The 204,723-nt window shown below is 71.7% G+C and carries 172 protein-coding genes, 5 tRNA genes, 4 pseudogenes and 1 riboswitch (1 of these 182 running past the window's edge); of the genes and pseudogenes, 45 read left to right on the top strand and 136 right to left on the bottom strand.

Features of this window, described 5'->3' with window-relative positions; genetic code table 11:
- From ACGF5T_RS24560 to ACGF5T_RS24545, 4 genes are all read right to left on the bottom strand, one after another.
- On the bottom strand, positions 1-326 hold a 326-nt coding region (locus ACGF5T_RS24560), incomplete at its 3' end, for a flavodoxin-dependent (E)-4-hydroxy-3-methylbut-2-enyl-diphosphate synthase (RefSeq protein WP_361012866.1).
- Between the two features lie 234 nt (positions 327-560).
- Positions 561-1,853, bottom strand: coding sequence for a site-2 protease family protein (locus ACGF5T_RS24555; RefSeq protein ID WP_356612310.1), 1,293 nt, complete (start codon positions 1,851-1,853; stop codon positions 561-563).
- An 8-nt stretch (positions 1,854-1,861) separates the two neighbouring features.
- Positions 1,862-3,118 (bottom strand): 1-deoxy-D-xylulose-5-phosphate reductoisomerase, encoded by a 1,257-nt coding sequence (dxr, locus tag ACGF5T_RS24550; RefSeq protein WP_366768139.1) that lies wholly within the window; start codon positions 3,116-3,118, stop codon positions 1,862-1,864.
- 271 nt (positions 3,119-3,389) lie between these two features.
- Positions 3,390-5,336, bottom strand: a complete 1,947-nt coding sequence (locus tag ACGF5T_RS24545; RefSeq protein WP_366768138.1) for an acyl-CoA dehydrogenase family protein — start codon at positions 5,334-5,336, stop codon at positions 3,390-3,392.
- A gap of 322 nt (positions 5,337-5,658) precedes the next feature.
- Between ACGF5T_RS24545 and ACGF5T_RS24540 the strand changes: the two genes are divergently transcribed.
- On the top strand, positions 5,659-6,672 hold the full coding sequence (locus tag ACGF5T_RS24540) for a LacI family DNA-binding transcriptional regulator (protein WP_356612186.1): 1,014 nt from the start codon (positions 5,659-5,661) through the stop codon (positions 6,670-6,672).
- A gap of 96 nt (positions 6,673-6,768) precedes the next feature.
- Here ACGF5T_RS24540 and ACGF5T_RS24535 read toward each other — a convergent pair whose 3' ends face one another.
- Genes ACGF5T_RS24535 through ACGF5T_RS24510 form a run of 6 tightly spaced genes read right to left on the bottom strand, consistent with a single transcriptional unit; the run spans position 6,769 to position 15,458 of the window.
- The gene (locus ACGF5T_RS24535; RefSeq protein ID WP_366768137.1) at positions 6,769-7,476 is read right to left on the bottom strand and encodes a hypothetical protein; all 708 of its coding nucleotides are present in this window, start codon (positions 7,474-7,476) and stop codon (positions 6,769-6,771) included.
- A 35-nt stretch (positions 7,477-7,511) separates the two neighbouring features.
- Positions 7,512-9,743 carry a glycoside hydrolase N-terminal domain-containing protein gene (locus tag ACGF5T_RS24530; RefSeq protein WP_366768136.1) on the bottom strand — a complete coding sequence of 744 codons (2,232 nt, stop codon included), beginning with the start codon at positions 9,741-9,743 and terminating at the stop codon, positions 7,512-7,514.
- Positions 9,740-11,716: a beta-galactosidase gene (locus ACGF5T_RS24525; RefSeq protein ID WP_366768135.1), complete on the bottom strand. Its 1,977-nt coding sequence runs from the start codon at positions 11,714-11,716 to the stop codon at positions 9,740-9,742. Before ACGF5T_RS24525 ends, ACGF5T_RS24530 begins: the two co-directional genes overlap by 4 nt.
- 45 nt (positions 11,717-11,761) lie before the next feature.
- Positions 11,762-12,709, bottom strand: coding sequence for a carbohydrate ABC transporter permease (locus ACGF5T_RS24520; protein ID WP_356612194.1), 948 nt, complete (start codon positions 12,707-12,709; stop codon positions 11,762-11,764).
- Positions 12,706-13,743, bottom strand: coding sequence for an ABC transporter permease subunit (locus tag ACGF5T_RS24515; protein ID WP_366768134.1), 1,038 nt, complete (start codon positions 13,741-13,743; stop codon positions 12,706-12,708). The genes ACGF5T_RS24520 and ACGF5T_RS24515 overlap by 4 nt, the downstream gene beginning before the upstream one ends.
- Positions 13,744-13,772: 29 nt before the next feature.
- Positions 13,773-15,458, bottom strand: a complete 1,686-nt coding sequence (locus tag ACGF5T_RS24510; protein WP_366768133.1) for an extracellular solute-binding protein — start codon at positions 15,456-15,458, stop codon at positions 13,773-13,775.
- 390 nt (positions 15,459-15,848) lie between these two features.
- On the opposite strand from ACGF5T_RS24510, the gene ACGF5T_RS24505 reads away from it, so the two are divergent.
- Positions 15,849-18,782: a glycoside hydrolase family 3 C-terminal domain-containing protein gene (locus tag ACGF5T_RS24505; RefSeq protein WP_366768132.1), complete on the top strand. Its 2,934-nt coding sequence runs from the start codon at positions 15,849-15,851 to the stop codon at positions 18,780-18,782.
- 112 nt (positions 18,783-18,894) lie between these two features.
- Here the strand turns inward: ACGF5T_RS24505 and ACGF5T_RS24500 are convergent, their stop codons facing one another.
- The 3 genes from ACGF5T_RS24500 to ACGF5T_RS24490 all read right to left on the bottom strand — a co-directional run bounded on the left by ACGF5T_RS24500 (position 18,895) and on the right by ACGF5T_RS24490 (position 24,569).
- Positions 18,895-20,340, bottom strand: coding sequence for an aldehyde dehydrogenase family protein (locus ACGF5T_RS24500; protein WP_356612202.1), 1,446 nt, complete (start codon positions 20,338-20,340; stop codon positions 18,895-18,897).
- A 247-nt stretch (positions 20,341-20,587) separates the two neighbouring features.
- Positions 20,588-22,291 carry a PucR family transcriptional regulator gene (locus tag ACGF5T_RS24495; protein WP_356612204.1) on the bottom strand — a complete coding sequence of 568 codons (1,704 nt, stop codon included), beginning with the start codon at positions 22,289-22,291 and terminating at the stop codon, positions 20,588-20,590.
- Positions 22,292-22,445: 154 nt separating this feature from the next.
- A complete protein-coding gene (locus ACGF5T_RS24490) occupies positions 22,446-24,569 on the bottom strand; it encodes an ATP-binding protein (protein ID WP_366768131.1) in 2,124 nt (707 codons plus the stop codon).
- A gap of 257 nt (positions 24,570-24,826) precedes the next feature.
- On the opposite strand from ACGF5T_RS24490, the gene gabT reads away from it, so the two are divergent.
- Entirely contained in the window at positions 24,827-26,161 is a 1,335-nt protein-coding gene (gene gabT, locus ACGF5T_RS24485) for a 4-aminobutyrate--2-oxoglutarate transaminase (protein WP_356612208.1), read from the top strand.
- Between the two features lie 591 nt (positions 26,162-26,752).
- Positions 26,753-27,472, top strand: coding sequence for a phosphatase PAP2 family protein (locus ACGF5T_RS24480; protein WP_356612210.1), 720 nt, complete (start codon positions 26,753-26,755; stop codon positions 27,470-27,472).
- Here ACGF5T_RS24480 and ACGF5T_RS24475 read toward each other — a convergent pair.
- The 8 genes from ACGF5T_RS24475 to ACGF5T_RS24440 form a co-directional block, all read right to left on the bottom strand.
- Positions 27,411-29,222 (bottom strand): carbohydrate binding domain-containing protein, encoded by a 1,812-nt coding sequence (locus tag ACGF5T_RS24475; RefSeq protein ID WP_366768130.1) that lies wholly within the window; start codon positions 29,220-29,222, stop codon positions 27,411-27,413. The two genes, ACGF5T_RS24480 and ACGF5T_RS24475, sit on opposite strands and share 62 nt — an antisense overlap.
- Before the next feature lie 87 nt (positions 29,223-29,309).
- Positions 29,310-29,768 (bottom strand): hypothetical protein, encoded by a 459-nt coding sequence (locus ACGF5T_RS24470; protein ID WP_356612214.1) that lies wholly within the window; start codon positions 29,766-29,768, stop codon positions 29,310-29,312.
- Between the two features lie 126 nt (positions 29,769-29,894).
- The gene (locus tag ACGF5T_RS24465) at positions 29,895-31,322 is read right to left on the bottom strand and encodes an FAD-dependent oxidoreductase (RefSeq protein ID WP_366768129.1); all 1,428 of its coding nucleotides are present in this window, start codon (positions 31,320-31,322) and stop codon (positions 29,895-29,897) included.
- 35 nt (positions 31,323-31,357) lie between these two features.
- A complete protein-coding gene (locus ACGF5T_RS24460) occupies positions 31,358-32,158 on the bottom strand; it encodes an ABC transporter permease (RefSeq protein WP_356612218.1) in 801 nt (266 codons plus the stop codon).
- Positions 32,159-33,088: an ABC transporter permease gene (locus ACGF5T_RS24455; RefSeq protein ID WP_366768128.1), complete on the bottom strand. Its 930-nt coding sequence runs from the start codon at positions 33,086-33,088 to the stop codon at positions 32,159-32,161.
- Positions 33,088-34,257: an ABC transporter ATP-binding protein gene (locus ACGF5T_RS24450; protein WP_356612222.1), complete on the bottom strand. Its 1,170-nt coding sequence runs from the start codon at positions 34,255-34,257 to the stop codon at positions 33,088-33,090. Before ACGF5T_RS24450 ends, ACGF5T_RS24455 begins: the two co-directional genes overlap by 1 nt.
- Entirely contained in the window at positions 34,257-35,504 is a 1,248-nt protein-coding gene (locus ACGF5T_RS24445; protein WP_366768127.1) for a spermidine/putrescine ABC transporter substrate-binding protein, read from the bottom strand. The genes ACGF5T_RS24450 and ACGF5T_RS24445 overlap by 1 nt, the downstream gene beginning before the upstream one ends.
- A gap of 55 nt (positions 35,505-35,559) precedes the next feature.
- Positions 35,560-37,095, bottom strand: coding sequence for a gamma-aminobutyraldehyde dehydrogenase (locus tag ACGF5T_RS24440; RefSeq protein WP_366768126.1), 1,536 nt, complete (start codon positions 37,093-37,095; stop codon positions 35,560-35,562).
- A 203-nt stretch (positions 37,096-37,298) separates the two neighbouring features.
- On the opposite strand from ACGF5T_RS24440, the gene ACGF5T_RS24435 reads away from it, so the two are divergent.
- Entirely contained in the window at positions 37,299-37,895 is a 597-nt protein-coding gene (locus ACGF5T_RS24435) for an NADAR family protein (protein ID WP_366768125.1), read from the top strand.
- Between the two features lie 126 nt (positions 37,896-38,021).
- Here the strand turns inward: ACGF5T_RS24435 and ACGF5T_RS24430 are convergent, their stop codons facing one another.
- The gene (locus tag ACGF5T_RS24430) at positions 38,022-38,693 is read right to left on the bottom strand and encodes a DUF4190 domain-containing protein (protein WP_361012913.1); all 672 of its coding nucleotides are present in this window, start codon (positions 38,691-38,693) and stop codon (positions 38,022-38,024) included.
- A gap of 156 nt (positions 38,694-38,849) precedes the next feature.
- Between ACGF5T_RS24430 and ACGF5T_RS24425 the strand changes: the two genes are divergently transcribed.
- The gene (locus tag ACGF5T_RS24425; protein ID WP_392889177.1) at positions 38,850-39,911 is read left to right on the top strand and encodes an adenosine deaminase; all 1,062 of its coding nucleotides are present in this window, start codon (positions 38,850-38,852) and stop codon (positions 39,909-39,911) included.
- Positions 39,912-39,925: 14 nt separating this feature from the next.
- On the top strand, positions 39,926-40,645 hold the full coding sequence (locus ACGF5T_RS24420) for a glycerophosphodiester phosphodiesterase (protein ID WP_366768124.1): 720 nt from the start codon (positions 39,926-39,928) through the stop codon (positions 40,643-40,645).
- 29 nt (positions 40,646-40,674) lie between these two features.
- Here ACGF5T_RS24420 and ACGF5T_RS24415 read toward each other — a convergent pair.
- Both ACGF5T_RS24415 and ACGF5T_RS24410 read right to left on the bottom strand, forming a co-directional pair.
- Positions 40,675-41,864 (bottom strand): annotated as a pseudogene (locus tag ACGF5T_RS24415) (spermidine/putrescine ABC transporter substrate-binding protein).
- Positions 41,865-42,025: 161 nt separating this feature from the next.
- Positions 42,026-43,465: a gamma-aminobutyraldehyde dehydrogenase gene (locus tag ACGF5T_RS24410; RefSeq protein ID WP_356612236.1), complete on the bottom strand. Its 1,440-nt coding sequence runs from the start codon at positions 43,463-43,465 to the stop codon at positions 42,026-42,028.
- 165 nt (positions 43,466-43,630) lie between these two features.
- On the opposite strand from ACGF5T_RS24410, the gene ACGF5T_RS24405 reads away from it, so the two are divergent.
- From ACGF5T_RS24405 to ACGF5T_RS24375, 7 genes are all read left to right on the top strand, one after another.
- Entirely contained in the window at positions 43,631-44,146 is a 516-nt protein-coding gene (locus tag ACGF5T_RS24405; protein WP_356612238.1) for an Lrp/AsnC family transcriptional regulator, read from the top strand.
- 2 nt (positions 44,147-44,148) lie between these two features.
- A complete protein-coding gene (locus tag ACGF5T_RS24400; protein WP_366768123.1) occupies positions 44,149-45,522 on the top strand; it encodes an aspartate aminotransferase family protein in 1,374 nt (457 codons plus the stop codon).
- A 209-nt stretch (positions 45,523-45,731) separates the two neighbouring features.
- Entirely contained in the window at positions 45,732-46,544 is an 813-nt protein-coding gene (locus tag ACGF5T_RS24395; protein ID WP_366768122.1) for an ATP-binding cassette domain-containing protein, read from the top strand.
- The gene (locus ACGF5T_RS24390; protein WP_366768121.1) at positions 46,526-47,959 is read left to right on the top strand and encodes a hypothetical protein; all 1,434 of its coding nucleotides are present in this window, start codon (positions 46,526-46,528) and stop codon (positions 47,957-47,959) included. The genes ACGF5T_RS24395 and ACGF5T_RS24390 overlap by 19 nt, the downstream gene beginning before the upstream one ends.
- A 123-nt stretch (positions 47,960-48,082) precedes the next feature.
- A complete protein-coding gene (locus ACGF5T_RS24385) occupies positions 48,083-48,490 on the top strand; it encodes a VOC family protein (protein ID WP_356612246.1) in 408 nt (135 codons plus the stop codon).
- A gap of 26 nt (positions 48,491-48,516) precedes the next feature.
- Positions 48,517-49,650: a Rossmann fold nucleotide-binding protein gene (locus ACGF5T_RS24380; protein WP_366768120.1), complete on the top strand. Its 1,134-nt coding sequence runs from the start codon at positions 48,517-48,519 to the stop codon at positions 49,648-49,650.
- Between the two features lie 155 nt (positions 49,651-49,805).
- On the top strand, positions 49,806-50,516 hold the full coding sequence (locus ACGF5T_RS24375) for an LAETG motif-containing sortase-dependent surface protein (RefSeq protein ID WP_356612250.1): 711 nt from the start codon (positions 49,806-49,808) through the stop codon (positions 50,514-50,516).
- A gap of 72 nt (positions 50,517-50,588) precedes the next feature.
- Here ACGF5T_RS24375 and ACGF5T_RS24370 read toward each other — a convergent pair whose 3' ends face one another.
- The 10 genes from ACGF5T_RS24370 to rpsB form a co-directional block, all read right to left on the bottom strand.
- Positions 50,589-51,389 carry a maleylpyruvate isomerase family mycothiol-dependent enzyme gene (locus ACGF5T_RS24370; RefSeq protein WP_366768119.1) on the bottom strand — a complete coding sequence of 267 codons (801 nt, stop codon included), beginning with the start codon at positions 51,387-51,389 and terminating at the stop codon, positions 50,589-50,591.
- 24 nt (positions 51,390-51,413) lie between these two features.
- On the bottom strand, positions 51,414-52,433 hold the full coding sequence (locus ACGF5T_RS24365) for an ABC transporter ATP-binding protein (RefSeq protein WP_356612254.1): 1,020 nt from the start codon (positions 52,431-52,433) through the stop codon (positions 51,414-51,416).
- Positions 52,434-52,435: 2 nt separating this feature from the next.
- Positions 52,436-54,106 carry an iron ABC transporter permease gene (locus ACGF5T_RS24360; protein ID WP_366768118.1) on the bottom strand — a complete coding sequence of 557 codons (1,671 nt, stop codon included), beginning with the start codon at positions 54,104-54,106 and terminating at the stop codon, positions 52,436-52,438.
- Positions 54,082-55,203 (bottom strand): thiamine ABC transporter substrate-binding protein, encoded by a 1,122-nt coding sequence (locus ACGF5T_RS24355; protein ID WP_366768117.1) that lies wholly within the window; start codon positions 55,201-55,203, stop codon positions 54,082-54,084. Before ACGF5T_RS24355 ends, ACGF5T_RS24360 begins: the two co-directional genes overlap by 25 nt.
- 79 nt (positions 55,204-55,282) lie before the next feature.
- Positions 55,283-55,388, bottom strand: a riboswitch (TPP riboswitch).
- Positions 55,389-55,445: 57 nt separating this feature from the next.
- Complete coding sequence (gene rlmN, locus ACGF5T_RS24350; RefSeq protein WP_356612260.1) at positions 55,446-56,552, bottom strand: 23S rRNA (adenine(2503)-C(2))-methyltransferase RlmN; 1,107 nt, start codon at positions 56,550-56,552, stop codon at positions 55,446-55,448.
- 446 nt (positions 56,553-56,998) lie between these two features.
- Complete coding sequence (locus ACGF5T_RS24345; RefSeq protein WP_366768116.1) at positions 56,999-58,201, bottom strand: phosphatidate cytidylyltransferase; 1,203 nt, start codon at positions 58,199-58,201, stop codon at positions 56,999-57,001.
- Entirely contained in the window at positions 58,201-58,758 is a 558-nt protein-coding gene (gene frr, locus ACGF5T_RS24340) for a ribosome recycling factor (protein ID WP_356612270.1), read from the bottom strand. Before frr ends, ACGF5T_RS24345 begins: the two co-directional genes overlap by 1 nt.
- Positions 58,759-58,939: 181 nt before the next feature.
- Complete coding sequence (gene pyrH / locus ACGF5T_RS24335) at positions 58,940-59,698, bottom strand: UMP kinase (protein ID WP_356612272.1); 759 nt, start codon at positions 59,696-59,698, stop codon at positions 58,940-58,942.
- Positions 59,699-59,904: 206 nt separating this feature from the next.
- Positions 59,905-60,741, bottom strand: coding sequence for a translation elongation factor Ts (gene tsf, locus ACGF5T_RS24330; RefSeq protein WP_356612274.1), 837 nt, complete (start codon positions 60,739-60,741; stop codon positions 59,905-59,907).
- 95 nt (positions 60,742-60,836) lie between these two features.
- Positions 60,837-61,775, bottom strand: coding sequence for a 30S ribosomal protein S2 (rpsB, locus tag ACGF5T_RS24325; protein WP_356612276.1), 939 nt, complete (start codon positions 61,773-61,775; stop codon positions 60,837-60,839).
- A 272-nt stretch (positions 61,776-62,047) separates the two neighbouring features.
- Here rpsB and ACGF5T_RS24320 point away from each other — a divergent pair, with 272 nt between their 5' ends.
- Positions 62,048-62,707: a M23 family metallopeptidase gene (locus tag ACGF5T_RS24320; protein ID WP_356612278.1), complete on the top strand. Its 660-nt coding sequence runs from the start codon at positions 62,048-62,050 to the stop codon at positions 62,705-62,707.
- A gap of 196 nt (positions 62,708-62,903) precedes the next feature.
- On the opposite strand, the gene ACGF5T_RS24315 is transcribed toward ACGF5T_RS24320, so the two are convergent.
- The 4 genes and pseudogenes from ACGF5T_RS24315 to ACGF5T_RS24300 all read right to left on the bottom strand — a co-directional run.
- Complete coding sequence (locus ACGF5T_RS24315; protein WP_053137730.1) at positions 62,904-63,461, bottom strand: TetR/AcrR family transcriptional regulator; 558 nt, start codon at positions 63,459-63,461, stop codon at positions 62,904-62,906.
- A gap of 128 nt (positions 63,462-63,589) precedes the next feature.
- A complete protein-coding gene (gene whiG, locus ACGF5T_RS24310) occupies positions 63,590-64,432 on the bottom strand; it encodes an RNA polymerase sigma factor WhiG (RefSeq protein WP_356612280.1) in 843 nt (280 codons plus the stop codon).
- Positions 64,433-64,715: 283 nt separating this feature from the next.
- A complete protein-coding gene (gene dprA / locus ACGF5T_RS24305) occupies positions 64,716-66,050 on the bottom strand; it encodes a DNA-processing protein DprA (protein ID WP_366768115.1) in 1,335 nt (444 codons plus the stop codon).
- Positions 66,047-66,565: pseudogene (locus ACGF5T_RS24300) on the bottom strand (ATP-binding protein); the annotation flags it as partial. The gene dprA and the pseudogene ACGF5T_RS24300, both read right to left, overlap by 4 nt.
- Positions 66,566-66,684: 119 nt before the next feature.
- Here ACGF5T_RS24300 and ACGF5T_RS24295 point away from each other — a divergent pair.
- On the top strand, positions 66,685-67,584 hold the full coding sequence (locus ACGF5T_RS24295; RefSeq protein WP_366768114.1) for a hypothetical protein: 900 nt from the start codon (positions 66,685-66,687) through the stop codon (positions 67,582-67,584).
- Here ACGF5T_RS24295 and ACGF5T_RS24290 read toward each other — a convergent pair.
- The 18 genes and pseudogenes from ACGF5T_RS24290 to ACGF5T_RS24205 all read right to left on the bottom strand — a co-directional run bounded on the left by ACGF5T_RS24290 (position 67,574) and on the right by ACGF5T_RS24205 (position 83,276).
- Positions 67,574-68,011: a hypothetical protein gene (locus ACGF5T_RS24290; protein ID WP_366768113.1), complete on the bottom strand. Its 438-nt coding sequence runs from the start codon at positions 68,009-68,011 to the stop codon at positions 67,574-67,576. The genes ACGF5T_RS24295 and ACGF5T_RS24290 overlap by 11 nt on opposite strands.
- The gene (locus ACGF5T_RS24285) at positions 68,008-70,146 is read right to left on the bottom strand and encodes a hypothetical protein (RefSeq protein WP_366768112.1); all 2,139 of its coding nucleotides are present in this window, start codon (positions 70,144-70,146) and stop codon (positions 68,008-68,010) included. The genes ACGF5T_RS24290 and ACGF5T_RS24285 overlap by 4 nt, the downstream gene beginning before the upstream one ends.
- Complete coding sequence (locus tag ACGF5T_RS24280) at positions 70,143-72,080, bottom strand: hypothetical protein (RefSeq protein WP_366768111.1); 1,938 nt, start codon at positions 72,078-72,080, stop codon at positions 70,143-70,145. The genes ACGF5T_RS24285 and ACGF5T_RS24280 overlap by 4 nt, the downstream gene beginning before the upstream one ends.
- Positions 72,070-73,464: an integrase gene (locus ACGF5T_RS24275; RefSeq protein ID WP_366768110.1), complete on the bottom strand. Its 1,395-nt coding sequence runs from the start codon at positions 73,462-73,464 to the stop codon at positions 72,070-72,072. The genes ACGF5T_RS24280 and ACGF5T_RS24275 overlap by 11 nt, the downstream gene beginning before the upstream one ends.
- Before the next feature lie 121 nt (positions 73,465-73,585).
- Positions 73,586-74,707 (bottom strand): annotated as a pseudogene (locus ACGF5T_RS24270) (YifB family Mg chelatase-like AAA ATPase); the annotation flags it as partial.
- Positions 74,707-75,069: a YraN family protein gene (locus ACGF5T_RS24265; protein ID WP_356612286.1), complete on the bottom strand. Its 363-nt coding sequence runs from the start codon at positions 75,067-75,069 to the stop codon at positions 74,707-74,709. The pseudogene ACGF5T_RS24270 and the gene ACGF5T_RS24265, both read right to left, overlap by 1 nt.
- 152 nt (positions 75,070-75,221) lie before the next feature.
- Positions 75,222-75,530 (bottom strand): DUF2469 domain-containing protein, encoded by a 309-nt coding sequence (locus tag ACGF5T_RS24260; protein ID WP_003965949.1) that lies wholly within the window; start codon positions 75,528-75,530, stop codon positions 75,222-75,224.
- A 56-nt stretch (positions 75,531-75,586) separates the two neighbouring features.
- A complete protein-coding gene (locus tag ACGF5T_RS24255; RefSeq protein ID WP_366768109.1) occupies positions 75,587-76,111 on the bottom strand; it encodes an NUDIX hydrolase in 525 nt (174 codons plus the stop codon).
- Positions 76,101-76,877, bottom strand: a complete 777-nt coding sequence (gene lepB / locus ACGF5T_RS24250) for a signal peptidase I (RefSeq protein WP_366768108.1) — start codon at positions 76,875-76,877, stop codon at positions 76,101-76,103. Before lepB (ACGF5T_RS24250) ends, ACGF5T_RS24255 begins: the two co-directional genes overlap by 11 nt.
- A 120-nt stretch (positions 76,878-76,997) precedes the next feature.
- The gene (lepB, locus tag ACGF5T_RS24245; RefSeq protein WP_356612292.1) at positions 76,998-77,987 is read right to left on the bottom strand and encodes a signal peptidase I; all 990 of its coding nucleotides are present in this window, start codon (positions 77,985-77,987) and stop codon (positions 76,998-77,000) included.
- Positions 77,878-78,960, bottom strand: a pseudogene (lepB, locus tag ACGF5T_RS24240) (signal peptidase I); the annotation flags it as partial. The pseudogene lepB (ACGF5T_RS24240) and the gene lepB (ACGF5T_RS24245), both read right to left, overlap by 110 nt.
- Complete coding sequence (gene lepB, locus ACGF5T_RS24235) at positions 78,953-79,708, bottom strand: signal peptidase I (protein ID WP_366768107.1); 756 nt, start codon at positions 79,706-79,708, stop codon at positions 78,953-78,955. The pseudogene lepB (ACGF5T_RS24240) and the gene lepB (ACGF5T_RS24235), both read right to left, overlap by 8 nt.
- Before the next feature lie 45 nt (positions 79,709-79,753).
- Positions 79,754-80,104, bottom strand: coding sequence for a 50S ribosomal protein L19 (gene rplS / locus ACGF5T_RS24230; RefSeq protein WP_053137698.1), 351 nt, complete (start codon positions 80,102-80,104; stop codon positions 79,754-79,756).
- 136 nt (positions 80,105-80,240) lie between these two features.
- Positions 80,241-81,074 carry a tRNA (guanosine(37)-N1)-methyltransferase TrmD gene (gene trmD, locus ACGF5T_RS24225; protein WP_361012964.1) on the bottom strand — a complete coding sequence of 278 codons (834 nt, stop codon included), beginning with the start codon at positions 81,072-81,074 and terminating at the stop codon, positions 80,241-80,243.
- Entirely contained in the window at positions 81,074-81,637 is a 564-nt protein-coding gene (gene rimM, locus ACGF5T_RS24220; RefSeq protein ID WP_356612298.1) for a ribosome maturation factor RimM, read from the bottom strand. Before rimM ends, trmD begins: the two co-directional genes overlap by 1 nt.
- Before the next feature lie 150 nt (positions 81,638-81,787).
- The gene (locus tag ACGF5T_RS24215) at positions 81,788-82,027 is read right to left on the bottom strand and encodes an RNA-binding protein (RefSeq protein WP_003973401.1); all 240 of its coding nucleotides are present in this window, start codon (positions 82,025-82,027) and stop codon (positions 81,788-81,790) included.
- A 2-nt stretch (positions 82,028-82,029) separates the two neighbouring features.
- Positions 82,030-82,458 carry a 30S ribosomal protein S16 gene (gene rpsP, locus ACGF5T_RS24210; RefSeq protein ID WP_356612300.1) on the bottom strand — a complete coding sequence of 143 codons (429 nt, stop codon included), beginning with the start codon at positions 82,456-82,458 and terminating at the stop codon, positions 82,030-82,032.
- A gap of 221 nt (positions 82,459-82,679) precedes the next feature.
- Positions 82,680-83,276, bottom strand: a complete 597-nt coding sequence (locus ACGF5T_RS24205) for a hypothetical protein (RefSeq protein WP_356612302.1) — start codon at positions 83,274-83,276, stop codon at positions 82,680-82,682.
- Between the two features lie 670 nt (positions 83,277-83,946).
- On the opposite strand from ACGF5T_RS24205, the gene ACGF5T_RS24200 reads away from it, so the two are divergent.
- Together ACGF5T_RS24200 and ACGF5T_RS24195 are read left to right on the top strand one after the other, a co-directional pair.
- Positions 83,947-84,816 carry an SAM-dependent methyltransferase gene (locus tag ACGF5T_RS24200; protein ID WP_356612304.1) on the top strand — a complete coding sequence of 290 codons (870 nt, stop codon included), beginning with the start codon at positions 83,947-83,949 and terminating at the stop codon, positions 84,814-84,816.
- A gap of 184 nt (positions 84,817-85,000) precedes the next feature.
- On the top strand, positions 85,001-85,594 hold the full coding sequence (locus ACGF5T_RS24195; protein ID WP_366768105.1) for a hypothetical protein: 594 nt from the start codon (positions 85,001-85,003) through the stop codon (positions 85,592-85,594).
- A gap of 39 nt (positions 85,595-85,633) precedes the next feature.
- On the opposite strand, the gene ftsH is transcribed toward ACGF5T_RS24195, so the two are convergent.
- From ftsH to ACGF5T_RS24165, 6 genes are all read right to left on the bottom strand, one after another.
- Positions 85,634-87,577 carry an ATP-dependent zinc metalloprotease FtsH gene (gene ftsH, locus ACGF5T_RS24190; RefSeq protein WP_366768103.1) on the bottom strand — a complete coding sequence of 648 codons (1,944 nt, stop codon included), beginning with the start codon at positions 87,575-87,577 and terminating at the stop codon, positions 85,634-85,636.
- A gap of 146 nt (positions 87,578-87,723) precedes the next feature.
- Positions 87,724-89,274, bottom strand: coding sequence for a signal recognition particle protein (ffh, locus tag ACGF5T_RS24185; protein WP_053137677.1), 1,551 nt, complete (start codon positions 89,272-89,274; stop codon positions 87,724-87,726).
- Between the two features lie 219 nt (positions 89,275-89,493).
- Positions 89,494-91,941, bottom strand: coding sequence for a [protein-PII] uridylyltransferase (locus tag ACGF5T_RS24180; RefSeq protein WP_356612890.1), 2,448 nt, complete (start codon positions 91,939-91,941; stop codon positions 89,494-89,496).
- Positions 91,942-91,982: 41 nt separating this feature from the next.
- On the bottom strand, positions 91,983-92,321 hold the full coding sequence (locus tag ACGF5T_RS24175) for a P-II family nitrogen regulator (RefSeq protein WP_019328769.1): 339 nt from the start codon (positions 92,319-92,321) through the stop codon (positions 91,983-91,985).
- A complete protein-coding gene (locus tag ACGF5T_RS24170) occupies positions 92,318-93,664 on the bottom strand; it encodes an ammonium transporter (RefSeq protein WP_356612888.1) in 1,347 nt (448 codons plus the stop codon). Before ACGF5T_RS24170 ends, ACGF5T_RS24175 begins: the two co-directional genes overlap by 4 nt.
- Positions 93,665-93,975: 311 nt before the next feature.
- A complete protein-coding gene (locus tag ACGF5T_RS24165) occupies positions 93,976-95,466 on the bottom strand; it encodes a hypothetical protein (protein ID WP_356612886.1) in 1,491 nt (496 codons plus the stop codon).
- A gap of 445 nt (positions 95,467-95,911) precedes the next feature.
- On the opposite strand from ACGF5T_RS24165, the gene ACGF5T_RS24160 reads away from it, so the two are divergent.
- Positions 95,912-96,583, top strand: coding sequence for a bifunctional DNA primase/polymerase (locus ACGF5T_RS24160; RefSeq protein ID WP_366767356.1), 672 nt, complete (start codon positions 95,912-95,914; stop codon positions 96,581-96,583).
- 162 nt (positions 96,584-96,745) lie between these two features.
- Here ACGF5T_RS24160 and ftsY read toward each other — a convergent pair whose 3' ends face one another.
- Positions 96,746-97,954, bottom strand: coding sequence for a signal recognition particle-docking protein FtsY (ftsY, locus tag ACGF5T_RS24155; RefSeq protein ID WP_356612883.1), 1,209 nt, complete (start codon positions 97,952-97,954; stop codon positions 96,746-96,748).
- A gap of 176 nt (positions 97,955-98,130) precedes the next feature.
- Between ftsY and ACGF5T_RS24150 the strand changes: the two genes are divergently transcribed.
- Entirely contained in the window at positions 98,131-99,582 is a 1,452-nt protein-coding gene (locus ACGF5T_RS24150; protein WP_361012990.1) for a cytosine permease, read from the top strand.
- Positions 99,583-99,990: 408 nt separating this feature from the next.
- Here the strand turns inward: ACGF5T_RS24150 and ACGF5T_RS24145 are convergent, their stop codons facing one another.
- The 4 genes from ACGF5T_RS24145 to ACGF5T_RS24130 all read right to left on the bottom strand — a co-directional run bounded on the left by ACGF5T_RS24145 (position 99,991) and on the right by ACGF5T_RS24130 (position 106,294).
- On the bottom strand, positions 99,991-101,409 hold the full coding sequence (locus ACGF5T_RS24145) for a sugar porter family MFS transporter (RefSeq protein ID WP_356610555.1): 1,419 nt from the start codon (positions 101,407-101,409) through the stop codon (positions 99,991-99,993).
- A 192-nt stretch (positions 101,410-101,601) separates the two neighbouring features.
- Positions 101,602-105,156, bottom strand: a complete 3,555-nt coding sequence (gene smc / locus ACGF5T_RS24140) for a chromosome segregation protein SMC (protein WP_366767355.1) — start codon at positions 105,154-105,156, stop codon at positions 101,602-101,604.
- 263 nt (positions 105,157-105,419) lie between these two features.
- Positions 105,420-105,632 (bottom strand): hypothetical protein, encoded by a 213-nt coding sequence (locus tag ACGF5T_RS24135; protein ID WP_003973418.1) that lies wholly within the window; start codon positions 105,630-105,632, stop codon positions 105,420-105,422.
- 380 nt (positions 105,633-106,012) lie between these two features.
- Positions 106,013-106,294, bottom strand: coding sequence for an acylphosphatase (locus ACGF5T_RS24130; protein ID WP_366767354.1), 282 nt, complete (start codon positions 106,292-106,294; stop codon positions 106,013-106,015).
- A gap of 207 nt (positions 106,295-106,501) precedes the next feature.
- Here ACGF5T_RS24130 and ACGF5T_RS24125 point away from each other — a divergent pair, with 207 nt between their 5' ends.
- Positions 106,502-107,692 (top strand): CAP domain-containing protein, encoded by a 1,191-nt coding sequence (locus ACGF5T_RS24125; protein WP_366767353.1) that lies wholly within the window; start codon positions 106,502-106,504, stop codon positions 107,690-107,692.
- A gap of 20 nt (positions 107,693-107,712) precedes the next feature.
- Here ACGF5T_RS24125 and ACGF5T_RS24120 read toward each other — a convergent pair whose 3' ends face one another.
- Genes ACGF5T_RS24120 through ACGF5T_RS24100 form a run of 5 tightly spaced genes read right to left on the bottom strand, consistent with a single transcriptional unit; the run spans position 107,713 to position 111,476 of the window.
- Complete coding sequence (locus ACGF5T_RS24120) at positions 107,713-108,954, bottom strand: site-specific integrase (RefSeq protein ID WP_366767352.1); 1,242 nt, start codon at positions 108,952-108,954, stop codon at positions 107,713-107,715.
- Complete coding sequence (locus tag ACGF5T_RS24115) at positions 108,954-109,148, bottom strand: helix-turn-helix domain-containing protein (RefSeq protein ID WP_365420006.1); 195 nt, start codon at positions 109,146-109,148, stop codon at positions 108,954-108,956. Before ACGF5T_RS24115 ends, ACGF5T_RS24120 begins: the two co-directional genes overlap by 1 nt.
- The gene (gene repSA / locus ACGF5T_RS24110) at positions 109,145-110,533 is read right to left on the bottom strand and encodes a replication initiator protein RepSA (RefSeq protein WP_366767351.1); all 1,389 of its coding nucleotides are present in this window, start codon (positions 110,531-110,533) and stop codon (positions 109,145-109,147) included. Before repSA ends, ACGF5T_RS24115 begins: the two co-directional genes overlap by 4 nt.
- A 35-nt stretch (positions 110,534-110,568) precedes the next feature.
- Positions 110,569-111,306 (bottom strand): helix-turn-helix transcriptional regulator, encoded by a 738-nt coding sequence (locus ACGF5T_RS24105; RefSeq protein ID WP_366767350.1) that lies wholly within the window; start codon positions 111,304-111,306, stop codon positions 110,569-110,571.
- The gene (locus ACGF5T_RS24100) at positions 111,303-111,476 is read right to left on the bottom strand and encodes a hypothetical protein (RefSeq protein ID WP_366767349.1); all 174 of its coding nucleotides are present in this window, start codon (positions 111,474-111,476) and stop codon (positions 111,303-111,305) included. Before ACGF5T_RS24100 ends, ACGF5T_RS24105 begins: the two co-directional genes overlap by 4 nt.
- Before the next feature lie 260 nt (positions 111,477-111,736).
- Between ACGF5T_RS24100 and ACGF5T_RS24095 the strand changes: the two genes are divergently transcribed.
- Together ACGF5T_RS24095 and ACGF5T_RS24090 are read left to right on the top strand one after the other, a co-directional pair.
- A complete protein-coding gene (locus ACGF5T_RS24095) occupies positions 111,737-112,495 on the top strand; it encodes a GntR family transcriptional regulator (RefSeq protein WP_366767348.1) in 759 nt (252 codons plus the stop codon).
- Positions 112,492-113,040 carry an ATP-binding protein gene (locus ACGF5T_RS24090; protein ID WP_366767347.1) on the top strand — a complete coding sequence of 183 codons (549 nt, stop codon included), beginning with the start codon at positions 112,492-112,494 and terminating at the stop codon, positions 113,038-113,040. Before ACGF5T_RS24095 ends, ACGF5T_RS24090 begins: the two co-directional genes overlap by 4 nt.
- Positions 113,041-113,599: 559 nt before the next feature.
- Here the strand turns inward: ACGF5T_RS24090 and ACGF5T_RS24085 are convergent.
- The 3 genes from ACGF5T_RS24085 to ACGF5T_RS24075 all read right to left on the bottom strand — a co-directional run bounded on the left by ACGF5T_RS24085 (position 113,600) and on the right by ACGF5T_RS24075 (position 115,214).
- On the bottom strand, positions 113,600-113,842 hold the full coding sequence (locus ACGF5T_RS24085; protein ID WP_366767346.1) for a hypothetical protein: 243 nt from the start codon (positions 113,840-113,842) through the stop codon (positions 113,600-113,602).
- Positions 113,839-114,597 carry a hypothetical protein gene (locus tag ACGF5T_RS24080; protein ID WP_366767345.1) on the bottom strand — a complete coding sequence of 253 codons (759 nt, stop codon included), beginning with the start codon at positions 114,595-114,597 and terminating at the stop codon, positions 113,839-113,841. Before ACGF5T_RS24080 ends, ACGF5T_RS24085 begins: the two co-directional genes overlap by 4 nt.
- 278 nt (positions 114,598-114,875) lie before the next feature.
- Positions 114,876-115,214: a hypothetical protein gene (locus tag ACGF5T_RS24075; protein ID WP_356610564.1), complete on the bottom strand. Its 339-nt coding sequence runs from the start codon at positions 115,212-115,214 to the stop codon at positions 114,876-114,878.
- Positions 115,215-115,500: 286 nt separating this feature from the next.
- Between ACGF5T_RS24075 and ACGF5T_RS24070 the strand changes: the two genes are divergently transcribed.
- A complete protein-coding gene (locus tag ACGF5T_RS24070) occupies positions 115,501-115,905 on the top strand; it encodes a helix-turn-helix domain-containing protein (RefSeq protein WP_356610552.1) in 405 nt (134 codons plus the stop codon).
- Here ACGF5T_RS24070 and mutM read toward each other — a convergent pair.
- The 9 genes from mutM to ACGF5T_RS24025 form a co-directional block, all read right to left on the bottom strand.
- The gene (mutM, locus tag ACGF5T_RS24065; protein WP_366767344.1) at positions 115,895-116,755 is read right to left on the bottom strand and encodes a bifunctional DNA-formamidopyrimidine glycosylase/DNA-(apurinic or apyrimidinic site) lyase; all 861 of its coding nucleotides are present in this window, start codon (positions 116,753-116,755) and stop codon (positions 115,895-115,897) included. The genes ACGF5T_RS24070 and mutM overlap by 11 nt on opposite strands.
- A gap of 97 nt (positions 116,756-116,852) precedes the next feature.
- Positions 116,853-117,701 carry a ribonuclease III gene (gene rnc / locus ACGF5T_RS24060; protein ID WP_356610550.1) on the bottom strand — a complete coding sequence of 283 codons (849 nt, stop codon included), beginning with the start codon at positions 117,699-117,701 and terminating at the stop codon, positions 116,853-116,855.
- A gap of 7 nt (positions 117,702-117,708) precedes the next feature.
- Positions 117,709-117,882: a 50S ribosomal protein L32 gene (rpmF, locus tag ACGF5T_RS24055; RefSeq protein WP_003951102.1), complete on the bottom strand. Its 174-nt coding sequence runs from the start codon at positions 117,880-117,882 to the stop codon at positions 117,709-117,711.
- Positions 117,883-117,884: 2 nt separating this feature from the next.
- Positions 117,885-118,538 carry a YceD family protein gene (locus ACGF5T_RS24050; protein ID WP_356610549.1) on the bottom strand — a complete coding sequence of 218 codons (654 nt, stop codon included), beginning with the start codon at positions 118,536-118,538 and terminating at the stop codon, positions 117,885-117,887.
- Between the two features lie 144 nt (positions 118,539-118,682).
- A complete protein-coding gene (locus ACGF5T_RS24045; protein WP_356610548.1) occupies positions 118,683-119,789 on the bottom strand; it encodes a cell division initiation protein in 1,107 nt (368 codons plus the stop codon).
- A 142-nt stretch (positions 119,790-119,931) separates the two neighbouring features.
- Positions 119,932-120,411 carry a pantetheine-phosphate adenylyltransferase gene (coaD, locus tag ACGF5T_RS24040; RefSeq protein ID WP_356610547.1) on the bottom strand — a complete coding sequence of 160 codons (480 nt, stop codon included), beginning with the start codon at positions 120,409-120,411 and terminating at the stop codon, positions 119,932-119,934.
- 23 nt (positions 120,412-120,434) lie between these two features.
- Positions 120,435-121,073 (bottom strand): 16S rRNA (guanine(966)-N(2))-methyltransferase RsmD, encoded by a 639-nt coding sequence (gene rsmD, locus ACGF5T_RS24035; protein WP_356610563.1) that lies wholly within the window; start codon positions 121,071-121,073, stop codon positions 120,435-120,437.
- A gap of 98 nt (positions 121,074-121,171) precedes the next feature.
- On the bottom strand, positions 121,172-123,388 hold the full coding sequence (gene recG, locus ACGF5T_RS24030; RefSeq protein ID WP_356610546.1) for an ATP-dependent DNA helicase RecG: 2,217 nt from the start codon (positions 123,386-123,388) through the stop codon (positions 121,172-121,174).
- A gap of 60 nt (positions 123,389-123,448) precedes the next feature.
- Complete coding sequence (locus tag ACGF5T_RS24025) at positions 123,449-125,194, bottom strand: DAK2 domain-containing protein (protein WP_366767343.1); 1,746 nt, start codon at positions 125,192-125,194, stop codon at positions 123,449-123,451.
- A gap of 267 nt (positions 125,195-125,461) precedes the next feature.
- Here ACGF5T_RS24025 and rpmB point away from each other — a divergent pair, with 267 nt between their 5' ends.
- Positions 125,462-125,647, top strand: a complete 186-nt coding sequence (gene rpmB, locus ACGF5T_RS24020; protein ID WP_004924906.1) for a 50S ribosomal protein L28 — start codon at positions 125,462-125,464, stop codon at positions 125,645-125,647.
- A gap of 185 nt (positions 125,648-125,832) precedes the next feature.
- On the opposite strand, the gene thiD is transcribed toward rpmB, so the two are convergent.
- Both thiD and ACGF5T_RS24010 read right to left on the bottom strand, forming a co-directional pair.
- A complete protein-coding gene (gene thiD, locus ACGF5T_RS24015; protein ID WP_356610544.1) occupies positions 125,833-126,636 on the bottom strand; it encodes a bifunctional hydroxymethylpyrimidine kinase/phosphomethylpyrimidine kinase in 804 nt (267 codons plus the stop codon).
- Positions 126,633-127,601: a thiamine-phosphate kinase gene (locus ACGF5T_RS24010; RefSeq protein ID WP_356610543.1), complete on the bottom strand. Its 969-nt coding sequence runs from the start codon at positions 127,599-127,601 to the stop codon at positions 126,633-126,635. Before ACGF5T_RS24010 ends, thiD begins: the two co-directional genes overlap by 4 nt.
- 227 nt (positions 127,602-127,828) lie before the next feature.
- Here ACGF5T_RS24010 and ACGF5T_RS24005 point away from each other — a divergent pair, with 227 nt between their 5' ends.
- Positions 127,829-128,062, top strand: coding sequence for an Lrp/AsnC family transcriptional regulator (locus ACGF5T_RS24005; RefSeq protein ID WP_053137604.1), 234 nt, complete (start codon positions 127,829-127,831; stop codon positions 128,060-128,062).
- Between the two features lie 242 nt (positions 128,063-128,304).
- Here ACGF5T_RS24005 and ACGF5T_RS24000 read toward each other — a convergent pair whose 3' ends face one another.
- From ACGF5T_RS24000 to ACGF5T_RS23990, 3 genes are all read right to left on the bottom strand, one after another.
- Positions 128,305-129,474, bottom strand: a complete 1,170-nt coding sequence (locus ACGF5T_RS24000; protein WP_366767342.1) for a D-alanine--D-alanine ligase family protein — start codon at positions 129,472-129,474, stop codon at positions 128,305-128,307.
- A gap of 157 nt (positions 129,475-129,631) precedes the next feature.
- The gene (locus tag ACGF5T_RS23995) at positions 129,632-130,642 is read right to left on the bottom strand and encodes an NAD(P)H-dependent glycerol-3-phosphate dehydrogenase (protein WP_356610541.1); all 1,011 of its coding nucleotides are present in this window, start codon (positions 130,640-130,642) and stop codon (positions 129,632-129,634) included.
- Positions 130,639-131,475, bottom strand: coding sequence for a lysophospholipid acyltransferase family protein (locus ACGF5T_RS23990; RefSeq protein WP_356610540.1), 837 nt, complete (start codon positions 131,473-131,475; stop codon positions 130,639-130,641). The genes ACGF5T_RS23995 and ACGF5T_RS23990 overlap by 4 nt, the downstream gene beginning before the upstream one ends.
- A gap of 143 nt (positions 131,476-131,618) precedes the next feature.
- On the opposite strand from ACGF5T_RS23990, the gene cofC reads away from it, so the two are divergent.
- Together cofC and ACGF5T_RS23980 are read left to right on the top strand one after the other, a co-directional pair.
- The gene (gene cofC, locus ACGF5T_RS23985; RefSeq protein ID WP_366767341.1) at positions 131,619-132,257 is read left to right on the top strand and encodes a 2-phospho-L-lactate guanylyltransferase; all 639 of its coding nucleotides are present in this window, start codon (positions 131,619-131,621) and stop codon (positions 132,255-132,257) included.
- A gap of 9 nt (positions 132,258-132,266) precedes the next feature.
- Positions 132,267-132,470 carry a hypothetical protein gene (locus ACGF5T_RS23980; protein WP_361013020.1) on the top strand — a complete coding sequence of 68 codons (204 nt, stop codon included), beginning with the start codon at positions 132,267-132,269 and terminating at the stop codon, positions 132,468-132,470.
- 134 nt (positions 132,471-132,604) lie between these two features.
- Here the strand turns inward: ACGF5T_RS23980 and ACGF5T_RS23975 are convergent, their stop codons facing one another.
- The 4 genes from ACGF5T_RS23975 to leuC all read right to left on the bottom strand — a co-directional run bounded on the left by ACGF5T_RS23975 (position 132,605) and on the right by leuC (position 135,937).
- Positions 132,605-133,264 (bottom strand): HU family DNA-binding protein, encoded by a 660-nt coding sequence (locus ACGF5T_RS23975; protein ID WP_366767340.1) that lies wholly within the window; start codon positions 133,262-133,264, stop codon positions 132,605-132,607.
- 137 nt (positions 133,265-133,401) lie between these two features.
- On the bottom strand, positions 133,402-133,632 hold the full coding sequence (locus tag ACGF5T_RS23970; RefSeq protein ID WP_356610537.1) for a hypothetical protein: 231 nt from the start codon (positions 133,630-133,632) through the stop codon (positions 133,402-133,404).
- A gap of 275 nt (positions 133,633-133,907) precedes the next feature.
- Positions 133,908-134,501 (bottom strand): 3-isopropylmalate dehydratase small subunit, encoded by a 594-nt coding sequence (gene leuD / locus ACGF5T_RS23965; RefSeq protein ID WP_356610536.1) that lies wholly within the window; start codon positions 134,499-134,501, stop codon positions 133,908-133,910.
- Between the two features lie 5 nt (positions 134,502-134,506).
- On the bottom strand, positions 134,507-135,937 hold the full coding sequence (gene leuC, locus ACGF5T_RS23960; protein ID WP_356610535.1) for a 3-isopropylmalate dehydratase large subunit: 1,431 nt from the start codon (positions 135,935-135,937) through the stop codon (positions 134,507-134,509).
- A gap of 195 nt (positions 135,938-136,132) precedes the next feature.
- Between leuC and ndgR the strand changes: the two genes are divergently transcribed.
- Entirely contained in the window at positions 136,133-136,849 is a 717-nt protein-coding gene (gene ndgR / locus ACGF5T_RS23955; RefSeq protein WP_053137572.1) for an IclR family transcriptional regulator NdgR, read from the top strand.
- Positions 136,850-137,009: 160 nt separating this feature from the next.
- On the opposite strand, the gene ACGF5T_RS23950 is transcribed toward ndgR, so the two are convergent.
- From ACGF5T_RS23950 to ACGF5T_RS23910, 9 genes are all read right to left on the bottom strand, one after another.
- Positions 137,010-137,082: transfer RNA gene (locus ACGF5T_RS23950), tRNA-Glu, on the bottom strand.
- A 43-nt stretch (positions 137,083-137,125) separates the two neighbouring features.
- Positions 137,126-137,197 (bottom strand) — tRNA-Gln (locus ACGF5T_RS23945).
- Between the two features lie 20 nt (positions 137,198-137,217).
- Positions 137,218-137,290 (bottom strand) — tRNA-Glu (locus ACGF5T_RS23940).
- Between the two features lie 62 nt (positions 137,291-137,352).
- A tRNA-Glu gene (locus ACGF5T_RS23935) sits at positions 137,353-137,425 on the bottom strand.
- Positions 137,426-137,464: 39 nt separating this feature from the next.
- A tRNA-Gln gene (locus ACGF5T_RS23930) sits at positions 137,465-137,536 on the bottom strand.
- A 91-nt stretch (positions 137,537-137,627) separates the two neighbouring features.
- Positions 137,628-138,362 (bottom strand): HAD family hydrolase, encoded by a 735-nt coding sequence (locus tag ACGF5T_RS23925; RefSeq protein ID WP_356610534.1) that lies wholly within the window; start codon positions 138,360-138,362, stop codon positions 137,628-137,630.
- A gap of 98 nt (positions 138,363-138,460) precedes the next feature.
- Positions 138,461-139,945 (bottom strand): glutamate--tRNA ligase, encoded by a 1,485-nt coding sequence (gene gltX, locus ACGF5T_RS23920; RefSeq protein ID WP_356610533.1) that lies wholly within the window; start codon positions 139,943-139,945, stop codon positions 138,461-138,463.
- Positions 139,938-140,723 (bottom strand): fumarylacetoacetate hydrolase family protein, encoded by a 786-nt coding sequence (locus ACGF5T_RS23915; protein ID WP_356610532.1) that lies wholly within the window; start codon positions 140,721-140,723, stop codon positions 139,938-139,940. The genes gltX and ACGF5T_RS23915 overlap by 8 nt, the downstream gene beginning before the upstream one ends.
- 170 nt (positions 140,724-140,893) lie before the next feature.
- Complete coding sequence (locus ACGF5T_RS23910) at positions 140,894-141,082, bottom strand: hypothetical protein (protein ID WP_356610565.1); 189 nt, start codon at positions 141,080-141,082, stop codon at positions 140,894-140,896.
- Between the two features lie 603 nt (positions 141,083-141,685).
- Here ACGF5T_RS23910 and ACGF5T_RS23905 point away from each other — a divergent pair.
- From ACGF5T_RS23905 to ACGF5T_RS23870, 8 genes are all read left to right on the top strand, one after another.
- A complete protein-coding gene (locus ACGF5T_RS23905) occupies positions 141,686-145,672 on the top strand; it encodes a nitrate- and nitrite sensing domain-containing protein (protein WP_361013032.1) in 3,987 nt (1,328 codons plus the stop codon).
- Positions 145,673-145,681: 9 nt separating this feature from the next.
- Positions 145,682-146,095 carry a roadblock/LC7 domain-containing protein gene (locus ACGF5T_RS23900; RefSeq protein ID WP_003973453.1) on the top strand — a complete coding sequence of 138 codons (414 nt, stop codon included), beginning with the start codon at positions 145,682-145,684 and terminating at the stop codon, positions 146,093-146,095.
- Between the two features lie 111 nt (positions 146,096-146,206).
- Positions 146,207-146,605: a DUF742 domain-containing protein gene (locus ACGF5T_RS23895; protein ID WP_003973454.1), complete on the top strand. Its 399-nt coding sequence runs from the start codon at positions 146,207-146,209 to the stop codon at positions 146,603-146,605.
- Positions 146,586-147,161, top strand: coding sequence for an ATP/GTP-binding protein (locus tag ACGF5T_RS23890; protein WP_003973455.1), 576 nt, complete (start codon positions 146,586-146,588; stop codon positions 147,159-147,161). Before ACGF5T_RS23895 ends, ACGF5T_RS23890 begins: the two co-directional genes overlap by 20 nt.
- A 402-nt stretch (positions 147,162-147,563) precedes the next feature.
- Positions 147,564-150,836 carry a nitrate- and nitrite sensing domain-containing protein gene (locus tag ACGF5T_RS23885; protein ID WP_356610530.1) on the top strand — a complete coding sequence of 1,091 codons (3,273 nt, stop codon included), beginning with the start codon at positions 147,564-147,566 and terminating at the stop codon, positions 150,834-150,836.
- A 10-nt stretch (positions 150,837-150,846) separates the two neighbouring features.
- Positions 150,847-151,260, top strand: coding sequence for a roadblock/LC7 domain-containing protein (locus tag ACGF5T_RS23880; protein WP_004983065.1), 414 nt, complete (start codon positions 150,847-150,849; stop codon positions 151,258-151,260).
- A gap of 94 nt (positions 151,261-151,354) precedes the next feature.
- A complete protein-coding gene (locus ACGF5T_RS23875) occupies positions 151,355-151,927 on the top strand; it encodes a DUF742 domain-containing protein (RefSeq protein WP_053137547.1) in 573 nt (190 codons plus the stop codon).
- On the top strand, positions 151,908-152,489 hold the full coding sequence (locus ACGF5T_RS23870) for an ATP/GTP-binding protein (RefSeq protein ID WP_009314218.1): 582 nt from the start codon (positions 151,908-151,910) through the stop codon (positions 152,487-152,489). The genes ACGF5T_RS23875 and ACGF5T_RS23870 overlap by 20 nt, the downstream gene beginning before the upstream one ends.
- A gap of 180 nt (positions 152,490-152,669) precedes the next feature.
- Here the strand turns inward: ACGF5T_RS23870 and ACGF5T_RS23865 are convergent, their stop codons facing one another.
- The 3 genes from ACGF5T_RS23865 to ACGF5T_RS23855 all read right to left on the bottom strand — a co-directional run bounded on the left by ACGF5T_RS23865 (position 152,670) and on the right by ACGF5T_RS23855 (position 157,016).
- The gene (locus ACGF5T_RS23865) at positions 152,670-152,867 is read right to left on the bottom strand and encodes an acyl-CoA carboxylase epsilon subunit (RefSeq protein WP_356610529.1); all 198 of its coding nucleotides are present in this window, start codon (positions 152,865-152,867) and stop codon (positions 152,670-152,672) included.
- 17 nt (positions 152,868-152,884) lie between these two features.
- Complete coding sequence (locus tag ACGF5T_RS23860) at positions 152,885-154,492, bottom strand: acyl-CoA carboxylase subunit beta (RefSeq protein ID WP_366767339.1); 1,608 nt, start codon at positions 154,490-154,492, stop codon at positions 152,885-152,887.
- A gap of 154 nt (positions 154,493-154,646) precedes the next feature.
- Entirely contained in the window at positions 154,647-157,016 is a 2,370-nt protein-coding gene (locus ACGF5T_RS23855) for a polysaccharide lyase 8 family protein (RefSeq protein ID WP_366767358.1), read from the bottom strand.
- 179 nt (positions 157,017-157,195) lie between these two features.
- Between ACGF5T_RS23855 and ACGF5T_RS23850 the strand changes: the two genes are divergently transcribed.
- The gene (locus tag ACGF5T_RS23850; RefSeq protein WP_356610527.1) at positions 157,196-157,753 is read left to right on the top strand and encodes a YceI family protein; all 558 of its coding nucleotides are present in this window, start codon (positions 157,196-157,198) and stop codon (positions 157,751-157,753) included.
- A gap of 196 nt (positions 157,754-157,949) precedes the next feature.
- Here the strand turns inward: ACGF5T_RS23850 and ACGF5T_RS23845 are convergent, their stop codons facing one another.
- Positions 157,950-158,603 carry a helix-turn-helix domain-containing protein gene (locus ACGF5T_RS23845; RefSeq protein ID WP_366767338.1) on the bottom strand — a complete coding sequence of 218 codons (654 nt, stop codon included), beginning with the start codon at positions 158,601-158,603 and terminating at the stop codon, positions 157,950-157,952.
- Positions 158,604-158,680: 77 nt separating this feature from the next.
- On the opposite strand from ACGF5T_RS23845, the gene ACGF5T_RS23840 reads away from it, so the two are divergent.
- On the top strand, positions 158,681-159,613 hold the full coding sequence (locus ACGF5T_RS23840) for a DMT family transporter (protein ID WP_356610561.1): 933 nt from the start codon (positions 158,681-158,683) through the stop codon (positions 159,611-159,613).
- 182 nt (positions 159,614-159,795) lie between these two features.
- Positions 159,796-160,965: a Cmx/CmrA family chloramphenicol efflux MFS transporter gene (locus tag ACGF5T_RS23835; protein ID WP_366767337.1), complete on the top strand. Its 1,170-nt coding sequence runs from the start codon at positions 159,796-159,798 to the stop codon at positions 160,963-160,965.
- Positions 160,966-160,998: 33 nt separating this feature from the next.
- Here the strand turns inward: ACGF5T_RS23835 and ACGF5T_RS23830 are convergent, their stop codons facing one another.
- The 6 genes from ACGF5T_RS23830 to ureA form a co-directional block, all read right to left on the bottom strand.
- The gene (locus ACGF5T_RS23830) at positions 160,999-162,357 is read right to left on the bottom strand and encodes a hypothetical protein (RefSeq protein ID WP_366767336.1); all 1,359 of its coding nucleotides are present in this window, start codon (positions 162,355-162,357) and stop codon (positions 160,999-161,001) included.
- A 61-nt stretch (positions 162,358-162,418) separates the two neighbouring features.
- Positions 162,419-164,023: a citramalate synthase gene (gene cimA, locus ACGF5T_RS23825; RefSeq protein ID WP_356610523.1), complete on the bottom strand. Its 1,605-nt coding sequence runs from the start codon at positions 164,021-164,023 to the stop codon at positions 162,419-162,421.
- Between the two features lie 328 nt (positions 164,024-164,351).
- Positions 164,352-164,960 carry a TetR/AcrR family transcriptional regulator gene (locus ACGF5T_RS23820; protein WP_356610522.1) on the bottom strand — a complete coding sequence of 203 codons (609 nt, stop codon included), beginning with the start codon at positions 164,958-164,960 and terminating at the stop codon, positions 164,352-164,354.
- Positions 164,961-164,972: 12 nt separating this feature from the next.
- Positions 164,973-165,992 (bottom strand): agmatine deiminase family protein, encoded by a 1,020-nt coding sequence (locus tag ACGF5T_RS23815; RefSeq protein WP_356610521.1) that lies wholly within the window; start codon positions 165,990-165,992, stop codon positions 164,973-164,975.
- Between the two features lie 15 nt (positions 165,993-166,007).
- Positions 166,008-167,723, bottom strand: coding sequence for an urease subunit alpha (locus ACGF5T_RS23810; RefSeq protein ID WP_361013048.1), 1,716 nt, complete (start codon positions 167,721-167,723; stop codon positions 166,008-166,010).
- Positions 167,720-168,427, bottom strand: a complete 708-nt coding sequence (gene ureA, locus ACGF5T_RS23805) for an urease subunit gamma (protein ID WP_356610519.1) — start codon at positions 168,425-168,427, stop codon at positions 167,720-167,722. Before ureA ends, ACGF5T_RS23810 begins: the two co-directional genes overlap by 4 nt.
- A gap of 145 nt (positions 168,428-168,572) precedes the next feature.
- Between ureA and ACGF5T_RS23800 the strand changes: the two genes are divergently transcribed.
- Complete coding sequence (locus ACGF5T_RS23800) at positions 168,573-170,033, top strand: cytosine permease (protein WP_366767335.1); 1,461 nt, start codon at positions 168,573-168,575, stop codon at positions 170,031-170,033.
- A gap of 83 nt (positions 170,034-170,116) precedes the next feature.
- Here the strand turns inward: ACGF5T_RS23800 and ACGF5T_RS23795 are convergent, their stop codons facing one another.
- From ACGF5T_RS23795 to ACGF5T_RS23770, 6 genes are all read right to left on the bottom strand, one after another.
- Complete coding sequence (locus ACGF5T_RS23795; RefSeq protein WP_356610517.1) at positions 170,117-171,205, bottom strand: branched-chain amino acid aminotransferase; 1,089 nt, start codon at positions 171,203-171,205, stop codon at positions 170,117-170,119.
- Positions 171,206-171,466: 261 nt separating this feature from the next.
- On the bottom strand, positions 171,467-172,519 hold the full coding sequence (locus ACGF5T_RS23790; RefSeq protein ID WP_356610516.1) for a 3-isopropylmalate dehydrogenase: 1,053 nt from the start codon (positions 172,517-172,519) through the stop codon (positions 171,467-171,469).
- Between the two features lie 119 nt (positions 172,520-172,638).
- Entirely contained in the window at positions 172,639-172,770 is a 132-nt protein-coding gene (locus ACGF5T_RS23785; RefSeq protein ID WP_079030417.1) for a hypothetical protein, read from the bottom strand.
- A 256-nt stretch (positions 172,771-173,026) separates the two neighbouring features.
- Positions 173,027-173,575, bottom strand: a complete 549-nt coding sequence (locus tag ACGF5T_RS23780; RefSeq protein ID WP_356610515.1) for a GNAT family N-acetyltransferase — start codon at positions 173,573-173,575, stop codon at positions 173,027-173,029.
- A gap of 78 nt (positions 173,576-173,653) precedes the next feature.
- On the bottom strand, positions 173,654-175,285 hold the full coding sequence (gene pruA / locus ACGF5T_RS23775; protein WP_366767334.1) for an L-glutamate gamma-semialdehyde dehydrogenase: 1,632 nt from the start codon (positions 175,283-175,285) through the stop codon (positions 173,654-173,656).
- Positions 175,286-175,334: 49 nt separating this feature from the next.
- Positions 175,335-176,261 (bottom strand): proline dehydrogenase family protein, encoded by a 927-nt coding sequence (locus tag ACGF5T_RS23770; RefSeq protein WP_366767333.1) that lies wholly within the window; start codon positions 176,259-176,261, stop codon positions 175,335-175,337.
- A 164-nt stretch (positions 176,262-176,425) separates the two neighbouring features.
- On the opposite strand from ACGF5T_RS23770, the gene ACGF5T_RS23765 reads away from it, so the two are divergent.
- Entirely contained in the window at positions 176,426-177,652 is a 1,227-nt protein-coding gene (locus ACGF5T_RS23765; protein WP_366767332.1) for a helix-turn-helix domain-containing protein, read from the top strand.
- On the opposite strand, the gene ACGF5T_RS23760 is transcribed toward ACGF5T_RS23765, so the two are convergent.
- Positions 177,633-178,223: a TetR/AcrR family transcriptional regulator gene (locus tag ACGF5T_RS23760; protein WP_366767331.1), complete on the bottom strand. Its 591-nt coding sequence runs from the start codon at positions 178,221-178,223 to the stop codon at positions 177,633-177,635. The genes ACGF5T_RS23765 and ACGF5T_RS23760 overlap by 20 nt on opposite strands.
- An 84-nt stretch (positions 178,224-178,307) precedes the next feature.
- Between ACGF5T_RS23760 and ACGF5T_RS23755 the strand changes: the two genes are divergently transcribed.
- Positions 178,308-179,855, top strand: a complete 1,548-nt coding sequence (locus ACGF5T_RS23755) for an MFS transporter (RefSeq protein WP_366767330.1) — start codon at positions 178,308-178,310, stop codon at positions 179,853-179,855.
- Between the two features lie 59 nt (positions 179,856-179,914).
- Here ACGF5T_RS23755 and serA read toward each other — a convergent pair whose 3' ends face one another.
- The 6 genes from serA to ACGF5T_RS23725 all read right to left on the bottom strand — a co-directional run bounded on the left by serA (position 179,915) and on the right by ACGF5T_RS23725 (position 189,923).
- Positions 179,915-181,504 (bottom strand): phosphoglycerate dehydrogenase, encoded by a 1,590-nt coding sequence (serA, locus tag ACGF5T_RS23750; protein ID WP_361013062.1) that lies wholly within the window; start codon positions 181,502-181,504, stop codon positions 179,915-179,917.
- 267 nt (positions 181,505-181,771) lie between these two features.
- Positions 181,772-182,770: a ketol-acid reductoisomerase gene (gene ilvC, locus ACGF5T_RS23745; protein ID WP_053137487.1), complete on the bottom strand. Its 999-nt coding sequence runs from the start codon at positions 182,768-182,770 to the stop codon at positions 181,772-181,774.
- 118 nt (positions 182,771-182,888) lie between these two features.
- Entirely contained in the window at positions 182,889-183,413 is a 525-nt protein-coding gene (gene ilvN / locus ACGF5T_RS23740) for an acetolactate synthase small subunit (protein ID WP_053137484.1), read from the bottom strand.
- Between the two features lie 21 nt (positions 183,414-183,434).
- A complete protein-coding gene (locus ACGF5T_RS23735) occupies positions 183,435-185,285 on the bottom strand; it encodes an acetolactate synthase large subunit (protein ID WP_356610508.1) in 1,851 nt (616 codons plus the stop codon).
- Positions 185,286-185,534: 249 nt separating this feature from the next.
- Positions 185,535-188,600 carry a putative bifunctional diguanylate cyclase/phosphodiesterase gene (locus ACGF5T_RS23730; protein ID WP_392889116.1) on the bottom strand — a complete coding sequence of 1,022 codons (3,066 nt, stop codon included), beginning with the start codon at positions 188,598-188,600 and terminating at the stop codon, positions 185,535-185,537.
- A 381-nt stretch (positions 188,601-188,981) separates the two neighbouring features.
- Positions 188,982-189,923 (bottom strand): 2-hydroxyacid dehydrogenase, encoded by a 942-nt coding sequence (locus ACGF5T_RS23725; protein WP_361013069.1) that lies wholly within the window; start codon positions 189,921-189,923, stop codon positions 188,982-188,984.
- A gap of 76 nt (positions 189,924-189,999) precedes the next feature.
- Here ACGF5T_RS23725 and ACGF5T_RS23720 point away from each other — a divergent pair, with 76 nt between their 5' ends.
- Positions 190,000-190,998: an aldo/keto reductase gene (locus ACGF5T_RS23720; RefSeq protein ID WP_356610506.1), complete on the top strand. Its 999-nt coding sequence runs from the start codon at positions 190,000-190,002 to the stop codon at positions 190,996-190,998.
- A gap of 75 nt (positions 190,999-191,073) precedes the next feature.
- Complete coding sequence (locus tag ACGF5T_RS23715; protein WP_361013075.1) at positions 191,074-192,276, top strand: PQQ-dependent sugar dehydrogenase; 1,203 nt, start codon at positions 191,074-191,076, stop codon at positions 192,274-192,276.
- Between the two features lie 10 nt (positions 192,277-192,286).
- On the opposite strand, the gene ACGF5T_RS23710 is transcribed toward ACGF5T_RS23715, so the two are convergent.
- The 11 genes from ACGF5T_RS23710 to ACGF5T_RS23660 all read right to left on the bottom strand — a co-directional run.
- The gene (locus tag ACGF5T_RS23710) at positions 192,287-192,487 is read right to left on the bottom strand and encodes a DUF6191 domain-containing protein (protein WP_356610504.1); all 201 of its coding nucleotides are present in this window, start codon (positions 192,485-192,487) and stop codon (positions 192,287-192,289) included.
- A 37-nt stretch (positions 192,488-192,524) separates the two neighbouring features.
- Positions 192,525-195,638, bottom strand: coding sequence for an AAA family ATPase (locus ACGF5T_RS23705; protein WP_366767357.1), 3,114 nt, complete (start codon positions 195,636-195,638; stop codon positions 192,525-192,527).
- A gap of 104 nt (positions 195,639-195,742) precedes the next feature.
- On the bottom strand, positions 195,743-195,928 hold the full coding sequence (locus ACGF5T_RS23700; RefSeq protein WP_356610559.1) for a hypothetical protein: 186 nt from the start codon (positions 195,926-195,928) through the stop codon (positions 195,743-195,745).
- A gap of 198 nt (positions 195,929-196,126) precedes the next feature.
- Positions 196,127-196,759: a hypothetical protein gene (locus ACGF5T_RS23695; RefSeq protein WP_356610502.1), complete on the bottom strand. Its 633-nt coding sequence runs from the start codon at positions 196,757-196,759 to the stop codon at positions 196,127-196,129.
- 35 nt (positions 196,760-196,794) lie between these two features.
- Positions 196,795-197,379, bottom strand: coding sequence for a GNAT family protein (locus tag ACGF5T_RS23690; RefSeq protein WP_356610501.1), 585 nt, complete (start codon positions 197,377-197,379; stop codon positions 196,795-196,797).
- Positions 197,357-199,603, bottom strand: coding sequence for an MMPL family transporter (locus ACGF5T_RS23685; protein WP_366767329.1), 2,247 nt, complete (start codon positions 199,601-199,603; stop codon positions 197,357-197,359). Before ACGF5T_RS23685 ends, ACGF5T_RS23690 begins: the two co-directional genes overlap by 23 nt.
- Before the next feature lie 216 nt (positions 199,604-199,819).
- Positions 199,820-201,331, bottom strand: coding sequence for an Asp-tRNA(Asn)/Glu-tRNA(Gln) amidotransferase subunit GatB (gene gatB / locus ACGF5T_RS23680; protein WP_366767328.1), 1,512 nt, complete (start codon positions 201,329-201,331; stop codon positions 199,820-199,822).
- Between the two features lie 15 nt (positions 201,332-201,346).
- Complete coding sequence (locus ACGF5T_RS23675) at positions 201,347-201,586, bottom strand: hypothetical protein (protein ID WP_361013082.1); 240 nt, start codon at positions 201,584-201,586, stop codon at positions 201,347-201,349.
- A complete protein-coding gene (gene gatA / locus ACGF5T_RS23670) occupies positions 201,583-203,076 on the bottom strand; it encodes an Asp-tRNA(Asn)/Glu-tRNA(Gln) amidotransferase subunit GatA (protein ID WP_356610497.1) in 1,494 nt (497 codons plus the stop codon). Before gatA ends, ACGF5T_RS23675 begins: the two co-directional genes overlap by 4 nt.
- A gap of 5 nt (positions 203,077-203,081) precedes the next feature.
- Positions 203,082-203,378 carry an Asp-tRNA(Asn)/Glu-tRNA(Gln) amidotransferase subunit GatC gene (gene gatC, locus ACGF5T_RS23665; protein ID WP_003973500.1) on the bottom strand — a complete coding sequence of 99 codons (297 nt, stop codon included), beginning with the start codon at positions 203,376-203,378 and terminating at the stop codon, positions 203,082-203,084.
- Positions 203,379-203,811: 433 nt separating this feature from the next.
- Positions 203,812-204,723 carry the 3' portion of a bifunctional diguanylate cyclase/phosphodiesterase gene (locus tag ACGF5T_RS23660; protein ID WP_361013086.1) on the bottom strand. It continues 1,311 nt past the right edge of the window, so only the last 912 of its 2,223 coding nucleotides appear in the window; its start codon lies beyond the right edge, outside the window; its stop codon occupies positions 203,812-203,814.

Here is a 204,723-nt window from a genome sequence, read left to right as displayed (position 1 = left end):
GCCTCGATCGCCGCGAACACGTACTTGGGCTGGAAGTGGATGTCCGCGATCACCGGGATCTGCGACTTCTTCGCGATCACCGGCAACGCGTCCGCGTCGTCCTGGGTGGGACAGGCCACCCGCACGATCTGACAGCCCGACGCCGTCAGCTCCGCGATCTGCTGCAACGTCGCACCGATGTCCGACGTACGGGTCGTGGTCATGGACTGGACCGACACGGGGGCGTCGCCGCCCACCGCCACGGTCCCGACCTGGATCTGCCGGCTCTTGCGGCGCTCCGCGAGCCTGGTCGGAACGTCCGGCATGCCGAGAGAAATCGCAGTCATCTGCTGTGCAACCCCAAGTCGTGGATCAAGGTCCGGCCCCGTTCAGCGGCGGGCTCCGGCCTTCGAGATTACGGCACCGACGTGAACGCCCGGCACGCGGCGTACGCGAGATACACCCTTTGGCGCCCTTCTGCCGGGCGACCGGCGTGAAGCCCGACCCGGAAGGACATGCTCCAGGATCGGGCTCCTCACCGGACCGCTTGAATGGTCCGGATCACCCGGAACATCCTTGGATCAGCTGATACGTACCGGATTGACGACGTCCGCCACCAGCACCAGCAGGGTGAAGCAGACGAAGATGCCCGCCACCACGTAGGCCACCGGCATCAGCTTCGCCACGTCGAACGGGCCCGGGTCCGGGCGGCGCAGCACCTTGGCCGCGTTGCGGCGCAGCGACTCCCACAGCGCGCCCGCGATGTGGCCGCCGTCGAGCGGCAGCAGCGGGAGCATGTTGAACAGGAACAGGGAGAGGTTGAAGCCGGCCACCAGCATCACGAACATGGCCAGCTGCTGGGTGGGCGGGATGTCGAGGGTGGCGATCTCGCCGCCGACGCGGGCCGCGCCGACCACGCCCATCGGGGAGTCGGCCTCGCGGGGCCCGTCGCCGAAGGCCGCGTCCCACAGGGCGGGGATCTTGGCGGGCAGGGCGGCGAGGGAGTCGACGGCGTCGCCGATCCGGTCGCCCATCCAGGTCACGGACTGGCCGAAGTCCTGTTTCACCACGCCGGTGGCGGCGCTGAAGCCGAGGAAGCCGGCGGTGACGTACTCCCCCTCGACGATCTGCCCGTTCGCGTCCTTCTTGGCGACCTGGTTGGTGGCGATGGTCGCCTGGAGGGTGACCTCCTGGCCCCCGCGCTCGACGACGACCGGCACCCTGTCGCCGGGGTTGGCGCGGATCAGGTTGGACAGCTGATCCCAGTCGTCGGTCCGCACGCCGTCGAAGGAGACGATCTTGTCGCCCGCCTTGAGGCCGGCCGCGGCGGCCGGGGAGGCCGGGTCCGACCTGGTGCAGTCGTCGCGGTTCTCGGTCTGGGAGATGACGCACTGGGAGACGGAGCTGACGGTGGTGGTCTGCTGCGAGATACCGAAGCCCATCAGGACGATGAGGAACAGCACCACCGCGAGGATCAGGTTCATGAACGGGCCCGCGAACATCACGATGACCCGTTTCCAGGGCTTGCGCGTGTAGAACAGGCGCTTCTCGTCACCCGGCTGGAGTTCCTCGAAGGCGGCCGAGCGGGCGTCCTCGATCATGCCGCGCCAGGGCGAGGTGGAACGGGCCTCCACCCGGCCGTCGGCGCCCGGCGGGAACATGCCGATCATGCGGATGTAGCCGCCGAACGGGATGGCCTTGACGCCGTACTCGGTCTCGCCCCTCTTCCGCGAGAAGAGCGTCGGCCCGAACCCGACCATGTACTGGGGCACACGGATGCCGAAGAGCTTGGCCGTCGACAGGTGCCCCAGCTCGTGCCAGGCGATGGAGAACAGCAGGCCGACCGCGAAGAGGACTATGCCGAGGATGAACATCAGGGTCGTCATGCACGGGCCTCCGCCGTCTGTGCCGCCAGTTCCCGGGCCCGGGTACGCGCCCAGGTCTCCGCTTCGAGGACGTCCGCGACGGTGAGCGAGGTTCCCGTACGGGGGGTGCCGTGCTCCTCGACCACCCGCGTGACGGTCTCCATGATCCCGAGATACGGCAGCACGCCGCGGCGGAACGCCTCGACGCACTCCTCGTTGGCGGCATTGAACACCGCCGGGGCCGTGCCCGCGAGCTCCCCGACGTGCCGGGCGAGGTTCACCGAGGGGAAGGCCTCGTTGTCCAGCGGGAAGAACTCCCAGGTCGAGGCCTTGCTCCAGTCGAAGGTCGGGGCGGCGTCCGGGACGCGCTCGGGCCAGCCGAGGCCGATGGCGATGGGCCCCCGCATGTCGGGGGGCGTCGCCTGGGCCAGGGTCGATCCGTCCGTGAACTCCACCATCGAGTGGACATACGACTGCGGGTGCACGACCACCTCAATGCGGTCGAAGGGAATGTCGTACAGGAGGTGGGCCTCGATCACCTCCAGGCCCTTGTTGACGAGGGTCGCGGAGTTGATCGTGATCACCGGGCCCATGGCCCAGGTGGGGTGGGCGAGGGCGTCCTCGACGGTGACGCCCGCCAGCTGCTCCCTGGTCCGGCCCCGGAACGGGCCGCCGGAGGCGGTGACGACCAGCTTGCGCACGTCGGCGCGGGTGCCGGCGGCCAGGGCCTGGAAGAGGGCGGCGTGCTCGGAGTCGACCGGGATGATCTGCCCGGGCTTGGCGAGGGCCTTGACCAGCGGGCCGCCGACGATGAGCGACTCCTTGTTGGCGAGCGCCAGCGTGCGGCCCGCCTCCAGGGCGGCCAGGGTCGGGGCGAGCCCGATGGAGCCGGTGATGCCGTTGAGGACGGTGTGGCAGTCGGAGGCGGCGACCCGGGTGGCCGCGTCGGGTCCGGCGAGGATCTCGGGGAGCGGCTCCCCACTGCCGTACCGGGCGCCCAGTGCCTCGCGCAGCGCGGGGACGACGTCCTCGCGCGCGACGGCGACGGTCCGCGCCCCCAGCCGGTGCGCCTGCTCGGCGAGGAGGGCGACCCGGCCGCCGTTGGCGGACAGGGCGGTGACCCGGAAGCGGTCCGGGTTGCGCAGCACGAGGTCGATGGCCTGGGTCCCGATCGACCCGGTGGACCCGAGGATCACCACGTCCTTCGGGCCGTCGCCCGCCACCGGGTCGTACACGAGGTGGGGGTCGGCGAGTGGGGCTGGACTGTCGCTCATCCCCCCATTGTTGCCGCAACCGCCCGCCGCGAGGACAGCGCGTCCCTCGCACGGGTGTCACGAGGCCCCGCGGGTGGACCGCGGAGGCGTCCCGGGCCGGGCGCACCGGCGTCCCCGCCGGGGCGCACCGGCGTCCCCACCCGGGCACACCGGCGCTCCGGGCCGGACGCGGTGGTGTTCCCGGCCGGACGCGGTCGTGCTCCCCGGACACACCGCACCCCCTGGGCGGGCGGGGGTGCGGTGTGTCCGGGGCCGCGCGGCCGGGCGGGGTTCACCTGACGGGGCGGTGCACGTTCGCCCGCTGCGAGGCGCCCGGGGAGGCGTCGGCGATCCACGGACCGTCGCCGGACGGGTCGACGATCCCCTGCTCCAGCCACTCGTAGGCGCCGCCCAGCACACCCTTGACGACCTTGCGGTCGAGATCGTCGGTGTTGGTCCACAGGCGGCCGAAGAGTTCCTCGACGCGGATGCGGGCCTGGCGGCAGAAGGCGTCGGCGAGCTGGTAGGACTCGCGGCCGTGCTCGCCCCGGGTGCGCAGGTGCTCGGCGCGGACACAGGCGGCGCTCATCGCGAACAGCTCCGCGCCGATGTCGACGATCCGGCCGAGGAAGCCCTGCTTGGTCTCCATCCGGCCCTGCCAGCGGGACATGGCGTAGAAGGTGGAGCGGGCGAGCTTGCGGGCGGTGCGCTCGACGTAGCGCAGGTGCCCGGAGAGGTCGGGATGGCCCGACGGGTGGAAGTCGGCGTAGGCGCGCGGGAGCTGGCCGGGACCGGCGACGAGTTTCGGCAGCCACTTGGCGTAGAAGACGCCCGCCTGCGCGCCCGCGCGTGCCTTGTCCGACAGCGTCTTCTCGGGGTCGATCAGGTCGCCCGCGACCGAGAGGTGGGCGTCGACGGCCTCCCGCGCGATCAGCAGGTGCATGATCTCGGTGGAACCCTCGAAGATCCGGTTGATGCGCAGGTCGCGCAGGATCTGCTCGGCCGGCACCGCGCGCTCGCCGCGGGCTTCGAGCGAGGCGGCCGTCTCGAAGCCGCGTCCTCCGCGGATCTGGACCAGGTGGTCGGCCATCAGGCAGGCCATCTCGGAGCCGTAGAGCTTGGCGAGGGCGGCCTCGATGCGGATGTCGTTGCGGTCCTCGTCGGCCATCTGGGAGGAGAGGTCCAGCACGGCCTCCAGGGCGAAGGTCGTCGCCGCGATGAAGGCGATCTTCGAGCCGACCGCCTCGTGCAGCGCGACCGGCTTGCCCCACTGCTCGCGCACCGCCGACCATTCGCGGGCGATCTTCAGGCACCACTTGCCGGCGCCCACGCACATCGCGGGGAGCGAGAGGCGACCGGTGTTCAGGGTGGTCAGGGCGATCTTCAGCCCGGCACCCTCGGCGCCGATGCGGTGCGCGGCCGGGACGCGCACCCGGTGGAAGCGGGTGACGCCGTTCTCCAGACCGCGCAGGCCCATGAAGGCGTTGCGGTTCTCGACGGTGACGCCCTCGGACGCGGCCTCCACGACGAAGGCGGTGATGCCGCCCTTGTGGCTCTCGGACTTCGGGACGCGGGCCATGACGACGAGCAGGTCGGCGACGACGCCGTTGGTCGTCCACAGCTTCACCCCGTCGAGGACGTAGTCGTCCCCGTCGGGCACGGCGGTGGTCGCCAGGCGGGCCGGGTCCGAGCCGACGTCCGGCTCGGTCAGGAGGAACGCCGAGATGTCGGTGCGGGCGCAGCGCGGCAGGAACGTGTCCTTCTGCTCCTGGGTGCCGAACATCTTCAGGGGCTGCGGCACGCCGATCGACTGGTGGGCGGAGAGCAGCGCGCCGATCGCGGGATTCGCCGACCCGACCAGGGCGAGGGCCTTGTTGTAGTAGACCTGGGTGAGGCCGAGGCCGCCGTACTTGGTGTCGATCTTCATGCCGAGGGCGCCGAGCTCCTTCAGCCCGGTGATCACCTCGTCCGGGATGCGCGCGTCACGCTCGATCACGGACCCGTCGATCTTCGTCTCGCAGAAGTCGCGCAGTTTGGCGAGGAACTCCTCGCCGCGCTGGACGTCCTCGTCGGCGGGGAGCGGGTGGGGGTGGAGCAGGTCGAGGCGGAAGCGACCGAGGAACAGCTCCTTGGCGAAGCTGGGCTTGCGCCAGTCCTGTTCCCGGGCCGCCTCGGCGACCTGTCGGGCCTCGCGTTCGGTGACGGTGGGTCGGGAGGAGGGGGTGGTGGGGGCGGACATGAGTCTCACCTCGCCGCGAATCGGCATCGGGGGGAAGCACGTCCACCAAGATCGCCTCAGGCGTGCCGCGCGACCTTGCGGACGTACGTGACTTACCGGTCGGTGCTACCCGATCGTATTTACCCGAGAGCGGGCGGCCCCACCACCCTTCGTGCGGCCGTTCGGCCGAAGCCCCGCGGGGAGCGTCCTGGGAGCAACGGCTGTCGAAGCGCTTCGACTCCCTATGGACACTCGACCCGCGCGGGCGCTACTGTCGGACCGCCCTCACTCGTCTCCGCATCTCGCGCGCTGTCGAAGCGCTTCACATCACTGGGAGAGCTGGATGGTCACCCTCGCCGAGGTCGCCCAGCACGCCGGAGTCTCGGCCAGCACGGTGAGCTATGTCCTCAGCGGCAAGCGGTCCATCTCCACCACCACCCGGCAGCGGGTCGAGGAGAGCATCCGCACGCTCGGCTACCATCCGAACGCCGGCGCCCGCGCCCTGGCCAGCAGCAGGTCCAACATCATCGCGCTGATGATCCCCCTGCGCACGGACATGTACGTGCCGGTGATGATGGAGATCGCCATCGCGGTCGCCACCAGCGCGCGGACCCACGGGTACGACATCCTCTTGCTCACCGGCGAGGAGGGCCCCGACGCCGTGCGCCGCGTCACCGGCAGCGGGCTCGCCGACGCGATGATCCTGATGGACGTCGAACTGGACGACGAGCGTCTCCCTCTGCTGCGGGGCACGAACCAGCCGTCCGTCCTGATCGGGCTGCCCGCCGACACCGAGGGACTCACCTGCGTCGACCTGGACTTCCGGGCGACCGGCGCGCTGTGCGTGGAGCACCTGGCGGGGCTGGGGCACCACGACATCGCCGTCATCGGCGAGGCTCCCGCGGTCTACGAACGGCACACCGGCTTCGCCGAGCGCACCCTCGACGGGCTGCGCACCCGCGCGCGGGAGCTGGGACTGCGGCTGCTGCACCGCCCCTGCGAGGGCGGGTACGACGCGATGGCCTCGACTCTCGCCCGGATCTTCGACGAGCGTCCGGGCACCACCGGCTTCGTCGTCCAGAACGAGGCGGCGGTCGAGCCGCTGCTCGCCCTGCTGCGCCAGCAGGGCCGTGCGGTGCCCGAGGACGTGTCGGTGGTGGCGGTCTGCCCGGAGCAGGTCGCCACCCAGGCCTCGGTGCGGCTCACCTCGGTCGCCGTACCCGCGCAGGACATGGGCCGGCACGCGGTGGAGCAGCTGCTCGCCAAGCTCGGCGGGCGCGGGAGCGACGAGGTCGTGCTGCTCGCGCCGGAGCTGACCGTCCGGGCCAGCTCCGGCCCGGCGCCCGTACGGCCGTAGCGCCCCCGGTCCCCAGCCCCGCGGACACGGGCCGGGACCCGCGGCGGAGTGGAGGGGCCGGTCCCGGGCGGGACCGGCCCCTCGCCGCGCGCCGGGTCAGCCGCCGCTGACCGTCAGGTTGTTGGTGCGGAAGTCCAGGCCGCCGGCGGACGAGGTGATCTCGTAGCCGAACTGCACGTCGCCGATGGTCTCGTTGCCCATCCAGCCCTTGGTGTCCTTGATCCACTTCAGGACGGGGAGGATGTTCACCGTGCCGGAGTTCGAGTCCGAGGTGCGCAGGAACGAGAAGACCTCGTTGGCCCCGTTGTTCCCCTTGTAGACGTTCCAGGTGTGGCCGCCGAGGGTGGCCGTCCCCTGTGGGCTGCCGAGCGGGCCCACGGCGCCGTTGTGGTTGACCCAGAGCATGATCTCGTAGTCGTAGTCCGTGTCCCAGATGTCGTACGACGTGTTGTAGGCGCCGGACGACGGGACCGTGACGTTGTAGCTGCTGGTGAGCGAGGTGATGGAGGTGATCGGCTTGTTGATCACCTTCTTGGAGTTCGGGTAGGACTTGATGCCGCCGGTGTTCGGGTGGTCGGCCCAGACGCCCCAGTTGGTGCCGGAGTTGGCCCAGACGCACTGGGCGCCGGCGCCGGAGCCCCAGATGTTGTTGTAGAGGGTGTAGCCGTTCAGGTTCGTGTTGCCCCACTGGTCGCAGGAGTTCCAGACCGCGGCCTGGGCGGGGGCGGCGGCGAGGCCGACGGTGGCGCCGAGCGCGAGGGCGGGGGCGAGCAGCGCGGTCAGGGTGCGGGTGCGTGGTGCCATGGGGGTTCCTTCCATGGGTGGGGGGAGGTGCAGGGCTACCGCGCCGCGGCACGCGTGCCGGCGATGCCGAGGGCGCGGTCCTCTCCGGCGACCAGGTCGAGCGGTTCGGCGCCGGAGGAGGTCCGGAGTTCGACGCGGACGGTGCGGCCGGGGCGCAGGAGCGCTCGCGCCGTCCCGTCGGGCGTCCAGGCGAGGTCGAGTTCGGCTCCGAAACGGGTGCGTACGCCTCGGATCTCGCCCCGCGGCAAGGACGCGGGGAGGGCGGGCAGCAGGACCAGCCGGCTCGGCGTGGACTGCACGAGCATCTCGATGAGCACGGCCGGGAGCGCGTGCGCGGCGTCCGCGTTGTAGACGTCGCGGTGGGGGTAGTGCGCGCTCATCAGGGAGGGGTGGAAGTAGTCGCCGTCGAGCACGCGGGCGAGGCAGTGGGCGACCCGTCCGGCGTCCCGGAGGCGGGCCGCGACCAGGGCGTGGTGGAGGTGCCCGTGGGCGGAGTCGTTCTCGACGCCGCGCAGTTCGAGGGCGCGGCGGGCGGCCCCGGCGAGACGGGGGGTGTCGTACGGGTTGATCTCGTCGAGCGGCCACACGCCGTAGAGGTGGCTCAGGTGGCGGTGGTCGTAGGTGTCCTCCAGGCCGGGCCGCGCCCATTCGGCGAGGGCTCCGTCGGCGTTGACCCGGTGGGGCGGGAGACGGTCGGCCAGGGTCCGCCAGCGGTCGGCGTGCTCGGGGTGGTGGTCGGCGGCGGTCAGCAGGGCGTGCCGGGCGGCGGAGAGGTCCATGGCCGCGTCGAGGGTGCCCCAGCCGGCGTTGGCGGGGCGGTTCTCGGGCGAGTAGGAGGGGACGACCGCCAGCCGGCCGCTCTCGTCCGTGCGGGTGAGGAAGTCCTCGTAGAAGAGGGCGACTTCGGCGAGGGCGGCGGTGGTGCGCGGGTCGCGGGCGCCGCGGGTCTCGTCGTGGTCCACGAGCGGTTTGAGCAGCCAGTCGGCGCCCGCCGTCCACAGGTGGAGCGGGTACTCGCGGCTGAAGTGGTACGTGTGCCCGGACTCGCCGTCGGTGTGCGAGGGCGCCACCACGCCCCGGGCGCCGAAGATCGCCCGGGCGTTGTCGCGCCAGTCGGGGAGCTGGCGGTGGACCAGGGCCGCGTGGGCCTCGGTGACCTCGGGCAGGGCGCCCGCCGCGGCGGACGCGGTCTGGAGGTTGAGGTTGGCGTTGGTGGTGAACGCCCCGGACCAGGCGGTGTTCCAGTCGCCGGTCCACAGGCCGGTCAGCCGGGGCGGGAGCAGGCCGCTGGCGGAGAGCAGGTGGTAGCGGCCGGCGGCGAAGAGGCGCTCCAGCAGGGCCGGGCCGCCGGCGTGCTCCAGGAGGGCCGATCCCGGCAGGGCGCGCTCGGCGGGGTCGGCGGCGAGATCGAGGGTGACGCGGTCGTAGGCGGTGCGGTGCAGGGCGAGGTGGCGGTCGAGGAGTCCGTCGTACGACGCCGCGTCCGGCAGCTCGCGCAGGGCGCGGCCCTCGGCGGCCACGTCCAGCTCGCCGGTGTGGCGGCGCACCCGGGTGAGGAGGAGGACCTCCGTGGCGCCCTCGACCAGGACGCCCGGCGGGACCAGCCGGGTGGTGCCGCCGGTGACGGCGACCAGGGTGACGCCGGTGTAGGCGAGGTCGCTGCCGGGGTAGTGGGCCCGCAGGCTGAGCAGGGCGCCCTCCGGGGTGCGGACTGCGCCCTGGCCGACGGCGAGCCCGGCGGGGGCGCCGGGGAGGCGGTGGTCGAGGGAGAGGTCGAGGGTGACGTGCGGGGCGGTGACGCGCTGGACGATCACGTCGTCGGCGCGGGAGACGAAGACGCGGCTGGTCCAGGTGGAGTGCGTGGCGGTGGCCTCGCCGGTGGTGAAGTCGACGGAGCGGCGGTAGGCGGCGCGGGCGTCGCCGGGCGGTCGGTTCAGGCGCAGCTGGAAGGCCGGGTGGAAGCGGCGCACCCAGCGCAGCGGACGGCCGTCGGTGAAGTCCTCGGCGGCGGTGGCGTCCCCGGCGAGCAGGCGGTCCTGGAGGGCGGGCAGGTCGGCGGCGAGCCGGGGTGGGCGGCGGAGCGCGTCGTCGCCGTCCGGACGGACGAGGGTGTGGTGGGTGACGACGACCCGGTCGGCGTCCGGATCGCCGAACACGAGGGCGCCGTGGTGGCCGTTGCCACTGAGGAAGGCGTCCTCCCAGCGGGTGGCGGGCTCGGGCTCCCAGGTGCCGTGCACGGGCCCGTCGGCGGGGCGCGTGCCGGTCATGAGGCGGACTCCGCGAGGACCGCGGCGCCGTACCGGCCGAGGGTGACGCGGTCGGTGACGGTCGTGTCGGTCAGCAGGTCGCGGTGGGTGCCCGGGACGTCGACGGTGACCGGCTCGCGGCCGTGGTGGAGGAGGAAGAGCAGGTCACCGCGGCGCACGGCTTCGACATGCGCGGGGAGGCCGTCGAGCACGGGACGGACGCCCGCGTCGGCGGCGGCCCGGGTGAGCAGCCCGCGCAGCGCCCGGGGCTCCGGCAGCGTCGACAGGTACCAGGCCCTGCCCTTGCGCAGCACGGCCGGCATGCCGTCCAGCTCGCCGCCCCGGTAGGGGACGGTTTCGGTGGCGGTGCCGTCGGGTTCGATCTCCTCGGACCACAGGGTGCCGCGGAAGCCGTCGCAGGCGGCCGGTTCGTCGGTCTCCAGGGGCCACCACTCGTGCAGGGTGCGGATGCCGAAGAGGGCGCGCAGCCGGGCGTCCATGCCGCCGGGTCTGATCCGGTCGTCCTCGTCGGCGACGCCGGTGAGGAAGCCGCAGACGAGGGTGCCGCCGTCGCGGACGTAGGTGAGGAGGTTGTCGATCGCCGCGTCGGTGAGGGCGTAGAGCTGGGGCACGACGACCGCCTTGTACGGGCTCAGGTCGTGCTCCGGGTGAGCGAAGTCGGTGGTGAGGTGGGCCTCCCAGAGGGCCCGGTGCCAGGCGTGGAGGACGTCGGGGTAGTCGAAGCGGGTGGAGGGCCGGGCGTCCTGGGCGCCGGCCCACCAGGCGTGCCAGTCGTGCAGGACGGCGATGCCGGCGGTGACGCGGGTGTCCGCGGTGTGCGGGCCGAGCCGGGCGAGGTCGGCGCCGAGCTGCTTGACCTCCTGGTACGTGCGTCCCTGCGGGCCCGCGTGGCCGAGCATCCCGGAGTGGAACTTCTCCGCGCCCTGCCGGGACTGGCGCCACTGGAAGTAGCAGACGGCGTCGGCGCCGCGGGCCACGGCCTGCAGGGACCACAGGCGGTTGAGGCCGCGCGGCTTGGGGTGGTTCACCCCGCGCCAGTTGACGGGTCCGGCGGCCTGCTCCATGAGCATCCACGGCCCCCGTGCCTGGGAGCGGGTCATGTCCTGGACCAGGGCGCCGTGCTGCGCGCCGAGCGGGTCGCGCGGGTCGGGGTAGAGGTCGACGGAGACCACGTCCTCCTCCTCGGCCCAGCGCCAGGCGTCCTGGCCGAACCACAGCGGCATGAAGTTGGTGGTCACCGGCAGGTGCGGGGTGTGGCGGCGGACGATGTCGCGTTCGGCGACGAAGCACTCCAGGAGCATGTCCGAGGTGAAGCGCCGGAAGTCGAGCAGCTGGGTGGGGTTCTTCAGGTAGTGGGCGCGACGGGGCGGCGCGACCTCCTCCCAGTCGCCGTAGCCCTGGCTCCAGAAGGCGGTGCCCCAGGCGGTGTTGAGGGCGTCGAGGGTGCCGTACCGGTCGCGGAGCCAGCGGCGGAAGCGGGTGGCGGCCTCCTCCCCGTGGTCGGAGGTGCAGTACTCGTTGTTGATGTGCCACATCGTGAGCGCGGGGTGGCCCGCGTACCGGGCGGCCAGGGCCTCGGTGACGGCCGCCGCGTGCCGGCGGTAGGTGGTGCTGGAGTGGGAGAAGTGCTGGCGGCCGCCCCACCACTCGGTGCGGCCGTCCTCGTCGCGGGGCAGGGTGTCCGGGTGGAGGTGGCCCAGCCAGGGTGGGGGCGAGGCGGTGGGGGTGGCGAGGACGACCCCGACGTCGTGGGCGTGCAGCAGGTCCATCAGACGGTCCAGCCAGCCGAACTCGTAGGTCCCCGGGCGTGGTTCGAGCTGCGACCAGGAGAAGACGCCGAGGGTGACGGAGTTGACGCCGGCGTCCCGCATCAGGCGGACGTCCTCGTGCCAGGTCTCCTCGGGCCATTGCTCGGGGTTGTAGTCGCCGCCGTAGAGGATGCGGTGGCGGGTGGTGTCCGACAGGTTCGGCATCGGCTGGGCTCTCTGCTTGCGGGGGGGCAGGGTGGTCGGAAGGTGTCAGCCCTTGACGGCCCCCGTGAGCATCCCCTTCTTGAAGTGGCGCTGGACGAAGGGCGAGAGCACGGCCACCGGCAGCAGCGCCATGACCATCACGGCCATCTGCACGGCGAGGCCCGACAGTTCCCCGGTCTTGATCGCCTGGCCGAGGCCGACCGGTGCCTCCTGCTTCTGCACGAGCTGGATCATGACGTTCTGCAGCGGCATCATGTCCTGGTCGTTCAGGTACAGGGAGGCGTTGAACCAGGCGCTCCAGTAGCCGACGGCGTAGAACAGCGTGATCACGGCGAGGACGGCGCGGGACAGCGGCATGACGATCCGCCACAGGATGCGGAAGTCCCCGGCGCCGTCGATGCGGGCGCTGTCGATCAGCTCCTGGGAGATGCCCATGAAGAAGCCGCGCAGGACCAGGATGTTGAAGACACTGATCGCGCTCGGCAGGATCAGCGCGAGATAGCTGTCCGTCAGCCCCAGCGACTGCACCAGCAGGTAGGTGGGGATGAGGCCGGCGCTGAAGAACATGGTGGCCAGCAGGAGCATCAGGATCCAGCGGTGGCCCAGGGAGCCGGTGCGGGACAGGCCGTAGGCGCACAGCACGGACACCGTCATCGAGAAGAGGGTGCCGACGAGGGTGATGCCGATACTGACGAGCGCGGCGCGGGTGACCTGGCCGCCGCTGAGCAGTTCCTGGTAGGCGACGAAGGTGATGTCCTTGGGGATCATCACCAGTCCGCCGGCCTCGTCGATGGTCCTGCGCGAGGACAGGCTGGTGACGATGACGATCCACAGCGGGAAGACGATCGCCAGACAGGCCAGGCCCAGCACCAGGCCCTTGCCGGCGACGCCGGCCGTGCTGGGCTTCTCCTCCCACACCGGCCGGGGCGGGGCCGCCCAGCGGCCCGGCTTCCGCGAAGGCTGCCGGACGTCCTTGTCGATGACGGCGGTCACTTCTTGTACACCCCCTGCTCGCCCATCAGATGGGCCACCTTGTTCGCGGCGAGGACCAGGCCCAGGCTGATGACGCCCTTGACGAGGCCGGCGGCGGCCGCGTAGCCGAAGTCCTGGTTGCGCACGCCGTTCCACCACACGAAGGTGTCGAGGACCTCGGCCGCGCCGGGTCCGACGTAGTCCCGTTGCAGCAGGATCTGCTCGAAGCCGACGGTGAGGGCGTCACCGACGCGCAGCACCAGCAGCAGGGCTATCACCGGGCGCAGCGCCGGCAGGGTGACGTGCCACATGCGGCGCCGGCGGCCCGCGCCGTCCATCGCGGCGGCCTCGTACAGGTCGGGGTTGACCGAGGCGAGCGCGGCGAGGAAGACGATGATCCCCCAGCCGGCGTCCTTCCACACGCTCTGCGCGGTGATCAGGAAGGCGAAGGTGTCCGGGTTGGTCATGATGTCCAGACCGTCGTACCCGTTCTCCCGCAACAGCTGGGAGAGGATGCCGGCGCCGCCGAAGAGCTGCTGGAAGACGGCGACGACCAGCACCCAGGAGAAGAAGTGCGGCAGGTACAGGATCGCCTGCGACACGGCCCGCACCCGGGGCCTGACCACGCTGTTGATGAGCAGCGCGAGCAGGATCGGGACCGGGAAGTAGAGGACGAGCTGGAGGACGAAGAGGACCAGGGTGTTCTGGACCGCGTTCCAGAAGGCCGAGTCCTCGAAGATCCGCTGGAAGTTCTCCAGGCCGACCCAGGGGCTGTTCAGGATGGAGACGATCCCGTTGTCACTGAGGTAGGGGTCGTACTCCTGGAAGGCGACGACATTGCCCAGGATCGGCAGGTAGTTGAAGAGCAGGACCAGCAGCACGGCGGGCAGCGTCATCAGCAGCAGCATGCGGTCGCGTCTGAGTCTGAGCCCGAGCTTCAGCTTCCCGGACGGCGGTTTCCTCCTCCGGGGGCCGGTGGCGCCGTCGGACGCCACCGGGGTCTTCTCCGTCGTATCGGCCTCGGCCCTGCTCCGAGGCACCGTGCTGTGCGACACGGCCGTTCTCCTCGCCTCGTCCGCGCCGGTCAGCTCGCCGCCGAGCCGTTCTCGTCGAGCAGCTTCTGGTACCAGTCGCGGAGCTTGTCGCCGCCCTTGCTGCGCCACTCGGAGACGGCCTGCTGGACGTCGCTCATCTTCTTGCGGCCGCGGACGAAGTCGTCCTCGAGCTGCTCGAAGTCGTTGGAGAGGTTGGTGTAGCGGGCGGGCTCGGTGATCTGCATGCCGTAGAACGCGGACTTCCTGGTGAAGGCGCCCATCCGCTGCTGCCACTCGACCTGGCCCTTGCCGACCTCGGGGAAGTCGGGGTGGGCCATGGTCGCGGCGGGGCTCGCGATCATCACGTAGGCGTTCATCACGTCGATGTTGCCCTGGTCGGTCTTGGTGGGGACGCCGTCCTTGACCGTGTAGTGGGTGCCCTCCACGCCGTAGTTGGTCGCCATGTACTCCTTGGTGCCGTACGGCGCCGCGGTGACGTTGGCGACGGCCAGCACGTCGCGGATCACCGACTCCGACGCCTTCTTGTTGACGAAGGCGAAGATGCTCGCCGGGTTCTTGGCCCACAGCGTCGGGGCGCCGCCGTCGTGGCCGAAGATGTCCATGCCCCAGATCTTGAATGCGGGGTTCTGCGCGGCCTGTTCGGCGGTGCGGCTCCACCACTGCGAGATGTCCTGGTTGTAGACGAGGAACTCGCCGGCGGCGAACTTGGGCCCGGGGTCCTGGGCGCTGCTCTTGCCCAGTTCGGCGTCCGGGTGGACGACACCGGCGGCGAACAGCTTCCGGGTCCACTCCAGCGCCTCGAGGTACTCGTCGGTCTCGATGCGGTAGACCAGCTTGCCGTCGACCTCGTTCCAGCCGAGGGACTTCTCCTCGCCGGAGAGCACACCGAAGGAGTAGAAGGCGGTCCACTTCATGTCCAGGCAGGCCCAGCGCCTGGCCTTGGCGTTGGTGGCCTCCTTGGCCAGCGCCAGGAACTCGTCGGCGGAGGTGGGGACTTCGTACCCCTCCTTCTCGAAGATGTCCTGGCGGTAGAGGGGCACGTTGTTGGGCACGTACGAGGACGGCATCGGCAGGCCGCGCAGCTTGCCGCCGAAGATGCACCGCTGCCAGGCGTCGGTGGGGATCGCGGCGAGGTTGGGGAAGTCCTTGACCGCGTCACCGGAGAGGTACGGGCCGAGGTCGGCGAACTTGCCGATGATGGCGCTGGGTATCTTGCCGGTCATGTTCCAGCCGGGCACGACCACCACGTCGGGCACCTCGCTGGAGGCGAGCACCGCGCCCAGCTTCTGGTCGTAGGTGTTGCCGTCCTGGTTCTGCCAGGCCACGTCGACGCCGATGAGGTCGTTCATCGCCTTGTAGTACGCGTTGCCGTCCTTCGGCGGGGACCCCCAGAACGGCGACATGACGGTGACCCGGCCGCCCTTGCCGAGCTTCTCGGGCACCGACGTCTTCAGGTCCGCGAGGTCCAGCTTGCTGGTGAACCCGACCGCGGAACCGTTCTTGCTCGGGATGTCGGGGGCGACCACGTTGCTGGCCACGTACGCCGGCAGCAGCTTCTTCGCGTCCTTGGCGGACGTGGTGCCGTCGCGCGAGCCGCCGTCGGATCCGCCGCAGGCGGAGAGCAGCGGCATGCCTCCGGCCACCGCTGCGGTGGCGACCGCCGTGGAGGCGAGGAACTTTCTCCGGCTGGGGCCGGAGGCGGCGTTCGGCGTCATTGCGTCAACCCTTCGTGGCGCACCAGGACACCCGGCGGTGGCCGTCGGCTGCGGTGTCTCGAGTGGAACTGGCTGAGCCGAAGCGGTCGTCGGAGGTGTGCCCGGTCTCCGTCGCACCTCACGGCACGTGCGGGAGTGCGAGCCCGGCGTCGAAGCGCTTCGATGTTGCAGCGAGGTTAAGTGAACGCCTGAGGGTGCACAAGAGTCGTTGCCGGAATTCCTCGGAGGTGTGCGCGGGACGAGTCAGTGCTAACTGGCTCATTTTGCACGCCGCTTGGGGCGATAAGTCGGAGGCGGTGCCGGGCGATGTCTTGACACCCGGCCCCGCGACGACTGAGCATCGAAGCGCTTCGAAAGCGTCCGGCCGCTCCACCGCAAAGGGATCCCCACGTGACCGCATCCACGCCGCCCGCGCCTCCGTTCCGCGATCCGCGCCTGCCGTTCGCGAAGCGCGTCGACGATCTGCTGGCGCGGCTCACGCTCGACGAGAAGACCGCGTTCCTGCACCAGTTCGCGCCCGCCGTCGAGCGGCTCGGTGTCGCCGCGTTCCGCACCGGTCAGGAGGCGCTGCACGGCGTCGCCTGGATGGGTCCGGCGACCGTCTTCCCGCAGGCCGTGGGGCTCGGCGCGACCTGGAACGAGGACCTGGTGCGCCGGGTCGGCGAGGCGGTGTCCCGCGAGGCCAGGGCGATGCGCGCCCGCGACGAACGCGTCGGCCTCAACGTCTGGTCCCCGACGGTGAACCTGCTGCGCCACCCCCTGTGGGGCCGCAACGAGGAGGGCTACTCCGAGGACCCGAGGCTCACCTCCGCCATCGCCACCGCCTACACCCGCGGTCTGCGCGGCGGACATCCGACGTACTGGCGCACCGCGCCCGTCCTCAAGCACTGGCTCGCGCACAACAACGAGACCGACCGGGACACGTCCTCGGCGTCCGTCCGCCCGCGCGTCCTGCACGAGTACGACCTGCGCGCCTTCCGCGCGACGGTCGAGGCGGGCGCGGTGGCCGGGGTGATGCCGGCCTACAACCTGGTCAACGGCCGCCCCAACCACCTCTCCCCGCACCTCGGCCGGCAGCTGCGCACCTGGACCGAGGAGGATCTGCTGGTCTGCTCGGACGCGGGCGCCCCCTCCAACCTGGTCGACTCCGAGCACTACTTCGACACCCACGAGGAGGCGACGGCCGCCGCGCTGCGGGCCGGGGTCGACAGCTTCACCGACCACGGCACGGACTCCTCGCGGATCGTCGCGCGGGTCCGGGGCGCCCTGGAGCAGGGCCTGCTGACCGAGGCCGACGTCGACACGGCCGTGCGCCGCCAGCTGTCGGTCCGGTTCCGGCTGGGCGAGTTCGACCCGGAGCACGACCCGCACGCCCCCGCCACCGCCGAGGACGTCACTGCCGCCATCGACACGCCGGCCCACCAGGAGCTGGCGCGGGAGGCGGCGGAGCAGGCTGTGGTCCTGCTGAAGAACGACGGTGTGCTGCCGCTGGCCCCCGACGCCCGGATCGCCGTCGTCGGCCTGCTCGCCGACGAGTGCAAGCTCGACTGGTACAGCGGTACGCTCATCCACCGCTCCACCCCGCTGGAGGGCGTGTACGAGCGGTTCGGCGCCGAGCGCGTGAGCTTCGCGGAGGGTGTGGACCGGGTCCGGCTGAGGACCGCCGCCGGTACGTTCCTGCACGTCCTCCCGTCGGACGGTGCCGCGGACCGGGCGGCCGGCACCGAGGGCGCGCTCGACCCGGCCCTGCTGGCCGGCCGCACCGACCTGCCGCCGCTGACCACCGACGCCACCGGCACCGAACTCGCCCTCGTCGACTGGGGGGAGGGTCTGCTCACCCTGCGCGCCCCCGACGGCCGGTACCTGTCCGTCGCCGAGGACGGCTTCGTGCGCGCCTCCGCCGACCAGCCCGGCGGCTGGGTCGTGCAGGAGACCTTCCGTCTGGAACCCCACGGGGACGGACACCTCCTGCGGCACACGGGAACGGGTGGTCACGTCCGTGTCGCCGCCGACGGCGTGAAGGTTGCCGCGCCGGACGCCTCCTCCGCCGCCTCCGCCGCCGCCGACGCCCCGGAGGTCTTCGGGCTGGTCGTCACCGAGCGCGGCGAGGACGCAGTGGCGCGGGCCGCCGCCGGGGCGGACGTGGTCGTGGTGGTGGCGGGCAACGACCCGCACATCAACGGGCGGGAGACCGAGGACCGTACGACGCTGCGGCTCCCCGCCCACCAGGAGCGGCTGCTGCGCGCGGCCCGCGCCGCCAACCCGGCGACGGTGCTGGCGCTGACCTCCGCCTACCCGTACGCGCTGGACGCGGAGGCGCTCCCCGCGGTGCTGTGGACCGCGCACGGCGGCCAGGCGGCCGGCACCGCGCTGGCCCGGGTGCTGGCCGGAGACGTCTCCCCGGCCGGGCGGCTGCCGCAGACCTGGTACGCGGACGACGCCGACCTGCCCGGTCTCCTCGACTACGACGTGATCGGCAGCCGCCAGACCTACCTGTACTTCGAGGGCACCCCGCTGTTCCCCTTCGGGCACGGCCTGTCGTACGCCTCCTTCGCGTACGCGGACCTGTCGGCGCGGGCGGAGGCCGGGCGGGTGTCCGTGTCCTTCACCGTCACCAACACCGGGGACGTCACCGCCGACGAGGTGCCCCAGCTCTACGTCCGCGCCGAGGACCCGTCGGTCCCCCGCCCGCGCCGCGAGCTGCTGGCCCACCGCCGGATCACCCTCGCCCCGGGCGCGACGGCGGACGTGTCCTTCGACGTCCCGTCGTCCGCGCTCGCGTTCTGGGACGTGGCGCTGGACCGGTGGCGGCTGGAGCCGGGACCGTACGCCCTGCTGGTGGGCGCCTCCTGCGAGGACGTGCGCCTCTCGGCGACCGTGACCCTGGACGGCGAGCCCACCGCGCCGCGCCCGGTGCGCGAACGGGGGCTGGCGGCGGCCGGCTTCGACGAGCAGAGCGGCACGGAGATCGTCGACCTGACGAAGACCGCGGGCGACGCGGTCACGCCCGTGGCCGGACGCACGGGCGAACTGCTCTACCGGGCCTGCGACTTCGGCGCCGGGGTCGACGGGGTGACCGTGAGCGTGGCGGGCGAGGGCACCGTGGAGATCGCCCTCGACGGCGGCCCGGCACCGGTGGTGCTGTCCGCGGACACTCCCGCCTCGGGCCCGTACGCCTACACGGAGCTGCGCTCCGCGCTGGCCGCCGCGGGCGTGCACGACCTCCGCATCGGACTGCGCGGCTCTCTGCGGCTCGCGCACGTCGGCTTCTCCGGTCGAGGGTCCGGAGCAGGCCGGCACGAGGGGGCCGGGCACCGGCACTGACCGGCGCCCTGCCCCGACTCGTCATCCGGGACCCCGGATCGGCCCGCGGCGGACGGGCGACGGCCCGAGCCCCCGCACAGTGGGCTCGGGCCGTCGGGCCGCTCGGGGTGGGTCAGAGGGCGAGGCCCGTCAGGACCAGCACCCGCTCGTAGGTGTAGTCGTCCATCGCGAACTTCACGCCCTCGCGGCCCACGCCGGACTGCTTGGCACCGCCGTACGGCATCTGGTCCGCGCGGTAGGACGGGACGTCGCCGATGACGACGCCGCCGACCTCCAGGGCGCGGTGGGCGCGGAAGGCGGCCTGGAGGTCGTGGGTGAAGACACCCGCCTGGAGGCCGTACTTGGAGTCGTTGACCGCGTCGAACGCCTCGGCCTCGCCGTTCACCTTCTGCACGCTGAGGACGGGTCCGAAGACCTCCTCGCAGGCGAGGGTGGTGTCCGCCGGGAGGTCGGTGAGGACGGTCGGCGCGTAGGAGGCACCGTCGCGCTTGCCGCCGGTGTGCAGGGTGGCGCCGGCCTCGACGGCCTCCCGCACCCACGCCTCCACGCGCTCGGCGGCGGCCTCGCTGACCAGCGGGCCGACGTCCGTGGCGTCGTCGTTCGGGTCGCCGGTGACCTGGGCCTCGACGGCGGCGACGATGCGCGGCAGCAGCCGGTCGTGGACGGCGGCGTCGGCGATCACGCGCTGCACCGAGATGCAGGACTGGCCGCCCTGGTAGTTGGAGAAGGTCGCGATGCGGGTCGCGGCCCATTCCAGGTCCTCGTCGCTCGCCCAGTCGCCCAGGACGACGGCCGCGCCGTTGCCGCCCAGCTCCAGGGTGCAGTGCTTGCGGGGCACCGAGTCCATGATCGCGTAACCGACCGTCTCGGAGCCGGTGAAGGAGATGACCGGCAGGCGCTCGTCCTGGACGAGGGCGGGCATCTTGTCGTTGGGCACCGGCAGGATGCTCCAGGAGCCGGCGGGCAGTTCGGTCTCGGCGAGCAGCTCGCCGAGGACCAGGCCGGACAGGGGGGTGGCGGGCGCCGGCTTGAGGATGATGGGCGCGCCGGCGGCGATCGCGGGGGCGATCTTGTGCGCGCACAGGTTGAGCGGGAAGTTGAACGGCGCGATGCCGAGGACGACGCCCTTGGGGAAGCGGCGGGTGAGGGCGAGCCGCCCCTGGCCGCCGGCGTCGGTGTCCAGGCGCTGGGCCTCGCCGCCGTTGAAGCGGCGGGCCTCCTCGGCCGCGAAGCGGAAGACGGACACCGCGCGGCCCACCTCGCCGCGGGCCCACTTGATCGGCTTGCCGTTCTCGGCGGAGATCAGGCGGGCGATCTCCTCGGTGCGCTCGACCAGGCGCCGGCTGACGTGGTCCAGGGCGGCGGCGCGGACGTGGGCGGGGGTGGCGGCGAACTCGTCCCGTACGGCGTACGCGGCGGCCACGGCCTCCTCGACCTGGGCGTCGGTCGGCAGGCTCACCGTGCCCACCTGGCTGCCGTCCCAGGGGGACGTGACGTCGAAGCCGGACTCGCCGGTGGCCTGGCGGCCGGCGAGCCAGAAGGCGTGGGTGGAAGTCATGTCGAGTCCCGGCCCTTCCGCGTTGGGGTGTGTGTACGTGACGGGGGTGCGGGGTCCACCGTAGGGCGGGACGCGGTGGGGCGCGTTTGTCCGGGGTGTAGTGGTGGGGAGGGGGTGTTCGACGCTGCGGCCAGGTGGGGCACGGGGTGGGGCGGAGGGTCGGGGGCGCGGTGGGGTCTCGTCCCGGTCACCCCGTACCGTCTGGGGCCGCCGAAGCGGGCCCGCCGCGGCCCCGGACGGCCCGTCCTCACCCGCCGGACGGGCTGTTCTCCGTCGACGTCGCCTTCAGGGCCAGCCACAGCTCCATCCGTACGTCCGGGTCGTCCAGGGAGCGGCCGAGGATCTCCTCGACGCGGCGCATGCGGTAGCGCAGGGTGTGGCGGTGGACGCCGAGGTCGGCCGCGGCCGCGTCCCACTGGCCGTGGCGGGAGAGCCAGGCGCGCAGGGAGGCCACCAGGTCGCCCCGGCCGGTGGCGTCGTGGTCCCGCAGGGCGCGCAGCAGGCCGTCGGCGAAGGCGCGGACCGCGTCGTCGGCGAGGAGCGGCAGGACCGATCCGGCGGCCAGGTGCTCGTGTTCCACGCAGACCCGGCCGCGCCGCCGGGCCACCGACAGGGCCTGCTCGGCCTGCTTGTAGGCGGCGGAGGCGGCGATCGGCCCGGAGGGCGCCGACAGGCCGACGACCAGGCCCTCCTCGTCACCGCCCGCCCTCGGCTCGGGCGCCGGGCGGGCGGTCTCCAGCGCCGCGGCGTACTCGGTGCAGGCGGCGACGGCCGCGCCCCCGTCCACGGCGAGCACCACCAGGCGCTCGCCCTCGGGGACGACGAGCACCGCCTCGCCGGACCGGGCCGCCGCCGACTCCACGACCTCGGCGAGCGCGCCGAGCGGGTCGCCGTCGGTGTCGGCGGCGGCCAGCGCGGCGGCCGAGGGCTTGACCGGGGCGGCCGGCACGCGCGCGTGCGGGCCGGCGTGCGCCCGCGCGGCGGACGCGGACGCCGACTCGGCGACGACGATCCGGAAGGGCGCGTCCAGCAGACCGCCGTACAGGTCCCCGGCGACCGTGCGCGCGTGGTCCGGTTCGCCGGCCAGCAGCATGCGCAGGACGGCCTCGTCGATGCGCTGTTCGGCCTCGTGCAGGGAGCGCGAGCGCTCCGTGGTGAGGGTCAGCAGGGCGATGGCGGAGTGGACGGCGTAGCGCTCGGCGGTGCCGAGGGCGGCGGCGGTGCCGACGGCGAGGGCCGAGCGGGGGCGGCGGGAGGTGCCGAGGGAGTGGAGCTCGACCCGGTCGGCGTTCTCGGGGTGCTCGGCGCCCTCGGCGCCGCCGACGACCGAGGAGGCCGGGGCGGGGCGCTCACGCAGCCGCTGGACGTCCCCGGTGAGCCGCGCGGCCCTGCGCCCCGCCCACTCGGGAGCCGCGGCGACCACGGCGCCCGAGGCGTCGTACAGCGCCGCCCAGCCGTCGACCTGCGTGGCGAGCGCGGCCAGCAGCCCTTCGGGTCCACCGGACAGGGCCTGCCTGGTCAGCTCTCGCTGGGCCGCGAAGCCCGCGGTGACCGCCCGGTACTGGTCGGCGGCGATCGCGGCGGACACGGCCTTGCTGATGGCGAGGAACGGGGTGCGGCGCGGCACCTCCAGCAGCGGCAGCCCCTCCTGCCGGGCCGCCTCGACCAGCGGCTCGGGGATGTCGTCGTAGTTGACCCCGACGGCGAACCCGAGTCCCACCACGCCGGCGCCGGCCAGGCGCTTCACGTACCGGTGCATCACCGCGGGGTCCTCGGCGTCCAGCTTCAAGGCGGTGATCAGCAGCAGTTCGCCGCCCTCCATGTAGGGCACGGGGTCGGCGAGTTCGCTGACGTGTGCCCAGCGCACCGGCACGTCGAGGCGGTCCTCCCCCGCGCGCACGGTCAGCTTGAGCGCGGAGTGGTGGACGAGCGAGGCGAGCGTGGGGGGCATGGGGCCTGGGCCTTCGGATCTGCGTGCGGTGCGGAAGGTACCTGCGGCGTGAGACAACCGTGATCTTTTGGCCGCCACGTATGAACGACCTGTGTCGATTCTGCCTCACTGTACGGTCCGAGGCGTCGGCTCCGGACAGATCATCCGCGGCGGATCACCCGCGCAGGTCCACCAGGAGCGGCGGCGCGTGCTCCCCCTTGACGGAGGTCAGCGACAGCACGGCGTGCCCCGCGGGCACGGCGTGCGCCAGCTCCGACGCGGACCAGCGCTCCCGCTCGACCTGCCGCACGGTCACCGCCCGCGCGGTGGGCGCCTTCCCGGTGATCACCCGGCGCAGCATGTGCACGGCCTTGCCCGCCGGCGTCTCGGCGATGATCTGCCGGTCGGTGACGTCCGTGGCGTCGGTCCACTCCTTGCCCCACACCGCGGCGAAGTCCTGCCCGTCCCAGGGGGTGAGGCCGGCCAGTGCCATCCGGCACCCGACGGACCCGAGCAGCGGCCCGCGCAACGGGCGCGGCACGTCGTCCAGCGTGCGCAGGGTCAGGACGACCCCGGCGCCCGCGGAGCGCAGCCGCTGAACGCCCCGCACCGCCTCGGGCGTGATCACGCCGCTCGCGTCGTCCAGCACCAGGCAGGCGAAGAGCGACCGGTCCTCGCGCACGGGGACGCTCGCCGTGAACTGGGCGAGGATCAGGCGCGCCAGGATGCGGGAGGCGTCGGCGTGCCCGCGTTCGGGCAGGTCGATGCGGACCCGTACGGGATGGTCGAGCGCCTTGAGCGAGAACGGCCGGGTCTGACCCGAGGTGTCGAAGAAGGGGGCGAAGGCGGGCCGGTCCAGCAGGGCCACCCGGTCGGCGAGCACGCCGCCCACGTCCCCGGGGTGCGCCATCTGCCGCTCGCGCGCGTCCAGCTCGCGCAGCAGGGACGCGTGCCCGGCCGCCCGCAGCCCCTCACGCAGGGCTGCCAGCGGGCCGGGCGTGCCGTCGAGCAGCTGCCGCAGCTCCGGTACGCCGGGGAAGCGCCCGTGCACCGCGTGGAAGGGGCCCAGGAGCTGGGCGAGGACCGTGGTGGAGCGGCGGGTGTCGCCGCCCGCGTGTGCGTCGGTGAGGTCCCCGACCAGGGCTTCCGCGAGCACGGCCGCGGCCTCGTCCGGGTCGGTGGTGCCGCCGTACAGGTCGAGGTCGTACACCGAGTCCGGGTGGCCGATCCGTACGACGACGTCGTAGGCGTCGGCCGGACCGAGGGGGGCGCCCGCGGCGCCGACCACGACGACGGCGGCCCGTGCGGCCAGCGCGTGCAGGCACAGCGACTCGGTGAGCGGGCGCACGACGCTGCCGGTCTTGCCGGAACCCGCCGGTCCGACGGCGAGCAGGGAGGTGCCGAGCAGGTCGGGGTCGAGGGCCAGGCCGGTGCCCCGGTAGGCGTAGGGGTTGCGGGCGTCGTCGGCGGCCGTCCCGAGCCGTACCTGTCCGGTGACCAGGTCGTGCCGGGCCTGCCGGAGGGGCAGGTCGCGGGCGCCGGAGGGGTGCGGGCAGGCGCCGGCGCCGTGGCCGAGCACCGCGCCGGTGAAGGAGGCGAGGCTGTGCCGGCCGCCGAGGACGCCCTGCCACGCGCGGCTGATGCGGGCGTGGTCGACGTCGCGCATGAGCCCCTGGCGCGCCTCGGCGGCGAGCCGCTCGGCGGCGTCGTGGGCGCCGGCCGCGCGCAGTGCGGGCCAGTCGGCGGGGTCCTCGGCGGACGGGGGCTGCGGCTCCCGCGCCTCGGGGCGCCGCAGCCGGGGCTTCACGAAACGGCGCCAGACCTCGTCCCAGCGGCCCAGCCGCCCGACCCCGACCATGATCGCGAGCACGACGAGCAGGGTGTAGCCGTCCCAGACGACGAGGTTGACGACCTGGCTGTCGCTGGTGCGCCAGGAGTCCGGGGTGAGCAGTTCCAGGGGGAGGATCCACCAGCCGCCCAGGTAGCCGTTGGCCAGGAGCGACCAGATGAGCCACCCGACGAGGAACGCGATCAGGGCGCCGGTCAGCAACTGCCTGCTGGGCATCTGCTCCGGCTCCTGCGCCGACCGGGGCCGGTGCCCGAACCGCCACACGCCGGGCAGCGCCTCGGGGCGGGGGGTCCGCAGCCACGCCACGAAGGCCGAGCCGTCCGGCAGGGGCGGGGCCCCCGGCGGCGCCGGGGGGCGCGGCGGCACCGACGGCACCTCGGGAGGCCCCGCCGGACGCGGCACAGGATTCGCATGCGTACCCCGCGCGTCCCGCATCCCGTCGCTGTCCATCGCCCTTGCCCCCTGACCAGCCGCTCCGTCCACCATCAGCGAGCCAATCTAACGCCCTCCCAGGGGGAGTTCACCGCTTACGCGGCCGGGCCCGTGCGGACGTGTCCGGATGCCGCCGCGCGGACCACCTGTCCACCACGGACAACCGGCACTCCGGGACACGCCCCCATGGAGCATGCCCGCTCCCCCGTCCCGGTCCTAGCCTGCGGGAAAAGAAGGCAAGCGTCCGTCACCTCCGCAAGACCCAGGAGCCCCCCATGACCGCACTTCCGCAGGAGCGCCGCGTCGTCACCGCCATCCCCGGCCCGAAGTCGCAGGAGCTGCAGGCCCGGCGTGCGGCCGTGGTCGCGCAGGGTGTGGGCTCCGTCCTGCCCGTCTTCACCGCGCGCGCGGGCGGCGGCATCATCGAGGACGTCGACGGCAACCGCCTGATCGACTTCGGTTCCGGCATCGCCGTGACCTCCGTCGGCGCCTCCGCCGAGGCCGTGGTGCGCAAGGCGTCCGCGCAGCTCGCCGACTTCACCCACACCTGCTTCATGGTGACGCCGTACGAGGGCTACGTCGCCGTCGCCGAGGCGCTCGCCGAGCTGACCCCGGGCGACCACGAGAAGAAGTCGGCCCTGTTCAACAGCGGCGCCGAGGCCGTCGAGAACGCGGTGAAGATCGCCCGCGCCTACACCAAGCGCCAGGCGGTCGTCGTCTTCGACCACGGCTACCACGGCCGCACCAACCTGACGATGGCGCTGACCGCGAAGAACATGCCGTACAAGCACGGCTTCGGTCCGTTCGCGCCCGAGGTGTACCGCGTGCCGGTCGCCTACGGCTACCGCTGGCCGACCGGCCCGGAGAACGCCGGTCCGGAGGCCGCCGCCCAGGCGATCGACCAGATCAGCAAGCAGGTCGGTGCCGAGAACGTGGCCGCGATCATCATCGAGCCGGTGCTCGGCGAGGGCGGCTTCATCGAGCCGGCCAAGGGCTTCCTGCCCGCCATCAGCGAGTTCGCCCGGGACAAGGGCATCGTCTTCGTCGCCGACGAGATCCAGTCCGGCTTCTGCCGCACCGGCCAGTGGTTCGCCTGCGAGGACGAGGGCATCGTCCCGGACCTGATCACGACGGCCAAGGGCATCGCGGGCGGGCTGCCGCTCGCCGCCGTCACCGGCCGCGCCGAGATCATGGACGCCGCGCACTCCGGCGGCCTCGGCGGCACCTACGGCGGCAACCCGGTCGCCTGCGCGGGCGCGCTCGGTGCCATCGAGACGATGAAGGAGCTGGACCTCAACGCCAGGGCGAAGAACATCGAGGCGCTCATGAAGTCCCGCCTCACCGCCATGGCCGAGAAGTTCGACATCATCGGCGACGTCCGGGGCCGCGGCGCGATGATCGCCGTCGAACTGGTCAAGGACCGCGCCACCAAGGAGCCGAACCCGGAGGCCACCGCCGCGCTCGCCAAGGCCTGCCACGCCGAGGGCCTGCTGGTCCTGACCTGTGGCACCTACGGCAACGTGCTGCGCTTCCTGCCCCCGCTGGTCATCGGCGAGGACCTGCTGAACGAGGGCCTCGACATCATCGAGCAGGGCTTCGCCCGCGTCTGAGCGAGACCGCGCAGACGCGCGAGCGGGCCCCTGAGCGAGACCGCGGAGGACGCGCGAGCGGACAGGTGAGCGAGACCGCGGAGGGCGCGCCAGCGGGCAGGTGAGCGAGCGTCCGAACGCGCATCTGAGCTGCGTTTCGCACGCCTGACGGGGCGAACCGCAGAGCGTGTGAAGAACGTGTGCGAGGTGGATGGCAGGACGCCGAGGGCCCTGTCCTGAGCCCTCCCCCTGTCGTAGGTTCTACGCAGATGAGAGATACACCCCGCCCGCAGGGGACTGCGGGCGGGATCTCAGGCCGAGGCCTCCCCAGCTTCGACCTGGTCGTGCCTCGCGCACACGACCGGAATCCACGGGTTCCGGATCTCCTCACGATCGGACGGTCGCCCGCCCCACACCCCCCGGGGCGCGCGGCGTTCCGGTCAGGACGGCCGCCCCGGCACCCGGGACGGCGGTTCACCGAAGGGCCGGCACACTCCCCCCCTTGCGCCGGCCCTTCGGTGTTCCCTCGGACCGCGGGCCGGGAGCCCCCGGCCCGCACACGCCGCACGGGCGGTGGGACCAGGTGCGGGCGGGCCTGCGAAGCTGGGCGTCATGCCGGTCTCCCCGTCCCCGCGCGCTCCCCGTGCTCGTCTCTCCCGCCCCCGCGCGCTGGCCGCCCTCGTCGGCGTGCCCGTCCTCCTGTTCGCGTTGATCACCTGGCAGGTCGTCGCCGACGGCCCGCTGGTCGGCGTGGACGAACGGCTGAGCAGGACGCTCGTCCACCCCGACCGGTTCTCCGAGCTGCTGGCCGACCTCGGCAACGTGCAGGTGGCGTTGCCCGTCCTCGCCCTCGCGCTGGCGTACGCCGCGTGGCGCGGGCGGGCCGCGGGTCTGGACCGCTGGTGGCTGCCGCCCCTGGCCGGGGCCCTGGCGATGGCCCTGGTGCCGGCTGTGGTCGCCCCGCTGAAGGAGTGGACCGACCGCCCCGGGACCCCGGCCGTGCCGCCGGCCGTCGGCTACTACCCCTCCGGGCACACCGCCACCGCGGTCGTCGGGTACGGCGCGGCGACGCTGCTCGTCCTCGGGCTGCTGCGTTCGCCGGCCGTCCGCCGCGCGCTGGTCGTGCTCTGCGCGCTCCTCGTGCTCGGTGCCTCCTACGGACTGGTGCGCCGGGGCTACCACTGGCCGCTGGACGTGCTGGCCAGCTGGTGCCTGGGGGCGGTGCTGCTGGCCGGGGTCCGGCTGGTGGTCCGCCGGACCCCGCCGGGCGTCAGCCGAAGTACGCGTCGAAGTTCTTCTGGAACTCCCAGTTCGCGTACCGGTCCCAGTTGATCGACCACGTCATCAGGCCCCGCAGGGCGGGCCAGGTGCCGTGGGTCGCGTACGAGCCGCAGTCGGTCTTCTTCGTCAGGCAGTTGAGGGCCTTGGTGACCTCGGCCGGGGAGACGTGGCCGTTGCCCGCGTTGGTGGAGGCCGGCATGCCGATCGCGACCTGGTCGGGGCGCAGCGGCGGGAAGACCTGGCCGGCGTCGCCCGCGACCGGGAAGCCGGTGAGCAGCATGTCGGTCATCGCGATGTGGAAGTCGGCGCCGCCCATGGAGTGGTACTGGTTGTCGAGGCCCATGATCGGGCCCGAATTGTAGTCCTGGACGTGCAGCAGGGTCAGGTCGTCGCGCAGGGCGTGGATGACCGGCAGGTAGGCCCCGGCCCGCGGGTCCTGACCGCCCCACTTGCCCGTGCCGTAGTACTGGTGGCCGAGCTGGACGAAGAAGGTCTCCGGGGCCATCGTCAGGACGAAGTCGTCGCCGTACCTGGCCTTGAGGGTCTTCAGCGCGGAGATCAGGTGGACGATCACCGGGGTCCTCGGGTTCCGGAAGTCGGTGTCGTCGGCGTCCAGGGAGAGGGAGTGGCCCTCGAAGTCGATGTCGAGGCCGTCGAGGCCGTACTCGTCGATGATCTTCGAGACGGAGGAGACGAAGGTGTCGCGGGCCCCGGCGGTGGTGAGCCGCACCTGGCCGTTCTGGCCGCCGATGGAGATCAGCACCTTCTTGCCGCCCGCCTGCTTCGCTTTGATCGCGGCTTTGAACTCGGCGTCGCTCTCCACGTTGGGGCATTCCGCGACCGGGCAGCGCTCGAAGCGGATGTCGCCGGAGGTGACCGAGGTCGGCTCGCCGAAGGCCAGGTCGATGACGTCCCAGCTGTCGGGCACGTCGGCCATGCGCGTGTAGCCGGAGCCGTTGGCGAAGCTCGCGTGGAGGTAGCCGACCAGGGCGTGGGCCGGAAGGTCGGGTCCGCCGCCGCCCGGGCCCTCCGCGGTGGTCGCCGTGACCGTGGCCGACCGCGCGGACTCGCCCGCGTCGTTGACCGCGGCGACCTGGAAGGCGTAGGCGGTCGAGGGGCTCAGGCCGGTGAGGGTGGTGGAGGTGCCGGTGACGGTGCGGACCCGGGCGCCGTCGCGGTAGACGGCGTAGCCGGTGGCGCCCGGGACGGGTGACCAGGACAGGTCGACGCTGGAGGAGGTGACCGAGCCGGCCGTCAGACCGCCGGGCACCGCCGGGGGCTGCCCCGCCTCCCCGCCGGGGCCGGTCAGGGAGATGTCGTCGGCGTGGTAGGCGCCGGTGCCGTACCAGCCGTGGGTGTAGATCGTGACCTTCGTGGTGGTCGGGCCGGTGCGGAAGGTGGTCGTCAGCCGCTGCCAGTCGGGGGCGGACTGGGTCCAGGCGGAGACGTCGGTGGTGCCGGTGCCGCTCGCGCCGAGGTACACGTAGGCGCCGCGGACGTGGCCGGTCAGCGTGTACGGGGAGTCCGGCTTCACGGTCACCGTCTGCGCGCAGCGGGCGTGGTCGGCGCCGGCCGGGGTGGCCTTGAGGGCGGCGGTGCCGCTGCGCACGGGTGAGGTCACGGTCGCGCCCGCCGTGCAGGTCCAGCCGTCCAGGCCGGTCTCGAAACCGCCGTTCCTGGCGAGGTCCGCGTCGGCCGCACGGGCGGCCGACGAGAGCGCGGTCGTACCGGACGCGGCGAGTGCCACGGCGGTGAGCAGCGTGACGAGGGTGCGACGGGCGCGAGGTCTGGAGCGTTCCACAAGTGCCTCCGGACATGGGGGAGATGGGGAGGGTGGAGCGCGCCCAACTTGGTCCAGACCAATTGGCTTGTCAACCCTCGCCGTCGGTCACCCTCCGCCCTCCTCCCCCGCCAGAGCCGCCGCCGCCTCGTGCATCGCCAGTTCGAGGAGCGCGGGATCGGTGAGGGTGCCCGCCCCGTCCGGGGGGACGAGCCAGCGGGTTCCGCCGGAGGACAGCCCTCCCGGGTAGGGCACCACGATCCAGGTGCCGAGCCCGGCCGACCGGACACCGGTGCCCACCCAGCGGGCGGCCGTGCCGGCCGGCACGAAGAAGCCCGTGCGCGCGTCGCCGAAGTCGGCGAGGACCGGGCCGGGCCGGTCCAGGACGCGGGTGAGCACGTCGAGGGTCGGATAGCCGAGCCTGCTCGGCAGGATGAGCACGTCCCAGGCCTTGCCGGCGGGCAGCAGCGCGACCCCCAGGGGGTTGCGCTCCCATTCCCGCCGACAGGACTCCGGATCCGGTGCGACGGATGCCAGCCAGGCGACGGCCGTCTTCGCACCAGGCATGTGAGGACCTCCCTCTCGCTCGTGGACGCGGGTGCGTCACGAGGGAGAGGGAGGTCCCCCGGCGGGCATTACGCGGGTCCGGGCGACCCGTTCAGGTGAACCGGGTCACACGCCGGCGCGGGGGGTCTAGCTGTCGAAGCCGAGTCCCAGCCTGTCCATGGTCCGCAGCCAGAGGTTGCGCCGTCCCTCGGACGCGTCCGCGCGGGCCAGCGACCACTTGGTGAGCGCGATGCCGGTCCAGGCGAAGGGCTCGGGCGGGAACGGCAGCGGCTTCCTGCGGACCATCTCCAGTTCGGTGCGCTCGGTGCGCTCGCCCGCGAGCAGGTCCAGCATCACCTCGGCGCCGAAGCGGGTGGCCCCGACGCCGAGGCCGGTGTACCCGGCCGCGTAGGCCACCTTGCCCTGGTGGGCGGTGCCGAAGAACGCCGAGAAGCGCGAGCAGGTGTCGATCGCGCCGCCCCAGGCGTGCGTGAAGCGGACGCCCTCCAGCTGCGGGAAGCAGGTGAAGAAGTGCCCGGCGAGCTTGGCGTAGGTCTCCGGGCGGTCGTCGTACTCGGCGCGCACCCGGCCGCCGTACGGGTAGATCGCGTCGTAGCCGCCCCACAGGATGCGGTTGTCGGCGGAGAGGCGGAAGTAGTGGAACTGGTTGGCGCTGTCGCCGAGGCCCTGCCGGTTCTTCCAGCCGATCGAGGCCAGTTGCCCGGCGGTCAGCGGCTCGGTCATCAGGGCGTAGTCGTAGACCGGCACGGTGTACGAGCGCACGCGCTTGACCAGGTTCGGGAAGATGTTGGTGCCGAGCGCGACCGTGCGGGCGCGGACCCCGCCGTAGGGGGTGCGCACGGCCATACCGGCGCCGAGGGGCCTGAGGGTGAGCGCCGGGCTGTTCTCGTAGACGCGTACGCCCAGTGCGAGGCAGGCGCGCTTGAGGCCCCAGACGAGCTTGGCCGGGTGAAGCATGGCCACGCCGCGGCGGTCGTACAGGCCCGCCCGGAAGGTCGGCGAGTCGACCTGTTCCCGCACGGCCTCGGCGTCCAGGTACTCGACGCCGTCGGCAAGGCCCTTGGCGCTGATCTCCCCGTACCAGTCCTTCAGCTCCCGGGCCTGGTACTCCTCGGTCGCGACGTCGATCTCGCCGGTGCGTTCGAAGTCGCAGTCGAGGGAGTGGCGGGCGACCGCGGCCTCGATCGCGTCGAGGTTGCGGGCGCCCAGTTCCTCCAGCCGGTGGATCTCGTCCGGCCAGCGGGTGAGGCCGTTGGACAGGCCGTGGGTGAGGGAGGCGGCGCAGAACCCGCCGTTGCGGCCCGAGGCGGCCCAGCCCACCTCGCGGCTCTCCAGCAGCACCACGTCCCGCCCCGGATCGCGCTCCTTGGCGATCAGCGCGGTCCACAGTCCGCTGTAGCCGCCGCCCACGACCAGCAGGTCGCAGCTCTCGGGGCCGGTGAGGGCGGCCTCGGGGCGGGGTCGGCCGGGGTCGTCCAGCCAGTACGGGACCGGCTGGGCGTCGGCGAGGGATTTCGTCCAGTCGTTGCTGCGGCTCATGGCGCTCGGGGCCATGATTTCAACTCCCTACGAATGCGGTGCTCGGTGCCTTACGCCGTGCGGCGCTTTCGGCGGCTGCCGATGACCATGGAGGCCAGGACGAACAGTACGGCGATGACGAACATGGCCGTACCGACGACGTTGATCTGAACGGGCGTGCCGCGCTGGGCCGATCCCCAGACGAACATGGGAAAGGTGACGGTGGAACCCGCGTTGAAATTGGTGATGATGAAATCGTCGAAGGAGAGCGCGAAGGCCAGCAGCGCGCCGGCGGCGATTCCCGGGGCGGCGATGGGCAGCGTGACCCGCACGAAGGTCTGCACGGGCCCGGCGTAGAGGTCCTGCGCCGCCTGTTCCAGCCTCGGGTCCATCGACAGCACGCGCGCCTTGACGGCTGTCACGACGAAGCTGAGGCAGAACATGATGTGGGCGATCAGGACCGTCCAGAACCCGAGCTGAGCACCCATGTTGAGGAACAGGGTGAGCAGCGAGGCGGCCATCACGACCTCGGGCATCGCCATCGGCAGGAAGATCAGCGAGTTGACGGCGCCGCGCGCGCGGAAGCGGTAGCGGACCAGCGCGAAGGCGATCGCGGTGCCGAGCGCGGTGGCGCCGAGCGTCGCCCAGAAGGCGATCTGGAGGCTCAGCGACAGGGACCCGCACAGTCCCGCGACGCCGCACGGGTCTTTCCAGGCGTCCGTGGAGAACTGCTGCCACTCGTAGTTGAAACGCCCGTTCGGCTTGTTGAAGGAGAAGACCGTGACGATGAGGTTGGGCAACAGGAGATAAGCGAGCGTGAAAAGGCCCGCGACGACGACCAGATTGCGCTTGAACCAGTTGACGAAGGCCATTCAGACCAGATCCTCCGTGCCGGACTTTCGAATGTAGACGGTCACCATGGCGAGGATCGCGGCCATCAGGATGAAGGAGAGCGCCGCCGCCGTCGGATAGTCCAGCACCCGCAGGAACTGGGACTGGATCACGTTGCCGATCATGCCGGTGTCGGCCGAGCCCAGCAGCGAGGCGTTGACGTAGTCACCCGTCGCCGGGATGAAGGTGAGCAGCGTCCCGGAGACCACACCGGGCATCGACAGCGGGAAGGTGACCTTGCGGAACACCGTCGACGGCTTCGCGTACAGGTCCCCCGCCGCCTCGTGCAGCCGGCCGTCGATGCGCTCCAGCGACGTGTACAGCGGCAGGATCATGAAGGGGAGGAAGTTGTACGTCAGACCGCAGACCACCGCGAGCGGTGTGGCCAGCACGCGGTCGCCGGCCGTCCAGCCGAGCCAACTGGTGACGTCCAGGACGTGCAGGGTGTTCAGGACGCCGACGACCGGGCCGCCGTCCGCGAGGATCGTCTTCCAGGCCAGGGTGCGGATCAGGAAGCTGGTGAAGAACGGCGCGATCACCAGGATCATGATCAGGTTCCGCCAGCGGCCCGCCCGGAAGGCGATCAGATAGGCCAGCGGGTAGCCCAGCAGCAGGCAGAGCACGGTGGCGGAGGCCGCGTAGGCGACCGAGCGCAGGAACTGGGGCCAGTACTCGGACAGCGCCTCCCAGTAGGTCAGGAAGTGCCAGGTGACCTTGTAGCCCTCCTCCAGCGAGCCCGTCTGCACGGACGTGGAGGCCTGGTAGATCATCGGCGCCGCGAAGAACACGACGAGCCACAGGATGCCGGGCAGCAGCAGCCAGTACGGCGTCCAACGGCCCCGCCTGCGCCGGGGCTTCCCCTCCGGTGCGGGCGGGGAGAGCGGGGGTGGCGCCTCGGTGAGGGTGGACATCAGGCGCCCTCGCCCTCGGTCACGCCCGCCTCGATGTCCTGCGACGCGTCCAGGCCGAAGGTGTGCGCCGGGTTCCAGTGCAGGACGACCTCCGCGCCGGGCACCAGCCGGGCGTCGCGGTCGATGTTCTGGGCGTAGACCTCGAACTCGGGGCAGGCCGCGCAGTCGACCACGTACTGCGTGGAGACGCCGATGAAGCTGGTGCTGCTGATCCTCCCGGTGATCCGGTTGCGTCCCCCGGGTATGGACCCGGCCTCGTCGGCGTGGGTGAGGCTGATCTTCTCCGGACGCACGCCCACCAGGACCCTGCCGCCGGCCTTGGCCGGCGCGGAACAGCGGGCGCCGGGCAGGACCAGCTTGTCGCCGGCCGCCCGCACCACGACGTCGTCGCCGCTGCGGCTGTCGACCTCGGCCTCGACGAGGTTGGAGGTGCCGAGGAAGTTGGCCACGAAGGTGGTCCGCGGGTTCTCGTAGAGGTCGGCGGGGGCACCGAGCTGCTCGACCCGGCCGCCGTTCATCACGGCGACCTGGTCGGCCATGGTCATGGCCTCCTCCTGGTCGTGCGTGACGTGCACGAAGGTGATGCCCACCTCGGTCTGGATGCGCTTGAGCTCCAGCTGCATCTGGCGGCGCAGCTTGAGGTCGAGGGCGCCGAGCGGTTCGTCCAGGAGCAGCACCTTGGGGTGGTTGATCAGCGCGCGGGCGACCGCGACGCGCTGCTGCTGGCCGCCGGAGAGCTGGTGCGGCTTCTTGCGGGCCTGCTCGCCGAGCTGGACGAGGTCGAGCATCTCGCCGACCTGCTTCTTCACGCTCTTGATGCCGCGCCGGCGCAGGCCGAAGGCGACGTTCTCGAAGATGTCGAGGTGCGGGAAGAGGGCGTAGGACTGGAAGACCGTGTTCACCGGCCGCTTGTACGGCGGCAGCGCGGTCACGTCCTGGTCGCCGAGGTGGACGGTGCCGGCGCTCGGCTCCTCCAGTCCGGCGATCATGCGCAGGGTGGTGGTCTTGCCGCAGCCGGAGGCGCCGAGCAGGGCGAAGAAGGAGCCCTGCGGCACGGTCAGGTCGAGCGGGTGCACGGCGGTGAAGGAGCCGTAGGTCTTGCTGATGCCGGAGAGGCGGACGTCCCCGCCGTGCTCCGTCGCGTCTGTCTGCGTCTTCATCGTCGTCATCACGCCCCAGTGAGCTTCGCGAACTTCTCTTCGTAGGCCGTCTCTTCCTTCGGGCTCAGGGAGCGGAAGGCACGGGACTTGGCCTGCATGGCCTTGTCGGGGAGGATCAGCGGGTTGTTCGCCGCGTCCTCGTCGATCTTCGCGAGCTCGTCCTTCACGCCGTCCACGGGACAGACGTAGTTGATGTAGGCGGCGAGCTGCGCGGCCGGTCCCGGCTCGTAGTAGTAGTCCATGAGCCGCTCGGCGTTGGTCTTGTGCCGGGCCTTGTTGGGGACCAGCATGTTGTCGCTGGACGTGATGTATCCGCTGTCCGGGATGAGGAAGTCGACGTCCGGGTTGTCCGCCTTGAGCTGGACGACGTCGCCGGCCCAGGCCAGGCAGGCCGCGAAGTCGCCCTTGCTGATGTCGGACGTGTAGTCGTTGCCGGTGAAGCGCCGGATCTGGCCGCGGTCGACGCCCTTCTGGAGGCGGGCGATGGCGGCGTCGTAGTCGTCGTCGGTGAAGCGCCCCGGGTCCTTGCCCATGTCGAGCAGCACCATCCCGACGGTGTCGCGCATCTCGGTGAGGAAGCCGACGCGGCCCTTGAGCTTCGGGTGGTCGAGGAGGTCGGAGACCGTCCTCACCTCGACGCCGTCCAGCGCCTTCCTGTTGTAGGCGATGACGGTCGAGATGCCCTGCCAGGGGTACGAGTAGGCGCGGCCCGGGTCCCAGTCGGGATTGCGGAACTGCGGGGACAGGTTCGCGAAGGCGTGCGGCAGGTGGGACGGGTCCAGCTTCTGGACCCAGCCGAGGCGGATCAGGCGGGCGGCCAGCCAGTCGGTGACGACGATGATGTCGCGGCCGGTCTCCTGGCCCGCCGCCAGCTGCGGCTGGATCTTGCCGAAGAACTCGTTGTTGTCGTTGATGTCCTCGGTGTACTTGACCCTGACGCCGGTCCGCCGGGTAAACGCGTCCAGCGTCGGGTGCCGGCCGCCGCTGTCGTCGACGTCCATGTACTCGGTCCAGTTGGAGAAGGAGACCTCCTTCTCCTCCTGGGACCGGTCCTCGGAGGAGACCCCGCCCTCGCTCTTGCCCGCCGGGGGGATGCCGCAGGCGCTCAGCGCCCCGAGGCCACCGACCGCCAGCGCGCCGCCCGTGGAGGCGCGCAGCAGCGAGCGGCGGGTGAGGGAGGCCCTGCCGTGGGTGAAACTGCGCCGCATGGCGGCCACTCGGGCCGGGGACAGGCGGTCGGGCTCGTACTGCTCCATGCGCGTGTGTGGCCTTTCGGGTGGGTCGGCCGTGGTCGGCGGCCTGGGGTGCTGGCTATCGGTCCCCGAAGACGGTGCGGTGCCAGTCCTTGGCCGCCACCGCGGTGTTGTCGAACATGACGTGCTTGACCTGCGTGTACTCCTCGAAGGAGTAGGCGGACATGTCCTTGCCGAAGCCGGACGCCTTGTATCCGCCGTGCGGCATCTCGCTGATGATCGGGATGTGGTCGTTGACCCAGACACAGCCCGCCTTGATCTCGCGGGTGGCGCGGCCCGCCCGGTACACGTCCCGGCTCCAGGCGGAGGCGGCCAGCCCGTACGGGGTGTCGTTGGCCAGCCGGATGCCCTCGTCGTCGGTGTCGAAGGGCAGCACGACCAGGACCGGCCCGAAGATCTCGGACTGGACGGCCTCGCTGTCCTGGGCCGCGTCGGCGATGAGGGTGGGCCGGTAGTAGGCGCCGTCCTTCAGTTCCTCCTGCGGTGCCTCGCCGCCGCACACCACGCGCGCGTAGGAGCGGGCCCGGTCGACGAAGCCGGCGACGCGGTCCCGCTGGACGTGGCTGACCAGCGGGCCGAGGTCGGTGCCCGAGGCGAAGGGGTCGCCGACGCGGACGGTGTCCATGAGGGCGGCGGTCTTCTCGACGAACGCCTCGTACAGGGGCCGCTGCACGTACGCGCGGGTGACGGCCGTGCAGTCCTGGCCGGTGTTGATGAGGGCGCCCGCGACCGCCCCGTGCACCGCGGCGTCCAGGTCGGCGTCGTCGAAGACCAGGAAGGGGGCCTTGCCGCCCAGCTCCAGGTGCAGGCGCTTGACGGTGGCGGTGGCGACCTCGGCGACCCGCTTGCCGACGGCGGTGGAGCCGGTGAAGGAGGTCATCGCGACGTCCGGGTGTCCGACGAGGTGTTCACCGGCCTCCAGACCGGTGCCGGTGACGATGTTGATCACCCCGTCGGGGATGCCCGCCTCGGTGGCGGCCTGGGCGAACATCAGGGAGGTCAGCGGGGTGATCTCGGCGGGCTTCAGCACGACGGTGTTGCCCGCGGCGATCGCCGGGAGGATCTTCCAGGCGGCCATCTGGAGGGGGTAGTTCCAGGGTGCGATGGAGCCGACGACACCGATCGGCTCGCGGCGCACGTACGAGGTGTGGTCGCCCGAGTACTCCCCCGCCGACTGGCCCTGGAGGTGCCGGGCGGCGCCGGCGAAGAAGGCCGCGTTGTCGATCGTGCCCGGCACGTCGAACTCGCGGGTCAGCTTCAGCGGCTTCCCGCACTGGAGGGACTCCGCGCGGGCGAACTCCTCGGCGCGCTCGGCGAGCACCGCCGAGAACCGGTGCAGGGCGTCGGAACGCTCGCCCGGGGTGGCGCCGGCCCAGCCGGGGAACGCCTCCCGCGCGGCGGCGACGGCCGCGTCGACGTCCGCGGGACCGGCCAGGTCGTAGGTCAGGACGTCCTCGCCGGTCGCCGGGTCGACGACGGTGTGGGTGCGTCCGGAGGTGCCCTTCGTCAGACGGCCCGCGATGTACTGGGCCCCGTCCGCGAAGCGGTCCTGGGCCGGGAATCCGTCCTGGGTGGCGTTGCCCGGGTTGTGCATGTCGGCTCTCCTCGGTCTCCCCTGTGACGGGGGCCGGCGTGGCTCAGGCTCGATGTGAGTGCCGATCCTGACAGAGCACTAGGCCTCCAACAAGTGATTCCGTTGTTGCCATTTGGTTACGCGACGGAATCTGTCGACCAGGTGTCGAGTCGCCACGGAAAAGGGCGGACGGACTGTCAGTGGCGCGTGCCAGACTCGCGTGTATGGAGGAGACCACGGGGGCGGGGGGCCGCGGCGCGGTGGAGATCATCGACAGCAGGGAAGCGCTGCTCAGGCGGGTCCGGGCGGGCGAGAGGACCGGGTACCTGTGCTTCTGGGGGCACCGGCCGCGACCGGACGGCCGGATCGGGACGAGCTGTCTGAGCCAGTGGTGGCCGTCGCCGTTCACCGTGGCCGGGGTCGCGTACGCGACGGCCGAGCACTGGATGATGGCGGGCAAGGCCCGGCTCTTCGAGGACGCGGAGGCCGAGCGCCGGGCGGTGGCCGCGGGGCATCCCGCCGAGGCCAAGAAGGCCGGGCGGCTGGTGCGCGGCTTCGACGAGGCGGTGTGGGAGCGGGAGCGGCTGCGGATCGTCGTCGAGGGCAGCGTGCACAAGTTCGCCTCGGACCCGGCGCTGCGCGCGTTCCTGCTGGACACGGGCGACCGCGTGCTGGTGGAGGCCAGCCCCGTGGACCGGGTGTGGGGCATCGGCCTGGCCGCGGACGACGAGGCGGCGACCGACCCGGAGCGGTGGCGGGGAGCGAATCTGCTGGGGTTCGCGCTGATGGCGGCACGGGAGCGGCTGCGCGGGACCGGCTGACGCCGGGGGAGCGAGCGGGAGTGTGGAGACGGCTCCTGAGGAACCGACCGGCGCCCGTGAGGTCGGCTCACGTCCGTGGCGACCCGGTCGGCGCCCGCGTGATCCGCGGCGCGGGCGCCGGCGTCGTCAGCCCTGGGGCAGCGCCGCCACGGAGACCGCCGCCGGGCGCGGGGCGCCGTAGTACGGGTCCTCGTACTCCGAGTCGTCGTTGATCGCGGCGACGATCGCGACGGCGATCACGGCCATCACGGCGATGCCGAGGACGATGCCGATGATCCCCATGATGAAGCCGGCCTGGGCCTGCCCGTGGTTGTTGGCCTCGCCGCGCTCGGCCCTGCGGCGCCCCTTGACCCCGAAGACCACGGCGAGGATGCCGAGCACCAGCGAGACCACGCCGTACGCGCAGAACATGCAGCAGGCCAGGATGCCCAGCACCATCGCGGCGGTGCCCATGCCGTTCTGCGGCGGCAGCGGAGCCCCGGGCCAGCCGTAGCCCTGGGGGTAGGCCGGGTAGCCGTACCCCCCTTGGTACCCCGGACCGCCCGGCGCGACGGGCGGAGGCGGCACCGCGCCGTCGGGCGGGGGGAAGCCGGCGGCGGGCATCGAGGCCACCGTGGCCTGGTCGTGCACGGACGGCGGCGGCTGCCAGGCCGGTGTGCCTCCGACGGCGGGCGCGGGCTGCTGCGGCGGTGCCGTCGCGGCGTCCCGGCCCTTGTCCAGCGACGGCCCGCTCTCCGGGGGTGCCCAAGGGTCACGGGCACCGTTCGTGTCCCCGCCCGGCTGTGTCGCGTCGCTCATCTCGTGTCCCCCTGGGTCGATCGTGCCCGTCATGCTACGGTCCCGGGCCGCACGGCGTGAGACCGGCCTACGATGATCCCCGCACCACCGATCAGCCGATCACCCGCGTCCCGCCACCGCCCCGCGCGGCCGGGACGCCGTCGTGGGGAGGAACCCTTGACCGAGCACCTCGTGGACCCCGCCGTCCCGCGCGACCTGCACGCCTTCGTCGCCGGACTGCCCAAGGCCGAACTGCACGTGCACCACGTCGGCTCCGCCTCCCCGCGGATCGTCTCCGAACTCGCCGCGCGCCACCCCGACTCCAAGGTCCCCACCGACCCCGAGGCGCTGGTCGACTACTTCCAGTTCACGGACTTCGCGCACTTCATCGACGTGTACCTGTCCGTCGTCGACCTGATCCGCACCCCGGAGGACGTACGGCTGCTGACGTACGAGGTGGCCCGGGACCTGGCCCGGCAGCAGGTGCGGTACGCCGAGCTGACCATCACCCCGTACTCCTCCACCCGGCGCGGCATCGACGAGGGCGCCTTCATGGACGCGATCGAGGACGCCCGCAAGGCCGCCGAGGCCGAGTTCGGGACCGTGCTGCGCTGGTGCTTCGACATTCCCGGCGAGGCCGGGCTGGAGGCGGCGGAGGAGACGACGCGGCTCGCCACCGACGACCGGGTGCGGCCGGAGGGCCTGGTCTCCTTCGGGCTGGGCGGACCGGAGATCGGCGTCGAACGGCCGCAGTTCAAGCCGTACTTCGACCGGGCGATCGCCGCCGGGCTGCACTCGGTGCCGCACGCCGGCGAGACCACCGGCCCGCAGACCGTGTGGGACGCCCTGACCGAGCTGCGCGCCGAGCGCATCGGGCACGGCACCAGCTCCGCGCAGGACCCGAAGCTGCTTGCCCACCTCGCCGAACACCGCATCCCGCTGGAGGTGTGCCCGACCTCGAACATCGCCACCCGCGCGGTGCGCACCCTGGACGAGCACCCCCTCGCCGAGTTCGTGCGCGCCGGTGTCCTGGTGACCATCAACTCCGACGACCCACCGATGTTCGGCACGGACCTCGACAACGAGTACGCCGTCGCCGCCCGGCTCCTGGACCTCGACGAGCGGGGCGTCGCCGGCCTGGCGAAGAACGCGGTCGAGGCGTCGTTCCTGGACGCGCCGGGCAAGGCCCGGATCAGGGACGAGATCGACACGTACACCGCCGCCTGGCTCTCCTCCTGAGAGGTGACGCAGTCATGAAGCCCCCGCGCGGCGTGACCGCCGTGGCCCACCGCGGCGACCCGTACCGGCACCGCGAGAACACGATCGGCTCGCTGCGCTCGGCGTTCGACCGCGGCGCCGACGCCGTCGAGACCGACGTACGCCTCACCCGGAACGGCGTGCCCGTGCTGCTGCACGACGAGACGTTGAAACGGCTGTGGCGGCACGACCGGCCGCTGCGCTCGCTGTCCGCCGAGGAGGTACGGGGACTGACGGCGGGCGGGGTGCCGACGCTCGCGGAGGCGCTCGCCGCGACCGGGGACGGCCGGCTGATGCTCGACCTGCCGGGCGGGCCGGACGAACGGGCGGTGCGGCGCATCGTGGACGTCGTCCGCGCGTGCGGGGCCGAGGACCGCGTGTACTACACCGCGGGCCCCGCGGCCATGCTCGCCGTGCGCGCCGCCGACCCCGCCGCCGAGATCGCCATGACCTGGACGACGGCGGTGCCGCCTCGGCCCGCACTGCTCGCGGCGGTGCGGCCGCGGTGGCTCAACTACCGGTGGGGGCTGGTGGACCGGGCGCTGGCCGAGCGCGTCCACGGCGACGGCTGCCTGCTGTCCGTGTGGACCCCCGACACCCGCCGTTCCCTGCGCCGGTTGATCGCCCTGGGCGTCGACTCGATCACCACGAACCGCATCGACGTACTGTGCGCCCTGCGCGACCGGCACCCCGCCGCCACCGGCCCGCGCCCCTGAGGGAATCTCCGCTCAGTCCCTCTCACCGGTCACACGCCCACGATCCCGTTCCACCGCTTCGCGAACTCCGTCCGCTCCCCCGCCGCGATGTCCCGCGCGATCGCGAGGCGTCGGCGCATCGCGTCGTCCGGGAAGATCAGCGGGTGCTCCGCCAGGGCGGCGGTCTCCTCGTCGCCCGAGGAGGCAAGCACGTCCCGGGCGGCCGGGACCGGGCAGACGTAGGCGACCCAGGCGGCCAGCTCGGCGGCGGCCTCGGGCCGTAGTAGTGGTCGATGAGCCGCTCGGCGTTGGCCTTGTGACCGGCCAGGTTGGGGATCATCAGGGACTCCGCCCACAGCTCCGCGCCCTCCTCCGGGACGACGAACTCGATGTCCGGGTCGTCCGCCTGGAGCTGGATCACGTCGCCGGAGTAGGCCTGGCAGGCCAGGACGTCACCGCCGGAGAGGTCCTTGATGTAGTCGTTGCCGGTGAAGCGCCGGATCTGGCCCCGGGCGACCTGCCGCTCCACCCGGTCGCACATCCGGTGGAAGTCGTCCGCCCTCCAGTCGGTGACGTCCACGCCGTCGCCCAGCATCAGCAGCGCGAACGCCTCGTCCAGGCCGGAGAGCAGGGTGACCCGGCCCTTGAGGTCGTCCGCCCACAGGTCGGACACGTGCCGGATCTCCCGGCCGAGCCGGCGGCGGTTGTAGGCGATGCCGGTGATGCCCGACTGCCAGGGCACGGTGTACTTCCGGCCCGGGTCGAAGGCGGGCGAGCGCAGCAGCGGGTCCAGGTGCGCGGTCACGTTCGGCCGGCGGGAGCGGTCCATCTCCTGCACCCAGCCGAGCCGGACGAACCGCCCGCACATCCAGTCGCTGATGACGATCAGGTCGCGGTCGGTCGGCTGGTGGTTCATCAGCGACGGGCTGATCTTGCCGAAGAACTCGTCGTTGTCGTTGATCTCCTCGATGTACTCGACGGAGATGCCCGACCGCTTCTCGAACGCCGCCAGGGTGGGCCGCCGGCTCGGGTGCTCGTCGTCGGTGTCGATGTAGAGCGGCCAGTTCGCCCAGGTCAGCCGTGGTTGGCTAGCGGACCGGTCGGTCGCGGCGCGGTCACCCGGCGCGACATAGGCGGCCGGCACACCGCAGCCGGCCGACGCGCCGAGGGCCGCGGAGCCGCCCAGGCCGCGCAGCAGGGTCCGGCGGGAGATCGGGGACGTCTTCGTCAGCGGGGGCATGGCCGCAGGATTCCGTGCCCGCGCCCACCGGGACGATCGACGCTGCGTCGAGCACGCCCGGCCAGGCCCGACACCCTGTCGACCGGGGGCGGTTCACGGTGCCCCACGCGCCGCGGCCCCGGACGGGAACCTCCGTCCGGGGCCGCGCGCACGACAGCCGGTCAGGCGTCCAGCGACGTCATCACGTGCTTGATCCGCGTGTAGTCGTCGAAGCCGTACGACGACAGGTCCTTGCCGTAGCCGGACTTCTTGAAGCCGCCGTGCGGCATCTCGGCGACCAGCGGGATGTGGGTGTTGATCCACACGCAGCCGAAGTCCAGCTTCTTCGACATCCGCATGGCGCGGCCGTGGTCCTTGGTCCACACCGAGGAGGCCAGCGCGTACTCGACGCCGTTGGCCCACTCCACCGCCTGGTCCTCGTCGCGGAAGGCCTGGACGGTGATGACCGGGCCGAAGACCTCGTTCTGCACGATCTCGTCGTCCTGCTTGAGGCCCGAGACGACGGTCGGGGCGTAGAAGTAGCCCTTGTCGCCGACCCGGTGGCCGCCCGCCTCGACCTTGGCGTGGGCGGGGAGCCGCTCGATGAACCCGGAGACCTGCTTGAGCTGGTTGGGGTTGTTGAGCGGGCCGTACAGCACGTCCTCGTCGTCCGGCTGCCCGGTCCTGATGTCGGACGCGGCCTTGGCGAGGGCGCTCACGAACTCGTCGTGGATCGACTCGTGGACCAGCACGCGGGTGGCCGCGGTGCAGTCCTGGCCGGCGTTGAAGTAGCCCGCCTCCGAGATGCCCCCGACGGCCTTGGCGATGTCGGTGTCCTCGAAGACCACGACCGGGGCCTTGCCGCCCAGCTCCAGGTGGACCCGCTTGAGGTCCTTGGAGGCGGACTCGGCGACCGACATGCCGGCCCGCACGGAGCCGGTGATGGAGGCCATCGCCGGGGTCTCGTGCTCGACCATGAGGCGGCCGGTGTCGCGGTCGCCGCAGACGACGTTGAAGACGCCCTTGGGGACGATCGAGCCGATGATGTCGGCCATCAGGGCCGTCGAGGCGGGGGTCGTGTCCGAGGGCTTCAGGACGACCGTGTTGCCCGCGGCGAGCGCCGGGGCGAACTTCCACACGGCCATCATCATCGGGTAGTTCCACGGCGCGACCTGGGCGCAGACGCCGATCGGCTCGCGGCGGACCATGGAGGTCAGGCCCTCCATGTACTCGCCGGCCGAGCGGCCCTCCAGCATCCGCGCCGCGCCCGCGAAGAAGCGGATCTGGTCGACCATCGGCGGGATCTCCTCGGAGCGGGTGAGCCCGATCGGCTTGCCCGTGTTCTCCACCTCGGCCGCGATCAGCTCCTCGGCGCGGTCCTCGAACGCGTCGGCGATCTTCAGCAGGGCCTTCTGGCGCTCGGCGGGGGTGGTGTCGCGCCAGGCCGGGAAGGCGGCCGCGGCGGCGGCCATGGCGGCGTCCACGTCCGCCTGCCCCGACAGGGGGGCGGTCGCGTAGGCCTCGCCCGTGGCGGGGTTGACCACCTCCGTGGTCCGTCCGTCGGCGGCGTCCCGGAACTCACCGTCGATGTAATTGCGCAGACGACGCAGCTCGGTGCTCACTGCCGGCCCTCCAAGGTTGGGTGTCCAATCACTGAGACACCCACCCTAATCCGTATACCGACGTTTTCAACACCCCCGATCGCCTCCAGATTGCGAAATCCGCAGACTGGAACGACCTGGACAACGAATTTCATCGATCCCGCCTTGCGAAACTGTCGATACGTCGTGCACAGTGAAGCCGTGGCCAGTCGAAGCGCAGACCAGAGGGACTCCCGCGAGTCCAGGAACGGCGGTCCCCAGTTGGACGCCGTCTCCCTCGCCATCATCGAGCAGCTCCAGGAGGACGGCCGCCGGCCGTACGCCGCCATCGGCAAGGCCGTGGGCCTCTCCGAGGCGGCCGTGCGCCAGCGCGTCCAGAAGCTGCTCGACCAGGGCGTGATGCAGATCGTCGCCGTGACGGACCCGCTCACCGTGGGCTTCCGCCGCCAGGCGATGGTCGGGGTGAACGTCGAGGGCGACGTGGAGTCCGTGGCCGACGCGCTGACGGCCCTGTCCGAATGCGAGTACGTGGTGATGACCGCGGGCTCCTTCGACCTCATGGTGGAGGTCGTCTGCGAGGACGACGACCACCTCCTGGAGGTCATCAACCGCCGCATACGGGCCGTGCCCGGCGTGCGCTCCACCGAGAGCTTCGTCTACATGAAGCTCAAGAAGCAGACCTACATGTGGGGAACCCGATAATCGTGAGCACCGACAGCCCCAAGGACCTCAGCAGGACCGCGTACGACCACCTGTGGATGCACTTCACCCGCATGTCGTCGTACGAGAACGCCCCCGTCCCCACCATCGTCCGCGGTGAGGGCACCCACATCTACGACGACAAGGGCAGGCGCTACCTCGACGGTCTCGCCGGCCTGTTCGTGGTCCAGGCCGGACACGGCCGCCAGGAGCTGGCGGAGACCGCCGCCAAGCAGGCGCAGGAGCTGGCCTTCTTCCCGGTGTGGTCCTACGCCCACCCCAAGGCCGTCGAGCTGGCCGAGCGCCTCGCGAACGAGGCCCCCGGCGACCTCAACAAGGTCTTCTTCACCACCGGCGGCGGTGAGGCGGTCGAGACCGCCTGGAAGCTCGCCAAGCAGTACTTCAAGCTGACCGGCAAGCCGACCAAGTACAAGGTCATCTCCCGCGCGGTCGCCTACCACGGCACCCCGCAGGGCGCCCTGTCCATCACCGGCCTGCCGGCCCTCAAGGCCCCCTTCGAGCCGCTCGTCCCGGGCGCGCACAAGGTGCCGAACACCAACATCTACCGCGCCCCGATCCACGGCGACGACCCCGAGGCCTACGGCCGCTGGGCCGCCGACCAGATCGAGCAGCAGATCCTCTTCGAGGGCCCGGAGACGGTCGCGGCCGTCTTCCTGGAGCCGGTGCAGAACGCCGGCGGCTGCTTCCCGCCCCCGCCCGGCTACTTCCGGCGGGTGCGCGAGATCTGCGACCAGTACGACGTGCTGCTCGTCTCGGACGAGGTCATCTGCGCCTTCGGCCGCCTGGGCACGACCTTCGCCTGCGACAAGTTCGGCTACGTGCCGGACATGATCACCTGCGCCAAGGGCATGACCTCGGGCTACTCCCCGATCGGCGCCTGCATCATCTCCGACCGCCTGGCCGAGCCGTTCTACAAGGGCGACAACACCTTCCTGCACGGCTACACCTTCGGCGGCCACCCGGTCTCCGCCGCGGTCGGCATCGCCAACCTCGACCTGTTCGAGCGCGAGGGCCTCAACCAGCACGTGCTGGACAACGAGGGCAACTTCCGAGCGACCCTGGAGAAGCTCCTCGACCTGCCGATCGTCGGCGACGTCCGCGGCAACGGCTTCTTCTACGGCATCGAGCTGGTCAAGGACAAGGCCACCAAGGAGTCGTTCAACGACGAGGAGACCGAGCGGATCCTCTACGGCTTCCTGTCGAAGGCGCTCTTCGAGAACGGCCTGTACTGCCGTGCCGACGACCGCGGCGACCCGGTCATCCAGCTCGCCCCGCCGCTGATCTCCGACCAGGAGACCTTCGACGAGATCGAGCAGATCCTGCGCGCCACGCTGACGGAGGCGTGGACCAAGCTCTGATCCCCCTCTCGGACGATCATCCCCTCGGATGATCGCCCCGGCCCCGGTGTCGCCCGATCGAGTGAGAAACGGCGGCCCGGGGCCGCGTGCTGTCCGGCCTCCTCCCACCGACTGCCTACGGTGCCCAGTGACCGATCGGCCCCGCCCCTCGCGTCCCCCGGACGGGGGAAGCGACCGGGGGAAACGGATCAGAACCGAGGTGTACGCCCATGGAGGCCCCGCCGGACAACGACGTGCTCTGGGCCCGCGCCCTGCACTTCCAGCACCACGACGGCTCCCCCGCGCTCCAAGGCGTGTCGCTCGGTGTCCGCGAGGGCGAGATCCTCGCCGTGAGCGGCCCGCGCGGCAGCGGCAAGACCACGCTGCTGCGCTGCCTGTCCGGACTGGTCCGGCCGCAGGACGGCGAGGTGTGGTTCGACAGCGTGCCGGTGCACAGACTGGGGCCGCTCAGGCGCGAGCGACTGCGCCGCGACCGGTTCGGCTGGATCGACCCCGCCCCGGCGCTCGTCCCGGAGCTGAGCGTCTGGGAGAACACCGCCCTCCCCCTCATGCTGCGCGGCACCGGGCGGCGCCGGGCCAGGACCTGCGCCCTGGAGTGGCTGGAGCGCCTCGACGTCGGCGCGAAGGCCCGTCGGCGCCCGCACCAGCTCCAGCAGGCCGAACGGCAGCGCGTCTGCATCGCCCGCGCGCTCGCCGTCGCCCCCGCGGTCCTCTTCGCCGACGAGCCGACCGCCCCCCTGCACCGGGCCGACCGCGCGCACGTCCTGCGCACGCTCACCACGGCGGCCCGCTCGCACGGCATCACCGTCCTCCTCGCCACGCACGACGCGCAGACCGCCGCCCTGGCGGACCGCACGGTCGCGCTGCTGGACGGACGGCGGGTGCGGACCGTGCACCTGCCGCCGGTCGCCGAGACGACGGTGGCCACGGGAGCCACCGGGTCCGCCGGGTCCGCCGGGTCCGCCGGCTCGTCCGGCCCCTCCGGAACGGAAGGCCTGGCGGCGTGCTCGCTCTCCGCCTGACCCGCGCCGCCCACCTCGCCGTCCACCTGCGCCGCCTGCTGGTCGCGGTGGCCTCGGCGGGCACGGGCTTCCTGCTGCTGAGCGCCCTCGGTCACGCGCTGTCCCACCCGGACACCCCGGGCGCCTCCGCACTCCGCCTGGCCTGGTGCACGGCGCCGCTGGCCGCCACGGCGTACCTCGCCGTCGCGGTGGCGCGCACCGACCCCGGCACCCGGCCCCGCCCCGGACTGTCCGCGATCGGCCTGGGCGCCGGCCGGCTGATGGCCGTCTCGGCGACGACCACGGCCCTGTCCGCCGGGCTCGGCTCGGTCTCGGCCCTCCTCTGCTTCCTCCAGCTGCGCGGCGACCTGGCGGGCGCCCCCTTCCGCGGCGACGTGTCCGACGCCCTGGCCGTCGGTCAGTCCCTCCCCCTCCCGGCCGCCCTGACGCTGCTGGCCCTGGTGCCGGCCACGGCGTCGGCCGCCGTCGCGATGACGCTGCGCCCGCGCGAGCCCCGCCCCGCCCCTGCCTCCGGCTCCCGCCGCTACGGCCGTTTCGGCGCGTACGGCTGGGGCGTGGCCCGCGAGACCTTCGGCACCTACGGCCGTTTCGGCGCCCGCTGGGCACCGGCGGCGGCAGCCGCGGGAGCCGGCGCGACGGCCCCGGCACAGCCCGCGGGCAGCCCCGAGACTGGGGTGGCGCTGCTGGACGCCGGCGGTCCCCCCTCCGGTGCGGGCCCGCAGGCACCGGCCGGCGTCGCGGACCTCGCCGACGCGGTGGACGGCCGCCGCACGGCAGCGGCGGACGGCCCGCGGCCGGCGCCGGACGCCCCGCCCGCGCCCCGCCCCGAGAGCACCACCGCCCTCCCCTGGGGCATCGCCGTGCTGACCGCGGGCCTCGCGGTGGAGACCTATGCCGGCGACACGGCCGCCGTCACGGCGGACGCCGCCCCTTCCGCCGGCGTCCTCGTGGGCTGGGTCCTCACCGCCCTGGGCCTCGCCCTGGCCGGCCCCGGCCTCACCCACCTGTGCGGCCGGCTGCTCCAGGCGGTCCGGCCCGGCGCCCTGCGCCTGCTGGCCGGCCGGGTCCTCATGGAGGAGGCGCACCGCATCGGCCGCCCGCTCGGCGTCGTCTGCGCCGTGCTCTCCGCGGCCTGGGCGGCGGCCACGCTGTACGACGCGGACGGCCCGGCCTTCGGCCCCCTGAGCACCCTCGGCGCCCTGCTCGTGGCCGGCTGCACCGTGGCCACCCTCCTGACCGCGGCCGTCGAGGCCAAGCACGCCCGTGCCGACACCACGGACGCCCTGCTGCGGCTGGGCGCGCCCCCGGCGACCCTGCGCGCCGCGGCCGCCGTACGGGCCGGCGCCCTGCTCGCCCTGTTCGGTCCACTGACCCTGGTCGTCGCACAGTTGGCGTCCCTGCCGCTGAGCCGCTGACCCGCCGACCCGCCGAAAAACTTCTCGAAGAAAATCGCGCATCGGCGATGAGTTCCGGGCGCCTCTCGCGTCTAACCCTTCGAACAGCACGACAGCAGCAGGACACCGACGGGAGAGGCCCCCATGTACCAGCAGATGATCTTCGTGAACCTGGCCACCAACGACCTCGACGCCTCGAAGAAGTTCTTCACCGGGCTCGGTTACGAGATCAACGCCCAGTTCAGCGACGACAGCACCGCTTCGATCCCGCTCAGCGAGACGATCGTCGTGATGGTCCACACCCCGGAGAAGTACCGCCAGTTCACCAAGAAGGACATCGTGGACTCGGCGAAGAGCAGCGAGGTGCTGCTCGCGCTGAGCGCCGAGAGCCGCGAGAAGGTCGACGAGCTGGTGGAGAAGGCGGTCGCGGCCGGCGGCTCGGTCTCCGGCGAGACCCAGGACCACGGGTTCATGTACGGCCGTGCCTTCGACGACGTCGACGGCCACACCTTCGAGGTCGTGTGGATGGACCCGGCGGCGGTCGAGGGCTGAGCGGACCGCACGCCTAGCATGGGCGGGTGGATCCGACGACACCCGCCCAGCCCCAGTCCCACCACGCCTCGCACGACCGGGAGATCGAGAGCCTCGCCGAGTTCGACCGGGTCGTCTCGGCGCACGGCACGCTCGCCCATTACCGCGTCCAGGCCGTCGACCTGACGGCCCGTACGGACGCCCTGATGTCCGCGGACCCCACGGGCGCCGTCTTCCTCGGCTGCGCGATGGACCCCGGGGCCGCCGCCCGGGTGCGTGCCGCGGGCGCCCTGGTCTTCCCGCCCATACCGGGCCTGCCCTTCGATCCGTACCGGGCGCGCGTCTACTCCCCCGAGGAGCTGTACGCCCGGCTCGACGAGGGCTACGGGGCCACCCCGGACGCCCTCGCCTACGACTGGTTCCAGCAGACCAGGTCCGACGGCGACGTCTTCGCCTCCATGCTGCGCGCCATCCACGACGACGCCGTCACCGACGCGGTCGACGAACTCCTCGCCGACGCCCGGGTGGTGGGTGTCATGGGCGGCCACGCCATGGCGCGCGGCACCAGGCCGTACGCGGGCGCCGCGCGCCTGGGCCGGGAGCTGACCCGCGCCGGGTTCACCGTGGCGACCGGCGGCGGCCCGGGCGCGATGGAGGCGGCCAACCTCGGCGCGTACGCGGCCCCGTTCGCCGACGGGATGCTGGACGACGCCCTGCTGCTCCTGGCCAAGGTCGCGTCGTTCACGCCGTCGATCACCGACTGGGCGCGCTCCGCCTTCGAGATCCGCGACCGCTGGCCCGGCGGCGGTGCCTCGGTCGGCATCCCGACCTGGTTCTACGGCCACGAGCCGCCCAACGCCTTCGCCGCGCACATCGCCAAGTACTTCGCCAACGCCACCCGCGAGGACGGCCTGCTGGCCCGCTCGAACGCGGGCGTGGTCTTCCTGCCGGGCGCCGCCGGCACCGTACAGGAGATCTTCGACAACGCCACGCCGAACTACTACGAGTCGCGGGGCGAGCCCACGCCCATGGTGCTCGTGGACCGGGCGCACTGGACGGAGCGGCTGCCGGCGTGGCCCCTGCTCACGTCCCTCGCCTCGGGGCGGAGGATGGAGTCCCGGATCGCGCTGGTCGACCGGATCGAGGAAGCTCCGGAGGCGCTGAAACGTCTGGGCGGTTAATAAGACGGTAAAGCCAAGTCCCTTGACGGGCATATGCGTTGACACTGCTTATGCACCGCTTATAGACCAGTGAGGCTCGTGGGTGTGCTGATGCCGCGACAACGGTGTCGGCACCCTCTCCACCCCCCGCATCCGCGCTCCCGTAAAGGACCAACGTGGCAGTCCTGTCCATAATCAGCCGCACGGCATCACGCCGTAGCGTCCGCGCCCTCGGTGTCGCCTCCGCCTCGGTGGCCCTGGCCGTCGGCGCCGCCGGCACCGCCCTGGCCTGCGACATCAGTGAGTTCTCCGCCGCCGCCAAGTGCGAGGGCGGCAAGGGTGTCATCACGGTCACCGACGTGGACCCGGCCGGCATCCCCGCCACCGTCACCGTCCACCTGCAGAACAACGGCGCCGACATCGAGAAGATCGGCGAGCAGGTGGTCAAGGGCTCGCGCGAGGGCACCACCATCACCTTCGCCGCCGACTGGAAGCCGAACGCCGAGTACCGCATCCACGTCAAGGCCGACAAGTACGTCGACGAGGACATCAAGCCGAACCTCGTGACGCCGTCGACCCCGTGCACGACGGAGGGGACGCCGACCCCGACGCCGTCGGAGAGCTCCTCCACCCCGGCCGAGGAGACGGAGACGCCGGCCCCGGCTCCGTCCACGTCCGCCCCGGCGCCGGCGGAGAGCGAGAGCACCGCGCCGGCGACCGTGCCGAGCAACGCGCCGTCCCCGGCGGCCGGTGACTCCAACCTCGCCGAGACCGGTGCCAACTCCAACACCGGCTTGATCGCCGGTATCGCGGCGGCCCTCGTCGCGATCGGTGGCGGCGCGGTCTTCTTCGGCCTGCGCCGTCGCGGGGCCAACGGCGACCGCTGACGCCGCCCGCCCGTCGCGGCACTGGTGGTCCGTCCCCGGCCCGGGGGCGGGCCACCGTCGCGTCGCGGCGGCTCAGCCGAACGTCGCCCGGTCCAGCCAGAGGTCCAGCAGGCCGCGGTCACCGAGCACCTGGAGCCCGGGGGCGTCCGGCGGGAGCCTGCGGTAGAAGGCCAGCAGCACGTCCGTGAGCGGCCCGCGCAGCGCCACGGTCGCCTTCTCGTGGCCACGGCGCCAGGTCACACCCTCCTCACCCAGTTCGATGAGCCATTCGGCGTTCGAACCGGCGCCGGCATCGGTGGCGTGCAGGTGGATGCTCCGGCCCGGGGCCCGCAGCTCCTTCGTCGGCCCGTCCGGGAGGACCCGCTGCACGAACCGCACGATCTCCAGCCACTCGTCGATCGCGTCGGCGGCCACGTCGGCCGCGACCGCCTCGACCGGCCGGCCCGCCGCGAGGGACGCGTCCACCCCGTGGACGAGGAGTTCATGCGTCATACGGCGGGCCCAGAAGCCCGCGGTGTGGTCCCCGAACCACGACCACGCCCGCCCGTCCGGTCCGGCCTCGCGCAGCGCGTGCACGGCCTTCGCACCGGACTCCGCCAGCCACTCGTCCAGTGCGGCGGCGTCCCCGCGCGTCGCGGGCCCTGCGGACCCGGGCACCCGGTCGACCGGGACCTCCTCCTCGGCGCGGGTACGGACGATCAGCTCCACCCAGCGCAGGGCACGGCCGACATGCCGTACGAGGTCCTCCAGGGACCAGTCCGGGCAGGTCGGCACGGTGGCCGACAGGTCGGCGCCGGACCCGACGACGGCCCGCAACTGCCGTACCTGGAGGGCGGTTTCATCGCAGTAGCGCTCATGAGTGAGGAGTGTCATGCCCGTGACCCTACGGCCGGGCGATCATCCGAGCACGACGATTTCCGCTCCGTCGAACTCCACCCCGACCGCGTCCCCCACCTCCGGCGCCGCCCGCAGCGCGCACGCCGCCTCCAGGCGCGGCGCGTCCTCGGGCTGGAGGTGGACGGCGACGTGGGTGCCCCGGAAGGTGCGGGCGGTGACGGTGCAGCGCAGGCCGGCGTCGGCGGACACCAGGCGGACCCCGGAGGGTCGGACCAGCAGGTCCCGCACCCCCTGCGGGGCGTCCTCGGGCACCGGCACCTTGCCCCACGGAGTGTCGCCGCTCTGCCCGGTGACCGTCGCCTCCACGACGTTGTCGAAGCCGAGGAAACGGGCCACGAACGCGTCGGCCGGCCGCTGCCACACCTCCAGCGGCGTCCCCGACTGGGCGATCCGCCCGTCCCGCATCACCACCACCCGGTCGGCGAGCGCGAAGGCCTCGCCCTGGTCGTGCGTCACGGCGAGCACGGTCGTGCCCAGTCGGCCGAACAGCTCCCGCAGCTCGACCACGAGACGCTCCCGCAGCGAGCGGTCGAGCTGGCCGAGCGGCTCGTCCAGCATCAGCAGCCGGGGCCGGGGCGCCAGCGCGCGGGCCAGCGCCACCCGCTGCTGCTCACCGCCGGAGAGCGCGGCGACGGACCTGCGGGCGGCGTCCGGCAGACCGACCAGGTCCAGCAACTCCCCCACCCTGACCCGCTGTTCGTCGCGCGAGGCGCCGCGCATCCGGGGTCCGAAGGCGATGTTCCCCGCCACGTCCCGCTGCGGGAAGAGCTGGTGGTCCTGGAACATCAACCCCACCTCGCGCCGGTGTGCGGGCACCGCGGCCTGGTCCCGCCCGTCGAGCACCACCCGACCGGCGTCCAGCGGCTGGAGCCCGGCGACCGCGCGCAGCAGCGTCGACTTGCCGCTGCCGCTGGGCCCGAGCACACACACCACCTGGTGCTCGGCGACCTCCAGGTCGACGGAGTCGAGCACCGCCCGCCCACCGAAGCGGACGGTCGCGCCCTCAAGGCTCAGCAGCATCCCTAGAACTCCCCGCTCCGGTCGGTCCGCAGCCGCTCCAGCGCCACCAGGGCCACGGCGCACACCAGCATCAGAATCGTCGAAAGGGCCATGGCCTGGCCGTAGTTCATGTCCCCGGGCCGTCCCAGCAGCCGGGCCACGGCGACCGGCAGTGTCGGGCTGTCGGGCCTCGCGATGAAGACGGTGGCCCCGAACTCCCCGAGCGACACCGCGAAGGCGAACCCGGCCGCCACCAGCAGGGCGCGGCGCACCATCGGCAGGTCCACCTCACGCCAGACCCGCCAGGGCGAGGCCCCGAGCACGGACGCCGCCTCCCTCAGCCGTACGTCCACCGCCCGCAGCACCGGCAGCATCGTGCGCACGACGAAGGGGACGCCGACCAGCGCCTGCGCGAGCGGTACCAGGATCCAGGTGGATCGGAGGTCCAGCGGGGGTTCGTCCAGCGCGATCAGGAAGCCGAAGCCGACCGTGACGGCGGACACCCCGAGCGGCAGCATCAGCAGGGCGTCGAACCCGCGCACGAAACGTCCCGCGTCACGCCGGGTGAGCGCGGTGGCGGCCAGCGCGCCGATCACCACGGCGATGACGGTCGCGGCGAGGGCGTACCGGAGGGAGTTGCCGATCGCCTCGATCGGCGGGACGAGGAAGGCACCGCCGTCCGCGCGGGTCAGCGCCCGGTAGTAGCCGAAGCCGGACGCGCCGAGCGAGCGCTGCACCAGCACCGCCAGCGGCAGCAGGACGAGTCCGGCGACGGTGAGCAGCACTCCGGCCAGCAGCGCCCACTGCCCGGCCCCGCGCGGGCGGTGCGCCGTCCGGGCGGCGTCCACCAGGCGCAGGGCCGTCTCCCGCCGCCGTACCGTCCAGGCGTGCACGGCGAGGACGGCGGCGACCGCCGCGAACTGGATCATGGTGAGCACGGCGGCCGTGGACAGGTCGAAGACCTGCGAGGTCTGCCGGTAGATCTCCACTTCCAGGGTGGAGAAGGTGGGCCCGCCGAGGATCTGGACGACGCCGAACGAGGTGAAGGTGAACAGGAACACCATGAGCGCCGCGGCGGCCACGGGGGGCCCGAGCGCGGGCAGCGTGACCGTCCGCCAGGCGGTGAGGCGGGATGCGCCGAGCATCCGCGCGGCCTCCTCCTGCCGGGGGTCGAGCTGCGCCCAGAGGCCGCCGACGGTGCGCACGACGACCGCGTAGTTGAAGAACACGTGCGCGAGCAGGATCGCCCACACCGTGGTGTCCAGCCTGAGGCCCCACAGCTCGTCGAGCAGGCCGCCGCGTCCGACCAGCGCCAGGAACGCCGTACCGACGACGACCGTCGGCAGGACGAACGGCACGGTCACCACGGCCCGCAGGAACTGCTTGCCGGGGAAGTCGAAACGGGCGAAGACGTACGCGCCGGGCAGGGCGATCAGCAGGGTGAGCGCGGTGGAGGCCAGGGCCTGCCAGGTGGTGAACCACAGCACGTGCCGGATGTCGGACTGGGCCAGCACGTCCGCGATCCGCCCGAACTGCCAGACCCCGTCGACCTTCAGCCCGCGCGCGACGATCGCGGCGACGGGGTAGGCGAAGAACACCGCGAAGAACGCGACGGGCACGGCCATCAGGCCGAGCCGCGCCACGCTCCCGCGCGCGGTGCTCCGGCGTTTCACTTCAGGACGAGCGAGGTCCACGACTTGACCCACTGGTCGCGGTGGTCGGCGATCTTCGCCGGGTCCATGGTCTGCGGGTCCTCGGCCTGCGGCCCGAACTTCCGGAACGCCTCGGGGATCTGCGCGCCCTCACGCACCGGGTAGACGAACATGTTCAGCGGCATGTCGTCCTGGAACTCCTTGCTGATCAGGAAGTCGAGGAGCGCCTTGCCCCCCTCGGGGTTCGCGGCGTTCTCCAGCAGTCCCGCGTACTCGACCTGGCGGAAGCAGGTGCCCTGGGCCACGCCCGTCGGCGCGGTGGCCGGCTGCGGGTCGGCGTAGATGACCTCGGCGGGCGGGGAGGAGGCGTAGGAGACGACGAGCGGACGGTCGCCGCCGGCCTTCCTGCCGCCGGACGAACCGGAGAACTCCTCGTTGTACGCCTGCTCCCAGCTGTCGACGACCTTGACGCCGTTCGCCTTCAGCTTCTTCCAGTAGCCCTGCCATCCTCCCCCGCTCTCGGCTTCGCTCGAGCGGGAGGTGCCCCCGTCCCCGTACTTCGCGGCGGTGCCCAGCAGGAAGCCGAGGCCGGGCGAGGAGCTGCCGGCGTTCTCGGTGACGAGCAGGTCCTTGTACCGGGGGTCGGCCAGGTCGTCGAGGGAGTCCGGCGGGGTCAGCCCGTGCTCGTCGAAGTACGCCTTGTCGTAATTGACGCAGACGTCCCCGGTGTCGACGGGCGTGACCCGGTGCTTGTCCTGGTCGGCCCGGTACTCGGGGAGGACCAGGTCGGAGCCCTTCGCCTCGTACGGCTGGAAGATCCCGTTGTCGAGGGCGCGGGACAGCAGCGTGTTGTCGACGCCGAAGAAGACGTCCCCCTGGGGGTTGTCCTTGGTGAGGATGGCCTTGTTGACGGCCTGACCGGCGTCGCCGTCCTCCAGGACCCTGACCTTGTAGCCGGAGCGCTTCTCGAAGGCGGCGACGACGTCCTTCGACGCGGCCCACGAGTCATGGCTGACCAGGGTCACGGTCTTGGGGTCGCCGGACCCCTGACCGTCCTCCGACGACGATCCGCAGGCGGCCAGCGTGCCGACCATGCCGAGTCCGAGGGCCAGGACACTGACCTTCTTGGTGATGCTCACTGAATTCCTCCTGGGTGACCAGGAGAAGACGCGGCCCCGCCCGGGACCCCTGGCGAGGGACCCGGGCAGGGCGCAACAGCTCGAGTGGTGACCGATCTCCCTACCCAGAATGACCTGGGCCAGGTTCGGAGGGTCTGCGGCCGGTGCCGCACTCTCAGCGCTGTGGCGCTCCCCTGTCGGAATATGAAGATGTACTTGTACTGACCTGAGATGACGTACGCGTGATACTGACGCCGGTCAGGTTACCGCTCGCTCGCGGCGAGCTGACCACACGCCCCGTCGATCTCCTGGCCACGGGTGTCCCGGATCGTCACCGGCACACCGTGCGCCGCGATCGCCTCCACGAACGCCTTCTCGTCCTCGGGCCGCGAGGCGGTCCACTTCGAGCCGGGCGTCGGGTTGAGCGGGATGAGGTTGACGTGCACGGGCCTGCCCTTGAGCAGCCGCCCGAGCCGGTCACCGCGCCACGCCTGGTCGTTGATGTCGCGGATCAGCGCGTACTCGATCGACAGCCGGCGCCCCGACCGCTCCGCGTACTCGAACCCGGCGTCCAGCACCTCGCGCACCTTCCACCGCGTGTTGACCGGGACGAGGGTGTCGCGCAGCTCGTCGTCGGGCGCGTGCAGCGAGATGGCGAGGCGGCACTTGAAGCCCTCGTCGGCGAACCGGTGGATCGCCGGCACGAGGCCGACGGTGGAGACGGTGATGCCGCGCTGGGAGAGCCCCAGCCCGTCGGGCTCGGGGTCGGTGAGCCGGCGGATGGAACCGACGACGCGCTTGTAGTTGGCGAGGGGCTCGCCCATGCCCATGAACACGATGTTGCTGAGCCGGGCCGGACCACCGGGGACCTCCCCGTCGCGCAGCGCCCGCATCCCGTCCACGATCTGGTGCACGATCTCGGCGGTGGACAGGTTCCGGTCCAGGCCGGCCTGCCCCGTGGCGCAGAACGGGCAGTTCATGCCGCAGCCCGCCTGGGAGCTGATGCACATGGTCACCCGGTCCGGGTAGCGCATCAGGACGGACTCGACGAGCGTCCCGTCGAACAGCTTCCACAGCGTCTTGCGCGTGGTGCCCTGATCGGTCGACAGGTGCCGGACGACCGACATCAGCTCGGGCAGCAACGCCTCCCGCAGCCCCTGCCGCGAGCCGGCCGGGATGTCCGTCCACTGCTCGGGGTCGTGCGCGTACCGCGCGAAGTAGTGCTGCGAGAGCTGCTTCGCACGGAACGGCTTCTCGCCGATGGCGGCGACGGCCTCCTTGCGCTCGGCAGGCGTGAGATCGGCGAGGTGCCGCGGCGGCTTCTTGACTCCGCGCGGGGCGACGAATGTGAGTTCTCCGGGCTTAGGCATGACGTTCCCAGTGTCGCAGATCCACTCGGGTGACCCGCGACCGTCGCCCGCTCCGGCGGTCGTCGGCGGTTTCCCCAGGTCACCCGCCGGGTGACCGCGGAACGGCGCACGGCGCGACCTCGTACGGATCGCACGCGTCGAGGCGGATGAAGCGAACGGGGCGCACCGGGAGGCGGCCGCCCGCCTCGGGGCGCCGGCGCCTCCCCCGCGGCGGACGCCGGGGGAACGGCGTCGTGCCCCGACCGCGGGCGCCGCGGCCGCGAGCCCGACCGCAGGGCGTTGCCGTCGACGCCGGTAAGGGGTGGTGGTGCCGCCCCGGAACGCACCGCGCCCCTCCCGCGAGGGCGGCCCGGTCGTGCGGCCGCGGGTGCGGAAGGGGCGGGGAGGCGGCCGGTACGACCAGCAGCGGTGGACCCGTGCGTCGGCCGGCCGGGACGGTCCGAGGGTCAGCCCGATCCGACGAAGATCACCAGCAGGAGCCACACCACCGGCGCCGTCGGCAGCAGGGAGTCCAGGCGGTCCATGATGCCGCCGTGGCCCGGGAGCAGCGTGCCCATGTCCTTGATGCCGAGGTCTCGCTTGATCATGGACTCACCGAGGTCGCCCAGCGTGGCGCTGACGGCGACCGCGAGGCCGAGCAGCAGACCCTGCCACCAGGTGCCGTCGTCGATCAGGAACTGCATGCACGGGGCGCCCGCCGCCATCGCGAAGCCCACCGCTCCGAGCAGGCCCTCGCGGGTCTTGCCGGGGCTGATGCGCGGAGCGAGCTTGGTCCTGCCGAACCGCCAGCCCACCGCGTAGGCGCCGGTGTCGCTGACGACCGTCAGCGCCAGGAAGACCAGCACGCGCCAGGCGCCGTCGTCCGCCATGAGCATCATCGTGACGAACGTGGCCAGGAAGGGCACGTAGAACGCCGCGAACAGGCCCGCCGTGACGTCTCTGAGGTAGCCCTCCGGCGGCTCGGTCATCCGCCACACGAGGACCGCGAGCGCCGTGAGCGCCATGGCGACCCACGCGCCCTCGGAGCCGCGCACGTACCCGGCGACCACCATCGCGGCGCCGCCGATCGCGAGCGGTACGAGGGGCGCCTTGATTCCCTTGCGCTCCTCCAGCCGCGTGGTCAGCTCCCACAGGCCCACGACGACGGCGATCGCGACCACACCGACGAAGACGGCCTTGACGACGAACAGCGACGCGATGATCACCGCGCCGAGCCCGACACCCACCCCTATCGCGGCACCCAGGTCACGCCCCGCGGTCTTCTTCGGCTGCGGCCGGTGCTGCGCCGGCTGCGGGGCGTCGGGCATGGGCTCCGGATTCTGCGGCACCGCCGCATACGGCTGCGCCGACGGGTTCTCGTCGCGGTGTGTGCTGTCGCGATGTGTGCGGTCGCGGTGTGCGTCGCGATACGGCTCATCGCGGAACGCCTCGTCCCGGGACAGGGGGCCGCTCGGCCGAGCGGCCCCCTGGTCGCCGTCCTGGGCACCGCCGTGTTCGGGTACGTCGGGCACGATGGGCATGGGGCGAGTCTGCTGCGCGTAGTGCGCATCGTACGCGGGACCCGCCGGGGCAGCGCCCTGGACAGGTCCCTGGTCGGACGGCCCCCAGTACCCGGCTTGTGGCGGCGCTCCCCAGGAAGAGTCGTTCATCAGACCTCGAGCAGCTCCGCTTCCTTGTGCTTCAGGAGCTCGTCCACCTGGGCGACGTACTTGGCGGTGGTGTCGTCGAGCTCCTTCTCCGCACGACGGCCCTCGTCCTCGCCGACCTCGCCGTCCTTGACCATCTTGTCGATGGTGTCCTTGGCCTTGCGGCGCACGGAGCGGATCGAGACCTTGGCGTCCTCGCCCTTGCTCTTGGCGACCTTGATGTAGTCGCGGCGGCGCTCCTCCGTCAGCTCGGGGAACACCACCCGGATGATGTTGCCGTCGTTGCTGGGGTTGACGCCCAGGTCGGAGTCGCGGATCGCCTGTTCGATGTTGCGCAGGGCGCTCTTGTCGAAGGGGGTCACCACGGCCATGCGCGGCTCGGGCACGGAGAACGAGGCCAGCTGGTTGATCGGCGTCGGCGCGCCGTAGTAGTCGGCCACGATCTTGTTGAACATCGCCGGGTGCGCACGGCCGGTGCGGATCGCGGCGAAGTCCTCCTTGGCGACCACGACGGCCTTCTCCATCTTCTCCTCGGCCTCGAGGAGGGTCTCTTCGATCACCACTTGCTCCTGCGTGTCTTGAGTAGGCCCGGACGCGGTTCCCTGTCGGGACGGCGGCCGGCTGCGTCGCGTTCTTCCTGCACGGTTCCCGACCGGTGGGACATTGTCCATCCCCCGGCCCGGTCCCGTCCCGTCCGTCCCCCGGACAGGTGGCGTCCGCGGACAGGGGGTGGTCTCCGGGTCAGTCCCGGCTGCCTTGGTCACCCACAAGCGTGCCGATCTTCTCACCCTTGACGGCGCGGGCGATATTGCCCTCCTTCAGGAGCTCGAAGACCACGATCGGAAGGCTGTTGTCACGGCAGAGCGTGACGGCCGTGGCGTCGGCGACCTTCAGGTCCCGGGTGATGACGTCGCCGTAGCCGAGCGCGTCGAACTTCACGGCGTCCGGGTTGGTCTTGGGGTCGGAGTCGTAGACCCCGTCCACGCCGTTCTTGCCCATGAGCAGGGCCTCGGCGTCGATCTCGAGGGCGCGCTGGGCGGCCGTGGTGTCGGTGGAGAAGTAGGGCATGCCCATACCGGCGCCGAAGATGACCACGCGGCCCTTCTCCAGGTGGCGCACGGCGCGCAGCGGGATGTAGGGCTCGGCGACCTGGCCCATGGTGATGGCGGTCTGCACGCGGCAGTCGACGCCCTCCTTCTCCAGGAAGTCCTGGAGGGCCAGGCAGTTCATCACGGTGCCGAGCATGCCCATGTAGTCGGAGCGGGCGCGGTCCATGCCGCGCACCTGCAGCTCGGCGCCACGGAAGAAGTTGCCGCCGCCGATGACGATCGCGATCTCGGCGCCGTCCCGGACGACGGCCGCGATCTCGCGGGCGATGGCGTGCACCACGTCGGGGTCGACGCCCAGGCCCCCACCGCCGGAGAACGCCTCTCCGGACAGCTTCAGCATGAAGCGGCCGCGTACTTTGCCGTCGTCGCTCTTCTCGGCCTTGGTGGTCATGGAGATCTCGCCTCTTTTACGTGGGTCACACACACGAAGGAGGCCACTGCCGGTGGGGGCGTGATTCGCATCCCGTACGCGGCAATGGCCTCCTCGTCAGATCTGCTGTCGTCCGCCGCCACGCGCGCGTGCGCCAGGGCATGCGCGAACGGCGCCGACGACTGCTGTCGACCCTACCGGGGTCGAGCGTCCGTCGCGGTACGGACTCAGATGCCGACCTTGATGCGCGAGAAGCGCTTCAGGGTGACACCGGCCTCGTCCAGCACCTTCTGGACCGACTTCTTGTTGTCCAGGGCGTAGGGCTGGCCGAGCAGGGTGGCGTCCTTGAAGAAGCCGTTGAGGCGACCCTCGACGATCTTCGGCAGGGCGGCCTCGGGCTTGCCCTCGGCGCGGGTGGTCTCCTCGGCGACGCGGCGCTCGGACTCGACGACCTCGGCCGGCACGTCCTCCTTGGAGAGGTACTTCGGCGCGAAGGCGGCGATGTGCTGGGCGATGCCCTTGGCGATCTCGGCGTTCGGCTTGTCCAGCTCGACGAGGACACCGATCTGCGGGGGCAGGTCGGGCATCGTGCGGTGCATGTACGCGGTCACGAAGCCGCCGGAGAACTGCGCGAAGCGGTCCAGGACGATCTTCTCGCCGAGGTTGGCGTTGGCCTCGTCCACGTACGCCTGGACGGTCTTGCCGGGCTCGATCTCGGAGGCGAGCAGCGCCTCGAGGTCGGCCGGGGCGGCCTTGGCGACGTGCTCGGCGATGGTCTTCGCGACGTTCTGGAACTTGTCGCCCTTGGCGACGAAGTCCGTCTCGCACTTCAGCTCGACGAGGACACCCGAGGTGTTGTCGTCGGCGATGATCGAGACGACGGCACCGTTCTCGGCAGAGCGGCCCTCGCGCTTGGCGACGCCCTTCTGGCCCTTGATACGGAGCGCCTCGACGGCCTTCTCGACGTTGCCCTCGGCCTCGTCCAGCGCCTTCTTGCAGTCCATCATGCCGGCGCCGGTGAGCTCGCGGAGCTTCTTGACGTCAGCGGCGGTGTAGTTCGCCATGATTCCGGAATCTCTCTCGAAGTCTGAAGATCTACGGGCCGGACGGCGGGGGCTTCGTGGGCCCCCGCCGTCCAGAACCCGAAGGTGGTGAGGGGTCAGGCCTGCTCGGCGTCCGCGGCCGGGGCCTCGGCGGCGGGAGCCTCGGCGGGCTTCTCGGCGTCGGCGGCGGGGGCCTCGGCGTCGGCCGCCGGGGTCTCGGCGTCGGCGGCGGGGGCCTCGGCGGGCTTCTCGGCGTCGGCGGCCGGAGCCTCGTCGGCCTTCTTCTCGCCCTCGAGCAGGTCGCGCTCCCACGCGGCGAGCGGCTCGCCCGCGGCCTTGTCACCCTCGGCGCCCTTGCCGGCACCGGAACGGGCGATGAGGCCCTCGGCGACGGCGTCGGCGATCACGCGGGTGAGCAGGGTGACGGAGCGGATCGCGTCGTCGTTGCCCGGGATCTTGTAGTCGACCTCGTCGGGGTCGCAGTTGGTGTCGAGGATGGCGACGACCGGGATGTTGAGCTTCCGGGCCTCGCCGACCGCGATGTGCTCCTTCTTGGTGTCCACGATCCAGACGGCGCTGGGCACCTTGGACATCTCGCGGATACCGCCGAGGGTCTTCTCCAGCTTGGCCTTCTCGCGGGAGAGGACCAGCAGCTCCTTCTTGGTGAGGCCGGAGGCGGCCACGTCCTCGAAGTCGATCTGCTCGAGCTCCTTCAGGCGCTGCAGGCGCTTGTAGACGGTCGAGAAGTTGGTGAGCATGCCGCCCAGCCAGCGCTGGTTGACGAAGGGCATGCCGACGCGGGTGGCCTGCTCGGCGATGGCCTCCTGCGCCTGCTTCTTCGTGCCGACGAACATGACCGTGCCGCCGTGGGCGACGGTCTCCTTGACGAACTCGTAGGCGCGGTCGATGTACGACAGCGACTGGAGCAGGTCGATGATGTAGATGCCGTTGCGCTCCGTGAAGATGAAGCGCTTCATCTTCGGGTTCCAACGACGGGTCTGGTGACCGAAGTGGACGCCGCTCTCCAGCAGCTCCCGCATCGTGACGACGGCCATGGCCGTATCTCCTTGATTTTCTCGGTTGTGCCGCGCGAGCCGGACGGCTCCCGCGCCTGACGCCCGCGATGCGCCTGCCGCAAGGGACCGAGGGGCGCTGACACGAGCCTTTGCGGGCCTCGTGTCGGGGCGTGCGAAGTCGACCCGGTGACCCGGATCGCCATCAGAAGTGTACGGGACCCACGGGGCACCGGGTGACGCGGCTGTCCACAACCGCGGGGCGGTCCACAGGGCGGGGCGACGAGGGCCCCGGGTGCGGCACGGTTTCCCGCATGCGAGTGAGGCGATGGGTGTGCGCGGGGCGAGGGGCGGGACTGTGGGCGGTCGTGTGGCTGCTGCCGTTCGTGGCGGTCCCGGGGCCGCCGCGGACGGCGGCGGTGGTGACGGCCGGGGCTGCCGGAGCACTTCCGGACCCGTCCGTTCCGGCTGTGGCCCACGTATGGCCGGTCGGCGCCCGTCCCCCCGTCCTACGGGGCTGGGAGGCCCCGGCGACTCCCTACGGCCCGGGCCACCGCGGCGTCGACCTCGCCGCGGCCGCCGGGGCCCCGGTGCGGTCGGTGGCGGCGGGGAGGGTGTCGTTCGCGGGCCGGGTGGCGGGGAGGGGCGTCGTCTCGGTGGAGCTGACCGGGACGGGCGACCCTCCCCTGCGGACGACGTACGAGCCGGTCGAGGCCTTCGTGGCGCGGGGCGACGAGGTCGCGGCCGGCGAGGCGCTCGGCACGGTCGAGCCCACCGGCTCGCACTGCGCGGGCTGCCTGCACTGGGGCCTGCTGCGCGGCGAGGTCTACCTGGATCCGCTGTCCCTGCTGCCGCCGTGGCTGCTCGACGGAGGTCCGTCGAGGCTCCTGCCGGTGCTGGGGGTCCCACTGCCGCACACCTCGGGCAACCGTGCGGCCGGGGCGGGGCGGTCCGGCGCGGAGGTCGCTCCGTGACGCCGGACGAAGGCGCCGGTCGCCGTGGCCGTCGGGAGACGCGGGTACCCGGACCCCTGCCCGTCGGCCGGCCCGGCCGCGCCCTCACCGGACGGCCCTCCCCGACGCCGGACGAAGGCATCGGACACACCTGAACACCCGGTCACCCGGTCACCCGGTCACCCGCATGCCGGTGTGCCCGGCCGCGCCCGGCCGGTCAGCCCCGTACGCCTCGCAAGGCCATGGAGACAGCGGCCTCGGTGATGGCCGTCGGTTCCTCCGCGGCACCCAGCTCGATCCTCCGCACGGCCGCGTCCACGACCCCCTGCAGCAGCATCGCCGCGAGCCGCGGCTGCTCGTGCCCCATCTCGCCCAGCGCCTCGACGATCATCGCGATCAGCCCGCCGTGCGCCGCCCGGATCTTCTCCCTCGCGCCGGCGTCCAGCTCGCTCGCGGAGATGGCCACGACGGCCCGGTGCCGCCGGTCCCCGACCAGGTCGAGCTGGGTGCGCACGTACGCCTCGACCTTGGCCTCTGCGGACGCCTCACGCTCCATCGCCGCCTCGACCTCCGCGGCCCAGACCGGGAAGTCGACGGCGCACAGCTCCTCGACGACCGCCGCCCGCGAGCGGAAGTACTCGTAGACGGAAGAGCGCGCGAGGCCCGTCCGTTCGGCGAGGGCGGGGAAGGTCAGCGCCTCCGTTCCGCCGTCGGACAGCAGGGAGCGTGCCGCGTCCAGCAGGGCGGCACGCTGCATCGACCGGTGCTCGGCCACGGAGGCCGCTCGAATCCTTGGCACGCCCCCACTTTACGGACGCGCCACCCCGTACGGGAGTCACTCGTCCGGCCACGCGACCGGCCACGGAACCACCGGCAACGCCATCGGCCGCACATCACCGCAGGTCAGCGGCCGAATCCCGCCAGCTTCCCGCGCAGCTGCAACACCGACTTGGTGTGGATCTGGCTGACTCGGCTCTCCGTCACACCGAGCACGTTCCCGATCTCGGCGAGCGTGAGCCCCTCGTAGTAGTAGAGCGTGACGACGGTCTTCTCCCGCTCGGGCAGCGTGTTGATCGCCCGCGCCAGGAGCCGTCGCAACTCGCGGTCCTCGGCGACCTCCACCGGGTTGTCGGCGGCGGTGTCCTCCAGGGTGTCCATGAGGCTCAGCCGACCCCCGCCCTCCCCACCGGCGTGCAGCAACTCCTCCAGCGCCACCACGTTGGCCAGCGACAGCTGGCTGAAGACCGCGTGGAGATCCTCCACCGCGATCCCCAACTCGACGGCCACCTCACTCTCCGACGGGGTGCGGCGCAGTCGCGCCTCGAGCGTCGCGTAGGCGCGTTCCACGTTCCGCGCCTTCTGGCGGACCGACCGCGGGATCCAGTCAAGGGCCCGCAGTTCGTCGATCATCGCGCCACGGATCCGGGTGATCGCGTACGTCTCGAACTTGATCTCCCGGTCGACGTCGAACTTCTCGATCGCGTCGATCAGCCCGAAGACCCCCGAGGAGACGAAGTCCGCCTGCTCGACGTTGGGCGGCAGCCCCACGCTCACCCGGCCTGCCACGTATTTGACCAGGGGCGAGTAGTGCAGGATCAGCTGTTCCCGCAGCCGCTCGTCCCCCGTCGCCTTGTACGACCGCCACAACTCGTCGAGCGTCGAGGGGGCGGGCGGTCGCACGCTGCCACCGTCACGGGCGGCTGGGGGGATCGCCGCCCGTTCGGGCCCGGAGGTGTGCTGGGGCATTCGTCGCCTTGTGCCGTTCTGCCGTGGTGCGGGTGCCTGGTGGGGTCGCCGGTCTGCTGTCTGGTTGTCGCCTGCTGTCGGACGTCTGCGTGGGGGTCTTCGTGAGCGTAGCGTGACTGGACTGTCGCGGTGCGCGAAGAACGATGGGAGGGCCGTACGCAGATACGTTCCGCTGAACGCTCTACAGGGGGGATGATGATCGCTCTACGTGATCACTCGAACACCCCAACTGCCCGGATTCCCAAGGGCGTCGGGGTTCCCCCGGACGGCCGAACACGCTGCGTCAGGACGGGCTCCGGCCACCGCGGACCGAGATCATCGGCTGGCGTGTCAACTTCCAGCCGTCGCCGTGTCGTTCGACGTAACCAAGTGCTCGAAGCTCGTACAGTCTCGCGATCGCGTCGTCCTCCGTGGTCTGCGCCCGGCGTGCCACCTCGGCGGCCGTGGCCGCTCCGCGCCCGGGGAGCCCGGCGAGCACCTGGCGGGCCCGGGGATCCAGCAGGTCGGTGGGGAGCACCGGTCCGCGCCGGTCGGGAGCCAGCTCGCCCATGTCGCCGACCAGCTCCACGACCTCGGCGGCGTCGCTGACGAGCACCGCGTCGCCGCGCAGCAACTCGTGCACCCCGGCGGAGAGCGCGCTGGTGGCCGGGCCGGGCACGCCCATCGTGTGCCGGCCGAGGCGTTCGGCGGCACGTGCCGTGACCAGCGAACCACTGCGGTAGGCGGCTTCCACCACCACGGTGCCCCGAGTCAGCGCGGCGATCACCCGGTTGCGCAGGATGAATCTGCTCGGCGTCGGGTGATCGCCCGGGGGCAGCTCACCGACGACCAGCCCCTGTTCCGCGATCCTGGTAATCAGCCCCGTGTGTCCGGGCGGGTAGGGACGGTCGACTCCGCAGGCCAGGACGGCGGCGGTCGCTCCGCCCGCGCCGAGGGCACCCCGGTGGGCCGCGCCGTCGACCCCGTAGGCACCGCCGGACACCACGACCCAGCCGCGCTCGGCGAGGCCCGCGGCGAGGGTGGCCGCCATGTGGGCGCCGTACTCGGTGCAGGCGCGGGCACCCACGACGGCCACCGACCTCAGCGCCCACATGCGCAGGCTCGGCCGGCCGCGCACCCACAACCCGAGGGGCCGGGCGTCCCCCAGGTCGTCGAGCTGCCCGGGCCACTCGGCGGACCCGGGCGCGACGAACCGCACGCCTGCCGCCCGGGCGACGGCCACGTCCCTGCGGGGGTCGGCCCGGTCGGCCCTGGCACGGAGCCCGGCCCACCGTTTCTCACTCACCCCCGGCAGGGGACGCCCGCCCTCACGCAGGCGTCGCACCACGTCAGCGACGCCCCGCTCGCGCACCCAGCGCCCACCGGTCTCGTCGCCGGGCTCGAGGACCCGGGTGAGGAAGACCCTGCCGAGCAGCTCGCCGTCCACCTCACCGGGAGGGCGCTCTCCATGTCCCCGCACCACATCATCCGGGGCGTCGGCAGCGCCCTCACCGGCATCATCGGCCCGGGAGACCCGGCCCCTGGCCCGGTGGTCGCGCCCCGGCACGATCCCCTCCCCCGCCTGATCCCCGGCCCCGGCGACCGCCGCGCCCTCCGGCACGGTCCCGCCCCCGGTCATGTCAGCGCCCCCAGAGCCATGGGGACGCCCCGCGGGACTCCCGTGCGCAGTTGCAGCGCGAGGGCGACATCCCTCGCGTCGGGCCGGTCGTGGCCGACGAGGTCGGCGACGGTCCAGGCGACGCGCACGACGCGGTCGAGGCCCCGGGCGGTGAGCACGCCCCGCTCCAGGCTGCGCTCCGCCTCCTCCAGCGCACCGGGCGCCGCGTGCCAGCGGCTGCGCAGCTCGCGTCCCGGCACCTCGCTGTTGGATCGCCAGGGCGTCCCCGCCAGTCGTGCCGCCGCCCGGTCCCTGGCTGCTCGCACCCGGTCGGCGACCTCGGCGGTGGTGTCCCCCCGGGTGCCGTCGCCGGCCAGCTGGGCGCGGGTGATCCGGTCCACCTCGACCCGCAGGTCGACCCGGTCGAGCAGCGGGCCGGAGAGCCTCGCCTGGTAGCGGCGGATCGCCGACGGCGGGCACTCGCAGAGGTCCTCGTTCCGCGAGAACCGCCCGCACGGGCACGGGTTGGCGGCGAGGTTATGGGGGTCCTTCAGTTCTGTCCGTTGTCCGCACGGACCGCTATCTCCGCATCGGGCCACCACGCTGCATCTGGAAGTGCAAGCTGGTGCGCGTAATCGAGAAGGAGCGTGGGCGAATGGCTGCTGACGACACAGACCCCTTGCAGATCCTGGCTGACAAGCCGCGTGAGATGAGCGCTTTCGCTGCGCTGCTCGAAGCCATGAGGAACGAAGGACATCAGGCTGAACTTCTGGGCAGTCCTGAGCGCCAAAACGATCTCTATCCCTTCACCCCGCCCATCCCCGTGGATGCCGAGGTGACCGTGAACGGGGTGGCTGGCTTCGTCGATCACACTGTGCTGCCCGCTCCGCAGGAGGACCAGCGCCGGGTGGCGACGCAGCGTGCCGTTGCGGAGCGTCTGATTGGGCTGCTGACCCACCTCGCGGCGGACGCTCCCGGCGGTGGTTTGATCATCAACCTGGCCGCCAGACCGTGGATGGGCGTGTCGAGAAAGGCGGGCGACCGGTTGTATGCCCAGGTCGTCGACATGGCCAGCAAAGCGATCAAGCGGGGCAAGCCGTTCGTCGATATGCGGCAGCTGCCCCGGGGGCCCTTCCCTGTGCCCACGATCGGATTCTGGCCTTGCCCTGACAACCATCGGGTGATCATCTCCTTCGTGGACGTCACTTCCGGCTGGTCAGGACGCATCGCTTCCGACGGGCGTTGGCGGTTCAGCATCAGCGAGATTCGTCCCAGCATCGGACGTGCCATCGAAAGCAAGCTGCGAAAGCAGCTGGCGGGAGTCCGTGCCGTGGCGGCCAACAGACCGATCGGGTTGCTCATCGACAGTCGACCCATGCTCAGCCAGGGCAAGAAGAAGCCTGAGCCGGTCTTCGACCTGCCGCCGCTAGTGGTCGGAGAACTGATCCGCGAGATCGCAGAGGAATGGCCCGGTGTGCTGAGTAAAGCGTGGTTGGTGTCCCCCTTGTCTGGCGTGACGCCGGTGTATGGCAAGGGGGACGATCTCAGCTGGTGAACGGCCCAGTGGCAGGATCGTTTGATGCGGCTGCTTGCTGGCGGCGGCGCTCGTCGAGGCTGGTGATCCCGGCAAGGTTCTGGACCTGGTCCTCCAAGGCGGCCTTGTCCAGCGTTAGCTGGCGGATGGCCTCGGCATAGATCCTCAGCTGTTTGCGTAGGTCGGTGTTCTCTCGGCGGAGCCGTGCAAGGTCGTCTTCTCGCTTCGTGGTGTCCTGGGCGGTGGTCGTCGCTTGGCGCCGGGCATCGAGCTCAGACTTGAACCACTCGATTAGGTCGGGGTAGTTCCGATAGAACGTCGCGTGCATGATGCCGAGCTGCTTCTCGACGCGGCTCACCGTGGCCCGCCGACCGAGGGCCTGGCTTTCGTCGAGTTCGGCCTCCATCGCAGTGCGGACCTGCTCGTCCGTAGGCAGCTGGTGGTTCACGATGCCTCCTGGTCGGGGCGGTCGCTCGTGCCGACGACGGCGGCGAGGAAGTCGACGATCTCTTGACGTCGGGCGTTCAGGCGGTGGCGGATCAAGGGGGCAAGGTGCTCGCCTCGCGCGAGCTTCTGGTCGTAGGCGGCCAGGACCTCCCTCATGCGGGTGATGTTGCCGCTCGTGAGTGTGACGTTGCGGCAGCGCAAGGGCTGACAGTCAGGCAGCGAGGGGCCTTCCGCGCCGTCGCTTCGACGGCAGAGAGCTCGGTCGGGGTTGTGAACGCAGGTGACGTATTCACCGGGATAGATGTGCGGGTCGTGGCGATTCATATGCCGCCGGAGCCGCTTGTCGTCGTTGAAGACTTTGCCGTGAAATTGAACGTTCCGCTCGAACTCGGCGAGCCGGCTCTCGGCCTCGGCGGCGGCCGGTCCGCGCAAGCTGTGGAACTCGTGGCTGACGATCAGATCACCGAGCTTCTCGCCGCGGACGATGGCATCCTCGGCCTCAACCTCGTCTCGGAACCCTGAGTCGGAGGTCCCCGCATAGCCTTCGAACATTTGAACGCGGAGATGCCGGAATTGCAGAGCTCCAGCGATCACGCCGCCGGGGCGGCGGGCGATGAACCAGGCCAAAGTCCGGCGAAACTGGCTCGTGGTGATCTTCCAGTACTGCCCGTTGACCAGCGGCACGGTCTCGTCTCGGCCGGTCTCACGGCAGTAGGCGTTGATCCACTTCCTGAAGGCAATCATGTCCGCGTTCGTAGCGCTCGTCGTGCGCGCTTCGTTCTTCTCACCCTGCGCGATATAGCCGCGGGAGGGCGGCAACAGGGCGAAGAGGTAGGGCCGCCGGGCGGGCTGGAGCCGTTCGAGGACCTCGACGGCCCGTTGCGCCGAGGCATTGATGATCCAGGTCGCTTCCACTCCCGTCTCCTCGCCTTCGCCCTTGAACGCCAGGCTGGTCAGACGCCGGCGGACGATGTGACCGTCCTCGTCACGCCAGACGGAGACACAGCCACGCTTGATGTGTTTGACCTCGCCGTCACGCATGCCGGAGAGGAAAGCGATCACGATGTAGCAGGCGGTCTGCAACATGCGGGTCAGGGGATCGACTTCGGTGTACTCGATCGGCCCGCGCCAAGGCTTGCCGTCCAGTAGCCCCCGGACCGGCACCCGTAGGTAGGTCGCGTCGGCAATGCCGAGTTCGGCGGCGGCTTCGCGGATCATTTTCCCGCACTGGAACCTATCGTCCAGGCTCGTCCGCTCGACCCTGCTCTCCCGGGCCAGGTGGCAGCGGTTGACATCGCCCTTCCAGCCGGGCAGGGGACGGCCTTCAGCCCGGTAGCGTTTCAGAACCCGGCTCAGCAGTTTGGTGCTCTGGTTGGGCCCGATGGGCCTCTGTCCGCGCCGGCGGCGGCTGGGCATCGACCAGCGGTTCAGCTGTCGCCACTCGTCATGGGCGTCGATGACGTCGTCCGCGAAGTCGTTGATCCAGCGCAGAGCCCAGACCAAGTAGGGCGAGAGCACCTGCTCGGGGATGCGGTCGGTGGCGTTCTCCCTGACCCGCCGCGTCGTGGAACGGGACTTCCCCCGCTGGAGTCCGGCGACGACGACAGCGGGGTCGAAGGCCAGCGGATCGCTGATCTTCGTGCGACACAACCACAACAGTCTCAGGGCCCGGTGGTAGGAGTCCTTGGTGTTCTGGCTGACCCGCAGGCCATCGGTGTGCCGGGCGAAGGCTTCAACGTCGCCGCTGGTGATCGCCGAGATGGCAGGGATTCCGCGGCCCTCCATCCAGGTCAGGACAGTCAGCAGGTCAGCGCAGTAGCCGCGGATCGTCACGATGGTGCGGATCGCCTCGCAACCTGGCGGCAGGTCACCGACCATCAGCGTGTAGATCGTCTCCTTGGCCACTTGCCGGAACCGTTCCGCAATCCGCCCGAAGTTCATGACGAGGTCGGTCTGATGCCGTTGGACCTGGGCGTGCTTCAGGCGCCAGACGTCATCGCTGAACCGCGAGGTGTCCGCGAGCCGCACTCCGGGCAGCAATGGGCGCCCGGCCAGGACAAAGGCGTCCGCAGCGACGGTTGGCTGTCTCTGGTTGAGCACGTTCGCCTGTACTCGGTCAGTGATCTGGTCGGTCACGACGGTTCCCTCAGTCCATCAAGCAGTTCGGTTGGCAGGGCGTCCGGCGCCTCCTGGCGGGCCCGCTCCTGCTGAGCAGGGGTGAACTTGGGCAGGATCAGCCGCGTGATGATCAGCCAGGTGATGCCGTGCCGGCCGATCCAGTCATCGACGCTCCGGGCGTCGAGTTCGTCTTGCAGCCAGTTCAGGAGGGCGAACAACTTCGGAAGATGCCGCTCGGCCACCAGCGCGTTCGGGCAGCGCAAGCAGGTCAGAAAGGACACGTCGCAGAGCCCGCCCGCGTTCTGCGGGCTGTGCTCGAAGTCCAGGCAGGAGGTCACCAAGGTGTCGAGCTCGCCAGCAGCCGCCCTGGTGAGCTTGTCCTCTGTGGTGCCCAGCGCCGCGGCCGCAGCCTGCGGATCACGCTGAGCCTCCTTCACGGCGTGCTCGTCCATGATCCGTCCGCGGAAGGCGTGAACGGACGCCTGGGCGTCCTCCAGGGCCTCGGTCAGAACCCGGTCGGCCCAGTCCCTGATCCTGGGGTCGTTGCGGAGGTAGTGCAGGAACGACACGTCCGGAGTGTTGGTCCGCGACGCCGACGGCAGGTGACCGCCGACGGCCCGGGTAGTGCGGACTTCGACCGTCTTCTTCAACCGCCCCATGGTCAGTTTCAGCGGCTTTGCCTCAGTCTCCCCGTCCATTTCGACGGGAGCGTCGGCGGTCAGCCCGTGCCGGGCGACCCAACGGTAGATTTCGAGCTGGCGTCCGAGCCGGATGCCGAATGGGTCGATATGTCCCTTGGCGATCGCCCTGGCAGCACGGAAGTCGTCCGGGCCGCCAGCGGTATCACCCGTCCAGATCGACCACACCCGTTCCGAGCGGCTGAAGCCCCGGCTGGTCGCGGCCAGGTCGTGCAGCAGCAGGAACCAGCCGCCGGGCGTGTGGAGCTGAGAGCTCGCGGAGCCGGTCTCCCAGTGGATCGTCTCGCGACTGCGGGTCTTCCCTCTGCGCCGTTTGAGCAGGTTCACCGCGACCGCCCGGCCCTGGAGAACACGGTGGTCAGCGGCCAGTTCCTTGATCGTCTCAGAGTTCCGTCCCGAAAGTCCGACACCCAGCACCAGCAGCGGGAGGATGTCTTGCGTGGTGAGGAACACCTCTCCCGCAAGATCCCTCTGCGAAGCCAGGTCCGGGATGTTGCTGCCTGAGACCCAGTCCTTCTTCGGTGCCGGGACTTCACCGGTTCTGAGCATCCGGGACAGGTCGGCCGCGTGCTGGCGGTCGGGGTCGCTGAGGGTGTCGGGGGCGGACTCGAACTGCTCGATCAGCCGTCGCGAGGCCCGCAATCGCTGGCGGATAGCCACCACGTCTGCGCGGGCTGCGGACATGATCGCGGCGAACTCGCGGTCCGAGTAGCCCGGGGCTTCCGGCCTTGTCTTGATCGCCTTCCACCTGCCGTAGAGGTGTCCGGGCCGTTCCAGGTATTCGCGTATCTCCTGACGCAGCAGGTCCGCAGGCTGTACTTCCTTCAGCAGCTCACGGATCTGGGCCATCTCGGTAAGGACCGAGAAGTCCGCAGTGCTCATCCGCCGGTGCTGGTCGAAGCGCCGCAGGTGCGCGAGGGTGAGCCCGGCCAGCATCGCTGGCGGGCGTCTCAGTCCGCCGAGCCACCTCACCAGCCGGCTCACGGATCCCCAGGCGCTGTCCGCGGCGCCGCGGGTCCGCAGACCCCCGCTCGTGCCGATCCGGCGCCCCCAGGCGGCGGCCAGGTCCGCGTGCAGGCGTGGGCAGGGCAGTTTGGAGAAGTCGTAGCTGGCCCGGCGTCCGTCCTCGCCGAAGAAAACCACGATCGGCCCGGCTTCCGAGCGGACGGTCTCCGGCTGGTAGAAGCCCTCGGGCTGAGCCGCGACCTGACCCCGTCCGGTTCGGCGCCGTTGTGCAGGAATCTCAGGCGGCATCGTTCACCGCCTCCTCCTCCAGGTCCTCGGGATGGACACCGGTTGGCTCCCAGCTGGAGGGGACCAACGCCATCCGTGTCTCCATCTCCAGTTCCTGCAAGGTGTGCAGGTAGACCTGCGTGACCTCGATGGACGAATGTCCAAGTCTCATTCGGACCCAGTTCAGCGGGTCCCCGAAGATCATCTGGTAGGTCTCGCGCTGGCGCGGTGTCATCACCGCCAGTTCCTGGATGTGCCCCCGCCAGAGCTGTTCCAAGGTGATCACGGCGAAGCTGTGACGCAGGACATGGGGGCGGCATCGCAGCCCCAGTCCGAGCCGGTCGCACCGCCGGTTGGCGGTCTTGAACACTTCCTGCCAGGCCGAGGGCTTGCTCGGCAAGCCGTACTGGTTGAGCCACAAAGCCGCTGGCTCCAGCCCCTGCGGTGTGTCCATCAGGACCCGGCGGCGTTCGTCGTGCTTCAGCTTCGCGACCGGCAGGCGTTCCCCGTCGACCATTACGGACGGCCGCCGCCGGTCGGTGATGATTAGCGGGCTCCGAATCCGCTCGTAGACGCCCGCCTCCCGTGCGGCCTCCACGGCCTCCGCGCGGTCGGTGTCGACGTAGTCCCACACATCCTTCAGCGCAGACGCCGGGAAGTAGATTCGGCGGGCGGAGCCGCCCTTCGCGATCGCCTTCGGCAGCCACGAACGCTGGTTCAGCACGCCCGGCACCATCTCCGGGAGCTCGAACAGACTCAGGCTCGTCTGTTCAGCCAGCCGCAGCCCAGTGCGGATCTTCGTGTCGGTATAGGCCGCGTTGCGTGAGGCAAACCGTCCCCGAAACGACCGATCCGGCAGGCCCTGGGTTGTGAAACCTCGCACGCCGACGTCCCGCCATTGCCGGTAGAGGGCTGGCGGCAGCCACTCGATGTCGTTGCGTGAGCCCTCGTGCGATGCCTCGGCCGGCGTCTCGGCGTCAGTTGTCCGGCGGGGATCACGGCTGCGGGAGGTTCGCTGGAGAAATGGGTTCCAGGCGGCGTGCCCCTTGCGGACGGCCCAGCGATAGAACTGGTTGACCGTGGCGACCTCACGGTCCCAGGTAGTCAGCTCCACCCGCGGCCCCACGATGTCGGTCACCCGCCAGTGCTTGAACGCCACCCGGTCCTCCGCCGAGGCGACCTTCCAACTCCGACGGCCACGGTTATCCCATAAGAACTTCAAAAAACGCTTCAGGTCGTAGGCGACGGCCTCCTGAGTGGTCACCGGCTCGTTGGCCAGCTCGGTCACGAAGTAGTCGTTCAGATCCACGTCGTACCGGCCCAGAGGGTCAAGCAGGTACGGCGACCCATCGCCAATCCGTTGCTCGTCCAGCCACTCGTCCAGATCGCCGAGCTCGGCGATCACATCGCATCCGGTCTTCGGCCGAGGCAGACCCCGACGGGTGAAGAACACCCGCCACCCCAGCACACCGGTCTCTCTCTTCTGCACTGCGGGAACGTAACAAGGACAAGTCCGAACCCGCATAAGACAAGACCATCAGGAACCGCGCGGGGAAGCGCACGACACCGGCGCTGCGGGCGATGACGACGTGACCGGCCTCCAGCGGCTGGCGCAGCGCGTCGAGCACCCGGCTGCTGAACTCCGGCGTCTCGTCCAGGAAGAGCACGCCCCGATGGGCGAGGGAGACGGCCCCCGGCCGTGCGATGCCGGCACCGCCCCCGACCAGGGCCTGCATCGTGGCCGAGTGATGCGGTGCGCAGTAGGGGGCCACGTCGATCAGGGGCTTGCCCGGCGGCAGCAGGCCCGCCACCGAGTGCACCGCGGTGACCTCCAGCGACTCCGCCCTGCGGAGCCTGGGCAGGATGGCGGGCAGCCGCTCGGCGAGCATGGTCTTCCCCGCGCCGGGCGGCCCCTCGAGGAACAGGTGGTGGCCACCGGCCGCGGCGACCTCGACCGCCGTGCGCGCCGACTCCTGACCCACGACGTCGGCGAGGTCGTGCCCGTGGTCGTGCTGCGCCGCTCCCATGCTGCGCATGCCGGTGGCGGCTCCGCTGCCGGGCATCCGCAGACCGGCCAGCAGCGGGTCGGGGCGGCCCTGCTCGTCCCGCTCGTCCCGCTCCTCTTCCGGGACGGGTTCGTCGGCGAGGACGGCGATCAGCTGGCGCAGACTGCGCACACCGAGCACCGACACACCGGGCACCAGGGACGCCTCGGCGGCGGCGCACTCGGGGACGACCACCTGTTCGTAGCCGGCCTCGGCGGCGGCGAGCACCGCCGGGAGGATGCCGCGCACCGGCCGCACCCGTCCGTCCAGCCCCAGCTCGCCGATCATCACGATGTCGGCGAGCACGCGGGGATCGATCCGCTCGGCGGCGCCCAGGACGGCCGCGGCGACCGCCATGTCGAATCCGCTGCCGCTCTTCGGTACCGATGCCGGGCTGAGCCCCACCGTCAGCTTCTTCTGCGGCCACTCGGCGCCCGAGTTCACCACCGCGGCTCGCACCCGGTCCCGGCTCTCGGTCAGGCTCTTGTCCGGCAACCCGACCAGGGTGAACGCCGCCACGCCCGGTTCCAGGTCGGCCTGGACCTCGACCACCACGCCCTCGACGCCGGCGAGCGCCACGGAGCACGTTCGTGCGAACCCCATCACGCCACCCCCCGGGCGTGTTCGACCACGGGGGCGCCGCGTCGCGGGAGGAGGACGCCGACAAGGTCGACACGGACACCACCGGGCGGGGCTCCCCCGTGGGTCTGGATCCAGCGTTCGCCGAGCCGTCGCAGCCGGTCGGCCTTCTCGGGGCTCACCGCGGCCATCGGGTGCTCGAAGGATCCGCCCCTGCGCGTCTTGACCTCGCAGACCACCAGGACGTCCCCGTCCCGGGCCACGATGTCGATCTCACCGGTCCTGCCACAGCGCCAGTTGCGCTCCACCACGGTCATACCGGCCCCGGTCAGCCGGCGGGCGGCGAGCGTCTCGCCGTACTTGCCGATCGCAGCTCGTGCGTTCATGTCGGCACCACCTCCGGCGCCAACGATGGGGGTGGCCCGACGATCTTTTGGATCTTGGTGGACGGTCAGCCGACTGTGGACAACGTCGTCACCCGCACGAGTGTCGCGCGATGTCCGCTTGACGGCTGTCAGTCGCGCTGTCAGCCGCGCCGTCAGCCGCCGGGGAGCTCCAGGTCGCTCTTGTTCAGCTCCTCGATGTTCACGTCCTTGAACGTCAACACGCGCACCTGCTTCACGAAGCGAGCCGGCCGGTACATGTCCCAGACCCAGGCATCCGCCATGGAGACCTCGAAGAACACCTCACCCTGGACCGAGTGCACCTGCATCTCGTAGTCGTTGGTCAGGTAGAAACGCCGCTCGGTCTCGATCACGTACTTGAACAAGCCGACGACATCGCGGTACTCCCGGTAGAGCTTGAGCTCCATCTCGGTCTCGTACTTCTCGAGGTCCTCGGCGCTCATGGCATGTTCCCCTTCAGCCGTGCGGTCCCACCATTGTGCGCCAGTCCCGTGCACCCCTAGACGATTTCGATGTCCAGGGTCACCGGCCCGGCGGGGGGCCCTTCGTCGAGCAGCGTGCGCAGCAGCCCGGCGAGTCTGGTCGGATACACCGTCTCATGGGCCCGGGCCAGTTCCTGACACGTCCACCAGCGCGCTCCGGCGACACTGCGCCGCTCCAGTTCGGTCAGCCCCAGGGCCTCGGTCGCGGTCTGTGTCGTGCGGGCCAGGTAGTACCACTCGTCCTGGTCCCAGCGGCGGCCCGCGAAGGGGAAGGAGCACCTGCGCCGCCACAGCACCGGGCCGAGCTCGATGTCGGTGATGCCGGTCTCCTCCGCCAGCTCCCGCCGCGCGGCCTGCTCGCGGGTCTCGTCGCCCTCCACGCCGCCGCCGGGAGTGAACCACCAGTCGTCGGCCGGGTCGTCCGGTTCGTGTCCGTGCAGGAGCAGGATGCGGTCGTCGGGGTCGAGCAGCACCACCCGGGCGACCCTGCGCAGTCCGCCCTCGTAGGAGTCGTGCCCGGCCCGCGTCGGCTCAGCGGACACCGGTGGGCCCCGTCCCCTTCCGGGCACGGGAGGCCGCGGCCCTCTTGGCGAAGGGCCCGTAAGCGGCCCCGGCGAGGATCAGCGCCGCCCCGGCGACCACCAGCGCGACGACCGTCCGCAGCGGTCCGGGCGAGGAGAGGTCCCCCAGCGTCTCGAAGCCGGTCGGGCGCTCCAGCATGCCGTCCATGGGCCAGACCACGGCGTCTACGCGGGCGTCCACGGCCCCGCGCGACACGGTCCCGCCGGCCGCGTCCGTGAGGTGGGCGGTGGAGTCCACGGAGTTGTCGCGCTCGTCGCCGAGCAGGAAGAGGCGGCCCTCGGGGACGGTCACGGTCGGGAAGTTGCTCATCTCGGCCGGCGTGCCGGCGGGCAGGTACGGCTCGTCGATCACCTTGCCGTTGACCTTGAGCTTCCCCTCCTGGCAGCAGGAGACGACGTCCCCGCCGACGGCGACGACCCGCTTGACCATGGGGGCGTCGGCCCAGGTCGCGTCCTTGAAGACGACGACGTCGCCGCGGCGGACGTCGGTGCCGTCGACGCGCTGGGCCAGGACCCGGTCCCCGGCGTCGATCGTGGGCGTCATCGAGCTGGTCGGCACGGTGTAGGGCCGGTAGACGACCGCGCCCCAGGCGAATCCTCCGAGGAACAGCACCAGGCCCAGCGCCACGGCGAGGCCGGACAGCCGCTGTCCGGTCCGGCCGCCGACCGGGGTCCTGTTCGCTCCGCCGTCACGCGGGGTCGTACGTGTCGTGCTCTCGCCACCCATGGATCCGCACCCTACCCGGCGGTACCGGAACGGGGCAGCCCCTCCCGGAGACCGGGAGGGGCCGGCGGGCCGCCTCCGCGAGCGAGGCTGCCCCGAGGCGGGCACGCAGGTCGAGGGGCCTCAGCGGGTCTCGGCGGCGGCGATACGCCTGCGCCGCCACCAGACGACAGGGACGATCCCGGCGAGGGCCAGGCCCTGGGGCGCGGCCGAGAGCGCGGCGGCGGCCGACGACCGGGCCTGCAGACCGTCCTGGTCGAAGGTGTCGGGGACCGGCAGGGTGTCCCAGCGGTTCATCGGCCAGGCGATCACGATGGCGCGGCCGACGACCTCCTTCACCGGCACCATGCCGCCGTGCCTGTCCGACTGGTTGTAGCGGGAGTCCCGGGAGTTCTGCCGGTGGTCGCCCATGACCCAGAGGGAGCCCTCGGGCACCTTGACCTTGAACTGGCCGCCCTGGTCGTCGACGCTGCACGGCGTGTTGCCCGGGTAGACGTACGGCTCGTTCAGCGCCTTGCCGTTGACCTTGAGCGGTCCGGTCTTGCTGCACTCCACGGTGTCACCGCCGACGCCGATGACGCGCTTGATCAGGTCCTTCTCGTCCGCGGACGGCATCAGGCCGATCCAGCTGAGGACCGTCTGCAGCGCGTTCGGGTCGGGGGTGGGCTCGCCGGCCAGCCAGTCGTCCGGGTCGTGGAAGACGACGACCTCGCCGCGCTCGGGCTCGGAGCCGAACCAGGGGGTCAGCTTGTCGACCAGGACGCGGTCATTGATCGTGAGCGTGTTCTGCATCGAGGCGGACGGGATCGAGAACGCCTGCACCAGGAACGTCTTGATCAGCAGCGCGAGTACCAGCGCGATGCCGATCAGGATGGGCAGCTCCTTCCAGAAGGAGCGCTGCTTCTTCGCCTCGCGAGGTGCCGTGGCGGGCGTCCCGCCCACCCCCTCGTCCTGGGGCCCGCTGTGTTCGTCCGTCACCCTGCCGTCCTCGGTCCCGGAGTCGTGCCCGGAGGCCGGGGCGCCGTCCGCGGCCGGGACGGCTGTCTCCACGGGGTGTCCGCGGTTCTCCTCGCCGTCGTGTCCGGACCGTGCGCCAACCGCCACATCCCCCACGCCAACTCCTCACTCTCTGCCACCGCCTGCCCCGTACACGGTGCAGGCCCACCACTCCCATAACGAGCGGGAGTTCCGCAGGGGTCGGGAGTTGAATCATCGCGTTCGGATCGTCGGGGGCAACCCTATGCGACAGCCGGGGAGCGGCGGTCGCACCGGAGGCCGAGTCGGACACGGACGCGTACGTCTGCGGTTCGTCCAGGGTGGTCCAGTGGCCGAAGGGCCAGGCGATCACCATGGCGCGCCCCACGACCTCCTCCTCGGAGACCGTGCCGAAGTCGGTGCCCTGGTGGAACCGGGAGTCGGCGGAGTTCGACCGGTGGTCGCCCATCACCCACAGCCGTCCCTCGGGGACCTTGACGTCGAACGCTATCGTGGAGGGCCTGTCGCCGGGGTACAGGTAGTCCTCGGTCAGGGGGACACCGTTGACGGTGACCCGGCCCTGGGTGTCGCAGCACTTGACCCGGTCCCCGCCCACCCCGACGACCCTCTTGATGAGGTCCTTCTCGTCGTCGGACGGCAGCAGGCCGATGAAGGCGAGGCCTTCCTTGACCTGCTTGACGACGACGGGGTCGTCCTTCTTGGTCGTCTGCTCGCCACGGAGCCACCCCCCGGGGTCGCGGAACACGACGACGTCCCCGCGCTGCGGCTCGGAGCCGAACCAGGGGGTGAACTTGTCCACCAGGACACGGTCGCCGATCCGGATCGTCTGCTCCATGGAGCCCGAGGGGATCACGAACGCCTGGACCAGGAAGGTCTTCAGCACCAGAGCTATCAGGACGGCGACGCCCACGAGGAGCGGTATCTCCTTGACGGCGCTACGCCTTCGGCGCCGCTTCACCTTGCGCTGGAGCTTGCGCCGCTCGGCGCGCGACCGGCCGCCGGACGGCGCCTTCGCGCGCCGGGAGCCGGTGGGCAGCAGGTTCTCCGCGGGGCTGTCGGCCGCGCCGCGCGGTTTGCCCCGGTTACCCATCGGCGCCCTCGGCCTGCTCGGACCGGCGTGCACCAGGGGCCGGTTCGTCCGCGTCCGGTACGCGCGCGTAGGCGTCGGGGCGGTCGAGGTGCGTGGCGTGGGAGAAGGGCCAGACGATCCAGTCGGCGCGGCCGATCACCTCGTCGACCGGGACCATGCCGCCGCCCGGCGAGCCGAGGTGGTCGCGGGAGTCGCTGGAGTCGGCGCGGTGGTCGCCGAGGACGAACAGGGTGCCGTCCGGGACCTCGACGTCGAAGGGCACCGTGGACGGGCGGTCGCCGGGGTAGAGGAACGCCGACTCGTCGACCGACTGGCCGTTCACCTGGACTGCCCCCTCCCGGTCGCAGCACACCACATGGTCCCCGCCCACACCTACAACGCGTTTGATGTAGTCACCGTGCCCGAAGAGCCCGGTCCCGTCGAAAACGACGACGTCACCCCGCCGCGGCTCGCCACCGAAACGGTACGCCAACTTGTTTACGAGAACCCGGTCGCCGATCCTCAATCCGCGCTCCATGGAACCGCTGGGAATCTGGAACGGCTGGAGCACGAAGGTGCTGAGCAGCAGCAGGAACAGCAGCAGCGCCAGCAGGGTCACGGTGATCCGGCCGCCCGGCACCCAGTCGGTGAGCCGGCCCGCGAACGCGGAACGCGACCGGTCCTCCGGTCCCTCCGCTTCCGAGTGCTGCTCGGAGTCGGAGGAACGGGAGGAGCGGTCGCGCTCCGTGGGCTGTGCTTCGGTGTCCATCGGGGCCAGATGCTATCCGGCCCCGGCATGGACCTCGGAGAGCGCTCAGCTCTCGCGCTTCTCCTTGATCTTCGCGGCCTTGCCGCGCAGCTCACGCAGGTAGTACAGCTTCGCGCGGCGCACGTCACCGCGGGTGACGAGCTCGATCTTCTCCACGATCGGGGTGTGCACCGGGAAGGTGCGCTCGACGCCGACGGAGAAGGAGACCTTGCGGACCGTGAAGGTCTCGCGCACGCCGGCGCCCTGGCGGCGGATGACGACGCCCTTGAACTGCTGCACACGGGAGCGGTTGCCCTCGATGACGCGGACGTGGACGTTGACGGTGTCGCCCGGGCGGAAGGCGGGGACGTCGCTGCGCAGCGACGAGGCGTCGACGGAGTCGAGCAGGTGAGACATTGCGTCTGCTTTCTTCGCTGATGCCACAGGTCATCAACGGAAACTAGGTGTTTCGGGATCAGGGTCGTGCGGGTCGGGACGGGCGACGTCTCCCCCTGTGGCAGGGGCGCGCTCCGGACGGACGCACAACAGCGGCCTATTCTTCCACGCCGGGGGTCCTGCGCCAAAATCGGCCGTACGGCTCCCCCGCCGGATCAGGCTCCCAGCCGAGGATGGAGAGCATCTCCCGGTCCTTCTTGTCGAAGGCCTTCGGATCGCACCGCTCGATCAGGTCGGGCCGGTTGGCCGTGGTGCGCCGCAGGGCCTCGTCGCGGCGCCACCGGGCGATCTTCCCGTGGTGCCCGCTGAGCAGCACGTCGGGGATGCCCCGCCCGCGCCACTGCGGCGGCTTGGTGTGGACGGGGCCCTCCAGCAGGTTGGCCATGGCGCCGGGGGCGAAGGAGTCGTCCCGGTGGGACTCGGCGTTGCCGAGGACGCCGGGCAGCAGCCGCGCCACGGCCTCGGTGACGACGAGGACGGCCGCCTCGCCACCGGCCAGGACGTAGTCGCCGATGGACACCTCGTACACGGGCATCCGCGTCGCGTACTCGTCGATCACGCGGCGGTCGATGCCCTCGTAGCGGGCGGGCGTGAAGATCAGCCAGGGGCGCTCGGAGAGCTGGACGGCGAGGTCCTGGGTGAAGGGCCGGCCGCTGGGCGTGGGCACGATCAGGGCGGGTTGACCTGAACCCGTCTCGTAGCCGTCGGCCAGGACGGAGTCGAGCGCGTCGCCCCACGGCTCGGTCTTCATCACCATGCCGGGGCCGCCGCCGTACGGGGTGTCGTCGACGGTGTTGTGGCGGTCGTACGTCCAGTCGCGCAAGTGGTGCACATGGACGTTCAGCTGCCCCCGCGCGCGTGCCTTGCCGACGAGGGAGACGTTCAGCGGTTCCAGGTACTCGGGGAAGATCGTGACGACGTCGAGCCGCATCACGCCTCGTCCCCGGCCGCGTCCTCGGCGTCCCGCGCGGAGGCGATCTCCGCGCGGTCGTCGATCAGACCGGGCGGCGGGTCGATGACCGCGCGCTGCTCGTCCAGGTCGATCTCGGTGACGATCTCGGAGACGAAGGGCACGTAGACCTCGCTGCCGTCGGGGCGCTCCACGACGAACAGGTCCTGCGTGGGCAGGTGGGAGATCTCGGTGATCCGGCCGACCTCCGTACCGTCCGCGGTCACCACGTCGAGGTCGATCAGCTGGTGGTCGTAGTACTCGTCCTCGTCCTCGGGCCGCTCTTCGGGGTCGACGTCGGCGATCAGGAGGGTGTTGCGCAGCGCCTCGGCGCCGGTGCGGTCGTGCACACCGGCGAAGCGCAGCAGGAGACGGCCGCTGTGGACCCGGCCGGTCTCGATGGTGAGCGGTCCGGTGGAGGCGGGGTCGGTGGCGAGTACGGCACCGGGGCCGAGCCGCAGCTCCGGCTCGTCGGTGCGGACCTCCACGGTGACCTCGCCCTTGATGCCGTGGGCGCGGCCGATGCGCGCGACTACCAGCTGCACGGTGCTTGCTTCTCCTGTCGGAACTACGACCGAAACCCACGGCCTGAAGCCATGGTCCGGGACTACGACGAGTCGGTCACGGCGCACAACGACTGCGGGCCGGGGACGGCCGGTGGCCCTCCCCGGCCCGAGCCGGTGCTGCGTTCGGCGTCAGCGGACGTGGTCGACGTCGACGAGGTCGACGCGGACACCACGGCCGCCGATGGCGCCCACGACGGTGCGCAGAGCGCGCGCGGTGCGGCCGTTGCGGCCGATCACCTTGCCGAGGTCGTCGGGGTGCACCCGGACCTCGAGCACACGCCCGCGGCGCAGGTTGCGCGAGGCGACCTGCACATCGTCAGGGTTGTCGACGATGCCCTTCACGAGGTGCTCGAGAGCCTCCTCGAGCATGCTCAGGCCTCGGTCGACTCAGACGAAGAAGACTCGGCCGCGGCCTCGTCCTTCTTCTCGGCCTTCTTCTTCTGGGTGATCGCCTCACCCTTGCCCTCGTCGTCGCCACCGAGCGCCTCGAAGGACGGACGGGCCGACTTCTCGGCCGGCTGCAGCAGCGGCGCCGGGGCGGGCTCGCCCTTGAACTTCTGCCAGTCGCCGGTCTTCTTCAGGATGGCGAGCACGGGCTCGGTCGGCTGGGCGCCGACACCGAGCCAGTACGCGACACGCTCGGCGTCGACCTCCATCACCGACGGGTTGTACGTCGGGTGGTACTTGCCGATCTCCTCGATGGCCCGGCCGTCACGGCGGGTACGGGAGTCGGCGACGACGATGCGGTAGTGAGGCGAACGGATCTTGCCCAGACGCTTCAGCTTGATCTTGACTGCCACGGGAGTGGGTTCTCCTGGATTTGACGTGGGTGGGCACGGCGAGAGAGCCGCGTGGGGTTGCGGTACCCGAGTGCCCGATGGACGCGTCAGCCGGAGGAGAGAGGGGTCCTGTGCGACTGTCGAGTACAGCTGACCATTGTGCCACACGCGGGCGTGCCCTTCGGACCGAGGGCGGACCGAGGGCACCGCGCCCGGTCCGGCCGCCACGAGCAGCCGGATCCTCAGCTCGCCACCGCGCCGACCACCTCCGGAATCCGGAACGGCTTGCCGCAGCCGCCGCACATGATCGGGGCCTGGGCCAGGACGGACGGCACGACCCGGACGTTGCGTCCGCAGTCGCAGACCGCCTTCACCCGCACCCCTCCCCCGGAGGAGCCGTGGCGTGCGGCCGGCCCGCGGAAGCTGCGTGCCGAGTCGGTCGCGGTCGCGGCGGTGTGGGCCTTCAGCGCGCGCTGGAGGCGTTCGATCGTCGGGCGGTAGCGGCGCTTCGCCTCGGGGGTGAGCGTGACCAGCGAGAAACCGCTGCTGGGATGCGGCTCCTCGGGGTGGTCGAGGCCCATCTCCTCGGCGATCGCGAGGAAACGACGGTTGTGATAGCGCCCCGCGCGGGAGGTGTCGCGTACTCCGCGCGCGGCGGCGATGCCGTGGACTGCCTCATGGAGCAGTCGCTCGAAGGAGAGCTCGTGCCCGCAGGCGGACGACGACTCTCCGATCAGGGACTCGGGCGCGGCAAGATCGGGCAGCTCGGTGTGGTGCCGCTGAATGTCGGCCCACGCCTGCGCCAGCTCTGCGGCGAGAACAGGTGGTGTCGTGCTCACGTAATGACAACGAGCCGGAGTGCCGCTGTGTTCCTATTCCGGGGCATCCCAAATAATTTGCACGTACCCGTCAGTTGCCGCTGATGCGTCCCGACGAGGGCGGGTGCGCTGATCTGCGGAGAAGCCTCACAGCTCGTACCAAGCTGGTGCGTAGTCCGACGTACGCGCCGGCGCGTAGATCCTGTCCACGCGCGGGGGGCGTGAGAATGCCCGATGCGCAAGGGGCGTTTCGGTCGCTGTGCCCCCGCCGGGGCGTCACCCGATCGGGCGCGCCGACGGAGGCGAGGTTACCGGGTGTGCCACCGGCGTGCGGTACCGCCCCTCCCCCTGCCGGTTTCCGTCACCGGGCGGCGGTCGCCGGGCTCGGCGACCTTGGCCGGAACCGCGCCCTCCGCGTCGTCGCGACCCGCTGTCATCGCCGAGCGCCACGATCAGGCCATCCGCCGAAGGGGTCGCGCAGGTGCTACCGCGAGTACCGCGCGGCCAGGCCCACATTGCCGGGAAGTGAAATCTCGCCACCGCGGCGGGAGCCGGGCAAACCGGCGCCCGCTACCACTGGACGCCACGGCGAGCCCGGAGTTTCCTGGCATACGGGGGGAGTGCGAGCGCACTGCACGGGGGCCACCGAATCCGGCACAGCGGCAACACTCGGCGATTGGGGCGCTTTCCTATGACACCTACGCTCGTGCGGCAGCACTCGTCCCACGCGGGGGCGACGCCCCGCGTGGACCCGCGTGCACGCGCGCGTGACTGGTCCGAGATACAGGAGCGGATGCTCGTACCGCTGTACGAGGCCGTCTACGAGCGGCTGCACGTGGGCGGCGGCACCCGGATGCTGGGGCTGGGCTGCGGGTCCGGACTGGCTCTGCTGATGGCCGCCTCGCGCGGCGCGTCGGTGACCGGTGTCGACTCCCGCTTCCCGGAGCGCGTCGAACTGGCACGGCAGCGGTTGCTGTCCGACGCGCCCGGAAGCCGGGAGGCACGCGCGCGTGCGGACGCCGCGCGGGTCGTCGAGGGCGGTCCCGGTGACGCGGCGGACCCGTCGGCGCCGGCGTTCACCCTGGTGACCGCCTTCGAGCCCATCGGGTGCCTGGCGGGCGACTCGGAGGGGCTGGGCGAGCTGCTCGCCCAGGCCGTGCCGCTGGCCGGGCGCGGGGCGGCCGTGGTGCTGGCCGGCTGGGGCCCGCCGGAGCGGTGCGCGACGACGTCGGTGCTGCGGGTGGCCACCAAGCTCGCGGACCCGCTGCGCGGCGCGGGCCGGTGGCGCCCCGCCCTGCGCGACGACCTGGAGGAGGTGGCCCAGCGCGCCGGTCTGAGGCCGGACGGCTCGGGGCGGGTGGCGTGCCCCTTCGGGTACGGCGACGTCGACAGCGCGGTGCGCGGACTGCTGTCGACCGGCCTGTTCGACGCGGCGATCGCGGCGACCGACCAGGAGCAGGTCGACAAGGAGCTGTCGGAGGCTCTGCACGCGCACCGGCGGCCGGACGGGACCGTGTGGATGCCGAACGTGTTCCGGTACCTGATCGCCCGGACGACCTGACCACCTGACCACCTGACGAAAGGTTCCGGCCGGACGCGTGCGGCCGTGGAAGGGTCTCCCGCGGTGGCGGCGAGTCGTGTGCGGAGCCCGGCGGGGCTCGCGCGGGTGCTCCCGGTGGATCACGGCGCTCTACTCTGGTCCACCGTCCCCGGGGAACGAACACCTCTGCACGCAGGAGCCCGTAGTGCCGCACCGCACGAGCCCGTCGCGCCTCGCCGCGCCCGTCGCCGTCCTCGCCCTGGCCCTCACCGCGTGCGGGGCCGGGGGTGGGGAGGACACCGACGCGAGGAGCCCCGGGGCCCCGGCCGCTCCCGCGCGCGCGGCGTCGGGCGGCGACGTGGCGGCGGGCGAGGCCGTGACGGGGAAGGTCGCGGAAGGGCCCGGCGCCGTCACCTACGAGGTCGTGGCGCGGAAGGTCGACGTGGGCACGGAGGCGGAGGCCGCCGAGGCGGTGGCCGACGCGGCGGACGCCGAGGGCAGGGTGCCGGCCGTCGCGCACCTGGAGTACACGCACCGGGGCGGCCCGGCCCTCACCGAGGGCTCCGAGGTCCACGACGCCGCCGCGGTCTTCGCCGACGGGCAGCGCGGCGGCATCCTCGTCGGCGCCCCGGACGACGTCCCGGGCTGCGAGGACCCGTACGCGGTGGAGAGCTGGAAGCAGGGCGAGAGCCATGTCTTCTGCGAGACCTACCTGGTCCCCGCGGACGCCACGAGCGTCGAGGTGCACTGGTCGCAGGAGGACGGCGAGCCCTGGGTCTGGAAGTTCCCTCGCCGGTAGCGGCCCCGGGGCGGTGCCCGGAGCGGTGCCGGACCGCGTTCACGCCTCCGGGACGTCCTTGGCCAGGCGCGTGATCCCGGCGATCCGGTACGCGTCCGCCTCGTCCAGTGTCTCGTTCGCCAGGAGTGCCTCGGCCAGTGCGTCGAGCTGTTCGCGGTGCTCGCGCAGCGTACGCAGGGCCTGCGCGTAGCACTCGTCGACGACCCGCCGCATCTCGCCGTCGATGGCGTCGAGGGTCCCGGGTGCGGCGGCCAGTCCGTAAGCCTGCTGGGCGTCGCCGGGGAGGGCGGAGAGCCGGCCGACCTGTTCGCTCATGCCCCAGCGGCCGACCATGCCGCGCGCGATCCGGGTGACCTGTTCGAGGTCGCTCTCCGAGCCGGTGGTGATCACGTCGTACACGACCTGCTCGGCCGCCATGCCGCCGAGCGCGCCGATGATCCGTCCGCGCAGGTACTCCTCCGTGAACGCGTACTTGTCCGAGTCCGGCGTCGACAGCGTCACCCCGAGCGCCCGTCCGCGCGGCACGATGGTGATCTTGCGAACGGGGTCGGCGCCCGGTTGCAACATGCCCAGCAGGGCGTGCCCGCTCTCGTGGTAGGCGGTGCGCCGGCGCTCGTCCTCGGGCATCACCAGGGGGCGTTCGGCGCCCAGCTGGACCTTCTCCAGCGCCTCGGAGAGGTTCGCCTGCGTCACCCGGTCCTGCTTCCGCTTCACCGCGAGCAGTGCGGCCTCGTTGGCGAGGTTGGCGAGTTCGGCGCCGGTCATGCCCGGGGTCGTGCGGGCCACCTGGGTCAGGTCGACGTCCGGGGCGAGCGGGATCTCGCGGGTGTGGATCTCCAGGATCGCCCTGCGGCCGCCCCGGTCCGGCGGCGATACGGTGACCAGCCGGTCGAAGCGGCCGGGGCGGGTCAGGGCCGGGTCCAGGATGTCGGCGCGGTTGGTGGCGGCGATGACGATCACGCCCTCGGCGCCCGAGAAGCCGTCCATCTCCGTGAGGATCTGGTTCAGGGTCTGCTCGCGCTCGTCGTGACCGCCCATGCCGGAGCCGCCGCCCCGTGCGCGGCCGATGGTGTCGATCTCGTCGATGAAGATGATCGACGGCGCGACCTTGCGGGCCTCGGCGAACAGCTCCCGCACCCGGGAGGCGCCCACGCCCACGATCATCTCGATGAACTCGGACGCGGACGCGGAGAAGAACGGCACGCCCGCCTCCCCGGCGACCGCGCGCGCGAGGAGGGTCTTCCCGGTGCCGGGCGGGCCGGACAGCAGGACGCCCCGGGGCATCTTGGCGCCCATGCGGCGGTATTCGTCGGGGTTCTTCAGGAAGTCGACGACGTCGCTCAGCTCGCCCTCGACCTCGTCGATCCCGGCCACGTCGGCGAAGGTGGTGCGCGGCTCGCCGGCCTCCAGCTCGACCGGCTTGGGCGGTGCCTTGCGGCCGAGCATGCCGCCGGCGCCGCCGCCGAGGGCACCCCTCATGCGACGCGCGATGAAGATCCACAGCACCACGAGGAGCAGCATCGGCGCCAGCGCGATCAGCAGGTTGACCAGGAAGCTGCGCTGCCGGACGACCGGTTCGGCCGTGACGGTGACGTCGTGCTCGGTCAGCTCCTCCCAGAGCCGGTCGTCGGCGAAGGTCGGCCGCTCGGTCGTGAACCTGGTGTAGCTCCCGTCACCCTCGGGGTTGTCCCGGGCCTTCCTCAGCTGGCCCTGGATCGCGTCGCCCTTGGCGTAGATCTTGCTGACGTTGCCCTCGTCGACCTGCTTGCTGAACTCCGTGTAGGAGATGGTCGGCTCGTCGCCCTCGTTGAAGAAGGAGAGGACCAGGTTGGCGATGAGGTAGACGATCAGCGCGGCCAGGGCCAGGTTCCACCAGCCGCCGCGCATCCTTCTCCCGGGCGGCGGCTTGGGCGGCTCGTCGGGGGTGCCCTCGGTGCGCCAGGGTCGCTCGGGGGCCTTGCGCGGCGGGGACGGGTTGGTCATATCCGGACGTTACGACACGAAGGCCGCGCGGGCATGTGGGTGTACCGCGCGGGCGTACGGCGCCGTACGGCACTGGGGGCGCCCCGCGCTGCTCCGCGCGGGGCGCCCCCAGTGCCGTACGAACGTCAGGCGTCAGGCGTCAGGCGTCAGCCCATGAACTTCTTGAACTCGTCCGGCAGCTCGAAGTCCTGGCCGCCCTGCTGGGGCAGTCCGAAGGCGCCGCCGTTCTGGGCGGCGGCGGCGCGGCGGGCGGCCTCCTCCTGCTCCTGCTGCTTGCGCTTCATCGGGTTGCCGGAGCGCTGCTTGCCCTTGGTCTTCTTCTGCTGCTTCTTCTGCCGGCCCGGGCCACCGCCCATGCCCGGCATCCCCGGCATGCCGGGCATACCGCCGCCCTGGGCCATGCGGGACATCATCTTGCGGGCCTCGAAGAACCGCTCCACCAGGCCCTTCACCGCGCTGACGTCGACGCCGGAACCCTTGGCGATACGGGCGCGGCGCGAGCCGTTGATGATCGTCGGCTCCTGGCGCTCGGCCGGGGTCATCGACTTGATGATGGCGGCCGTGCGGTCGACGTCGCGCTCGTCGAGGTTGTTGATCTGGTCCTTCATCTGGCCCATGCCCGGGAGCATGCCGAGCAGCTTGCTGATGCTGCCCATCTTCCGGACCTGCTCCATCTGGGCCAGGAAGTCGTCCAGGGTGAAGTCCTGGCCCTTCTTGGACGCCAGCTTGGAGGCCATCTTCTCGGCCTCTTCCTGGCTGAACGTCTTCTCCGCCTGCTCGATCAGGGTGAGCAGGTCACCCATGTCGAGGATGCGGGAGGCCATCCGGTCAGGGTGGAAGGCGTCGAAGTCCTCGAGCTTCTCGCCGTTGGACGCGAACATGATCGGCTTGCCGGTCACCGAGGCGATCGACAGGGCCGCACCACCGCGGGCGTCACCGTCGAGCTTGGAGAGCACCACGCCGTCGAAGCCGACGCCGTCGCGGAAGGACTCGGCGGTGTTGACCGCGTCCTGGCCGATCATCGCGTCGACGACGAAGAGGATCTCGTCGGGGCTGACGGCGTCGCGGATGTCCGCGGCCTGCTGCATCAGCTCCTGGTCGATGCCGAGGCGGCCGGCGGTGTCGACGATGACCAGGTCGTGGACCTTGGCCTTGGCGAACTCGATGGAGTCCTTGGCGACCTTGACCGGGTCGCCGACGCCGTTGCCCGGCTCGGGAGCGTAGACCGCGACGCCGGCGCGCTCGGCGACGACGCTCAGCTGGTTGACGGCGTTGGGGCGCTGGAGGTCGCAGGCGACGAGGAGCGGCGAGTGGCCCTGCTCCTTGAGCCACCGGCCCAGCTTGCCCGCGAGGGTGGTCTTACCGGCACCCTGGAGACCGGCCAGCATGATGACGGTCGGCGGCTGCTTGGCGAAGCGCAGGCGGCGGGTCTCACCGCCGAGGATGCCGACCAGTTCCTCATTGACGATCTTGACGATCTGTTGCGCGGGATTCAGCGCCTTGGAGACCTCGGCGCCCAGGGAGCGCTCCTTGACCTTCTTGATGAAGGCCCGCACGACGGGCAGGGCGACGTCGGCTTCGAGGAGCGCGATGCGGATCTCGCGGGCCGTGGCGTCGATGTCCGCCTCGGTCAGCCGTCCTTTGCCCCGGAGGGATTTGAAGGTGGCTGACAGGCGGTCGGAGAGAGTATCGAACACGGCGGCGTAGGTCCTCGCGTCGGCGTTGGTGTGGGTCGCCCTCCAGGGTATCCGGCCTGGCAAGCAAAGTGTCCCTGCCCGCTACGAGGAGCGGACAGGGACCATAGCCCCGCGAGTGCGGGGAGCACGCCTTGACCGTCTTCAGCACTTGCTGAGCCGGCGGACCATCCCCGCACGAGCGGGGAGCGTGTCCGATCAACGCACAACATGACCACAAGGTCACGCCCGCAGCGCCTCCTCCAGCGCCCGCGCCACGTCCCCCGCCTCCTCCCCCGGCAGCCGCGCGCCCTCCGGGCCGGTGACGTAGAAGGCGTCCACGGCGTTGGAGCCCAGCGTCGACGCGTGCGCGCTCCGTACCCGCACCCCCGCCGCCTCCAGCGCCCGCCCGAGCCGGAAGAGCAGCCCCGGCGCGTCCTGGGCGCGGACCTCGATCACCGTGGCCAGCCGGGAGGCGGCCGGGGCGACGGTCACCCGCGGCGGGGGCGGCTCCACACCCCGGCGCCGGGGATAGGCGGCGTCCCGTTCCGCGAGCCGGCCGGCGATGTCCAGGCTGCCGTCCAGGGCCCTGACCAGGTCGGCGCGCAGGCGGACGGCCTGGGGCAGGGAGCCGTACTCGGCGGCGACCCGCCAGTCCAGCAGCAGGACGGAGCCCTCGACGCCGTCCGGCAGCGGCAGGGACCGCAGCTCGGCGGTGCGGACGGTCAGCCGGTGCATGGCGAGGACCCCGGCCACCGCGGGGAGCACGCCCGCCTGGTCGGGCACGGCGATCAGCAGCTCCACACCGAGCGGCTCCGGGTCGTCCCCCGGCGCCGGGGCCGCGGGTGGCTCGGTCTGGGCGCGCAGGGCGAGGACCGGCCCGCCGGTGCGGAAGGCCTCGACGGCGAGCCGTTCCTGCTCGGCGGTGGGCGCGGCGGCCTCGGGCTCCTCCAGCGGGTCGCCCGCCAGCACCGCCGCGACGCGTTTCACCAGGTCGGCGACGAGCGAGCCGCGCCAAGAGGACCAGGCGGCGGGCCCGGTGGCCAGCGCGTCCGCCTCGGTGAGGGCGTGCAGCAATTCGAGGGTGTGCTCGGTGCCGACCGCCTCGGCGACCGCCCGCACGGTCGCCGGGTCGTCCAGGTCCCGCCGGGTGGCGGTCTCGACGAGCAGCAGGTGGTGGCGTACGAGGGTGGCGAGGACGGCCGCGTCCGCGCGGTCGAAGCCGATGCGGGCGGCCACGTCCCGCGCGATGGTCTCACCGGCCACGGAGTGGTCGCCGGGCCAGCCCTTGCCGATGTCGTGCAGCAGCGCGGCGACCAGCAGCAGGTCGGGCCGGTGGACGCGGCGGGTGAAGCCGGCCGCGCGCACCGCGGTCTCGATCAGGTGCCGGTCGACGGTCCACACGTGCACGGCGTTGCGCTGCGGGCGGCAGCGCACCCGCTCCCAGTCGGGCAGGAGCTGGGTGATCAGACCCTCGGCCTCCAGCGCCTCCCAGACCTGCACCGTGGGCCGGCCGGAGCCCAGCAGGGTCACCAGTTGCTCGCGTGCCTCGGCGGGCCAGGGGGTGGGCAGCGGGCGCGCGGTGGCCGCGAGCCGTCGCACAGCGTGCAGGGAGAGCGGGAGCCCGGCCTGCGCGGCGGCGGCCGCGGCCCGCAGCGGGAGCACGGGATCGCGTTCGGGGCGTGCGGTGCGGGCGAGCACCACCTCGCCGTCCTGCTCGACCACGCCCTCGGCGAGCGGCGAACGCTCGGGGGCGGGTTTCCCTCCGCCCAGCATGGCGCGCAGCCTCGGCCGCACGGACCGCGCCCGCAGGACGCGCCCCACCTCGCGCCAGGTGACGTCGCCGGCGTAGGAGATGACGCGTGCCGCCTCGTAGACCTGCCGGAGCAGGGCGTCGGCGTCCAGCAGGCCCAGCTCGGCGGCCACCTGGTCCTGCTCCTGGAGGGCCAGCCGGTCGGTCGCCCGCCCGGTCGTCAGGTGCAGCGCGTCCCGTACGTCGAGCAGTCGGCGCCGGGCGTCGGCGAGGCCCTCGCGCGGGGCGTCGGCCAGCCAGGAGGCGGCGACCGCGCGCAGGGCGGTGGCGTCCCGCAGACCGCCCCGGGCCTCCTTGAGGTCGGGTTCCAGCAGGAACTGCAGCTCGCCCTGCCGTTCGGCGCGCTCCGCGCACAGCTCCCGCAGTTCGGGGAGGCGCCGGGGGGCCTGGTTGCGCCAGTCGGCGAGGACGGCCGTACGCAGTCCCGCGGTCAGCCCGGCGTCGCCGGCGAGGTGGCGGGCGTCGAGGAGCCCGAGCTGGACCTTGAGGTCCTCGCCCGCCGTCTTCCGGGCCTGGGCCGGCGTGCGCACGGAGTGGTCCAGGGCGAGACCGAGGTCCCACACCGGGTACCAGAGGCGGTCGGCGAGGGCGGCGACCGCCTTGTCGTCGCCGCCGTCGTGCAGCAGGAGCAGGTCCAGGTCGCTGCGCGGGGACAGCTCACCGCGTCCGTAGCCGCCGACGGCGACCAGGGAGACGCCCCGGACCGGGCCGCCCGCCGCGGCGACGAGGCCGGCCAGCCAGTCGTCCGTCAGCTCGGCGAGGGCGCAGCGGCGCGGCGGCCCGGACCGCGCCCCCTCGGTGAGGAGGCGCAGCCGGGCCGCCGCGTAGCCGCTGGGTCCCGAGTCCTCTGCTTCTTTCGTCACGTCCGTACCCGTCACCCGGCGACTCTCCCGTCCCGTTCCCGTGTTTGCGAGCAGCGTCAGAGCGCGTCGGGTCCGCGCTCACCGGTCCGGACGCGTACGGCGGTGTCGACCGGGACCGACCAGACCTTGCCGTCGCCGATCTTCCCGGTGCGGGCCGCCTTGACCACGACCTCGATCAGCTGCTCGGCGTCGTCGTCCTCGACGAGGACCTCGATGCGGATCTTGGGCACCAGGTCGACCGTGTACTCGGCACCGCGGTAGACCTCGGTGTGGCCGCGCTGGCGGCCGTAGCCGCTGGCCTCGGTGACGGTGAGGCCGTGGACTCCGAAGGCCTGGAGGGCCTCCTTGATCTCGTCGAGCCGGTGCGGCTTGACGACGGCGGTGATGAGCTTCATGCGTCCACCTTCTTGCTCTCGGCCGGCGCGGCCGCGGAGGCGCCCGGCGTGGCGGTCGTCCGGGCGGCACCGCCGCCGGCGCCGCTGAAGTCGTATGCGGTCTCGGCGTGCTCGGCCTGGTCGATGCCGGCCACCTCGTCGTCCTCCGGCACGCGCATGCCGATCGTCTTGTGCAGGACGAAGGCGAGGGCGGCGGAGACGATCAGAGAGTAGGCGAGCACCCCGAAGACACCGGCGCACTGCTTCCAGAACTGGTCCAGGCCGCCGCCGTAGAAGAGGCCCTCGACGTCGGACTGGCCCTTGCCGGTGGCGAAGAAGCCGACGAGCAGGGAGCCGAGGATGCCGCCGACGAGGTGGACGCCGACGACGTCGAGGGAGTCGTCGTAGCCGAACCGGTACTTCAGGGAGACGGCCATGGCGCACAGGACACCGGCGACGATGCCGACGGCGATGGCGCCGAGCGGGGAGACCGCGCCGCCCGCCGGGGTGATGGCGACCAGGCCGGAGACGGCGCCGGAGGCGGCACCCAGCGTGGTGAAGGCGCCGTGGCGGATCTTCTCGTAGGCGAGCCAGCCGAGGACGGCCGCGCCGGTGGCGACCTGCGTGTTGACGAACATCAGCGCGCCGACGCCGTCGTCGTTGCCCAGCCACGAGCCGGCGTTGAAGCCGAACCAGCCGAACCAGAGCAGGCCCGCGCCGAGCATGACCAGCGGGAGGCTGTGCGGGCGCATCGGGTCCTTCTTGAAGCCGACCCGCTTGCCGATGACCAGGATCACGCCGAGCGCCGCGGCACCGGCGTTGATGTGCACGGCCGTACCGCCGGCGAAGTCGATCACACCCAGCTCGAAGGCCCAGCCGCCGGCGCCCCAGACCCAGTGGGCGACCGGGAAGTAGACGATCGTGGCCCACAGGGCGATGAACAGCGCCCAGGCCGTGAACTTCACCCGGTCCGCGAGGGCGCCGCTGATCAGGGCGGGGGTGAGCACCGCGAACATGAGCTGGAAGACCAGGAAGACGAAGACCGGGATGGTGTAGCCGTCCCACAGCTCGGTCAGCCCGATGTTGCTCAGGCCGACCCAGTCGGAGTTCCAGCCGACGATGCTGCCGGTGTCCGTGCCGAACGCCATGGAGAAGCCGTACAGCACCCACAGGACGGTGACGATGCCGAGGCTGATGAAGCTCATCATCAGCATGTTCAGGGTGCTCTTGACGCGGACCATGCCTCCGTAGAAGAAGGCCAGGGCCGGCGTCATGAGCATCACCAGGGCGGAGCAGATGAGCATGAAGCCCGTGTTGGCGGCAGAGAGCTCCGTCTCTGCGGCGAGCGTGATGGCTGGAGCCATCGGCGTCTCCTCGTCGTTGGTACGGCCCCGTGCGGGCGAAGCCTGGCGGCATGAGGGGTGGGCCGGTTATGCGCCACGAGATTGACGCAGCGCGGTTTCGGTGGAGGCCCCGGGTTGTTTCGCCGCCGTGACGAAGGCACGGCGCGTGTTACGCCCTGGTGAACTGCCGGCTGCGGGGTCCGTCGATCGGCAGGGTGTGCCTCGTGCGACCGCGGACATGAGCCGGCCGCGGCGGGCCTCCGAATGACCTGGCATGGGGGAGCCGAGTCGGGCTGTTCGGGAGGGCCGGCCGCGGCCGGGGCTGGTGGGTTTCAGACCGCCTCGGCGGTCTCCGGCAACTCGACGGCGAGCCGTTCGGTGAGGTCGACGACGACGCTCAGGTCGCCGAAATCGCGTACGGCCGTGTCGACGGTCTTGCGGATGCGGGTGTTGACGCGTTCGGACCGGACCTTCTTGGCGATGCCCATGGCTTCGGTGACCAGGCCGGTGCTCGCCTCGGGCTCCTTGTGCAGCAGGTGCACGGTGGCCATGCCGATGAGGTTCAGCGCGTAGGAACGCTGGTGCTCCTCGTCCTCGGCGAAGAGTTCCACGGCCCGGCGCATCAGGGGTTCGGCGAGGGAGGCGTAGGCGGGGCTGCGGCCGGCGACGTAGGCGAGATCGCGGAAGGAGTGGCTGTTCTCCCCGTAGAGCTCGGCCTCGGAGAAGAAGCGGATCCAGTCGGGGTCCGGCTCGTCCCACTCGTCGGCCTCGGCGAAGGTGTCCTCGGCCATGCGCACGGCCCGCTTGCAGCGGCCGGGCTGCCCCATGTTGGCGTAGGCGCGGGCCTCCATCGCGTACAGCATCGACTGGGTGCGGGGGCTCGCGCAGTCCCGGCTGCCGTACTGCGCGAGGTGGATCAGCTCCAGCGCGTCGTCGGGCCGGCCGAGGTGGATCATCTGGCGGCTCATGCTGGAGAGGATGTACGAGCCGAGCGGCCGGTCCCCGGCCTCCTTGGCGGCGTGCAGCGCGAGCACGAAGTACTTCTGCGCGGTGGGCTGGAGCCCCACGTCGTACGACATCCAGCCGGCCAGCTCGGCGAGTTCCGCGGCGACCTTGAACAGGGTGGACCGGGTGGCCTCCGACTGGGGTTCCTGGAGCAGGTCGGTGACTTCGTGGAGCTGGCCGACGACCGCCTTGCGGCGCAGACCGCCGCCGCACTGGGCGTCCCAGCGGCGGAACATCACGGCGGTGGACTCCAGCAGGTCCAGCTCGGGCTTGGACAGGCGCCCCCGCGCGCCCGGGGCCGACGCGGACTCACGCCCGGCGGTGGCCTGCGGAGCGGGGACGAGCCAGCGCTGCATGGGCTCGATCAGGGACGGGCCCGCGGAGAGGGCCAGCGAGCTCCCGAGGAAGCCGCGCCGCGCCAGCATCAGGTCGCTGCGCGAGAACTCGCTGAGCAGGGCCACGGTCTGCGGGCCCGTCCAGGGCAGGTCGACGCCGGTCGCGGAGGGCGTGGGGCGGGTGGAGCGCAGGCCCAGGTCCTCGACGGAGACGACGACACCGAAGCGTTCCGAGAACAGCTCGGAGAGGATGCGCGGGATCGGCTCGCGCGGGTTCTCCCCGTCGAGCCAGCGGCGCACGCGCGAGGTGTCCGTGGAGATGTGGTTGGCGCCCAGCTGGCGCGCCCTGCGGTTGACCTGGCGGGCCAGCTCGCCCTTGGACCAGCCGCTGCGGGCGAACCACGAGGTGAGCAGCTCGTTGGGGCGCTTGTCAGCGTGCGACGCGCTTGCCGCGCTCGTACCGCTTCCGCCGTTGCCGCTCACTGGAACGCCCCCATCCCTGAGACCACCTGTCGCCGAGTGCGCCAAGCCCTATCAGAATGCCGGTGGTTGTGGCCTTCCGTCCCCTGGTTGCCACCCTTCGAACGGAAAGTCGAGTTGCCTCCGGCATACCCATGAGTGCATGTGCCCCACGGCGTCATGCACACAAAGTAATCCTACGATCACCCGTCCAGCCACGCCGATTGCGGAATCGCCACCATTCGCCACCCCTTCGAATGAACTCCCGGTGGCCTGGGCGCGATTCACTTGACACAGGCCGACCAGGAGTCGGTGCGAGGGTGCACATCGGGGCGTGCACGGGCGAGCGCACCACCCGCGATGCTTCCGGACGCTGTCTGAACCGCGCCCCGATGGGGAGGTGGAAGCAGAGAGTCACGTTTCGCGACCGCTGCGTAACCGTCGCTGCGTCGAACCCGTTGGAGGGGGCATGGGCTTCACGATCGGCATCGGCGGCACTCGGGGCATGCGCGACATCCGGTCCGGTGCGCGGCGCCGCGGCCGGGCGTCGGAGTGCACGGTCGTCGCCGAGTTCACCGGGCTGTGGGGCTGGGACGTGGTGCCGGGGGCGCGGGCCACAGCGGGGGCCTGCTCCTGCGGCCGGGAGGACTGCCCGGCACCGGGCGCGCACCCCCTGGCCTTCGCTCCGGAGGTGCCCGCCGGTGCGACGCTGGACGAGGCGAGCGAGGCCTGGGCCGAGTATCCGGGCGCATCGGTGATGCTGCCGGTCGGGCGGACGTTCGACGTGATCGAGGTCGCCGAGCCCGCCGGGCTGCGGGCGCTGGCCCGGCTGGAGCGCATGGGCCTTCCGCTCGGGCCGGTCGCGGCGACCCCGCAGGGCCGCGCGCTGTTCTTCGTCGCGCCGGGCGCCGCCGCCGAGCTGCCCCGCCTGCTCTACCGCATGGGCTGGGACGACCCGTCCGCCCTGGACCTACGCGGCCTGGGCCGCGGTGCGTACATCACCGCCCCGCCCTCCGACCGCGCCGGCCGGGGTCCGGTGCGCTGGCTCCGCCCCCCGGCCCTCGACTCGGCGACCAGGCCACCGGCGGCCCGCCTGCTGCTGGGAACGCTGGCGTACGTGGCCCATCGCTCACGGGCCTAGCCCTCCGGCCGTTGGCCCTCCGGCCGTTGACCCTCCGGCCCCTGGAGCGCGCGTGCGCCGCGCGGACAGTCGTACGAAAGAGCGCCCGCCCCCGGTGACAGGGGGACGGGCGCTTCCTCGTGCGCGTGGCCCGGTGCGGGCACCGGGCGCGGCCAGGTGGTGTCACTCGCCGATGAGGGCGTCCACGAACGCGGCCGGCTCGAACGGCGCCAGGTCGTCCGCGCCCTCGCCGAGTCCGATCAGCTTGACCGGCACACCCAGCTCGCGCTGCACGGCGACCACGATGCCGCCCTTGGCCGTGCCGTCCAGCTTGGTGAGCACGATGCCGGTGATGTCGACGACCTCGGCGAAGACCCGGGCCTGGATCAGACCGTTCTGGCCGGTGGTGGCGTCGAGCACGAGCAGCACCTCGTCCAGCGGCGCGTGCTTCTCCACGACCCGCTTCACCTTGCCGAGCTCGTCCATGAGGCCGGTCTTGGTGTGCAGGCGGCCGGCGGTGTCGATGAGGACGACGTCCGAGCCGATCTCCTTGCCCTCCTTGACCGCGTCGAAGGCGACCGAGGCCGGGTCGCCGCCCTCGGGGCCGCGGACGGTGTGCGCGCCGACCCGCTCGCCCCAGGTCTGGAGCTGGTCGGCGGCGGCGGCACGGAAGGTGTCGGCGGCGCCGAGGACGACGCTGCGGCCGTCGGCGACCAGGACGCGGGCGAGCTTGCCGGTGGTGGTGGTCTTCCCGGTGCCGTTGACCCCGACGACCATGACGATGCCGGGCCTGCCGCCGGGCGGCTCCGTCTTGACCTCGCGGTCCATGTCCGGGCCGAGGAGGGTGATCAGCTCCTCGCGCAGCAGGCCGCGCAGCTCGTCGGGCGTGCGGGTGCCGAGCACCCTCACCCGCTCGCGCAGCCGTTCGACCAGCTCCTGGGTGGGTTGCACGCCGACGTCGGCGGTGAGCAGCGTGTCCTCGATCTCCTCCCAGGTGTCCTCGTCGAGGTGCTCCCGGGAGAGCAGGGTGAGCAGGCCCTTGCCGAGGGCGTTCTGCGAGCGGGAGAGGCGGGCACGGAGCCGGACCAGACGGCCGGCGGTGGGCTCGGGAACCTCGATCTGCGGGATCTCGAGCTCTTCGACGACGGGCGGCTCCTCGACGGTGGCGGTGCCGCCGTCCGGGAGGTCGACCTCCTCTATCGTCCGGCGCGTTTCGTCGCGCGGCGTCTCGGCCTCTTCGCCGACGTGCGGCTCGGCCGGAGGGGCGGTGATGTCGGGCGCGGACGGGGGCGGCGGAGGCAGCTGCTTCTTACGGCGACTGCCCACGACCAGCCCGCCGAGCGCACCGATCACGACCACGGCGATGACTACAGCAAGGATGACGATGTCCATAACCCGTCCAGTATCAGCCATGGACCCCCTCAGACCGCCTCTTGTGTCTTCCTCCTAGGGACAAAGGCCCCTGGAGGGAAGGAGTCGGAGCAAAGTACGATGGAAGAGGCCGCGTCAACGCGCGTAGAGTCCCGACCGCCCCCTCTTCTCCCACGATCGAGGCACGGACCCCCCACATGAGCAAGACCGCCGAGACCGAAGGCGCCCTGGAAACGCGTGGCATCGAGCAGGTGCCCGACGCGGAGCGCACCGCCCGGACCCGTGAGCTTTTCCCGACCTGGGTAGGCGCCAACATCAGCGTGCTGCTGCTCACGATGGGCGCGAGCCTCGTCGTGGCGTACCGGCTCAACTTCTGGCAGGCCCTCGTGGTCGCGGGCGCCGCCCCCGTCCTCTCGTACGGCCTGGTCGGGCTGATCGGCATCGCCGGGAAGCGCGGTGGGGCACCCGGCATGGCCCTGTCCCGGGCGGTGTTCGGGCAGCGGGGCAATCTGCTGCCCGGTTCGCTGATCTGGGTCGCCCGCTGGGGCTGGGAGACGATCAACGCGGTGACCGGCGCCTACGCCCTGCTCACCGTGCTGGACATCGTGTTCGGTGTGCGGGCCAACGCGGTGCTGGACATGGTGACGCTGCTGGCCTTCGTCGTGGCGACGTTCGCGATCTCCGGGCTGGGCATCAACGCCGTGCAGAAGTGCAATAAGTACGCGGCGTGGCTCTTCGGCGCCTTCTCGGTGCTGGTGCTCGGCTACCTGGTCGTCGACACCGACTGGTCGGCGGTCTTCGACCGGTCCGCCGGGTCGGTGGCCGCGATGATCACGGGCGTCGGCCTGATCGCCGCCGGCGGTGTGAGCTGGATCCCGTCGGCCCCGGACTTCACCCGGTACCTGCCGCGCACGGCCTCCTCGAAGGGGATCGTGGGCGTGACGATCGGCGGTGCCGGGATCGTCGTCCTGCCCATGGTCCTCATGGGCATGGTCATGGCCGTCTCCACTCCGGACCTGGCCTCGGCCTCCGACCCGGTCTCCTTCCTCGGTGAGATCCTGCCGACCTGGATCGCGGTGCCCTACCTGCTGATCGCGCTGATCGGCATGCTGCTGATCAACTCGATGTCGATGTACTCGGCCGGCTTCACCGCGCAGACCCTCGGCTTCAGGATCCCGCGGCACTGGGCGGTCTCCGTCAACGCCGTCATCTCGCTGATCTTCGGCGGCGTGCTGATGCTGGTGGCGACCAGCTTCATGGGTTCCTTCATCGCCTTCCTGTCGCTGCTGGCCGTCGCCTTCTCCGCCTGGGTCGGTGTCTTCGGCGCGGACATGCTGCGCCGCAAGGAGTACGACGGCGAGGCCCTGGCCGACACCGGGCGTACCAGTGCCTACTGGTACCGCGGCGGCTTCTCCCCCGCCGCCGTCGCCGCCTGGGCGGTCGGGCTGCTCGCGGGCCTGATGTTCACGACGTCCGACTGGTTCACCGGTCCGCTCGCCTCGAACAACGTCATCGGTGAGTACGGCCTCGGCTGGGTCGCCACGGTGGTGATCTCCGGCCTGCTCTACGCGGTGCTGCCGAAGCCTGCGGTGACCGTCCCGGCGGCGCCCGCGGAGCGGGCCGAGCAGCCCGAGACCGTGACCGTCTGACCTGGACCGTCCGTCTTGGACCGCCGCCCGGACACGTCGAGGCCCCCCACCGTCCGGTGGGGGGGGCCTCGACGTGTCCGGGCCCGGGTCGAACAACCCACCCCCGGCCGCGCGGCGCGCACCACCGCGATCGGCCTCCGCCGCACCACCCTGCGGGCGGACGTCGTACACCCCGGTCGGCACGGGCCGCGAGCCTGTCGGGGTCCCTCCACCGCGAGCCACGGCCTCCTCACCGGCGGGCCGTGCCGGCGCACCGGGCGGTACCGGGCCGTGAGGGAGCCGTCGGCTTCCTCCTGGAGGCGGGTACGACACCGCCGCCCCCGTCCGGAGTGACCGGTGCGGGGGCGGCGGACCGTGCGAGGAGAGGGGCAGCGGGGACTTGGCCCTTCTCCCCGGGATCGAGGGCGGTCAGCCCATCTCCTCCAGGGCCTTGCCCTTCGTCTCCTTCACGAACTTGAGCACGAAGGGGATGGAGAGCGCGGCGAAGATCGTGTAGATCACGTACGTGCCGGAGAGGTTCCACTCGGCCAGCGACGGGAAGCTCGCGGTGATGGCCCAGTTGGCGATCCACTGCGCGGAGGCGGCCACGCCCAGCGCGGCGGCGCGGATGCGGTTGGGGAACATCTCGCCGAGGAAGACCCAGACGACCACGCCCCAGGACAGGGCGAAGAAGAGCACGAAGAGGTGGGCGGCGATCAGTGCGACCCAGCCCTGGGTGGCCGGGAGCTTGCCGTCGACCAGGTCGAAGGAGAACGCCCAGGCCTCCAGCGCCAGGCCGATCACCATGCCGACCGAGCCGATGAGGGCCAGCGGCTTGCGGCCGACGCGGTCCACGAAGATCATCGCGATCACGGTGCCGACGATGTTGATGATCGACGTCGTGAAGGAGTAGAAGAACGAGTCCGTCGGGTCGACGCCGACCGACTGCCACAGCGTCGAGGAGTAGTAGAACGCGACGTTGATGCCGACGAACTGCTGGAAGACCGAGAGGCCGATGCCGATCCAGACGATCGGCTTGAAGAAGAAGCTGGAGCCGAGCAGGTCCTTGAAGGAGGACTTCTCCTCGCGGTGCATCGCGTGCTCGATCTCGGCGATGCGGGCGTCGAAGTCCACGTCCTTGCCCTCGACCTCTTCGAGGATCTTCCGGGCGCGCTCGTGCTTGCCGACGGAGATCAGGAAGCGCGGTGACTCGGGGATGGCGAAGGACAGCAGGCCGTAGAGGACGGCCGGGATCACCATGACGCCGAGCATGACCTGCCAGGCCTCCAGGCCCATCAGCTCACCGCGCTGGTCGCCGCCGGCGGCGTTGAGCAGACCCCAGTTGACCAGCTGCGACACGGCGATGCCGACGACGATCGCGGCCTGCTGGAAGGAGCCGAGCCGGCCGCGGTAGGCGGGCGGGGAGACCTCGGCGATGTAGGCGGGGCCGATCACCGAGGCCATGCCGATGGCGAAACCGCCGATGACGCGCCACATGGCGAGGTCCCACAGCGCGAAGGGCAGGGCGGAGCCGATGGCGCTGACGGTGAAGAGGACCGCCGCGATCTGCATGCAGCGGATGCGGCCGATGCGGTCGGCGATGCGTCCCGCGGTCGCCGCTCCGATGGCACAGCCGATCAGCGCGATGGCGATGACCTGGGCCAGCACCGCGGAGCCTACGTCGTAGCGGTCCCGGATGGCCTCGACGGCACCGTTGATCACGGAACTGTCGTAGCCGAACAGGAAGCCGCCCATGGCGGCCGCCGCGGCGATGAAGATGACGTGCCCGAGATGTTCGGGGTGAGCCGCTCTGGCTCCTGATGCGGGTGCCTGCGGTGTGCTGGCCACGTGTACTCCTCGGGCTGCCGGCAACGCTGCCGGGGTGGATCGCCTTCGAGGTGCCATGGAAGGAACCTGAAGGTAAAAGCAACGTTGCAGAGACTATGCCTTCAAGTTTCGAAGTCAATAGGGCGAGAGATGTGAGTTTGGAGATGCCGATCCGAGTTAGACGTTCAAGAGTTGAAGCAATCCCGGTCAGGACTACCGCAGCCGCTGGCTGATGACCTTCGACACACCGTCGCCCTGCATGGACACGCCGTACAGCGCGTCCGCGACCTCCATCGTCCGCTTCTGGTGCGTGATGACGATCAGCTGCGAGGCCTCCTGCAGCTCCTGCATGATCCGGATCAGCCGCTGGAGATTCGTGTCGTCGAGCGCCGCCTCCACCTCGTCCATGACGTAGAACGGGCTGGGCCGCGCCTTGAAGATCGACACGAGCATCGCCACGGCGGTCAGGGAGCGCTCACCGCCCGAGAGCAGCGAGAGCCGTTTGACCTTCTTGCCCGGAGGCCGGGCCTCGACGTCCACCCCGGTGGTGAGCATGTTGTCCGGGTCGGTCAGGAGAAGCCGCCCCTCACCGCCCGGGAACAGCCGGCTGAAGACGCCCTCGAACTCCCGGGCCGTGTCCCGGAAGGCCTCGGTGAAGACCTGTTCGACCCGCTCGTCGACCTCCTTGACGACCTGGAGCAGGTCGGCGCGGGTCTTCTTCAGGTCCTCCAGCTGTTCGCTCAGGAACTGGTGCCGTTCCTCGAGCGCGGCGAACTCCTCCAGGGCCAGCGGATTGACCTTGCCGAGCTGCTGGTAGGCGCGCTCGGCGGCCTTCAGCCGCTTCTCCTGCTCGGAGCGGACGAAGGGCCGGGGGCGGTTGCGCGGGTGCTCCGGATCGTCCGGCAGCTCCTCGCCCTCGGCGGGGGGCGAGGGCGGCACCTCTTGATGGGGCCCGTACTCGGCCGCGAGTCCCGCCGGTTCCACACCGAGTTCCTCCAGCGCCTTGGTCTCCAGCTGCTCGATACGCAGCCGCTTCTCGGCGCCGAGTACCTCGCCCCGGTGGACTGAATCCGTCAACTTGTCGAGCTCCGCCTTGAGGTCGCGTCCGGCGGTGCGCGCGGCGGTCAGTTCCTGCTCGCGGCGGGCCTTGGCCGCCTCGGCGGCGGTGCGCTCCCCGTCGGCCCGGACCAGGGAGACCTCGATGTGCGCGAGCAGCTGCCGGGCGCCGGCGGCGACCGCCTCCGCGACGGCCGCCTCGTGCCGCAGCCTGGCCCGGCGCTGCTCGGCACGCGCGCGTGCCTCGCGCTCCGCGCGGGCGGCGCGGTCCAGGGAGTCGGCCCGCCCGGCAAGGCCCTTGACCCGCTCCTCGTGGGTACGGGCCTGGAGCCGGGCCTCCATCTCGGTCTGGCGGGCGTTGGCGCCGTCTGCGGCGAGCCGGTCGCGCACGGAGGTGTCGGGTTCCTCCTCGACCGGCATCTCCTCGGCGACGGCGAGCCGCTCGGCCAGTTCCTCGACGTCCGTCAGCGCCTTGTCCAGCGCCTCCTGCGCCCGGGCGGCTGCGGCGGCGGACCGCTCGGCCTCCCCGGCCGCTCCCCGCGCCTGCCCCGCCAGCCGGCCGAGCTGCTGGGCGACGGCCGACTTCTCCCGGTCGGCGGCCCGGCGCCGCTCCCCCAGCTCCTCGACCAGCGCGGCACACTCCCGGCGCCGTTCGACGGCCGCGTCCTGCGCCTCGGCCAGTTCCCCGCACCGCACGCCCAGCTCCTCCAGCTCGGCGGCGGCCTGGTCCACGGACGCCTGGACCTCCAGGAGGCTCGGCGCCCCGGCGGAGCCGCCCTGCGCGAAGTGCGCGCCCAGGAGGTCGCCCTCGGCGGTGACGGCGGTCAGTCCGGGCCGGGCGTAGACGAGGTCCTCGGCGTCCTCCAGGGTGGCGACCACGACGACCCCGCGCAGCAGCCGCCGCACGGCGGGCATCAGCTCGGAGGGCCCGCGCACCAGATCGGCGGCGTACGGCGCCCCGTCGGCGCGCGGTTCCTCCGGTACGTCGTCGGGGGCGCCGGCCAGGAGTAGGGCGGCCCGCCCGGCGTCCTGCTTGCGCAGCAGACGGATGGCGTCCGCGGCGGCCGCCGGGGAGGTGACCGCGAGGGCGTCGGCGCCGGCGCCGAACGCCGCGGCCAGGGCGACCTCGTGACCCGGGGTCACGGTGAGGAGACCGGCGGCCGGGCCGAGCAGACCGGTGAGCCGGTCCCGGGCGGCGAGCAGCGGCCCGGTGCCGTCCTTGCGGCGCAGTCCCAGCGCGAGCGCCTCGTGGCGGGCCCGTGTCGCCGCGCGCTGCCGCTCCGCCGCGGTGGCCGCCTCCCGGGCGGCGCCCAGAGCCGCCTCCGCCTCGGCCAGTCCCCGCTTGGCGGCGTCGTACCGCTCGGCGAGTTCCTGGTCGCCGGCGTCCAGACCGTCGACCTCGGCCTGGAGCGCCTCGTACTCCTCCTGGGCCGCGGCGGCCCTCTCCCGGGATTCGTCCCGGGCCTGTGCCAGCCGTTCGATCTCGGCCTGGGCGGAGGCGGCGCGCGAACGGGCCGCGCCGACCTGGCCGCTGAGCCGGGCCAGCCCTTCCCGGCGGTCGGCGATGGCCCGGGCGGCGTCCTTGAGGCGGCGCTCCTCCAGGGCCAGCTCGCGTTCGAGGTCGGCGCGATGGGCGACCGTGTCCTCCAGGGCGTGCTCCGCGGCTTCCAGGGCCGCCTCGAGTTCGGCCTCCTGTTCGCGGACGCGGGCGGCCTCGCGCTCCAGCTCCTCCGGGTCCCGGCCGCGCCGCTCCTCGGGAGGAGCGGAGGTGGCGCTCTTCACGCGCGCGTCGGCGAGGGAGACCGTGCCGCGGACCCGTTCGGCGAGCTGGGAGAGCTCGTACCAGGTCTGCTGGGCGCGCTGGAGGCGCGGGGTGAGCCGGCGCACCTCGTCCTCCAGGTCCGCCTCGCGGCGCAGCGCCCTGCCCAGCTCCTGCTCGGCGGCCTCCTTGCGTTCCTTCAGGGCGGCCTCGTCGGCGATCTCGGTCCGGAGCGCCTCGCGCAGCCGTACGAGGTCGTCGGCGAGGAGCCTGAGTCGCGCGTCCCTCAGGTCGGCCTGGATGACGGCGGCGCGTCGGGCCACCGCCGCCTGCCGGCCGAGCGGCTTGAGCTGGCGCCGCAGTTCGTCGGTGAGGTCCTGCACGCGGGCGAGGTTGGCCTGCATCGCGTCCAGCTTGCGCAGCGCCTTCTCCTTGCGCTTGCGGTGCTTGAGGACGCCGGCGGCCTCCTCGATGAACGCCCGGCGCCCCATGGGGTCGGCGTGCAGGACGGAGTCGAGCTGGCCCTGGCCGACGATGACGTGCATCTCGCGGCCGATGCCGGAGTCGGAGAGCAGCTCCTGGATGTCCAGGAGGCGGCACGTGTCACCGTTGATCTGGTACTCGCTGCCGCCGTTGCGGAACATGATCCGCGTGATGGTGACCTCGGCGTACTCGATGGGCAGCGCCCCGTCGGAGTTGTCGATGGTCAGCGACACCTCGGCCCGGCCGAGCGGCGGGCGGCCGGTGGTGCCGGCGAAGATCACGTCCTCCATCTTGCCGCCGCGCAGCGACTTGGCGCCCTGCTCTCCCATGACCCAGCTGAGCGCGTCCACGACGTTGGACTTGCCCGAGCCGTTCGGACCGACGACGCAGGTGATGCCCGGTTCGAACCGGAGCGTGGTCGCCGAGGCGAACGACTTGAATCCGCGGAGGGTCAGGGCCTTCAGGTGCACGCCGCCGGACTCTACCTCTCGCGGGTGTCTCACTCCATGAACCGGTGAACCGCCGCGGTTTCACGAGTGAACGTGCAGGGCACATCAGACGTTGAAGAGGGTGAAAGGATGCGCGGGGGAGAAAAGGGCGGGCCGGACGGCGGGGACGGGGGCAGGAAGCCAAGAAAGAAGGGACGCCGAAGCGTCCCTTGCAGACTCTGACACCTGAGCGGTTGTACGGGCGGGCCCGACCACTGTTGTGCCGCGTTGGAGCGATGCAGTGATCAGGTGAGCGCAGGCTCCGCCTGGTGTGCGTCAACGCTCTCCATGCTCTCCATGATCCTGTCGTGAGAAGCGGCAGCCGCCAGCGCATCGTTCTCCGCCTGGATCCGTCCGAGCTCGGATTCCAGGTCCTGGACGCGCTGCTGGAGCCGTCGCATCTCGGCGAGGAGTCGCGGGTCGGAGCCGCCGACGTAACCGAGAAGCGCCTTTGCCATGATGGATGGTCCTCCACAATGAGTGACCGACCGAAGCGGTGTGGGTCGTGAGGGGAATCGCACCCGCGGTGCTTGGCACTTTGGAGTTTTTCCTGCCGTTCAACCATGCCAAACAGCTAAGGTGCGCGGGGCTTTCAGCGTCTCACCAAAAAGTTTGACGGTCAACACGATCACGCCCCGTATTGACGGGCGCCCGGGGGCACGCGGCCTGTGAACGGCGACGCGGCGACTCCTGCGGGCCCCTGGGGGCGTGGCGATCATCCTGCGTGCGGAGCCTGCCATGTGACGCCGTTCTTGGCAACCACCTGGTCCTTTTCGCCTCGGGCACCCCTGGGGAGCCGCTCCCGCGGAAGGATCCGGGGCCCGTGCGCGACGCCGTGTCAGCGGATGGCGAAGCCCTCGTAGCCGCCGCGGGGTGTGTCCCAGATCTCGGTGACACCGTGCACGCGCCCGGGCGTGTCGTCGCCGCGGAGCCAGTCGAGCAGGCCCTCGCACCGCTCGCGCGGGCCCTCCGCCACGACCTGGACGCGCCCGTCGGCCAGATTGAGAGCAAAACCACTCATCCCGCCGAGTTCCAACGCCCTGGCCCGGGTGAACCAGCGGAAACCCACGCCCTGGACCTGTCCGCGCACCCACGCGACCAGCCGTACATCCTCACTCATGGGGGCAAGCTAACCAGTCAATGTCTCGCCGGACACTTCACCCCCTTGCGCCATGCGGTACCGTCCCCACCCAATGAATCGCACCTGAAACTCACTCGAACGTGTGAGTTGCGTGTTGATCGTGCGGACACGTCGGCCGCGAGGAGTCGACCGCGAGCGACGTCCGGCGCGAGACACGTCCAGCGCGAGGACGAGGAAGGCCAGAACATGGGACGCCACCGACGCTCCGCCGCCGGCCGCGCCGCCACGGGCCGTGCCGCGGAGGACCACCGCACGGACGGCACCACGGGAAGGGGCGGCACCGAGCCGGCCCCGGGCGACCGCCCCACGATGGGGATCGCGCCCTACCTGAACCCGGAGGCGTACGCCGAGGTCCGGGCGCGCAGTGACGCCTACCTGTTCGCGTCCGAGGGCCCCGACGGCGACGGAGGCGACGGCCCCCCGCAGGCGGGCCGCACCGTCCCCTTCCCGAGCGACGGCTTCGCCCCCGACGAGGGGCCGCAGCGCGCGGGGAACCACCGCCGCCGCAAGAGGAAGGGCGTCACCCCGGTCCGCACGGGCCTGCTCGGCGTCTCCGCCGCGGTCGCCCTCGGCACGGTGGCGGTGGCCACCGGCGCGGTTCCCGGCCTCGACAACTACCGGATCGGCGGCGGGACGAGCAGCGACGGGGGCGGCCGGGTGCAGGCCCAGGACGCGCCGACGAACACGCCGTCCGAGCAGGGCGGCACCTCCGGCAGCGCCGAGGCCGGCCGGGACGGCGGCGCCGCGAGCCGGGGCACCGACCGCTCCCCGGCGCCCGCCTCCCCGCCCTCGGGCTCCACGTCCCCCTCCGCACCGTCCGGGTCCTCTTCCTCGCCGTCCTCCCCCTCCGCGTCGGCGACCCAGCCCGCCGCTCCGGCCGGGACACCGTCGAAGACGGAGAGGCAACGGTCCACGCCGGACACCGAGGCGAAGCCCACGCCGTCGCGCCCGGCGGGGGTGAAGCCGGCGCAGCCCAGCACGCCGGCCACCGCGTCGGACGAAGCCGTCGCCCAGGCCCAGGTGCTCAAGCTCGTCAACGACGAGCGGGCCAAGGTGGGCTGCAGCCCGGTGGCCGCGAACAGCGCGCTGCGCGAACTGGCCGAGGACTTCAGCGCGGCCATGGCCGCTGAGGGCTTCTTCGACCACACCGACCCCAGCGGAGCGACCCCCTGGGACCGGGCCGAGGCGGCCGGGATAACCGACCTCGGCGGCGAGAACATAGCCCGCGGCCAGGCCGACGCCCAGGCCGTGATGGACGCCTGGATGGACAGCCCCGGCCACAAGGCCAACATCCTCAACTGCGACTTCCGCACCCTGGGCGTCGGAGTCCACTTCGGCTCCGGCGGCCCCTGGTGGACGCAGAACTTCGGCTACTGAGATAACCCCAGGTCAGACGGCTAGGCGCCCTCGTGGGCCGTGTCCGGGCCGTCAGCGGCGGCTTCCCCGTCCGAGAAAACGCGGTCCACGGCGGCCCGGGTCCGGGTCCCGCTCGACGGCATCAGGTGCGTGTACGTCCGCAGGGTGAAGCCGGGGTCGTGGTGTCCCAGGTACTCGCTGAGAGCCTTGATGCTCTCCCCCGCGTCCAGCAGGACCGAGGCGTAGAAGTGCCGCAAGGCGTGCATGCCGTTGTCCCGACCGGTCTCGACACTCGCGGCCCGAAGCGCCGGCCGCCAGACGCGATCGTTGAAGCGGTTCCGGTCGAGCGGCAGCCCGGCAGGCCCAGTGAAGATGAGCGATGCCGTGACCGGCGGTCCGTCGAGGTTCTTCCAGGGAAGCGTGATCCGCGTCGCGGGGTGGCGCTTGAGGTGAGCAGCCAGGGCGAAGGCAACGGACTGCGGCAGAGGCACGTCACGTTCCTTGCCGCCCTTCGGCGGAGCGAACACCGGCCGGTGCTGCCGCAGTAGCTTGACCTGCCGCACTACGTGGACCACTCCCCCGAGGAAGTCGACGTCTTCCACGGCCAGGCCGAAAACCTCCCCCTGACGTAGTCCGCATCCGGCAGCGACGTTGACGAGCGCCTGATAGCGGTCCGGCAAGGCCGAGCGCACCTCCATGATCCGCTCAGCAGGCCACGGCTTGACCTTGCGAGGTTCCAGACGCGGCGCCCGCACGGACCGAGCGCTGCACGGGTTGGCGCGGATGATCCGGTCTTCCACGGCGGCGGTGAACACCGTGGACACGTGGGCGAAGATGCCGCGCCGGTACCCGGCGGAGAGCCCACGGTCCTCCAGCGTCCGCAGCCAGACGCGCAGATGGGACGGGGTGAAGGACGCCAGAGGCCGCGTGCCCAGGTACGGGATCGCGTGGAGTCGGAGACGGCTCTCCACCGCCTCACGAGTCAGGGGGTCAGTGATCTGCGACGCCATCCACTCAGTGGCGTACTGCTCGAACGTGACCTTTCCAGCGCCGGGGTCCACGTAGTCCCCGCGCGACATGTCGGCCTCGATGTTGGCCAACCACTGCTCCGCCTTGCGCTTCTGCTTGTCAGGGAAGCTCTTGGACTTCTCGGAGCCGTCGGGGCCGACGTACCGGGCGCGATAGCGCAGGCCGACGCCGAAGCGGTCGGTCTTGACCTTGACGGTCTTACCGTCGGTGCCGGTCTCGACCTTGTACCAGCGGTCTTGGACGTGTCCGGCCATCAGGCTGCCTCTTCCATCTGGGACTCGACCCAGACGCGGACGTCTTCAGGGTCGAAGCGAAGGTGCCGGCCGACGCGGAAGCCGCGCGGTCCGGTCTGCTTGCGGCGCCACTGGTAGACGGTCTCGACGGGGACGCCGAGGAGGTCGGCCAGGTCGACGGGGGTCAGGTAGCGGTCGGGCAGCGAGCGCTTCATGCCCACACCTCCATGTCGTCCATGTCGTGCAGGTCGGCGAGTGCTTCGCGTGCTGTCTCGCGGTTCAGGCGCAGGTCTCGGGCGATGCTGGCGGCCAGCCAGGACTCGCCGGGGCTGTGTCCCTGTCCGGCGTACGTCCAGTGGGCAAGGACGAGCGTGGAGCCGTCGGTGTCGTCGAGGTCTTCGGAGAGCCCGCGTTCGCGACGCTCCTGCCGGGCGCGGTAGTCGGCGCGGGTCTGGCGCAGGGCGCCGAGGGTGGTGGAGTAGCGGCGGGACTTGGTGGAGAAGTGCCCGCGGAAGCCGAGCATGTGAGCCCACCGGGCCAGCAGCCGGTCAGGGTAGGCGGCATCGAGCAGGCAGCAGGCTTCGATCAGCCGCCGCGTGTGCGCGGGCAGGTCGAGGCGGTCGAGTTCGCTCAGCTCCCCGATGCGGCGGTCAACAGTGCCGGTGGTCTCGGCGGCTTTGGTGGCGTACTTGGCGACGTACGAAGCAACGGCTTGTTCGGTCAGTTCCTCATGGCCCAGGGCGCCGATGGGCTGCACGTCGACCTGCGTTCCCCAACGCAGGGTGCGGGCGGGGAAGTCCCCGGCGGCCGGGACCGGCACGGCGACGCGGGCGGCGGCGGCCCGGATCGCGGCATCCAGGAGAGCGACAGTGGCCCACGCCGGCGGGGAGGTGTCGGGGCCGTCCGGGCCGTCGAGGCGCACCACGGCGTGGAAGTGGACGGCACCGCGTTTCTGGAACTCGGCGACCTTGCCGAAAGAGACCCGGCACTCCTCGCGCAGGGCGGCTTGGGCGATGCCCGCGCGGGCGGCGATCTCGCGGCGCAGGTAGATGGTGAAGCGGCGCCACAGGTCCCCGGCATGGTTGTTCCACAGCACCGCCCCGGCGTAGTCGTAGCGCTCCGGGTCCAGGGCCGTACCCAGGGCGGGGTCCGTCTCGGCGTGCTGGGCACCGCAGCGACAGTGCCGGGAGGCGGGCCGGTTGTGGACCGGGCCGAAGGAGGGCGCGGTGAGGGTGGCGAAGACGCGCGGGTGATCCCGCACGGTGACGGGAACGTCCTTGCCCTCATCCCCGGTGATCCCGGCGCGGATCAGGTGGTAGGTGTCCCCGGCGTAGGTCCAGGCGCAGGCGGGGCAGCGGGAGGCACGGCGGTTGCCGCAGGCCACCCGGAGGCGTCCGCCCGGCTCCTGCTCGGTGCTGTAGGAGTAGAGGACGTCGCCGGTCTTGGCGTCACGAGTGACCGTCGAGCCTTGCAGGTGGATCGGGTTGGTGCAGCCGCCCGTGCGGCGGATCTGCTCGCGCCAGCGGTCGAAGCCCGGAGCGTTGGCGACCCGCAGGAGATCAGCGAGGGTCAGGGGGTCGGTGCCCACGGCCGACGCCATGTCAGCGACGGCAGCCGTGGGGACAGGGAGGTGCGTCACGCGGCCACCGCCCGCAGGTGAGTGGTGGCGGGCCGGGTCGGGGTGGCCGTGGCGTAGAGGTGATCGAGGGTGGCCAGGTAGCCGCCGACCATCGGGGCCGGACCCAGGCGGCGCAGGTGCAGGACCGGAGCCAGAGCTGGGGTGAGCCCGTCGATCGGCGTCGTGACGAGCAGGTCATCATCTGCGCGCATCACGTCGGCCCGCAGACCGGGGTGCGTGGACAGGCGCAGGCCGGGGGCCGTCAGCAGCGAGGGGAACACGTCGTCCAGTCCGGTGACCGGTCCGGCCGGGTTCTCGGGGGTGACGATGCGGACGCGGACGCCGGCGGATGCTTTGTCGGCCAGCAGGGTCGGCAGGTCCCAGACCGCGTCGGCCAGGAACAGCAGGTTGGACACCGCCAGGTCGATCACCGTCGTCGCGTTGGCCAGGGTCGAGCGCCACAGACCGTAGGGGACGGTGGAGCGCATCGGGTAGCAGGCGACGACCTCCTCCTGCGCGGTCGGGGCGGAGCGGTGACGCTCGCCGAGCTTGGGCCACAGGTGGTAGGCGTCAGCGCCGAGAAGCTTGGCGGCGGCTTCCGCGTTGCGGGCGTGCGGCGTCCGCTGCGAGTTCAGCCAGCGGTCGACCGACTTGGGGTCGACGCCGAGGTGACCGGCCAGGCCCTCGATCGTGACGTTCGCGGCGACCATGGCGGCACGCAGCCGCTCATTCCCGGTGATCGTTGCGGCGCTCATGCGGCCACCGCCCCAGCGAGCGAAGCCAGGGGCTGGCCCGTCTCCCAGACGAACGGCACGGCCACCGGGCAGCGCTCCCGACCGTGGACCAGGACGCCGATGCCGTCCACGTTGATCCAGTCGAGTCCTCCCGACGCGCCGCAGGCCCAGCACGGCGAAGGGACGACCACAGCGTCTTCACGGCGGGACAGCGAGGCGGTTAACCGCGCCGGGTGCGAGCCAACAGGCATCACGGGCATGATGGGACTTCCCTTCGAGGGAGCCAGGGGCGGCGGTTCTTCTTGGCGGTTGAGGCGCCGTCCCTGGGCAGGCTTCGGTGGTGCCGGATCTCTCATTCATGCGGTGCTACATCCCTAAGGTTCCCTAGGGCACCTTAGGGTGTCAAGCGGTACGCTAGGGAAGTAGCCACTGAGACAAGGGAGCTGACGCAATGGCCGACCAGGCAGACAATCGAGCGCCCTATGCGCAGATTGCCGCCCACTACGCGGAGCTGATCACGTCCGGCGAACTCCAGCCGGGCTCGCTTCTGCCGAGCATCAAGAACCTCTCGCAGGAGTGGAGCGTCAGCGCCGCGACAGCCGAGAAGGCGCTGCGGAAGTTGCGCAATGAGGGCCTTGTCCGGGGTATCCACGGAATCGGGACCGAGGTCCTGGACCGTCCCGCCCCTATGTCCTCCGGGTCTCAGCGCCAGGACCGAGGCCGCCGCACCGGGTCCAGTTGGGGGACCGGCGAACGGTCCGACTCGCATCAGGCTTCGGTGGTGCCGGCGCCCGCAGACGTGGCGCAAGCGCTGGACATCAAGCCCGGCTCGAACGTGATCCGGCGAAGCCGGGTCTACCGCGACCGACACGGCATCGTCGCGCACTCGACTTCATGGATTCCCGTCCGGTACGGAGAGCTGATCCCCCAGCTCACGAGCAGCGAGCGACTGACCGGGGGAACGTCGCTGCAACTCATCGCACAGGCAACCGGTCGCCCGATCACGCACCGGTTCGATACCGCGTCGGCTCGACTGCTCACCTCCGAGGACGCGAAGCTGTTGGAGCTGGACCCCGAGCAGGCCCCGCGGGACCCGGTGGTCGTCATGACTGCGAGGTTCGTAGACAGTGAAGGCGCCGTCGTTGAATACGGCGTCGACCTCGGCGGCCCCGGACGTACGTGGCAGACGGAATCGGAAGTCACCCAGTGACCAGCACTCGCCAACCGTTCTGCGTCCTCATGGCCGGACTCCCCGGCTCAGGGAAGACCACTCTGGCCCGTGCCCTCACGGCCCGTGGCTTCCTCAGACTCTGCCCGGACGAAGAGATGTTCCGCCGACATGGGGTGTACGGGGTCGACTTCCCCCGAGGGACGTTCCCGACCCTTGAGCGGCCAATCCTCGAGGAGACCTCCGTCCAGCTCCGCGAACAGCTCCAGGCCGGTCGCGATGTGGTGGTCGACCATGGCTTCTGGACGCCGGAAGACCGTGCTCACTGGCGTTCGGTGGCAGCCGAAAGTGGCGCGGTCTCGGTCGTGGTCTACCTCGAGGCAAGCCACGAGGAACTGTGGTCCCGCGTGAGCAAGCGCAATGCGCGGCACGAGGACGACCCGAACTCGATCTTCTTCGCCGAGAGCGACCTGATCCGCTACCGCAAGCGATTCGTGGCCCCGAAGCCCGACGAACCTCACCTTGTCTACGACGGGGACCCCGAGTCTGTTCTGAAGACCCTGCAAGCAGAGAACGACCGCCCATAGGCGGGAGCCACAAGGCCACCAAGGCACGAGTTACAGGTTTCTCTACCTCATCAAGCACCCGTCGTCGCTTCGCTCCTCCGGGCGGGCGCGGGCGGCCGGCGGCGCCCGCGCTCATGTCTCCGCCCCGCTCGGCACCGCCGGCCGCCCGCCCCCGCCCAAGAGGCAGGCACACGGGCATGAGGTCAGAACACGTCGTGGCTGGGGCGGTCGGCTCCACGGCTTTAGGCAGCCACTTTGGGGCGAGCCTCTAAGATCTTGGCCCCAACGTCGTGCTTTAACGGGCAGGTCAACAGACTGCCCGACTCGCCGGAAGCTTACGGGGCCAAGATCACTCGCCCCAAAGCAGCTCCAGCCCAAAGCCGCTCCGCCGACCGCGCGCATGGGGCGCCTCGCCGAGACTAAAAGTCAAGACCTGGCAAAGAATGGGGACTTCACCCTCGCCGATCTGGTGACCCGGGCTACGCTCCGTGACCGTAGGTCAGCATAGCGACGGAGCGTAGCCCGGGTCACCAGATCGGCGACCGCAAGTAACTACGCTCCGTTAAAACCGCAGGTCAGGCTAGACGGTGACGAGATCCCGGTTGGCCGCTCCACCAAAGTAGCGCGAGTGCGTCTTCCTCAACCCTTCAAGCGAAGATCCAGTGAGGACGACGATCTCGATGTCCTGACCCCTCAGTTCCCTCTCAAGCTGGAACCTAGCGCGCAGCGCCGCTCGGGCCTCAGACGCAGGGAACTCTTGCCGGACGTCCGTTTCGCCTGTGTGGCGGTTGTAGGCAAGCAGGAAGTGCTTCAGATCCCTCATGTAACCGACCTCCCCTTGACGTCTTCGATCTCCTGCAAGATTTCCCGCAGCGCCACCAGCACTGAGTCAAGGTGGGCCAGGCTAGCTTCCCGTTCGCGACCGGAGATGACGCTTGCAGCAACGTCCCTCTCCAACCCATACAGAGTAGCCGAGAACTTCTCCATGCTGGCGATGATGTCTGTCACCGCCTTGTCACCGTACTCCGGAGGTTCCCCGTACCTGATGCCCCGACCGAAGATGTCAGCCATGCGCTCGAAGACGTTCGCCCATAGGTCTTGCCCAACCGTACGGATCTGAACCTCGACGTACCTACCACTGAGGGAGATGATCACGTGAAGGGCTCTGTAACCGACCATGGGGTCCTCGCGGCGATCCTTGATCGAGCACTTGTGTCCCTGGTGCTCGAAGCGCTCCACCACTAGATCCGCAAGGCGATCCTGCTCCGTTAGAGTGAGCCGGCCCGAGACGCGAATGCCTGCGATGTCCTGTATTCGAGCGAGATTCGTACTCGACCCGCGCGCCTTCGCTCGCTGAAGCTTCTGGATCAGGGTGTCAGTCGTCTTAAGACGGTGCGTGACACCTAGCGGCCACTCAACGATGTCGCACAGCTCATCGATGATTCCGCGAGCTGACGTCAGCAGCTCGCTGTAGTCGACTAGGAGATCCTCAAGGAGGGTCAGATCCTCCTCTGACACCGCTTCAGGTAGCTCAAGCCGCTTGCCAAGCTTCTGCACAGCCGAGTTGGACATGGGCATCGCACCAAGATAGATGAGAGACACCTGTCCCGGCCGTCTATTCGCTGCTGCTTAGTAGCCCCACTCTGGGCCGTCTCCGGGCCGTACGAGGGCGCACAAGGGCAACCAACGCTGACAACCGTTGACGGCTCAACAGCAGGTCACAGCGTTGATCGCGTACAAAGCCGCATGTCAAAGAGGTGCTCCCGCACTTCTTCGGCTACTGAGACATCCCCGGGCCACGGACCCGCACCGCCCGGGCCCGCCCGGTCCTCCGGCGCGTCCCGGCATGTCTGCCGTCAGGCGTGGGCCTCCCTGTGCATGCCCGTGCACAGGGCCCAGACGACGAAGAGGTTGACGGCGACCAGGGTCAGGGCCCAGAGCGGGTAGTACGGGACCCAGAGGAAGTTGGCGATCGCGCCGAGCCCTGCCACGAACACGCCGAGGAAGCGGGCCCACAGCGCGCCGCCGAGCACGGCGCACCCGGCGACCACGATGACGATGCCGAGGATCAGGTGCACCCAGCCCCAGCCCGCGAGACTGAACTCGAACACGTAGTGGCGCGTCGCGACGAACAGGTCGTCCTCCGCGATGGCGGCGATCCCTTCGAAGATCGCCATCGCGCCACCGAAGATCATCAATGCTGCGGCGAGAACGGTCGTCCCCGAGACGGGGGCGTGCCCGGGCCGTGGGCCGGCTCCGGCGGTTGCTGATGGGGCGGCGTCACGGGGCATGGTGGACTCCTCGGGCCCTCGGGAGGCGGGGCCGTCCGGCCGGCTGAAGGCTCACAGCCGGGCGGCGTTCTCTCAGCGTGGCACGGCCGCGCTCCCCCGGCATTCCGGACACCGACCGCACGTCCACGGGCCCTGTCCCCCGCTCAGCGCAACCCGCGGCACAGCGCTGCGCTCACGTACGCTTTGTCGTATGTCGACCACGCAGGAGCGCACGGGAGAGCAGGACCTGCCGTTCGACGTGTTCTCCAGGGCCTGTCCCTCGCGCGGCACCCTGGAGCACGTCACGGGCCGTTGGGGCGCGCTGACGCTCGGCGCGCTGTTCGAGGGCACCCTGCGCTTCAACGAGTTGCGGCGCCGCGTCGACGGCGTCAGCGAGAAGATGCTGGCCCAGACGCTGCACGCCCTGGAGCGTGACGGCCTGGTGCACCGCGAGGCCCAGCCGACCAATCCGCCCCGCGTGGACTACGAGCTCACGGACCTGGGGCGTACGGTGGCCGAGCGGCTGATCGCGCTCATCCAGTGCCTGGAGGGGCGGATGGACGAGGTGCTGGCCTCGCGGGAGCGGTACGACGCCCGGCGGACCCCTACAGGATGATCCTCGGCGGACGCTGGCACTTCGGGCAGAAGTAGCTGGAGCGGTTCATCCACGGCCGGCGGCGCATCGGTGTCGCGCAGCGACGGCACGGCAGACCCTCCCGGCCGTACGCGTCGAGCGACCGGTCGAAGTAGCCGGACTCGCCGTTCACGTTGACGTAGAGGCTGTCGAAGCTGGTGCCGCCGACGGCGAGGGCCGCGTTCATCACGTCCCGGACGTGGCCGAGGAGTTCGGTGGTACGGGGGCGGGTGAAGGTCGCCGTGGGGCGTTCGTAGTGCAGGCGGGAACGCCACAGGGCCTCGTCCGCGTAGATGTTGCCGACGCCGCTGATGAGCGACTGGTCGAGCAGCGCCCGTTTGATGGTGGTCCGCTTGCGGCGCAGCGCCAGGTGGAAAGCTTCGTCGTCGAAGAGCGGGTCGAGGGGGTCGCGGGCGATGTGCGCGATGACGTCGGGCAGCCCGTCGGACGTGGTCTCGTGCAGGGAGAGGCCGCCGAAGGTGCGCTGGTCGACGAAGCGGAGTTCGGTGCCGAGGGAGTCGGTGAAGCGGACGCGGACGCGCAGGTGCTTCTCGACGGGGGTCTCGTGCGGCTGGACCAGCAGCTGGCCGCTCATCCCGAGGTGCGCGAGGACCGCCTGACCGGTGTCCTCCAGCGGCAGCCACAGGTACTTGCCGCGGCGGCTCGGCGTGCCGATGCGGTGGCCCTCCAGGCGGTGGGCGAAGTCGTCGGGGCCGGCGATGTGCCGGCGTACCGCGCGCGGGTGCAGCACCTCGGCGTCGGCGACGGTGCGGTGGGCGATCCAGCGCTCCAGGCCGCGCCGTACGACCTCGACCTCGGGCAACTCGGGCATGGCATCCCCTCGGACGGTCCGGTGGACGAACCGAACGCCCGCCCCGGGTGAGGGGCGGGCGTTCGGGACGTGCCGTGCAACAGGTGGAACTGACGGGTCAGGCGGAGGCCGACGGGGCGTCTGCGCTTGGCAGGTCCGCCGCTTCGGCAACCGACTGGGCCACCGTCGCCTTGGCGCGCTCGTCCGCCGCGGCCCGGATGGCCCGCCACGCGGATTCCGCGGCCTGCTGCTCCGCCTCCTTCTTGCTGCGGCCGGTGCCGGTGCCGTACGAGACGCCTCCGACGCGGGCGGCAGCAGTGAAGGTCTTCTCGTGGTCCGGGCCGGTCTCCGTGACCAGGTACTCGGGGACACCGAGCCCTTCGGTCGCGGTGAGTTCCTGGAGGCTGGTCTTCCAGTCCAGGCCGGCGCCGAGGTTCGAGGACTTCTCGATCAGCGGGTCGAACAGGCGGTGCACCAGTTCGGAGGCCGCGTCGAGGCCCTGATCGAGATAGACCGCGCCGATCACCGCTTCGAGGGTGTCGGCGAGGATCGATGCCTTGTCCCGGCCGCCCGTGCCCTCTTCACCCCGGCCGAGCCGGATGAAGGAGCCCAGGTCGAGCCCGCGGCCCACCTCCGCCAGCGCACGCGAGTTGACCACCGCGGCCCGCAACTTGGCCAGCTGGCCTTCGGGCAGGTCGGGGTGGGTGCGGTACAGCGTGTCCGTGACGACGAGGCCGAGGACGGAGTCACCGAGGAACTCCAGCCGCTCGTTCGTCGGCAGACCGCCGTTCTCGTACGCGTAGGAACGGTGGGTCAGCGCACGCACCAGAAGGGCGGACTCGAGCTGATAGCCGAGCCGCCCTTCCAGAAGCGTGTGGGACGAGGCCTGGGTGTCCGCCTTCTTCTTGGCGGGTGGGTCCGCCTTGGCGTCTTCCGCCTTCTTGGGGACTGACACAGTGCCTCTCACCAGCCGCTCAGACCTCGAGGACCTGGCGCTTGTTGTAAGTGCCGCAAGACGGGCACGCGATGTGCTGCTGCTTGGGCTCGTGGCAGCGCTCGCACGCAACCAGGGTGGGGACCGCAGCCTTCCACTGCGACCGGCGGTGGCGCGTGTTGCTGCGCGACATCTTCCGCTTCGGAACAGCCACGGCTACTTCTCCTGCTTCTCGGCGGCGTCCGCGGATTCTGGCCCGTCGCCGCTCATCTCGTCCTTCTCGCCGTCTTCGAGTGAACCGGCGAGTCCCTGCAATGCCGCCCAACGGATGTCGACGGCGTCATGGTGGTGGTCCGGGTCGTCCGACAGGCGCACTCCGCACTCGGAGCACAGACCCTGGCAGTCTTCCTGGCACACCGGCTGCATCGGCAGTGCGAGCACCACCGCGTCACGCAGCACGGGTTCGAGGCCGATCAGTCCGTCCTCGATGAAGAGCCTGTCCTCGTCGTCCTCGGCGTCGTCGCCCGGTTCCGCCGCAGGGCGGCCCCGGTCGTCGGCGTCAGGGTACGAGAACAGCTCCTGGAAGTCCGCTTCGAGCTGCTGCTCGAGCGGCTCCAGACACCTTACGCACTCCCCCTCGGCCTTGGCACGGGCGGTGCCTGTGACGAGCACCCCTTCCATGACCGACTCGAGCCGGAGATCGAGTTCCACCGGAGCGCCTTCCGGCACTCCGATGACTCCCTGGAGGCCGAGGTCCCGGGGAGCGTCGACCGTGCGGGTCAGGCGCTGCAGCGCACCGGGCCGCCGTCCCAGCTCGTGCGTGTCGAACACGAGGGGGTCGCGGTGGTCGAGGCGCGCGTTCAGAACCATTCCTGCTTTCGGTCTTTCCTTGCTGGGGGGTGCCGCCCTGAGGTGTTCCCGGGCAGCGTCGATCGCGGACGTACACGCGACCGAAGAGCCAGGATACTGGACCATGCGCTGTCGGCCCAATCCGGACCCCTGCGGCCGACGCCCCTAGAGACCGCGTCCTTGCTCGTAGGCCCGCAACTGCTCGGCGCTGATCATGCTGGTGTCGAAGAGGCTGGTCTCGTCGAGGGCCTGCGGCTGAGCCTGAGGAGGCTGCGGGGGTTGCTGCGGCTGCTGGGGCTGGGCGTAGCCCTGCTGCCCGTCGTACGCCTGCTGGTGGGCTTCGTAGCCCTGGTAGGCATAGGCGTCGGTCTGCTGCTGGTAGCCGTACGGGTCCTGCTGGCCGCCGTAGGTCTGCTGGTAGTCCGCGTACGGGTCGGGCTGCTGCTGCGCGTAGCCGTACGCGGGCTGCTGCGCCGGCATCTCCGGCACGGCCTGGGCCGCCGCCGGCTGCTGCTCGCCGTACTCGCGCTGCCGGGGCTGCTCGGCGGGGGCGTCCGAGAGGGCCGCGAGGCCGGCGAGGTAGTCGGCGTCGCTGGAGTGCTGGACGGTGGTGGCGTCGTCGGCGAGGGCACCGAGGTCGTCGCTGGCGATCCGGCCGTGCAGCTTCTGGCGGCCGCGGCCGACGGCGTCCAGGGTCTTGGCCAGCACCGCCTCGAAGGCGCCGAGCTTGGTGTCCACGTAGGTGTCGGCGTCTCGGCGCAGGGTCTCCGGGTCGTGGCTGCGCTCGGGGGCGTCCTCGTCCTCGTAGCCGTTCTCGTCGAGGCCGGGTCCGGTGCCGAGCAGCTTCTCGCGGCCGCGGCCGACGGAGCCGAGGGTCTTGGTGAGGACCACCTCGAAGTTGGCGAGCTTGGAGTCGACGTAGTCGTCGGCCTCGGCGCGGACCTCCTCGGCCTCCTGGCGGGCCTCGGCGAGGATCCGGTCGGCCTCGGCCTGGGAGCGGCGGGCGACCTCGGTGTCGGAGATCAGCGAACCGCGCTCGGCGTGCGCGCTCTCGATGATCCGGTCGGCCTCCTGGCGGGCCTGGGCGACCATGTGCTCGCGGTCGCCGATCAGCTCCTGGGCCTGGGCGAGGGAGCCGGGCAGCTCGGCGCGCAGGTCCTCCAGCAGGGAGAGCAGTTCGGCGCGGTTGACCACGCACGAGGCCGACATGGGCATGGCGCGGGCGCCGGAGACCATCGCCGTGATCTCGTCGAGCTTCTTCTGCACGTCCACCGTGTGCTCGCCACTCTCTACAGCTGTGTTGGAGACGGACGGGACGACTGTACGACCCTGGGGTCTCCCGGGGACACCGGGTGACGGGTTGTCAGCCCCCGGGACCCGCGAGAGGTGCGCCCGGGTCCCGTGCGGGGCGCTCTCAGTCCTTCTTCAGGCGCTCGGTGAGGACGTCGAGGACCAGCGGCGGGACCAGGTGGGAGACGTCGCCGCCCCAAGTGGCGACCTCCTTGACCAGGGAGGACGACAGGAAGCTGTAGGTGGGGTTGGTCGGTATGAAGAGGGTCTCCACGCCCGAGAGGCCGTTGTTCATCTGAGCCATCTGCAGCTCGTAGTCGAAGTCGCTGACCGCGCGCAGGCCCTTGACGATGGCGGGGATCTCGCGCTGCTTGCAGAAGTCGACGAGGAGGCCGTGGAAGGACTCCACGCGCACGTTCCCGTACTCGGCGGTGACCTGGCGGATGAGGTCGATCCGCTCCTCGATCTCGAACAGGCCCTTCTTGGCCTGGTTGATCATCACCGCGACGTAGACCTCGTCGTAGAGGCTGGAGGCACGGGCGATGATGTCGAGATGTCCGTTGGTGATCGGGTCGAACGACCCGGGACAGACGGCGCGGCGCACTTGAGTTCCCTCGCTCTCCGGTGTCATCGTGCGTCTTCGCACGTAGAGGCGGCGCGACCGTACCAAAACGTTCCCTCGCCGTAGCGACGGGCCCGGATCGCTTCGAAGCCGTCCGGCCACCGGAAATCGCCGCCCCTGGTGCTGCGCTCCACGGTGACGAGCGCGTCCCCGGTGAGCCACCCCTCCGTACGGAGTGTGAGGAGGATCTCCCGAAGATCGTCGTCGGAGACGGCGTACGGCGGGTCCAGGAAGACGATGTCGTACGGCTCGGCGGGGGCCGGGGTACGGATGATCTGTTCCGCTCTGCCCGCCCGGACCTCGGCGCCGGGCAGGCCGATCGCCTTCACGTTCTCCCGGACGGTGCGGGCGGCGCGGGCGTCGGCCTCGACGAGCAGGACGTGCCCCGCGCCCCGGGACAGCGCCTCCAGGCCGACGGCACCGGACCCGGCGTACAGGTCGATGACCCGCTCGCCGTCCAGCGGGCCGCCGAGCAGGGACTGCCAGGTGGAGAAGAGGCCCTCGCGCGCGCGGTCGGAGGTGGGCCGGGTGCCGGTCCCCGGCGGGACGGCCAGGCGACGTCCGCCGGCGATGCCGGCGATCACGCGGGTCATCTTGGGTCCTTGGTCGTGGGGTGTGTGTTCCTGGGTGTGTGTTCCGTTCAGTCTGGCAGGCGAGAGGGGTGGGTGGCTCGTGCTGCGCGGCGGGCTCGGGTCCGTCGCGGCCGGTCGGGCGGTGCCCGCGTCGCTCGGGGCGGGAGCCTTCAGCCCTTTTCCAGGTACTGCTCCCGCTCCTCGTCCAGCAGGGCGTCCAGGGCCGTCCGGAGGGCGGGCAGGCCGGTCAGCTCCGGGTCGGCGGCCACCACCGCCGCCGCTTCCTCCCTCGCCTCGGCGATGATCTCCTCGTCCTCGATGACGGCGAGAACCCGCAGCGAGGTGCGGGCGCCGGACTGGGCCTGCCCGAGGACGTCCCCCTCGCGGCGCTGTTCGAGGTCGATGCGGGAGAGCTCGAAGCCGTCGAGGGTGCCGGCCACGGCGGCCAGGCGCTGGCGTGCCGGGCTCGCCTCGGGCATCTCGGTGACCAGCAGACACAGCCCGGGGGCCGAGCCCCGGCCGACGCGGCCGCGCAACTGGTGCAGCTGGGAGACTCCGAAGCGGTCGGCGTCCATGATCACCATCGCGGTGGCGTTGGGGACGTTGACGCCGACCTCGATCACGGTGGTGGCGACCAGGACGTCGGTCTCCCCGGCGCTGAAGCGGCGCATGACCGCGTCCTTGTCGTCGGGCTGCATGCGGCCGTGCAGGACCTCGACGCGCAGCCCCTGGAGCGGTCCCTTCGCCAGGTGCTCGGCGACGTCGAGGACGGCCAGCGGGGGCCGCTTCTCCGCGTCGCCGTCGGCGGGCCGCTCGGCGCCCTTCTTCGGTGCCTCGTCCTCGTCGCCGATGCGGGGGCAGACGACGTATCCCTGGTGGCCGCCCGACACCTCCTCGCGGACGCGTTCCCACGCGCGGGCCAGGAAGTGCGGCTTGTCGGCGGCCGGGACGACGTGGCTGGCGATCGGCGAGCGTCCGGCCGGGAGCTGGTCCAGGACGGAGGTCTCCAGGTCGCCGAAGACCGTCATCGCGACGGTGCGCGGGATCGGCGTGGCGGTCATGACGAGCAGGTGCGGGGGCTGCTTGCCCTTGCCGCGCAGGGCGTCGCGCTGCTCCACGCCGAAGCGGTGCTGCTCGTCGACGACGACCAGCCCCAGGTCGTGGAACTGCACCTTGTCCTCGATCAGCGCGTGCGTGCCGATGACGATGCCGGCCTCGCCGGTGGCCAGGTCGAGCAGGGCGTGGCGGCGGGCGGCGGCGCCCATCGAGCCGGTGAGCAGCACCACCTTGGTGGCGTGCTCCGCGCCGCCGAGCATGCCTCCCTCGGCCAGCTCGCCCATCATCTCGACGACCGACCGGTGGTGCTGCTGGGCGAGCACCTCGGTGGGCGCCAGCATCACGGCCTGTCCGCCCGCGTCGACGACGGCGAGCATGGCGCGCAGGGCCACCATCGTCTTTCCGGAGCCGACCTCTCCCTGGAGCAGCCGGTGCATCGGGTGGTCGGTGGCCAGGTCGTCGAAGATCTCCCGGGAGACCTTCTGCTGGCCGTCGGTCAGGGTGAAGGGGAGGCGGTCGTCGAAGGCGGTGAGCAGGCCGTCCGGACGGGGTCTGCGGGGGACGGCGGGGAGCTGGGTCTCGGCGTGGCGGCGGCGGGCCAGGGCGACCTGGAGGACGAAGGCCTCGTCCCACTTCAGGCGGGCGCGGGCGTCGTCGATGTCCGCCTTGGTGTGCGGGCGGTGGATCTTCAGGAGGGCCTCGGGGAGGGAGACCAGCGCCCGGCCCTCGCGCAGGGAGTCGGGGAGGGGGTCGAGGGCCTCCTGGGCGCTGGGCAGCACCGTCTGGACCGCCTTGCCGATCTTCCAGGACTCCAGCTTGGCGGTGGCCGGGTAGAGGGGGATGAGGGCGCCCGCCCAGGACTCGACGCTCTCGGCCGGATCGTCGTCGTCTCCGCCGCGCAGCAACTCGTACGCCGGATGGGCCAGTTGCAGCCGGCGGTTGAAGACGGAGACCTTGCCCGCGAACATCGCCCGGGTGCCCGGCAGGAGCTCCTTGTGCGGCTTGTGCACGCCGTTGCCGAAGAAGACCAGCTGGAGGCGGCCGTGGCCGTCCGTGATGGTCACTTCCAGGCGCTGTCCCTTGCCCCGCGGGGCCTTCGACGAGGCGAAGGTGTGCAGGCGGGCGTCGGCGACCTGGGCGACGACCGTGACGTGCTCGTCCATCGGCAGGTCGGCGAGGTGGGTGAGCTGGCCGCGCTCCTCGTATCTGCGGGGGTAGTGGTGGAGGAGGTCGCCGACGGTGTGCAGGCCGAGGTGCTCGGCCATCACCTTCGCGGTGGCGGGGCCGAGCACCTTCTTCAGGGGTTCTCGCAGTGCGGGCACGAGATCCATTGCACACCACGCCACTGACAATGACCTCGCACCTCCCCGCGAACGCCGGGGACGGGCCCGCTACTCCACGCCGATGAGCAGCGGCGCGCCCTGCCGGCCGCCCCGGTAGACCACGGTGTCGACGGCGAGGTACGCCTCCCGGACGCGGGCCTCCAGGTGGGCGGCGACGGTCTCGGGGGCCTCGTCGCCGAGGACGAGGGTGACCAGCTCGCCGCCGGCCGCGAGCATGCGGTCCAGGACGGTCACGGCGACCACCGTGACGTCCGCGCCGATCACGGCCACGTCACCGTCGACGAGGCCCAGCACGTCACCGGCCTGGCAGATGCCGGCCGTGGTCCAGGACTGCCGTTCGGCGACGGCGACCTCGGCGTAGCGGGTGGCGCCGGCCGCCGAGGTCATCGCCACCACGTCCTCGTCGAAGCGGCGCCCGGGCTCGTGCACGGCGAGCGCGGCGATGCCCTGGACGGCGGAGCGGGTCGGGATCAGGGCCACCCGGACGCCCTCGGTGCGCGCCTGTTCGGCCGCCGCGGCGGCGGTGTGGCGCAGCTCGACGTCGTTGGGCAGCAGCACGACCTCGCGCGCGTGCGCCCGCCGTACGGCCTGGACCAGCTCCCCGCTGGCGGGCGGCTCCCCCGGGCGCGCGAGGACGGTGGTCGCGCCGGCCCCGGCGTACAGCCCGGCGAGCCCCTCCCCCGGCACGACGGCCACCACCGCGCGCTGGGTGCGCTCCTGTGGCGGGCGCCCGCTCCCGGTGGTGTGCACGTCCCCGTGCCCGAAGTGGGTGATCCGGATGCGGTACGGCCGCCCGGCCTCGACGCCCGCCTCCACGGCGGCGCCCGCGTCGTCGACGTGCACGTGGACGTTCCACAGGCCGTCGCCGCCGACGACGACGAGGGAGTCCCCGAGGGCGTCGAGCCGCTGCCGCAGCCGTGCCACGGCCGCGTCCTCCGCCTCCAGCAGGTAGATCACCTCGAAGGCGGGTCCGTCCCCGGCGTCCTCCTCCGCGGCGCACTCGGCCGCGGCGGTTCCTCCGGCGCACTCGCCCGCGAGGGCTTCCCCGGCGTGCCCGCCCGCGGGGACCTCGGCGTCGTGCGTCACGCGCGCGAGCGGCGCGACGGCCGCTCCGGGGTCGGGTGTGCGGCCCGTGAACGTCTCCACCAGGGCCGCGAGGAGCGTCACGAGGCCGCGTCCGCCGGCGTCGACGACTCCGGCACGCCGCAGGACGGGCAGCCGGCCCGGGGTCTCGGCGAGCGCCCGGCCGGCGCCCTCGTAGGCGGCGCGGGCCACCTCCGCGCAGTCGCCCTCCGTCCCGTCGGCCGCGTCGGCGGCGGCCGAGGCGACGGTCAGGACGGTGCCCTCGACCGGGTGGGCCACGGCCTGCCGGGCGGATTCGGCCGCGTGCCGCAGGGCCAGACGCAGGCCCTGGCCGTCGGTGTGAGCGGCTTCACCCCGGGCGGTGAGCACCTGGGCCATGCCGCGCAGCAGCTGCGCGAGGATCGTCCCGGAGTTGCCCCGGGCGCCGATGAGCGCGCCGTGCGCCATGGCGCCCACGGTCTCGGGCAGCGAGGGTCCGTCGCCCGCCTCCCGCGCCCCGGCGTCCACCGCGTGCGCGGCGAAGACCGCCTCCACGGCGGCCACGGCCGACTCCACGGTCAGGTACAGGTTGGTGCCGGTGTCCCCGTCGGCGACCGGGTAGACGTTGATCGCGTCGATCTCCTCGCGCGCCCGCCCGAGTGCCTCCAGCGAGAGACCGCACCAGGTGCGTACCGCCAGAGCGTCGAAGAACCTCTGCGGCACCTGCGCCACCTGCGCCTCCCTGAGCTGCTGGACGTGGTCGGCAGCGTAGACCTTCGCGGGGGTCCGGCCGGTGGAGGGCCGGGGCCGGCCCCCTGAGCTGCCGTGGTAGTTTCGTTGTACGGGAGCAGCCGTTGTATGCTGCTCCGGTTGCCCGATCCCGATCGGGCCATCCCCCTGGCACCGCCACTCAGATCCCGGATCGTTCGCGACTCCGAGTTCTTGTTCCCGGCATGCCGGGATCAACCGTAAGTGCATCTGAAGTCTTTGGAGTGACCCGTGGCTGCCAACTGCGACGTCTGTGGCAAGGGGCCGGGCTTCGGCAACAACATCTCGCACTCGCACCGCCGTACGCCCCGTCGCTGGAACCCGAACATCCAGCGCGTGCGTACCGTGGTCGGCGGGACGCCGAAGCGCGTGAACGCTTGCACCTCGTGCATCAAGGCCGGCAAGGTCTCGCGCTGACGCGTCTCAGCTGAGCGCGCGGCCACTGCCTGGTCCGCTGCACAAAGCCGGTCCACCTCGTGTGGGCCGGCTTTTTGCCGTCCCCGCACGGACCGGGGCCCCGCCGGAGCGGCTGAGCCGCGGCCTCGTCGCGGTCGACCGGCGGCGGCCTCCCCGGTCGGGCCATGGAGGAGGCCGCTTCGGGCTCAGGCCCAGGAGGTGTCCCGGCCGAGCGCCCACCCGTGGTCGACCGGTCCGATGCCGCCGCCGAGCGCGAAGCCGGCTCCGATGGCCCCGGTGACGTAGGCCTTGGCCGCCTCGACCGCTTCCGGTACCGGCTGCCCCTTGGCCAGCCCGCAGGCGACGGCCGACGCGAGGGTGCAGCCGGTGCCGTGCGTGTGCCGGTTGTCCAGCCGCGGGGCGCGCAGCCAGTGCTCCTCGGAGCCGTCGGTGAGCAGGTCCACGGCGTCCCCGCGCAGGTGACCGCCCTTGATCAGCACCCAGCGCGGCCCGTACTCCAGGACGGCCGCCGCGGCCCGGCGCAGATCGGCGTCCGACTCGACGCGCACGCCGGTGAGTTGGGCGACCTCGTCGAGGTTGGGCGTGGCGACGGTGGCGACCGGCAGCAGCTTGGTGCGTACGGAGTCCAGGGCGGAGGCGGCGAGCAGCGCGTCCCCGTGCTTGGAGACGCCGACCGGGTCGACGACCGCCGGGGCGTCCGTGCCGCCGATCAATTCGGCGACCGTCTCGACCAGTTCCGCGGAGGAGAGCATGCCGGTCTTGACCGCCTGGACGCCGATGTCGTCCACGACGCTGCGGTACTGGGCCCGCACGGCCGCCACGGGCAGCTCCCAGGCGCCCTGCACCCCGAGGGAGTTCTGCGCGGTCACCGCGGTGAGCACGCTCATGCCGTGGGTGCCGAGGGCGAGCATCGTCTTCAGGTCGGCCTGGATGCCGGCGCCGCCGCCCGAGTCGGAGCCGGCCACGGTCAGGACCAGGGGCGGCCTCATGCCTCGACCTCGTCCCCGAAGTGGTCCCAGCCGCCCTTGCTGGTCCAGGGCGCCCCGTCGACGGTCACCTGGGGCAGCGCTGAGGGGTTGAGGACCTCACCGATGACCTTCCAGCGAGCGGGCAGCTTCACGTCCGGGGGGAAGGTGGCCACGATCGCGTGGTCCTCTCCCCCGGTGAGCACCCACTGCATCGGGTCGACGCCGACGGCCTGGCCGATGTCGTTCATCTGGGACGGGATGTCGATCTGGCCGGAGCGGACGTCGATCCTGACCTTGCTGGCCTCCGCGATGTGACCCAGGTCGGCGATCAGGCCGTCGCTCACGTCGCACATCGCGGTGGCACCGAGCCCCGCGGCGGCCGGGCCCGCGTGGTACGGCGGCTCGGGACGCCGGTGGGCCTCGACGAAGGCGCGCGGTGAGCGGAAGCCGCGGGACAGCACCGCGAACCCGGCCGCGGACCAGCCGAGCCAGCCGGTCACGGCGACGAGGTCGCCGGGCTGGGCGCCGCCCCGGGTGACGGGTTCCTGGTTGCGCAGGTCGCCGAGCGCGGTGATGGAGACGGTGATCGTGTCGCCGCGCACCACGTCGCCGCCGACCACGGAGGCGCCCGCGACCTGGCACTCGTCGCGCAGTCCGTCCATCAGCTCGGTCGGCCAGGCCACCGGCAGTTCGGCGGGCACGACCAGGCCGAGCAGCAGTGCGGTCGGCACGGCACCCATGGCGGCGATGTCGGCGAGGTTCTGCGCCGCCGCCTTGCGGCCCACGTCGTAGGCGGTGGACCAGTCCCGGCGGAAGTGCCGCCCCTCGACGAGGATGTCGGTACTGGCCACCACCCTGCGGTCGGGCGCGGCCACCACCGCGGCGTCGTCGCCGGGGCCCACCCGGACCGCCGGCGTGGTGGTGAGACGGGAGGTGAGCTCCCTGATGAGCCCGAACTCCCCGAGCTCACCAACAGTGCCCTTCATCGCCTTGGCTCCCCTTCTGTCCCTGTCCGTGCCCGGTCGCGCGTCATCTCTGTCCTCGTTACGGTCGAAATGACCGTCACCGCGGTCGGGGTGATCGTCCACTCGTGTCGTTGCGGCGGCACGGCTCGTGAGGCCGCCACCCCGCGGGTCTCCCCGCGGAGAGCGACGACGCGATACCGTGGCGTTCCTTTTCCCCACATGATCCTCGTGGCCGCTCTGGAGGTTCCGTGGTACAGGCGTACATCCTGATCCAGACGGAGGTCGGCAAGGCGTCGACCGTCGCCGAGACGATCAGCAAGATCCCTGGAGTGATCCAGGCCGAGGACGTGACAGGACCCTACGACGTCATCGTGCGCGCGCAGTCCGACACCGTCGACGACCTGGGTCGCATGGTGGTCGCCAAGGTCCAGCAGGTGGACGGCATCACGCGCACGCTGACCTGTCCGGTCGTTCATCTCTAGCCCCCTTCCGCCCGCTCGCTCCCGCACCGCTGATCGCCGCCGTCGGCTGCTCCTCAGCAGACGACAGCGAGTCGGCGGCGGTTCCCGTCCCGGGCGCGTCGGTCACCAGCTGTGGCGGAACGCGGACGAGCCACCGCCACCTGCGGACAGCGGGCGGCCGGCTGGGGAAACCCGCTGATCATACTGCGAGAAGGCGACCCCCTAGGGGGTCGCCTTCTTCGTCGTGCACGGCGTGGAAGCGGTCAGCGCAGGCCCGTGGGCCGCCGCAGCGCCGCCTGGACCAGCCGGTCCACCAGCTCCGGGTAGCTCACACCGCTCGCCTGCCACATCTGCGGGTACATGGAGATCGGCGTGAAGCCGGGCATCGTGTTGATCTCGTTGATCACGAACTCGTCGTCCTCGGTGAGGAAGAAGTCCGCGCGCACCAGACCCTCGCAGGAGGCCGCGTCGAACGCCGCCACGGCGAGCCGCTGGACCTCGGCGGTCTCCTCGGGCGTGAGCGGCGCGGGCACGACGCCGGGCGTGGAGTCGATGTACTTGGCCTCGAAGTCGTAGTACGCGTGCTCCGAGGGCGGCGGGATCTCCGCGGGGGCGGACGCCCGGGGACCGTCCTCGAACTCCAGCACCCCGCACTCGATCTCCCGGCCGCGCAGCGTCGCCTCGACAAGGATCTTCGGGTCGTGGCGCCGGGCCTCCTCGATCGCCTCGTCGAGTCCGGAGGGGTCCTCGACCTTGGTGATGCCGATGGAGGAACCGGCGCGCGCGGGCTTCACGAAGAGCGGCCAGCCGTGCTCCCCGGCGAAGTCCACGAGCTTCCTGCGGGCGGCGGAACGGTCCTGCTCCCACTCCCGCGGCCGGATCACCACGTACGGGCCGACCTTCAGCCCGTAGGAGGCGAACACCGCCTTCATGTACTCCTTGTCCTGGCCGACGGCCGAGGCGAGCACGCCCGAGCCGACGTAGGGCACACCGGACAGCTCCAGCAGGCCCTGGAGGGTGCCGTCCTCGCCGTACGGGCCGTGCAGCACCGGGAAGACGACGTCGACCTCGCCCAGCGCCTTGGGCACCGAGCCGGGTTCGCTGTAGACGACCTCGCGGTTCGCGGGGTCGACGGGCAGCAGCACGCCGCCCTCGGTCGACTCGGCCAGCTCCTCGACGTCCGGCGTGCGGCGGTCGCTGATCGCCATGCGCTCCGGTTCGTCGGCGGTCAGGGCCCACCGCCCGTCGCGGGTGATGCCGATCGGCAGGACGTCGTACTTCGTGCGGTCGATGGCCGCGAGGACGGCGCCGGCGGTGACCACGGAGATCCCGTGTTCGGAGCTGCGCCCGCCGAACACGACGGCCACACGCGGCTTGCGAGGCGGCTGCTCCGGGCTCTGCTCGGGGCTCTGGGGGAGGTTCTCGGTGCTCATATCGCGTTGAGAGTACCCGCCCGCGGTGCCGCGAGACAGCGTCGGCGGGGCCGCGTGGCGCGGGCGTCGCCCGGGTGCCGCGGCGGGGTCGCTCAGCGTCGATCCGGCATCGCTCAGTGTCGCCGGGGGCCCGGGGTCGCCGCCGTTCCGGTACCGCTCAGCGCCGCTCCGGCTTGGCGCTGCGCGACATCAGCTCCTTGACCGCCACCACCGGGGCCTTCCCCTCGTGGACGATCGCGACGACCGTCTCCGTGATGGGCATGTCGACGCCGTACCCGCGGGCCAGATCCAGCACCGACTGGCAGGACTTGACGCCCTCGGCGGTCTGCCGGGTGACCGCGATGGTCTCCTGGAGGGTCATGCCCTTGCCGAGGTTGGTGCCGAAGGTGTGGTTGCGGGACAGCGGCGAGGAGCAGGTCGCCACCAGGTCGCCGAGCCCGGCCAGTCCGGAGAAGGTCAGCGGGTCGGCGCCGAGGGCGACCCCGAGGCGGGTGGTCTCGGCGAGACCGCGCGTGATGAGCGACCCCTTCGCGTTGTCGCCGAGGCCCATGCCGTCCGCGATGCCGACGGCCAGCCCGATCACGTTCTTCACGGCGCCGCCCAGCTCGCAGCCGACGACGTCGGTGTTGGTGTACGGGCGGAAGTACGGGGTGTGGCAGGCGGTCTGGAGGCGCTGGGCGACGGAGGCGTCGGGGCAGGCGACCACGGCGGCGGCCGGCATCCGGGCGGCGATCTCCCGCGCCAGGTTGGGGCCGGTGACCACGGCGATGCGCTCGGCGCCGACCTTCGCGACATCGTCGATCACCTCGCTCATCCGCATCGCGGAGCCGAGTTCGACGCCCTTCATGAGCGACACCAGGACCGTGCCGGGCGCCAGCAGGGGCGTCCAGTCGGCGAGGTTGGCGCGCAGGGTCTGGGACGGGACCGCCAGGACCGTGAAGTCGGCGTTGCGCGCGGCCTCGGCGGCGTCGGTGGTGGCGCGCAGGCCGGCGGGGAGTTCCACCCCGGGCAGGTAGTCCGGGTTGGTCCGGGTGGAGTTGACGGCCTCGGCGAGTTCGGCGCGGCGGCCCCACAGGGTGACGTCGCATCCCGCGTCGGCGAGCACCATGCCGAAGGCCGTGCCCCACGATCCGGTGCCGAAGACGGCCGCCTTGACGGGGTTGCTCACGTGCTCTGCCCTTCTGCCTGCTGCCCGTGCGTCGGTGCCTGTGCCGCCCGCGACCGGGCCGTCCTCGTCCGGGCGGTCCCCATCTCGGCCGTCCCCGACTGCGCCTGCGTGCGGCGGCGCTGCTCGATCCGCTCGCGGCGCGGGTCGTAGGGCGTGTCGGGGGCCTTCTCGCCGCGGATCTCCTCCAGCTGGCGGGTGACGGCGGCCATGATGACCTCGGTGGCCTCCTTCAGCACGTCCGCGGTCATCTCCTGGTCGTAGAACCGCGACAGGTCGACCGGCGGGCCCGCGAGCACGCGATGGGTCTTGCGCGGGAGGAGGTTCGGCTTCCTGGCGTACGGCGGCAGCAGTTCGTTGCAGCCCCACTGGGCGACCGGGATCACCGGGCACCTGGTCTGCAGGGCGACCCTCGCGGCACCGGTCTTGGCGGTCATCGGCCAGCCGTCCGGGTCGCGGGTCAGCGTGCCCTCGGGGTAGAAGGCGACGCACTCGCCGCGCTCCACGGCGTCGATCGCGGCCCGGAAGGCGCTGAGCGCGTCCGTGCTCTCGCGGTAGACGGGGATCTGTCCGGTGCCCCGCATCGCGGCGCCGACGAAGCCCTTCCGGAAGAGTCCGCTCTTCGCCAGGAATCGTGGGACGCGGCCGGTGTTGTACTGATAGTGCGCGTACGCGAAGGGGTCGACGTGCGAATTGTGGTTCACGGCGGTGATAAATCCACCGTCGGCCGGAATGTTCTCCATTCCCCGCCAGTCCCGCTTGATCAGAACCACCAGCGGAGGTTTGCAGATCACCGCGGCGAAGCGGTACCAGAAGCCGATTCTGCGGCGGGGCACGCTGACACCTCTCCTCCAGGGCCTGGGGCCGGACAAGTGTCGCCCCGGGCCGCCCGTCTGTCGAGAACACCGTACGCCCCGGCGAGTGAACCGCCGGGTCTCCCGGGTGACAATGGCGGCGACGAGAGAAGGACGGAACGCTCGTGCAGTGGACCTTGGTCGTACCCGTGAAGCCCCTCGCCCGGGCCAAGAGCAGGCTGTCCGACACCGCGCACGACGGGGTTCGGCCCGGCCTCGCGCTCGCCTTCGCCGAGGACACGGTGGCGGCCGCGCTGGCCTGCCCGGCGGTGGCGGATGTGGCAGTAGTCACGGACGACGCGCGGGCGGGGCGGGCCCTGGCGGAACTGGGCGCCGGGGTCGTTCCGGACGAGCCGGGCGGCGGGCTCAACGCCGCGCTGGCGCACGGGGCGGCGTTCGTCCGGGCCGCACACCCCGCAAGCCCGGTGGCCGCGCTCAACGCCGATCTCCCCGCACTTCGCCCGGCGGAATTGACGCGGGTACTGACGGCGGCCGCGCAATTCCCGCGCGCTTTTCTCCCGGACGCGGCGGGAATCGGCACGACCCTGCTCGCCGCCGCGCCGGGCAGTGAATTGGCCCCCGCTTTCGGTACGGATTCCCGGGTCCGTCACCGCGCGTCCGGCGCCGCGGAACTGCGCCTCGACTCGGTCGACTCCGTACGGCAGGACGTCGACACCGGCGACGATCTGCGCACCGCGCTGGTACTGGGCGTGGGGCCCCGGACGGCCGCGATGGCGGCGCGACTGCTGATCGCCGGGCAGTAGGCTGCGGGCATGCAGGCGACCGCGTACACGTACGACCCCGAGAGCCGCAGCGGGCAGGTGCTGCTGGACGACGGCACTCCGGTGCCCTTCGACGCGGCGGCGTTCGACGCGGGGGGCCTGAGACTGCTGCGACCCGGTCAGCGGGTCCGCGTCGAGAGCGAGGGCGCGGGCGCCGACCTCCGGATCACCCTGGTGACGCTCCAGACCTTCTGACGCTCCGGGCCTCGTGACGCTCCGGGCCTTGTGACCGCCGGACACGCCGCGGGCCGGACTCCGTGAGGGAGTCCGGCCCGGCGCGTATGTGCCCTGTGCCCGTTCGCCTGCCGGACGCCGCCGGCCGCGTGCCGCTACTTCTTGCGGGCGGTGGCCTTCTTGGCGGTGGTCTTGCGCGCGGTCGACTTCTTGGCGGGAGCCTTCGTGGCCGTCGTCTTCTTCGCGGGGGCCTTCTTCGCCGTGGTCTTCTTGGCCGCCGCGGTGGTGGTCTTGGCGGGGGACTTCTTGGCGGGGGCCTTCTTCGCCGTCGCCGTCTTCGCCGCGCCCGTGGTCTTCTTCGCGGTGGTCTTCTTCGCCGCCGCGGTCGTCTTCTTGACCGCGCCCGTGGTCTTCTTCGCGGCGCCCGTGGCCTTCTTGGCGGCGGCCTTCTTGCCCGCGGCCTTGGAGATGGTGGGCGGCGGGCCGGACAGACTGCCCTTGGGAGCCTTCTTGACCGCGATGTCGTTCTTCGGGAGCTTCTTCGAGCCGCTCACCAGGTCCTTGAAGCCCTGACCAGCACGGAAGCGGGGTACGGAGGTCTTCTTGACCCGAACCCGCTCGCCCGTCTGCGGGTTGCGGGCGTAGCGGGCCGGACGGTCGACCTTCTCGAAGGAACCGAAGCCGGTGACCGAGACCCGGTCACCCGCGACCACTGCACGGACGAGGGCGTCCAGGACCGCGTCGACAGCGTCGGCGGCCTGCTGTCGGCCGCCCAGCTTGTCGGCAATCGCTTCTACGAGCTGCGCCTTGTTCACGTCTTCCCCTTCGGAGACATCGCCAGAACGAATGTGTTCAAGCTTTTTCGCACGTTAGGCAGATATATACCGCAAATCAAACACGAAACGGGCTAATCACCCTTGTGCCGCAACGGACTCGGGCGGTCCCGGCTCGTTCAGCCTTCCTCGTCGGGGAATCGCCCCTCGTCGAGGTCCGCGATGAACCGATCCAGGCGCCCTGCCGCACCGGCGAGATCGTGTTTGGCCGCGGCCGTAATGACCAGCAGCTTCCGGGTCAGCGCCATCCGTACGCCCTCCGGGACTTGCAGTGCGCGCACTCTTGTGTGCGCTTCCTTGAGCCGGACCGCGACCGCCGTATAGAGCTCGAGTTGGCCGTCGTGGTCCATGCACAGATTGTGCCATCTGGGGCGAGTTGTCGCCTGCGCAGGGGGCAACTGCCGCCTCGAACGGCCTTCTGGGCGCCCCCGGAAGGCGCGCCTCCATTACCTGCCTACCCCTGCAACCATGCCTCTAACGTGGGACGTTGACGGACTCGTCCGACTCACCCGGCCGGGGCCGACCGCGAAAACAGCCGTACCCCCGATCGGTCCGATCGGGGGTACGGCGGGGGTGTCGGGTGGCCGAAACTCGACCTTGTGGGGCCTCCGTGGAGGCCCCGGGCTCACACCGGGAGCGTCTGCGGCTTGAACGACGGCCGTTTGGCCTCGTACGCGGCGATCTCGGGCTCGTTCTGGAGGGTGATCGAGATGTCGTCCAGCCCGTTCAGCAGCCGCCAGCGGGAGTTCTCGTCCAGCTCGAAGGAGGCGGTGACGCCCTCCGCGCGCACCTCGCGGGCCTCGAGGTCGACGGTGATCTCGGCCTCGGGGTCCCGGTCGGTCAGCTCCCACAGCGCGTCGACGGTCTTCTGGTCGAGGACCACCGTGAGCAGGCCGTTCTTCAGTGAGTTGCCACGGAAGATGTCGGCGAAGCGGGAGGAGATCACGGTCTTGAAGCCGTAGTTCTGCAGCGCCCAGACGGCGTGCTCACGGGAGGAGCCGGTGCCGAAGTCGGGGCCGGCGACCAGCACGGTCGCACCCTGCCGCTCGGGCTGGTTGAGGACGAAGGACGCGTCCTTGCGCCAGGCCTCGAACAGCCCGTCCTCGAATCCGTCCCGCGTCACCTTCTTGAGCCAGTGGGCGGGGATGATCTGGTCGGTGTCGACGTTGCTGCGGCGCAGCGGGACGGCCCGGCCGGTGTGCTTGGTGAATGCTTCCATGACTCTCAGACTCCAGCGGGCGTGGGGACGTCGGCGGCGGACAGGTCGGCCGGGGAGGCCAGGTGGCCCAGGACCGCCGTCGCGGCCGCGACCTGCGGCGACACCAGGTGGGTGCGGCCGCCCTTGCCCTGCCGTCCCTCGAAGTTGCGGTTGGAGGTGGACGCCGAGCGCTCACCGGGGGCGAGCTGGTCCGGGTTCATGCCCAGGCACATCGAGCAGCCCGCGTGCCGCCATTCGGCCCCGGCCTCCTTGAAGACCACGTCCAGCCCCTCCGAGACGGCCTGCAGGCCCACCCGCGCGGAGCCGGGGACGACCAGCATCCGTACGCCGTCGGCGACTTTGCGGTCCCGCACGATCTCGGCGGCGGCCCGCAGGTCCTCGATGCGGCCGTTGGTGCAGGAACCTACGAAGACGGTGTCCACCTTGATGGACCGCAGCGGCTGCCCGGCCTCCAACCCCATGTACTCCAGCGCCTTTTCGGCGGCGAAGCGCTCCGAGGCGTCCTCGTACGAAGCCGGGTCGGGGACGGCGGCGGAAAGCGGTGCGCCCTGCCCCGGGTTGGTGCCCCAGGTGACGAACGGCGACAGCTCGGCGGCCTCGATGACGACCTCGGCGTCGAACTCGGCGTCGTCGTCCGTGCGCAGCGTCCTCCAGTACTCGACGGCCGCGTCCCAGTCGGCGCCCTCGGGGGCGTGCGGGCGGCCCTGGAGGTAGGCGAAGGTGGTCTCGTCGGGGGCGATCATGCCCGCGCGGGCGCCGGCCTCGATGGACATGTTGCAGATGGTCATGCGGGCCTCCATCGAGAGCTTCTCGATGGCCTCGCCGCGGTACTCCAGGACGTAGCCCTGGCCGCCGCCCGTACCGATCCTCGCGATGATCGCCAGGATGAGGTCCTTGGCCGTGACCCCGTCCGGCAGCGCGCCGTTGACGGTGATCGCCATGGTCTTCGGGCGGACCATGGGCAGCGTCTGGGTGGCCAGCACGTGCTCGACCTGGGAGGTGCCGATGCCGAAGGCCAGCGCGCCGAACGCGCCGTGCGTGGAGGTGTGCGAGTCACCGCAGACCACGGTGGTGCCGGGCTGGGTCAGTCCCAGCTGCGGGCCCACGACGTGCACGACGCCCTGCTCGACGTCGCCCAGCGGGTGCAGGCGGACGCCGAAGTCGGCGCAGTTCTTGCGCAGCGTCTCCAGCTGGACCCGGGAGACCGGGTCCGCGATGGGCTTGTCGATGTCGAGCGTCGGGGTGTTGTGGTCCTCGGTGGCGATGGTCAGGTCGAGCCGGCGCACCGGGCGGCCGCTCTTGCGGAGGCCGTCGAAGGCCTGCGGGCTGGTCACCTCGTGCAGCAGGTGCAGATCGATGAAGAGGAGGTCGGGCTCGCCCTCGGCGCGCCGGACGACGTGGTCGTCCCAGACCTTCTCCGCGAGTGTCCTACCCATCGCTTTCCCTCCGGCCGGCGACAAGGCGCCGACCCAACTAGAGATCTTGAGGAAACGGCGCCCGCACCCCTGTATCCGGGCAACCGCCGCCAGGCCCTTTCGTCACGGGCCGTTGTGACTTCTTGCCATCAAGAGTGGCGGGTTCCACGGAAAATTGAACTTGCGTTTCACAGAGTGAGACGGGAGTATCGTTGCATGGACAACAGTAGCGGCGTCGGCGTTCTGGACAAGGCGGCCCTCGTCCTGAGCGCTCTGGAGTCCGGTCCGGCCACCCTCGCAGGGTTGGTCGCGGCGACCGGACTGGCACGACCCACGGCCCACCGCCTGGCCGTGGCGCTGGAACACCACCGTATGGTGGCGCGCGACATGCAGGGCCGGTTCATCCTCGGCCCGCGCCTGGCCGAACTGGCCGCGGCGGCCGGCGAGGACCGTCTGCTCGCCACCGCCGGCCCGGTGCTCACCCACCTCCGGGACGTCACGGGCGAGAGCGCCCAGCTCTACCGCCGCCAGGGCGACATGCGCATCTGCGTGGCCGCGGCCGAGCGTCTGTCGGGCCTCCGGGACACGGTCCCGGTCGGCTCCACGCTCACCATGAAGGCCGGCTCCTCGGCGCAGATCCTGATGGCCTGGGAGGAGCCCGAGCGCCTCCACCGCGGGCTGCAGGGCGCCCGCTTCACGGCGACGGCGCTCTCCGGGGTGCGGCGGCGCGGCTGGGCCCAGTCCATCGGCGAGCGGGAGCCGGGCGTCGCGTCCGTCTCCGCGCCCGTGCGGGGCCCCTCCAACCGCGTGGTGGCCGCCGTGTCCGTCTCCGGCCCCATCGAGCGCCTCACGCGCCACCCGGGCCGGATGCACGCCCAGGCGATCATCGACGCCGCCGGCCGGCTCTCCGAGGCCCTGCGCCGCACCGGCTGACCTCGTCCCGTCCGCGACCGGAGCGGGCCCGCCCCAACGCCGCGGCGGGCCCGCTCCGCGCAGGCCGAAGCCCTCGTCGCGCGGGGGCCGTCGTCGTACGGCACGGATCCCGGAACGCCGAAGGGGGCTCCCGTGTGAACGGGAGCCCCCTTGGGACTCGTACCCCCGACCGGATTCGAACCGGCGCTACCGCCTTGAGAGGGCGGCGTGCTAGGCCGCTACACAACGGGGGCGAGGATCTTGCAGACGCTGCATACCGCGCGCCGCAGATCCGAGCTGGTCTACCAGGACTCGAACCTAGACTAACTGAACCAGAATCAGTCGTGCTGCCAATTACACCATAGACCAATGTGGTTTAGACCAGTTTGTACCCCCGACCGGATTCGAACCGGCGCTACCGCCTTGAGAGGGCGGCGTGCTAGGCCGCTACACAACGGGGGCCCTAGCGATCCTGCATCGAGGTCGGCGGGAGCTACCCTGACCGTCCCCGCGGGAAGGATCTGTACCCCCGACCGGATTCGAACCGGCGCTACTGCCTTGAGAGGGCAGCGTGCTAGGCCGCTACACAACGGGGGCTTTGCGGATGATCTCCGCGGCGCAGATGAGCTCTGCGAGCTGGCCTACCTGGACTCGAACCAAGACTAACTGAACCAGAATCAGTCGTGCTGCCAATTACACCATAGGCCACTGGAACGCAAGCCCTTGCGGGGCTCTGTTCTAGCTTTACGCTTCCGGTTACCGGCCTTTCGGCCCGCTCTCCGGCGGCGCAGGAAGAACATTACCCGAAGGTGGACGGGGCTCCAAAACGAGTATCGGCACCGAGGAGGGCGGGGAGTTCGGCGAGGGAGGCGATGCGGCGCGGGCCGGTCGGCGGGTCGACGGTCGCGTACACACCGCCGCGGTCGATCCACACCGAGAGCAGCCCGGCGTCAGCGGCGCCGCGTCCGTCGATCTCCGGGTGGTCTCCGACGTAGGCCACCTCGTGCGGCGGGAGGCCGAGCGCGTCGCACGCGGCCAGGAAGGCGTCGGGCTCGGGCTTGGAGACGCCCAGCTCAGCGGCGCACAGGATGGCCTCGAAGCGGTCGTGGACGCCGAGCACGCGCAGCTTGCGGTCCTGGACGACGAGGCTGGAGTTGGAGAGCACGGCGTGCCGGTGGCTCTCGGCGAGGGCGTCGAGGACGGGCAGGACGTCCGGGAAGAGGGACCAGGCGGCCTCGTAGTGCGTGACGTAGCGCTGGAACCAGTGGTCGGCCTCGGCGTCCGTCAGCTCCGGCCGGCCCAGGAAGACGCGGGTGCGGTCGCGCCGCTGTGTGACGAAGTCGACTTCTCCGGCCGCGAACCGGCCCCACTGCTGCTCGGTGATCTCCCGCCAGCGCACGAGGGCCTCCTCGGCCCCGCCGTGGCCGGCGAGCAGCCCCTCCGCCACCAGGTGGGCGCGCATGCCCTCGCGGTCGGCGGTGGTGTAGTCGAAGAGGGTGTCGTCGACGTCCCAGACCACGGCGCGGATGCTCATGATCCGACGGTAACGCGCGGGCCGGGGGCCTGTCCGCCGGTACGACGAAGGGGCGGCGCCCGGGGTCCGGGGGCCGCCCCTGTCACGGGGTGCGGGCGTCAGGCCGCCAGCCTCGCGAGCGCCGCGTCGATCCGCGTCAGCGCCTTCTCCTTGCCCAGGACCTCCAGGGACTCGAAGAGCGGCAGGCCTACGGTGCGCCCGGTGACGGCGACGCGGACGGGGGCCTGGGCCTTGCCGAGCTTGAGGCCGTGGGCCTCGCCGGCGGCCAGGACGGCCTCCTTGAGGGACTCGGGGGACGCCCAGTCGGCCGCGTCGAGCTTCTCGCGGGCGGTGCGCAGCAGGGCGTCCGAGCCCTCCTTCATGGCCTTCGCCCAGCTCGCCTCGTCGGTGACCGGCTCCGGCAGGAAGAGGAAGTCGACGTTGTCCGTGATCTCGGAGAGGACCTTCAGGCGGGTCTGCGCGTGCGGGGCGACCGCCTGCCACTTGGCCTCGTCGAAGTCCTCCGGCGCCCAGGGGGCCACGGGGGCCTTCAGCCACGGGCGGCAGCGCTCGGTGAAGTCCTTCACGTCGAGCATGCGGATGTGGTCGGCGTTGATCGCCTCGCACTTCTTGAGGTCGAAGCGGGCCGGGTTGGGGTTGACGTCGGTGACGTCGAAGGCCGCGACCATCTCCTCGATCGAGAAGATGTCCTGGTCGGCGGAGAGCGACCAGCCGAGCAGGGAGAGGTAGTTGAGCAGGCCCTCGGGGAGGAAGCCGCGCTCCCGGTAGAGGTTCAGGCTCGACTGCGGGTCGCGCTTGGAGAGCTTCTTGTTGCCCTCCCCCATGACGTACGGCAGGTGCCCGAAGGCGGGGGTCTCCTTGGCGATCCCCAGCTCGGTCAGCGCCTTGTACAGGGCGATCTGGCGCGGGGTGGAGGAGAGCAGGTCCTCGCCGCGCAGGACGTGGGTGATCTCCATCAGCGCGTCGTCGACCGGGTTGACCAGCGTGTAGAGGGGGGCGCCGTTGGCGCGGACGATGCCGTAGTCCGGGACGTTCTCCGGGGTGAAGGTCAGTTCGCCGCGGACGAGGTCCGTGAAGGTGATGGTCTCGTCGGGCATCCGGAAGCGGACGATCGGCTCGCGGCCCTGCGCCGTGTACTCCTCGACCTGGGCGTCGCTCAGGTCGCGGCAGTGGCCGTCGTAGCCGGAGGGCCGGCCCGCGGCGCGGGCGGCCTCGCGGCGGGTGTCCAGCTCCTCCTGGGAGCAGTAGCAGCGGTAGGCGTGGCCGGCGTCGAGCAGCTTGGCGGCGACGTCCTTGTAGATGTCCATGCGCTGCGACTGGCGGTACGGCGCGTGCGGGCCGCCGACCTCGGGGCCCTCGTCCCAGTCGAAGCCCAGCCAGCGCATCGAGTCCAGGAGCTGCTGGTACGACTCCTCGGAGTCGCGGGCCGCGTCGGTGTCCTCGATGCGGAAGACCAGGGTGCCCTGGTGGTGCCGGGCGAAGGCCCAGTTGAACAGGGCGGTGCGGACCAGGCCCACGTGGGGGTTGCCGGTGGGCGAGGGGCAGAAACGGACACGGACTGCTGGGGTGGGTGCGCTAGCCACGCTTGACAACCTTGTTGGTGAGAGTGCCGATGCCTTCGATGGTGACGGCGACCTCGTCGCCGACGTGCAGGGGTCCGACTCCGGCCGGGGTGCCCGTGAGGATCACGTCGCCGGGCAGCAGCGTCATGGCCTCGGAGATGTTGACGATCAGGTCCTCGATGGAGTGGGTCATCTCGCTGGTGCGGCCGAGCTGGCGCTGGGTGCCGTTGACCGTGAGCTGGATGGTCAGGTCGGCCGCGGCGGCGAGGTCGAGGTCCGTCTCCACCCAGGGGCCCAGCGGGCAGGAGGAGTCGAAGCCCTTGGCCCTGGCCCACTGCTTCTCGCGCCGCTGCACGTCGCGGGCGGTGACGTCGTTGGCGCAGGTGTAGCCGAAGATCACGTCCTTGACGCGGTCGCGCGGGACCTCGCGGCACATGCGGCCGATGACGACGGCGAGCTCGGCCTCGTGGTGCAGTTCCTCGGAGAAGGAGGGGTACTGGATGGCGTCGCCGTGCCCGATGACCGAGGTGGACGGCTTGAAGAAGGCGAACGGGGCGTCGGGCACCTCGTTGCCGAGTTCGCGGGCGTGCTCGGCGTAGTTGCGGCCGAAGGCGACGACCTTGTTGGGGAGGACGGGCGGCAGGAGCCGCACCTTGCTCAGGGGCACCTTGGTGCCGGAGAGCTCGAAGTCCGCGAACGGGATGCCCTTGATGATGTCGAGGACGAGCTGGTCCGGCTGGTCGCCCTCGACCGCGCCGAAGGCGACGTTCCCGTCGATGGAGAACCTGGCGATGCGCACGGGTTGCTTGGCCCCTTGCTGAGCTGGCTGGAGTCTGACGCTCCAGGCTAACGCGGCACGGGGCGGGCGCCTCGCGCATCGCCTGCCGTGGTCCTCGGGGGTGGCGGTCCGGCGCGCGGGCGCCCGGGTGCTCGTGGGGCCGGCCGAACGATCGGCGGCCGGACGGCGTACTACTGTGCGGCGGAGGCCGCGACGGGGATCTCCATCAGGACGGTGCGCCGGGGGTTGGCGGTCTGGGCGGGGAGCTCGACGGCGTGCTCCGGCTGCTGGGGCGTCTGCAGCTCGTCGGCGCCGGCGAGGTGCGCCAGCGTCGTGCGTCGCGGGTTGGCGATCTTGTGGAACATCATCGTCGTCTTCACGGTTGAACGAGACCCTGTCATGTCCGGGCGCCCGGGGGGCCGCAAGAAGCCCTCCGAAGGCGCGGGTTGTCGGTTTTGCCTTCTCTGTAAAGCGTCAGGCTAAACATGCGATTCCCCCTCGACCCGAGCGGGGTGCGTGATCTGCGTGTGAGTTTGCTCACTTATCAAGGGTCAAACCGGTCAATTCCGGCTTGCGTAACACCCTGACGAAACAGACATTGCCCCTCTGAACCCATCATTCCGCTCCTGATCATGTCGACTGGGACACCTTTCGGCCCTCGGCGACTCGCGGGCATACGCCCCATTTGCGGGTGATCATTTTCTACGTCCGGTGACTCGACCCTCACGTGCTGTCACCTAGGTCACGGCCTGGCTCACGGGCCTTGTTGGAGATCCGGCACTGTGCTGGAATCTCACGGACCGCTGCGGGATCGAGCCGGTGCACAGGGGGCGCACACCAGCGCCGAGCAGCGGCGAGAAGGGGGAACCAGCGCCGGTCACTCACGACCACCACGGGGGCGTAATTCAGGGCGCCCCTATGACGCCGACACCGTGCCCAGCCGTTCACGCGGCCGGGCGCCTGGTCCAGAGGTTGCGACGCTAGTGCAGGGACGTTTCAAGAGGGATGGCAGCGCTTCGGCGGAGCCGGAGCCGCACGGCGGGACTGGCCCCAAGGCCGTCAGCTCCTCGCCCCAGCACGCCCAGAGCCCGGGCCAGGCCCCGTCCGGCGACGGCGGGGACGGCACCGGACGCCCCGGCCGGCCTGCCTCGTCCGCGTCCGGTCAGCAGCCGTCCGCGAAGCCGGCCAAGGCATCGACCGGCCCCGGCCCGCGAATAGCCCTGCGCAACTGGCGGATCTCGACCCGTCTGGTGTCGCTGCTCGCGCTCCCGGTGGTCGCGGCCACCTCGCTGGGCGCGATGCGTATCAGCCAGTCGATGGACGACATCCAGCAGCTCGACAACATGAAGCTGCTGACGGAGATGACCAAGCAGGCCACCGAGCTGGCCGCCGCTCTCCAGGAGGAGCGCGACCAGTCCGCCGGTCCGCTGGCGCACGGTTCGACCTCCAGCGCGATCGCCGTCAAGGGCGACCGGGAGAAGACCGACCGGGCCCTGAAGAACTTCCTCGACAACTCCGAGGAGATCGACGCCGCCAGCAAGGACGGCAACCTCGTCGGCGTCCGCGACAGCCTCGTCGGCCTCGCGAGCGACCTCAACGGCCTGAACAAGATCCGCAGCACCGCCTATCAGGCGAAGGACAACTCGACCCAGACCGTCGAGGCCTACCACCGCCTGATCACCCACCTGCTCGACCTCTCGCAGGACATGGCGGAGGCGACCAGCAACCCCGACATGATCCAGCGCACGCGCGCCCTGTCGGCCTTCTCCTCGGCCAAGGAGTACGCCTCCATCCAGCGCGCCGTCCTCGCGGCCGCGCTCCCGGCGAACAACACGAGCAAGGGCAAGCTCACCGAGAACGACCGGCTCTACGCCCAGTCGGCCCTCCAGAGCCAGACCTCCGAGGTCCGCAGCTTCACCAGCATCTACGGCGACGGCGCCGAGGAACTCCTCAAGCCGATCTCCGAGGGCAACCCGGTGATCGAGTCCTCCGACCAGTACGCCGGCCGCGCGCTCGGCCGGGCCGACGGTCTGGACGACCTGAAGGTCCGCTCGTACCAGGACTGGCTGGACGACAGCTCCACCAAGATCCAGCAGATGAAGAACATCGAGCTCAAGCTGCTGGAGGACATGGAGCAGCAGGCCCGCGAGCTGCGCAGCGAGTCCGAGCGCGAGGCGATCATCTCCGGTGTGATCATCCTGCTCGTGCTCGGTGTCTCGCTGGTCGGCGCCTTCGTCGTGGCGCGGTCCATGATCCGCTCGCTGCGCCGCCTGGAGGACACCGCGACCAGGGTCGCCCAGGACCGCCTGCCCGAGCTCGTCAAGCAGCTCTCCGAGACCGACCCGCAGGACGTCGACACCTCGGTGGAGTCGGTCGGCGTGCACTCCCGGGACGAGATCGGCCGCGTGGCCGCGGCCTTCGACGACGTGCACCGCGAGGCGGTCCGCCTCGCCGCCGAGCAGGCCCTGCTGCGGGGCAACGTCAACGCGATGTTCACCAACCTCTCGCGCCGCTCCCAGGGCCTCATCCAGCGTCAGCTCTCGCTCATCTCCGAACTGGAGTCCCGCGAGGCCGACCCGGACCAGCTGTCCTCGCTGTTCAAGCTCGACCACCTCGCGACGCGCATGCGCCGTAACGGTGAGAACCTCCTCGTCCTCGCCGGTGAGGAGCCGGGCCGGCGCTGGACCCGGCCGGTGCCGCTGGTCGACGTGCTCCGTGCCGCCGCCTCCGAGGTGGAGCAGTACGAGCGCATCGAGCTGGCCTCCGTGCCGACCACCGAGGTCGCCGGCCGCGTGGTCAACGACCTCGTGCACCTGCTCGCCGAGCTGCTGGAGAACGCGACCTCGTTCTCCTCCCCGCAGACCAAGGTCAAGGTCACCGGTCACGCGCTGCCCGACGGCCGGGTGCTGATCGAGATCCACGACACCGGCATCGGCCTCTCCCCCGAGGACCTCGCCGCGATCAACGAGCGGCTGGCCTCGCCGCCGACCGTGGACGTCTCGGTCTCCCGCCGCATGGGTCTGTTCGTGGTCGGCCGGCTCTCGCAGCGCCACGGCATCCGCATCCAGCTGCGCCCGTCCGACTCCGGTGGCACGACCGCGCTGGTCATGCTGCCCGTCGATGTCGCCCAGGGCGGCCGCAAGCCGCAGCCCAAGCCCGGTCAGGGCCCCTCGGGCGGCGGCCCGGCCGCGGCCCAGGCGGCGGCCGGTGTCGCGGCGGCCCGGCGCGGTGGTGGCCAGGGCGGTGGCGGTCAGGGCGGTGGCGCTCTCGGGGGCGGCGCGTTCGGTGGCGGCGGTGCCCTCGGTGCCGGTGCGCCGGGCGGCGGCCGGCTCGGTGCCGCACAGGGTCCGCGGGCCGCGCTGCCCGGACGCGACGCCGGCTCCCACCCGGGCGGGCCGCGCGGGCCGCAGGCCCCGGCGGGGCCCCACCAGCAGAACCGCCCGGCTCCGGCCGGCGCCGGTCAGGCGCCCGGTGCGCCGCAGGGCCTGCAGGCCGCCGGTGCCAACGCGCCGCAGGGCTCGGCTCCGCAGGGCAACCCGCAGGGCCAGGACGCCTTCGGCGGCGGACGCGGTCCGTCGGCGCCCGCGCAGCGCGGCAAGCGCCGCGGCAACGGGAAGGGCGACGCCGATCAGGGTCGCCGTCCGCAGCTGCCGCCGCGCGGCGGTCCGCGGGCCGAGCTGCCCGGCGGCACCCCGCAGCCCCGCACGCCGAGCTGGAGCGACGAGAACGCGCAGCCTTCCGTGCCCCGTGCCTCGCTGGACGCCCCGCGCGGCCACGAGGAGCCGGACAGCTCCCGTACGGACCGGACTCCGCGCTACGACGACCGTCAGGGTCCCGGCGCCACCACCGAGATGCCCGCGGTCCCCGCGCTCGGCGAGGCGCAGGGCCCCGCGGCCACGGCCGAGTTCGCCCGCCCGGACTTCGACGCCCCGGCCCCGCGCCGGGCCGAGCAGCAGCAGCACGACAACAGCCTGTTCTCCCGGCCCGCACAGGGTCAGTACGGCCAGGAGCAGTACGGTCAGGAGCAGTACGGCCAGGAGCAGTACGGCCGGGACCAGTACCCCCAGGAGCAGTACGGCCGGGACCAGTACGGACAGGGCGGCGGGAACGCCTCGCGCGACGACCAGTTCGCGCGGCCCGAGCAGGCCGCTCCGCAGCAGAACGGCGGGGCGTTCGTCCGCTCGGACGTCTTCGGCACCCAGCCCGGTCAGGCGGGCCCGAACGACCCGGCCTCGACCGGCCGGTTCCCCGGCGCCCAGAACCCGAACCCGAACGACGGGAACGACGGCTCGACCGGGCAGCACCGGCTGCCGGAGCGGCAGAACCCGGCCCCCACCGGCCAGTTCGACCGCCCGCAGGTCAACGGCGCGCGCGGCGGCAACGACTTCGGCGCCCCGCGTCCGCCGGCCCCGCAGCAGCGTCCCGGCCACCAGGAGCCCGCGGGCGGCAACGGCGGCACCGCCAACGGAACCGCCGCCCAGCGGCCCGGTGACGGTTGGGCCCTGCCCCCGGCCTCCGGTCCCGGCGACGGCCGTACCCCGCTGTACGACACGCTGGAGACCAACTGGTTCCACGGGGACCGCGAGGCGAGGGCGCAGCAGAGCGCCCCGGCCGCGGCCCCGGAGCCGCAGGCGGCCCAGCCCCAGACCCCGGCGGCCCCCCAGCGGCCCGCCACCTCCGCCTGGCGCAGCTCGCCGAACGACGACCTCGTCCGGCAGGCCGAGCGCGTGCGGCAGCCCGCCGCGGGCGGTATCACCACCTCCGGCCTGCCGCGCCGGGTGCCCCGGGCCAACCTGGTCCCGGGCACGGCTCAGCAGCAGTCGCACCAGAACGGTCCGCAGGTATCGCGTGCGCCCGACGAGGTACGCGGCCGGCTGACCAATCTCCGTCGGGGAATCGCACAGGGCCGTCAGGCCGGTACCAACCAGACCGGCAGCTACCCGCGGCCCACTCACCAGCAGGAGCGTTAGTTGAGCCCGATGAGCCAGGCGGCACAGAACCTCAACTGGTTGATCACGAATTTCGTGGACAACACCCCGGGGGTGTCCCACACCGTCGTCGTGTCCGCCGACGGACTCCTCCTGGCGATGTCGGAGGGCTTCCCGCGCGACCGCGCCGACCAGCTCGCGGCCGTCGCCTCCGGTCTGACCTCGCTGACCGCCGGGGCGTCCCGGATCTTCGAGGGCGGCAACGTGGCACAGACGGTCGTGGAGATGGAACGCGGGTTCCTCTTCCTCATGTCCGTCTCGGACGGCTCGTCCCTGGCCGTTCTCGCTCACCCGGAGTGCGACATCGGCCTCGTCGGCTACGAGATGGCGCTCCTGGTCGACCGCGCGGGGGCGGTGCTCACGCCCGACCTGCGCGCTGAACTACAAGGCAGTCTGCTCCACTGATCGGCCCCGGCACCACCCGTGTTACCAAATCACCGTCCGGCCGCCACAATCCCCCCACCGGCCTCTTCAGACGGCACGACTGACCGACCTGCTGTCCCGCCCGGAGGATTCATGACCCCGCCCACCGCCTCTCATGATCCGTACGCGGAGCCGTACGAGGACGAGGGCGACCAGCCGCTGGTACGTCCGTACGCGATGACCGGTGGCCGGACACGGCCGCGCTACCAGCTCGCCATCGAGGCGCTGATCAGCACCACGGCCGATCCGGCAGCGCTCATGGGGCTCCTTCCCGAGCACCAGCGCATCTGCCACCTGTGCCGCGAGGTGAAGTCGGTGGCGGAGGTGTCGGCCCTGCTGGCGATGCCGCTGGGCGTGGCCCGGATCCTGGTCGCGGACCTCGCGGAGGCAGGGCTCGTCGCCATCCACCAGCCGGGCGGCGACGAGAACAACGGCGGTGCACCGGACGTGACACTGCTCGAAAGGGTGCTCAGTGGACTTCGAAAGCTCTGACGGGGGTCGGGCGACCACCTCCGCGAAGATCGTGGTGGCCGGCGGCTTCGGTGTCGGCAAGACCACGTTCGTGGGCGCCGTCTCCGAGATCAACCCGCTGCGCACCGAGGCCGTGATGACCTCGGCCAGCGCGGGGATCGACGACCTCACGCACGCCGGGGACAAGACGACCACGACGGTCGCCATGGACTTCGGACGCATCACGCTCGACCAGGACCTGATCCTGTACCTGTTCGGCACGCCCGGCCAGGACCGTTTCTGGTTCATGTGGGACGACCTGGTGCGCGGCGCCATCGGCGCGGTCGTGCTGTGCGACACCCGCCGGCTCGCCGACTGCTTCCCCGCGGTGGACTACTTCGAGAACTCCGGTCTGCCGTTCGTCGTCGCCCTCAACGGCTTCGACGGCCAGCAGCCGTACTCCCCGGACGAGGTCCGCGAGGCGCTGCAGATCGGGCCGGACACCCCGATCATCACGACGGACGCCCGGCACCGCGCCGACGCGAAGAGCGCGCTGATCACGCTGGTCGAGCACGCGCTCATGGCACGTCTGCGGTAGGCCCGGCGACGGTCGCAACCAAGTCGGCAATGATCTACGGCAGTTGTCGTAGGCGGGTCGGAGCCGACTGTGTCCTTTGACACGGTCGGCTCCGCCGTTCATAACGTTTCGGCAGAGGAATCGGGTGGTACCGCCACGCGTAGCGCACATCCCGTCTCGCTGTGCTCACGAACGCCCCGCCTTTTGGCGTCCCTCGCTCTTTTTGACCGTTTTATCTGGGGCTTACATCACGTGTAACCCCCGCGTTCCACTGTTTGGAAGAGCGCAGGTCCGCGTGCTGGAATGCCGGAACTGCCCAATGGTCAAAGACGTACTCAGCAGTAGCACGTACTCGATGACGGACTGGGCTCTGAGACACAGCGGCACGACGTAGGTGCCGACCGCCGAGAGGTTGTTGGTCGAGTGAGGCGAAGCAAGAACAGTCCCGAGCCATCGGCCCGGGGCAACTTCACCCCGCCGCCGCGCGCAGCGGCGCCCGCCCCCGTGCCCGCTGCGGAAGCCAAGGCCGAGCCCGCCCCGAGCGGTGGCCGTTTCTCGCCGCGCAACTGGCGCGTGACCACCCGGCTGAACGCGATCCTGCTCATACCCGTGCTGGTCGGCCTCGTCATGGGCGGCTTCCAGGTGAAGAGCTCGATCGACACCTGGTCGGACGCCGAGGACGCCGAGAGCACCGCGCGCCTGGTCCGGGCCTCGCTGAGCTATGCCAACGCCCTCTACAACGAGCGTGACCTGACGGCGGCCCCCCTGCTCCAGGGCAAGGGCGAGAAGGACGCCGGCGTCACCCAGGCCCGCCGCGCGACCGACCAGGCGGCCGACGCCTTCGACGAGGCGGCCCAGGCCATGCCCGGCAAGGCGGGTCTGGAACGCCGGCTGAAGGTGTTCCGCGAGCAGGAGCCCAAGCTCCAGACGCTCCGCGTGGCCGCGTACACCTCCAAGCTCAAGGGCGTGGAGACCGAGGAGGGCTACACCGGGATCGCCCACCCCCTGATGGAGTTCGCCAACGAACTCGGTCTGGGCACCGGCAACATCACCTCCTACGGCCGTACCGTCTACGCGATCTCCCTGACCAAGGCCGCGCTCTCGCTGCAGCGCTCCATCGGCATGCACATGCTGGTCAAGCCGGGGCCGGACCCGAGCCACCTCGCCAGCCAGCGCGTCGCCCTCTCCTCGTACGCCTACCTCGAGCGCATCGCCATCGAGGAGTACATCGGCGGCGGTACCGAGGCGGACGCGCAGAAGCTCGAGGACGCCGAGGCGCAGCTGAAGGAGGACGGCGCGGCCCTGGCCAAGGAGGCCAAGGCCAAGGACCCGGACTACGTGCCGCCGCCGACCAATCCGACGACGATGATCTCGGAAGTGGCCCAGCTGGACACCACGGACACCGGCGCGCGGGCCGAGCTGGCCCAGCAGGGCATCACGCCGGAGAACTGGTGGGCGGTCAACACCCTCAAGTTCGACGCCTACGGCAAGATCGAGTCCGACCTCGCCGACAAGGCGGTGTCCGAGGCGTCGACCATCGCCGACGACGCCGAGCAGGCCGCCTACATCACGGGTGCCGCTGTCGTCGTCGCGCTGCTCGCCGCGTTCATCCTGGCCGGCATGGTGGCCCGCCAGATGAGCCGCGCCATGCGCCAGCTGCGCAACGCCGCCTTCGGCATCGCCGAGCAGCGCCTGCCGATGCTGGTCGACCAGCTCTCCCGCACCGACCCGGGCCGGGTCGACACCCGGGTGGCGCCGATCCCGATCACCTCCACCGACGAGATCGGCGAAGTGGCCCGGGCCTTCGACCAGGTGCACCGCGAGGCCGTCCGGCTCGCCTCCGAGCAGGCCCTGCTGCGGGGCAACATCAACGCGATCTTCACCAACCTCTCGCGCCGCAACCAGTCGCTGATCGAGGGCCAGCTGACCCTGATCACCGAGCTGGAGAACAACGAGGCCGACCCCGACCAGCTGGAGAACCTCTTCCGGCTGGACCACCTCGCCACCCGCATGCGCCGCAACGGCGAGAACCTCCTGGTCCTCGCCGGCGAGGAGCCCGGCCGCCGCTGGGACCAGCCGGTCCCGCTGGTCGACGTGCTGCGCGCCGCCTCCTCCGAGGTGGAGCAGTACGAGCGCATCGAGCTGTCCGGCGTCCCCGAGGCCGAGATCCACGGCCGCGCGGTGACCGACCTCGTGCACCTGCTCGCCGAGCTGCTGGAGAACGCCACCACGTTCTCCTCCCCGCAGACCAAGGTCCGCGTCACCGCGACCCGGCTGCCCGACGGCCGCGTGATGGTCGAGATCCACGACAAGGGCATCGGCCTGACCGCCGAGGACTTCGCGGACATCAACCACAAGCTGGCCAACCCGCCGACCGTGGACGCCGCGATCTCGCAGCGCATGGGCCTGTTCGTGGTCGGCCGGCTGTCCGACCGGCACGGCATCCGCGTCCAGCTGCGCCCCTCCGGGGAGCAGGCGGGCACCACCTCGCTGGTCATGCTCCCGGACGCCATCACCCACGGTGGCGGTGGCGAGACGCAGCCGCGCGACGAGTTCACCGTCTCCCAGATCATCCCGGAGCAGAACTTCCAGGGCGAGAACTTCGGCCAGGTCGGTCAGCCCATGCGGACCGCCGCCGAGCTGGGCTTCGACGACAGCCGGTACACCGAGGTCCCCGACGACATCCGCGAGCTGGACCCGGTCGGCCGCTCCCTGATGCGCGAGGAGCGCCGTGCGGCCCTGGAGGCCCAGTCGCACCCCGAGCTGCCCGGTCCGGCGGACCACGGCGGCCGCGACGGGAACGGGACCGGCGGCTACCAGGACCAGTTCACCGGTCAGCAGCCCGGCTACGGCCAGGGCGAGTACCAGGAGCAGCAGACCGGCGCGTACGAGCAGCCGTCCGGCTACGCCGACCAGCAGCAGGCGGCGTACCAGGAGCCGCAGCAGCAGGCGTACGACGAGCAGTACTACGCGCCGAACGGCCAGGCGCCGCAGGGCGAGGGCTACCCGTCCGACGGCGGCTACACCGGCGCCTCCTACGCGGAGCCGGTCCCGGGCGGCCACCAGCCGGCCGGTCCCGGCGCCCCGGAGACCTACTCGGCCTTCGAACAGCGGCGTCACAGCGACGACTGGCCCCAGCAGGACGGTTACCGGAACGGTTATCCGGACCAGTACCCCACGGGTGCCCCGGAGACGGAATCCGCGCAGGCCGCTGACGTGAACGAGGCGGACCGCGTAGGCTTCGACCGTCCGGGCCCGGCTCCCTCCGCCGCTCACGACATGACCGACGCCGGTCTCCCCCGCCGCGGATCCACCGCGAGCGGCGCGGGCAAGGCCGGGCACGTGGACCACGAGGCGCCGGCCACCGCGCCGCAGGCCGGCGGCGAGGACTCCTGGCGGTCGGCCAACGACGACCGCTGGCAGCAGGCCTCGGCGCTGCGCAGGCCCAAGGCGGGCGGGGTGACCTCCTCGGGTCTGCCACGGCGGGTACCCAAGGCCAACCTGGTCGAGGGCGCCGCCGAAACCACTCCACAGGGAGGCCCGCAGGTCTCCCGCGCCCCGGAGGACGTCCGGGGCAGGCTGAGCAACCTGCGGCGCGGCGTCGAACGGGGCCGCAGCGCAGGCAGTGAAACGAACGGCCAGGACACAAGGAATGAACACCGTGGTCCTGACAGCACCTACAACCAGGAGCGTTAGTGTGAGCCCGATGAGCCAGGCGGCACAGAACCTGAACTGGTTGATCACCAACTTCGTGGACAACACCCCGGGGGTGTCCCACACGGTGGTGGTCTCCGCCGACGGACTCCTTCTGGCGATGTCCGAGGGATTCCCGCGCGATCGCGCCGACCAGCTCGCGGCCGTCGCCTCCGGTCTGACCTCGCTGACCGCCGGTGCCTCGCGCATCTTCGAGGGCGGCAGCGTGAACCAGACGGTTGTGGAGATGGAGCGGGGATTCCTGTTCATCATGTCCATCTCCGACGGTTCGTCCCTCGCGGTTCTCGCACACCCGGAGGCGGACATCGGTCTCATTGGGTACGAGATGGCCCTTCTGGTGGACCGTGCCGGCACGGTTCTGACGCCCGATCTCCGGGCGGAGCTCCAAGGGAGCCTTCTCAACTAAAGGACAGACGGTGCGTTTTGGCGTCCCGTGGCCGTAAAGTTTCGGGACGCGGCTCCACAGTGATGGATGCCAGGCACAGTCGGAGGAGGAAAAAGTGGCAACACCCCCAGGCGGTCCGTCATCGGGCAACTGGTCGTACGGCCCTGGCCAGGGCCAGAACGACGGCTCGGCGAACGGATACGGCTACCCCTCCGTACCGAGCCACCGGCAGCCCTACGCACCGCAGGGCCCCGGCCCTTCGCCGTACGACCAGCCGCACGCTCCGCGCATCCAGCCCGTGCAGCCCCAGCGCCGCACCCCTGAGCCGGCGCCCGCCGGGGCGTCGAACAACCCCCTGGTGCGCCCGTACGCCATGACGGGCGGCCGCACCAGGCCCCGGTACCAGCTCGCCATCGAGGCACTGGTGCACACCACCGCGCAGCCGCACCAGATGCAGGGCCAACTGCCCGAGCATCAGCGGATCTGCAACCTCTGCCGGGAGATCAAGTCGGTGGCCGAGGTCTCGGCCCTCCTGACGATCCCTCTCGGCGTGGCCAGGATCCTCGTCGCCGACTTGGCGGAGGCGGGACTGGTCGCCATCCATCAGCCCGGCGGCGACGAGAACGCCGGCGGCCAGCCAGACGTGACACTGCTCGAAAGGGTGCTCAGTGGACTTCGCAAGCTCTAGCGGCGGTCCTTCCCGCTCCACCACATCCGCGAAGATCGTGGTGGCGGGCGGCTTCGGCGTGGGCAAGACCACGTTCGTCGGCGCTGTCTCGGAGATCAACCCGCTGCGCACCGAGGCCGTGATGACATCCGCGTCCGCGGGCATCGACGACCTCACCCACACGGGGGACAAGACGACCACGACGGTCGCCATGGACTTCGGACGCATCACGCTCGACCAGGACCTGATCCTGTACCTCTTCGGTACACCCGGCCAGGACCGTTTCTGGTTCATGTGGGACGACCTGGTGCGCGGCGCCATCGGTGCGATCGTGCTGGTCGACACGAGGCGGCTCGCCGACTGCTTCCCCGCCGTCGACTACTTCGAGAACTCCGGTCTGCCGTTCGTCATCGCCCTCAACGGCTTCGACGGCCAGCAGCCGTACAACCCGGACGAGGTCCGCGAGGCGCTGCAGATCGGGCCGGACACCCCGATCATCACGACGGACGCGCGGCACCGCGCCGACGCGAAGAGCGCGCTGATCACGCTGGTCGAGCACGCGCTCATGGCGCGCCTGCGCTAGCGCCGGGTGGCGACACGCCCCCTGCGGCCACTGGGCTGCCGGGGGCTGTTTCGTTGCCGGGTGCGGGTGGGGCGTGGCCGGTCGCGCAGTTCCCCGCGCCCCTGAGTGCGCTGTCCGGCCCCCGGTTCACACGCGAAGGCCCCCTCCTCAGTGGAGGGGGCCTCGGCGTGTGTCTCGGGGTCAGCGCCAGCTGTGCGGGGCGCGGAAGCCCGGCTCGCGTTCCAGGCGGCGCCAGCCGGCGCGGACGCGGCCGCCGCCGTGGGTGGGGGTGATCTCGACGGGGCGGGCGGCGGCGCGGGCCAGGAGGAGGGCCGTGATGGCGGCGACTTCCTCGGGCTCGGCGTGGCCCTTCTCGACGCGGATGTCGGCAGTGGACATGGACGTGGCTCCTCGGGTCACTGCGGCGGGTTGCCGTGCTTGCGGGAGGGCAGGTCGGCGTGCTTGGTCTGCAGCATCGCCAGGGACCTGATGAGCACCTCGCGGGTCTCGGCGGGGTCGATGACGTCGTCGACCAGGCCGCGCTCGGCCGCGTAGTAGGGGTGCATCAGCTCGGCCTTGTACTCCTTGACCATGCGGGCCCGCATGGCCTCGGGGTCCTCGGCCTCGGCGATCTGGCGGCGGAAGATGACGTTGGCCGCGCCCTCGGCACCCATCACCGCGATCTCGTTGGTCGGCCAGGCGTAGGTCAGGTCGGCGCCGATCGACTGGCTGTCCATGACGATGTAAGCACCCCCGTACGCCTTGCGCAGGATGAGGGAGATGCGGGGCACGGTGGCGTTGCAGTACGCGTACAGCAGCTTGGCGCCGTGGCGGATGATGCCGCCGTGCTCCTGGTCGACACCCGGCAGGAAGCCGGGTACGTCCAGAAGGGTGACGATCGGGATGTTGAAGGCGTCGCACATCTGCACGAAGCGGGCGGCCTTCTCGGACGCCTCGATGTCCAGGACGCCCGCCAGGGCCTGCGGCTGGTTGGCGACGATGCCGACGACCTGCCCGTCGAGGCGGGCCAGGGCGCAGATGATGTTGCGGGCCCAGCGCTCGTGGACCTCCAGGTACTCGCCGTCGTCGACGATCTCCTCGATGACCTTGGCCATGTCGTACGGGCGGTTGCCGTCCGCGGGGACCAGGTCGAGGAGGGTGTCGCCGCGCCGGTCGGCGGGGTCGGAGGCCTCGTTGCGGGGCGGGTTCTCCCGGTTGTTCTGCGGGAGCAGGGACAGCAGGTAGCGGACCTCGGCGAGGCAGGTCTCCTCGTCGTCGTAGGCGAAGTGCGCCACGCCGCTGGTCTCGGCGTGCACGTCGGCGCCGCCCAGGCCGTTCTGCGTGATCTCCTCACCGGTGACGGCCTTGACCACGTCGGGGCCGGTGATGAACATCTGCGAGGTGTCGCGGACCATGAACACGAAGTCCGTCAGCGCCGGGCTGTAGGCCGCGCCGCCCGCGCACGGGCCCAGCATCACGCTGATCTGCGGGATGACGCCCGAGGCGCGGGTGTTGCGCTGGAAGATGCCGCCGTAGCCGGCGAGGGCGGAGACGCCCTCCTGGATGCGGGCGCCGGCGCCGTCGTTGAGGGAGACCAGCGGCGCACCGGCCGCGATGGCCATGTCCATGATCTTGTGGATCTTCGTGGCGTGGGCCTCGCCCAGCGCACCGCCGAAGATCCTGAAGTCGTGCGCGTAGACGAAGACGGTGCGGCCCTCGACCGTGCCCCAGCCGGTGATGACACCGTCGGTGTACGGTTTCTTCGCCTCCAGCCCGAACCCGGTCGCCCGGTGCCGGCGCAGCTGCTCGACCTCCCGGAAGGAACCGGCGTCGAGGAGGAGCTCGATGCGCTCCCGCGCGGTCAGCTTGCCCTTGGCGTGCTGCGCCGCCGTCGCCTTCTCGCTCGGTCCGGCCAGTGCCTGCGCACGGATCTCGTGCAGTTCGGCCACTCGCCCGCGCGCGTCCGTCGGCTCGTCCGCCGGCACGCTCGTCGACTCACCCGGCGCCTCATCCAAAACGGTCATGTAGCGACTCTACGAAGTCGACCAAGGAATGCCAGCCGTCGACTCCGTACAGTCTCCGACGCGTTTTCCTGGTAGCACCGAACAGAACCCCTACGGCGTGCAGCCGTTTCGACTGCTCAGGGGGGTTCCGGCTTGTAGGGGTCACACAAAGCCGTCAGCTGAGAGTCACCTCACATTCATGGGTGTCGCATACCACCCCTGGAGTGACGCGGAGGTGCAGTCGGCGGCCGGTCGCCACGATCTCGACCGTGCTGTCGGCCCGTACCACCGCTCCCGCCGGATGGTCCCACACGATCTCCAGGGGCTCGCCGGTGCGCGGCGGTTCGCTCACGCAGAGGGTGGCGGTGCGGCCCCGGCGCCGGACGAGGACGCTCGCGCCCGCCGTCGCGGTGAGCGGGCCGGCCGTGCCGGCCTCCCAGAAGGTGGCGGCCGTGAGGCCGAGCGGGGGAACGGCGACCGCCTGGCAGCGGCCGTCGTTGGCGAGGACCCGGAGCCGGTGGCGGTCGGCGGCCCGTCGGGCGACGGTCCGGCGCGAGGCGCCCGGCATGACGACGTAGACGTAGCCGGCGTCGACCGGGTCGGTGCCGTGGTCCAGCCAGAGGGTCTGCCAGCGGCGGGTGCGGCGCTCGGTGGTGCTGGTGCTGTTGATGTCGGACCAGGCGCCGGTGCGGTCCTCGCGCAGGGTCCGCAGCTCGCCCTCGGGCACGATCCAGCCGCCGTGGCCCTCCAGGTGCGCCCAGTTCCGGCCGCGGACGAGGGCCTGGGTGCCGTCCTGACCCAGGTTGCGGTTGTCGACGACCGTCTCGACCGGGACGCCGTCGGCGCAGGTGATGCCGGCGCCGAGGCAGACCACCTCGTCGTCGAGGAAGAACCAGGACTTGCGCGCTTCGAGGGTCGAGCCGAGGCCCTTGAGGTGCTGGCCGACGGCCGCGTAGGTGCCGTCGGTGGTGCCGCCCACCCAGCGCACGTCGGGCTTGGGCGCGCCCCATTCGCCGCCCGCGCGGTCGGGCAGCCGCCGGGTGGAGACGGTGGTCCCCGGCAGGCGGTACCAGTCGACGGTGGGCCAGAACCAGTCCGTGTACTGGTCCGACCGGGTGCCGTTCGCCCACCAGGTGAGCTGTCCCGCGCCGGTGTGCCAGCCGCGGGGGTTCTCGCCGTTGCCGCACTCGTAGTGGGCGATGCGGTCGCTCGCCATGGCGAGGCTCGCGGTGAAGGCGGGGCTGCGGTGGACGGCGCGGTCCATCGCCGCGAAGAGGTGGTGCCCGGTGGGCTCGGGCGCGGCCTCGACGGGCGCGTCGGCGATCGCGTGCAGGCGGGCCAGGTCGGCCACGGGGAACTGGGGTGCCGTGAGGACGGGGGTGACGGTGTCCCGTGCGATCCAGCCCTTGATCCGCGCGTGCCAGCGCTCGCGTTCGGCGTCGCTCGCACCGCCCGCGAGGAGAGCCATGGCCGCGATGAGCTGCTGGCCGTGGAAGTGGTCGCTGCGCATCACGTGCAGGTCGTCGCTCTGGAGGTAACCCCGGCTGATCGCCCGCCCGTTGACGCTGTCCATGACCAACCCGTCGTGGATCAGGGGGGCGTAGGCCCGTTCGACGCTGTCGAGGATGATCTGCCTGCCGGGATCCGTCACCTCCCACGGCGACCCGGCGAGCAGGGTGAACAGCCGGCCGAGTCCGTCCAGCATGACCTGGCCGTACGTCCCCGAGTAGGCGACCCAGGTGTGCTGGACGAACGACCCGTCGGCGTAGAGGCCGTCGCCCTCGGTCACGTGGGGGAAGACCGGCGAGAGGGCGTCGCGGGCCAGGGCGATCTTCGCGGGGGCCCGGCCCAGGATGCCGCGCAGGGCCACGGAGCGGCAGAGGTCGACCCGGTTGGCGCCGGTGGAGGTGCCGGAGTAGTCGCCGAGCATCGCGTCGGGGACGAAGTGGTCGACGGCGGCGCAGGCGGCCTCGACGCGGTCGGTGCCGAGGTGGTCGTGGAGGGCGGCCGTGATGTCCATCAGGAGACGGGGGCTGCCGATCTGCCACTCCCACCAGTTGCCGTAGCGGGTGGTGCCCGGGTGGTAGACGGTGGCGGAGAGGTGGTCGAGTCCGCGCAGGACGTCGGCGAGGAGGCCCGCGTCGCCGGTGGAGCCGGTGCCCGGCAGGAGGTACGCCTGGGCCATGGTCCACAGCCGGCCGTACGCGAAAGTGATCCCGGCGGGCGGGTCGAAGGGGTGGCCGGGCCACAGGGAGGTGGGGGTGGGCGCCATGGCGGCACGGTGGGCGCGGGCGTGTGCGCCCGTCTCCGCCAACCGGGAGGCGTACGGTGCGGCGCCCGGGTCGTAGCCGGTGCCGAGGGCGATGCCGAGCCAGCGCAGGCGGAGGGCCTCGTAGGGGTCGGCGGCGGTGGGGGCGGGTGCGCCGAGTGCGGGAGCACCGAGGGCCGGGGTGAGTGCGGCGGCCGCGGCGGCCGCGAGCAGGAAGGTGCGGCGGGACGGTCCGGCGGCGCCGGTGCGGTGGGCATGCGGCCACAGGGAGGTCATGCTCATGACCTTTCCCCACCACGGGGCGCCTCAGGCGACCTCCAGGCGGCCGTTCGGGTGCCGTCCGCGCGTACCCGTTGATGGCTGGACGGAATAGGTCTAGAGTCGACACCGTTGGAGTGGTTGAACATTCAACATAAGGCGCCGGTCCCCCGACCGGCCGTTCCCAGGAGGACACCATGACCACGACCCCGAACCTCGCCACCCTGACCGGCGAGTACACGATCGACCCCGCCCACACGACGATCGGCTTCACGGCGCGCCACGCCATGGTCACCAACGTCAAGGGCAAGTTCCTCGACTTCAGCGGCACGCTGCACCTGGACGGGTCCGACCCGTCCCGCTCCACGGCGTCCCTCGACATCACGATGGACAGCATTGACACCGGGGCCCCCGATCGCGACGGCCACCTCAAGAGCGCGGACTTCTTCAAGACCGACGAGTTCCCGAAGATGACCTTCCGCTCCACCGCGGCGCAGGCCCTCGGCGGCGACGACTACCGGATCACCGGCGACCTCACGATCCTCGGCACCACCAGGCCCCTCACCATCGACCTGGAGTTCAACGGCGCCGCGAAGGACCCGTTCGGCAACGAGCGCGTCGGCTTCGAGGGCAAGGCGGAGATCAAGCGCTCCGAGTGGGGCCTCACCTGGAACGCGGCGCTGGAGACGGGCGGCGTCCTGGTGTCCGACAAGATCAAGCTGACCTTCGACATCTCGGCGATCAAGCAGGCGTGAGTTCCCCGTCGACGGTGGCCCGGACCCGGACACGCCTACCGGGCCGGGCCATCGCACGGTGGACGGCGTCCCACCGGGCGATCGACCGGTCGGCCGGCACCAGGTCGGGGGCGTCCGCCGCACCCCGCCGCGAGGTGGTGTGACCCTGGCGTGCTGCAGGTCGATGACCACGAGGGCGCGGCGCGAAGGCACGGGCTCACCTCAGTGGCGCGCCCCGCCCCGCCGCCCCCCGATTCCGCAGCAGTTCCCGTGCCTGGTCGAGGGCGCGCCCGAAGGGGTCGGCGAGGACCCCCAGCCCGTGCACGACCAGGGCGCCCTCGTGCAGCAGCATCAGCGTGCGCGCCAGCCGGTCGGCGCCGGCCGCGTCGGCGTCCGTCCCGTCGGCGGCGCCGGCCGCGTCGACGTCCCGGACGAGACGGGTGAACAGGTCGAGCATCCACCTCTTCTGACCGGCGATGACCAGGTTCGCCGGATGGGCGGGGTCGCTGATCTCCGCCCGGGCGTTGATCATGCTGCACCCCCTCTGCCCGTACCGGTCCGCCCATGCGCGGGAGGCCTCGAAGACGGCCAGGACCCGGGCGGCCGGCCCCTCTCCCGCCGCCGCCTCCAGGCGCCCGGCGAGGAGCCCGCGCCAGCGCTCGTCGCGCCCGGCCAGGTACTCCACGACGAGCTGCTCCTTGGAGCCGAACCGGTCGTACAGCGTCTTCTTGGTGACCCCCGCCTCGGCGGCGATGAGGTCCACGCCCACGGCGTGGATGCCGCGCTCGTAGAACAGCCGCTCGGCGGCTTCGAGGACTCGGCGCGCGCCGGGCGTCATCCGGATGCGGTGCGGCTTCTCCACGGGCTCCATGCTCCCGAGTATACCGATCTGTATAGTGGGCACCCGAGGCCAGTAAACCGATCTGTCTACTACGGGATGTGGTCGACGTGAACGTCCTGCTCTCGCTCGCCTTCGTACTGTGCTGGAGCTCCGGCTTCATCGGCGCCAAGCTCGGCGCGGGGACGGCGGACGTGTCCACGCTCCTGATGTGGCGCTTCGTACCGCTGGCCCTGGTCCTCGTGGCCGTCGCGGCCCTGTCGCGAGGGGCGTGGCGCGGGCTGACCCGCAGGGAGGCCGGCCGGCAGGTCGTCATCGGCGCGCTGTCGCAGAGCGGCTACCTCCTCAGCGTCTACTACGCCATCCAGCTCGGCGTCTCCAGCGGCACCACCGCCCTGATCGACGGCGTCCAGCCGCTCGTCGCCGGTGCGCTCGCCGGTCCCCTGCTGCGGCAGTACGTCTCGCGCCGGCAGTGGCTGGGTCTGTGGCTGGGGCTGGCCGGTGTCGCCACGGTGACGGTGGCCGACGCCGCGGCGGCGGGCGCGGACGTGGCCTGGTGGGCCTACGGCGTGCCCTTCCTCGGCATGCTGTCCCTGGTGGCGGCCACCTTCCTGGAGGGCCGCTCCCCCGCGCCGGCCGAGCCCCGGGTGGCGCTGACGATCCACTGCGTGACCAGCGCCGTCCTCTTCTCCGGCCTGGCGGGCGGCCTGGGTGCGGCCGCCCCGCCCGCCGACTCCTCGTTCTGGCTGGCGACCGCCTGGCTCGTGGTGCTGCCCACCTTCGGCGGCTACGGGCTGTACTGGCTGATCCTGCGCCGGTCCGGCATCACCGAGGTCAACACCCTCATGTTCCTCATGGCTCCGGTGACGGCCGTGTGGGGCGCCCTGATGTTCGGCGAGCCCTTCGGCGTGCAGACCGCCCTGGGTCTGGCCGTCGGCCTCGCGGCGGTCGTCGTCGTGCGCCGCGGGCGCACCCCGTCCGGGACCCGGGCCACCCGGTCCGCGGCCGATTATCCGGTCGTGGCCCGCGCCGGGAAGCGCTAACCTGCCCGGTGTGAACAGCCCCGAAGCCGACAGACTCCGGCCACCGGTCCTCCGGTGGCCGCTCGTGATGCCGGGCTGAGGGACGCGCCTCGCGCGTACCCGGGTCCTCGTCGTCGCACCGCCACCGGACGGCCGTCCGCCGTGTCGTGATCGATGTCGACTTCCGGGTGCGGAGTTCCTTCATGCCGTTCGCTCTTCTTCTCCTGGGCCTTGCCGTGTTCGCCCAGGGAACCTCCGAGTTCATGCTGTCCGGGCTGGTGCCGGACATCGCAAGGGATCTTCAGGTCACCGTGCCTGCGGCCGGGGCGCTGACCTCGGCCTTCGCGGTGGGGATGGTCGTCGGGGCGCCGCTGATGGCGGCCCTCGGCAGGCGGTGGTCGCGGCGGGGCGCCCTGCTGGGCTTCCTCTGCGTCTTCCTCGCCGTCCATGTCGTCGGTGCCCTCACCGGCAGCTTCCAGGTGCTGCTCGCCACCCGGGTGGTCGGAGCCCTGGCCAACGCCGGGTTCCTGGCCGTCGCCCTGGTGACCGCCGCCGACCTGGCCGAGCCCGGGGCCAAGGGCCGGGCCACGTCCACCCTGCTGGGCGGGGTCACCCTGGCCTGCGTGATCGGGGTGCCCGCGGGGGCGCTGCTCGGCCAGGTGTGGGGCTGGCGCTCCGCGTTCTGGGCGGTGGCGCTGCTGGCGGTGCCCGCGGTGGTGGCGGTGGCCCGGTCGGTGCCGGGCGGCGCCGCCGAGGCCACGCCTCCCCCGCTGCGGGGCGAGCTGAGGGCGCTGCGCGCTCCCCGGCTGCGGCTCACGTTGCTGCTGGCCGCGCTGGTCAACGGGGCGACCTTCTGCACGTTCACCTACCTGGCGCCGCTGGCCACCGAGGTCGGCGGGCTGGACGGCGGGTGGGTGCCCGGGGTGCTGGCGCTGTTCGGCGCGGGGTCCTTCCTCGGGGTGACCGTCGGCGGGCGGTTCGCCGACCGGCATCCGGTGCGGGTGCTGACGGCGGGCGGCGCCGCACTGTGCGCCGGGTGGTGCGCGCTCGCGCTCGGCGCCGGGAGCCCCGCTGTGGCGCTCGGGCTCGTGTTCCTGCTGGGCGCCCTGTCCTTCGGGGTCGGTTCCACGCTGATCTCCCAGGCGCTGTACGCGGCGCCGGACGCCCCCACGCTGGCCGGGGGCTTCGCGACGGCCGCGTTCAACGTGGGCGCGGCGCTGGGTCCCTGGGCCGGGGGCGCGGCGATAGGCGCGGGGTTCGGGTACCGGTCGCCGGTGTGGGTCAGCGCGGGGCTGGTCACCGGCGCCCTCGTCCTCGCCCTCGCGGTGTCGGTCGCCCCGGCCGCCCGCGCGTGGCGGACGGTGCGGGGCTGACCTCGGGCGGGCGGTGGCCGCACCGCCCGCCGTTCAGAAGCCGCCGCCCCCGCCGAAGTCCCCTCCGCCGCCGAAGCCGCCGCCCCCGCCGAAGTCACCGCCCCCGAAGCCGCCGCCGAAGTCGCCCGGGTCGAAGTCGCCGCCGGACACGTCACCGCCCTCGTGGCCGCCGAAGTCGCCGTAGCCGGCGCCGTAACCCGCTCCGTAGGCGGGGCCCGCCATCAGGCCGCCCAGCATGGTGCCGACCAGCAGGCCGGGCAGGATGCCGGCGCCGAAGTAGCCGCCCGCCCAGGGACCGTAGGCCGGACCGGCGTCCCAGTAGGGCCGGCGGCCGTACTCGGTGTCCACCTCGCGGATCATCGGGTCCCGGCCGTCGGACAGCCGGGCCCGGTCGGCCGCGCAGACCGGCACCTCGCGGGTGGCGCCGCCCGGCGGGGTCCAGGTGACGTCGGTGACCGAGGGGCCGTGGCGCGGGTCGAAGAAGCACGGCGGGCGGCGCTCGGGCAGCGGCTTCCCCTCCCGGCGGGCGGCGAGCCGGGCGAGGGAGAAGCGCCCGTCCTCCAGGGCCTGGGTGACCGCGCGCACGTCCTCCGGCCGCCGGGCGTCCGCCATGAAGGCCTTGGCCTTCTCGTAGGCGTCCAGGCTCTGTTCGTAGTCCGCGCGCATCGCGTCGTCGGCGCCCGGCTCGCCGGGGTGGAAGTCCAGGCGGTCGAGTTCCTCGCCGAAGGCGGTGATGTCCTCGTCGACCACGACCCGCAGCCGCTCCAGGGCCACGCGCTGCTCCTCCTCGCGGCGGCGCCGGTTGCGCCGGGCGATCGCGTAGGCGCCCGCACCGCCGGCCGCCACGACCGCGCCCGCGGTGATCAGCGCGCCGGTGGGGGCGGACCCGCCGCCGGAGTCCCAGGACGCCGGGGCCGAGCCGCGCACGCTGCGCAGCGCGTCGTCGACGAAGTCGTTCAGCTGGGCCTTGGTGTCGCCCGCGCCCTGCGCGGCCGTGACGAGGTTGTTCACGCCCTGGCGGCTCAGCACGCTGCTGTCGGCGCGCGCGTCGAACTCGTCGCCGAGCCGCACGCCGTACAGCCCGGTGATGCCGGTCTCGGTGCGGAGGTTCTGGAAGAGGTTCGCGGTCGGGTAGTCGGCCGGGAGGACCGCGACGAAGACGGGCTCGTTCGCGTCCTCGATCTTGTCGGCGAGCGCCTCCGCGTCCGACCGGGACAGCAGGTCGGACGCGGCCGGGTCCACGTAGACGGGACTCTCGCGCAGGGCCGCGCCGATCTCGGTGACGTCGGTGGCCGCCTGGGCACCGGGCGCACCGGCCATCAGCACCGCCAGCGCGGCGATGACCGGCGCGACCAGGAGGCGTATGAGGACACGAATGCGAACGCCCTTCATACGTTCGAAAGTACCCGAAACGACCTCAATAAGACATCAGAACGGGTGAGAGATGCCGGGCTCACTCGGCGGGCGTGACCCCCGCCCGCAGCAGCCCGTAGGTGTACGCGTCCTCCAGCGCCTGCCAGGAGGCGGCGATGACGTTCTCCGCGACGCCCACCGTGGACCACTCCCCCGTCCCGTCGCCCGTGGAGATGAGGACCCTGGTGGTGGACTGGGTGCCGTGCACGCCCTCCAGGATGCGGACCTTGTAGTCGACCAGGTCGAGCTTGGCCAGCTCCGGGTAGATACGCTCCAGGGCGACGCGCAGGGCGCGGTCCAGGGCGTTGACCGGCCCGTTGCCCTCCGCCGTGGCGACGATCCGCTCGCCCTTGGACCAGAGCTTCACCGTGGCCTCGTTGGCGTGGGTGCCGTCGGGGCGGTCCTCGGTGATCGCGCGCCAGGACTCGACCTCGAAGTACTTGAGCGGGCCGCCCTCGACCTCCGCGCGCAGCAGCAGCTCGAAGCTCGCGTCCGCCGCCTCGTACGTGTAGCCGGCCAGCTCGCGCTCCTTGACCCGCTCGACGACCCGGCCGACCAGCTCGCGGTCGCCGCCGAGGTCGATGCCGAGTTCCTTGCCCTTCAGCTCGATGGAGGCGCGGCCGGCCATGTCGGAGACCAGCATCCGCATGGTGTTGCCGACCAGCTCGGGGTCGATGTGCTGGTACAGGTCCGGGTCGACCTTGATCGCGGAGGCGTGCAGGCCCGCCTTGTGCGCGAAGGCCGACACGCCGACGTAGGGCTGGTGCGTGGAGGGGGTGAGGTTGACGACCTCGGCGATGGCGTGCGAGATCCTCGTCATCTCGCGCAGCCGGCCCTCGGGCAGCACCTTCTTGCCGTACTTCAGCTCCAGGGCGGCCACGACCGGGAAGAGGTTGGCGTTGCCGACGCGCTCGCCGTAGCCGTTGGCCGTGCACTGGACGTGGGTGGCGCCCGCGTCGACCGCGGCGAGGGTGTTGGCGACGGCGCAGCCGGTGTCGTCCTGGGCGTGGATGCCGAGCCGGGCTCCGGTGTCGGCCAGCACCGTGGAGACCACGGCCTGGATCTGCGCCGGGAGCATGCCGCCGTTGGTGTCGCACAGGATGACGACGTCGGCGCCCGCCTCGGCGGCGGCGCGGACGACGGCCTTGGCGTACTCGGGGTTGGCGCGGTAGCCGTCGAAGAAGTGCTCGCAGTCCACGAAGACGCGCCGGCCCTGCTCCTTCAGGTGGGAGACGGTGTCGGCGACCATCGCCAGGTTCTCGTCGAGCGTGGTGCGCAGCGCCAGCTCGACGTGCCGGTCGTGGGACTTGGCGACCAGGGTGATCACCTGGGCACCCGACTCCAGGAGCGCCTTGACCTGGTGGTCCTGGGCGGCGGTCGCACCGGCGCGACGGGTGGCGCCGAAGGCCACCAGCTGGGCGTGCTTGAAGTCGATCTCCTGCTGGGCCCGGGCGAAGAACTCGGTGTCCCGCGGGTTGGCGCCGGGCCAGCCGCCCTCGATGAAGCCCACGCCGAAGTCGTCCAGGTGCCGTGCGATGGCCAGCTTGTCCGCGACCGTGAGGTTGATGCCCTCGCGCTGCGCGCCGTCGCGCAGGGTGGTGTCGAAGACGTGGAACGAATCGTCGAGTTCGCTGGTTGCGGTCATGATCTGAAGACTCCTGTTGGGGATCTCGGTCTACCGGAATGACCGGTTCCACCGTCCGTCTATGATCCCTCGCGCTCTCTTCCCGGCTGGAGGTGGGCCAGGAAAACGAAAAACCTCTCGCGGGTGCGAGAGGTCTGCGCGCGGGTCGAGGACGACGGTGTCCACCCGTACCTGGTCGTACGCGGTGGTCACTGCGGACCGGCGCGCCTGCTGCCAATAATCATGGCGAACGAGAGCACGGGGGGAGTCTGGCACAGTCCGTCCCGCGGTTCACCGCCCGTCTCAGGATGCGGGCGGCGCCCGTCCGGCGAGCGGGCCGGACCCGGCTTCAGACGTCCGCGAGGAGACCGTCCGCCAGGAACTCCCGCACATGACGGAGGACCTGCGTCCGGTCCGTCCCCCGCAGCCCGATCGCCACGTGGATGGCGAGACCGTCGAGGAGGGCGCGCAGCCGGGACGCGAAGCGGTCGGCGTCGACGGGGCGGAACTCGCCGCGCGAGACGCCCTCGGCGAGCAGCGCGACCAGGTCGCGGTGCCAGGCGCCCTCGATGGCGGCCTGCCGGTCGCGGGCGTCGTCGTCCGCGTTCTGCGAGCGGTTCCACACCTCCAGCCAGAGCGTCCAGTGCGGGTCGCGGTGGCCTTCGGGGACGTACAGGTCGACGTAGGCGTCGAGGCGTTCGCGGGCCGTCCCGGGCCGGGTGAGCAGCCGGCCGCGGGCGACGCCCAGGCGGCCCTCGCTCCACTCCAGGGTGCGCAGCAGCAGTTCGTCCTTGGAGTGGAAGTAGTAGAGGAGGTGCCCGCTGCTCATGCCGACCTCACGGCCGAGCGCCGCCATGGTGAGTTTCTCCAGGCCGCGCTCGGCGATCATCTCCATGGCGGCCGCGAGGACGTCCTCGCGCGGCGGGGCGTTCTTCCGCGCACGCGCCGCACCGGCCATGGCTGACTCCTTCTAGATCCTCGGCTGCTGTTGCGTGATGCAGTGGATGCCTCCACCGCCCGCGAAGATCGTACGGGCGTCCACCAGGGTCACCGTGCGCTCGGGGAACAGACGGCGGAAGATGCCCGCCGCGAGTTCGTCGTTGGGGTCGTCGAAGCCGCACAGGACGACGCCGTCGTTGCACAGGTAGTGGTTGATGTACGAGTAGTCGACCCAGTCGCCCTCCTCGTCCTTCAGGACCGTCGGGGCGGGGATCTCGACGACCTCCAGGCGACGGCCCCGGGCGTCGGTCTGCCCCCGCAGGAGGTCCACGTACGTCCGGGAGCGGGCGTGGTCGGGGTGGGCGGGGTCGCGCTGGCTGTGCACGACGACGGTGCCCGGCCGCGCGAAGGCCGCGACGATGTCGACGTGGCCCTGGGTGCCGTACCTGCCGTAGTCGCCGGCCAGGCCGTGCGGGAGCCAGATCGCCTTGGTGGTGCCGAGCCTGGCGTGGATCTCGGTCTCGACCTCCTCGCGGGTCCAGCCGGGGTTGCGGCCGGAGCCGAGCTGGACGGTGTCGGTCAGCAGGACCGTCCCCTCGCCGTCGACGTGGATCGCGCCGCCCTCGTTGACCAGGGTGCTGCTCAGGACCGGGGCGCCGGCGAGGTCCGCGACATGGCGGGCGATCTTGGAGTCGTGCTCCCAGCGGGCCCAGTCCTGGGCGCCCCAGCCGTTGAACACCCAGTCCACGGCGGCCAGCCCGCCCCGCCCGTCCGTCACGAAGGTCGGGCCGATGTCCCGCATCCAGGCGTCGTCCAGTTCGCGCTCGACCAGGTCGACGTCCGGTCCCAGCAGTGCGCGCGCGGCGGCGCCCTGGCCGGGCCCGTGCACCACGGTCACCGGCTCGAAGCGGCGCACCGCGCGGGCGACGGACGCCCAGGCCGACCGGGCCTCGGCCAGCTCCTCGTCGTTCGTGAACGTCGGGTTGGGGCCGGGCCAGGCCATCCAGGTGCGTTCGTGCGGGGCCCACTCGGGGGGCATGCGGAAGGTCATGGAGGTGTCCTGGGGTCAGAGGAAGTACAGGCGGTTCAGGGAGACCGACTCGGCCGGTTCGGAGCGCAGCGGGTCGCCGTCGAGGGTGACCAGGCCGGTGCGCTGGTCGACGTCGACCTGTCCGGTACGCGAGTTGAGACGCAGGTCGGCCGGTCCGATGCCGCGGGTGCCGCGCACGGCGACCCGGCGGCGCCGGGTGGGCATCGTGTCGTGCCCCTGGTCCACGGCGGCCTGGGCGACGAAGGCCACGGAGATCTCGGCCGGGGTGGCGCCGTGCGCGCCGAACTGGGGGCCGAGGACCAGCGGTTCGCAGGTGTCGGTGGCCGCGTTCGGGTCGCCGACCACGCCGTAGGCCGGGAAGCCCGACTTGAGGACGAGCTGCGGCTTGGCTCCGAAGTACTCGGGGCGCCACAGGACGATGTCGGCGAGCTTGCCGACCTCCAGGGAGCCGACCTCGTGGGCCAGGCCGTGGGCGATGGCCGGGTTCAGGGTGAGCTTGGCGATGTAGCGCAGGACGCGCTCGTTGTCGTGGTCGGCGTCGGGGGCGCCGAACTCGGCCTTCATCTTGCCGGCCATGGCGAAGGTGCGGCGGACCGTCTCGCCGGCCCGGCCCATGCCCTGCGCGTCGGAGGAGGTGATGCCGATGGCCCCCAGGTCGTGCAGCACGTCCTCGGCACCCATGGTCCCGGCGCGGATGCGGTCGCGGGCCATGGCGGCGTCGCCCGGCAGCTCCGTCTTGAGGTCGTGGACGGAGACGATCATGCCGTAGTGCTCGGCGACCGCGTCCCGGCCGAAGGGCAGGGTGGGGTTGGTGGAGGAGCCGATGACGTTCGGGACCCCGGCCATCTTCAGCACGTTGGGGACGTGTCCGCCGCCGCAGCCCTCGATGTGGAAGGCGTGGATGGTGCGGCCCTCCAGGACGCGGAGGGTGTCCTCCACGGAGAGGCACTCGTTCAGCCCGTCGCTGTGCAGGGCGACCTGGACGTCGTGCTCCTCGGCGACGCGCAGCGCGGTGTCCAGGGCGCGGGTGTGGGCGCCCATGTCCTCGTGCACCTTGAAGCCGCTCGCGCCGCCCTCGGCCAGCGCCTCGATCAGCGGCGCCTCGTGCGAGGAGGAGCCCCGGCCCAGGAAGCCGATGTTGACCGGCCAGGCGTCGAAGGCCCCGAAGGCGTGCTTCAGCGCCCAGGGCGAGTTGACGCCGACGCCCCACACCGGGCCGAACTCCTGCCCGATGATCGTCGTCACGCCGGACGCGAGCGAGGCCTCCATGATGCGCGGGGAGAGCAGGTGGACATGGGTGTCCACGGCACCGGCGGTGGCGATCAGGCCCTCGCCGGACACGATGGACGTGCCCGTGCCGACGACGACGTCGACCCCGTCCAGGGTGTCCGGGTTGCCGGCCCGCCCGATGGCGTGGATGCGCCCCTCGCGGATGCCGATCGACACCTTCCGGATGCCCTGCGCCGCGTCGATCACGACGACGTTGCTGATCACGACGTCGCAGGTGTCCCGGACGGCGGCGGCCTTGAGGTGCAGTCCGTCACGGGCGGTCTTGCCGAAGCCGGCGAGGAACTCGTCGCCGTGACGCTGGGCGTCGGACTCGACGCGGATCACCAGGCCCGAGTCGCCGAGGCGGAGGCGGTCGCCGGCCCGGGGGCCGTGGGTGGCGGCGTAGGCGTGGGGGTCGATGTGGATCGACTCGCTGACCTCGCGTCCCTTCGAGCGGCTCATCGCCCGTCTCCTTCCGGTGCCCCCCGGGTGATTCCCAGATATCCGCAGGCCGCCGCCCGGCGCAGGGCCTCCGCCTTCGCCCCCGGCGCGTCCAGCGGCCCGTCGACCAGCCCGGCGAAGCCGATCGCGACGCGCCGTCCGCCGATGGGCACGAGACCGACCTCGGCGCTCTCCCCGGGTCCGAACCGCACCGACGAGCCGGCGGGGACGGCCAGGCGCATGCCGTAGGCCCGTTCGCGGTCGAAGTCCAGGCGGGGGTTGGCCTCGAAGAAGTGGAAGTGGGAGGTGACGGAGACGGGCACGCTCGCCGTGTTGGTGACCGGCAGGCGCAGCGCCGCCTCGGGTTCGGCGTGGTCCGGGCCCGGCAGCAGGGCACCCGGGCCCTCCGGGCCGAGCGCGCCGCCCCCGATCGGGTCGGAGACCACCGCGAGCCGGGACCCGTCGTCGAAGACGGCCTCCACGTGCACCTCGGTGACCACGTCCGCGACCCCGGGCAGCACGTCGTCGGCGCCGAGCACGGACCGGGCGCGCTCGACGGCCTCGGCGAGGCGCGCGCCGTCCCGGGCGGCCTCGCACACCGTGTCCGCGATCAGCGCGGTCGCTTCCGGCACGTTCAGCCTGAGCCCTCGGGCGCGGCGGGCCCGGGCCAGCTCGGCCGCCCCGAAGAGCAGCAGCCGGTCACGTTCCGTGGGGGTCAGTCTCACGACGCGGCACCTCCTTGCCTTCCACAGGTTAGAGCATCACTCTAAACGTCGAGTACGTGCAACGGAACCGTTGACGGACACCGGAGTCAGGCGTCACATTGAACGTCGCTCAAACAGCCCGGGCAGCCGTCGAAGGAGACCAGCCATGCCGATCGAACAGCACGGAGTCGACACCATCCCCGAGGAGGAACGCACCAGCGGGCCGCGGGACCTCGTCTCGATCCTGCTCGGCTCCAACCTCTGCCTCGGCGTGATCGTCTTCGGCTGGCTCCCGCCCTCCTTCGGCCTGGGCTGGTGGGCGTCGGTCGGTGCCGTGCTGGCGGGCACGGTCGTCGGCACCCTGTTCACCGCCCCGCTGGCCCTGGTCTCCCTGCGGACCGGCACCAACCTGTCGACGTCGTCGGGCGCCCAGTTCGGGGTGCGCGGGCGACTGGTCGGCTCGGTGGTCGGCCTGCTCCTCGCCCTCGGCTACACGGCGCTGACCGTGTGGATCGGCGGGGACGTGATGATGGGCGTCCTCGGCCGGCTCTTCGGTTTGCCGCAGGGCGGGGCCGCGTACGCCGTCGTGTACGGGCTGCTCGCCGCGGCCACGGTGGCGGGCGCGGTCTACGGCTACCGGGTGCTGCTCGCGATGTCCAAGGTGCTGGCGTACGGCATGACCGCCCTGCTGGTGCTGGGCGTGATCGCCTACGCCCCCGACTTCACCACCGCCGCGCTGCCGGAGACGGGCGGCTACCTGCTGGGCGGGTTCTGGCCGACGTGGCTGCTCGCGGTCGTGGCCGCCGGGCTGTCCGGGCCGATCGCCTTCATCACCCTGCTCGGCGACTACACCCGCTACATCTCGCCGGCCCGCTTCACCTCCCGCCGGGTGCTGCAGGCGACCTGGCTGGGGCTGATGCTGGGGCTGCTGGTGCCGCAGCTCTTCGGCACCTTCACCTCGTACGCGGCCCGCGCCGCGTTGGACTACGCGGGGCCGCTGGTCGACGCGGCGCCCACCTGGTACCTGGTCCCGCTGCTGCTGGCCGCCTCCGCGGGCTCGGTCGGCAACGCGGGCCTGATGCTGTACTCCATGGGCCTGGACCTGGACGCCATCCTGCCGCGCGCCTCCCGCGCCCGGGCGACCTGTGCCGTCGCCGTCGTCGCCACGGCGTGCGTCTTCGCCGGGCACTACGCCTGGGACGCGCAGTCGGCGATGACGTCGTTCGTGCTGCTGCTGACGGCGATCGGCACCCCGTGGGCGGTGATCACGATGATCGGCTTCGTCCGCTGCGGCGGGGAGTACGACGCCGAAGCGCTCCAGGTCTTCAACCGCCGGGCCCGGGGCGGCGCCTACTGGTACCGCGCGGGCTGGAACGTCCCGGCCACGGCGGCCTGGGCGGCGGGCGCGGTCGTCGGTGTGCTGGCGGTGTCACTGCCGTCGTACGAGGGTCCGCTGCTGTCGCTGACCGGCGGGGTGGACTGCAGCTTCCTGCTGTCGGGGCTGGTGGGCGGAGGGGTGTACCTGCTCGCCGTTCCCGGTGCCGCCGTGGCGACGGCACCGGTGGCGGAGGGCGCGGGGGCCGCGGCCGGAGGACCGGCGGCCGGTCCGGGAGGCGGGCCCGCCTAGCGCCCGGGGGGAGCGGGGACGCCCGTACGAGCCGGCGCGCCCCGCCCTCGCCCCCTCCTACGCCGCCGGCGCCGGTGCCGGTGTCAGGCCAGGCGGTGCATCCAGCCGTGCTTGTCCTCCGCGGTACCCCGCTGGATGTCCAGCAGGGCGTCCCGCAGCCGCTGCGTGACCTCACCGGTCTCGCCCCCGCTCTGCTGCCACTGCGCACCGGCGCGCTTGACGGTGCCGACCGGCGTGATCACGGCCGCCGTGCCACAGGCGAAGACCTCGGTGAGGGAGCCGTTCTCCGAGTCGCGCTGCCACTGCTCGACCGAGACGCGGCCCTCCTCGGCCTCGTACCCCAGGTCGCGGGCGACGGTGAGCAGGGAGTCACGGGTGACGCCCTCCAGGATGGAGCCGGTGAGGGACGGGGTGACGATCTTGTCCCCGTACACGAAGTACAGGTTCATGCCGCCGAGCTCCTCGACCCACCGGTGCTCGACCGCGTCCAGGTAGCAGACCTGGTCGCAGCCCTGGGTGGCGGCCTCGGCCTGGGCGAGCAGGGACGCGGCGTAGTTGCCGCCGGTCTTGGCGTCGCCCATGCCGCCGGGGACGGCGCGGACGCGGTCCTCGGAGACCCAGATGGAGACGGGCTTGACGCCGCCCGGGAAGTACGCGCCGGCCGGGGAGGCGATGACCAGGAACAGGTACTCGTTGGCCGGCTTCACGCCCAGGCCGACCTCGGTCGCGATCATGAAGGGGCGCAGGTAGAGGGACTCCTCGCCGCCGTGCGCCGGCACCCACTTCTCGTCCTGCCGCACCAGCGCGTCGCACGCCTCGATGAAGGTCTCCACCGGCAGCTCCGGCATGCCCAGGCGGCGCGACGAGGCCTGGAAGCGCTGCGCGTTCTTCTCCGGCCGGAAGGTGGCGACGGAACCGTCGGGGCGGCGGTAGGCCTTCAGTCCCTCGAAGATCTCCTGCGCGTAGTGCAGGACCATGGTGGCCGGGTCGAGGGCGAGCGGGCCGTACGGGACGAGCTGTCCGTCGTGCCAGCCGCGGCCCTCGGTCCACTTGATCGTCACCATGTGGTCGGTGAAGTGGCGGCCGAACCCGGGGGCGGACAGGATCGCCGCGCGCTCGGCGTCGGAGAGCGGGGTGGCGGAGGGCTTGAGCTCGATCGTGGGCGTCGTCATGGGTTGATGTCCTTCACCGGTTTGATTGTGACGGGCCGCTGTCACGCCCGTACGGCCGGTGGCCGGTGCTAGGACGTCCGAGCATTCCCTCAGGTCGCGGCTTCGCGTTCGATTATCGCGCGCGAGCGGCGACGGGTGAAACGGGGTGAATGCGGCCCAGGGCTCGATGGTCGCACCTGGCGGACACAGGAGAAAGCCGCCGGGTGCCTTGTTTCTGGACCCGGCGGCTTCGAAAGGGTTTCGATCGAGTGGCGCGGCGGGTCAGCCGGCTACTCGTACGGCGAGGGCGTCACCGATCTCCGACGTGGAGCGGGCGGGCTTGCCGGCGCGCTCGCCGAGGTCGGCGGAGACCGCCTCCTCGATGCGGGTCGCCTCGGCCTCGTGACCGAGGTGGCGCAGCAGCAGGGCGACGGACAGGACCGTGGCGGTGGGGTCGGCCTTGCCCTGGCCGGCGATGTCGGGCGCGGAGCCGTGGACCGGCTCGAACATCGAGGGGAAGTCGCCCGAGGGGTTGATGTTCCCGCTCGCGGCGACGCCGATGCCGCCGGAGACGGCCGCGGCGAGGTCGGTGATGATGTCGCCGAACAGGTTGTCGGTGACGATGACGTCGAAGCGGCCGGGGTCGGTGACGAGGTAGATCGTCGCGGCGTCGACGTGGATGTAGTCGGTGGTGACCTCGGGGTACTCCTCGGCCACCTGGTTGAAGACGTTCGTCCACAGGTGGCCCGCGAAGGTCAGCACGTTGTTCTTGTGGACCAGCGTGAGCTTCTTGCGGGGGCGTGCCTGGGCGCGGGCGAAGGCGTCGCGGACGACGCGCTCGACGCCGAAGGCGGTGTTGACGGAGACCTCGGTGGCGACCTCGTGCTCGGTGCCCTTGCGGATGGTGCCGCCGTTGCCCGTGTACGGGCCTTCGGTGCCCTCGCGGACGACGACGAAGTCGATCTCCGGCTGGCCGGCGAGCGGGGTGGCGACACCCGGCAGCAGCTTGGAGGGCCGCAGGTTGACGTGGTGGTCGAAGGCGAAGCGGAGCTTGAGCAGGAAACCGCGCTCCAGCACGCCCGACGGCACCGAGGGGTCGCCGATCGCGCCGAGGAGGATCGCGTCGTGGCCCTTGAGGGCGTCGAGGTCGGCGTCGGTGAGGGTCTCACCGGTGGCGTGGTAGCGCCGGGCGCCGAAGTCGAACTCCTTGGTCTCCAGCTTCACATCCTGCGGGAGGACGGCGGAGAGGACCTTGAGACCCTCGGCCACGACCTCCTGGCCGATGCCGTCACCGGGAATCACTGCGAGATTGAGGATGCGAGAGCTAGCCGACATGCGCAGCACCCTACTCCCCGTCCCACGGGATGACATGCGGCGTCCGGCATGCGGACACCGCGGCCGTCCTCCCCCGTAGGACCCTCATCGGGCTCCCGCCGGGCTCCCGTCGCGCCCGCTCAGTGGCCGGTGGAGCCGCCGTTGTCCCGGCGGTCGAGGGCACGCTGGAGGGCGGCAGCGGCGTTCTTGCGGTCGGAGTCGGCGGTACGGGAGAGGTGGCGGACTCGGCGGCGGACGGTGGTCTCGGCCATGGGAATCGGCTCCTTCGGCACAGCACACACGGGTGCGGAGAAAGGGGGATCGCGAGAGGCCGGAAGGGGCGGGGAGCACGGTCCGCAGGGGTTGCCTGCACGGGGCCCGGCTCACGACCGCCATCCGCTCGATCGAGCGGGACGTTCGGCTCCTACCAAGCTAAGGGAGCGCGGAGCGTCTGTCTCCACAATTACTCGGACTTCCTACTATCTGAGACGGTGGAGTGGATCACACCCCTCCGACCTGCGGTGATACCTACAGCACCTCCCCGTCCCGCCAGTCGAAGAGCAGTCCGTGCGCGGGGTCCAGGAGGCCCGTGAGGGCAGGCCGGACGTAGGTGCCGCCCTCCTCCTCCGGCAGGTGCACGGCGCCCTCCGGGCCGAGGGCCGAGACCCGGCCGGTCCACTGCCGCCAGCCCCGGCCGGTGTAGAGGCGGGCCCCTTCGTCACTGGCGGAGAGCATCCCGGCGTCGTACGCCCGGTCGACGATCCGCTCCAGCTCGGCCATCACCCGCCCGCCGAGCCCGGTGCGGCGGACGTCGGGGCGGACGGCGACGGCCTCCACGTAGCCGACGCGCAGCCAGCGGTCGCGGTGCCGGACCCGGCGCATGACGACGGCGCCGTGCGCGGCGAGCCCGGCGTCGTCGAGGACGAGCGCGTGCATGCCGCCGAGGGCGTGCTCCCAGTCCGCGTCGGTGAAGTCGCCGTCGAAGGCGAGGTCCATGAGGGCGCGGGCGGCGCGCAGTTCCCCGGGCGCGAGGTCGGCGGTGTGGGCGCTGCGCAGGAGGGTGCCGGGAGCGGTCATGGGCCCAGTATCCGGCGGCCGGACACGCGGACGGGCCAGGTCCGGGGAGGACCTGGCCCGTGCGGCGCGGGGTGGGCGTCAGCCCATGTGCGGGTACGCGTAGTCGGTCGGGGCGACCAGCGTCTCCTTGATGGCGCGGGTCAGGGTCCAGCGCATCAGGTTCTGCGGGGCGCCGGCCTTGTCGTTGGTGCCGGAGGCGCGACCGCCGCCGAAGGGCTGCTGGCCGACCACGGCACCGGTCGACTTGTCGTTGATGTAGAAGTTGCCGGCCGCGTAGCGCAGCTTCTCCATCGTGTACGCCGCCGCCGCACGGTCGTTGGAGATGACCGAGCCGGTGAGGGCGTAGTCCGACACCGACTCCATCTGGGTCAGCATCTCGTCGTACCGGTCGTCCTCGTAGACGTGGACGGCGAGGAACGGGCCGAAGTACTCGGTGCGGAAGACCTCGTTCTCCGGGTCGGTGCACTCGACGACGGTCGGGCGGACGAAGTAGCCGACCGAGTCGTCGTAGGAGCCGCCCGCGACGATCGTGCAGGTCTCGTCGGCCTTGGCGCGGTCGATGGCGGCCTTGTTCTTGGCGAAGGACCGCTCGTCGATGACGGCGCCCATGAAGTTCGACAGGTCGGTGACGTCACCCATGGTGAGGTAGTCGACCTCGGCGGCGAACTCCTCCTTGAAGCCGTCGTTCCAGATGGACGCCGGGATGTACGCGCGGGAGGTGGCGCTGCACTTCTGGCCCTGGTACTCGAAGGCACCGCGGGTCAGCGCGGTCTTGAGGACGGCGCGGTCGGCCGAGGGGTGGGCGACCAGGAAGTCCTTGCCGCCGGTCTCGCCCACCAGACGCGGGTAGGTGCGGTACTTCGCGATGTTGTTGCCGACCGTCTTCCACAGGTGCTGGAAGGTGGGGGTCGAGCCGGTGAAGTGGATGCCCGCGAGGTCCCGGTGCTCCAGCGCGACCTCGGAGACCGCGATGCCGTCGCCGGTGACGAGGTTGATGACGCCCTTGGGCAGCCCGGCCTCCTCCAGCAGCTGCATCAGCAGCACGGCGGCGTGGGTCTGCGTCGGGGACGGCTTCCAGACCACCACGTTGCCCATGAGGGCCGGAGCGGTGGGCAGGTTGGCCGCGATCGCGCTGAAGTTGAAGGGCGTGATCGCGTAGACGAAGCCCTCCAGCGGACGGTGGTCCATGCGGTTCCACACGCCCGGGGAGTTGGCCGGGGGCTGCTCGGCCAGGATCTGGCGGGCGTAGTGCACGTTGAAGCGCCAGAAGTCGACCAGCTCGCAGGGGCTGTCGATCTCGGCCTGCTGGGCCGTCTTGGACTGGCCGAGCATGGTGGAGGCGGCGATGGTCTCGCGCCACGGGCCGGACAGCAGCTCGGCGGCGCGCAGGATGATCGCCGCGCGGTCGTCGAAGGACATCGCGCGCCACGCCGGGGCGGCGGCCAGGGCGGCGTCGATCGCGTCCTGGGCGTCCTGCTGGGTGGCGTTCGCGTAGGTGCCCAGGCGGGCCTTGTGGTTGTGCGGCTGCACGACGTCGAAGCGGTCGCCGCCGCCCATCCGCTTCTCGCCGCCGATGGTGCAGGGCAGGTCGATCGGGTTGTCGGCCAGCTCGCGGAGCTTGGCCTCCAGACGGGCGCGCTCGGGCGAACCGGGGGCGTAGCCGTGCACCGGCTCGTTGACGGGCGTGGGGACCTGGGTCACAGCGTCCATGGGTTCCGTAACTCCTTGACTTCAGCGGGTTTTGCGAGCGGGTGCGGGCTCAGCCCTTGGTGACCATCGAGCGGGCGAAGAACCGGAGGTTGGCCGGCTTCTCCGCCAGACGGCGCATGAAGTAGCCGTACCAGTCGGTGCCGTAGGCGGTGTACACGCGCATGCGGTGCCCCTCGGCGGCGAGCCGCAGGTGCTCGTCACCGCGGATGCCGTAGAGCATCTGGAACTCGTACTCGTCGAGCTTGCGCCCGGCGGTACGGGCCAGCTCCTGGGCGATGGAGATCAGGCGCGGGTCGTGGGACCCGATCATCGGGTAGCCCGCGCCCTCCATCAGGGTCCGCAGGACGCGCACGTACGCCTTGTCGATCTCGTGGCGCTGCTGGTAGGCGACTTCGGCGGGCTCCTTGTAGGCGCCCTTCACCAACCGTACGCGAGAGCCGCTGTCGGCGAGCCGGCGCGCGTCGGCCTCCGTGCGGAAGAGGTAGGCCTGGATGACGCAGCCGGTCTGCGGGAAGTCCTTCCGCAGCTCGTCGTGGATCGCGAACATCGAGTCGAGGGTGGTGTGGTCCTCGGCGTCGAGGGTGACCGTGGTGCCGATCTCGGCGGCGGCCTCGACCACCGGGCGGACGTTCTCCAGGGCCAGCTCGTGGCCGCCGTCCAGCGCCTGGCCGAACATCGACAGCTTCACCGACATCTCGGCGCGGGTGCCCAGCTCCAGCGGCTTCAGCCGGTCGATCAGCTCCAGGTAGGCGTCGCGGGCGGCCTCGGCCTGTGCGGGGGTGGTGATGTCCTCGCCGACGACGTCCATCGTCAGTTCCAGGCCCTGGTCGGTGAGGTCCCGGACGATCGGCACGATCTCGTCGACCGTCTCGCCGGGGATGAACCGGTCGACGACCGGCTTGGTCACCGGCGCGGCCGAGACCAGACGACGCATCCGGTCGCTGCGCGACGCGGCGAGAATCACGGGACCCAGCACGGGGCACCTCCACTTACCAACCAACACGAGGCCGCTGCCCGACGAACGGGGGACGGCACGGAGAACCACCGTGAAATCTAAGGATCCCCCCGATCGTCGGCCATCGACAGCTGTCACGCATCCGTGCCACCGATCTCAGACAGATGTATGAAGGGCGCGCGCACATGCGGCAGAATGTCCGGGTGGCGTCGGATTCCAGAGGTTCGGGAGGTACCAGTGGTGACTACCAGGAGCTGGTCGACGAGATCTCCGAGCTGCTGGGCGCGCCGGCGACCCTGGAGAACCGCGACTTCGAACTGATCGCCTTCGGCGCGTACGACAGCGAGGGCGACCTCGATCCGTCCGCCCTGGACCCGGTGCGCACCCGCTCGATCCTGACCCGGCGCTCCACCGCGGCCGTCCGGGCCTGGTTCGAGGGCTTCGGCATCACCCGCGCGACCGGGCCGGTCCACATCCCGCCGACGCCGGAGGCGGGGGTCAACCGGGGGCGCACCTGCCTCCCGGTACGCCATCGGGGCGTCGTCCTCGGTTATGTCTGGCTCCTGGACACCGAACCGGGGCCGACCTCGACGCAACTGGCGGCCGCGATGGCGGTCACCACCCGGATCGGCGCGCTGCTCGCGGACGAGGCGCAGCACGGCGCGGACCTGAGCCGCGAGCTGCGGGCGGTGCTGACCGCCGAGCGCGACTGGCAGCGGGACATGGCCGTGGCGGAGCTGCGCACCGCTCTGGGGGACCGCGCGCACCCTCCGCACGCGGTGGTGTGCGTGGCCCCCTGGCCCTCGGCCGATCCCGACGACGCGCCCTCGGTCCGCACGGTGCCGGGGGCGACGGCACTGTGCACGGTGCCGTGGGGGACGTCGGGCCAGTCGCTGGCACTGCTGGTCCGGCTGCGCTCGGTGGACGTGCCGACCCCGGCGACCTCGGCGGCGGGGCGCCTGCTGGAGCGGGCGCGGGGTGCGGGTGCGACCGGCGCCGCGGCGGCTGCCGCGGGGGTCTCCGCGCCGCGCACGGGGCTGGCCGAACTGGGCGCCGCCTGGCGCGAGGCGTCGGCCGCGGCCCGGGCGGCCCGCGCCGAGGGCCGGTTCGGGCCGGTCGCCGAGTGGACCTCCATCGGCGCGTTCCGCCTGCTGACCGCGCTGCCCGGGCACGCCGCGCAGGACCCCGCCGTACGGGTGCTGCTGGCCCCCGCCCACGGCGAACTGGCCCGCACCGCCGAGGTCTACCTCGACTGCGCGGGACAGGCCGGCCGCACCGCCGCCGAGCTGGGCATCCACCGCCAGACCCTGTACTACCGCCTGTCCCGCGTGGAACAGCTCACGGGCCTGGACCTGGACGACGGGGAGGACCGGCTGCTGCTGCACATGGCGCTCAAGGCGTACCGCCTGTAGCGGCCTCGATCACCCGGCGCAGGCCCTCGGTGAGCTGCTCCGCCTCGGGGGCGGACCGCGGGTCGAAGGTCCACTGCGCGATGAGACCCGTCATCAGAGTCACGTAGAACGCCCCGAGGGTGTCCGCCGTCTCGTCGGAGACGTCCTCCTCCCGCCCTCCCATGAGCGACGGGATGAGGCCGCGTCCGGCCTCCCGCTGGGCCCGCGCCAGGTGGTCGCGCACCTCGGGCATCCGGTCGCCCATGACCAGGATCTCCATGCTGAGGTGCCAGATCGACCCCGGGCCCCGCATGGTCCGGATGATGTTGGTCCACACCACCTGGAACCGCTCCGTCGAGCCGGGCGCGGTCTCCTCCAGCGCGGCCCGGTCCCCCTCGAAGGCGTCGCCCATCCCCTCGACCAGCGAGACGTAGGCCTGGGCGAGCAGCGCGTCCTTCGAGCCGTAGTGGTAGCCGATGGACGCCAGGTTGGTCCCCGACTCCTTGACGACGTCCCGCGCGGTCGTGCGCGCGAAGCCCTTCTTCAGCAGGCAGCGCTTGGCGCCTTCCAGCAGATCCTCGCGGTGTCCCATGACGCCACCCTACCCGCCGATCCATACGACCGTCCTACACAGCCGTACTAGACAACCGTATAAGACATCCGTACAGTCGCCGTCATGACAACGACCCCGCCCCGCGCCGGCCGTCGCGAATGGATCGCGCTGACCGTCCTGATGCTTCCGCTCCTGCTGGTCTCGATGGACGTCTCCGTCCTCTACTTCGCGATCCCGCAGATCAGCGCCGACCTGGAGCCGAGCGGCACCCAACAGCTGTGGATCTTCGACATCTACGGCTTCGTCCTGGCCGGCCTGCTGATGACCATGGGCTCACTGGGCGACCGCATCGGCCGCCGCAGGCTGCTGCTCATCGGTGCGGCGGCCTTCGGCGCCGCCTCGCTCCTCGCGGCCTACGCGCACACCGCCGAGACCCTGATCGCGGCCCGCGCGGTCCTCGGCATCGGCGGCGCCACGCTGATGCCGACCACGATGGCGCTGGTCCGCACGATGTTCACCGACCCCACCCAGCGGGCCAGGGCGATCGGCCTGTGGTCCGGGGTGATGACGGCCGGGATCGCCCTCGGCTCGGTGATGAGCGGCGTGCTCGTCGAGCACTTCTGGTGGGGCTCGGTCTTCCTGGTCAACCTGCCCGCGATGGCCCTGCTCCTGATCCTCGGACCGGTGCTGCTCCCCGAGTCGAAGAACCCCTCCCCCGGCCGCTTCGACCTGCTGAGCGTCCCCCTGTCGCTGGCCGCGGTCCTGCCCGTGATCTACGGCCTGAAGGAACTGGCCGCCGAGGGCTGGAACGTCCGCTACGTCGTCTCCATCACCGTCGGCCTGCTGTTCGCGGCGCTGTTCGTGCAGCGGCAGCGCACCTCGGCCTCGCCGATGATCTCCCCGGCCCTCTTCCGCGGGCACGGCTTCACCCCGGCGCTCGTCCTCAACACCGTGTCGGCCCTCGGCATGATGGGCTCGGCGTTCTTCACCACCCAGTACCTCCAGTCGGTCCTCGGCAAGAGTTCGCTGGAGGCCGCGCTGTGGAGCCTGCTGCCGTCGGTCCTCATCGGCGCCGCCGCGCCGGTCGCCGCACACCTGGTCCAGCGGGGCGTCGAGCGCGCGTACGTGGTGACGTCCGGCTTCCTCGTCGCGGCGGCCGGTTACGGACTGCTGGCCCTGGCCGGCACGGACTCGCTGTGGCTGGTGCTGGCGGCGTGCGGGGTCCTGGCGGCCGGCATCGTCATCGTGATGTCCCAGCTCACCGATCTGGCCCTGAGTTCGGCCCCGGTCGAGAAGGCCGGGTCCGCGTCCTCGCTGCTGGAGACCGGCACCGAGTTCGGCGGTGCCCTGGGCATGGCGGCCCTCGGCTCCATCGGTACGGCCCTGTACCGCCACGGCATGCCGGCCGACGCGCCCGCTCCGGCGCGGGAGACCCTGGGCGGCGCCCTGGCCGTCGCGGCCGAGACGCCGGGGCGCGCGGGAGACGCCCTGGCGACGGCGGCGCGCGAGGCGTTCACCGACGGGATGCGCGGCGCCGCGCTCGCGGCGGGGCTGCTGCTCCTGGTGGCAGCGGGGCTGGCCGCGATGGGCCTGCGGCACATCCGGGTGCGCCCGGAAGTGGCAACGGAGAACGCCGGACAGGCTGAGTCACTCAACCCGTCCGGCGTGTAGGGACGAGCCCGTTCAGGGCGAACGGGGGTCCGGGGGCGTCAGCCCCCGGGCACGGTCCCTCAGACCAGGTTCACCGACCGGGCCGACGTCGCGCCGATCTCCGCGGCGACCTCGGCGAGCACCCCGGTGGGCACCGTGTCGTCGACGGTCAGGACGGCCAGCGCCTCGCCGCCCACCGTGGCGCGGGCGACCTGCATGCCGGCGATGTTGATACCGGCCTCGCCGATCACGCGGCCCACGGTGCCGACGACGCCGGGACGGTCCTCGTAGCGCAGGACCAACATGTGGTCGGCGAGGGCGAGGTCCACGTCGTATTCGCCGACGGCGACGATCTTCTGGAGGTGCTTCGGGCCGGCCAGCGTGCCGGAGACCGACACCTCCTCGCCGTCCGAGAGGGTGCCGCGGACCGTGACGACGTTGCGGTGCTCCGGGGACTCCGAGCTGGTGGTCAGCCGGACCTCGACACCGCGCTCCTGCGCGAAGAGCGGGGCGTTGACGTAGGAGACGGTCTCGTCGACGACGTCCTCGAAGACGCCCTTGAGGGCGGAGAGCTCCAGCACCTTGACGTCGTGCTGGGTGATCTCGCCGTAGACCTCGACGTCGAGGCGGACGGCGACCTCACCGGCGAGCGCGGTGAAGATGCGGCCGAGGCGCTCGGCGAGCGGCAGGCCGGGCTTGACGTCCTCGGCGATGACACCGCCCTGCACGTTCACCGCGTCGGGGACCAGCTCGCCGGCGAGGGCGAGGCGGACCGACTTGGCGACGGCGATGCCGGCCTTCTCCTGGGCCTCGTCGGTGGAGGCGCCGAGGTGCGGGGTGGCGACGACCTGGTCGAACTCGAAGAGCGGCGAGTCGGTGCAGGGCTCCTTGGCGTACACGTCGAGGCCGGCACCGGCGACGCGGCCCTCCTTGAGCGCCGAGTACAGCGCCTCCTCGTCGACGATGCCGCCGCGCGCGGCGTTGACGATGCGGACGCTCGGCTTGACCTTGCGCAGCGCCTCGTCGCCGATCAGACCGAGGGTCTCGGGGGTCTTCGGGAGGTGGACGGTGATGAAGTCGGAGACCTCGAGCAGCTCGTCCAGCGTCAGGACCTTCACGCCCATCTGCGCGGCCCGCGCGGGCTGCACGTAGGGGTCGTAGGCGACGACCTTCATGCCGAAGGCCGACATGCGCTGCGCGACCAGGGCGCCGATGCGACCCAGGCCCACGACACCGAGGGTCTTCTCGGCCAGCTCGACACCCGTGTACTTGCTGCGCTTCCACTCGCCGTTCTTCAGCGCGGCGTTGGCCTGCGGGATGTTGCGGGCGGTGGCGACGAGGAGGCCGCAGGCCAGCTCGGCGGCGGTCACGATGTTGGAGGTCGGGGCGTTGACCACCATCACGCCGGCCTTGGTGGCGGCGGAGACGTCCACGTTGTCCAGACCGACACCGGCGCGGGCGACGACCTTGAGCTTCTTCGCGGCGGCGATGGCCTCGGCGTCGACCTTGGTCGCGGAGCGGACCAGGATCGCGTCCACGTCGGCGATGGCGGGGAGCAGTTCGGCCCGGTCCGCGCCGTTGCACTGGCGGATCTCGAAGTCGGGGCCAAGCGCGTCCACGGTCGCGGGCGACAGCTCTTCAGCGATGAGTACGACGGGTTTCGAGCTCACGTGAGTCCTCACAAGTCCATTGCGGACGGCCGTCCCGACGGCCGCAGGCGGTGGAGGTTGGCTACCGCGTGGAAGACGCACGACGCTGTGGGCCTGACGCGTATGTTGGGCAGCAGTCTAGTGGCGTGACGGGGGTCGTCCTGCGCCTCTTCGGAAGGATCACCCGTCCGTGGCTGGACGGGTTGGACAACGCCGTCGTGCACGACGTTACCCCGGGTTCGCCGAAGGGGCCGGAGCGGGTTGCTCCGGCCCCTTCGGGCGGGCGGCTTACGCCTCCTCGTCGACCCAGCTCATCAGCTTGCGCAGCTGCTTGCCGGTGGTCTCCAGCAGGTGCTCGGAGTCCTGCTGCTTGTACTCGTTGTACTTCTTCAGACCGCCGTGGTACTCGTCCATCCAGTTCTTGGCGAAGGTGCCGTCCTGGATCTCGGCGAGGACCTTCTTCATCTCGGCCTTGGTGGCGTCGGTGATGATCCGCGGGCCGGTGACGTAGTCGCCCCACTCGGCGGTCTCGGAGATCGACCAGCGCATCTTCTCCAGGCCGCCCTCGTACATGAGGTCCACGATCAGCTTCAGCTCGTGCAGGCACTCGAAGTAGGCGATCTCCGGCTGGTAACCGGCCTCGGTCAGCGTCTCGAAGCCCGCCTTGACCAGGGCGGCGGTGCCGCCGCACAGCACGGCCTGCTCGCCGAAGAGGTCGGTCTCGGTCTCCTCGGTGAAGGTCGTCTTGATGACGCCGGCGCGGGTGCCGCCGATGCCCTTCGCGTACGACAGGGCCAGCGCGAAGGCGTTGCCCGAGGCGTCCTGCTCGACGGCCGCGATACAGGGGACGCCGCGGCCCTCCTCGTACTGCCGGCGCACCAGGTGGCCCGGGCCCTTGGGGGCGACCATGCAGACGTCCACGCCGGCCGGGGGCTTGATGAAGCCGAAGCGGATGTTCAGGCCGTGACCGAAGAACAGCGCGTCGCCGTCCTTCAGGTTGTCCTTGATGTGCTCCTCGTAGACCTGGGCCTGGATCGGGTCCGGGACGAGGATCATGATGACGTCGGCCTCGGCGGCGGCCTCGGACGGGCTCACCACGCGCAGGCCCTGCTCCTCGGCCTTGGCCTTGGACTTGGAGCCCTCGTGCAGACCGACGCGCACGTCGACGCCGGAGTCGCGCAGCGACAGGGCGTGGGCGTGGCCCTGGCTGCCGTAGCCGATGACCGCGACCTTGCGGCCCTGGATGATGGACAGGTCGGCATCGGCGTCGTAGAACAGCTCGGCCACTGGGTTCTCTCCTTGTGTGCGGGTGTTGCGTCCCACCGTATGCCGGTGGGGGGAAGGGAAGTTTCGGGGTCTCGGCATGCGGGCGGCCGGTGGTGTCCACGGCCGCCCGTTTCCGTCGTTATGCGGACCGGTCGAGTGCGCGCAGCGAGCGGTCCGTGATCGAACGGGCACCGCGGCCGATGGCGATCGTGCCGGACTGGACGAGCTCCTTGATGCCGTACGGTTCCAGCATCCTGAGCATCGCGGACAGCTTGTCGCTGCTGCCGGTGGCCTCGATGGTGACGGCCTCCGGGGAGACGTCGACGGTCTTGGCGCGGAAGAGCTGGACGATCTCGACGATCTGGGAGCGCGTCTCGTTGTCGGAGCGCACCTTCACCAGGACGAGTTCACGCTGGACGGCGTGGGCCGGCTCCAGCTCGACGATCTTCAACACCTCGACCAGCTTGTTGAGCTGCTTGGTGACCTGCTCCAGCGGCAGCTCCTCCACGCCCACGACGATGGTGATGCGGGAGATGTCGGGGTGCTCGGTGACGCCCACCGCGAGCGAGTCGATGTTGAAGCCGCGGCGGGAGAAGAGGGCGGCGATCCGGGCGAGGATGCCCGGCTTGTTCTCCACCAGGACGGAGAGCGTGTGCTTGGACATGGGCTGCTTCCTTTACGGCTCTCAGTCGTCTTCGTTGTCGCCGAAGTCGGGGCGGACGTCCCGGGCGGCCAGGATCTCGTCGTTGGAGGTGCCGGCGGCGACCATCGGCCAGACCATCGCGTCCTCGTGGACGATGAAGTCGACGACGACGGGACGGTCGTTGACGGAGTTCGCCTCCTCGATGACCTTGTCGAGGTCGGCGGGGTCCTCGCAGCGGATGGCGTAGCAGCCCATGGCCTCCGACAGCTTCACGAAGTCGGGGATGCGGGTGCCGCGGGCCGCCGGGTCGACGTCCTCGGGGCCGGAGTGCAGGACCGTGTTGGAGTAGCGCTGGTTGTAGAACAGGGTCTGCCACTGGCGGACCATCCCGAGGGCGCCGTTGTTGATGATGGCGACCTTGATCGGGATGTTGTTCAGGGCGCAGGTGGCCAGTTCCTGATTGGTCATCTGGAAGCAGCCGTCGCCGTCGATCGCCCAGACGGTCTGCCCGGGTGCGCCGGCCTTGGCGCCCATGGCGGCGGGGACGGCGTAGCCCATGGTCCCGGCGCCGCCGGAGTTGAGCCAGGTGGCGGGCTTGTCGTACTGGATGAAGTGCGCGGCCCACATCTGGTGCTGGCCGACGCCCGCGGTGAAGACGGTGTTCTCGGGGGCCAGCTGCCCGATCCGCTCGATGACCTGCTGCGGGGAGAGCGAACCGTCCTCGGGCTGGTCGTAGCCGAGGGGGTAGGTGTCGCGCCAGCGGCTGAGGTCCTTCCACCAGGCGCTGTAGTCGCCCCGGACGCCCTCGGCGTGCTCCTTCTGGACGGCCTGGACCAGGTCGGCGATGACCTCGCGGGCGTCGCCCACGATCGGCACGTCGGCGGCGCGGTTCTTGCCGATCTCGGCCGGGTCGATGTCGGCGTGGACGATCTTGGCGTGCGGGGCGAAGCTGTCCAGCTTGCCGGTGACGCGGTCGTCGAAGCGGGCGCCGAGGGCGACGATCAGGTCGGCCTTCTGCAGCGCGGTGACGGCGGTGACCGCACCGTGCATGCCCGGCATCCCCACGTGCAGCGGGTGGCTGTCGGGGAACGCGCCGAGCGCCATCAGGGTGGTGGTGACGGGCGCGCCGGTGAGTTCGGCAAGGACCTTCAGCTCGGCGGTGGCCCGGGCCTTGAGGACGCCGCCGCCGACGTAGAGGACCGGCCGCTTCGCGGCGGTGATCAGCTTGGCGGCCTCGCGGATCTGCTTGGCGTGCGGCTTGGTCACCGGGCGGTAGCCGGGCAGGTCCATGACCGGCGGCCAGGAGAACGTCGTCTTCGCCTGGAGGGCGTCCTTGGCGATGTCGACGAGGACCGGGCCGGGGCGGCCGGTGGAGGCGATGTGGAAGGCCTGCGCGATCACGCGGGGGATGTCGTCGGCCTTGGTGACCAGGAAGTTGTGCTTGGTGATCGGCATGCTGATGCCGACGATGTCCGCCTCCTGGAAGGCGTCCGTGCCGATGGCCGAGGAGGCCACCTGCCCGGTGATGGCGACCATCGGCACCGAGTCCATGTGGGCGTCGGCGAGCGGGGTGACCAGGTTGGTGGCGCCGGGTCCCGAGGTCGCCATGCAGACGCCGACCTTTCCGGTGGCCTGGGCGTACCCCTCGGCCGCGTGGCCGGCGCCCTGCTCGTGCCGGACCAGGACGTGGCGGACCTTGGTGGAGTCCATCAGCGGGTCGTACGCCGGGAGGATGCAACCGCCGGGAATGCCGAATACCGTGTCGGCGCCCACCTCCTCGAGCGAGCGGATGAGGGACTGCGCACCCGTGACGTGCTCGGGGGCGGACTGTCCTCCGGAACGGGGCCGCGGCTGCGGGTGAGGGGCCCCGGTGGCCTGCTCGGTCATCGGCATTCTCTTCTCGATGCTGAGGGTGGTGATGCTGGGGTTCTGCGGTGTTTCGGGCGGTGCGTGACTGCCGCCCGGCGGCACTGGTGCAACAAAAAACCCCTCGTGCCATAAGGCAAGCGAGGGGAGCGCGCCGGGTGTGGGTCGCTGGGAGTCCGGGTCGGTCCGGACATCACCAGCTCAGCCGACGCGCTTTCCAAGTACGAGAATTCGGGTGCGCATGGCACTGACCCTCCCCCCGGCACGCACCCACTGTCAAGTGGGTGGGACGGGAGTCTCATCATGTGAACGGAGGGTCGTGCCACCACCCAGAACGGCCGGCAGGCCCGCCGTGACCCCGCCCGCGAAGGCCGGCTCGGCCGGCCCGTGCGGTACCGAGTAGTGGCCGGTGCCGAGCGCCCTGCGCAGCCGGTACTCGTCCAGTGGCCCGGAGAACGCCATGCCCTGCCCGTGGGTGCAGCCCATCGCGCGCAGGGCGACGATCTGCTCGGGCAGGTCCACCCCGTCGGCCACGGACTTCAGTCCGAGGTCGGTGGCGATGCGCAGCAGACCACTGGTGATCTTGTGCAGTCGGGCCGACTCGACCACGCCCTCGACCAGGCCCCGGTCGAGCTTGAGGATGTCCACCGGGAGACGCCGGAGCGCGGTGATCGCCGCGTACCCGCTGCCGAAGCCGTCCAGGGCGATGCGGACCCCCACCCTTCGCAGGGCGTTCAGCCTGCGGTCCAGCTCGTCCATGCCGACCCGTGGATCAATGTCCGACAGCTCGATCACAAGAGAGCCCGGAGGCAGTCCGTGCCGGGTCAGCAGGGCCTCCACGGAGCCGAGCGGCAGGGAGCGGTCCAGCAGCCGGCGGGCGCCGATGCGTATGGCCACCGCCACGGGGAGGCCGGCTGCCGCGCGGTCGGCGGCCTGCTCCACGGCCTCCTGGAGCACCCAGCGGTCCAGTTCGGCCGTCTTGTCGCCCTCGTCGGCCACCCGCAGGAACTCGGCGGGCGTGAACAGCACCCCCTGCGAGGAGCGCCAACGTGCCTGGGCGCAGACCGAGGAGATCCGGCCGTCCGTCAGGGAGACCACCGGCTGGTGCAGCAGCGCGAACTCGCCGTCGTGCAGCGCGGCCCGCAGGCGGGTGGCCAGCTCGGCCTTGCGCACGACGTCCTGCTGCATCTGCGGCCGGTACAGCTCGACGCGCCCCTTGCCGCCCGCCTTGGCGCGGTACATCGCGAGGTCGGCGTTGCGCAGCAGCTCCCCCGCGCCGAGGCCCGGCTCGGCGAAGGCGACCCCGATGGAGGCGTTGACACGGACATCGTTGCCGTCGATGAGATAGGGCTGCGAGAGGGTGAGCCGCAGCCGGTCGGCGAGTTCCATGATGTGGCCCTCGCGTGCGGTGCGGTCCCGGGCGCCGTCACCGACGATCAGGGCCGCGAACTCGTCGCCGCCGAGCCGGGAGGCGGTGTCCCCCTTGCGGACGGCCTCGTGGAGTCTGCGGGCCGCCTGGACGAGCAGCTCGTCCCCGGCCTGGTGCCCGATCGTGTCGTTGACGGCCTTGAAGCCGTCGAGGTCGATGAAGAGCACCGCCGTACCGCGCAGGGCGGCGCCCCGGTCCGAGGCGCGGCGGCCGGACAGGGCCTGCTGGACGCGCCGGGTGAACAGGGCGCGGTTGGGCAGGTCGGTCAGCGGGTCGTGTTCGGCGTTGTGCTGGAGCTGCGCCTGGAGGCGCACTCTCTCCGTGACGTCCCGGCTGTTGAAGATGAGGCCGCCGTGGTGGCGGTTGACGGTGGACTCGACGTTGAGCCAGCCGCCGTCGCCGGAGCGGAAGCGGCACTCGATGCGCGTGGTGGGCTCCTCGACCGGGTTGGCGGCCAGGAAGCGGCGCACCTCGTGCACCACGCAGCCGAGGTCCTCCGGGTGGATGAGCCCGGCCAGTTCGCCGCCCACCAGCTCTTCCGCGGGGCGTCCGTAGACCCCGGCGGCGGCCGGCGAGACGTAGCGGAGGATGCCGTTGGGCGCGGCGATCATGATGACGTCGCTGGAGCCCTGCACCAGGGAGCGGAAGTGGTTCTCCTTCTGGGCCAGTTCCTGGGTGAGGGTGATGTTGTCGAGCAGCATGATGCCCTGGCGCACGACGAGCGCGAGCACCACGGTGCCGCCGGTCAGCAGCACCACGCGGTCGACGCTGCGCCCGTTGAGCACGTTGTAGAGGATGCCCAGGGTGCAGACCGCGGCGGCGAGGTACGGCGTGAGCGCGGCCAGGGAGCCCGCGATGGGCCGGGCGGTCGGATAGCGGCCGCGCTCCCCCGCGGACGGCGAGGGCAGGGACGTCGGCGCGGGCAGGGACGCGGGCGGCTGGTGCGCGGCGGAACGGGGGTGGTGCCCGGTGTCGCGCTGGCCGGGCACGTGCTCGCGCACCACGCGGGTGTGGCCGCCGGACCCCTCGTCGCCCGCGGTCCGTCCGCGCCGGGACGCGGCCCAGGGGGCGTACGCGAGCAGCAGGGACCCGGCGAACCAGCCCGCGTCGAGCAACTGGCCGGACCGGTAGCTGCTCTGCATCAGCGGCGAGGTGAACAGGGCGTCGCACATCACGGTGAGCGCGAGCGCGCCGATGGCGGTGTTGATGGCCGACCTGCCGACCGGCGACCGCCTGAAGTGCAGGGCGAGCACCATGCTGACGAGGGCGATGTCGAGCAGGGGGTACGCCACCGAGAGCGCGCCGTGCGCCACGCTGGAACCGCCCCCGGCCTTCGCCGCCTGGGCGAGCGCCAGGCTCCACGCCAGCGTCAGCAGGGAACCGCCGATCAGCCAGGCGTCCAGTCCCAGGCAGATCCAGCCGGCCTTGGTCACCGGCCGCTTGGCCAGCACCAGCAGCCCCACGATGGCGGGCGGCGCGAAGCACAGGAAGAACAGGTCGGCGTAGCTGGGGCTGGGGACGGGCTGCCGCAGGACGACCTCGTACCACCCCCACACCAGGTTGCCCAGGGACGCCATCGCCGAGGAGAGGGCGAACAGCAGCCACGCGGGCCGGAAGCGGACGCGGCGCCCGCGCGCGTAGAGGAAGCAGGAGACGGCGGCGGCGCCCGCCGCGGCGCTCAGCCCGAAGTCGCCCATGATCTTGGCGACGTGGTCCGAACCCCAGCCGAGCGCGGACCCGACGGCGTAGGCCGCGCAGACCAGGGCCAGCACGAGCTGGCGGACGAGGGCCGGCCGGCCGACGGTGGCGGACGGCCGGGGCGGCAGCAGGCCGGGCGGGGGCTGCGTCCGCAGCCGTCCGTCCAGCGTGGGCATGGGGGACGGCGGCGGGCTCACGTCGGCCCCCCGGTCCATGCCGCTTCCGTGGCGCGCGGGCGGTGGACCGGCCGGGCCCGGCTCCCGCGGCTCCGCCGATGCGGGTGAGGGTCGCGTTGACCGTGATGGCCGCCGTGGTGGCCGGGGCGGCCACGTCTGTGCGCCGTCGTGGTCGTGCGCCAGGGTCGCCGGCGGCGGCTCCGCCGCGTCGGGTCGTTCGTCCATAGGCCGTGCATCGCCCGTCGCCCCCCTCACAGTTGAGATGTTCATCCCCGGCGCCGAACGGTCGCGGCGCATCCCCTGTCGGACGATACACCAGGATCGTCACTCAGGGACATAGGTTCTCTACGCTCCGTGACGACCAGGGAATATGCGGGTACCCACCGCGCCCGAAAGGTTGCGGAGGGTACCGGAACCGGATCAGGCGCCTGTCGTCAGGATCACGTTGCGCAGCGGCTCCTGGTTCACGAACCGGGTCAACTGGTCCACCAGCAGCCGCTTCGCGCGCGGCAGGAACGCCGAGGTCGGCCCTCCGGCGTGCGGGCTGACGAGTACGCCGGGAGCCTGCCACAGGGGATGGCCCGGCGGCAGCGGTTCGGGGTCGGTCACGTCGAGGGCGGCGGTCAACCGCCCGCTCTCCAGTTCGGTGAGCAACGCCTTCGTGTCGACGACGGGGCCCCGGGCGACGTTGACGAGCAGGGCTCCGTCCTTCATCCGGGCCAGGAAGTCCGCGTCGGCCAGACCCCGGGTGGCCTCGGTGAGCGGCGTGGAGAGGATCACGACGTCCGCGTCCGGGAGGAGGGCCGGGAGTTCGGTGAGCGGGTGCACCGGGCCGCGCGCCGTGGTGCGGGCGGAGCGCGCGACGCGCACCACCGGCGCGACCTCGAACGGCACGAGCCGGTCCTCGATCGCTGCGCCGATCGATCCGTAGCCGACGATGAGCACCTTCCGGTCGGCGAGCGCGGGCCGGAACCCGCCGAGCCACTCGCCCCGGTCCTGGGCCCGGACGAAGTCGGGAACGCCCCGCAGCGACGCCAGTATCAGGGTCAGGGTGAGTTCCGCGGTGCTGGCCTCGTGCACGCCGCGCGCGTTGCACAGCCGTACGCCCGCGGGCAGGTGCTTCAGTCCGGGCTCCACGTGGTCGATCCCGGCGGAGAGGGTCTGGACGACCTGGACGGAGCGCATCCCGGGCAGCGGACGCACGCCGATCCCGCTGGGCTTCATGTAGGGGACGACGTAGTACGCGCAGTCGGCCGGGTCGGCGGGGAAGGCCTCCTCGCCGTTCCAGAAGCGGTAGGCGGGGCCCTCGGGGAGGCCCTCGATCTCGTCCGGCGGGATGGGCAGCCACACGTCAGCAGTCATGGTCAGGAGGCTATGTCAGGGGCGCGAAAGGCCAGAGGTTAGGTTGGGTGGCCTGACGAGGGAGGGTCACGACCAGGTGGAGCGCAGGACGATCGGCGCGACGGCGCTCGCGGTGGGGGCCGTCGGACTGGGGTGCATGCCGATGAGCTGGGCCTACAGCGCGTCGCGGCAGCGGGGGGACCAGTCGATCAGGGCGGTGCACCGGGCCCTGGACCTGGGCGTCTCCCTGCTGGACACCGCGGACATGTACGGCCCGTTCACCAACGAGCTGCTGCTGGGGCGGGTACTGAAGGAGCGGCGGTCCGACGCCTTCGTGTCGACCAAGGTCGGTCTGCTCGTGGGCGACCAGCACATCGTGGCCAACGGCCGCCCGGGATATGTGCGGCGCGCCTGCGACGCCTCGCTGCGCCGGTTGCAGACGGACGTCATCGACCTCTACCAACTGCACCGCGCCGACCCCGAGATACCCGTCGAGGAGACCTGGGGCGCCATGGCGGAGCTGGTGCGGGCCGGCAAGGTGCGGGCGCTCGGGCTCTGCGCGGTCGGCGCGCGGTCGGCCCGGCGCCCGGGGGCGCGGCTGCACGACGCGACGGTCCGGCAGCTGGAGCGGGTGCAGCAGGTCTTCCCGGTGAGTGCGGTCGAGGCCGAACTGTCGGTGTGGTCGCCGGAGGCGCTGCGGACGCTGCTGCCGTGGTGCGTCTCGCGCGGTGTCGGTTTCCTCGCCGCGATGCCGCTGGGCAACGGCTTCCTGACCGGCACCCTCACCCCCGGCCAGGGCTTCGAACCGGAGGACCTGCGGGCCCGGCACCCCCGTTTCACCGCCGAGATGATGGCCGCCAACCAGCCGATCGTGGCCGGACTGCGCCGGATCGCCGCCCGGCACGGCGACGGGGTGACGCCGGCGCAGGTGGCGCTGGCCTGGGTGCTGGCGCAGGGACGGCACGTGGTGCCGGTGCCGGGGACCAAGCGTGATCACTGGGTGACCGAGAACGCGGGGGCCGCGGAGCTGCTGCTGACCGAGCAGGATCTCGCGGAGGTGGGCCGGCTGCCCGCGGCTCAGGGGTCGTGGGAGTGAGGCGCACGGTCGTGCGGTGCCGGGCCGGCCGGTTCGGACTTCGCCGATCGGGAACTCGGCGGGCGCGTCGGGGGTATGACAGGGAGAACCCGCCGCGTCGAAGGGAACAAGATCGTGCCACGTCGAGCCTTGCCGACCGCGTTGGCCACCGCCGCCCTGCTGTGGGCGGCCGGTTGCTCCTCCGACGACGGGGAGGCGCCGGGCGCCGAGGGCGCTTCCTCGCCCAGCAGTACGACGGCGCGGTCCTCGCCCTCGGGCTCGGCCACCGAGGAGACCCCGCCCGCGAAGGGTTCCGTGAAGGTGACCCGTACGGTCGCCACGGGGCTGCGCAGTCCCTGGGGTCTGGCTCCGCTGCCGGGCGGTGGGCTGCTGGTCTCCTCCCGCGACGAGGCCACGCTCACGCGGGTGGACGAGAAGACGGGCGAGAAGACCGAGCTGGGCGAGGTGCCCGGGGTCTCCGCGTCCGGCGAGGGCGGCCTCCTCGGCATCGCCCTCTCCCCGGACTACGCCTCGGACCGGATGGTCTACGCGTACTTCACCTCGGCCTCGGACAACCGCATCGTGCGCATGCGGTACGACGAGGAGAAGCCGGCCGGTGAGCAGCTGAGCGCGCCGGACACGGTCTTCCGGGGCATCCCCAAGGGCGTCATCCACAACGGCGGCCGGATCGCCTTCGGCCCCGACAAGATGCTCTACGCGGGCACGGGCGAGAGCGGCGACACCGGCCTGTCCCAGGACAAGGAGTCGCTGGGCGGCAAGATCCTGCGGATGACGCCGGACGGCGAACCGGCGCCCGGCAACCCCTTCCCCGACTCCACGGTGTACTCCTACGGGCACCGGAACGTGCAGGGGCTGGCCTGGGACGACAAGCAGCGGCTCTTCGCCGCCGAGTTCGGCCAGGACACCTGGGACGAGCTGAACGCGATCAGTCCGGGCGCCAACTACGGCTGGCCCGAGGCCGAGGGTGAGGGCGGCGGCTCCGGGTTCCGTGACCCGCTCGCCCAGTGGAGCACCGACGAGGCCTCGCCCAGCGGTGTCGCGTACGCCGAGGGGTCCGCCTGGATGGCCGGGCTGCGCGGTGAGCGGCTGTGGCGCGTGCCGCTGAAGGGCACGGAGGCCGCGGCCGACCCGCAGGCCTTCCTCGACGGCGAGTACGGCCGGCTGCGCACGGTGGCGCCCGCGGGCGGCGGCAAGTTGTGGCTGGTGACCAGCAACACGGACGGCCGGGGCGACGCCAAGGGCGACGACGACCGGATCCTGGAGCTGGAGGTCCGGTAGGCCGCGCCGCTCAGTCCTCGTCGCCCTGGGCGTCGCCCCCGGTGTCCGCGGGCCGCGGCGGGTGGACGACGACCTTTCCCGAGGTGAGGTCTATCGGGCCGTGGCCGGGGTCGCCGTCGCCGACGTCCTCGCGGGTCAGTTCCAGCCGGTTCTGCTCGTCGCGGGTGTGCTTGCGGCCGGGGGAGAACAGCTCCTCGAATGCGTTGAACACCAAGCCTCCGTCGGTCGGCGTCCCTCCAGCGTAGACCTCACGGCGCGGAACGGGACGTGAGCCGCTGCGCCGGGAACAGCGCCAGCCGGTGGGCCACCGCCGCCGCCTCGCCGCGCCCGGAGACGCCGAGCTTGGCCAGGATGTGGGAGACGTGGACGCTGGCCGTCTTCGGGGAGATGAAGAGCTCCTCCGCTATCTGGCGGTTGGTGCGCCCCTCGGAGACCAGGCGCAGGACGTCGCGCTCCCGGCCGGTGAGTCCGAGGGCCTCGGCCGGGTCGGCGGGGGCGGCGGGACCGGTCGTGCGGCCGAGGGTGAGGCGGGCGCGCTGGGCGAGCAGGCCGACCGCGTCGGTGAGGGGACGGGCCCCGAGGTGTTCGGCGACGGCGCGGGCCAGGCGGAGCAGTTCCACGGCGCGGGAGCGCTCGTCCTCGCCGCCGGTGTCCAGCAGGGCGGCGGCCAGCCGGTGCCGGACGCGGGCGAGCTCGTAGGGCCGCTCCAGCCGTTCGAAGGCGGCGACCGCCTCCGCCCACGTGTCGGGGGTGTCCCGGCCCTCGGCACGGCGGAGTTCGGCGCGGACCCACTTGTCGTGGGCGAGCCAGGTGGGGGCGCCGGTGGTGAGTGCCTTGGCGGCCCGGGCGATGCGGTCGAGTGCCTCGCCGCGCCCCTCCTCGGCGGCCGGCAGTCCACGGGCGTCGGCCTCGGCCTCGGCGGCGGACAGCAGCAGGGGCCAGCCGTAGCGCTGGGTGCCGGGCGGGAAGCCGGCACCCAGGGCCCGGTCCAGCTCGGCCCGGGCGTCGAGGACGCGGCCCTCGGCGGCGGCGAGGCTGAGCGTGAGGGTGGCCAGCGGCAGACGGTACTGCGGCATGGTGTCGTGGGTGCCGTAGGCGGCGCGGGCCTCGGCGAGCTGCCGGGCGGTCCCGGCCGTCTCGCCCCGGGCGAGCGCGACGGCGGCCCGGCGGAGGGCGGCACCGGCGCGCGGCGCGGCGCTGCGGCCCGGGGCCCCGGAGATCACGGCGGCCTCGACCGCCTCGTCCCAGCGGCCCAGGGAGATGAGCGTCTCGGCGAGATTGCCCCACACGTAGGCCTCGGACTCCAGCAGACCCATCCGCCGGGTCAGTTCGATGCCCTCGCGCAGGATGCCGAGCGCCTCCCCGGAGCGGCCGATGCTCTCCAGGACGGAGGGCAGGTTGATGTGGCTGCGGGCCACCACGGCGGCCCGGCCCTGCGCCACGACCAGGTCTCTCACCTGGTACATCTCCGCGAGTCCCGCGTCGACGTGCCCCGCGTCGACCATCAGGCCGCCGAGGGTGAGCCGGGCGTTCAGCTCGATGTCGTCGGCACCCACCATGCGCGCGTACTCGACGGCCCGCTCCGCGGCGGTCACGGCGTCGGGGCCGGGGGCGTGGAGCATCGACCAGCTGGCGGCCATGGACAGCACCTCGGCGTGCACCTGGGACGGCGGCAGGCCCCGGACCAGCTCCTGGGCGATGCCGAGCTCCCGCCATCCGTCGCCGCGGCCCTGCGCCTGGACCAGCAGGGAACGCTGCGTCCAGAACCAGGCGGCGCGCTGCGGATCGCGACCGCTCGTGCTCGCCCCGGCGCCCGTGTCCTGCTCGTCCTCCAGCAGACGCAGGGCCCGCTTGGCGATCTTCATGGCGCGTTCGCGCTCCCCGCACAGCCGTCCGGCGACGGCGGCCTCGGCCATCAGGTCCAGGTAGCGCAGCGGCTTGGTGGCCGGGTCGCAGCCGCAGGGAGGGTAGACCTCGGTGTAGTCGACGGGGCGCAGCGTGGCGCGTACGGCGTCGGGGGCGGAGTCCCACAGCTCCATCGCCCGCTCCAGCAGCCGCAGTTGCTCGGCGTAGGCGTGCCGGCGGCGGGCCTCGACGGAGGCGTCCAGTACGGCGGGCAGGGCCTTGGCGGGGTCGTGTGCGTGGTACCAGTAGCTGGCCAGGCGCATCACGCGTTCGGCGGCGGGGACCAGGGTGGGGTCGGCGTCGAGGGCCTCGGCGTAGCGGCGGTTGAGGCGGGAGCGTTCGCCGGGGAGCAGGTCGTCGGCGACCGCCTCGCGGACCAGGGAGTGGCGGAAGCGGTAGCCGTCGCCGTCGGGGGCCGGAAGCAGCAGGTTGGCGTTGACGGCGGCGCGCAGTGCCTCGATGAGGTCGTCCTCGGCGAGCCGGGCGACGGCGGCGAGCAGCCGGTACTCCACGGTGGAGCCGCCCTCGGCGACGATCCGGGCGACCCGCTGCGCGCTCTCGGGGAGCGCTTCGACCCGCACCAGGAGCAGGTCGCGCAGGGAGTCGGTGAGGCCGGCGCAGCAGCCCTCGTGGGCGGCGACGGCGAGCTCCTCGACGAAGAAGGCGTTGCCGTCGGAGCGGTCGAAGATCTCGTCGACCTGGAGCGGGTCGGGTTCCCGGTCGAGGATGCCGGCGACCTGGCGCCCCACCTCCTCCCGCGTGAAGCGGCCGAGTTCCACGCGGCGGACGGTGCGCAGCCGGTCGAGTTCGGCGAGCAGGGGACGCAGGGGGTGCCGGCGGTGGATGTCGTCGGAGCGGTAGGTGGCCAGGACGACGAGGCGGCCGGCCCGCAGGGTGCGGACGAGGTAGGCGATCAGGTGGCGGGTGGAGGCGTCGGCCCAGTGCAGGTCCTCCAGGACGAGGACGACGGTGTGCCGGGCGGCGACGCGCTCCAGCAGCCGCGCGGTGAGCTCGAAGAGGCGGGCCGTGCTCTCCTCGTCGTGCCGGCCGCCACCGGTGCCCGGGGCGCTCTCGCCCAGTTCGGGCAGCAGCCGGGCCAGCTCCTCCTCCTGCCCGGCCGCCGCCGCGGCCAGCTCCGCGGGCAGGGCGCGGCGCAGCGCGCGCAGCGCGGTGGAGAAGGGTGCGAAGGGGAGTCCGTCCGCTCCTATCTCGACGCAGCCGCCCAGCGCGACCACGGCGCCCTGCCGGCGGGCGGCGGCGGCGAACTCCTCGACGAGGCGGGTCTTGCCCACCCCCGCCTCGCCGCCGAGCAGCAGCGCCTGCGGCTCTCCCCCGGCGTCGGACGCGGCGGTGGCCCCGCCGCGGGCGCGGGCGAGCGCGTCGTGCAACGTGTCCAGTTCGCCGGCGCGGCCGACGAACACGGGACTGACGGACCTGGTCTCCACGGACCCGAGCATCGCACGCGGGTACGACAGCGCGGCGGGCTTTTCCGGGAGGGGTGCGACGGACGGAACGACGGCGGGGAGGGCGGCCGTGCGGCCGCCCTCCCCGGTCCCCCCGTTCACGCGGCCCGGGTGAACCCGGGCCGGCGCAGCCGCGGCGTATGGCTCTCCACCGGGGCGGCGTCGCGGCGGGCTGCCCGGCGGGCGGCGCGCCGGGCGCGGACGGCCTGGCGGACCAGCCGGGCCTCGTCGGCGCGGCGGATCAGTTCGGCGGAACGGGCCTGCTGGATCTCGTACTCGAACATGGTGTGCCCCTCGGTGTGAGTCGGTGTCCGCATCGCTTGCTGCGATGTCTCAACCTTCGTCTCCCAGGGGGGTCCGCCACATCGGGCAAGTTCCGCATCTTCGGGCGGGGGGCGGGGCCTTAGACGTGCGTGAGGGGTCTTAGGGCACCGGTGTGCGCGCACACCGGTGCCCTAAGACCCCTCGGGGACCGCGGGGCGTCAGCCCACGGACGGCACGCTCAGCATGACGTCGGTGTACTTGAGCACGGCCAGGATCAGGCCGATCACGCCCAGCGCGACGCCGGCCCAGGAGACCGACTTGATCCACGCGGCCTGCGGCCTGCCGGGCACGCCGAACGCGGGCCGGACCAGCACCACGACGCCGACGATCAGCGCGATCAGCGCGAAGACGCCGCCCCAGAGCGCGGTGGCCTGCCAGGCCTCGCCGTAGCCCTTCTCCAGCATGGTCTGGACGTTCGAGGACGAGGTCGTCTCCAGCTGGCCGAAGACCGACTCGCGGGCGGAGGCGACGGTGCCGACCCAGCTGCCGGTCAGCGACACGATGCCGAGCCCCGCGGAGACCACGGCGCCCGCGCCCTGGCCGACACCGGTGGCGCCCTGGTCGACGGCGGCACCGGGGGCGGCGGCGTCGAGGTCCGCGTCGTCGGTGCTCTCACCGGTTCCGTCGGTGACCTCGGTGTCGGCGGTGTCCGGGGTGTCCGCGGTCTCGTTCCGGGCGGCGTCGCCGTCGGCCGCGGTTCCGGGCCCGGTGGTCTCGGGAGACTCCGTGGCCTCGCCCGTCTTGTCCTTGTCGGTCTTCACGCCGGTCTCGTCCACTGTCTTCGTTCCCATGCCTCGCACCGTACGGACGCTGTCTGAGAGGTCCCTTAATGATCCTTGTGAGCGGCACGCGCGCGTGCCTCACGTGCCGCACGCCACTCGGGTGCGAGCACCGCCCACACCTCCGTGTCCTGGCGGGCCCCCCGGTAGGGGAAGCTCTCGCGCAACACACCCTCCCGCATCATGCCGAGTCGCCGGGCGGCGTTGACACTCGGGGTGTTGGCCGAGGACGCGTGCCACTCGACGCGGTGCATGCCGCGCTCGTCGAAGGCCCAGTCGATCAGGACCCGGGCTCCGCGGGTCACGAGGCCCCGGCCCGTTCCGGCGGGCTCCAGCCAGCAGCCGATCTCGCAGACGCCCGTGGCGGCGTCGAAGACGCGGTAGAGCAGCCCTCCGACGAGCTTGCCGTCCAGCCACAGGCCGTGCAGGAAGCCGCTGTCGGCGGCGTGCCGGTCGGCGTAGGACTGGAGGATCTGCCGGGCGGAGTCGACGTCGGTGGCCGTCGCGCCGAAGGGGATGTGCTCCGTGATGAACTCCCGGCCCCGTTCCAGGTGGGCCAGGAACTCCTCGGCGTGCCAGGTCTCCAGGGGGCGCAGCTCGGCTCCGTCGTCACCCAGTGGTATCGCGTACATCCCGCTGCCGTTCCTCCTCCGCAAGGACGACCGCCGCTTCGGCGTCCGTCGCCGCGGCCAGCCTCTCATGGGCGGTGCGGGCCTCGGGCGGCTCGATGCTGATCCGCGGCAGGAACCGGTCCACCCGGCGCGGCAGCCACCAGTTGGCGCTGCCCAGCAGGTGCATCAGGGCGGGCACCAGGAGCGTGCGCAGGACGAAGGCGTCCAGCGCGACGGCGGCGGCGAGCGCGATGCCGAACATGGCGATCACCCGGTCGCCGCTGAGCACGAAGGCGAGGAACACCGAGATCATGATGACCGCGGCCGAGTTGATCACCCGGCCGGTCTCGGCGAGGCCGACCCGGACGGCCCGGCGGTTGTCGCCGGTCTCCAGCCACTCCTCGTACATCCGGCTGACCAGGAAGACCTGGTAGTCCATGGAGAGCCCGAAGAGCACCGACACCATGATGACGGGCAGGAAGGGTTCGATCGGGCCGGCGCTGCCGAGGCCGAGCAGCTCGCTTCCCCAGCCCCACTGGAAGATCGCGACGACGACGCCGAAGGAGGCGGCGACGGCGGCGACGTTCATCACGGCGGCCTTGACCGGGATGCCCACGGAGCGGAAGGCCAGCAGGAGCAGCAGGCACCCGAGGCCCACGACGACGCCGACGAAGAGGGGAAGCTTGCCCACGATGACGCCGGCGAAGTCGTCGTAGCCGGCCGTCACCCCGCCGACGTGCACGTCGAGGGCGGTGCCGGCCTCGGCCCGCGGCAGCACCTCGGAACGCAGCCGTTCGACGAGGTCGCTGGTCCGCTGGGACTGCGGTGCCGACTCGGGTACGAGGGTGAGGAACGCGGTGTCACCGGCCGAGTCGTACGCCACGGGTGTCACCGAGGAGACGCCCTCGGTGGTGCGCAGCGCGGCGTCGAGGTTGTCCAGGGCGAGCCGGTCCTCCGCCCCGCCGACCTCGGTGACCAGCGTGAGGGGGCCGTTCACACCGGGCCCGAAGCCTTCGGCGAGGAGGTCGTAGGCCTGGCGGGTGGTGGTGCCCTTGGGGTCGTTGCCCTGGTCGGAGGTGCCCAGGCGCAGGTCGAGGGTGGGCAGTGCGAGGACGGTGATGACGACCAGGGCGACGGCGCCGAGCAGCTTGGGCCGGCGTTCGACCAGCGCCGACCAGCGCGCGGCGAAACCGGTCGGCGGCTCGGGCTGCGGCCCGTGCTCGGCGAGGCGCCGCCGCTCGCGCCGGTTGAGGGCGCGCGGGCCGATGTACGACAGCAGCGCCGGGAGCAGGGTGACGGAGGCCGCGACGGTGAGGAGGACGGTCAGCGAGGCGGCGATGGCCACGCCATTGAGGAAGCTGAGCCGCAGGATCAGCATGCCCAGCAGGGCGATGCAAACGGTGGCACCCGCGAAGACGACCGCGCGTCCCGTCGTCGCGACGGCGTTCTCGGCGGCCTCGGCCACCGACAGGCCCCGCTTCAGCCCGCGCCGGTGCCTGGTGACGATGAACAGCGCGTAGTCGATGCCGACGCCGAGTCCGATGAGGGTGCCCAGCATGGGCGCGAAGTCGGCGACGGTCATGACGTGCCCGAGCAGGGTGATCCCCGCGTAGGCGGTGCCGACGGAGATCAGCGCGGTCGCGATGGGCAGCACGGACGCGGCCAGGGAGCCGAAGGCGAGGAAGAGGACGACCGCCGCGACGGCCACTCCGACGGCCTCGGCGAGGTGACCCCGCGGCGCCTCGGTGAGCGCGACGGCGCCGCCGCCGACCTCGACCTGGAGGCCGTCCGTCCCCGCCGCCCGCGCGGCGTCGACCACGGCCCGGGCCTCGGCCGCGTCGACGTCCCGGGAGGCGTCGGCGAAGGTGACGGAGGCGTACGCGGTGTCGTCGTCCGCGCTGATCAGGGGCGAGTCGGGGTCGTCGTACGGGTTGGTGACCGAGGCCACCGAGGGCAGGTCCGCGATGCGGTCCAGGGTGCGGGTCATGGTCTGTTCGACGTCGGCGGCGCGCACGGTGCCGGTCGTCGTGTGCCAGACGATCGTGTCCCTCTCGCCGTCGAGGCCGGGGAAGCCGGAGGCGAGCAGCCGGGAGGCACGGTCCGAGTCGGTGCCGGGGACCCCGTAGTCGTTGGAGTACGCGGAACCCGTGAGCACGGCGGCCGTGGCGGTCCCGAGGAAGGCGACGAGCCAGAGCAGGACGGCGACGAGGCGGCGTCGGACACACCAGCGTGCAAGGGCTGCCACGAACGTGCTCCCAGGTGTCTGATGATGGATCTTTGACCGGGAACAGTCGTTCATGGAGTGAACAGCCCGCAAAGAACGCATGAGCAATGCGACGTCACTCTTTCAGGCAGAAGTGATCGTTTGCGGAGTTCGTGGGCTTATTCACATGGCGGGCATGCCGAAGGGGGATGCATCGTCGCCGATGCATCCCCCTCGGAGCGCCTCAGAGTGCTGGTGTCAGCCCTCGACGCCCAGCTTCTGCAGGATCAGTTCCTTGACGCGGGCCGCGTCGGCCTGACCCCGGGTCGCCTTCATGACCGCGCCGACCAGGGCGCCGGCCGCGGCCACCTTGCCGCCGCGGATCTTGTCCGCGACGCCCGGGTTGTCGGCGATGGCCTCGTCGACGGCGGTGGTCAGCGCGCCCTCGTCGGAGACGACCTTGAGGCCGCGCCGGTCGACGACCTCGTCCGGCGTGCCCTCACCGGCGAGGACGCCCAGGATGACCTGGCGGGCCAGCTTGTCGTTCAGGTCGCCCTTGTTCACCAGCTCGGCGACCCGGGCCACCTGCTCCGGCGTGATCGCCAGCTCGTCCAGCGACTTCTGGGACTCGTTGGCGCTGCGGGCCAGCTCGCCCATCCACCACTTGCGGGCGGACGCCGCGTCCGCGCCGGCGTCGATCGTGGCGACGATCGGGTCCAGCGCGCCGGCGTTGAGGATCGACTGCATGTCGGTGCCGGAGATGCCCCACTCCTCGCGGAGCCGGTTGCGGCGCACCAGCGGCAGCTCGGGCAGGGCGGAGCGGATCTCCTCGACCCACTCGCGCGAGGGGGCCACCGGCACCAGGTCGGGCTCCGGGAAGTACCGGTAGTCCTCGGCCTCCTCCTTCACGCGGCCCGAGGTCGTGGACCCCGTGTCCTCGTGGAAGTGGCGGGTCTCCTGGATGATCGTGCCGCCCGAGGAGAGGACCGCCGCGTGCCGCTGGATCTCGAAGCGGGCCGCGCGCTCGACGGACCGCAGCGAGTTCACGTTCTTCGTCTCGGAGCGGGTGCCGAACTTCTCCCGGCCGTGCGGGCGCAGCGACAGGTTCACGTCGCAGCGCATCTGGCCCATCTCCATGCGGGCCTCGGACACGCCGAGGGCACGGATGAGTTCACGCAGCTCGCGGACGTAGGCCCGCGCGACCTCGGGGGCGCGCTCGCCCGCGCCCTCGATCGGCTTGGTGACGATCTCGATGAGCGGGATGCCGGCGCGGTTGTAGTCGAGGAGGGAGTGCGAGGCGCCGTGGATACGGCCCGTCGCGCCACCGACGTGCGTCGACTTGCCGGTGTCCTCCTCCATGTGGGCGCGCTCGATCTGCACCCGGAAGGTCTCCCCGTCCTCCAGCTGCACGTCGAGGTAGCCGTCGAAGGCGATCGGCTCGTCGTACTGGGAGGTCTGGAAGTTCTTCGGCATGTCCGGATAGAAGTAGTTCTTCCGGGCGAAGCGGCACCACTCGGCGATCTCGCAGTTCAGCGCGAGGCCGATCCGGATCGCGGACTCGACGCCGGTCGCGTTGACGACCGGGAGCGCGCCGGGCATGCCGAGGCAGACCGGGCAGGTCTGGGTGTTCGGGTCGGCGCCCAGCGCGGTCGAGCAGCCGCAGAACATCTTGGTCTTGGTGCCGAGTTCGACATGGACCTCGAGGCCCATGACGGGGTCGTACGACGCCAGAGCGTCCTCGTACGACACCAGGTCGGTCGTGGTGGTCACGGTGAAACTTCCCTCTCAGCCCAGCAGGACGTCGTCGTCGCCCAGCCGCTTCAGCTCGCGGTAGAGGATGGCGAGGCCGGTGGCGATGGCGGCGGCGGACACGGCGGCGTCGATCAGACGGAGCGTGTCGCTCTCGGTGCGGGCGAGCTTCGCCTGCTTGGCGACGCTGAGCGCGCCGAACGCGGTGGTGGCCATGGACAGGTACAGGCCGTTCTTGGACTTCTTGAAGCCCTTGGCCTTCGACAGCTTGCTCACAGCGACGGTGCCTCCTCGATCAGCGGGTGACCCCACTTTTCCACGAAGGCGGCCTCGACGGCGGCGCCGACCTTGTACAGCCGGTCGTCCTTCATGGCGGGGGCGATGATCTGCAGACCCACCGGCAGGTTGTCCTCGGGGGCGAGGCCGCAGGGCAGCGACATGGCCGCGTTGCCCGCCAGGTTGGTGGGGATGGTGCACAGGTCGGCCAGGTACATCGCCATCGGGTCGTCGGCGCGCTCGCCGATCGGGAAGGCGGTGGTCGGGGTCGTCGGGGAGACGATCACGTCGACCTGCTCGAAGGACCGCTCGAACTCCTGCTTGATGAGGGTGCGGACCTTCTGGGCGCTGCCGTAGTACGCGTCGTAGTAGCCGCTCGACAGGGCGTACGTGCCGAGCATGATGCGCCGCTTGACCTCGGGGCCGAAACCGGCCTCGCGGGTCAGGGAGGTGACCTCCTCGGCGGAGTGCGTGCCGTCGTCGCCGACGCGCGCGCCGTAGCGCAGGCCGTCGAAGCGGGCGAGGTTGGAGGAGCACTCCGAGGGGGCGATCAGGTAGTACGCGGAGAGCGCGAGGTCGAAGGACGGGCAGTCCAGCTCGACGATCTCGGCGCCCAGCTCCTTCAGCAGCTCGACGGACTCGTCGAAGCGCTGGATGACACCGGCCTGGTAGCCCTCGCCGCGGAACTGCTTGACGACGCCCACGCGCATCCCGGCGACGCTGCCGTTGCGGGCGGCCTCGACGACGGCGGGGACCGGTGCGTCGATGGAGGTGGAGTCCATCGGGTCGTGCCCGGCGATCACCTCGTGCAGCAGGGCCGCGTCCAGGACCGTGCGGGCGCAGGGGCCGCCCTGGTCGAGGGAGGAGGAGAAGGCCACCATGCCGTAGCGGGAGACGCCGCCGTACGTCGGCTTGACGCCGACCGTGCCGGTGACGGCCGCGGGCTGGCGGATGGAGCCGCCGGTGTCGGTGCCGATGGCGAGCGGCGCCTGGAAGGCGGCCAGGGCCGCGGAGGAGCCGCCGCCGGAGCCGCCGGGGATCCTGGTGAGGTCCCAGGGGTTGCCGGTCGGGCCGTAGGCGCTGTTCTCGGTGCTCGACCCCATGGCGAACTCGTCCATGTTGGTCTTGCCGAGGATGACGACGTCGGCGGCCTTGAGGCGCCGGGTGACGGTCGCGTCGTACGGCGGGATCCAGCCCTCGAGGATCTTCGAACCGACGGTCGTGGGGACGCCCTCGGTGGTGAAGATGTCCTTCAGCGCGAGCGGCACGCCGGCCAGCGGGCCGAGCTTCTCGCCGCGCTCGCGCTTGGCGTCCACGGCGCGGGCCTGCGCGAGCGCGCCCTCGCGGTCGACGTGCAGGAAGGCGTGCACCTTCTCGTCCACGGCCTCGATGCGGGCCAGGTGGGCCTCGGTGACCTCGACGGCGGTCAGCTCGCCGGAGGCGATCTTCGCGGCGATCTCGGCCGCGGTGAGCTTGATGATGTCGCTCATGGCGGTTACTCCTCCCCCAGGATCTGCGGCACCTTGAAACGCTGCTGCTCCTGGGCCGGGGCGCCGGAGAGCGCCTGCTCGGGCGTGAGCGACGGACGGACCTCGTCCGGCCGCATGACGTTCGTCAGCGGGAGCGGGTGCGAGGTCGGCGGTACGTCTTGGTCGGCGACCTCGCTGACGCGGGCGACCGCGCCGATGATGTCGTCCAGCTGTCCCGCGAAGTGCTCGAGCTCTTCGGGCTTCAGCTCCAGACGCGCCAGCCGGGCGAGGTGGGCGACCTCCTCGCGCGTGATGCCAGGCATGCAGCGTTCCTCTGGGGTGAGTGTGTGCGGTTCGGGCCAATCGGCTCGTGCCCAATCCTATGGGGCGCGGTGCCGTGGCCGTTAAACGGTTTCCCCGGGGCGCCTTCCGGGACGACGCGTCCCGGGGCCGGGCGGGCCCATGGACCGGCGGGGGCCGGAGCCGGGCGGGCCCGCGGACCGAGGCAGGCCGGGAGCCAGGCGGGCCCAGCAGGCCGGACGGAGGCCGCAGGCCGGACGGAGGCCGCAGGCCGGACGGAGGCCGCGAGCAGGCCGCCGGCCGAGCCGAGGCCGCGGTCCGGCCGAAGGCCGCGAGCCGGGTGGGAGTCGCGGCCCGGACCCTGTCGGGGCCCGGGGCTCGCCGCAAGGTGGCGGGCGCGACGGGTGGGCGCCCCGGCGCCTCATCGAGGGGCGGGCACTCCCGGCGGGCGGCCGGTCACTCGTCGGTCGCCGCCACGGGCAGCGCGGCGGCCGGCCGCACCCAGCCGCGTGAGCCCCGCGCGCGCAGCCACGCCGTCGTCTCCTCCGGCGGCATCGCGGCCGCGACCAGCCAGCCCTGTACGGCGTCGCAGCCCAGGTCGCGCAGGCGTTCCCAGGTCTCGTCGTCCTCCACGCCCTCGGCGACGACGAGCAGGCCGAGGGAGTGGGCGAGATCGACGGTGCACCGCACGATCTCGGCGTCCTCGGTGTCGATGGCCAGCCGGGCCACGAACGAGCGGTCGATCTTCAGCTCGCTGACCGGGAGCCTGCGCAGGTGGACCAGCGAGGAGTAGCCGGTGCCGAAGTCGTCAAGGGACATCTTCACGCCGTGCCCGGTCAGCGCGTTGAGGGTGTCGGCGGCGCGCTGCGGGTCCTCCAGGAGGACGTGTTCCGTGATCTCGAGCTGGAGCGCTCCCGCCGGAACCCCGTGCCGGGCCAGCCGGGCGGCCACCGCGCCCGCGAAGCCGGGGGTGTGCACGTCGCGCGGGGAGACGTTCACCGCGACCGGCACGAACAGGCCCTGGGAGCGCCAGCGGGCGACCTGGGCCAGCGCCGTCTCCAGGACGTACTCGGTGAGGTGGGGCATCAGCCCGGAGGACTCGGCGATGGCTATGAACTCGTCCGGCGGCACCTTGCCGCGCTCGGGGTGCACCCAGCGGACCAGCGCCTCCAGGCCCGCGACCTGGCCGTCGAAGCGGACCTTGGGCTGGTAGTGCAGCTGGACCTCGTGCGCGTCCAGCGCCCGGCGCAGGTCGCCCAGGAGCCCGAGCCGGTCCGGGGTGTTGGAGTCCCGCTTGGACTCGTAGACCTCGACGCCCGTGCGGTCCCGCTTCGCCTGGTACATCGCCACGTCCGCGCGGCGCAGCAG

Origin of the sequence: Streptomyces sp. NPDC047853, assembly GCF_043204535.1 — a bacterium.
Lineage (GTDB): Bacteria > Actinomycetota > Actinomycetes > Streptomycetales > Streptomycetaceae > Streptomyces.
This window is presented reverse-complemented; position numbering and strand designations above follow the sequence as displayed.

Excerpts from the sequence above, each read along its gene's own strand:
- ACGF5T_RS23730 (WP_392889116.1), bottom strand. The coding sequence starts at position 188,600 with ATGGACCGGGGGGCCGACGTGAGCCCGCCGCCGTCCCCCATGCCCACG.
- ACGF5T_RS23860 (WP_366767339.1), bottom strand. The coding sequence starts at position 154,492 with ATGACCGTTTTGGATGAGGCGCCGGGTGAGTCGACGAGCGTGCCGGCG.
- ACGF5T_RS23755 (WP_366767330.1), top strand. The coding sequence starts at position 178,308 with ATGACAACGACCCCGCCCCGCGCCGGCCGTCGCGAATGGATCGCGCTG.
- ACGF5T_RS24320 (WP_356612278.1), top strand. The coding sequence starts at position 62,048 with ATGCGAGTGAGGCGATGGGTGTGCGCGGGGCGAGGGGCGGGACTGTGG.
- ACGF5T_RS24480 (WP_356612210.1), top strand. The coding sequence starts at position 26,753 with ATGCCGGTCTCCCCGTCCCCGCGCGCTCCCCGTGCTCGTCTCTCCCGC.
- ACGF5T_RS24050 (WP_356610549.1), bottom strand. The coding sequence starts at position 118,538 with ATGGTTCTGAACGCGCGCCTCGACCACCGCGACCCCCTCGTGTTCGAC.
- ACGF5T_RS24440 (WP_366768126.1), bottom strand. The coding sequence starts at position 37,095 with ATGCACAACCCGGGCAACGCCACCCAGGACGGATTCCCGGCCCAGGAC.
- ACGF5T_RS23810 (WP_361013048.1), bottom strand. The coding sequence starts at position 167,723 with ATGAGCCGCTCGAAGGGACGCGAGGTCAGCGAGTCGATCCACATCGAC.
- ACGF5T_RS23795 (WP_356610517.1), bottom strand. The coding sequence starts at position 171,205 with ATGACGACGCCCACGATCGAGCTCAAGCCCTCCGCCACCCCGCTCTCC.
- leuC (WP_356610535.1), bottom strand. The coding sequence starts at position 135,937 with ATGGGTAGGACACTCGCGGAGAAGGTCTGGGACGACCACGTCGTCCGG.
- ACGF5T_RS24200 (WP_356612304.1), top strand. The coding sequence starts at position 83,947 with ATGACACCTACGCTCGTGCGGCAGCACTCGTCCCACGCGGGGGCGACG.
- ACGF5T_RS24345 (WP_366768116.1), bottom strand. The coding sequence starts at position 58,201 with ATGAACGACTCTTCCTGGGGAGCGCCGCCACAAGCCGGGTACTGGGGG.
- ACGF5T_RS23855 (WP_366767358.1), bottom strand. The coding sequence starts at position 157,016 with ATGACCTCCCTGTGGCCGCATGCCCACCGCACCGGCGCCGCCGGACCG.
- whiG (WP_356612280.1), bottom strand. The coding sequence starts at position 64,432 with ATGCCCCAGCACACCTCCGGGCCCGAACGGGCGGCGATCCCCCCAGCC.
- ACGF5T_RS24365 (WP_356612254.1), bottom strand. The coding sequence starts at position 52,433 with ATGCTGCTGAGCCTTGAGGGCGCGACCGTCCGCTTCGGTGGGCGGGCG.
- ACGF5T_RS24130 (WP_366767354.1), bottom strand. The coding sequence starts at position 106,294 with ATGAGTGAGGATGTACGGCTGGTCGCGTGGGTGCGCGGACAGGTCCAG.
- ACGF5T_RS23850 (WP_356610527.1), top strand. The coding sequence starts at position 157,196 with ATGACCACGACCCCGAACCTCGCCACCCTGACCGGCGAGTACACGATC.
- ACGF5T_RS24420 (WP_366768124.1), top strand. The coding sequence starts at position 39,926 with ATGAAGCCCCCGCGCGGCGTGACCGCCGTGGCCCACCGCGGCGACCCG.
- ACGF5T_RS24385 (WP_356612246.1), top strand. The coding sequence starts at position 48,083 with ATGTACCAGCAGATGATCTTCGTGAACCTGGCCACCAACGACCTCGAC.
- ACGF5T_RS24470 (WP_356612214.1), bottom strand. The coding sequence starts at position 29,768 with ATGCCTGGTGCGAAGACGGCCGTCGCCTGGCTGGCATCCGTCGCACCG.
- ACGF5T_RS23835 (WP_366767337.1), top strand. The coding sequence starts at position 159,796 with ATGCCGTTCGCTCTTCTTCTCCTGGGCCTTGCCGTGTTCGCCCAGGGA.
- cimA (WP_356610523.1), bottom strand. The coding sequence starts at position 164,023 with ATGACCGCAACCAGCGAACTCGACGATTCGTTCCACGTCTTCGACACC.
- ACGF5T_RS24545 (WP_366768138.1), bottom strand. The coding sequence starts at position 5,336 with ATGTCCGCCCCCACCACCCCCTCCTCCCGACCCACCGTCACCGAACGC.
- ACGF5T_RS23765 (WP_366767332.1), top strand. The coding sequence starts at position 176,426 with ATGCGGCAGAATGTCCGGGTGGCGTCGGATTCCAGAGGTTCGGGAGGT.
- dprA (WP_366768115.1), bottom strand. The coding sequence starts at position 66,050 with ATGACCGGGGGCGGGACCGTGCCGGAGGGCGCGGCGGTCGCCGGGGCC.
- ACGF5T_RS24080 (WP_366767345.1), bottom strand. The coding sequence starts at position 114,597 with ATGCCCATGTCCAACTCGGCTGTGCAGAAGCTTGGCAAGCGGCTTGAG.
- ftsY (WP_356612883.1), bottom strand. The coding sequence starts at position 97,954 with ATGGACATCGTCATCCTTGCTGTAGTCATCGCCGTGGTCGTGATCGGT.
- ACGF5T_RS24010 (WP_356610543.1), bottom strand. The coding sequence starts at position 127,601 with ATGAAGGGCACTGTTGGTGAGCTCGGGGAGTTCGGGCTCATCAGGGAG.
- ACGF5T_RS23780 (WP_356610515.1), bottom strand. The coding sequence starts at position 173,575 with ATGACCGCTCCCGGCACCCTCCTGCGCAGCGCCCACACCGCCGACCTC.
- ACGF5T_RS24125 (WP_366767353.1), top strand. The coding sequence starts at position 106,502 with ATGGGACGCCACCGACGCTCCGCCGCCGGCCGCGCCGCCACGGGCCGT.
- ACGF5T_RS24540 (WP_356612186.1), top strand. The coding sequence starts at position 5,659 with ATGGTCACCCTCGCCGAGGTCGCCCAGCACGCCGGAGTCTCGGCCAGC.
- ACGF5T_RS24370 (WP_366768119.1), bottom strand. The coding sequence starts at position 51,389 with ATGACACTCCTCACTCATGAGCGCTACTGCGATGAAACCGCCCTCCAG.
- repSA (WP_366767351.1), bottom strand. The coding sequence starts at position 110,533 with ATGGCGTCGGCCGTGGGCACCGACCCCCTGACCCTCGCTGATCTCCTG.
- ACGF5T_RS23815 (WP_356610521.1), bottom strand. The coding sequence starts at position 165,992 with ATGACCTTCCGCATGCCCCCCGAGTGGGCCCCGCACGAACGCACCTGG.
- mutM (WP_366767344.1), bottom strand. The coding sequence starts at position 116,755 with ATGCCCGAGTTGCCCGAGGTCGAGGTCGTACGGCGCGGCCTGGAGCGC.
- lepB (WP_366768107.1), bottom strand. The coding sequence starts at position 79,708 with ATGGACACCGAAGCACAGCCCACGGAGCGCGACCGCTCCTCCCGTTCC.
- ACGF5T_RS24070 (WP_356610552.1), top strand. The coding sequence starts at position 115,501 with ATGTCGACCACGCAGGAGCGCACGGGAGAGCAGGACCTGCCGTTCGAC.
- ACGF5T_RS23760 (WP_366767331.1), bottom strand. The coding sequence starts at position 178,223 with ATGGGACACCGCGAGGATCTGCTGGAAGGCGCCAAGCGCTGCCTGCTG.
- tsf (WP_356612274.1), bottom strand. The coding sequence starts at position 60,741 with ATGGCGAACTACACCGCCGCTGACGTCAAGAAGCTCCGCGAGCTCACC.
- ACGF5T_RS23725 (WP_361013069.1), bottom strand. The coding sequence starts at position 189,923 with ATGACTGCTGACGTGTGGCTGCCCATCCCGCCGGACGAGATCGAGGGC.
- ACGF5T_RS24135 (WP_003973418.1), bottom strand. The coding sequence starts at position 105,632 with ATGGCAAAGGCGCTTCTCGGTTACGTCGGCGGCTCCGACCCGCGACTC.
- ACGF5T_RS24525 (WP_366768135.1), bottom strand. The coding sequence starts at position 11,716 with ATGCCGAACCTGTCGGACACCACCCGCCACCGCATCCTCTACGGCGGC.
- ACGF5T_RS24465 (WP_366768129.1), bottom strand. The coding sequence starts at position 31,322 with ATGGCCCCGAGCGCCATGAGCCGCAGCAACGACTGGACGAAATCCCTC.
- gatC (WP_003973500.1), bottom strand. The coding sequence starts at position 203,378 with ATGCCTGGCATCACGCGCGAGGAGGTCGCCCACCTCGCCCGGCTGGCG.
- ACGF5T_RS24000 (WP_366767342.1), bottom strand. The coding sequence starts at position 129,474 with ATGAGCACCGAGAACCTCCCCCAGAGCCCCGAGCAGAGCCCGGAGCAG.
- ACGF5T_RS24280 (WP_366768111.1), bottom strand. The coding sequence starts at position 72,080 with ATGCCGCCTGAGATTCCTGCACAACGGCGCCGAACCGGACGGGGTCAG.
- recG (WP_356610546.1), bottom strand. The coding sequence starts at position 123,388 with ATGGATCTCGTGCCCGCACTGCGAGAACCCCTGAAGAAGGTGCTCGGC.
- ACGF5T_RS24555 (WP_356612310.1), bottom strand. The coding sequence starts at position 1,853 with ATGTTCATCCTCGGCATAGTCCTCTTCGCGGTCGGCCTGCTGTTCTCC.
- ACGF5T_RS24495 (WP_356612204.1), bottom strand. The coding sequence starts at position 22,291 with ATGCCCCCCACGCTCGCCTCGCTCGTCCACCACTCCGCGCTCAAGCTG.
- ACGF5T_RS24435 (WP_366768125.1), top strand. The coding sequence starts at position 37,299 with ATGGAGGAGACCACGGGGGCGGGGGGCCGCGGCGCGGTGGAGATCATC.
- ACGF5T_RS24500 (WP_356612202.1), bottom strand. The coding sequence starts at position 20,340 with ATGACTTCCACCCACGCCTTCTGGCTCGCCGGCCGCCAGGCCACCGGC.
- ACGF5T_RS23880 (WP_004983065.1), top strand. The coding sequence starts at position 150,847 with ATGAGCCAGGCGGCACAGAACCTGAACTGGTTGATCACCAACTTCGTG.
- ACGF5T_RS24075 (WP_356610564.1), bottom strand. The coding sequence starts at position 115,214 with ATGATCTTCGGTGGCGCGATGGCGATCTTCGAAGGGATCGCCGCCATC.
- lepB (WP_366768108.1), bottom strand. The coding sequence starts at position 76,877 with ATGGGTGGCGAGAGCACGACACGTACGACCCCGCGTGACGGCGGAGCG.
- ACGF5T_RS24150 (WP_361012990.1), top strand. The coding sequence starts at position 98,131 with ATGAGCAAGACCGCCGAGACCGAAGGCGCCCTGGAAACGCGTGGCATC.
- ACGF5T_RS24160 (WP_366767356.1), top strand. The coding sequence starts at position 95,912 with ATGGGCTTCACGATCGGCATCGGCGGCACTCGGGGCATGCGCGACATC.
- ACGF5T_RS24120 (WP_366767352.1), bottom strand. The coding sequence starts at position 108,954 with ATGGCCGGACACGTCCAAGACCGCTGGTACAAGGTCGAGACCGGCACC.
- ACGF5T_RS24295 (WP_366768114.1), top strand. The coding sequence starts at position 66,685 with ATGGCTGCTGACGACACAGACCCCTTGCAGATCCTGGCTGACAAGCCG.
- ACGF5T_RS24115 (WP_365420006.1), bottom strand. The coding sequence starts at position 109,148 with ATGAAGCGCTCGCTGCCCGACCGCTACCTGACCCCCGTCGACCTGGCC.
- ACGF5T_RS23800 (WP_366767335.1), top strand. The coding sequence starts at position 168,573 with ATGCCGATCGAACAGCACGGAGTCGACACCATCCCCGAGGAGGAACGC.
- ACGF5T_RS24530 (WP_366768136.1), bottom strand. The coding sequence starts at position 9,743 with ATGACCGGCACGCGCCCCGCCGACGGGCCCGTGCACGGCACCTGGGAG.
- leuD (WP_356610536.1), bottom strand. The coding sequence starts at position 134,501 with ATGGAAGCATTCACCAAGCACACCGGCCGGGCCGTCCCGCTGCGCCGC.
- ACGF5T_RS23900 (WP_003973453.1), top strand. The coding sequence starts at position 145,682 with ATGAGCCAGGCGGCACAGAACCTCAACTGGTTGATCACGAATTTCGTG.
- ACGF5T_RS23735 (WP_356610508.1), bottom strand. The coding sequence starts at position 185,285 with ATGCCGATGACCGAGCAGGCCACCGGGGCCCCTCACCCGCAGCCGCGG.
- ACGF5T_RS24175 (WP_019328769.1), bottom strand. The coding sequence starts at position 92,321 with ATGAAGCTCATCACCGCCGTCGTCAAGCCGCACCGGCTCGACGAGATC.
- pyrH (WP_356612272.1), bottom strand. The coding sequence starts at position 59,698 with ATGACCACCAAGGCCGAGAAGAGCGACGACGGCAAAGTACGCGGCCGC.
- ACGF5T_RS23700 (WP_356610559.1), bottom strand. The coding sequence starts at position 195,928 with ATGTTCGAGTACGAGATCCAGCAGGCCCGTTCCGCCGAACTGATCCGC.
- ACGF5T_RS24445 (WP_366768127.1), bottom strand. The coding sequence starts at position 35,504 with ATGGAGCAGTACGAGCCCGACCGCCTGTCCCCGGCCCGAGTGGCCGCC.
- ACGF5T_RS24260 (WP_003965949.1), bottom strand. The coding sequence starts at position 75,530 with ATGAGCGCCGAGGACCTCGAGAAGTACGAGACCGAGATGGAGCTCAAG.
- rplS (WP_053137698.1), bottom strand. The coding sequence starts at position 80,104 with ATGTCTCACCTGCTCGACTCCGTCGACGCCTCGTCGCTGCGCAGCGAC.
- ACGF5T_RS23845 (WP_366767338.1), bottom strand. The coding sequence starts at position 158,603 with ATGGAGCCCGTGGAGAAGCCGCACCGCATCCGGATGACGCCCGGCGCG.
- ACGF5T_RS23790 (WP_356610516.1), bottom strand. The coding sequence starts at position 172,519 with ATGTCGGCTAGCTCTCGCATCCTCAATCTCGCAGTGATTCCCGGTGAC.
- rpsB (WP_356612276.1), bottom strand. The coding sequence starts at position 61,775 with ATGGCCGTCGTCACGATGCGGGAGCTGCTGGAGAGCGGCGTCCACTTC.
- ACGF5T_RS23895 (WP_003973454.1), top strand. The coding sequence starts at position 146,207 with ATGACCCCGCCCACCGCCTCTCATGATCCGTACGCGGAGCCGTACGAG.
- ACGF5T_RS23690 (WP_356610501.1), bottom strand. The coding sequence starts at position 197,379 with ATGTACGCGATACCACTGGGTGACGACGGAGCCGAGCTGCGCCCCCTG.
- ACGF5T_RS24490 (WP_366768131.1), bottom strand. The coding sequence starts at position 24,569 with ATGGACAGCGACGGGATGCGGGACGCGCGGGGTACGCATGCGAATCCT.
- trmD (WP_361012964.1), bottom strand. The coding sequence starts at position 81,074 with ATGCGGCTCGACGTCGTCACGATCTTCCCCGAGTACCTGGAACCGCTG.
- ACGF5T_RS23695 (WP_356610502.1), bottom strand. The coding sequence starts at position 196,759 with ATGGGAACGAAGACAGTGGACGAGACCGGCGTGAAGACCGACAAGGAC.
- ACGF5T_RS24170 (WP_356612888.1), bottom strand. The coding sequence starts at position 93,664 with ATGGCTCCAGCCATCACGCTCGCCGCAGAGACGGAGCTCTCTGCCGCC.
- ACGF5T_RS24450 (WP_356612222.1), bottom strand. The coding sequence starts at position 34,257 with ATGACGACGATGAAGACGCAGACAGACGCGACGGAGCACGGCGGGGAC.
- ACGF5T_RS23830 (WP_366767336.1), bottom strand. The coding sequence starts at position 162,357 with ATGAAGGGCGTTCGCATTCGTGTCCTCATACGCCTCCTGGTCGCGCCG.
- dxr (WP_366768139.1), bottom strand. The coding sequence starts at position 3,118 with ATGAGCGACAGTCCAGCCCCACTCGCCGACCCCCACCTCGTGTACGAC.
- ilvN (WP_053137484.1), bottom strand. The coding sequence starts at position 183,413 with ATGTCCAAGCACACGCTCTCCGTCCTGGTGGAGAACAAGCCGGGCATC.
- ACGF5T_RS24535 (WP_366768137.1), bottom strand. The coding sequence starts at position 7,476 with ATGGCACCACGCACCCGCACCCTGACCGCGCTGCTCGCCCCCGCCCTC.
- gatA (WP_356610497.1), bottom strand. The coding sequence starts at position 203,076 with ATGAGCGACATCATCAAGCTCACCGCGGCCGAGATCGCCGCGAAGATC.
- ACGF5T_RS24095 (WP_366767348.1), top strand. The coding sequence starts at position 111,737 with ATGGCCGACCAGGCAGACAATCGAGCGCCCTATGCGCAGATTGCCGCC.
- ACGF5T_RS24430 (WP_361012913.1), bottom strand. The coding sequence starts at position 38,693 with ATGAGCGACGCGACACAGCCGGGCGGGGACACGAACGGTGCCCGTGAC.
- gabT (WP_356612208.1), top strand. The coding sequence starts at position 24,827 with ATGACCGCACTTCCGCAGGAGCGCCGCGTCGTCACCGCCATCCCCGGC.
- ACGF5T_RS23715 (WP_361013075.1), top strand. The coding sequence starts at position 191,074 with ATGACAGGGAGAACCCGCCGCGTCGAAGGGAACAAGATCGTGCCACGT.
- ftsH (WP_366768103.1), bottom strand. The coding sequence starts at position 87,577 with ATGACCAACCCGTCCCCGCCGCGCAAGGCCCCCGAGCGACCCTGGCGC.
- pruA (WP_366767334.1), bottom strand. The coding sequence starts at position 175,285 with ATGGACGCTGTGACCCAGGTCCCCACGCCCGTCAACGAGCCGGTGCAC.
- ACGF5T_RS24085 (WP_366767346.1), bottom strand. The coding sequence starts at position 113,842 with ATGAGGGATCTGAAGCACTTCCTGCTTGCCTACAACCGCCACACAGGC.
- ACGF5T_RS23705 (WP_366767357.1), bottom strand. The coding sequence starts at position 195,638 with ATGCTCGGGTCCGTGGAGACCAGGTCCGTCAGTCCCGTGTTCGTCGGC.
- ACGF5T_RS23820 (WP_356610522.1), bottom strand. The coding sequence starts at position 164,960 with ATGGCCGGTGCGGCGCGTGCGCGGAAGAACGCCCCGCCGCGCGAGGAC.
- ACGF5T_RS23785 (WP_079030417.1), bottom strand. The coding sequence starts at position 172,770 with ATGGCCGAGACCACCGTCCGCCGCCGAGTCCGCCACCTCTCCCGTACC.
- ACGF5T_RS24395 (WP_366768122.1), top strand. The coding sequence starts at position 45,732 with ATGGAGGCCCCGCCGGACAACGACGTGCTCTGGGCCCGCGCCCTGCAC.
- ACGF5T_RS24265 (WP_356612286.1), bottom strand. The coding sequence starts at position 75,069 with ATGAACGCACGAGCTGCGATCGGCAAGTACGGCGAGACGCTCGCCGCC.
- ACGF5T_RS24215 (WP_003973401.1), bottom strand. The coding sequence starts at position 82,027 with ATGCTCGAGGAGGCTCTCGAGCACCTCGTGAAGGGCATCGTCGACAAC.
- ACGF5T_RS23980 (WP_361013020.1), top strand. The coding sequence starts at position 132,267 with ATGCAGGCGACCGCGTACACGTACGACCCCGAGAGCCGCAGCGGGCAG.
- ACGF5T_RS24105 (WP_366767350.1), bottom strand. The coding sequence starts at position 111,306 with ATGAGCGCCGCAACGATCACCGGGAATGAGCGGCTGCGTGCCGCCATG.
- ACGF5T_RS24455 (WP_366768128.1), bottom strand. The coding sequence starts at position 33,088 with ATGTCCACCCTCACCGAGGCGCCACCCCCGCTCTCCCCGCCCGCACCG.
- ACGF5T_RS23865 (WP_356610529.1), bottom strand. The coding sequence starts at position 152,867 with ATGTCCACTGCCGACATCCGCGTCGAGAAGGGCCACGCCGAGCCCGAG.
- rlmN (WP_356612260.1), bottom strand. The coding sequence starts at position 56,552 with ATGCCTAAGCCCGGAGAACTCACATTCGTCGCCCCGCGCGGAGTCAAG.
- ndgR (WP_053137572.1), top strand. The coding sequence starts at position 136,133 with ATGGACAACAGTAGCGGCGTCGGCGTTCTGGACAAGGCGGCCCTCGTC.
- thiD (WP_356610544.1), bottom strand. The coding sequence starts at position 126,636 with ATGAGGCCGCCCCTGGTCCTGACCGTGGCCGGCTCCGACTCGGGCGGC.
- ACGF5T_RS23925 (WP_356610534.1), bottom strand. The coding sequence starts at position 138,362 with ATGAGCATCCGCGCCGTGGTCTGGGACGTCGACGACACCCTCTTCGAC.
- ACGF5T_RS23970 (WP_356610537.1), bottom strand. The coding sequence starts at position 133,632 with ATGGACCACGACGGCCAACTCGAGCTCTATACGGCGGTCGCGGTCCGG.
- ACGF5T_RS24510 (WP_366768133.1), bottom strand. The coding sequence starts at position 15,458 with ATGACGCCGAACGCCGCCTCCGGCCCCAGCCGGAGAAAGTTCCTCGCC.
- ACGF5T_RS24460 (WP_356612218.1), bottom strand. The coding sequence starts at position 32,158 with ATGGCCTTCGTCAACTGGTTCAAGCGCAATCTGGTCGTCGTCGCGGGC.